Genomic DNA, 228,629 nt, shown 5'->3' with positions numbered 1-228,629 from the left:
CTGCTGCTGGTTAGCGATCTCGGTGTCGATCAACTGATAGAGCATCTCACGTGAGTTCTGCGGCGACACCATCAGATGTTCAAACGTGACCGGGCGGTAAGGGTTCTCAATAAAGTTGAACACGCGGCGCACTTCGTTGGTGATGCGCGCGTCGGCGGTCAGCAGCGAATAGTCGGTATAGATGCGCGCGGTTTTTTCGTTGAAGTTACCGGTGCCGATGTGGGCATAGCGCACCACTTCGTCGCCTTCACGCCGTGAAATCAGAAACAGCTTGGCGTGGATTTTCAGACCCGGCGCAGAGAAGATCACGTGTACGCCCGCTTCGGTCAGGCGCTTGGCCCAGCGGATGTTAGCTTCTTCATCGAAACGCGCCTGCAGCTCAACCACCACCGTCACTTTTTTGCCGTTATAGGCGGCGTGAATCATCGCATCCATGATGCGTGAGTTTTTCGCCACGCGATAAATGTTGATTTTGATCGCCAGCACGCTTGGGTCGAACGATGCCTGGCGCAGCAGCTCCAGCACGTGCTCAAAGGTGTGATAGGGATAGTAAAGCAGCACATCGCGATTGCGGATGGCATCAAAGCCGTTGCGGAAGCCGTCAAAGCCGATATGGCGAATCTGCGGCAGCGGACGATTTTCCAGATTGGCCTTGCCGACGTTCGGGAAGCCGATAAAGTCTTTAAAGTTGTGGTAGCGTCCGCCCGGCACGATGGAGTCGTAAGTGGAAATTGAGAGCTTATGGCGCAGCATTTCCACCATCGCATCCGGCATATCGCGCTGATAGACAAAGCGCACTGGCTCGGCGGTCAGGCGCTGCTTCAGGCTGGAGGACATCAGCTCCAGCAGGCTTGATTCCATTTCAGTGACCAGGTCGTACTCGGCGTCACGTGTCATCTTCATGGAGTAAGCGTTCAGCGCGTCGTAATCAAAGAAGCCTTTGAAAATGTCATCCAGGCAGTAGCGCAGAATGTTATCCAGCAGAATCATCGGTTTGCGGCGGCGCGGCGATTCGGCAGGCAGGTTGATGAAGCGCGGTACTTTGTCAGAAGGAATCTCCAGCAGCGCATAGCGAATCTCTTCGCCGCGGATAATTTCCACCGCCAGATAGGTGTAGTCGTCTTTCAGGAATTCAATCAGATCGGTGTCGTGGTTAATCACGATCGGCGTCACATGCTGACGCAGCTGATGTTTGAAGTAGTAGCGCAGCCACTCCTGCTGGTTCGGCGACAGCTGACGTTCATTAATCAGGAAAATTTGATTACGCGCCATTTCCAGCAGCAGATCGTTGTAGAGGGCGTCAAACTCCTGATCCGATTTCTGTACGCGCAGCTGAATCTTTTTCAGCAGATGGCGTAGCGTGGTCGGCGTGCCTTGCTCTTCACCAATCAGAATGCGCCGCTTCAGATCGGCGAAGCGCACCTTATAAAACTCTTCCAGATTATTGGAGTAGATGCCGAGAAAGCGCATCCGCTCGATCAGCGGATTGCTTTTATCTGCCGCTTCCTGCAGCACGCGTTCATTGAAGGTTAACCAGCTTAGTTCTTTTTCTATATACAGCTTTTCCTGACCCATTCTGACTCCGTGATGCTGTTGCTGGACGGAATGTCCGGCGGAATTAACGAAAAATCGTCGCTCCGCACAGTGTCCGATACCATTATGGCGAGAGTATGGCAGGCTTGTCCAACCTCAACAGTTGTCTTATCAATCAGCTACGGGCAACATAGCAGCTCAATTTCACGCGTAACGCAGACCTGCATGAGCATAAACCGAATTCCTGTCCATTTTAGTGACCGTCATCGACGCGCCATCGACCAGCTTGTGCGGCGCACGGTGACGGCCTGCGGCGTGGGAATTTTACTGCTGATGCTGCTGCTGTTCTTCTGGCTGATTTGGGTGGTACTGCCACTGTTTACTGCGCCGGCGATGCATCCGACGCTCAGCCAGCAGCTGTGGGACACCCAGCCTGCGCTGGCGCTGGGCAGCGACGGCCAGCTGGGCTGGCGTATCAGCCGCCATGAAGCGCGTTTCATTCCGCTTGACGGTCAGCCCGCCAGCGCAGCGCTGGCGCTCAGCAGCCCGCCCGACGCCGCCGTAACCAGCAGTGACAGCCGCAGCGTGCTGCTGAACGTGCAGGGGGCGCTGCTGCTGATGCAGCCGGTGATCCGGCAGCATCAAGGGGAGTGGCGTTTTCCGCTTGGCGATCGTCCGCTGCCGCTGCCGCAGGGCGCGGTCAGCCAGATGGCGCTGAGTGCGCTGAGCGATCATCAGTGGCGCGTTGCCGCACAGACGCCCGCCGGCATCAGCCTGCTGACCTTTGCCGATCGCACCAGCGTGAGTCAGATTCTGCTAAGTGGTCAGCAGGCCGATCATTTGCTGCTGTCGCCGGACGGCACGCTGCTTTACGCCAGCGCCGGACGCCTGCTGCGCGTGTGGCAGATCAGTGACGCGGGCGCACAGCTGCGCGAAACGCAGACGCTGGCGCAGCCCCCGCAGAGTCTGCATCTGCTGGCAGGCGGGCGCACGCTGCTGATACAGGACGCGCGCGGCGTACAGCAGTGGTTTGCCATCACCTCGGCCAATGGCCCGCGCCTGCAGGCAATTCACACCTTTGCCCGGAGCCGTGACGCGCAGGGCGTGGTGCCGGAGGCGCAGCGTCGCGTGTTTGCCACCTTTACCGCGCAGGGCACCCTCAGCCTGTTTGCCAGCAAGCAGGACGGGCCGATTCTGACCCGCCAGCTGGCACCGGGCATCCGCGCACTGGCGTTCACGCCGCGCGGCGACGGTCTGATTGTCGAGCGTGCCGGGCAGTGGCAGCAGTTTGCGCTGGAAAACCCGTGGCCCGATGTCACCTGGCGTAATCTGTGGCAGAAAATCTGGTACGAAAACTATCCGCAGGCGGACTGGGTGTGGCAATCCACCGCGGCGGGTGACAGCTACCAGGCCAAGTTCAGTCTGATACCGATGGTGCTCGGCACGCTGAAAGCGGCGGCGCTGGCGCTGCTGTTTGCCACGCCGCTGGCGCTGGCGGCCGCGATGTATACCGCCTGGTTTATGTCGCCGGGGCTGCGCCGCTGGGTGAAACCCGGCATTGAAATGATGGGCGCGCTGCCCAGCGTGGTCATTGGACTGATTGCCGGCGTCTGGCTGGCGCCGCATATCCGCAGCGCGCTGATCGGCGTGCTGCTGTTGCCGCTGGTGCTGGCGGCCACGCTGCTGCTGTGCGGCGTGCTCAGTCCGCGCCTGCCGGCGCGCTGGCGGCGTCCCGGCTTTGAAGTGCTGCTGCTGCTGCCAGTACTGCTGGTTGTCACGCTGCTGACGCTGTGGCTCTCTACTCAGCTGTGGCCGCACCTGAGCAGTCAGCTGCTGCATTACGAGCAGCGTAACCTGCTGGTGGCGGCGCTGGCGATGGGCTTTGCGCTGGTGCCGCTGATCTTTACCTTATCCGAAGACGCGCTGTTCAGCGTACCGGGCGCGCTGGGCCAGGGATCACTGGCGCTGGGCGCAACGCCGTGGCAGACCCTGACGCGCGTGGTGCTGCCGGGGGCATCTGCCGGGATTTTTGCCGCGCTGATGATCGGCTTTGGCCGTGCGGTGGGAGAGACCATGATTGTGCTGATGGCCACCGGCAATACGCCGGTCAGCGAAGGCGGACTGTTCACCGGACTGCGTGCGCTCTCCGCCAATATCGCCATTGAAATGCCGGAGGCGGCGGCCGGCAGCGCACATTACCGCATTCTGTTTCTCAGCGCCTTGCTGCTGCTGCTGTTCACGCTGGTGATCAATACCGTGGCAGAGCTGATCCGCCAGCGCCTGCGCCAGCGTTACAGTCAGCATGAGGGGCAGGGATGAAAGCGATGCGGCAAAACGATCGCTGGCGCTGGCTGACCGCCGGTGCGGTCGCCGTCTGTCTGCTGGCCTTTACGCTGCTGATTGGCCTGCTGGGCTGGCAGGGCGTACGCGCCTTCTGGCCGCAGCCGGTGGATCTCTATCAGTTTCAGCCGCCGGACGGGCAGCCGGTCAGCGTGCTGGGGGAAACGCTGCAAAAACAGCAGCAGGGCGAACGCTGGCGCTACGTGGTAAAAACCGGCAACCGCGATTTCGCCGCGCCTGATTTCCGCGTGCTGTACAGCCAGGGGGCGGCAACAACCCGGCGTCCGGCGGACGTGCTGGTGCTGCAGCGCCGCAACGGTGGCAACGCCTATGGCTGGCTGGTCGCGCTGCGCGAAGATAACGAAGTGCTGACGGCGCAGGATCGTGACGCGCTGCTGCAGCAGCGACTGAACCAGGTGCATGAACAGCTGCGTCAGGCTAATACCCTGCGCCGTATTGAGATGGCGCGTCTGAATGCGCAGCTGGAGAACCTGCAGCAGCAGGCCGATGAGCAGCGGCGAAACGGCACCTTCAGCCTGCAGGATCAATCCGAGCTGGACGCCAACAGCGCCGCGCTGCATAAACGCTTTGCCGGGCAGGCACAGCGGCTGCAGCGGCTGCAGCAGGAAATCCAGCGCGATACGCTGGTGCTGCGCGATGTGCAGGGCGGCGATCACGTCATTCCGCTGGCAGAGATTGTGGCGGCCTGGTATCCGAATGCGCTGAATCCGCTGCAGAAGGTGCAGCACTTTTTCAGTCAGATCTGGCAGTTTGTCAGCGATTCACCCGCCACCGGCGGCAGCGAGAGCGGGGCGTTTCCGGCCATTTTTGGCACCGTGCTGATGGTACTGCTGATGTCGGTTATCGTGATGCCGCTTGGCGTGGTGGCCGCGGTGTGGCTGCATGAGTATGCCGGTCGCAATGCACTGACCCGGCTGGTGCGAATTGCCGTGGTCAATCTGGCCGGGGTGCCCTCCATTGTGTATGGCGTATTCGGGCTGGGCTTTTTTGTCTGGCTGATTGGCGGCACCCTCGATCAGCTGTTCTTTTCCACCGCGCTGCCCAACCCGACCTTTGGCACACCGGGCCTGCTGTGGGCGGCGCTGACGCTGGCGCTGCTGACGCTGCCGGTGGTGATTGTGGCCACCGAAGAGGGGCTGTCACGCATCCCGGATAACCTGCGCCAGGGCTCGCTGGCGCTGGGGGCAACCCAGGCAGAAACCCTGTGGCGCGTGGTGCTGCCGCTGGCCGTGCCGGCAATGCTCACCGGGCTGATTCTGGCGGTCGCGCGCGCAGCGGGTGAGACCGCGCCGCTAATGCTGGTGGGCGTGGTCAAGATGGTGCCCGAACTGCCGGTGGATGCGGTATTCCCCTATCTGCATCTCGATCGCAAATTTATGCACCTTGGTTTTCAGATCTACGATCTGGCATTCCAGAGTCCGAACATCGACGCCGACCGCCCGCTGGTCTATGCAACGGCACTGCTGCTGGTGGTGATTATTCTATCGCTGAATCTGCTGGCGATGGCGCTGCGCCACCGGCTGCGCGAGCGCTACCGGCTGATGACGCATTAATGAAGGTTTTAACATGACGCCCGATTACGACATCGCGTTAACAGTCCGGCAGCTGTCGCTGTGGTACGGCGAGCGCCAGGCGCTGAATAATATTGATCTGCAGATCCCCAAAAACCGCATCACCGCGCTGATTGGCCCTTCCGGCTGCGGCAAATCCACGCTGCTGCGCTGCTTTAACCGCATGAACGATGTGATTGATCGCTGCCGGATTGAAGGGGAGATCCTGCTCGACCAGCATGCTGTTATGCAGGCGAACCAGGATCTGCCGGCGCTGCGTCGTCGTATCGGCATGGTGTTTCAGCGCCCCAATCCGTTTCCGAAATCGATTTATGAAAACGTGGTTTACGGGCTGCGGCTGCAGGGGGTGCGCGATCGCCGGGTGCTGAATGAAGCCTGTGAGCGCGCGCTGCGGGCGGCGGCGCTGTGGGGCGAAGTGAAGGATCAGCTGGCGCATAACGCCCTGACGCTCTCCAGCGGTCAGCAGCAGCGGCTGGTCATTGCCCGCGCCATCGCCATTGAGCCGGAGGTACTGTTACTGGATGAACCCACCTCGGCGCTGGATCCGATCTCCACGCTGGTAATTGAAGAGCTGATGACCACCCTGAAGCAGCATTTCACCCTGGTGCTGGTGACGCACAATATGCAGCAGGCTGCGCGCGTCTCGGATTACACCGCGTTCATGCATCACGGCCAGCTGGTGGAGTTTGACGAGACCGATCGCATCTTTACCTCGCCGAAGGCGCGCAAAACAGAAGATTACATCACCGGCAGGTTTGGCTGAGGCGGTCAGCAAGCAGAGCAGGGCCGCCGGTGTGGGCGGCCCTGGGAAACAATAATGCCGCTTACGCGTCGTGCGCGTAACCCTGCGGCGGCAACGGCTGCCCATCCAGCCAGGCTTTACCTTCACGCATGGCCAGACGACCGTCAACAAACCAGCCGATCACCAGCGGATAGAGGCGGTGCTCCTGATGCTGCACGCGCGCGGTGACCTCGCCTTCGCTGTCGCCGGCAAAGATCGGCACGCGCGCCTGCAGAATCACCGGCCCGCCGTCCAGCTCGTCCGTGACAAAATGCACTGAGGTGCCGTGTTCCGCATCGCCGTTTTCCAGCGCCTGACGATGGGTATGCAGGCCGGGATATTTCGGCAGCAGCGACGGATGGATATTCAGCAGGCGATCGTGATAGTGCGCCACAAACGCGCTGCTGAGAATACGCATATAGCCAGCCAGCACCACCAGATCTGGCGCGTACGCGTCAATCGCCTGCATCAGCTGGCGATCAAAGGCTTCGCGGTCGGGAAAGTCACTGGCAGCCAGCGCGTGGGCGGGCACATTGGCCTGCTGCGCGCGCGTCAGGCCATAGGCTGTCGCTTTGTTGCTGAATACGGCCGCCACGCAACCGTTGATACGCCCGCTTGCGCAGGCGTCGAGGATGGACTGAAGATTACTGCCGTTGCCGGAGATCAGGACAACCAGCTTTTTCATGGGTTGATAACCACACGCTCTTCGGCATCAGAGGCGTTGATCACGCCAATCTTCCACGCCTGTTCGCCGGCATCGCGCATCAGCTGGATGGCTTTATCGGCTTCTGCCGGGCTCAGCGCAATTACCATGCCCACGCCGCAGTTAAAGGTGCGGTACATTTCATGACGGCTGACGTTACCCGCCTGCTGCAGCCAGCTGAAGACGGCTGGCCACTGCCAGCTTTTCTCATCCAGCACCGCCTGGGTGTTGTCCGGCAGAACGCGCGGAATGTTTTCCCAGAAACCGCCACCGGTGAGGTGAGCAATGGCGTGCACATCCACCTGTTCGATCAGGCTGAGGATGTTTTTAACGTAGATGCGCGTCGGCGCCAGCAGGTGGTCCGCCAGCGGTTTGCCTTCCAGCTGTTTGGTTTGCGGATCGGTCTGGCTGACTTCAAGGATTTTCCGCACCAGCGAGTAGCCGTTGGAGTGCGGGCCGCTTGAACCGAGGGCGATCAGCACATCGCCATCCTGCACTTTGCTGCCGTCAATGATTTCAGATTTCTCAACCACGCCCACACAGAAACCGGCGACGTCGTAATCGTCACCGTGGTACATGCCAGGCATCTCGGCGGTCTCACCGCCCACCAGCGCACAGCCAGACTGCAGGCAGCCTTCAGCGATGCCGGTGATCACGGCAGAAGCGGTGTCTACATCCAGCTTGCCGGTGGCGTAATAATCAAGGAAAAACAGCGGTTCAGCGCCCTGTACCACCAAATCGTTCACGCACATCGCGACCAGATCGATACCAATGCTGTCGTGACGCTTCAGATCCATCGCCAGACGCAGCTTGGTGCCGACGCCATCGGTTCCGGAGACCAGCACAGGCTCGCGATATTTCTGCGGCAGCGCACACAGCGCGCCAAAGCCACCCAGTCCACCCATCACTTCCGGGCGGCGGGTTTTCTTTACTACGCCTTTAATACGGTCAACCAGATCGTTACCAGCATCAATATCAACACCGGCGTCTTTGTAGCTGAGAGAGGTTTTGTCGGTCACTGCGGAATCCCCACGCGATTGCGATTGGTGGCAAAAATTAAGCGCCGCAATTCTACCAGCGCAGGCAAACGTTTGCGAGCACCATCTCATGCTGGCTTTGCACAGCGGTGATTTTTCGCCAATCCTTATCCACAGGCGGTTTTGCGCCCGGCCTTTGACCAAACAGCGGTGGCGCAGCAACGAAAAGGCGGTATAATCCCGCGATTTTTTTTAGCTCAACTCAATTCCGGGAGAATAATCAATGAAGATCGTGGAAGTCAGACACCCGCTCGTCAAACATAAACTGGGCCTGATGCGTGAGCATGATATCAGCACCAAACGCTTCCGCGAGCTGGCTTCGGAAGTCGGCAGCCTGCTGACGTATGAAGCCACGGCCGATCTGGAAACCGAGCGCGTGACCATCGAAGGCTGGAATGGCCCGGTTGACGTTGATCAAATCAAAGGTAAAAAAATCACCGTGGTACCGATTCTGCGTGCCGGCCTGGGCATGATGGAAGGCGTGCTGGAGCACGTACCCAGCGCGCGTATCAGCGTGGTGGGCGTCTACCGTGATGAAGAAACGCTGGAGCCGGTGCCCTATTTCCAGAAGCTGGTTTCCAACATTGAAGAGCGTATGGCACTGGTGGTGGATCCGATGCTGGCGACGGGCGGCTCGATGATAGCCACCATTGATTTGCTGAAAAAAGCCGGCTGCAGCAGCATTAAAGTGCTGGTGCTGGTGGCGGCGCCGGAAGGCATCGCGGCGCTGGAGAAAGCGCACCCGGATGTTGAGCTGTACACCGCCTCTATCGACCAGGGTCTGAACGAAAAGGGATACATCATTCCCGGACTCGGCGACGCGGGCGATAAGATCTTCGGTACCAAGTAATGACCGCGCCGGGCTCTGTGGCTTGTCACTTTGTTCGCGGGCGGTGCCCGAAACCCTTACGTACCGCCGTACGTTCCGGTTTCGCCCTGGCCGTGAGCACACTGCCTGCGCCCGTTACGCCCGGCCTGCCCGTAAAGGCAGCCTCGGCGCTATGTGAAAAATACTGTTTGAACAGCCGGCCAGAGAGTCGGCTTTTTTTTGGCAAAAAACCAACCAATCGTCCCGGGGCATTTGGGTCAGCGCCGCGCTAACCCGAAGCACGAAGGGAAGGGGATAAATGATGACACGAAGAGCCATTGGCGTCGCCGAGCGACCGCCACTCCTGCAAACCATACCACTCAGCCTGCAGCATCTGTTCGCCATGTTTGGCGCTACGGTGCTGGTGCCGATTCTGTTCCATATTAATCCGGCGACCGTGCTGCTGTTCAACGGCGTTGGCACTTTGCTGTATCTGTTCATCTGTAAAGGCAAAATCCCGGCGTACCTCGGATCAAGCTTTGCCTTTATTTCACCGGTGCTGTTGCTGCTGCCGCTGGGATATGAGATGGCGCTGGGCGGCTTTATTCTGTGTGGCGTGCTGTTCTGCATCGTGGCGCTGATTGTGAAAAAGGCGGGCACCGGCTGGCTTGACGTGATGTTCCCGCCAGCGGCGATGGGCGCCATTGTGGCGGTGATCGGACTGGAGCTGGCGGGCGTGGCGGCCAACATGGCTGGCCTGCTGCCGGCGGAAGGCAGTACACCGGACAGCAAAACCATTCTGATTTCGCTGGTGACGCTGGCGGTCACGGTAATGGGTTCTGTGCTGTTTCGCGGTTTTCTCGCCATTATCCCGATTCTGATTGGCGTGCTGGTGGGCTATGCGCTCTCCTCGGCGCTGGGGATAGTGAACTGGCAGCCGGTGGCAGACGCGCCGTGGTTCGCGCTGCCGACGTTCTACACGCCGCGCTTTGAGTGGGCGGCAATGCTGACCATTCTGCCTGCCGCGCTGGTGGTGATTGCCGAACACGTCGGGCACCTGGTGGTCACCGCGAATATCGTGAAGAAAGATCTGATTCGCGATCCCGGCCTGCACCGTTCGATGTTTGCCAATGGCCTCTCGACGATGATCTCCGGTTTCTTTGGCTCCACGCCCAATACCACCTACGGCGAAAATATCGGCGTCATGGCGATCACCCGCGTCTACAGCACCTGGGTGATCGGCGGAGCGGCCATCTTTGCCATTCTGCTCTCCTGCGTGGGCAAACTGGCGGCAGCGATTCAGGCGATCCCGGTACCGGTGATGGGCGGCGTATCGCTGCTGCTGTATGGGGTGATCGGCGCATCCGGTATTCGCGTGCTGATTGAATCCAAAGTTGATTACAACAAAGCGCAGAATCTGATCCTCACCTCGGTGATCCTGATCATCGGCGTCAGCGGCGCGAAAGTGCACATCGGCGCCGCTGAGCTTAAAGGCATGGCGCTGGCGACCATTGTCGGTGTCGCGCTGGCGCTGATTTTCCGCGTGATCAACCTGTTACGTCCGGAAGAGGTGGTGCTGGACGCCGAAGATCGGACGCAGGGTTAACCGCGTGAAGCGGGCAGGGAAGCCCGGTTCATCTCGGCAGAGGATCGTGGTAAACTGCCCCGGTTTTCTGCCCGCTCATCTGCTGAGGTACTTCTGAACACGCCGGCACAGCTTTCACTGCCACTCTATCTACCCGATGATGAAACCTTCGCCAGTTTCTGGCCGGGGGAAAATCCGTCTCTGCTGGCGGCCCTGCAGGGCGCTCTGGCGCAGCAACACGGCAGCTATCTCTATTTCTGGTCGCGTGAGGGCGGCGGGCGCAGCCATCTGCTGCATGCTGCCTGCGCCGAAATGTCGGCGCGCGGTGAGGCTGTCGGCTACGTTCCGCTGGATAAGCGCACGTGGTTTGTGCCGGACGTGCTGGAAGGCATGGAGCATCTGGCGCTGGTCTGCATCGACAATATTGAATGCATTGCCGGTGACGCCGAATGGGAAATGGCGATTTTCGATCTCTACAACCGCATTCTGGAAATCGGCAAAACCCGTTTGCTGATCACCGGCGATCGTCCGCCGCGCCAGCTTAACCTGGGGCTGCCGGATCTGGCTTCGCGCCTTGACTGGGGGCAGATCTATCGCTTACAGCCACTCTCTGATGAGGACAAGCTGCAGGCGATGCAGCTGCGCGCCGGCCTGCGCGGTTTTGAGCTGCCGGAGGATGTCGGGCGCTTTCTGCTGAAACGCCTCGACCGTGAAATGCGTACGCTGTTTGACACGCTGGATCGGCTCGATCGCGCCTCCATCAGCGCGCAGCGCAAACTCACCATTCCCTTTGTAAAAGAGGCGCTGGGCCTTTAAAGGATCGCCAGCACCGCTTCCGGCGGGCGGCCAATGCGCGCGCGCTCACCGCTGACCACGATCGGCCGCTCGATCAACTGCGGATAATCCGCCAGCGCCTGCAGCAGCTGCTCTTCTGTCAGATCGGTGCGGTTCAGCGCCAGCTGCTGATAGGGCTCCTCTTTCTGCCGCATCAGCTCTCGCGCACTCTGCATGCCCAGCAGCTGTAACAGACGCTTCAGCGTCGGCACATCCGGCGGTGTTTCCAGATAGCGTATCACCTCGGGTGTGATCCCCTGCTGCTGTAGCAGCGCCAGCGTTTCGCGGCTCTTGCTGCAGCGTGGATTGTGATAAATGCAGACCATACGCGTTGTCCATTGTGTTTGGTTAGGGGTGAAGGCAGGCCATCAGCCTTTCTGATACTGCTTAAAGCGACGCTGCAGCTCGCGGAACTGGTCGATGCGCGCGTCGTAGCGTGCCTGTTTCAGGCTACCAAGCGGCACCTGGGCGCTGGCGCTGCTGAGTGTGGTAATGGCCTGATCCAGCTGTCCGTTCAGCGCCAGGCTTTCAGCGCGTGCCGAAAGCTCCTCATCGCGCAGCCCCTGCGCCGCAGAAGCCTGCGCCAGCAAATCCCACGCGTTGACATCATCCGGGTGTGCAAAGGTGTAGCGGTTAAGGATCCGGCTGGCGCTGGCTGGCTGTTTCGCCTCGACGTAGGCGTTGGCCAGGTTGAGCTGCAGGACCGGATCGCTGCTGCTGCCTTTCGCCGCGCTGAGTAAAGCAATCGCCTGCTGAGGCTGATTCAGGCCAATATCGATATCGGTCATGATATCAAGAAACCACGGATTCTCTGGCTGCTTTGCCAGCAGTGGCGTGATAATCCGTTTTGCGCTGGCGAAATCTTTGGCCTGCAGAAACTGCACCGCTTTGCCGTACTGCGCCGCCTGCTGTTCGCGCGTGTTGCCTTTGGCATACTCATTCAGCAGGTCATCCGTCAGCTGATTGCGACCGGTGGCGTACATGCCCAGCACGCGCACTTTTGCCATGTAAAAGTCCTGCGACGACTGCACCACCACCGGTCGCATCTGATTGGCGCGGTTGCGCGCGTCGGCCAGACGGCTGTCCGGCAGCGGGTGCGTCAGCAGAATCTCCGGCGGCTTTGAGGAGAAGCGGCTCTGGTCCGCCAGCTTTTGCAGGAAGGCCGGCATCGCCTGCGGATCAAACCCGGCGCGCTGCAGCACCTGAATGCCAATGCGGTCCGCTTCCTGCTCATTCCCCTGAGTAAAGCTGATGATACCCTGCTGCGTGCCGGCCAGCGTGCCGGTCAGCGCCGCCATGCCCGCCTGCGGGCTGGCCAGCGCCAGCAGAATGGAACCCAGCGCGCCCACCCAGGTAAGCGGGGCGCTGCGCTTCTGTTCTTCCATGGCGCGCGCCAGATGGCGCTGCGTCACGTGTGAAATTTCGTGTGCCATCACCGAAGCCAGCTGGCTTTCATTATCGGTATAGCGGAACAGCGAAGCATGCAGCACCACGTTGCCACCAAAAAAGGCAAAGGCGTTGAGTTCGTCATTCTGGATAAGGAAGAAGTGGAACGGCGTACGCACCGAGTTGGCATGCGCAACCAGACGCTGCCCCAGCGCATTAATGTACTGATTCATCAGCGGATCGTTGATGAGCGGCGCGCTGGCGCGCAGCTGGCGCACATAGAAATCACCAATCTGCAGCTCCTGATTAATCGACAGCGTCGAGCCTGCCGTGGTGCCCATATCGGGCAGATTATCGCTCAGATCGGCGTGCGCGCTGAGTGCAGGCGTGAACAGCAGCGCAGGAAGAACGGCCGCCAGCACTGTTTTTTTCAACCGGTTAAACATGCCTTGATCCTGTAAAGGTGACCTGTCGTTGGACAGACAAGCAGTGCAAATGTTCTGCCACGCTGTGGCTTTCGCAGCGCGGCTCTATCTTAACCAGCCGCGGCGCGCATGCAAACCGTTGTTGCCTGCGGCGTGAAAGGGCACTCATTCGATTAATTTGCCGGAAAGGGACAGAAGTTGCCGCAAAAAACTGAACGGCCAAACGCGCAGGGACGCTGCTTTAGCCGGCTCTGAAATTAAAGATTCGTAAAGTTGCTCAAAATAATTGAACCTGGCATGAATTTTTCCAGGTTTACTCTGAAAAAAGGCCACCCGATCCACCTGAAAAGCGGACGTCAGCATAAGCATTCTCAATCGTCAATGACCTGCCGGCGAACGGCATTATAAAAACCGCTGGTCGCTATTTTTGCCGGAAAGAGTGAGCTATCAGGAGACACGCCGGCAATCACAACCTGACCAGCTGATTATCACGCCGTTTATTTCGTGCTTCCTGTGGTTGCCAGCGCCCGTTTTTTTGCGACCAGCGATTAATTCACTGCCTGCCAGCGCTTCATTAAATTTGTTTTTCGATACGCTGGACGCCGCCGCGTTTTTCCAGCGGAAAGGCCTGCGCGCGCGCCAGCCGGCGCGTTTTGCCAGCGCCGGGCTGTGGTATAGATAGTGCACTTTATTCAAACGGACTGTGAATTAACGCGCAGTATTCGCCGGAGAATTGTTATGCGTTCTGTTGTTTCGTACACCCTGATCGCCATCGTGGGTGGGGTGGTGGGTGCCGCCGTCATGAAAAGTGATGATATTTATCAGCGCGTGGTCAGCCATTTTTCATCGGAACCCGCCGACCCGGAAGGGTTCTGGACCACGCCTGCGGTCGAGGGATACGGCAAGATTCATTATGAAGAAAACGTCGCCTTTAAACCGGCTGCGGGATTAAGCAATAAGGTGGTTTTCCAGCTGACCAGGAATGAAGGGGATATTAAGCGCCCGAATCTTGGCCTGGAGCGCGTTGCACGCGTGGTGAATCTGTATATCGCTTCCGGCGTACCGGCTGACCAGCTGCACTTTGTGGTTTCCATGACCGGTGATGCCACGCCCGCCACGCTGGATAATGCCCATTTCAAACAGTTCTATGGGGTGGATAATCCCAACCTGCCGCTGATCGGCGCGCTGAACAAGCTGGGCGTGAAAGTCTCGGTCTGCGATCAGTCGGTGGCGTTCCATCACTATCCCAACGGCTGGATTGATCGGTCCGTTATCCACGCGTTATCCAGCCCGACCACCGTGTCGACGCTGGAAAATCAGGGCTACGCCCTTTTACAGATGTAATCGAGTTTTTGGCTAAGGAGAAGAGAAATGCGTCCAGCATCCTATATCGTTATCGCTGCACTGGCGGGCTTCGTAGGGGGTAACGTGCTGCAGCTGCCGGAACTGGCAGATAAAATCAGCGATAAATTTGCAGAGAAGAAAACCGAACCGGCAGATTTCTGGAGCACCCCGGCAATCGCGGGCTACGGCAAGATCCATTTCGTCAATACGCCGGACTATAACCCGGCGAATACGCCTGGGTTGAGCAATAAGATCGTCTTCCAGATCAACCGTAGCGAAGGCGATATTCATCAGCCTAACCTCGGGCTGGAGCGCGTGGCGCGCGTGACCAACCTTTACTACGCGGCGGGCGTGCCGCTCAATCAGCTTAATTTCGTGGTGTCCATTAACAGTGATGCGGTACCGGCGGCGTTGAACAATGACCAGTTCCGCAAGGCGTACGGCAGCGATAACCCGAATCTGAAGCTGATCGACGAGTTGAAAAAAGCCGGCGTTAAAGTCACCATCTGCGATCAGTCGGTGGCGTTTCACCAGCTGGAGCGTGACTGGATTGACACCCGCGTCACCCACACCATTTCCAGCGGCACCACCGTGGCCTCGCTGCAGAATGAAGGGTACGCCTTCCTGATGCTGTAATTCCGCTGACAGCAGCCTCTGCTGCTGTCACTTCCCCGTCATGTTTTCGCGATGTGGTTGTCACAGTTCGCCGCTAGTTTAAGCGCCAATGAGATCGATCTCACTGGTACTTAACGAGGCGAAAATGTCTGATTTACTGACGGTAGCAAAGCTGGCGGGCGTTTCACGCGCTACCGCCGCCCGGGCTTTCTCCGATCCGCAACTGCTACGTCCGGATACGCTGGAAAAAGTCCTGGCGGCTTCGGCACAGCTCGGCTTTCGCCCTAATCACATTGCCCGTCAGTTACGTACCCAACACTCCACCACGTTTGGTGTGCTGTTGCCTTCGCTGCTCAACCCGGTTTTCTCTCTTCAGCTGCAGGCTATGGAGCGCCGGGCACGCGATGCCGGCTATGGCCTGCTGGTGGCCACCAGCGATTACCAGCCGGAGCGCGAAGCGGCCATCGTTGAGCACATGCTGCGTCAGCGCGTGGCTGGCCTGGTGCTGACCGTGGCGGATGCGGATAACAGCGCAGTGCTGCCGACGCTGGAGGAGGCCGCGCTGCCCTTCGTGCTGGCGCATAATGTGCCGCAGCAGGCATCCTGGCCTGCCGTCTGCGTGGATAACCGTGCGGCGATGCGTGAAGCCACGCAGCAGCTGCTGACATTGGGGCACCGGCAGATCGCGATGGTCGCCGGCCCTATGCTGCAATCCGACCGTGCGCGCCTGCGCTATCAGGGCTACTGCGATGCCCTGCAGCAGGCGGCTACCCCGCCGCTGCCGGTGATTGAAATGGCCAGCCATACGGCGGCGTGTTTTGACCGGCTGGCTCCGCTGCTGCAAGGCGCGACGCCGTTAACCGCGGTGATTTGTACCAATGATTTGCTGGCCATCAGCCTGATGGGCGATGCGGCGCGCGCTGGCGTAGCGGTGCCGCAGCAGCTTTCGATCATGGGATTTGATGGCATTGATATAGGCACCCGGCTGGCGCCCTCGCTGGCCAGCGTGGCACAACCCGCCGGCGAGCTTGGTCATCACGCGATAGAGATGCTGTTACACCCTGTCAGCCGCGGCCTCCGCGTGCTGCCTCATCAGTTGCGGAACGGCGCGAGTATTGCAGCCCCCGCTTTTATTGCCACACCAGGAAACCCTCATGAAACTGCGTAAAAAAATCAAGATCGTTGCCGGTGCGTTCGTGCTGACGGCCGGTTCACTGTGGAGTCTGCTGGCGCAGGCGGCGGATAATACCGCCATCTGCTATAACTGCCCGCCGGAGTGGGCCGACTGGGGCAACCAGCTGAATGCCATTGCCAGAGACACCGGCATCCGCGTGCCGCAGGACAACAAAAACTCCGGCCAGGCGCTGGCGCAGCTGGTGGCGGAACAGGGCAATCCGGTGGCTGACGTGGTGTATTACGGCGTCAGTTTTGGCATTCAGGCGGAACAGGCTGGTGTCGTCACGGGCTACAGGCCAGCAAACTGGGCGCAGATTCCGGCCGCCATGAAAGATCCTGACGGAAAATGGGTGGCGCTGCACTCCGGTACGCTGGGTTTCATGGTGAATGTCGACGCGCTGGGCGGTGTGCCGGTGCCGCAATCGTGGGATGACCTGCTGAAGCCGGAGTACAAAGGGCTGATCGGGTATCTGGATCCGGCCAGCGCTTTTGCAGGCTATGTGGCGGCGGTGGCGGTGAATCAGGCCAAAGGCGGTAATATGCAGGACTTCACGCCCGCACTCAGCTGGTTTAAAAAGCTGCAGGCCAACCAGCCGGTGGTTCCCAAACAAACGGCCTATGCGCGCGTGCTTTCAGGTGAGATCCCGATTCTGCTCGACTATGACTTCAACGCCTACCGTGCCCGATATAAAGATCATGCCAACGTCGCTTTTGTGATCCCGAAAGAGGGAACGGTGACGGTGCCGTATGTGATCAGCCTGGTGAAACACGCGCCGCATGAAGCCAGCGGTAAAAAAGTGATTGACTATGTGCTGTCAGACAAAGGGCAGGCCATCTGGGCGAATGCTTTCCTGCGCCCGGTGCGCACATCGGCGATGTCTGCAGAAGCGAAGCAACATTTTCTGCCGGACAGTGACTATGCGCGGGCGCAGACCGTGGATTATCAGCAGATGGCCGCTGCGCAAAAAGGGTTCTCTGCCCGCTATCTGAGTGAGATGCACTGATGGTCATGACCACCACGCTGGCGGTCGCGCAGCGCCAGGCGCGCCGGCTACCGCAGGGGCGATGGCTGTGGCTCACGCTGCCTGCGCTGCTGTTCTTCTGCGCCTTCTGGCTGCTGCCGTTTGCCCGTCTGCTGCAAATTGGCCTGCAAAACGATCGCAGCACGCAGCACAGCGGTTACTGGACGGTGGTGACACAACCTCACTACCTGCTCAGCCTGCTGAATACCGTGCTGCTCTCGCTGGCTGTGACGCTCTGCACCCTGCTGATCGCGGCGGTGGTAGGCTGTTTTCTCGCCCGGCAGCGCTTTGCCGGGCGCGGCGTTCTGCTGGCGCTGCTGACCTTTCCGCTGGCGTTTCCCGGTGTGGTGGTAGGGTTTCTGGTGGTGATGCTGGCGGGACGGCAGGGGCTGCTGGCACAGTTCAGCCTGAGCGTGTTGCACGAACGCTGGACGCTGGCCTATTCGCTCAGTGGCCTGTTTATTGGCTACCTTTACTTCTCTCTGCCGCGTGCGATTGTCACGCTGGTGGTGGCGAGTGAAAAACTCGACCGTTCGCTGGAAGAGGCGGCGCGCTCGCTGGGGGCCAGCCAGTGGCGCATCACCTGGGATGTGATTGTGCCTGGGCTGCAGCCAGCACTGCTCTCAACCGGTGCGCTCTGTTTTGCCACCAGCATGGGGGCCTTTGGTACTGCCTTTACCCTCGGCACCGACCTGGCGGTGCTGCCGCTGACCATCTACGGCGAATTTACCAACTATGCCAATTTTGCCACGGCGGCGGCGCTCTCCGTGGTGATGGGCGGCGTGGCATGGCTGGCGCTGATGCTGGCTCGCGCTCTGGCATACCGGGAGGCGGCATGAAGCGACGCGGATTGTTCAGCCTGCAGTTACTGGTGACCGCACTGACAGCACTGTTTATGATTGTGCCGGTGGTGATGTCGATGCTGGCCGGTGTCACCCAAAACTATTTTACCGGTGTGCGCAGCGGCCTGACGCTGCAGTGGGTAGCGCAGGTCTGGCAGATGTATGCCGGGACGTTCTGGCTGTCACTGCTGATTGCGCTGTGTTGCCTGCTGGTCACGCTGGTGACCGGCGTTCCCGCCGCCTGGGGCCTGCTGAAAGCGCCCGGACGCTGGGCGGCGCGCATTGAAGAGTGCCTGATGCTGCCGGTCGCGCTGCCGGGGCTGGCGACCGCACTTGGCATCATTCTGCTGTACGGACAGTTTTCCGCTTTGCGTGACAGCTGGCTGTTTATCCTGATTGGCCATGTCCTGTTTACCCTGCCTTTTATGCTGCGGCCGGTGCTGGCGGTGATGCAGGCCGTGGAGATGCCGCGGCTGGAAGAGGCCGCGGCCAGCCTGGGCGCCAGCCCGTGGCAGCGTTTTTTCACTGTGGTGGTGCCCAACTGCCGCAATGGCATTCTGGCCGGGGCCTTTATGGTGGTCACGCTGTCGGTAGGGGAATTCAATATTACCTGGATGCTGCACACGCCGCTGACAAAAACGCTGCCGGTTGGACTGGCGGACAGCTATGCCTCCATGCGTCTTGAAATTGGCTCGGCGTATACCCTGATCTTCATTTTGCTGATTCTGCCGCTGCTGCTGATGCTGAACGCGGTGAATCACTGGCTTAACCGCGCCATGCTGCGCTCAGAAAAGGAGGCAGCATGAACGCTGCAGCCGTTACGGTTTCGCTGCGCGGCTGTGCGCGGCATTTCAGTCAGCAGGTGGCCCTGCATCCGCTCGATTTAACCGTCCATCCCGGCGAAACCCTGGTGCTGCTGGGCCCGTCCGGCTGCGGCAAAACCACCACGCTGCGCATCATCAGCGGACTGGAGCGCTGCGATGCCGGGGGAGAAGTGTGGTTTGACGATCGCAATGTGACCGCGCTGCCGATTGAGAAACGCAACGTGGGGATGGTGTTTCAGAACTATGCGCTGTTTCCGCATCTTACGGTGGCAGACAACGTCGCCTATGGCCTGAAAGTGCAGGGCGTGGCGCGCGCCGAACGTGACGCGCGCGTGAAGGCGATGCTGGAACGGGTGGATCTCAGCGCCCTGGCGCAGCGCAGTATCGCCAGACTGTCCGGTGGCCAGAAGCAGCGCGTGGCGCTGGCGCGCGCGCTGGCCGCACAGCCCAAAGTGCTGCTGTTCGATGAACCCCTGGCCGCGCTGGATGCGCGCCTGCGCGATCGGTTGCGGCTGGAGATTGGCGCACTGCTGAAGACGCTGGCGATTACCGCCGTGTATGTCACGCACGATCAGCAGGAAGCGATGGCGCTGGGCGATCGGATCGCGGTGATGGAACAGGGCCGGCTGGTCCAGCTGGATACACCGCAAAACATCTACCGGCAGCCGGCCTCAAAATTCGTGGCGGATTTTGTTGGCGCGATTAACTGCGTCGCGGTTGATGCCCGGGGCACGCCGCAGCGCTTTTGCCGCCCGGAGGATGTGCTGCTGGCGAGCGAGGGTCACTATCCGCACCCGGGCTTTATTCTGGGCAGCACCTTCCTCGGCGCCACGCAGCGGCTGATGATCGACATCGGTCTCGCCACCCCGATTCAGGTGGACCGCCATGCGCGCGAAACCTGGCATGCCGGGCAACCGGTCAGCTGGGCGCTGGCACAGGATGCCGCGCTCCATTTTTCTGCTTCCTGAGGAGTGCTGTGTGTCTCATACCCTGACGTTGATTGCGCAAATCAGTGATTTACACATCAAGGCCGCTGGTCGTTTATCGTATAAAAAAGTGGATACCCGCGCGGCGCTGCAGCGAGTGATTGAGACGCTGAACCGGCTGGTGCCGCGCCCGCACGCCGTGGTGATCACCGGCGATCTGGTTGATTTCGGTACGGCGGAAGCCTACCAGACGCTGCGCCAGACGCTGCAGGCGCTCCGGTTACCCTGGCTGCTGATGCCCGGCAATCATGATGACCGTCAGCAGTTGCGTGCGGCGTTTCCCGATCACCTTTATCTGCAGGGCGGCGAGACGCTGCACTGGCAACAGCGTGTGAACGATGTGCAGCTGCTGGCGCTGGACTCCAGCGTGCCGCAGCAGCCGTGGGGCTTTGTCGATGAGGATCAGCTGCAGTGGCTGGACCAGCAGCTGCAGCGGGAGCCGCAGTTGCCCACGCTGGTGATGCTGCATCATCCGCCGTTTCTCAGCGGTATCGGGCATATGGATCAGCAGCCGCTGCGCAATCCCGACGCGCTGGCGGCGGTACTGCATCGTCACCCGCAGGTGGAGCGGGTGCTGAGCGGACATCTGCACCGCTCAGTGCAGGCGCGCTTTGCCGGCACGCTGGCCTGCGTGGCGCCAGGGGTCTCGCATCAGGTGGCGTTTGACCTCAGTGAAAACGGTCCGGCCCATTTTGTGCTGGAGCCGCCAGGCTTTCTGCTGCATCGCTGGCATCCGCGTCAGGGCATGACCACGCACCTGTGTGCCATTGGCGAGCATCCCGGGCCCTGGCCATTTTACGATGCCGGCGGGCTGATTGATTAGCGCCAGCGGTAATGCATAAACTTCGCGTGTCTGACAGGATGATTCGTGCTGAATTTGTTTTAGCGGTGTACACTTGTCCGTTCCCTCACCAGGATAAGTCGATCCCATTATAAAAACAGTGTCAGGCACGCAAATGATGAATTTACTCCCCCGGGCGCCAGCGTCATGTTAAGACGCATCCGGCCCAAAACCGACCTGCGGACATTGATTGCGCTGTTAGCAATCACCAGCATTGTCATTACGCTGGCCAATACGCTTTACGCCACCTGGCGCGTGCAGCGTATGGTCCTGATCGAAAGCACGCTTGCCGCCAATCGTGCCTATGCCACCAAACTGGCCTCTACCACCGAAGTCTTCTTTCAGCTGGCCCAGTCGCAGCTGCATTACAGCGCCAATCAGCTGGGCAAAAATTTTGATGATGAGACGCTGGCGCAGCAGGAGGTCAACCGCCTGCGCGAACAGACCAGCAGTTTTAACTCGGTGGCGGTGGTGGATGCCAATGGCATCGTAAAGGCTATCTCGCCGGAATCGCTGATGCTGAAAGGCATGCAGCTCACCAGCCAGGCTTCCCGCGAGGCGCTGGCGTTGCGCCAGCCGCTGGTCAGTAAACCCACGGTTTCAGCCGCCAATAACCTGATCATCTTTGTCTCCTGGCCTGTCTGGAGCAATGAAGGGCGTTATCTCGGCTACGTGGGCGGTACCATCTATTTGAAAAAGAAAAGTATTCTTAACGCGCTGCTGGGCGAACAGTATTACCGTGACGGAACGCACGTGTTTGTGCTCGACCGCAATAACCAGGTGCTGTATCACCAGAACAGCCAGCTGATTGGTAAAAGCGTGCCGGCGATTGTCAGCGACCGCGAGCGCGAGGAAAACATCAACGGTGAAGTGCAGCTGAATGAAGAGGGAACGCAAAAGCTGGCCGGCTATGCCATTGTGCCGACCACCGGCTGGATGGTGGTGGCGCTGAAGCCCACCGACGTCACGCTGGCGCCGCTCTCCGGCCTGCTGCTGAAGGTGCTGAAAAACTCGGTGCCTTTTGCCCTGCTGACGCTGCTGGTGGCGGTGATTCTGGCGCGGCTGATCGCGTTACCGCTTTGGCAGCTGGCGCGCCGGGCCAGCGAGATGGATTCGCAGGCGGTCTCCGGTGAAATCGGCGGCATCCGCGCCTGGTACTTCGAGGCGGCGCAGGTCAAGCGCGCGCTGCTGACCGGCATCGGCGTGGTGCAGGATAAAATTGGCCGGCTGAAATCTGAGGTGCAGAGCGATCCGATGACCGGTCTGCTGAACCGCCGCGGGCTGAGCGCGGTGCTCGACTACTTTGACACCATGCAGCAGCCGTTTACCGTACTGGCGCTGGATATTGACCACTTTAAACAGGTCAATGACAACTTCGGTCATGATGTCGGTGACGAGGTTATCAGGCAGGTGGCGCACACGCTGCGTCTCAGTGCGCGGCAGACCGACGTGGTGTGCCGCAACGGTGGCGAAGAGTTTTTAATGCTGCTGCCCGCCACGCCAACGGAAGAGGCGCGCGTGATTGCTGAGCGGGTGCGCACCAGCATTGCAGAGAGCTGGATCGATCCGGTCGGGCGCATCACGTTATCCGCCGGCATCGCCCACTGGGCACCGGGGCAGGGCGATCAGGATCGCAGCCTGAAGCAGGCCGATGCGGCGCTGTATCAGGCGAAGAACGCCGGGCGTAACTGCGTGATGATTGCCGGTCAGGATGCGCTGGTCAGCAGCATTACGCGCTGAGGTTCACAGGCGGCCCGGCCGGGCCGCCCTGCAGGAAAGACGTGCTGAAAGGATGCAAGCCGGAAAAGCGGCCGATCAGGCCGACTTCAGGTAATCCAGCACAATGTCATGGTGGTTGGCGGTTTTGAAATCGTCGAACACTTTCTCGACTTTGCCGTCGCTGCCAATCAGGAAGCTGATGCGGTGAATGCCATCATAGGTCTTGCCCATGAAGGTTTTCTCGCCCCAGACACCAAACTGTTCGCAAACCTGATGATCCTCATCAGACAGCAGGGTGAAGTTGAGTAACTCTTTTTCGACAAAGCGGGACAGTTTTTCTGGCTTGTCGGTGCTGATGCCCAGCACTTCCACGCCCGCTTTTTTCAACTCGTCCATGTTGTCGCGCAGGCCGCAGGCCTGCGTGGTGCAGCCTGGCGTCATGGCTTTCGGGTAGAAATAGACCAGAACGCGCTGTCCCTGGAAGTCGGCCAAATTTACTTGTTCGCCATCCTGATCGGGCAAGCTAAATTTCGGTGCGGTATCACCGGCTTTCAGTGGATTCATCACAACTCTCCATTTTTTCTTCATGCTGTGGGTAAGACGCCCGGCGCAGCGCCGGAGGTTTACCTCTGGGGTATTTCACTACACGGTATGCCGCAGGGCAGAGTGTGTGGCGAAATAACCCGGAGCCTGATTTACACGGCGCTGTCGGCAGCGTCGGTGACACTATAGAGGTGAATTGAGCCTTGTGCATGCAGTTCTTCACACAGCTGATTGAAGGCCTGCTCAATCGGTGCGCTGGCCCGGCTGGCCGGACTGTGCGCCGTCATCTGAATATAGAGCACCGGTGGCGCATTATCCTGGGCTGGCTGAATGCGCGACACCAGCTCGGCGATATTCATCTGATGTTTGTCGAACAGATCGGTGAAGCGTTCGATGATATGCGGTGAATCCGGCACCTCGACCTGGACACGCACGGTGGCCGGCATCGGCGGGGTGGCGCGCGCGTTGGTCCGCTTCATGACAATCAGCAGTTCCAGCTCGGCGCCTTTCATCGGAAGCGTCGATTCAATCAGGGTGATGGCGTTCCAGCTGCCGGAGAGCAGCATAATAAAGGTGAACTCATCACCGAGCATGGCCAGACGGCTGTCTTCTATATTGCAACCGCAGCTGCTGACGTGGCGGGTAATGGTATTGACGATACCCGGACGATCAACGCCTAACGCGGTGATCACCAGATGGTGCGGCTGTGACTGCGGCAAAATGACTCTTCCTGTACGTTCGCTAATAACCATAAGGTAAACATAAAAAAAACTGCTGACAAGCGCGGTTATGGCGTGGCTCGCTTGCTTTTCTTTCGGGGTAAAACGTAACATGAGGCACTTGTTTGTCGAGGGGATAGCCCATGTTCACCGGAAGTATTGTTGCGCTCATTACGCCTTTGAATGAAAAAGGTGATGTCTGCCGCGCAAGTCTGAAAAAACTGATTGATTATCATGTCGCCAGCGGCACAGCGGCGATTGTTTCTGTTGGCACCACCGGCGAATCCGCGACTCTCAGCCATGAAGAGCATGGTGATGTGGTGATGCAAACCCTCGAGCTGGCCGATGGCCGCATTCCGGTGATTGCCGGAACCGGTGCCAATGCAACCGCCGAAGGTATCTCTCTGACAAAACGCTTCACCGGCACCGGCGTGGTCGGCTGCCTTACCGTTACGCCTTACTATAACCGCCCGACGCAGGAAGGCCTGTACCAGCACTTTAAAGCGATCGCAGAGAGCACTGACCTGCCGCAGATGCTGTACAACGTCCCGTCACGCACCGGCTGCGACATGCTGCCAGAAACCGTTGCCCGCTTGGCTGAAATTAAAAATATTATCGGAATCAAAGAAGCCACCGGGAACTTATCGCGGATTTCACAGATCCAACAGCTGGCTGGTGATGCGTTCATTATTGTCAGCGGCGATGACGCGACCGCACTGGACGCCATGCAGCTGGGCAGCAAAGGCGTCATCTCTGTGACAGCCAACGTGGCAGCACGTGAAATGGCAGAACTTTGTGCGCTGGCTAAAGCGGGCAACTTCGCCGAGGCGCGTCGCCTGAATCAGCGTCTGATGCACCTGCACCAGACGCTTTTCTGTGAACCGAATCCTATCCCGGTGAAATGGGCCGCAAAACAGCTAGGATTAATCGCGGATGACACGCTGCGCTTGCCGATGACGCCGCTGACCGAAGCCGGTCAGGCGAAAACCGCGCAGGCACTGATCAAAGCGGGTCTGCGATAATTTAGGGAGAAGTAATGAGTTATTCAGTAAAGCGCTCGGCGCTGGCCACGGTGGCAGGTCTGTCTGCCCTGATGCTGCTCACCGCCTGTTCCAGCGATCAGCGTTATAAACGTCAGGTCAGCGGAGATGAATCCTACCTGCAGGCACCTGAACTGCACGATTTGAAAGCGCCGGCCGGCGTGGTACTGCCGCTGCAGAATGGCGACTACGATGTGCCGCATAACGTGGCTAAAGGCGCGCTGGGCAAGGCGCTGGATATCCGTCCACCGGCGCAGCCGCTGGCGCTGCTGAACGGCACGCGTGCTCAGTTCACCGGGAACACCGGCGTGCTGGCGATGGAAAGCAACCGCGGCTCAATCTGGTCGCAGGTCGTTAACGTGGTGCAGTCGTACAAGTTCCCGATTGCGCAGCGTAACGACGCGGCGCAGCAGCTGACCACCGACTGGGTGCAGTGGAACCGGGCCGACGAAGATAATCAGTATCGCGGGCGTTATCAGATCAGCGTGCAGAATCAGGGCTATCAGCAGATTCTGACTGTCCGTCTGCTGGAGCTGCAGCAGCAGGGCGAGACCGTGACCTCACCGGCGCAGGTGCAGCGTTACACCGGCCAGATGCTGAACGATATCAGCACCGGTCTGGATAAAATTGACACGGCAAGCCAGGACGCGGCAGCGGGCCGTACTACCGGCCAGATTGATGTGCAGAGTGGCGCGGACGATACCGGCCTGCCATTGCTGATTCTGCGTTCACCGTTCAACGTGACCTGGCAGCGTCTGCCGGCGGCACTGAAGCGTGTGGGCATGGAGATCAACGATGACAACCGCTCGCAGGGCAGCCTGAAAGTGACCTACAAGCAGCCAGGCAGCAGCGCGTTTGACGCCATTGGCGCCAAAGATCCGGAACTGCCAAACGGCGACTACAAACTGCAGGTGGGCGATCTCGACAACCGCAGCAGTTTGCAGTTCATTGACCCGAAAGGCCATGTGCTGACGCAGGCGCAAAACGATGCGCTGGTGGCAGTGATGCAGGGCGCACTGAACAAATAAATGCATAAAGGCCGGAGATTCTCCGGCCTTTTTGTTTTGATTTTGGCATAATAGCGCCCGGCGAGGTAAACGATTGCGTCAGGCAGTCATCGCGCGGTGAAACACCGCTGAACACGGGTTCTTTCATGTTTGGAGTTAACAAGATGCAAAAGCGAGCTGAGTTGTATCGCGGTAAAGCGAAAACCGTATACAGCACCGACAATCCGGATCTGCTGGTACTTGAATTCCGCAACGATACGTCAGCAGGAGACGGTGCACGAATCGAGCAGTTTGATCGCAAAGGTATGGTCAATAACAAATTCAACCATTTCATCATGACCAAACTGCAGGAAGCGGGCATTCCTACGCAGATGGAAGCGCTGCTGTCCGATAACGAAGCGCTGGTGAAAAAGCTGGAGATGGTGCCGGTTGAGTGTGTCATCCGTAACCGCGCGGCAGGCTCGCTGGTAAAACGTCTGGGTGTGGAAGAGGGCATGCTGCTGAATCCACCGCTGTTTGATCTTTTCCTGAAAGATGACGCGAAACATGACCCGATGGTAAACGAGTCCTACTGCGAAACCTTTGGCTGGGTGAGCAAAGCCAATCTGGCGCGCATGCAGGAGCTGACTTTCAAAGCCAACGAGGTGCTGAGCAAGCTGTTCGATGACGCCGGTCTGATCCTGGTGGACTTCAAGCTGGAGTTTGGCCTGTTCAAAGGCGAAGTGACGCTGGGCGATGAGTTCTCACCAGACGGCGCGCGTCTGTGGGACAAAGAGACCATGGACAAAATGGACAAAGACCGTTTCCGTCAGAGCCTTGGCGGCCTGATTGAAGCCTACGAAGAAGTGGCTCACCGCCTGGGCGTTAAGCTCGACTGATGCGCTTCTGCACCGGCGTGCCGCCGGTGCTCCTTTCCCTCCGCGCCCCGGCACACGCTTTTCTGCCTTCCGCTGCCCTGCGCTGCCGCGCATTTTTCCTGCTGCTGCGTTGCTGAAGCACCGCCTGTCCCGCTGCGCCATGCCGCAACGCTGGTGCTTAGCGGTGCCGCCAACTAAAATCATGCCAGACTTTATCGAAAACAGGAGCAGGGCATGCGCTGGCAAGGGCGTCGTGAAAGCGACAATGTGGAAGACCGTCGTGGTGAATCATCCGGATTCGGTTCCGGCGGACGTCAGATTCGTCTGCCGCGCGGCAAAGGCGGCATCATCCTGCTGATTGTGGTCGCGGTAGCAGGGTACTACGGCTATGACCTGACGGCGCTGCTGCAGGGCGGTGCGCCGGTATCGCAACAGCGTCAGGTCAATTCCACCCAGGATAACGAAGCGGCTAAATTCACGTCGGTGATCCTGGCGACCACTGAAGACACGTGGGGCAAGCTGTTCCAGCAGATGGGTAAACAGTACGCGCCGCCGAAACTGGTGATGTATCGCGGCGCCACGCGCACCCACTGCGGTACCGGTCAGTCGGCGATGGGGCCGTTTTACTGTCCGGCAGATCAGACGGTGTACATCGATCTCTCTTTCTACGATGACATGAAAAACAAACTCGGCGCGGGCGGCGATTTCGCGCAGGGCTATGTCATTGCGCATGAAGTCGGGCATCACGTGCAAAAGCTGCTGGGCATTGAGCCGAAAGTGCGCGAAATGCAGCAGGGCGCAACCCAGACCCAGGTAAACCAGCTCTCCGTGAAGATGGAACTGCAGGCCGACTGCTTTGCCGGCGTGTGGGGACACTACATGCAGCAGCAGAACATCCTGGAAACCGGTGATTTACAGGAAGCGCTAAACGCAGCCGAAGCCATCGGCGACGATCGTCTGCAGCAGCAGAGCCAGGGCCGCGTGGTGCCGGACAGCTTTACGCACGGCACGTCGCAGCAGCGCTACACCTGGTTTAAACGCGGGTTTGATAGCGGCAATCCGGGCCAGTGCAACACGTTTGCAGGCAGCTGACGGTGCTGGCCGACCTCACGGCGGCGATGCAGCGCAGCGGCATTCGCCGTCTGTGCGTGATGGCCGGCGATCCAGACTGGACGCTGCAGCAGGCCGCCGGGTGGCAGGCTGCGCTGCCGGGTGACTGGCTGACGCTGAGCGAAAGCGCCAGCTTCCCGCAGCGCGTCGCCCCCGCCGCGCTGCGCACCTTACTCGGGCGGGAATTCCGCCATGCTATTTTTGACGCACATGACGGTTTCCACGCCGAGGCATTTGCCGCGCTGGCCGGCACGCTGCAGGCGGGCAGCTGGCTGCTGCTGCTGACGCCGCCGTGGGCAGCGTGGCCGATGCAGCGCGATCGCGATACGCTACGCTGGGCCGATGTGGCGCAGCCGATTGCTACGCCGCATTTTGTCCGTTATCTGCAGCAGCAAATGACAGAAGACAGCCGCGTCGCCCTGCTGTGTCAGCACCAGCCGCCGCGCATCAGCGCCTGCACGGATTTACCGCCGTGGCAGTGCCGCGCCCCGCAGCAGCAGGCAGCCATCCTGCAGCAGCTGTGCGCGATGACCTCTGGTGTTGCGGTCATCACCGCACCGCGCGGACGGGGGAAATCGGCGCTGGCGGGCATGCTGGCGCGCCACAGCCAGCGGGCACTGGTGACGGCGCCGGCCAAAGTCGCCACCGGCGTGCTGGCCACCTTTGCCGGCGAGCATTTCCACTTTATGGCGCCCGACGCCATTCTCGCTGAGGCGCAAACCCCTGACGCCGACTGGCTGATTGTCGATGAAGCCGCCGCTATCCCTGCACCGCTGCTGCAGCAGCTGGTGCAGCGTTTTCCCCGCGTGCTGCTGACCACCACGGTACAGGGTTATGAAGGCACCGGCCGCGGCTTTATGCTGCGCTTCTGCGCCAGCCTGCCGGCGGTGCGCCACTTCCGGCTTGATGAGCCGCTGCGCTGGGCGGCCGGCGATCCGCTGGAGACGTGGCTGAGCCAGGCGCTGCAGTTTGAGGATGCAGCAGAGCCTGTCAGCACGGCGGCAGTCAGTTTGTTTCCCGCCACGGCTGCGCATCACCGCAGCGCACTGCTGGCAGGCTATCGTCTGCTGGCAAGCGCCCACTATCGTACTTCGCCGCTGGATTTACGCCGGCTGCTGGATGCGCCCGGTATGCGCTGCTGGCTGGCGACGGAAGACGCCGCAGTGACGGGGGCGCTGTGGCTGGTGGAGGAGGGCGGCCTGGACGCAACCTTAGCCCAGGCGGTATGGGCCGGCGTGCGCCGACCGCGCGGCAATCTGGTGGCGCAGTCGCTGGCGGCCCACGCCGGCTTTGCCGAAGCGGCCATGCTGCGTTCGCAGCGTATCAGCCGTATTGCCGTGGCGGCTTCCCGGCGACAGCGCGGCCTCGGCAGTGCGCTGGTGGCCGCAGCGCGTCAGCAGGCAGAAGGTTGTGATTACCTTTCGGTCAGCTTTGGTTATACCGCGCCGCTCTGGCACTTCTGGCGCGCCTGCGGCTTTCATCTGGTGCGCATCGGCACTCAGCGTGAGGCCAGCAGCGGCTGCTACGCGGCAATGGCCATGCTGCCGCTGACGGCGGCGGGTATGCGCCTGCAGCAGTGCGCAACCCGGCGTCTGGCCCAGGACTGGCCCTGGCTGCAGCCGCTAATCGATCTGCCGCTGACGTTCTCCTGTGGCGCACCCGCCGCGCCGGATGCGGACGACTGGGCACTGCTGGCCGGCTTCGCGTGGGCGCAGCGGCCGCTGGAAGCCAGCTATCCGGCGCTGCAGCGGCTGTTGCAGAAGATTAGATTACCGCTGCTTGATGCCCTGCTTGTGCAAAAACAAGCGCTGAGTGAGGTCGCACAGCAGGCCGGGTTGAGCGGTCGCAAAGCGCTGGTGCAGCAGCTGCGGGCGGAGGCGGCTGCCGGGCTGTTACAGCTGGATGCCAGCGCAGCGGCAGCGTGGCAGCAGCGGCTCAGTTCATTGCAATAAATCCATTATCTCGTTCAAATTTTCCCAATATCACTCTCAGTTCAGCGGCGTATAGTGAAGTAAGGAGGAATGTATGGCACTACGTTATGTAATTGTTCAGCAACCCACGCACGCCGCGCAGCTGTTTCTGCTGTATCACGGCGTCAATGATAACCCGGACTCCATGGCGCAGATCGGCAGCTGGTTCGCGCAGGCTTTCCCGGAAGCGCAGGTGGTGTCGGTGGGCGCGCCCTATCCAGGCAGCGCGCCGCAGGGCCGGCAGTGGTTTGCCGCGAGGCCAGCGCATGATCGCTCCGAGCAGCAGAGCGTGGACGCGGTGATGCCGGCGTTTGTGGAGTCGGTGCAGCACTGGCAGCAGCAAACCGGCGTGCGTCCGGAAGCCACGGCGCTGGTAGGATTTTCGCAGGGTGGCCTGATGGTGCTGGAAGGGGTGAAGGCGCAGCCGGAACTGGCTGGCCGCGTGGTGGCCTTCAGCGGCCGCTATGCCACGCTGCCGGAGCGCGCTACCACGCGTAATACCATCCATCTGATTCACGGAGATTATGACGATCAGGTGCCGCTGCAGCATGCGGAACAGGCGCTGCAGCGCTTAACGGCGCTGGGCGGCGATGTCACGCTGGATATTGTTGACGACCTGCCGCACGCGATTGACGATCGCGGTATGCAGCTGGCGCTCAATCATCTGCGCTTTACCGTGCCGCGTCGCTATTTTGATGAGGCGCTGAGCGGTGCCCGTCCGGGTGACGATGATGTGGTAATGATGCTGTGATTGCGCGGCGGCGCGGGCGCGGTACGTGCCCGGCAACCGCAGCGGGCGCCCGTCGGGGCGGCCCGCTCATGAAGCACGGTCAGGCGAAGATTATTTCTTTTTCGGCCAGTTGTCGTCGTCATCCCATTTATCATTGAAATCGCGGTGCGGCGGCAGGTCGGGTTTGTTGTCCATATACTTTTTATGGTCGATGCGCTTCAGATCTTTATAGACGTTCATCAGTACGCCCACCATCAGCAGGATCACAATGACCCACCAGTACTCTTTGACCCATTCCATGTGTTTCTCCTTCAATAGGCGATCAGGCGATCAGCTGTTCCATAATGCGTTGATACATGCGGCTGAGCAGCTGTAAATCCGATGCTTTAACACACTCATTGATTTTATGAATGGTGGCGTTCACCGGACCCAGTTCCACCACCTGCGTGCCCATCCGCGCAATAAAGCGACCGTCTGAGGTACCGCCGGTAGTTAACAGCTGTGGCCTGATCTCATTATAGTGCGCGACGGCGTTCACCACGGCATCCACCAGTTTGCCGCGTGACGTCAGGAACGGCTGCCCGGACACATTCCACTCCAGCGTGTAGCGCAGCTGATGGCGATCAAGCAGCGCGGTAACGCGATCTTTGATCATCTGATCGGTGAGTTCCGTGCTGAAGCGGAAGTTGAACTGCACGAAAAATTCGCCGGGAATGACGTTATTGCTGCCGGTGCCCGCCTGCACGTTTGCTATCTGCATGCTGGTCGGCGGGAAAAAGGCGTTGCCCTGATCCCACTCGGTCGCCACCAGCTCATTCAGCGCCGGCATGGCGCGGTGCACCGGATTATCCGCCAGATGCGGATAGGCGACGTGTCCCTGCACGCCGTGCAGCGTCAGGTTAGCGGTCATGGAGCCGCGACGGCCGTTTTTAACCACATCCCCCACGACTTCTGTACTGGAAGGTTCACCCACCAGGCAGTAATCGACGCGTTCGTTACGCGCCATCAGGCGCTCCACCACTTTGACCGTGCCGTTTACCGCGCTGGCTTCTTCATCCGAGGTAATCAGAAAAGCCAGACGGCCTTTGTGCTGCGGATGCGCGGCAACAAAGCGCTCGGCGGCGACGACCATTGCCGCCAGCGATCCTTTCATATCTGCGGCACCCCGTCCGAACAGCATGCCGTCACGGATCGAGGGCTCAAAAGGCGGGCTGATCCAGCGGCTGGCATCGCCTGGCGGCACCACATCGGTATGCCCGGCAAACGCCAGCGTTTCGCCCTGGCCGCGCGTCGCCCAGAAATTAAGCGTGTCGCCAAAGGGCATGGGTTCAATGTGAAAGCCGATGGCTTCCAGCCGGGCAATTAACATGGCCTGACAACCGGCATCATCCGGGCTGAGAGACGGGCGACGAATAAGCTGCTGAGCCAGCTCAATAACCGGACAGAACATGTTATGACTTCTCCTGAATAAACGCCTGATAAAGGGAATCACTGAAACCAACGCGCAGCTCGCCGTCTGGCGCAGACAGCACCGGGCGTTTGATCATGGCCGGCTGTGCCAGCATCAGCGCGGCGGCGCTGGCGGCATCATTGATCGCGGCGCGTTCCGCCTCCGGCAGCTTACGCCAGGTGGTGCCGCGCGTATTGAGCAGCGCCTCGTAACCCAGCTGATCGATGAACGACTGCAGTAAGGCCGCATCAATGCCGTCCACGCGGTAATCGTGAAAACGATAGTCGATACCGGCAGCGGTCAAAAAGTTGCGGGCTTTTTTAATCGTGTCGCAATTTTTAATCCCATACATCACCCACTGCGCTGTCATCGTTTATTCCCGTCCTGTGTAAAAGAGAGCGCGAGTTTACCATAGCCGCTTCTGTGCGGTGAAAAATGGCGAAAACCGGCTGCGATATTCATGATGAGCGCGTTGAGATAAATCCTGTTAATCAGTACCAGGAAACGCTTTCATTAACGCACGGAATAATCGCATCCGGCATCATCAGTGCACTAAGGATTTTCCTAATACGAAAAATGTGCTAGCAAATTTAAGTTAACGCTTTTTTCAGTCGCATTAACAGGTTGCTGAAATGTGCGTCAGCTTCCACTTCCGGAAGATTCAAGTTTTCGCATGCTTTTGCCGATAGTGATAAGAGGTGGAAACGTATTCACCTGCAGAAAAAAACGGCGTAGAATCACTCCTACAATAAGAGAGGGTATTATGGTCGAACTCGAACTGGGGAACTGGAAAGAATTCATCGAAGCGATGTTACGTAAGTAACCCGTGAAGAGAAAAGCAGGACATTCCCAACTTGCTGTTATTCTTTACCACACACAACAATAAAGCCGCCCTGGTCACCCCGGGCGGCTTTTTCTTGTCCTTAATCCTCTGGCTTGTCACGCAGCGGAAAACGCCGCCGCACCAGCACAAAGAACAGCGGTACAAAGAAGATCGCCAGCACCGTTGCTGACAGCATGCCACCCATCACGCCGGTGCCCACGGCATGCTGGCTGCCGGAACCGGCGCCGCTGCTGATAGCCATCGGCAGAACGCCGAAGATAAACGCCAGCGAGGTCATCAGAATCGGCCGCAGACGCTGGCGGCAGGCCTCCAGCGTTGCCTCCAGCAGTTCCCGGCCTTTGCTGTTAATCTCGTTGGCAAACTCCACGATCAGAATGGCGTTTTTCGCTGAAAGCCCAATGACCGTCAGCAGGCCGACCTGAAAATAGACATCGTTTTCCAGCCCGCGCAGCCAGGTGGCCACCAGCGCGCCGGCTACGCCAGTCGGCACAACCAGCATTACCGAAAACGGAATCGACCAGCTCTCATAGAGGGCCGCAAGGCACAGGAAAACCACCAGCAGCGAGATGGCATACAGCGCCGGCGCCTGTGAACCCGATAGCCGCTCCTGATAGGACGCCCCGGTCCACTGAAAACCCACGCCGAGCGGCAGCTGCCCGACCAGTTTTTCCATCACATCCATCGCCGTGCCGCTGCTGACGCCATTGGCCGCTTCCCCGACGATCTCCAGGGAAGAGTAGCCGTTGTAGCGCTCCAGCCGCGGTGAGCCGGTTTCCCAGTGGCTGGTGGCAAAAGCGGAAAAGGGCACCATGCCGCCGCTGCTGTTGCGCACATACCATTTGTTGATGTCGCCCGGCAGCATGCGAAAGGCCGGCGCAGCCTGCACGTAAACCTTTTTCACGCGACCGCGATCGAGGAAGTCGTTCACATAGGTAGAGCCCCAGGCGGTGGTTAAGGTGTCATTGATGGTATCCAGCGACACGCCCAGCGCCTGTGCTTTACGCTGATCGATATCGATCTGCAGCTGCGGGCTGTCATCCAGGCCGTTGTGACGTACGCGGGACAGCGCCGGATTGCTGTCTGCCAGTTCCAGCAGCTTGTCACGCATGGCCATCAGCTGCGTGTGGCCGATGCCGCCGTGGTCCTGCAGTTCCATATCAAAGCCGGAAGAGCTGCCCAGGCCGGTGATGGCAGGCGGACTGCTGGCAATCACGCGCGCCTCTTTGATATGACTGAAGGCTTTGGTGGCGCGATCGATAATCGCAAACGCGGTACGATCGCTGCCCGGACGGGCCTCCCAGTCTTTAAGCCGCACAAACAGACGCGCCACGTTCTGCCCGTTACCGCCCGGGCCGGCCCCGATGGTAGAGAACACCGACAGCACATTCTCTTTTTCGGCGGTCATATAATAGTCCTCGACCTTTGCAACCACCTTAGAGGTCTGCTGGAGCGTTGCGCCCGGCGGCAGCTGCACCTGAGTCAGAAATACGCCGCGATCCTCCTGCGGCAGAAACGATGTCGGCAGCCGCAGAAACAGAAACGCCATAAGGCCGATAATGGCGAGGTACAGCAGCAGCCAGCGTCCGCCTTTCGCCAGGATACGCGCCACGCCGCGCTCATAGCGTTGTGCGCTGGCGTTAAAGGTGCGGTTAAACCAGCCAAAGAAGCCGCGGCGGCCATGCTGCTCACCCTGCTGCAGCGGTTTAAGCAGGGTCGCGCACAGGGCCGGCGTGAGGATCATTGCCACCAGCACCGACAGCACCATGGCGGAAACAATGGTGATGGAAAACTGACGATAGATCGCGCCCACGGTGCCACCAAAGAACGCCATGGGCACAAACACCGCTGACAGCACCAGCGCAATCCCCACCAGCGCGCCCTGAATTTGCCCCATTGATTTGCGCGTGGCGGCGCGGGGTGAAAGCCCTTCCTCACTCATGATGCGCTCGACGTTCTCCACCACCACAATGGCATCATCCACCAGCAGCCCGATGGCCAGCACCATGGCAAACATTGTCAGCGTATTAATGCTGAATCCGCAGGCATAGAGCACAGTAAAGGTGCCCAGCAGCACCACCGGCACGGCAATGGTCGGGATCAGCGTGGCGCGGAAGTTCTGCATAAACAGATACATCACCAGAAACACCAGCAGAATCGCTTCCAGCAGGGTTTTCACCACGTCTTTTATTGAGGCTTTAACAAAGGGCGTGGTTTCAAACGCCACCTTCGCTTCCAGGCCGTGCGGGAAGTAGCGCGCCAGTTCGGCCACGCGGGCCCGCACCAGCTTATCGGTGTTCATCTCGTTGGCACCGGAAGCCAGCTTGATACCCAGGCCGGAGGCGGGCTGGCCATTGTAGCGGCTGAGGTAGTCATACTTCTCCGCGCCCATCGCCACCTCCGCCACCTCACCAAGCGTCACCACCGAGCCGTCCGTATTGGTTTTCAGCGTGATAGCGCGGAACTGCTCCGGCGTCTGCAGCATCGATTGGGCGTTTACCGTGGCGTTAAGTGCCTGTTTGTCCACCGACGGCAGGCCGCCAACCTGGCCGACCGCCACCTGCATATTCTGTGATTCAATGGCTTTCACCACGTCGTCAGTGGTCAGGGCATAGTTGATCAGTTTGTTAGGGTCCAGCCAGATGCGCATCGCATACTGTGAACCGTAGGCATCCACCTGACCGACGCCATCAATGCGGCTGAGCGGGTCCTGAATATTACTGGCCACGTAATCGGCGATGTCCTGCTTATCCATGCTGCCGTCGGTCGAGACAAAGGCAATCATCAGAATATTGCTGTCACCGGTTTTATTGACGGTCACCCCCTGCGACTGTACCGCGGCCGGCAGTTTGCGCAGCGCACTCTGCAACTGATTCTGCACCTGCTGGCGGGCTTCATCCGGGTTGGTGCCGGCGGTAAAGGTCAGCGTGATCTGCGCCTGGCCGGTGTTGCTGCTGTTGGAGGACATGTACATCAGGTTATCGATACCGGTCATGTTCTGTTCGATAACCTGGGTGACGGTATTTTCCAGCGTCTGTGCCGAGGCGCCAGGGTAGTTAGCCGTGATGCGCACGTTGGGGGGCGCAAGGTCGGGATACTGCTCAACCGGCAGCGAGATAATGGCGAGCGTGCCGCACAGACACAGTAAAATCGCCAGCACCCAGGCAAAAATGGGGCGGTCGATGAAAAAATTCGACATGGAACCGACACTCCTCAGGCTGCATTATTTTTGCTTTTCAGGGGTAAAGCGTGAGGTCCGGGCGGCTTCACGCTGGCGGAGTGCAAGGGGATAGTCCTGAAAACTCCCGCTGTCGCTTACTCTACGCGGCACAAATTAGAGAATCGTGGATAAATTATGGAGAAAGTGTAAATATCGCCGCAGTTTTTTAAGCGTATTTACACGCGGTGCCAGCCACAGAACGGTAGCCGCCCCGCGTGACCGTCCTGCCAGTTTAGGCAGCCGATGGCGGATGTGCACCTTTCCCGTCTTTTCCGGGATCGGCAGCGTGGCGGCAATCGCTTTATTCCTCAGGCCGCGCGCCACTTCCTGCAGCAGCGCAATCCTTGCCTGGGTCAGATCGGCCTGATCGCTGTCCAGCCGTTCGCGCAGCTGCTGGCTGGCTTCAGCCAGCGCGCGATAGTGAGCGGCAATCGCTGAACGCGCCTCCGCCTGCTGCGGATCGATGCAGCGCGGCGGCAGCATAAGCTGAATGCGCCAATCAGATGCGCAGCGAACCGGCGACCTTCAGCGCTTCGGCGTCGCGCAGGCTGTCGGGCAGCGTCAGCACAGCCCGGTGGTCAGCAGAGAAACCAGTATAAGAGCACTTAGCCCGCGTGCGGGTAACGGCACGTTTGACGTGCATGCTCGCCCTGAATGCGCGAAATGCGGCGGCAGGCCGACCTGCGGCGTGCCGGTGATGCTCGTGGTTTACTTTTCCACGCGCGCCTGACACTTCTTTGAATTATTCACGTCACGCTGGCGAAACATTAAACGCTTTTACGCGCAGGCCAGCCCGCTTTGCATTACCTCGCTAATACTCAGAAGCGTTACCGCCATTTATTCGTCAGAAACCAGGAGCAACGCATGAAAACACGTTATGCCTTGATGACAGCTGCCCTGCTTGCTACCGCAAGTTTTACCACTTTCGCGGCCACACCGCTCAGCCAGGCCGAGGCGCAGGCGCGACAAAGCGACGGCACGGTGAGCGTCAGCGGCGTGCGCGGCTCGCTGGATGATGCCACCCGCCATCTGTCGCAAAAAGCGCAGGCGCAGGGGGCCAGCCACTACCGGGTGATCGGCCTGCAAAACCCCGGTGATTCCAGCCTCTGGAGCGGCACCGCAGAGATTTACCGTTAGTCCTGTTATTACCCTCACTGGTCATACCTTCCTGTAGCCACCTTTTACCGGCCATTGCACTGGCCGGTTTTTTTGTGCGTTGCGACGGATTATTACAAATCAATCCGTGCGGCCAGCCAGTATATTTTGCTTCGTTTATGCAGAACGGGTAGGATTCATCGCCGTAATTTCCCGGCTCGCCGTGCGACATCGTTCCGCCGCGCGGGTACCGGTTTAACCCATTCCGCACCGTTGGGCGCAATCGATTGGGTACACGGTGACTGATGGTCAGGACAAACAGGAAAGCTATGAAATCTACTAAAAAAACGCCAGCCGAACAGCGCGCTGCGAGAAGGCGCTGGCTTAACTCCCACGACACCGGTTACCACAAAGCTATGGGTAACCGCCAGGTACAAATGATCGCCATCGGCGGTGCTATTGGTACCGGTCTGTTCTTAGGTGCAGGCGCGCGCCTGCAAATGGCCGGTCCGGCGCTGGCACTGGTATATCTGGTGTGCGGTATCTTCTCTTTCTTTATTCTGCGTGCGCTGGGTGAGCTGGTTTTACACCGTCCCTCCAGCGGCAGCTTTGTTTCTTATGCACGTGAATTCCTTGGGGAAAAAGCGTCATACGTGGCGGGCTGGATGTACTTTGTTAACTGGGCGATGACCGGTATCGTCGATATCACCGCCGTTGCGCTGTATATGCACTACTGGGGCGCGTTTGGCGACGTCCCGCAATGGGTGTTTGCCCTGGGCGCGCTGGCCATTGTCGGCACCATGAACATGATTGGCGTGAAGTGGTTCGCGGAGATGGAGTTCTGGTTTGCGCTGATCAAAGTACTGGCCATCGTAGTGTTCCTGATTGTGGGCGTGGTGTTCCTCGGCAGCGGTAAGCCGCTGGATGGGAATGCGACCGGCTTCCATCTGATTACGGATAACGGCGGCCTGTTCCCGCACGGCCTGCTGCCCGCGCTGGTGCTGGTGCAGGGGGTGGTGTTCGCCTTTGCGTCAATTGAGCTGGTAGGGACCGCAGCCGGGGAGTGTAAAGACCCGAAAACCATGCTGCCAAAAGCCATCAACAGCGTGATCTGGCGTATCGGCCTGTTCTATGTGGGCTCGGTGGTGCTGCTGGTGATGCTGTTGCCGTGGAACGCCTATCAGGCCGGACAGAGCCCGTTTGTTACCTTCTTCACTAAACTGGGCGTGCCTTACGTTGGCAGCATCATGAACATAGTGGTGCTGAGCGCGGCGCTGTCGAGCCTGAACTCCGGTCTCTACTCCACCGGCCGTATTCTGCGCTCCATGTCGATGGGCGGCTCTGCGCCGCAGTTCATGTCGAAGATGAGCAAGCAGCAGGTGCCGTACGCCGGGATTCTGGTCACCATCGCGGTTTACGTGGTGGGCGTGGTGCTGAACTACTATGTGCCGTCGCAGGTGTTTGAGATTGTCCTGAACGTTGCTTCGCTGGGTATCATCTCTTCCTGGGGCTTTATCATTGTGTGTCAGATGCGTCTGCGCAAAGCGATCAAAGAGGGCAAAGCGGAAGAGGTAGGCTTCAGACTGCCGTGGGCACCGGTCACCTCCTGGCTGACGCTGCTGTTCCTGGTCAGCGTGCTGGTGCTGATGGCGTTTGACTATCCGAACGGCACTTACACTATCGCCTCCATTCCGCTGATCGCGGTGCTGCTGGTGCTGGGCTGGTTTGGCGTGCGCAAACGCGTGCACGCAGAAGCGATGAAAGAGCACGAGCTTCATCACGACGATCAGGATGATGCCGCACGCAAGCTGGCAGAAGAGAGCGGGCGTTAATCGCATACCGTTATCTCTGCGGGGGCCAATGGCCCCCGTTTTTTTTCCGCTAAATCGGCCCGGCCTGGCCGCTTTATCACGCGCCTGATCCTGTCCCGCACATCACCCTGGCGGCGCACTGTACCGCGCCTGATGATGCGCGAATACCCGCGGTGCAGCGCCGGGGCATCGATATTCAGATAGTTTTCCTGCCAGCTTACGCCTATTATCTCAGGCTCCCTCAGATACGCAGTGGAGCGGCTATGTCGTTAAAGATCAACATCATCAAAGAGAAGGTGCTGTCGGACAATTACTTTGTTCTGCGCAACTACACCTACGAACTGACCCGCAGCGACGGCGAGGTGGTCCGCCATAAGCGCGAGGTCTATGACCGCGGCAACGGCGCCACCATCCTGCTCTATAACCGTGAAAAAAACAGCGTGGTGCTGATTCGTCAGTTCCGTATCGCCACCTGGGTTAATGGCAATACCAGCGGCGAACTGATTGAAACCTGCGCAGGCCTGCTGGATAACGACACGCCGGAAGACTGCATCCGCAAAGAGGCCATTGAAGAGACCGGCTATGAAGTGGGGCACGTTGAAAAGCTGTTTGAAGCCTATATGTCACCGGGCGGCGTCACCGAGCTGATTCACTTTTTCGCCGCCGAATACAGCGATGCGCAGCGAACCAGCGCCGGCGGCGGCGTAGAGGATGAGGCGATTACCGTGCTGGAGCTGCCGTTCCCGCAGGCGCTGGCAATGGTCAAAGAGGGGCGCATTCGCGATGGCAAGGCGATTATGCTGCTGCAGTATGCGCAAATCGCCGGCCTGTTAACCGCCTGATCGGCACAGATAGCGCCGCCGGACCGGCCTCCACTGCGCTACGCGCACACGGCCAGCGATTCAGCCACGCACTGCGGATGCGCCTGCAGACGCGCCAGCGCTTCCGCATAGGATGGCATGGCGTTGGCAGCGCCGGCGCGTTCCACGCACAGCGAGGCAAAAGCCGCGGCAAACACCGCCGCCTGCGGCAGATCGTCGCCTGAGGCGAGCCGCGCGGCCAGCGCCCCGTTGAACGCATCCCCGGCCCCGGTGGTATCCAGCGGTTGTGCCGGAAACAGCGGAATGCGCCACTGCTGGCCCGCGCGCGAGAGCAGCGCCCCGTTGATGCCCAGGGTGATGATCACCTGACGTGCGCCTTTCCGGTGCAGTCTCTCTGCCGCCTGCTGTGCGCTGGCAAAATCGGTCACGGCTATCCCGCTCAGCTGCGTCGCTTCGGTGCTGTTTGGCGTCAGCAAATCCACCTTCGCCAGCAGCGCATCGCTGATTTTCTGCCACGGCGCCGGATTCAGGATCACGAAGGTGCCACTGGCGCGGGCGTTATCGATCATGCGCTGAATCGCGCTAAGGTTGTTTTCCAGCTGCACCAGCAGAATATCGGCGGCGGCCACTGTGGGCTGGCAGCGTGTCACTTCCGCTGCGGTGACGGTGGTATTTGCGCCAGGGTAAACGGAAATCATGTTTTCGGCGTCGTTTCCGGCGACATAAATCAACGCATTGCCGGTGGGCTTCTCTTTACAGGTAAACAGCGTAATCGCATCGAAGCCGGTTTTTTCCAGATGACGACGGGCAAAGGTGCCGAAATCGTCATGGCCAACTTTGCCGATATAGTGCACCCGCGCACCGGCACGCAGCGCGGCCGTGGCCTGATTGGCCCCTTTGCCGCCGGGCCCCATCATGCTGTGCTGCGCCGTCAGCGACTCGCCGGGCAGGGGAAAACGGTTCATCACTGCCACAATATCCAGATTGAAGGAACCAAACACGCACACTTTGCCTTTCATTATGCACTCCTGAACAGGCGTTCAGCGGCCAGACAGGCACCGCGACAGCCGGTGTGATCGGTGGATTGACTGAACACAATCCGCAGTCCGCTGCGCGTGGCGGGCGGACGTAAATACTGCTGCACCTCCGTGCGCAGCTGCGCCAGCGGAAAATCCGCCATCGCCAGCACGCCACCGCCCAGAATCAGGTACTCCGGGTCCAGGATGTTCATCTCCGTGGCAATCAGCCGCGCCAGCCGTGTGACGAAGGCCTGCAGCGCCGGGTCGTCGCGGTGACAGCTGAACAGGGCGGCCATGGGCGTCTGTGCAGCATGTTCTGCGGCCCAGCGGCTCAGCCAGTGGCCGGAGGTGACGGTTTCCGCACAGCCGTGGTTACCGCACGGGCAGGGCAGGGTGCGACCGCCCGCGGGCACATGACCGAGTTCCCCGGCCGCACCGTGCTGACCGTGATAAAACCCGCCGTTAATCCACAGGCTGTTGCCCATACCGGTGCCCGGATAGAGCCCCACGGCGTGTTGCGGCAGCTGCGGCAGCTGCAGTAAATCCCACAGCAGCAGATGATTCACGTCTTTATCCATCGCCACCGGCACGCCAAGTCGGGCGCTGAGCTGTGCCGCTACCGGCTGCTGATCCAGCGCTTGGATGAAGGGCAGCGAAATCACCTGCTGACGATCGCGGCTGAGGATACCCGGCAGCCCCAGCATCACGCCGCTGACCGGCTGCTGTTCCAGCGTTTCGCCGATCAGCAGCCCGAGGGCCGCCAACGCGTCGGGCTGCTGCGCCCAGCTGCGGGTCGGCACCTTGCGGAAACCGGACCAGACGCGGCCCTCTTCCATGATCTGCAGCCGGGTGCCGGTGCCGCCGATGTCGATACCGAGCCAGCGTTTTTTCATGCGGACACCTGCGTCAGACCCTGCGCCTCATCAATGCTCTCGCGCATCATGTCCCATGCGGTCGCCAGATCGTCATGCAGCGTAAACAGCCCGGAGGTGCCGACGATCAGCACATCGGCGCCGGCGCTGACCAGCGTCTGATAGGTGCGGGTGTTACAGGAGCCGTCAATCTCAATCAGCCATGGATAGCCGTGCTGCTGTTTCAGCGCTTTCAGTGCTTTAATTTTTTCCACCATCTCCGGAATAAAGGGCTGACCGGCATAGCCGGGATCCACTGTCATGACGGTGATTTTATCCAGCAGATGAATGTAGTGGTGGATATAGGAAACCGGTGTGGCCGGATTGAGCACCACGCCCACTTTTTTGCCAAAGCTGCGGATCAGATTAATGACGCGGAACGCATCGCGGTTGATGGTTTCTGCGTGCGGGCAGATGTAATCCGCCCCGGCCCGGGCAATCACCTCGATAAAATCGGTCGGGCGCTCCACCATTAAATGCACATCCAGCGCCACGCGGGTATGCGGGCGGATCTGCTCAATAAAAAAGGGCGACAGCGTAATGTTCTTAACGTAATGACCGTCCATGATATCGATGTGCAGGAAGTCAGCGCGGGAATCCAGCACCGCCAGCTGGTGCTTGATCTCCATCAGATTCATACACATCAATGACGGGGAGACTTGAATACGCATCATACTTCCTTTTTTTCAGTCAGAGGATTAAGCGCCGCCGCCAGCCTGCTGAGCCGGACGGCGCGATGTTCATTAAAACGGCCTTTGAGTTGTTTAAAGGCCAGTACCACAATCAGCACCGCACCCCACATCGCCAGACTGACATGCTGGCTGATGTTCATCAGGTTGAAGCCGGTAGAGAGGATCTGCAGGGCGATGAGCGCCAGCACTACGCCGGTGACGCGGCCAAAGCCGCCGTTGGGATCGGTGCCGCCAAGAATGATGGCCAGCACGGTCAGCAGCAGATACGCATCGCCATAGCCCATGCGGGCAGAGTTGAAGCGCGCCATCATAATCAGACCGGCCAGCACGCACAGCAGGCTGGAGATGACATACACCAGCATCACCATGCGGTGGGTGTTAATGCCGCTGAACCAGGTGGCGTTGATGTTGCTGCCGCCCATGTAAATGCACTTCCCGGCGCGGGTTTTACCAAGGAACAGCGCCAGCAGCGCCGCCGCGCCGAGGAACACCCACAGCGGCAGCGGCATCCCCAGCAGCGTGCTGCTGCCCAGCGCCTGCACCACCGGCGGCATACCGCTTACCGCCGCGCCTTTGGTCAGCCAGATACCGACGCCGTTCAGCGTCATCATGGTGGCCAGCGTCACCAGAATTGGATGCGCGCCAATGCGGGTGACCATCACGCCGGTCACCGCACCAATCAGGGCAGCAATCAGCATCGCGCCGGCAATGGCGATAAACAGCCACAGCAGCTGCAGTCCGGTACCGGCATCGGCGGGCAGGGCGCGCATCAGCGTCCAGGCAATAAACAGCGCGGTCAGGTTGGCGGTGGCAATGATGGCCAGATTGAGGCCGCCGCTGAGAATGGCAATAAACATCGCCAGTGTCAGCAGCCCCAGCTCCGGCAGCTGAAACGCCATGCTCATAAAGGTGGAATCGGTAAGGAAGCGGCCTGGCAGCATCAGACTGAAGATCGCCAGCGCCAGCGCGATTAACAGCATCAGGCCGACATTGGTGCCGTCCGGGCGCAGCGCAGAGAGAGATTTCATCAGAAGGCTCCTTGCGTCAGACGAAACTGACGTCAGTTTCTTTGCGTTTTTTGTAGTGCGTGACGGCGATGGCCACCATGATGGTGCCGCCGACCACGATATTCATGAAGTAGTTCGAGACGCCGATCAGATTGAGGCCATTTTTCAGGATGGCTATCAGGAAGACGCCCATCAGCGTGCCGCTGACCGTGCCTTTGCCGCCCATCAGGCTGGCACCGCCCAGCACCGTGGCGGCCAGCACATCAAGTTCGCCGCCGACCAGCGCATTCGGCACCACTTCGCCCATGCGATAGACCTGCACCAGTCCGCCAATCGCCGCCATGGCCCCCAGCCAGCCATAAGCGAAGACGTGAATCAGCCCCACGCGGATACCGATGCGCCGCGCCGATTCGGCATCGCCGCCAACCGCATACAGCTGACGGCCAAGGTGCGTTTTGTTCAGCAGCAGCGCCGTCAGCGCGGCAATGACCAGCATGGTCACCAGCGGCAGGCCAATCTGGAAGCTGTTGCCCTGCACGGTGAAAGGCAGCACGCTGCGCAGCGTGATCCACCAGTCCGGCAGGGTGTAGAGGCTCCGGCCGCCGGTAAACCACATCAGCAATCCAAACAGCAGCGACTGCATGCTGATGGTGATGATGATGGAAACCACGCGCAGGCTGGTGATCAGCAGGGCATTGATCACGCCGAACAGCGTGCCGCAGAGGATCGCCAGCGCAATGCTCAGCACGGCGTTATCAAACTGGAACTGGACAAACAGCGAGGCGATCAGGTACTGCACCACCGAGGCCACCGCCGCGAAGGAGATATCAATACCGCCGGTCACCAGCACCACAAACAGCCCGAGCGCGAAGATCCCGGTGACTGCATAGCTCTCCGCCAGATCCAGCAGGTTTTGCACCGTCAGAAACTGGTCGCTGGCGCAGGCAAAAAACAGCACAAAAGCCAGTAACACCCAGGCGAGCCAGCCCTGGCTGCTGTGCGGGCGCAAACGGGAAAAATCAGGCATTGATCACCTCCGCCAGCTGCTGCTGCTCAACGGTATCGGGTTGGTATTCGGCATGGATGGTGCCGTCGCGGAAGTGCAGAATGCGGTCGCAGTTGTACCAGACCTCCGGCACCTCATCGGAAATCAGGATGATCGACAGGCCCTCTTTGGCCAGCGCGTGGATCAGCTGATAAATGCTGGCTTTAGCACCGACGTCCACGCCCACGGTCGGCGAGTCAAGAATCAGAATGCGCGGCTGCGTCAGCACCCATTTCGCCAGTACAATCTTTTGCTGATTGCCGCCGGAAAGGGTGGAGATGGCCAGCTGCGGATCGGCTACCCGCACGCCAAACTGCTGAATCCATTGCAGGATCAGCTTGTTCTTGCGGTATTCGTCAATCAGGTGGAAACGGTTTTGCAGTTTATCGAGGATCGGCAGCACCATGTTGTCGGCCACCGACTGCTGCTGCACCAGGCCGAGCGTCAGACGATCTTCTGACACGTAGCCGATGCCGGCTTTAATCGCATCCTCATGGCTGCGGAAGCGTACCGGTTTGCTGTCGAGCCAGATTTTGCCGCTGTCCGGGCGGGTCATGCCAAACAGCGACAGCGCCAGTTCGGTGCGGCCGGAGCCCAGCAGGCCGCACAGGCCGAGGACTTCGCCAGCGCAGAGCCTAAAACTGACGTCATGATACTGGCCGGCGCGCGTCAGCCGTTCCACTTCCAGCATCACGCGGTCCGGATCGCGGGTTGGCGTTTTCAGCTGGTAGTCCAGCTTCAGGCCGGTCATCAGTTCAGTCAGATGGTGCGGCGTCATCTCGCGCGCCGGCCAGCAGCCCATTTTGCGACCGTCGCGAATAACCGTGACGCGGTCAGAAATCTCCAGCACCTCATCCAGACGGTGGCTGACAAACACCACGCAGATGTTTTTGTCTTTCAGATAGCGCACGGTACGCAGCAGCTGATTAACTTCGGTGCGGGTCAGTGAGGCGGTGGGCTCATCCATGATCACCAGGCGCGCATCCGCCACCAGCGCACGGCAGATCGCTACCTGCTGACGCTGCGCAATCGACAGCGCGGCAACCTTCGCATTCAGGTCGAGATCGAATTGCAGTTCATCCACGATGCGGCGGGCGGTGGCGTGCAGCCGGCCTTTATGATGCCAGCCTGCCAGCCCCTTCAGGTTATGCTCAAAGGCGATGTTTTCTGCCACGCTCAGGTTGGGGAACAGTGACAGATCCTGATAAATCACCTGGATGCCAAAGTCGCGCGCCTGGCGGGTGGTCAGGCGCGGCTGCGCCGGGCCGTCACCCAGGGTAATGCGGCTGCCGCTGTCCGGGGCATGCACCCCGGCAATGACTTTGATTAAGGTGCTCTTGCCACAGCCGTTGGTGCCAGCGAGACAATGCACTTCGCCAGCCAGTAAGCTCAGCGAGATATCGCTCAGTGCGCGGTTACCACCGAAGGTTTTCGACAGATTGTCGAGCGCGATCAGCGTCTGTGGAGTGACCTCTTGCATATTACAGCCCCATTTTCACCAGTTTTGGCAGGTTCGCTTTGTCGAGACTTTCGCTGTTGTTCCCGAGGATGGTGTGCGTGGCTTCGTCAACTTTCACTTTGCCCAGCCCTTCAATGGTCATGCCGTCGGTGATCGGCTCTTTTTTCTGCATCATGTCTGCAAGGCGTACAAACACCTCACCGGCGGTTTCCGGGTTCCAGATATAGCCACCTTTGATCGCGCCGCGCTGCACCAGTGAGGCACCCTGGCCGGGGCTAAAGGCACCCACCACGCAGACCTGATCGATCTTGTTACGGTTCATCACTGCGCGGCCGGCGCCAATTGGCCCCTGCGAGCCAAACGCCATGATGCCTTTCAGATCCGGGTATTTGGACATCAGTTCGTTGGTGGTGCGGATGGAGTCATCCAGCGATTCACCCACGCCGAATTTGTCGGTAACCAGCTGCATTTTCGGGTAGTGCTGTTTCTGGTAGTTCAGCGCGGCGTCCGTCCACTCCTGATGCAGCGGCACCGTCAGGCTGCCGACATACATGGCGTATTTGCCCTCTTCATGCATGCATTTCGCCAGCGCTTTCATATGGTTGATGCCGTGTGTGGGCGCATCCACCAGTTCAAAATCCCAGTTGGCGTCTTTCTGGCCCGGCGATTCGTGGGTAATGACCTGAATCCCCGCTGCGCGTGCCCGCTTCAGCACTGGCTCCAGCACCTTCGGGTCATTGGGAACCACGCCGATGATGTCGACTTTCTGCGCAATCAAATCTTCAATGGCGCGAACCTGCAATGCCGGGTCGGCGGCGGTCGGCCCGACCATCCACGCATCAATGCCGCGTTTTGCGGCTTCACTTTTGATCCCGGTTTCCATGGCGTTAAACCACGGGATACCGCCAATTTTGACCACTACGCCCATCCGCAGTTTATCGGCGGCCTGCGCACCGGTGGCAGCAAACAGGGCAAGTAATGAGCAGGCGATAAGATGTTTTTTCATAAAGACTCCGGATTAATTTTTTATTAGTTGCATGGCATTGTTGCGCTGTGAACAGTCAATAATATTGACACCGTTCCACGCCAGTTCCTGTTCCAGCTCTTTGTCAGTTAATTGGTCGGTGATAAGAAAATCCACATCGCGGTAATGACAAATACGCGCGAATGAAGGGCGCAGAAATTTACTGCCATCCATTAACAAATGTTTTCTTTCTGCGGCCAGCAGCATTTGCTGTTTTAAATGGGCGTTGTTTTCGTTGCCTTCCCGTAAATAACCGTCATTACCCAGACTGCTGCAGGAAAAAAAGATCTTATTAATCTGAAATTCCCGCAGCGGTTGTTCAGCCACAATGCCGTGAAACGCTTCATACCGATCCGAATATTCGCCGCCCAGGCAGATGGTGCGGATGCTGCCGCGCGGCGCCAGCGTCTGCACAATGCGCAGCGAATTGGTAAGCACCGTTAATTCAATATCCGGCAGCTGCCGGGCCAGATACCAGCAGGTGGTACTGCTGTCGAGTAATAAACAGTCGCCGGGGCTGATAAAATCCAGCGCACGTTTGGCAATGACCATTTTGGCCTCGACCTGTTCATTCATGCGCTGGCGAAAAGCGAGTTCATACTCATTGACCGCACGGGTATTTCCCGCAGCGGTTGCCGCCTGTTTTCTGGACAGTACCGCGCCGCCGTGGCTGCGCTGTAATAATCCGCGTTTCTCCAGCTGGGTTAAATCCCGGCGGATAGTTTCCTGTGAGACCTGACACAGCGTAACCAGCTCCGCGACAATAACCCGGCCATTAATATTCAGTTCGTCGATAATTCGCTGCTGTCTTTCAATCGGCAACATCGTTTTCCTCCGATGGAAATAAATTACTGGATGCCGGCACGGGAAAATGTGGGCTGCGCACGAGTCCGCAGCGGTGAAATTGCCCGCCGGTGTTAAAGTGATAAAAGTCGATTTTTTTATGTAAATAAGATCTCGCATCAACAAATTAAGGTGATCTTATTCACATAAATACGCGTTATCGTGCTGCAGAAAGAGAGGACGCGCCCAAAACCGGCGCGCAGCGCAATTACCATAGCATGACCGGTTATGCCCGTTTGTGTGGATTTGACCGTTTTGCTGCCGCCGCGCATTTGTCCGACGAATCCGATTGAGCGGAAATCAGGCGAAACGGAAGATGAACTGCCTGCGCCATTCCTTATTCGTCCGCTGCCGGGCGGCGGCTTTTTCAGCAGTTAACCGTGCTTTTCTGGCCGCTTCACAGTTTCGCTCTGATGACAGCGCGTTTATTACGCTATGATTTTCTTTCCGGGAATTTGGGGATCGGTTTTTGAATGTCGTATTGGATGAAGTCGCTGCTTTGCTTACCCTTTCTGCTGATCGCCAGCGTACGGGCCGAACCGCTGCAGAAGTCGTTTTCCGACTGGCAGATCACCTGCAACAACGTGGCGTTCTGTGTCGCACGCAGTTTTCCGGGTGATAACGGCCTGGTGATGACGCTGGCGCGGCATGCCGGGGTTAACGACCGGCCGCTGCTGCGCATTGATTACGGCAGCGCCTACAGCGGTGAACTGCCCGGCGGGCCACTGCGGGATAATTTGCTGCTGGATCAGCGCCGCCTGAATCCGGACCTCAAACACTGGACGGTTGAGCCGCATCATCTTGCCACCAGCAACGCGATTGCCATTGATGAATTCCTGGCCCAGACGCTGGATGCCGGCAGCTTACAGCTTACTTATCAGGCGAAGGCCGTGATCCCGCTGCGTGGCATGAAAGCGGCGCTGCTGCTGATGGATGATGTGCAGGGACGAGTGAACGGTGCCAGCGCCTGGGTAAAGCGTGGCAACCGCGTACAGTGGGACGTCCCGCCGCCGCCACCGTTGCCACAGCTGCCGCCCGCGCCGCCGCCGCCGGCACCGCTGACGCAGGAAGAGACCAGCGGCCTGATCGATTACGGCACCTGGCGGGTAAATATTGATAACTGCTCGCTGGATCCGCTGCGGCGTGAAGTGAGCGTCTCGCCGCTGACAGACAGCAAAGCCCTGCTGCTGATCAGCTGTGAAACCGGGGCGTATAACGTCATTGATTTGGCCTTTGAGGTGACGCGCAGCGCGCCCTATGTGTCGCGCAGCCTGACCCTGACGCTGCCGTTTACGCCGCCGGCGCGCAGTGATAATCAGCTGGAACTGGTGAATGCCGAATTTGATGCCAGTAACGGCCTGCTCTACACCTTCAGTAAAGGACGCGGGCTGGGCGACTGTGGCGTTGCCACGCGCTGGCAGTTTGACGGCAGCGAATTTGTGCTGGCGGAGTATGCGGAAGAGAAAACCTGCGACGCGTGGCACAGCAGTGATGACTGGCCCACGCTGTGGGTCAGCCAGTCCAGCGGCCCGCTGCAGTCACGCTAATCCGGCGCAGGGTGCGCCGGCTCAGAGAGGGCGGCCAGGCGCCGCCCTGCATCAGGCCGGCACTCAGCGGATAGCGGAGACCGACATCGGTGAACCTTTCTGATTGCCCACCAGTTCAGCCAGCATGTTATTCACACCGTCGCTCATCGGCGTAAAGCGCGTCAGCGGTGAGCGCGTCACGACCACGAAAACGCCGACGTTCTGTTGCGGCACCATTGCAATATAGGTAATGAAGCCGCCGCCGCCGCCGGTTTTCTGAATAATCCCCGGCCGGCCCGCTTTCGGGGCCATGTATACCCAGCCCATGCCCAGCGCATCCGCGCGCCCCGGCACGTCCATCCCTTCCACTTTGCTCAGCTGATCGCGACGATAAATCAGCGTCTGCAGCCGATCGATTTGCGGCGTGCGATGATTCACCGCGGAGTTCAGGAACTGTTGCATCCAGCGGCCCATATCATCCGGCGTGGAGTAGACGCCGCCGCTGCCAATGGCGGCCAGCGTGTTATTACACGGACTGGCACCTTTTTCCGCAATCATCAGCCGCTGGCACTGATCCGGCGACGGGGTAAAAGTGGTGTCTTTCATGCCCAGCGGGCGCGTTATCAGCTGCTGGAACAGCGCCGGGTAGGGCATGCCAGCCGCTTTCGCCAGCGCATCGCCCAGCAGATCAAAGCCCAGATTGGAGTAGGCGGCTTGGGTGCCCGGCGTGGCCTTTAGCGTGGCGCTGCGCAGCCACTGCCAGCGGTCCGCTTTGGTTGGCCAGACAAATACCGGCCGCTGCGCCCGGCCGCCCGGCTGTTCGCGCGGCAGGCTGGCGGTATGGGTGGCAAGGTTGATCAGGCGAATGGGCTGACCGTTATACGCCGGCACCCGAACACCCGGCGGCGCATATTTGCTCAGCGGATCGTCCAGACGGATCTGGCCGCGCTCAGCCATTTTCACCATGACTTCGCTGGTCATCAGCTTGCTGAGCGAGGCAATGCGGATCACCGAATCCGGCTGCGGACGCACGTTGTTGCCGGGCCGGGTCTCGCCGAAGCTGGCAAACACGCGCTGGTTGCCATCAATCGCCACCAGCGCCATGCCGGTCGCGCCGCTGCCATAGAAGATATGCTCAGCGTAGCGATCGACAATCTGTGAAGCCAGCAGCGGATCGGGTGATACCTGTGCTCTGCCTGCAAGGGGCAGCACGGAAACCAGTAAGGCCAGTAATAAAGGAGTACGTTTTTTCAACGGGGAAACGTCCGCAATCAGAATCGGAGGAAAGTCTATAGTAATCAGTTTGCGCAAAGCGGGAAGGGGGCGACGCGGGTTTTTTTCTGTATCAGCGCGTGAAAGAAAGCTGGCCCTTTTCCGGCAGCGGAAAAGGGCCAGTGGGTCAGGCTGGCTTGAGTAAGGATTCGGCGTGGCTTACCACATTTTCAATGGTGAAACCAAAGGCCGGGAACAGCTTACCGGCGGGTGCGGATTCGCCGAAGGTGGTCATGCCGACAATTTTGCCGTCAATGCCCACATACTTGTACCAGTAGTCGGCAATGCCGGCTTCCACGGCTACGCGTGCGCGCACGGTAGAAGGCAGTACCGATTCGCGGTAGCTCACATCCTGCTTGTCGAACACGTCGGTGCTTGGCAGCGAGACCACGCGGACTTTATGGCCGTCAGCGCTGAGTTTAGCTTCAGCGCCCAGCGTGATTTCCACTTCGGAACCGGTCGCAATCAGGATGACATCCGGCGTGCCGTCGCAGTCTTTCAGGATATAGCCGCCGCGCGCGATGTTCTCTACCTGTTGTGGCGTACGTTCCGGCTGCAGCAGGTTCTGGCGCGACAGAATCAGAGCGGTCGGGCCGTGATGACGCTCAATAGCGGCTTTCCACGCTACAGCGGTTTCCACCTGATCGCACGGACGCCAGGTACTGAAGTTTGGCGTGACGCGCAGGCTGGCCAGCTGCTCAACCGGCTGGTGCGTCGGGCCATCTTCCCCCAGACCAATCGAGTCATGGGTGTAGACCATGATCTGGCGCGCCTTCATCAGGGCAGCCATACGCGCCGCGTTGCGCGCATACTCCACGAACATCAGGAAGGTCGCGGTGTAGGGCACAAAGCCACCGTGGTGAGCGATGCCGTTAGCAATCGCGGTCATGCCAAATTCACGTACGCCGTAGTGAATGTAATTACCGGCGGGGTCTTCTTTGATGGATTTGGAGCCTGACCAGATAGTGAGGTTACTGGGGGCAAGGTCGGCAGAACCACCGAGGAATTCCGGCAGCATCTTGCCAAAGGCTTCCAGCGTATTCTGTGAGGCTTTGCGGCTGGCGATCTTCTGCGGGTTGGCCTGCAGCTCGCGGATGAAATCGGTGGTGGCCTGTTCCCACTGTGCCGGCATTTCGCCGTTCAGGCGGCGGCTGAATTCTTCCGCCAGCGCCGGGTGAGCCTGCTGGTAAGCGCTGAACTTCTCTTCCCACGATTTTTCCTGCGCGGCACCGGCTTCTTTCGCATCCCATTGCTGGTAAATTTCCTGCGGGATCTCAAACGGGCCATAATTCCAGCCAAGCTGCTTACGCGTCAGCGCCACTTCTTCTTCACCCAGCGCGGCACCGTGTGACTCCTCTTTACCGGCTTTATTCGGTGAGCCGAAGCCAATCACGGTACGGCAGATGATCAGCGACGGTTTGTCGGTGACGCTCTGCGCTTCTTTGATCGCCGCCGCAATCGCTTCAGGATCGTGACCGTCAATGCCCTCTTTGCTGCCGACAACGTGCCAGTTGTAGGCTTCAAAGCGCTGATGGGTGTCGTCGGTAAACCAGCCTTCGGTCTCCCCATCAATAGAGATGCCGTTATGGTCGTAGAAGCCAATCAGCTTGCCGAGGCCCAGCGTGCCGGCCAGCGAGCAGACTTCGTGCGAAATCCCCTCCATCAGACAGCCGTCGCCCATAAAGACATAGGTGAAGTGGTCAACGATGTCGTGGCCCGGCTGGTTAAACTGCGCCGCCAGCGTGCGCTCGGCAATTGCCAGACCTACCGCATTGGCCAGCCCCTGGCCAAGCGGACCGGTGGTGGTTTCCACGCCAGGCGTATAGCCGATCTCCGGGTGACCAGGCGTTTTAGAGTGCAGCTGACGGAAGTTCTTCAGCTCTTCCATCGGCAGGTCATAGCCGGTGAGGTGCAGCAGGCTATACAGCAGCATAGAGCCGTGACCGTTGGAGAGAATGAAGCGGTCACGATCGGCCCAGGCCGGATTGGTCGGGTTGTGCTTCAGGAAGTCGCGCCACAGCACTTCGGCGATGTCGGCCATGCCCATTGGCATGCCTGGGTGTCCGGAATTTGCTTTCTGTACGGCATCCATGCTCAGTGCACGAATCGCGTTAGCCAGCTCTCTGCGTGATGACATAGGGTTCTCCCTTGTGAGTGGGCAACAGCGGACGGGCAAACGCCCGTCCGGCTTAAGCGGGTGACGGGATTACAGGCGCGCGGCCAGCACGTCTTCCAGTTTTTGCTGGTCCACGGCGAACTGACGGATACCGTCCGACAGTTTTTCCACCGCCATTGGATCCTGGTTGTGCTCCCAGCGGAATTCCGCTTCAGAGAGCGGCGAAGGCTGATGGAAACCTTCGGTAGACGGCTCCAGCTTGCGCTCTACCGGCGCATCGCTGTTCGCCAGCTCTTCCAGCAGGTTAGGGGAGATGGTCAGACGGTCGCAGCCTGCCAGCGCGATGATCTGCTCCACTTTACGGAAGCTGGCGCCCATGATGACCGTGTTATAGCGGTGCTTTTTGTAGTAATCGTAGATGCGACGCACGGATTTCACGCCCGGATCTTCATCGACAACATACGGATCAAGCGGCTTGCGTGAGTTGTAATAATCGTAGATACGGCCAACAAATGGCGAAATCAGAAACACACCGGCTTCAGCACAGGCGCGCGCCTGGGCAAAGGAGAACAGCAGCGTCAGGTTGCACTGGATACCGTTTTTCTCCAGCTCTTCTGCGGCTTTGATGCCTTCCCAGGTTGAGGCCAGCTTGATCAGAATACGTGAGCGGTCAATGCCGTTTTCTTCATACAGGCGTACCAGTTTCTCTGCTTTGGTCACGCACATGCCGCGGTCGAAGGACAGGCGGGCATCAACCTCCGTAGAGACGCGACCCGGTACGCTTTTCAGGATTTCCATACCGAGGTTGATCGCCACTTTATCGCTGGCGTTGATGATTTGCGTCTCTTTGCTGCCGCCCTGTTTTTTCGCGTAATCGATGGCGTCGTCAATCAGGTGTTTATAAGCGTCAAGACCGGCGGCTTTCAGGATCAGGGAAGGGTTCGTGGTCGCGTCTTCCGGATTATAATGGCGAATGGATTCGATATCGCCGCTGTCCGCCACCACGGTGGTGAACTGTTTTAATGCATCTAGCTGGTTCATCGCTTAACTCCTTGATTAGCAATAATGTTGGCAAAAGGGAACCGCGGCAGCCATCGCCTTATCTGCGCTTTTGCCGGAGAGGCAGGTCCCACACAGTGCAACAGACGCCGGGGGAAGAAAATGCGTTTTCTCTGATTGTGGCGTCCGGGTGCGTGACGCATCGCCGGGGGGCCTGATCGGTTCAGCTCTGCGTTTTGCCATCCTTAAGCATAGCAGGCTGCGCCAAAGCCGCAGGCGAGGCGGTGGCAATCTGTGCCAGAACGGCTGCCGGTTATTTGAGCGCCTTCACCCTCTTTTACGCCGGGCATTCCTATACTGGGGGCTTTCAGCCGTGCAAAAGGATATCCGATGGACGATCAACTCAGGCAGAGCGCGCTCAATTTTCATCAGTTCCCCACCCCCGGAAAAATACAGGTTTCTCCAACCAAACCGCTGGCGACACAGCGCGACCTGGCGCTGGCTTACTCACCTGGCGTCGCTGCGCCCTGTCTGGAGATTGCCGCCGATCCGCTCGCTGCGCATAAGTACACCGCGCGCGGCAATCTGGTGGCGGTGATCTCCAACGGCACCGCCGTCCTGGGGCTGGGCAACATTGGTGCGCTGGCGGGCAAACCGGTGATGGAGGGCAAAGGCGTTCTGTTTAAAAAATTTGCCGGGATTGATGTGTTTGATCTCGAAATCAACGAACAGGACCCGGATAAACTGATTGAGGTGATCGCCGCGCTGGAACCGACCTTTGGCGGCATCAATCTGGAGGATATCAAAGCGCCGGAGTGTTTCTACATTGAGCAGCAGCTGCGGCAGCGCATGCAGATCCCGGTGTTTCATGACGATCAGCACGGTACGGCAATCATCTGTACCGCCGCCGTGCTGAACGGCCTGCAGATTGTGCAAAAAGCCATTGGCGATGTGCGGCTGGTGGTGTCGGGGGCCGGAGCATCCGCCATTGCCTGCCTGAACCTGCTGGTGGCGCTGGGCCTGCAGCGGCACAATATTGTGGTGTGTGACTCCAAAGGGGTGATTTACCGCGATCGCGAAGCAAACATGACGCCGACCAAGGCGGCCTATGCGGTTGCCGACAGCGGTGCGCGCACGCTGGATGAAGTGATCGCCGGCGCGGATATCTTCCTCGGCTGCTCCGGCCCGAAGGCGCTGACGCCGGAGATGGTGCAGAAGATGGCGAAAAATCCGCTGATCCTCGCGCTGGCCAATCCTGAGCCGGAGATCCTGCCGCCGCTGGCGAAGCAGGTGCGACCGGATGCGATCATCTGCACCGGACGATCGGATTTTCCCAATCAGGTGAACAACGTGCTGTGCTTTCCGTTTATTTTTCGCGGTGCGCTGGATGTCGGAGCCACCGCCATCAATGAGGAGATGAAGCTGGCAGCCGTGCATGCCATCGCCGCGCTGGCGCAGGCGGAGCAGAGTGATGTGGTGGCCTCAGCGTATGACGATCAGGATCTGCGCTTTGGCCCGGAGTACCTGATCCCCAAGCCGTTTGATCCGCGGCTGATTGTGCAGATCGCGCCGGCGGTGGCCAAAGCTGCAATGGATTCCGGCGTCGCCACGCGGCCCATCACCGATTTCGATGCCTATCGCGAGCAGCTCACCGAGTTCGTCTACAAAACCAACCTGTTTATGAAGCCGATCTTCTCGCAGGCGCGTAAAGCACCGAAACGCGTGGTGCTGGCGGAAGGGGAAGAGGTGCGCGTGCTGCACGCCACGCAGGAGCTGGTATCGCTCGGGCTGGCCAGACCGATTCTGATCGGGCGACCGCATGTCATCGCTATGCGTCTGCAGCAGCAGGGGCTGAAAATTGAAGCCGGCCAGGATTTTGAGATCGTGAATAACGAATCCGATCCGCGCTTTAAAGCCTACTGGAACGAGTACTATCAGATGATGAAACGCCGTGGCGTGACGCCGGAAACGGCGCAGCGTGCGGTGATCGGCAACCCGACGCTGATCGGGGCGATCATGGTGCATCGCGGCGAGGCGGATGCCCTGATTTGCGGCACCATCGGCGACTATCGCGAACATTATGAGGTGGTGGAAAAGGTGTTTGGCTTCCGCGATGACGTGAACGTTGCCGGAACCATGAATGCGCTGCTGCTGCCAAACGGCAACACCTTTATCGCCGACACCTATGTGAATGAAGATCCCAGCGCGCAGCAGCTGGCGGATATTACGCTGCTGGCGGCGGAAACGGTACGGCGCTTCGGTATTGAACCGCGCGTCGCGCTGCTGTCGCACTCCAGCTTTGGGACGTCCGCCGCGCCCGGCGCACGCAAGATGCGGGAGGCGCTGGCGCTGATTCAGCAGCGGGCACCGGAACTGGAGATCGATGGGGAGATGCACGGTGACGCCGCGCTGGTGGAGAGCATCCGGCGCGAACTGATGCCGGACAGCCCGCTGAAGGGCTCGGCAAATCTGCTGATTATGCCCAATGTCGAGGCGGCGCGCATCAGCTATAACCTGCTGCGGGTGTCCTGTTCGGAGGGGGTGACCGTCGGACCGGTGCTGATGGGCATGCGCAAGCCGGTACACGTGCTGACACGCATTGCTTCCGTGCGGCGTATTGTCAACATGGTGGCGCTGGCGGTGGTGGAAGCGCAGACGGAGCCGCTTTAGGCAGCGGTTAGCCGTGGGCGCAGCTCACCTGCCGGCGACGCGAGCGCCGCGCCGGCAGAGAGCCCGGTCGCGGCGTGCCGGTCAGGGCGCCAGACCCAGCCAGTCTTTGACCGGCAGGAAGTCACGGTACAGCGCTGCTTCGGGCGAACCGGCTTCTGGCTGGTAATCATATTCCCAGCGCACCAGCGGCGGCATTGACATTAAAATTGACTCGGTGCGACCGCCGGTCTGCAGGCCAAACAGCGTGCCGCGATCCCAGACCAGATTGAACTCCACGTAGCGGCCGCGGCGATACAGCTGGAACTGCCGCTCGCGTTCGCCCCACGGCAGTGCTTTGCGCTTCTCCACAATCGGCAGATACGCTGCGCTGAAGCCGTTACCCACCGCCTGCATAAAGGCAAAGCAGTGGTCAAAATCCGGCGTGTTCAGGTCATCATAAAACAGCCCGCCGATGCCGCGCTGCTCGTTGCGGTGCTTCAGATGAAAGTAATTGTCGCACCAGGTTTTGTAGCGCGGATAGACATCGCTACCAAACGGCTGGCACAGGTCGAAAGCCGTCTGATGCCAGTGCCGCGCGTCCTCTTCAAAGCCGTAATAGGGCGTGAGATCGAAGCCACCGCCGAACCACCATACCGGTTCTGCGCCGGGTTTTTCAGCAATGAAAAAACGCACGTTGGCGTGACTGGTGGGTACGTAGGGGTTTTCCGGATGAACCACCAGCGAGACGCCCATGGCCTCAAAACTGCGGCCGGCCAGCTCCGGACGATGTGCGGTTGCGGAGGCCGGCATCTGGTCGCCGTGCACGTGGGAAAAGTTTACGCCTGCCTGCTCAAATACCGCGCCGTGACGCAGCACGCGGCTGCGTCCGCCGCCGCCGCCGCCGGGGCGCTGCCAGTCATCTTCAGCAAAGGTGGCGCCGCCGTCCGCCGCCGCCAGACGGGCACAGATATCATCCTGCAGCGTGAGCAGAAACGCCTTGACGCGTGAAATGTCGGGATTGCTCATGAGTCACTCGTTCCGGGAAATATGCCGCGATTCTAGCACAGTTGCCGGGCTATGCCTGGCGCCGATCGGCCTCAGCAAAGTAATTCACGATGCCGTCAGCAATGGCGCTGGCGATTTTCTGGCGGAAGGCGCGGGTGCCGAGCAGCTGCTCCTCTCGCGGGTTAGTAATAAAGGAGGTCTCAACCAGCACTGAAGGAATCGACGGGGATTTTAGTACGGCAAACGCGGCCTGCTCGGTATGCTGGCTATGCAGATGGTGCACCGGACGGATTTGATCCAGCACATGCTTGCCCAGCGTCAGGCTGTTGCGGATGGTATCCGTCTGCACCAGGTCAAACAGGATCTGGTTCAGGTAGTTATCCTTCTCCTGCACGTTAACGCCGCCCACCTTATCCGCATCGTTTTCACGCTGCGACATATAGCGCGCCATGGCGCTGCTGGCGCCGCGGTTTGACAGCGCAAACACTGAAGCCCCGTTAGCCTCGGGACTGGTATAGCCGTCGGCGTGAATGGACATAAACAGGCTGGCACCATGCTGATGTGCAATCTCCACGCGCTGGTAGAGTGGAATAAAATGGTCGCTGTCGCGCGTCAGACGCACTTCCACTTTCGGGTGATCCTGCAGCAGCGTACGTACGGTGTGGGCGATCTCCAGCACAATGTGCTTCTCTTCGGCACCTTCCTGACCCACTGCGCCGGAATCAATGCCGCCATGGCCGGGATCGATCATGACGATACGTTTGCCGCTGGCCGACGGGCGGGGCGGTGTCGCGTGCGGGCGCGATGATACCTGCGTCTCCTGCGCCTGCACGGCACGCGGCGAGAGGATGGCCAGTGCCAGCCCGGAAAGAATCAGCTGACGGCGGTTAGTGAGCCGTTTCAGCAGTGAAATCGTGTTCATGTAAGTGTCCCTGACAGCTAAACCTGCCCCGTGTTATAGCCTAACCCTGCACGCCCGGCGACCCTGCAATCATTTCAGGTCTTTACTTTGTATTTCAGCCCGCTAACAGCCATTTCGCCGTTTTTTTCCACCGTTGCACAGCGTGAGGGTTGCGCCTGGCAAAGAATGCGTGATAATCAGCGAATTGTGCTAAACAGCAGGGTAACACCAATGGAAATTCGCTCATTCCGCCAGGAAGATTTTGAAGAAGTGATCACGCTCTGGGAGCGGTGCGATCTGTTACGTCCGTGGAACGATCCGGAACTGGATATTGAACGCAAAATGAACCACGACCCGGAACTGTTCCTGGTGGCGGAAGTGGGCGGCGAAGTGGTGGGCACGCTGATGGGGGGTTACGATGGCCATCGCGGTTCCGTTTACTACCTTGCCGTGCATCCTGATTATCAGGGGCGCGGTTTCGCCAATGCGCTGATGAACCGGCTGGAGAAAAAGCTGATTGCGCGCGGCTGCCCGAAAATCAATCTGATGGTGCGTGAAGAAAACGATCAGGTGGTCGCTTTTTATGAAAAGCTCGATTACGAGCCGGTGGATTCCGTGCTGCTCGGCAAGCGGCTGATCGAAGATCGCGAATACTGAGTTTCCGGTGCACGCGCTGAAATACCCACCGGAAGAATACGATGCGAAAGGGCAGCTGCGGCTGCCGTTTCTTTTCTGGCTGATTCTGCTGCTGCAGGCGCGCACCTGGCTGCTGCTGCTGATGGCCGGGGCGTCACGCCAGCAGGGCAGCGATCTGCTGGCGCTGTTCTATCCCGACAGGCAGAGCTTCTGGCTTGGGCTTGGACTGGGCGTGCCGGCCGCCGCTGGCCTGCTGCTGACCGGCTATCGCCAGCGCTGGCCGCGTCTGTGGCAGGGCTGGCGCTACCTGCTCAGCGCCTCGCTGCTGCTGAGCCTGCTGTGGCAGGGCGCTGCGCTGTGGCAGGGTGAGCAGGCGGATTCGCCGCTGCCCGTGTTGCTGCTGCTGTTTGACCTGCTGGCGCTGACAGGCCTGCAACGCTGGCAGCGGCTGCGCGACTGCTTTCATCCCGCCCGGCAAAACATCTAAACTTTTTGCCGGATTGCGACTCCAACAGGCACGCCAACCGGCACAAAAGATCAAGGAGTAAGCATGAAAGTTGTTCGTCCCGCCCTGCTGGTCAGTGCATTACTGCTGGCGGGCTGCGCCAGTTCAGGTTCTTCTTCTTCTGCCAGTGCGCAGGAGAGTCACTGGTATAACCCACTCAGCTATCACTGGTCTGCCCTTAACCCGTTCAGCTGGTTTGGTGGCACCCTGACCGTGACCGAGCAGGGCGTTGCCGGCCTGAACGGCAGCACGCCGATGTCGGAATCTGCCATCAGCCGTGCGCTGAATAATGACTATCAGCTGCGTCAGGGCATGCGCACGCAGAACGGCCAGGTGGAAGATTTCTGGCAGGCGCTGGATGACGGCAGCGTGAAGCTGGTCATCAGCGGTAAAAGCAGTGTGGAACGTATTGAGGCCAGGGATGCCAGCGCGCAAAGCGCCGATGGCAGCAAAATTGGCGACCGCTTCAGCGACAAATTCAGCAAGGCGTTTGATAACTGCAAAATGGTGGCGGGACTTGATACGCGCGATGTTGAATGCCGTGCGCCCGGCAGCGAGCATATCGCTTACCTTTACCACGGCGAATGGCACGGGCCAGCCGGGCTGATGCCGGCAGACGAAACGCTGAAAAACTGGACAATCAGCGCGATTATCTGGCAGCGCTAAGCCCGCCGGCGCGTCATTTTCCTGCCCCTGAACCCGCACGCTGCATTGCGCGGCGTGCCTCTGCGGCAGCCGGCCCGATCACCGCGCGTGCAGAGGGTGCCGCTGCCTGGCGTGCCCGGTCCTTAGCATCCTTTTCCATTGCCGCCAGCCGCATAACCTTCGCCGCGCGCTTATGCCTTTTTAGACTTTGAAATCCCTAAACGATATATAAAACCGTTACTGTTTTGCCCGGAGTTATCAATAAACTGGCTGCATCTGATGGCACTCGCGTTCCCCCTTTTCAGGATGCAGCATGACACTTCCGGTTTCGAAAACATGGCTTGGCGGTATCGCGCTGTCGCTGGCGTTCGCTACGTCGGCACAGGCAACGGAGCTGCTGAACAGCTCGTATGATGTGTCACGTGAGCTGTTTGTCGCCCTGAACGCACCGTTCGAGCAGCAGTGGGACGCCGCCCATCCGGGCGATAAACTCACCATTAAGCAATCGCATGCCGGTTCATCAAAACAGGCGCTGGCGATCCTGCAGGGATTGCGCGCGGACGTCGTGACGTACAATCAGGTGACCGATGTGCAGGTGCTGCATGATAAAGGCAACCTGATTGCGGCTGACTGGCAAAGCCGCCTGCCCAATAACAGCTCGCCGTTTTACTCCACCATGGCGTTCCTGGTGCGCAAAGGTAATCCAAAGCAGATCCACGACTGGCAGGATCTGGCTCGCGATGGCGTACGGCTGATTTTCCCGAATCCCAAAACCTCCGGCAACGGTCGCTATACCTATCTGGCGGCGTGGGGCGCAGCGGACAAAGCTGACGGCGGCGATAAAGCGAAAACGGAAGCCTGGATGGCGCAGTTCCTGAAAAACGTGGAGGTGTTTGACACCGGCGGCCGCGGCGCCACCACCACCTTCGCCGAGCGCGGGCTGGGCGATGTGCTGATCAGCTTTGAATCCGAAGTGAACACCATCCGTAATCAGTACGGCAAAGAGGACTTCGAGGTGATTGTGCCTGCCACCAATATTCTGGCCGAGTTCCCCGTCGCCTGGGTGGACAGGAATGTCGCGCACAACGGCACCGCTGAGGCAGCCAAAGCCTATCTGAATTACCTCTATACGCCGGAAGCGCAGAAGATCATGACGCAATACTACTATCGCGTGAATAACCCGCAGCTGATGGCCGCACAGCAGGCGCGTTTTCCGCAGACCGCGCTGTTTAACGTCAGCGACACCTTTGGCGGCTGGGATGCGGTCATGAAAACGCATTTTGTCAGCGGCGGTGAGCTGGACAAGCTGCTGGCAGCGGGGCGCAAATGATGCTGGCCTCTGCACAGAAACGCGTGCTGCCCGGCTTTGGAATCAGCCTGGGCACCAGCCTGCTGTTTACCTGCCTGATTTTGCTGCTGCCGATCAGCGCGCTGCTGATGCAGCTGTCGCAGATGACGCTGGCGCAGTACTGGGAAGTCATCACCAACCCGCAGCTGGTCGCCGCCTATAAAGTGACGCTGCTGTCTGCCGGGGTGGCTTCGCTGTTTAATGCGCTGTTCGGCATGCTGATGGCGTGGATCCTTACCCGCTATCGCTTCCCGGGACGCACGCTGCTGGACGGCCTGATGGATCTGCCGTTTGCGCTGCCTACCGCCGTTGCCGGTCTGACGCTGGCCGGGCTGTTTTCCGTGAATGGCTGGTACGGTCAGTGGCTGGCGCACTTTGATATCAAAGTCTCTTATACCTGGCTGGGCATTGCAGTCGCTATGGCTTTTACCAGCATCCCGTTTGTGGTGCGTACCGTACAGCCGGTGCTGGAAGAGCTGGGGCCGGAATATGAAGAAGCCGCTGAGACGCTGGGCGCGACACCGTGGCAGAGTTTCCGCCGCGTAGTGCTGCCTGAAGTGGCGCCGGCGCTGCTGGCCGGTACGGCGCTGTCGTTTACCCGCAGCCTGGGCGAGTTTGGTGCGGTGATCTTTATCGCCGGTAACATTGCCTGGAAAACGGAAGTGACGTCGCTGATGATTTTTGTGCGTCTGCAGGAGTTTGACTATCCGGCCGCCAGCGCCATCGCCTCGGTGATCCTCGCCGCATCGCTGCTGCTGCTGTTTGCCATTAACACCCTGCAAAGCCGCTTTGGCCGTCGTTTAGGAGGCCACTGATGGCCGAGGTTTCACAGATCAACCACGCGGCGCATCAGCCGGCAAGCAAGGCCAAATGGCTGCTGATTGGTATCGGCGCGCTGGTGTCGGTGCTGCTGCTGGTGGTGCCGATGATTTCTATTTTCTGGGAGGCGCTCAGCCAGGGCATCGGCCAGACCTTCAGTAACCTGCAGGATGGCGACATGCTGCACGCTATCTGGATGACGGTGCTGGTCGCGCTGATCACCGTGCCGGTCAACCTGGTGTTTGGCACGCTGCTGGCCTGGCTGGTGACGCGCTTTACCTTCCCCGGTCGCCAGCTGCTGCTGACGCTGTTTGATATTCCGTTTGCGGTCTCGCCGGTGGTGGCAGGGCTGATGTATCTGCTGTTCTGGGGCGTCAATGGTCCGGCCGGTGGCTGGCTGGACGCCCACAGCATCCAGATTATGTTCTCCTGGCCGGGGATCGTGCTGGCGACCATTTTCGTCACCTGTCCGTTTGTGGTGCGTGAGCTGGTGCCGGTGATGCTGAGCCAGGGCAGTAATGAAGATGAAGCCGCCGTTCTGCTGGGCGCGTCCGGCTGGCAGATGTTCCGCCGTGTGACGCTGCCGAACATTCGCTGGGCGCTGCTGTACGGCGTGGTGCTGACCAACGCACGCGCGATTGGCGAATTTGGCGCGGTGTCAGTGGTATCGGGTTCGATTCGCGGTGAGACCTACACCTTACCGCTGCAGGTTGAATTACTGCATCAGGATTACAACACCGTAGGCGCGTTTACCGCTGCCGCGCTGCTGACCCTGATGGCAATTGTGACGCTGTTTCTGAAAAGCGTGGTGCAGTGGCGATTAGAGCATCAGCTGAAGCGCCAACAGGAGGAAAATCATGAGCATTGAGATTAAACACATTAATAAAGCATTCGGCCGGACGCCGGTGCTGAACGATATCTCTCTGGATATTCCTTCCGGCAAGATGGTGGCGCTGCTCGGACCTTCCGGCTCCGGTAAAACCACGCTGCTGCGCATCATCGCCGGACTGGAGCATCAGAACAGCGGGCAGATTTCGTTCCACGGTAAAGATGTCAGCCGCATCCATGCGCGTGACCGTCAGGTTGGCTTTGTGTTCCAGCATTATGCGCTGTTTCGCCACATGACGGTGTTCGACAACATCGCCTTTGGCCTGACGGTGCTGCCGCGCCGCGAGCGTCCGAACAGGGCCGAAATTCAGCGGCGCGTAACGCGTCTGCTGGAGATGGTGCAGCTGGCGCATCTGGCTAACCGCTATCCGGCCCAGCTCTCCGGCGGTCAGAAGCAGCGTGTAGCCCTGGCGCGCGCGCTGGCGGTAGAACCGCAGATTCTGCTGCTGGATGAACCCTTTGGCGCGCTGGATGCGCAGGTACGTAAAGAGCTGCGCCGCTGGCTGCGTCAGCTGCATGAAGAGCTGAAGTTCACCAGTGTCTTTGTCACGCACGACCAGGAAGAAGCGATGGAAGTGGCGGACAGCGTCGTGGTCATGAGCCAGGGGAACATTGAGCAGGTTGGCTCGCCGGACGACGTGTGGCGCGAGCCGGCCACGCGCTTTGTGCTGGAGTTCCTCGGCGAAGTTAACCGTTTCGACGGCGAGGTGCACGGTTCACAATTCCACGTTGCCGCTCACCGCTGGCCGCTGGGCTATACGCCAGCGCATCAGGGCGAGGTTGAGCTGTTCCTGCGTCCGTGGGAAGTGGATGTTTCACGCCAGAGCAGCCTTGAAACCCCGCTGCCGGTTCAGGTGCTGGAGATCAGCCCGCGCGGTCACTTCTGGCAGCTGGTGGTACAGCCGACGGGCTGGCATGGCGAGGCCTTTTCGGTGGTGTACGCCGGCGAACACACCGCCCCGGCGCGCGGCGAACGGCTGTTTGTCGGCCTGCAGCAGGCGCGTCTCTATCACGGCACCACGCCGCTGCGTCCGGTTGCCTTTGCCGAGAGCGCCTGATATTTTTGTCACTCCTTCGGGCGGGATTTTCCCGCCCGATTTATTTGCCTCTCTTTCCCCTGGACTGACACCGTGACCACTCTGGAAAACACCATCGGCAATACGCCGCTGATCAGGTTGCAACGCCTGACGCCTGACAACGGCAGCGAAATCTGGCTTAAGCTGGAGGGCAACAACCCGGCGGGTTCAGTCAAAGACCGCGCGGCCTGGTCAATGATTCATCAGGCGGAATTACGCGGTGACATCCAGCCTGGCGATCGGCTGATTGAAGCCACCAGCGGCAACACCGGTATTGCGCTGGCAATGATTGCAGCGATGAAAGGCTACAGGCTGCGTCTGCTGATGCCGGAAAACATGAGCCAGGAACGCCAGGATGCTATGCGCGCCTACGGCGCAGAACTGGTGCTGGTATCGCGCGAGCAGGGCATGGAGGGCGCGCGCGATCTGGCGCAGGCGATGGCAGAGCGCGGCGAGGGCCGGGTGCTCGATCAGTTTAATAATCCGGATAATCCGCTTGGCCACTATCTGACAACCGGACCGGAAATCTGGCAGCAGAGCCACGGCCGCATGACCCATTTTGTCTCCAGCATGGGTACCACCGGCACCATCAGCGGCGTCGGGCGCTATCTGAAAGAGCATGCGCCACAGGTCCGGGTGATTGGCCTGCAGCCGCAGGAGGGCAGCAGCATCCCGGGCATCCGGCGCTGGCCCGCGGCCTATCTGCCCGGCATTTTCCGGCCTGAACTGGTGGATGAGGTGATGGATATGGCCCAGCAGGAAGCTGAAGAGACCATGCGCGCGCTGGCCCGGCGTGAAGGCATTTTCTGCGGCGTCAGCTCCGGCGGCGCCGTGGCCGGCGCACTGCGCATCGCAGCGGCACAACCCGGCAGCATCGTGGTGGCGATTGTCTGCGATCGCGGCGATCGTTACCTCTCTACCGGCGTGTACCACTGATCTCTCCGCCATAACCGGCGATGGCCTGTGCGTCGTTTCCTGCGGCGTGCGGGCCATTTTTGTCTATAGTCTCCCTGAGCGGCCCCGGCGACACGCACTGTAAGGATCGCGTAAAACCGGCTGCGTTCCGTGTCCACTCAGGCCAGAATAGCGGCAATTTTGTACGAGAGATGACAATGAAAATTCTGCTTGTTGACGATGATGTGGAGCTTGGCACCATGCTGAGCCAGTACCTGATTGCGGAAGGTTTTGAAACGCAACTGGTTTTAACCGGCAGCGCTGGCATTGAGGGCGCGCTCTCCGGCCACTATACCGCGATGATCCTCGACATCATGCTGCCGGATATGAGCGGGATCGACGTGCTGCGTCAGGTACGGCAGAACAGCCGTTTACCGGTGATTATGCTGACCGCCAAAGGCGACAATATCGATCGCGTGATTGGGCTGGAGATGGGCGCAGACGATTATGTGCCGAAGCCGTGCTACCCGCGCGAGCTGGTGGCGCGCCTGCGTGCGGTGCTGCGTCGGTTTGAAGATCAGGCACCGGTGCCGGATAAAAAAGAGACGCTGCGCTGGGGCGATCTGACGCTGAACCCGGCCACGCGCATAACGGAATGGCAGGGTAAAGCGTTCGACCTGACAGCATCCGAATTTAACCTGCTGGACCTGCTGCTGCGCGCGCCGGACCGTGTGGTCTCCAAAGATGAACTCTCCGAGAAAGGGCTGGGCCGCCCGCGGGAAGCCTACGATCGCAGCGTGGATGTGCACATCAGCAACATTCGCCAGAAACTGGCGGCGCTGACCGCCGACAGCATCAACATTGAGACGGTGCGCAGTATCGGTTACCGCATTCGATGAAACACAGCTATCGTGGGCGCATGTTCTGGAAGATTCTGCTGGGCTTCTGGATTGTGTTTCTGATTATCAGCCAGCTGCTGTGGCTGGGGTTTACCCTTTCTGGCAACCGGCATGAGCCGCCGGAGATTGTGGCCATTCGCCGTATTGTGAACCTGCAGATGGCCTCTGCCGTGTCGGTACTGGCGCGCGGCGGGCCGGCCGCGCTGGATGACATGATGGCCGACTGGGAGCCGAACGATCGGCAGTTTTTCTCGGTCATTCAGCATGATAAACCGCTCACCAGCCCGGTCAATGCGCCGCCGGAAACCTTCAGCCAGCCGTTTCACGGGCCTTTTCCGGATGTGATTGTGCGCTGGGTGAAAGGCGCGGACAGCAAAACCTACGAGCTGCGCTACGACGTCAAAGGACTGCGCGAAGACAGTTCCATGGGCGGGGGGCATCAGCGACGTATCCTCAATATTCCGGAACCGATGTTTACCTTTGCCGGCGCGCTGGGGCTGCTGTTCAGCCTGCTGCTGGCGTGGAACCTGACCCGGCCGATGCGCCAGCTGCGTGAAGGGTTTGCCCGCGTCTCCCGCGGCGATCTCTCGGTGCGGCTCTATCCGGTAATGCGTAAACGCCATGATGAACTCTCCAGCGTGGCGCAGGATTTTGATGCCATGGTGGAACGGCTGGACACGCTGGTTAAAGCGCGCGAAGAGCTGCTGCATGATATCTCCCATGAGCTGCGTTCGCCGCTGGCGCGTCTGCAGCTGGCGACCGGTCTGGCGCGCCAGACGCCGGAATCCGTGGCCGCTTCTCTTAATCGCATTGATGAAGAGGCGCGGCGGCTCGATAAGATGATTGGCGAGCTGCTGACGCTTTCCCGCGCTGAGCATGAGAGCATGCCGGGGGAACAATATTTTGATCTGACCGGTCTGCTGCAGGCGGTGGTAACCGATGTGCGCTATGAAGCGCAGATCCCCGGCGTGCATATCGATTTCCAGGTGGATGAGCAGGAAGACTATACCGTGCGTGGCAATGCAGAACTGATTCGGCGCGGGGTGGAGAACGTACTGCGCAACGCGCTGCGTTTTTCGCATCAGGGTCAGCATATCAGCGTGCGCCTGCAGGCAGAAAATCAGTGGCTGGCGATCCGCGTGCGTGACCAGGGGCCAGGCGTGGACGAGGAGAAGCTCTCCAGCATTTTCGATCCCTTTGTGCGCGTGAATTCGCCGCTGATGGGCAAAGGCTACGGGCTGGGATTGTCGATTGTGCGGAAGGTGATTCTGGCGCACCACGGCGAAGTGCAGGCGGTGAACCGGCCGGAAGGCGGTCTGGAACTGACGCTGCGGCTGCCGCGCTGGCAGCAGCGTTAAACATCTCACCCGATCGGACGGCAGGCGAAACAAAAACGGCACCCGCCGGGTGCCGTTTTCTATGCTGCAGATGCTGCTTATTTTCTGATGCGGATAACCGGGGTTTCGCCCACGGTAACCTGACCGGAGAGTTTAGTCAGCTCTTTGATCTCGTCCATGTTCGAGATCACCACCGGAGTCAGTGTCGATTTGGCTTTCTCTTCCAGCAGTGGCAGATCAAATTCAATGACCACGTCGCCTTTTTTCACTTTCTGGCCTTCTTCAGCGATGCGTTTGAAGCCTTCGCCTTTGAGTTCAACCGTATCGATACCGAAGTGAACAAACAGCTCGATACCGTTATCAGACTCGATTGAGAAAGCATGGTTAGTTTCAAAAATCTTGCCGATGGTGCCATCTACCGGGGCAACCATTTTGTTGCCGGACGGTTTGATCGCGATACCATCACCGACGATTTTCTCCGCAAAAACCACATCAGGTACGTCTTCGATATTCACGATTTCGCCTGACAGAGGCGCAACGATATCAATAGTCCCTGACGCGCTCTCTGATTTTTCGCCAAAAAGTTTAGAAAACAAACCCATGATCTTCTCCTAAGCAGTAATTTGGGGCCAGCGTCTCGTGGATCAGCAGAGCGTTTTTTCTTTGATGAACTTGTTGACCAGGTTCATCAAATCTTCCGCTGTGGGTTGAGCCAGAGCCTGCTCTGCCAAAGCCTTCGCATCTTCGAAATTGGTATTACGAATGATTTTCTTGATGCTCGGGATTGAAATGGCACTCATGCTGAATTCGTCCAGCCCCATTCCCAGTAACAGTAGTGTAGCACGTTCATCACCCGCCAGCTCACCACACATGCCGGTCCATTTCCCTTCGGCATGTGATGCGTCGATCACTTGCTTAATGAGGCCCAGTACAGACGGCGTCATTGGGTTATAGAGGTGTGAAATCAAATCATTACCACGATCGACTGCCAGAGTATACTGCGTCAGGTCGTTTGTCCCAATACTAAAGAAGTCGACTTCTTTCGCCAGATGGCGGGCAATCACTGCCGACGCCGGCGTTTCTACCATGATGCCCACTTCAATGGACTCATCGAACGCTTTACCCTCTTCGCGCAGCTGTGCTTTCAGCGTCTCCAGCTCGGCCTTGAGGAAACGCACTTCTTCAACCGAGATGATCATCGGGAACATAATGCGCAGTTTGCCAAACGAAGAGGCACGCAGGATCGCGCGCAGCTGAGCGTGCAGGATCTCTTTACGATCCATCGCGATGCGGATGGCACGCCAGCCGAGGAACGGGTTCTCTTCTTTCGGCAGGTTCATGTACGGCAGATCTTTATCACCGCCGATGTCCATGGTACGGACGATAACGGCCTGGGAGCCCATTGCTTCCGCCACCGCTTTATAAGCCTGGAACTGCTCTTCTTCCGTGGGCAGCGAATCACGATCCATGAACAGGAATTCAGTGCGGTAGAGACCCACGCCTTCTGCGCCGTTGCGCTCGGCACCCGCCACATCACGCACGGTACCGATGTTGGCGCAGACTTCGACCTGATGCCCATCCAGCGTAATCGCCGGCAGATCTTTCAGCTTCGCCAGCTCGTGTTTTTCGGACAGATACTGCGTCTGAATCGCTTTCAGCTCTTCCTGTACGTCGTCCGTCGGGTTGACGTAAATTTTGTTGTTCACGCCATCCAGAATCAGGAAATCACCGTTCTTAACGGTGGCGGTGACGTTACCGGTGCCGACAATCGCAGGCAGCTCCAGGGAACGCGCCATGATCGAGGTGTGTGAAGTGCGGCCACCCAGATCGGTAATGAAGCCCAGCACCTTTTTCAGGTTCAGCTGAGCGGTTTCGGATGGCGTTAAATCTTTGGCCACCAGAATGGATTCGTCGGCAATCGCGCTCAGGTCAACGATATGCAGGCCGAGGATGTTTTGCAGCAGGCGCTTGCCAATGTCACGTACGTCAGCAGCACGCTCCTTCAGATACTCGTCGTCGAGTTCTTCCAGCGCTTTGGCCTGACCGTCAACCACGGAATAGGCAGCGGCGTCAGCGGTTAAGTGATCTTTTTTAATCAGGTCGATGATTTCCTGCTCAAGCTCTTCGTCTTCGAGCAGCATGATGTGGCCTTCAAAGATCGCCGCTTTCTCTTCACCGAAGGTTTCACCGGCTTTGATACGGATCGCTTCAAGCTGTTCAGCGGCTTTGCTGCGGCCTTCAAGGAAGCGCGCCACTTCCTGCTCAACCTGATCGTCAGAAATCTTTTTGCGGTTGATGACGATCTCGTCTTCCTTCAGCAGCAGTGCTTTGCCGAAAGCGATACCCGGTGATGCTAAAATGCCTGAAATCATAACCCTACCTTTTAATCACGATGGCTCATTGACCCAATGCGTTGCCACTGTCGCGGAGTAGTACTCTAAGGAAGCAATAACGCGGACAGGTTGTCCGCGATCAAGATATTTGCACTCAATGGGGCAAAGGAGTCGGTTTACTTGCGTGCCTGAGCGGAATTACTCCAGCTCAGCCATCAGCTTGACCAGGTGCTCAACAGCCTGCTGCTCATCTTCACCTTCAGCAGACAGCGTCACCACTGTGCCCTGGGTCAGACCCAGCGTCTGCAGCTTGAACAGGCTTTTTGCGCTGGCGGATTTGCCATTAGAGGTAACAGTGATTTCTGACTGGAAAGCCTTGGCTTCTTTAACGAACTGAGCGGCAGGGCGGGTATGCAGGCCGTTAGGTGCGGTAATGGTAACTTCTTGCTGGAACATGCTGTTTCCCCAACTTTATCAGGTTTGGTGTTATGGATCTAAAGTCTAGCCTGGAGCCGTCACTTTAGCCTCTGCAGGTGCGCTGGTGTGGCATCACGCTGACCAAAAAATGCGCTTGAATCCGTCAATGTGGGCAGATCAAAAACTGAACTGATGTGCCACGCAGGTAATTATGCCGTGATTCGCCGTTCCACCAAATCAGTAAATCGATTCAGCTTGATCCACTTCAAAGGCGGATTAATTTCAGGCACCGAAATAATTGGGAGCTTAAATACCAGAGCCGTATCACTGAAATCAATCTGCCGGGTGATGAAAGTGAGATCTGCACCACAAAAAAGCACCCGTCCGGGTGCTTTTTTCGGCATTTTCGGACTGTGCCGCCGTTACTGCTGGAGCTCTTTTTCCGTGAACAGATCGGCAAACAGCGCGGTACTGAGGTAACGTTCGCCGGAAGAGGGCAGGATCACAACAATCGTCTTGTTGGCAAAGGCTTCATCTTCCTGCAGCTTCAGTGCAGCTGCGACGGCAGCACCGGAAGAGATACCGGCCAGAATGCCTTCTTCTTCCATCAGCTGGCGTGCGGTATTAATGGCTTCGTCATTGGTGATCGCGACCACGCGATCGACCAGTTGCAGATCAAGGTTACCCGGAATAAAGCCTGCGCCGATGCCCTGAATTTTGTGCGGGCCGGGTTTGATCTCTTCACCCGCCATCGCCTGCGCGATAACCGGGGAGTCGGTGGGTTCTACCGCGACAGTGATCAGCTCTTTCTTGCCTTTGGTATTTTTAATGTAACGGCTCACCCCGGTCAGGGTACCGCCGGTGCCGACACCGGCGATAAACACATCCACTGCGCCATCGGTATCTTCCCAGATCTCCGGACCGGTAGTCTTTTCATGGATTTCCGGATTGGCCGGGTTGCTGAACTGCTGCAGCAGAACGAATTTGTCCGGATTGCTGGCCACGATCTCTTCGGCTTTAGCGATAGCGCCTTTCATGCCTTTTGGCCCTTCGGTCAGCACCAGATTAGCACCCAGCGCCTTCAGCAGCTTGCGACGCTCAATGGACATGGTTTCCGGCATGGTCAGCGTCAGCTTGTAGCCGCGCGCGGCGGCGACATAGGCCAGCGCGATACCGGTGTTGCCGCTGGTGGGCTCAACCAGCTCTACGCCCGGCTTCAGAATTCCGCGTTTTTCTGCATCCCAAATCATATTGGCACCGATGCGGCATTTGACGCTGAAGCTCGGGTTACGCGACTCGACCTTCGCCAGAATGCGTCCATTACCGATGCGGTTCAGTCGAACCAGCGGCGTATGACCGATAGTCAGCGAGTTGTCTTCATAGATCTTACTCATAGCCCGTCCTTAACTGTATGAAATATTGGGAACCCTCAGAGCATACCTGTTCTGACCCGGCGCGGAAGGAAAGAAATCGTATATCTATATAGCCTGCAACCATAAGCCTTGCACAAAAATGCATAAGGCGGCGTGATGCTTTAACGATGGCGGGCGTGCTGGGTGCGATAGCGATCGACCCACATCGCGGTGGCACCGCATACCGCAACCGGCATGATTGCCAGGTTCACTATCGGGATCATGGTGAACAGACTGACCATGGCACCAAATTGCATGTTGGCAGTTTTATGCTGCCGCAGCGCGGTTCGCATCTGCGGGAAGCTCACTTTGTGGTTATCAAACGGATAGTCGCAATACTGCACGGAGAGCATCCAGGCACTGAACAGAAACCACAGCACCGGCGCAACCGTCTGCCCGAACCCGGGAACAAAGTACAGCAGCAGCAACCCCAGCGCGCGCGGTAAATAGTAGCCAAGCTTCTGTAATTCCCGTTTCATGATGCGCGGGATGTCTTTCAGCATGCTGGCCCAGCCGCTGTCGGGCAGCGGTTTGCCGGTAAGGCGCCCCTCTAATTGCTCCGCCAGCAAGCCGCAAAACGGCGCGGCAATCCAGTTGGCAATAGTAGAAAAGAAATAGCTGAACACCAGCACGATGGAGATCACCGACAGCGGCCACAGCAGATAGCTCAGCCACTGCAGCCAGGCGGGGACGTGCGTCATCAGGGCCGGAATCCATTCCCCCAGCCGCTGAAACAGCCAGAGGAAGGCGCCACCCAGCAGCAGCATATTGACCAGCAGCGGGACGATGACGTAGCGGCGAATACCGGGCAGGCGTACCAGCTTCCAGCCTTCGGCAAAGTAGTGAATACCATTGAATGATGAGACTGCATGCTGTGCGGTCATAACGGGCCTTTCTCCTGAATGTAGCGGCGCAAACATCATAACCTGGCTTTTTATCGGTGGCAGGCGCACTTTGCGCGAAAAAACAGCAAAAAAGCGTGGGGCAGCTATCTTATTTGTCAGAAAATACTGCACAGGCTTGCACTTGTGTAGCAGGGCAAATACAGTTAGAGGATAAAGTTTGCCGTGGTGGCAAGGTATTGGAACAACAGAGAATACAATGATGCAGGATTTGCGTCTGATATTAATCGTTGTTGGCGCGATCGCCATAATAGCGCTGCTTCTTCACGGACTGTGGACCAGCCGTAAAGAGCGCTCTTCTGTGTTTCGCGATCGCCCGCACAAACGTCTGAAACAGCGCGAAGAGGCAGAGGATGATCTGCTGAGCGAGGAGGACGACGGCGTCGGTGAGGTGCGGGTCCGCCGTCATCACGATGCCGACGATGCGCCACACTTTGATGCGCCTGTAGCGAAACCGGCCGCTCCGCGTAAGCCGGATGCGCCACGTCAGCCGTTCCCGCGCCAGGAAACGTCCTTTACCGGCGATCCGCTTCTGGATAACGAGCCGCAGCAGCCCGCGCCGCAGCCGAAGCCGCAGCCAATGCCACCTCAGCCGGCACCTGCAGCGCAGCCAGCCCCGCAGCCGCAACCCGTTCCCCAGCCGCAGCCGGTGCAGGCCGATCCGCTACTGGATAACGATCCCCTTTCTGCCATCCAGCCTGCGCCTGAGTTTGCAGCCGCTGAAGAGCCGGATGACCTGCAGCACGCTCCCGCGCCGCGCGCGAGCGAAGCTGCACCGCAGCAGCCCGCTGCACCCGGCAGTAAAAAAGAAGCGGTACTGGTGCTGCATGTGGCTGCCCACGCCGGGGGGGTTCTGAACGGCGAAGCGCTGTTGCAGGGCATTCTGCAGGCAGGATTCCAGTTCGGCGAGATGAACATTTTCCATCGCCATCTCAGCCCTGCCGGCAGCGGCCCGGTGCTGTTCAGCCTGGCGAATATGGTAAAACCAGGTTCGTTCAATCCGGATGAGATGGGGGATTTCACCACCCCGGGCATCTCCATCTTTATGATGGTGCCGTCGTATGGTGACGCGAATCAGAACTTCAAGCTGATGCTGCAGTCGGCGCAGCGCATCGCTGACGATGTCGGCGGCGTGGTACTGGATGATGAACGGCGCATGATGACGCCGCAGAAGCTGGAAACCTACAAAGCGCGTATTCGTGAGGTTATTGGCTAAACGCGGCTGATAGCGAACAACATTAACTAAACCCCCGCTAGTCGGGGGTTTTTTATCGGATGAGACAGTATGAAATCGGTTCAGGAGCACATCACCGCACTGCGTACCTCGTTACGTCACCACGAATATCTTTATCACGTGATGGATGCGCCGGAAATTCCGGACGCCGAATACGACCGGTTGATGGCGCAGCTGCGTGAACTGGAGCAGGCGCATCCGGATTTGATTACGCCGGATTCGCCCACTCAGCGCGTCGGTGCCGCGCCGCTCACCACCTTTGAGCAGGTGCGCCATGAAGTGCCGATGCTCTCTCTCGACAATACCTTTGACGAAGCCGGTTTTCTGGCCTTCAACAAGCGTGTGCAGGATCGCCTGAAAAGCAGTGATGAACTCACCTACTGCTGTGAGCTGAAACTGGATGGCCTTGCCGTCAGCCTGCTGTATGAAAACGGACTGCTGGTGCGTGCCGCCACGCGCGGTGATGGCACTACCGGTGAGAACATCACCGCCAACGTCCGCACCATTTACGCCATTCCGCTGCGGTTGCAGGGCGATAACATTCCGGCGCGCCTCGAAGTACGGGGTGAAGTGTTTATGACGCAAAGCGGCTTTGAAAAGCTCAATGAGGAAGCGCGTCGCACCGGCGGTAAAGTCTTTGCCAACCCGCGCAATGCGGCGGCCGGCTCGCTGCGTCAGCTCGATCCGCGCATTACGGCGAAGCGTCCACTGACCTTTTTCTGCTACGGTTTTGGCCTGCTGGAAGGCGGGGAAATGCCCGGCAGTCACTGGCAGCGTCTGCAGCAGTTCAGGGCGTGGGGGTTGCCGGTAAGCGATCGGATCCGTCTGGTGCATACCGCCGAAGAGGTACTGGCGTTCTACCGCCAGGTTGAGCAGGATCGCCCGTCGCTCGGCTTCGATATTGATGGCGTGGTGATCAAAGTTGACTCTTCAGCGCAGCAGGCGCAGCTGGGCTTTGTCGCCCGCGCGCCGCGCTGGGCCGTGGCATTTAAATTTCCGGCGCAGGAGCAGATGACGGTGGTGCGCGACGTGGAGTTTCAGGTTGGACGCACCGGCGCGATCACGCCGGTAGCCCGACTGGAACCGGTGCAGGTCGCCGGCGTGGTGGTCAGTAACGCGACGCTGCATAACGCCGATGAAGTTGCGCGTCTTGGCCTGCGCATCGGCGATAAAGTGGTGATCCGCCGCGCCGGTGATGTGATCCCGCAGGTGGTTAACGTGGTGGAATCGGAACGCCCGCAGGACACGCGTGAGATTGTTTTCCCCAGCCATTGCCCGGTGTGTGGTTCAGATGTAGAGCGCGTCGAGGGCGAAGCGGTCACGCGCTGCACCGGCGGCCTGATTTGCGGCGCGCAGCGTAAAGAGGCGCTCAAGCATTTTGTTTCCCGCCGCGCGATGGACGTGGATGGCATGGGCGACAAGATTATCGACCAGCTGGTGGAAAAAGAGTATGTCAAAACGCCGGCGGACCTGTTCCGCCTGACCGCCGGGAAGCTGACCGGATTGGATCGCATGGGGCCGAAATCGGCACAGAACATCGTCGATGCGCTGGAAAAAGCGAAGCTGACCACGCTGCCACGTTTCCTTTATGCGCTGGGTATCCGCGAAGTGGGTGAGGCCACAGCGGCTAACCTGGCCAACCATTTTGGCGATCTGCAAAAGGTCATGGACGCCGATCTGGAGGCGCTGATTGCGGTGCAGGATGTGGGTAAAGTGGTGGCCGCCCACGTGCGTAACTTCATGGAAGAAGAGAGCAACCGCGAAGTCATTCGCCAGCTGACGGAGGAGGCAGGCATCCACTGGCCGCAGGTCGTGGCGGTGAAGGCAGAAGAGATCGACAGCCCGTTTGCCGGCAAAACCGTGGTGCTGACCGGTTCGCTGTCACAGATGAACCGCGATGACGCCAAAGCCCGGCTGACAGCGCTGGGAGCAAAAGTCAGCGGCAGCGTCTCAAAGAAAACCGATCTGCTGATCGCCGGGGAAGCCGCCGGCTCCAAGCTGGCTAAAGCGCAGGAGCTGGGCATTGCGGTGATTGACGAAGCCGAGATGATTCGCCTGCTCGGAGCCTGAGATGGATAAGCAGCAGCTGGTTGAGATTGCCAACACGGCAATGCCGTTTGGTAAATACAAAGGACGCATGCTGATTGATCTGCCTGAAGAGTACCTGCTGTGGTTCGCGCGTAAAAACGAATTTCCGGCCGGTAAGCTGGGCGAACTGATGCAGCTGACGCTGGCGATTAAAACAGAAGGGCTGCAGGCGCTGGTGAAGCCGCTCAGGCGTTCGCTATAAAAGCAGGCCCGCGGATGCGGGCCTGATAATTTATGACTTCTGTGCTTCTGCCGGCTGCTTCGCCAGAATCTTTTCATTGCCGGCTTTATAGCGCTGCGCAATGAACGAACAAATCATCAGCTGAACCTGGTGGAAAATCATCAGCGGCAGGACAATGATCCCCACTGCGCTGGCCGGGAACAGAATATTTGCCATCGGCACACCGTTCGCCAGGCTCTTTTTCGAACCGCAGAACAGCACCACAATTTCATCGGCACGGCTGAAACCAAACAGGCGTGAAGCGCTGACGTTAATCAGCAGGGCGATAAACAGGATCAGCACGCTGCCCGCCAGGATCCACAGCAGCGTATCGACGCCGACGCGATGCCAGATGCCATTCACCACTGCTTCACTGAACGCCGAATACACCACCAGCAGAATCGATGTCTGATCGGTTTTACCTATCAGGCTGCGATGCTTTTCCACCCAGCCGCCAATCCAGCGGCGTGACAGGTGCCCAATCACAAAGGGAACCAGCAGCTGCAGCATGATTTTGCCAATCTGCTCCAGACCGTTGCCCGGCGCATTGCTGTGCACGTTCATCACCAGATTAACCAGCAGCGGGGAAACAAACACGCCCAGCAGGCTCGAAGCGGAAGCCGCGCATACTGCTGCCGCCACGTTGCCGCCCGCCATTGAGGTAAAGGCGATAGAGGACTGCACGGTCGCCGGCAGGATGCATAAATAGAGGAAGCCGGTATAAATTTCCGCACTCACGTTTACCGGATGCCACCACACCAGCAGCATTCCCAGCAGCGGGAAAATAACGAACGTGCTGCACATAATCCACAGATGCAGGCGCCAGTGGCTGCTGCCGGCAATAATTTTATCGCGCGATAATTTTGCGCCATGCATGAAGAACAGCAGGGCAATCGCCGCCGTCGTGAGGTATTCGAAAAAGTCGACAAAGCCGCCTTTGGCCGGGAAAAAACTGGCCAGCAGCACGGTGATGATGAGTTTGATCATCATCGGGTCGAGTCGAAAAAAGCCCATTGTTAAAATCCGGTTAAATGAAAAGAAACAGCTGCTGATTGTGCGCCAGCCGGGTTTAGAAATAAAATTGATTTATTGCATTATTCTATGAGCATAATCGATGAATTATACATTGCGCCAGTTACGCACCTTTGTGGCAGTGGCCCGGCATGGCAGCTTCAGTCAGGCCGGACAGGCCATTGGCTTGAGTCAGTCGGCGGTCAGCCACAGCATCAAAGAGCTGGAAGGGGAGATGGGCGTACGTCTGCTGGATCGCACAACGCGTGAGGTGATGCTGACCGAAGCCGGCCAGCAGCTGGCCACGCGGCTGGAGCGCCTGCTGGAGGAGCTGAACACCAGCGTGCAGGATATCCGCAGCTATGGTGAGCAGCGCAGCGGCACGGTGCGCGTGGCCGCCAGTCAGACGCCATCGGCCCATCTGATGCCCCAGTGCCTGGCCAGCAGCCAGCAGCGCTATCCGGAGATTCGCGTAATTCTGCACGATCGCGTTCAGCAGTGGGTGCTGCAGAGCGTGCGTAACGCCGAAGTCGATTTTGGTATTGTCATCGGGCCGCTGCATGACGCGGATTTTGACAGCGAAGAGATTTTACAGGAGCCGTTTTTGCTGCTGTGCCATCAGGATGATGCACTGGCGCAGGTGGCACAGGCGCAGTGGTCGATGCTGGCGGGGCGTCGCCTGGTGTTGCAGGATTACGCTTCAGGCAGCCGGGTGCTGGTGGATGCTGCTCTGCGGCAGCTGGCGCTAGATGTGGAAGTGGTGCAGGAGATTGGGCATCCGGCCACGCTGTACCCGATGGTTGAAGCGGGAATTGGTATCAGCATTTTGCCCGCGCTGGCCTTGCCGCTGCCTTCCGGTCGCCGGCTGACGGTGCGGCGACTCTATCCGGAAATTAATCGCAGCCTGATGTTAATCAAGCGGAAGAACCGTTCGCTGACGCCCGCGGCAGAAGCGATTTGGCAGGAAGTGCGTCAGCAGGCGCTGCTGCTGACGCAGGATCGCTCGCGCAATCCGGCTTTTTAAACGTAAACGTTAATCTGGTTGGTACCCGTCGGACGGTTAACGCCGTCGGCTTTTATCTCAGCAACGTCTTTTTTCTCCTGCTTCTGTTGTGCTTTTTCGCTTTCCTGCTGCTGCAGCTGTTTGATTTGCGCCTGCAGCATCTGGATTTGCGCGTTGATAGACTCCTGTTTTTGCGTGCGCTGTCGCTCGGTCAGGCTTTTATCTTTCGCGATATCTTTCAGTTCATCATTCAGGCTGGCGATTTGCTTGGTCAGGCTGGCAATTTTTGATGCGCTGCTGTCTGCACTGCTGCTGCTGCCCGACGTGCTGCTGCTACTGCTGCTGCCAATCGCGGTACTGGTGGAAATGGTGGTCATCATGATCTCCTTGCAAATGTGCCTTTCTGTTATCGGAAGCACAGCGGCAGGACTTGATGCCACAAAACGTTAAGTTTGTGAAAAGGTTATGGCAGGGTTTGGATAATGGGGCAGGGTGACAGATTCTCCTCCTGCACCAGCGACTGCGGCGCGCAGAAACGAAAAAAGCGCCCTGAGGGCGCTTTTCTCTGAATCTGGTGGGTCGTGCAGGATATGCCGCGGCCCATCCCGGGCCTTGCCCTGCGGGTGATGCTGACGCATCAGCCTGAATCGCTCCCGGCGATTCAGTCGAACCTGCGCAGGTTCTCATCCTGCACCAGCGACTGCGGCGCGCAGAAACGAAAAAAGCGCCCTAAGGGCGCTTTTCTCTGAATTTGGTGGGTCGTGCAGGATTCGAACCTGCGACCAATTGATTAAAAGTCAACTGCTCTACCAACTGAGCTAACGACCCGAAGTGGTGGGTGATGACGGGCTCGAACCGCCGACCCCCTCCTTGTAAGGGAGATGCTCTACCAACTGAGCTAATCACCCACTTCGGTACTGCTTCACAAGAGTGTCATCTGACTAAGATATGGTGGGTGATGACGGGCTCGAACCGCCGACCCCCTCCTTGTAAGGGAGATGCTCTACCAACTGAGCTAATCACCCATATCTTATCTCTTGTTCACTGCGGGCCGCTCTTGCTTAAGAGTGGTGGGTGATGACGGGCTCGAACCGCCGACCCCCTCCTTGTAAGGGAGATGCTCTACCAACTGAGCTAATCACCCCCGCTGTGTGGAGTCGCATTATAGGGATCCTTCGAAGTGAGTCAACGCTTTTTAAAACTTAAATGTGCGTTCGCTTTAAATTTAGGCATCATGCAGCGCTTTTAGCCAATATGCTGGTTTTATTAGCAGAAAAAGGCGTTTCCCGGCGTGGCGTCGCCGCGACAGTGATTGAGGAATCAGCCTCACCTGCTAGAATGTGCGCACTGTTTTTTCGCGTTAACCCGTTTTTTTGTCATCCAGACAACGAAACCTGCGCATTTAAGGCAATGCTGAATGAAAATCAAAACCCGCTTCGCACCCAGCCCGACCGGTTACCTGCACGTCGGCGGTGCGCGTACTGCTCTTTACTCCTGGCTCTATGCGCGTCACAACAAGGGCGAATTCGTCCTGCGTATCGAAGATACCGATCTGGAGCGTTCCACCCCGGAAGCCATTGAAGCCATCATGGATGGCATGAACTGGCTGAGCCTCGACTGGGATGAAGGCCCGTACTACCAGACAAAACGTTTTGATCGCTATAACGCTGTGATCGACGAAATGCTGGAAGCTGGCACCGCATATAAATGCTACTGCTCGAAAGAGCGGCTGGAAGCGCTGCGTGAAGAGCAGATGGCAAAAGGTGAGAAGCCGCGTTATGACGGCCGCTGCCGTGACAGCCACGATCATCATGCCGCCGATGAACCCTGCGTTGTGCGTTTCCGCAACCCGCAGGAAGGCTCGGTCATCTTTGACGATCAGATTCGTGGCCCGATTGAGTTCAGCAACCAGGAGCTGGATGACCTGATTATCCGCCGCACCGACGGTTCACCGACCTATAACTTCTGCGTTGTGGTGGATGACTGGGATATGGGGATCACGCACGTGATTCGCGGTGAAGACCATATCAACAACACGCCGCGTCAGATCAACATCCTGAAAGCGATCGGCGCAGAGGTGCCAACCTACGCGCACGTTTCCATGATCCTCGGTGATGACGGGAAAAAGCTCTCCAAACGTCACGGTGCGGTTGGGGTGATGCAGTACCGTGATGACGGCTACCTGCCGGAAGCGCTGCTCAACTATCTGGTCCGTCTGGGCTGGTCGCATGGCGATCAGGAGATCTTCAGCGTAGCGGAAATGGCCGAGCTGTTTACCCTGGATGCGGTCAGCAAATCTGCCAGCGCCTTCAACACGGAAAAACTGCAGTGGCTGAACCATCATTACATGACGACGCTGCCGCCAGAGTACGTTGCGACTCAGCTGCAGTGGCACATTGAGCAGCAGAAAATTGATACCCGTACCGGTCCGGAACTGGCGAAGCTGGTTACGCTGCTGGCCGACCGCTGTAAAACGCTGGTGGAGATTGCCAGTTCCTGCCGTTACTTCTATGAAGAGTTCGACGCTTTTGATGCGGATGCGGCGAAAAAACACCTGCGTCCGGTTGCGCGTCAGCCGCTGGAAGTGGTGCGCGACAAGCTGGCCGCCATTAGCGACAGCGACTGGAATGCAGAGCACGTCCATCAGGCGATTCAGTCCGCAGCCGATGAGCTGGAGCTGGGCATGGGCAAAGTCGGTATGCCGCTGCGCGTAGCGGTCACCGGGGCAGGGCAGTCGCCGGCGCTGGATGTAACCGTTGAGGCCATCGGCCGCAACCGCAGCGTGGCGCGCATTGAGAAAGCGCTGGCGTTTATTGCAGAGCGCGAAGCGCAGGCCTGATGCCGCCGCTGCCGCCTGTCCGGCGGCAGCCACCGCCTTCAGCAACAAAAAAGCCGGAAGCACACGCTTCCGGCTTTTTTATTCTTCCTGGATTCCCAGTCTTTCCAGTACGCCCCTGATCCCTTCCCGCAACAACAGTGCCGCCAGTTGTTCCTGTTCAAGCGTCGTCATTTGCTGGACAGAATTTATTAATAACGCAGGTAACGTATTTTGCTGAGCACCGTAATTAGCCGCCGGTTCGTTCGCGTGGCGGGTGGACTGAATAAAGCTTTTTACGCGCTCATCAATGTGAATCAACCGCGCCTTACCGCCCTGTACACCGGGCTTGGGCGTGGTTGTCCAGTTTTCACGCTTGATCCATTTATTCACCGTCTGCCGACTGTAGCCCGTTTCCAGCGCGAGCTCTTCGGGGGTTAGCCATTCCTTTTTCACGATGCTGTCCCTGTTAAATACATTAGCTCTACATATTACAACAAAACGTTACGGGGAAAAGTAATCCGGGCAGAAAATGCTATTTACCGCGTCATAAAAGACATCTCTGGACTACTGAGCTTCGCTCACCGCCGGCTGTTCCGGACGAAAAGCGAGGAAATAGGTCAGTCCGACAAAGATCGCGCCGCCGACACCATTGCCTAAAAACACCGCCACCGCGTTAGGGGCAAACTCTGCCCAGCTCATCTGACCGGCAAAAATAGCGGCGGGCACAATAAACATATTGGCAATTACGTGCTGGAATCCAATCGCCACAAACGCCATGACCGGGAACCACATGCCAAAAATTTTACCGACCATATCTTTACTGGCGAAGGCCAGCCACACCGCCAGGCACACCAGCCAGTTACAGCCAATGCCAGAGATAAACGCATGCAGGAAGTCTGCATTCACTTTGGCATGGGCAATGGCCACGGTTTTCTTCAGATAATCGCCTTCCGTCATGCCCAGCAGGTGCCCGAAGAACCATGCTACCGCAACGCTGCCGATAAAATTGGCGACGGTAACCCAAAACCAGTTTCGCAGGACGCTAAAACCGCTGATGCGCCGCGCAAACCAGGCGATAGGTAACGTCATCATATTACCCGTCAGCAGTTCTCCGCCAGCCAGTACCGTCAGGATCAGGCCGACCGGGAACACGGCGGCACCGAGGAAAGCGGAAAACGAGCCCCATTCCGCCGGAAGCTGGTTAATCACGTGCAGATCAAGCAGGAAGCCAGTAGCAATAAAGGCCCCGGCCATAAAGCCAAGAATTAATAAGGTGGATACCGGCAGGCGGCTTTTGGCCACGCCGGACTGAATCGCCAGCTGGGCGATCTCTTTAGGTGTATGCAGCGACATAATTCACTTTTCTTTTATTAAACAAGGGGGAAGTGCTGACCGGTTAACAATGTGTGACCCTGGAGAGGTAACCGGTTAATTAGCGCGCTAAGTTTTACACGCACCTTTAACGAAAACAAGCCTGGCGCTAACATCTTTAACCTGAATTTAACCCGTTTCCGCGCCTGGTTGAGAAGAGGTTGAGTGATACGCAGGTAGCCCACGCCGGAAACGGTGAAAAAAAAGCCATTGCGACACAGGGTTGCCGCCTTTTTCAGCGATCGAACACAGAACAGGAATTTGCCGTTGACACTCAAACAGCGGTCTCATATTATGCCGTCCGTCGGGTTAACCCGGCGGTTTTTTCGGTACGGGGCTATAGCTCAGCTGGGAGAGCGCTTGCATGGCATGCAAGAGGTCAGCGGTTCGATCCCGCTTAGCTCCACCAAACCGCACCCAACGGTTTGAACTGAAAAAACGATTTCCAGACGTGGGGGTATAGCTCAGCTGGGAGAGCGCTTGCATGGCATGCAAGAGGTCAGCGGTTCGATCCCGCTTATCTCCACCAAATCTTTATTCCCTTCTCATTCCGAGAAAGGAAATTTCCGTAAAAAGTCACTTTACTCATTAATTGCCGCAGATTTGTTAGTGGGCGATTTGAGAGTCTGGCATTCCTGTGGTCTGTAGTTAAGTAGCTCGAACAAATAGCGGTTCCCAACGCGAAAGCTAATGACGCACCTCCGTCTCAAAACACTTCTTACAAAACAGTATAATCACACGCATTTAAGCCCGATGTGCGGTCTTACACGGCCCCTAAACAGGTTTATGGTGGTAATGCTCCGGTAGCTACAGATCCGGCTCTGCCAGCGTCTCAGCCACGCTCCCGCAGGGGTACACGGTAATCCTGATAAGGTGTAATCACTCTGACAGATGAGAAAATCGCTACGCTCCGCTTGTTGTCTTACCACCAACGGGGCTTATTGGCATCTATTGTCTTTTGGTAATGAGGCTTTATGATAAATCCATCTTATCTTTAGGCTAGCTAAAGTAGAAGGAGCCAGACGTGGCATTAAAAGGAAAATTTACTGTTAATGATGCAGACTACTCACCACTGCTCATGTATGGAATAGGGACGTTTATGGCGTTCTCTGGCAATGGTGAATACCGTAATCGTGCAGGATGTATAGCAGTTCCCGATAATGGGCCAATACCTGACGGGCTATATCACAACGTTAAACGCCCTACTGGTGGATGGAAAGGTGTTGTCAGAACTGACTTACACGATTTCTACTCATGGCCCACTTCAACGCCCGTTATCAAGTACGAATGGTTTGCACTCTATCGTGACGATGGAAAGATAGACGATCATACCTGGATAGATAACGTAGAAAGGGGTAATTTTCGCCTTCACCCTCGCGGCCCTCTTGGCATTTCTTTAGGTTGCATCACCCTTCAGCACAGAACGGACTTTACAGCTATACGGCAAGCATTGCTCTCTACACCGCAAGTGAAATTACGCAATGGGCTGATGTCGTTTGGAACAATCGAGGTGGTTTTAAATGGAAGCAAAACGTGTCCCAACGGGGTTTAGAATCCTGATCGGTGTGACTATTTTTGTTATTACATTCTTGATAGCCAGGCCCTCAGACCCATCAACGCCAGGACAGCAACAATTCTGGATTGCAGTGGCTAAAATGTTTGGTCAGCGTGACATTGAAGGTTTTGTAGGAATTGGGTTGTTAATGATTTGCACTGTAATAACCATCCTTGGGTATCAAATTATTGTTAGGGTGATTGAGAAGAAGATAAACGCTAAGAAATGAATGCGGACAGCCGAAATATCATATTTAACAAGTTTACAGTGGGGAATAATTATGAGTCTCCGTGTTAAAGAAACTAAAAATGAAGTTCGTTCTTTATATTTAAACTGGCCAGGCAGACGTGAAAATGGCCCTGCCAAAAGCATGTATTTTCAAGCGGATGCCACCGGCTGAATATGAAAAACTATATTATCAACGGCTCAGAAGTGTCTGGATTATCCGTGGCGATTCATATTAAAATTTTAAAGCCGATGTACGTTAACAATTTAGGGCTTTCGTAGGCAGAACTGTCCCTGTTACAGGTTGGGTGCTACTGGCTAATGATTTTTCTCAAATCACATATAAAACCGTAGTGACTTACAATCGTATTGCTCGGGTTGATGACAAGGTATGGTGACAGATAATGAAGTGCTCACTTTTTTTCAGGATGAACTACCTATTTTAGGTTGGCTCCCAACAAAGGATAATGCAGTGGGTTTTGATGATGTTTTGCAAGATTACACTGAGCAAGAGGATTTACTCATATCTATAGAGAAATTCGGGGAAAAGTTTGATATCGATTTATCCAGGATGGATATTGATTGCTATTTCCCGTGGAAAACCCCGTGGTTTTTTAGAAAGTGGTTTACTAATAAACCCATTATCCAGACTAAAAAACCTCTAACAGTAAAATTGTTTGCTGATTCAGCAAAGGCGGGGAAGTGGTTGTACGAGTAAAAAATTGTAATTATTTATCTTAAATATCTCTGTGGAATAAATGAAAAGATTTGCAGTCAAGTTTGAAGATATCACATATGGATTTATTGAGAAGTGACCTGCCCCCAGTATTAGATACAACGCTCAGTTAGTCATGTCGGTTTGTTTACCTTCTAATTTCCATTTCTCCAGCTTGCTGCAAATTCAGCCGGCGTCTGGCATTTCAGTGATGAATGAGGTCTGGACTCGTTATAGTCCTGCCGCCAGTCATTAATGATTTTCCGGGCATGAAGAATATTGCTGAACCCGTGTTCATTCAGGCATTCATCCCGAAAGCGACCGTTGAAACGCTCAACAAATCCGTTCTGCGTTGGCTTACCTGGCTGAATAAGTCGCAACTCCACACCATGCGCAAAGGCCCATTGATCGAGTGCGCGGCAGGTAAACTCCGGGCCCTGATCAGTTCTTTTTGTTGCCGGATAGCCTCGAAAGAGCGCGATGCTGTCCAGAATACGCGTGACCTGAACGCCTGAAATACCGAAAGCAACGGTGATAGTCAGACACGCCTTCGTGAAATCATTCACATAAGTCAGACCTAATATCGCGGTGTGTTAATCACCGGGGAGCAGGTCATCGACGGTGTCGTTGATACGCGTATTCCGCACCTGAGTGCCCAGATGGACTTACGGCTGAAATTGATCGAATGCTTACCGGAAGGAACAGCGGGCAGCAGGGCGGGTTTGCCGTATCAGCAGAATCAGTGCAAAAGCGCGGCGCGACGGAACAGACACCGCGTAGCAGAGAAGGGCAGGCCGCAGCCTGCCCGGCACATCAGAATGCCAGTACCAGACCGGCGATCGCTGCAGACAGCACGCTCACCAGCGTAGAGCCGTACAGCAGCTTCAGACCAAAGCGGGACACCACGTTGCCCTGCTCTTCGTGCAGGCCTTTAATGGCGCCCGCCACAATGCCGATGGAGGAGAAGTTAGCGAATGACACCAGGAACACCGAAAGGATCCCTTCCGCATGCGGCGAGAGCTGACCGGCGATCTTCTGCAAATCCATCATGGCGACAAACTCATTCGACACCAGTTTGGTTGCCATAATACTGCCAACCTGCAGCGCTTCCGCCGAAGGCACGCCCATCACCCAGGCAAACGGATAGAAGACATAGCCCAGCACGCCCTGGAAGCTGATGCCGAAGATGAAATCAAACAGCGCGTTCAGGCCGGAAATCAGGGCGATAAAACCAATCAGCATGGCGGCAACAATGATAGCGACCTTGAAGCCCGCCAGGATGTATTCACCCAGCATCTCAAAGAAGCTCTGTCCTTTATGCAGGTCCTGCAGCTGCAGATCTTCTTCGCTGTCGACGCGGTAGGGGTTAATCAGCGACAGCACGATAAAGGTGCTGAACATGTTAAGCACCAGCGCAGCCACCACATATTTAGGCTGCAGCATGGTCATATAGGCACCAACAATCGACATCGAAACCGTCGACATCGCGGTTGCCGCCATGGTGTACATGCGGCGCTGCGACATTTTGCCGAGAATATCCTTATAGGCGATAAAGTTTTCTGACTGTCCCAGAATCAGAGAGCTGACGGCGTTAAAGGATTCCAGCTTGCCCATGCCATTCACTTTTGACAGCACTGTCCCGATGCCGCGAATCACCCACGGCAGAATGCGGAAATGCTGCAAAATACCGATCAGGGCAGAAATGAAGACGATGGGGCATAAAACATTCAGGAAGAAGAAGGCGAGGCCTTTTTCATTCATGTTACCGAACACAAAGTTCGTGCCTTCCCCGGCATACTTCAGCAGGTGGTCGAACAGGCCGGCAAACCCTTTTACGAAGCCGAGGCCCGCTTCAGAGTTAAGGAAGAACCACGCCAGCAGGACTTCAATGATCAACAGCTGAACGATGTAGCGAACCCGGATGCTTTTACGATCGTGACTGACCAGTAACGCCAGCACGGCTACCACCACCAACGCCAACAGGAAGTGCAAAATATGGGACATATCGGCTCCAAATTTGAGGAGGGTTGTATTTTGCTGCGTATTCTATGTAACGCGTTACGTAAAAACGAGATCAAACCCGCAATATAAGTATTCAGTATCGCCTTTTTTCTCAGAATAGTCTCAGCCCTCACAACCTGTTCACAAATGCTTCACAACAAATATCCATAAAGCGATTGTCTATAATTTGAGCCGGGAGTAGAGTGAGGCGGTTGCACATTTTTTAGCAAGCGCTATATTTACGCTGGTGTATAGCAAAGGCTATACTTTATAGCAGTATCTATTACTGCAATAAACATAACCAGATATCACTTGCCTGGAATGACCGCTAAGCTGCAAAGGTCATACAAGCGTCAGGACAGGACAAACACTATGTCAGAAAGCCGCACCGCAGAGCGCGCTGCTCGCGGAGCCAGAAAGATCAAGCTTGCGCTGCTGGGGCCGGCCTTCATCGCCGCCATCGGCTATATCGATCCCGGTAACTTCGCGACCAATATTCAGGCTGGCGCGGCTTACGGCTATAAGCTGCTGTGGGTCGTGGTGTGGGCAAACGTCATGGCAATGCTGATCCAGCTGATGTCTGCCAAACTGGGCATCGCCACCGGTAAAAACCTGGCGGAACATATTCGCGATCGCTTTCCGCGCCCGGCGGTGTGGTTTTACTGGGTTCAGGCGGAGATTATCGCGATGGCGACCGATCTCGCGGAGTTCATCGGCGCGGCGCTCGGGTTTAAACTGCTGCTGGGGATTTCGCTGCTGCAGGGCGCGGTGCTGACCGGTATTGCCACCTTCCTGATTCTGATGCTGCAGAGTCGCGGACAAAAGCCGCTGGAGCTGGTCATCGGCGGCCTGCTGCTGTTTGTGGCGGCGGCATATATTGTGGAGCTGTTTTTCTCGCAGCCGAAAGTCAGTGAGTTGGTGGTTGGCATGGCGCTGCCTTCGCTGCCCACCTCAGACGCGGTATTCCTGGCGGCAGGCGTGCTGGGTGCCACCATCATGCCGCATGTGATTTACCTGCACTCCGCGCTGACGCAGCACGGTAATCGCGGCAGCAAAGCCGAACGCTATTCATCCACCAAACTGGATGTGGCCATCGCCATGACCATCGCCGGCTTTGTTAACCTGGCGATGATGGCCACTGCCGCAGCGGCGTTTCACTTCAGCGGCCATACCAGTATTGTCGATCTCGATCAGGCGTATCTGACGCTGCAGCCGCTGCTCGGTCAGGCGGCGGCCGTGGTCTTTGGCTTAAGCCTGGTCGCGGCAGGGCTCTCCTCAACCGTGGTGGGCACGCTGGCCGGACAGGTGGTGATGCAGGGCTTTATCCGCTTTCATATTCCACTCTGGCTGCGCCGGGTCATTACCATGCTGCCGTCGTTTATCGTCATTATGGCCGGCTGGGACCCGACGCGCATTCTGGTGATGAGCCAGGTGCTGCTGAGCTTCGGCATCGCGCTGGCGCTGATTCCGCTGCTGTCGTTTACCGGCAACCGCGACATTATGGGCGCAGAACTGGTGAACTCGCGGCTGATGCAAAACGCCGGACGCCTGATTGTGGTGCTGGTGGTGGCGCTGAATCTCTACCTGCTGGTGGGGGAAGCGCTGGGCTGGTAAATCAGGCGGGCAGAAAAAAATCCCGGTGCTGCAGAGGCACCGGGATTTTTTTAATGGTGATGATGGTCGTGATGGTCATGGCCGGGGCCGTGCCGCCAGTGTTCACGGCGTTCGCGTTCATGCCAGCGGCGTTCACGTTCACGCTCGTAAGCGCGGTGGCGCTTCCACTCTTCATGACGCCACCAGCGACGGTCGTTGTACTCATAGCGGTCATGCCACCAGCGCGGTTCACGCCAGCGACCGCCATCCCAGTAGTAACCGCGGCGATCGCGATCGCCGAGATGCAGAGAGATGCCGGGTGCAAGATCGAGGGGGGCGCTGTTGGCCTGAGCTGTGTGTAAAGTTAACGGGGACAAGGTTGCCAGCACTGCGGCAAACAAAATAGCACGTTTCATCAGTTCTCCTTGTGGCAGCATCGAGGCTACCCTGGGCGTCAGTGTGCCACATCGGACCAGCTGTGCCTTGAGACTTTTTCTGAAAAAAACGCGCCCGGCCTGCACGCAGCGTTTTGTGCTGAATTATCTGCCCGGCCGGTGCCGGGCAGGAAAGCGGTTACACCAGAACAGCGTCAATGGCGCTGAGTTCGTTTGTTGTCAGCGCGGGCTGGCTCAGCATGGCCACGGCGTCGTCAATCTGCGCCGTTTTGCTGGCACCAATCAGCACTGACGTGACGCGCGCATCGCGCAGCACCCAGCTGAGCGCCATCTGCGCCAGCTTCTGACCGCGCTGCTGCGCAATTGCCTGTAACTGCTGCACCTTCGCCATTTTCGCCTGCGTCAGCTGGCTCTCATTGAGGAATTTACTGCCGCTGGCTGCGCGTGAATCTTCCGGAATGCCCTGCAGATAGCGGTCTGTTAAGACGCCGCCCGCCAGCGGTGAAAAAGCAATACATCCCACGCCCTGATCGCCCAGTACATCCAGCAGGCCGTGCTCCGGCGTGCGCTCAAACAGCGAATAGCGCGGCTGGTGGATCAGGCACGGCGTGCCGAGATCGCGCAGAATCGCGATTGCCTGCGCCGCCTGGTCTGCCGGATAGTTAGAGATCGCTGCATACAGCGCTTTGCCCTGACGCACCACCTGATCCAGCGCCCGCATTGTCTCTTCCAGCGGCGTTTCCGGGTCCGGTCGGTGATGATAGAAAATGTCCACATACTCCAGCCCCATGCGTTTCAGGCTCTGATCGAGACTGGCAATCAGATATTTGCGTGAGCCCCAGTCACCGTAAGGGCCTTCCCACATGGTGTAGCCCGCTTTGGTGGAAATCAGCAGCTCATCGCGCAGTCCGTGAAAATCCTCGCGCAGGATACGGCCAAAATGGCTCTCCGCGGCACCCGGCGGTGGCCCGTAATTATTGGCCAAATCAAAATGGGTAATGCCGCGATCAAACGCGTGGCGCAACAGCGCCCGGCTGGTATCGACGCGCGTGCTGTCACCAAAGTTGTGCCACAGGCCCAGCGAAACGGCCGGCAGTTTCAGGCCGCTGCGGCCACTGCGACGGTAGTGCATCTGCTGATAACGCTCAGGATGAGGAAAAGAGGTCATGCAACGTTCCTGTTCAGAGAAAGGGAAGGTGTCGGCGCGCAGTGTATACGCTTACACTGCGTTGAAACGCGCCAGCGATCGCATCCTGCAGAATTATCTGTCGTCGTAACGATTGGTTGCCAACAATGACAGTACAATGATGGCGAAATTCTCGCCAGCTCAGCCACTTCGCCAATACTCCTGTTAACCCTTTGCGCAGGAGTGCTTCATGAAAACCCATACCGTTGGCGACTATTTACTGCAGCGTCTGCATCAGGCAGGTATCCGGCATCTGTTTGGCGTACCGGGTGATTACAACCTGCAGTTTCTCGACAGTGTGATTGCCCATCCGGAGATCGCCTGGGTTGGCTGTGCCAATGAGCTTAACGCGGCTTACGCCGCCGATGGCTATGGCCGCTGCCGCGGTGCAGCCGCGCTGCTGACTACTTTCGGCGTCGGTGAGCTTAGCGCCATTAACGGCATCGCTGGCAGCTATGCGGAATACGTGCCGGTGATCCACATTGTGGGCGCGCCCGCCAGCACGGCGCAGCGGCAGGGCGATTGCGTGCACCACTCGCTGGGCGACGGCGATTTTCGTCATTTTCTGCGTATGGCGCAGGAGGTCAGCGCTGCTGCGGCCGTGCTGACCGCAGACAATGCGGTGGCAGAGATTGATCGCGTCATGGATGAAGCGCTGTATCAGCACCGTCCCGGCTATCTGCTGCTGGCCGTGGATGTGGCCGCGGCAGAGATTGCGCTGCCCGTCAGCCTGCCGGCGGCACCGGCACCGGCACCGCAGCACTCTGCGGTGGCCGACGCCTTTGCCGCCGCGGCCGGGCGGTTACTGGCACCGGCTCAGCGCGTCTCGCTGCTGGCGGATTTTCTCGCCGGACGCTGGCAGCTGCAGGCTCAGCTGGCTGAGCTGCGCGAACAGCGCGCCATTCCAGCCGCCACGCTGCTGATGGGCAAAGGGGTACTGAATGAACAGCAGCCGGGATACGTCGGTACTTATGCCGGTGAAGGCAGTACGCCGCAGGTACGCGCGGCGATTGAAGAAACCGAGGTCACGCTGTGCGTCGGGGTGCGTTTTACCGATACCCTGACAGCGGGGTTCACCCAGCAATTACCGGCAGAGCGGCTGATTGACCTGCAGCCGTTTCAGGCCACGGTCGCCGGAGAGACCTTTGCTCCGCTCAGCATGGCGCAGGCGCTGGCTGCGCTGCTGCCGGTTTATCAGCAGCACTGCGCGCATTTTGCGCTGGCGCAGGCCAGTGCGGAGGAAGCTACCGCACCGGCTGCTGCTGCGGTAATCAGTCAGCAGGCATTCTGGCAGGCAATGCAGCGCTTTCTGCAGCCAGGTGATATCATTCTTGCCGATCAGGGAACGGCGGCATTTGGTGCCGCGGCGCTGCGTTTACCGCAGGGTGCAGAGCTGATCGTGCAGCCGCTGTGGGGGTCGATTGGCTATACTCTGCCCGCGACTTTCGGCGTGCAGACCGCCTGCCCTGAACGGCGGGTAATTCTGATTATTGGCGACGGCTCAGCGCAGCTGACGATTCAGGAGCTGGGTTCCATCCAGCGTGACGGCCTGCAGCCGCTCATCTTTTTGCTGAATAATGAAGGCTACACGGTAGAGCGTGCCATCCATGGCGCTGAGCAGCGCTACAATGATATTGCGCAGTGGAACTGGACCGCGCTGCCGCAGGCGATGAGCCTGCACAGCAGGGCACAAAGCTGGCGCATCAGTGAAACGGCGCAGCTGGAGGCGGTGCTGGCGCGGCTCAGCGCGCAGCGCTGTCTGTCGCTGGTAGAGGTAGTGATGGATAAACAGGATCTGCCGCCGCTGCTGCGTAAGGTGACGGCGGCGCTGCATCAGCGCAACAGCCGCGCAGTTTAGGATAGTTGCCTCTATACAGCCGGGCGCACAATCGCCAGGCTGTGCGTCGCACTGAATGAACAACGCTCATCGTGCTGGTGGGCGTTGTTGTTTTATTGGCAGGCTTTTATAGTGTCCTGCAATTGTATATGACCCAAGCGGAGCAGCAGAAGAATGACAAAATACGCCCTGGTCGGCGATGTGGGCGGGACGAACGCTCGCCTCGCTCTGTGTGAGGTGGAAACCGGCACCATCTCCCAGGCCAAAACATTCTCCACATCAGACTACGACAATCTGGAAGCGGTGATTCGTCACTATCTGGACGAACAAAAACAGGATGTTATCCACGGCTGCATCGCCATCGCCTGCCCAATCACCGGCGACTGGGTTGAGATGACAAACCATGACTGGGCGTTCTCCACCCGCCAGATGAAAGCCAGCCTTAATTTTGAGACGCTGGAAATCATCAATGATTTCACCGCCGTTTCGATGGCGATCCCGATGCTGTCGGAAACCGATGTGATTCAGTTCGGCGGCAAAGCGCCGGTGAAAGACAAACCGATTGCCATTTACGGTGCCGGCACCGGACTCGGTGTCAGCCATCTGGTGCATGTGGCGCAGCGCTGGGTCAGCCTGCCGGGTGAGGGCGGTCACGTTGATTTTGCGCCGAACAGCGAAGAGGAAGACGCGATTCTGGAAGTGCTGCGTGCTGAACTCGGTCACGTGTCAGCCGAGCGCGTGCTGTCAGGTTCCGGCCTGGTGAACCTTTACCGGGCGATTGTGAAATCTGACAACCGCGAGCCTGCCAACCTCAAGCCCAAAGATGTCACCGAACGCGCGCTGCAGGACACCTGCATTGACTGCCGCCGGGCGCTGACGCTGTTTTGCGTCATCATGGGCCGCTTTGGCGGCAACCTGGCGCTGAATCTCGGCACCTTTGGCGGCGTGTATATTGCGGGTGGCATTGTGCCGCGTTTCCTGGAGTTCTTTAAAGCCTCCGGCTTCCGCGCCGCTTTTGAAGACAAAGGCCGCTTCCGCGACTATCTGGTGGATATTCCGGTTTACATGATCACCCACGATCAGCCGGGCCTGCTGGGTGCCGGGGCGCATCTGCGTCAGGCGCTGGGCCGCATTCTGTAATGCCTGCAGGCGAGCGGCGTCCGCCGTTCGCCTTATAACCGCATCAGCTGACGAAACGCTTTGACTTTGCTGCGACTCACCGGCACCTGCGCCTCCAGATCGCGCAGCTTCACCAGATAGGTGTTGTTGAACCACGGCTCAATCTCCCGAATCTTACTCAGGTTCACGCAGTATGAGCGGTGACAGCGGAAAAACAGCGCCTCTGGCAGGCGGCTGCAGAACTCCGTGATGGCCATCGACATGACGTAAGCTTCACGGCGCGTGTAGACAAACGTCAGCTTTTCATGCGCTTCCACATAATAGATCTCGCTGATATCGGTGACGATAATACGATCGTCTTTCACCAGATTCACGGTTTGCGGCGCGCTGGCGGCAGGGCTGTGCGGCAGCGCCTGCTGTTGCATGGTGGCTTCCAGTTTGCGCAGCATGGTGACGATGCGCGCTTCGTGATACGGCTTCAGGATGTAATCAAATGCGTCCAGTTCAAACGCCTCCACCGCATGCTCTTTCCAGGCTGTGATAAAAACGATCAGCGGTTTGTGCGTGAACTGGCTGATGTTTTGTGCCAGCAGCATGCCGTCCAGCGACGGAATATTGATATCAAGAAAAATGACATCCACCCGATGCGTTTGCAGGTATTTCAGCACGTCCAGTCCGTCATCGAAGCAGGCTTCAAGGCTGATCTGACTGTGCTGCTGAATCATCCAGCTCAGCTCCTGCTGCGCAAGAAATTCGTCTTCGACAATAATGGCTTTCACGCGGAGGCTTCCGTTGGCGGGTGCAGCGGCACAGGCAGCGGCTGTCCGGTTTTATTAAGGGTAAAGGCAATTTCGGTGCCCGGCTGGTGGCGGATGATGCTCAGGCCCTGACCGGAAAGCAGCTTCACCCGATGATGCACGTTGAGCAGGCCGATTTTATTACCCGGCATGTCGTTACGCGCCACGCGGCTGATCATCTCTTCACTGATGCCGGCGCCGGTATCGCGCACGGCGATGCGCACGCAGTCACCCAGATCCTTCACGCTCAGCGTCACCACCCCTTTGCCGCGACAGGGCTGAATACCGTGCACGATGGCATTCTCCACCAGCGGCTGAATCAGCAGGCTGGGCAGCAGCAGATGCACATCTTCATCGATATCAAAAATCACCGAGAGCTTGTCGCCAAAGCGGGCCTGTTCGATGGCAACATAATCCTTAACCTGCCACAGCTCTTTCTTGATATCGATTGGCTCGTCGTCATTGAGTTCCAGGTTGTAGCGCAAATAGCGCGAGAGATTAATCACCAGCTGACGCGCCGTATCCGGATTGAGACGGATGGACGAGGAGATGGCGTTCAGGGCGTTAAACAGGAAATGCGGATTGATCTTGCTTTGCAGCGCCCGCAGTTCCGCTTTGTTCGCCATTTCACGCAGCTGTTCAGCGCGCGACACTTCCAGCTGAGTAGAGATGATCTGCGACAGCCCAATGGCCATCTCTTTCAGCGAACCGGTGATGCGGTGCGCGCGACGATAGTAGATTTTCAGCGTGCCGGTGACCTCGCCTTTTTCCCACAGCGGAATCACCAGAATAGAGTGAATATCCCGGGTACGGTGCGCTTCATCGTTGTTACGGATAATGATTTTACCGCTGGTGATGGCCTGTCGGGTGGTGGGGCTGATGCCGTCATCGCCGTTGTGGTAATTCTGCTCGCCATAGCCCACATAGGCGAGAATCTGCCGGGTGTTGGTTATCGCCACGGCATCGGCGTGAATATCGCTGCGAATAATGTCACACACCTGCCGCAGCGCGTCGCGGTTGACCTGGCGGAACAGCGGCAGGGTTTTATTGGCAATCTCCAGCGCCAGCTTGGCCTGGCGCGCAGCAATGGCCTCTTTTTCCCCTTCCACGCTCTGCACCAGCAGCACAATCAGACCGATGCTGGACGCGCCCAGAATCATCGGCAGCGCGATATCGGCCACAATGGTCAGCCCCAGCGTCATGGGTTTCGCCCACAGCACAATCAGCAGCATGGTCAGGCTTTCACACAGCATGCCGCCGAGGATACCGGCGCGCCAGCGCTGCTCCCTGCTGACGCGGCGATGAATAATGCCTGCCGCGATACCGGCAATAATACTGGTGATCAGGCAGGGCACCGACGTGACGCCCCCCATATCGGTCAGGAAGCGGTGCAGGCCGGCAATGACCCCGGTAGTGATGCCGACCCACGGCCCGAACAGGATGCCGCCCGCCATCACGGCAATCACGCGGACATTGAGCAGTGAGCCATCCACCGCGATACCGGACCAGGTGCTGAACAGAGCAAACAGGGAAAAAATTGCCGTTACCGCGGCTTTTTCACCGGCGGAGTGCTCATCTTTTTGCAGCAGCTGACGGAAAAGCCGCGTGCGCGTCAGAAAAAACAGGCAGATCAGCATCAGCGCGGCGCGGTCAAAGACCGCCAGCAGCATGTCAAAATGGGCGGGCACGGGGGTTCTCAGGCAAGGCATTCATGCCGCTATGATAAAAAATGTGATCGCGATCCGCCAGCACCCCGGTAATCTGCCCGCGCTTCTCCTGGCCTGGATCAATCTTTACCGGCGTAAAAGGGCGGTATGACGCCGGGCAGACGCAGCACGCAGGAAAACCGATGGTGGAATCCGTGCGCCCGCCTCTGGCTGTCAATGAGGCGGTTTGCTATGGTGCCACAGACCCTGTAGCGGAGCGCAGCAATGCAATTACATACCTCGCGTTTGATCCTGAGTCGTCTGCAACCGGAAGACTGGCAAATCTTCAGAGCGGTACACGAAGACGCCGCCACCATGCGCTGGGTCAGCGAAATCCCGGACGAAGCCGATATCCGCCAGCGCTTCACGGAGCGTCTGGCCCCGTGGCAGCCAGCCAGTTTCCACATGCTGTGTCTGGTGGCCCGCCTGCGTGACAGCGGCGAAGCCATTGGCCTGTTTGGCTGCAGCGCGGAATGGCACCCTTATCGCCAGGCGGAGGTCGGTTACATGCTGCGTCATGCGTATACCGGTCAGGGCTACGGCAGCTAAGCGCTGGCCGCGCTCAGCACCTTCCTGCTGGAGGCAGAGTTTCACAAACTCAAGGCGCTGGTGATTGAAGGGAACTGGCCGTCGCGGCGCATTCTGGAGAAGAATGGCTATCAGCTGGAGGGCACGCTGCGCGACAACTATCAGCTTAACGGTGAGTGGGTGAATGACTGGGTATTTGGCCGCCTGACGCCCTATCGCTGATTCCCCGGCAGCCCGTTGCAGAAAAAAGCGGCGCTGCCTCTCGACAATCCTGTTAACGGCGCGTTATGTTCTTGTTTCGGTCACGGCAAGTGACCCACGTCGCTCGGACGGTCCGGGCGCTCACGTAATCCAGAGGACATCATGGCTGATAACAGCACACCCCGTCGTTTCTCACGTATTGAACGCCTTCCGCCCTATGTATTTAACATCACCGCTGAACTGAAGATGGCTGCGCGCCGGCGCGGCGAAGACATCATTGACTTTTCGATGGGGAATCCGGACGGTGCCACGCCACCGCATATTGTCGAGAAGCTTTGTCAGGTGGCGCAGCGTGAAGATACGCACGGCTACTCCACGTCAAAAGGCATTCCGCGTCTGCGCCGCGCCATTTCGCGCTGGTACGCCGATCGCTATCAGGTGGATATCGATCCGGAATCCGAAGCCATTGTCACCATTGGTTCGAAAGAGGGGCTGGCGCATCTGATGCTGGCAACGCTCGACCACGGCGATACCGTGCTGGTGCCCAATCCCAGCTATCCGATTCATATCTACGGCGCGGTGATTGCCGGCGCGCAGGTGCGCTCGGTGCCGCTGGTGGCCGGCGTGGATTTCTTCAACGAGCTGGAGCGGGCAATACGCGAAAGCTATCCAAAACCGAAAATGATGATCCTCGGTTTCCCCTCTAACCCGACTTCACAGTGCGTTGAGCTGGATTTCTTTGAGCGGGTCATCGCGCTGGCAAAACAGTACAACGTACTGGTGATTCACGATCTGGCTTACGCCGATATCACCTACGACGGCTGGAAAGCGCCATCGATTATGCAGGTGCCTGGCGCGCGCGACGTGGCGGTGGAGTTCTTTACGCTGTCAAAAAGCTACAACATGGCGGGCTGGCGCATCGGGTTTATGGTTGGCAACAAAGAACTGGTCGCGGCGCTGGCGCGCATTAAAAGCTATCACGATTACGGCACCTTCACGCCGCTGCAGGTGGCGGCAATTGCCGCGCTGGAGGGCGATCAGCAGTGCGTGCGTGACATCGCTGAGCAGTATAAGCGCCGGCGTGATGTGCTGGTGAAAGGATTACATGAAGCCGGCTGGATGGTCGACCTGCCGAAAGCCTCGATGTACGTCTGGGCAAAAATCCCGGATCGCTATGCGCATCTTGGCTCGCTGGAATTTGCCAAACTGCTGATGCAGGAGGCCAAAGTCTGCGTTTCGCCCGGTATCGGCTTTGGTGACTACGGCGATACACACGTCCGTTTCGCGCTGATTGAAAACACCGATCGCATTCGTCAGGCGGTGCGGGGCATTAAAGCGATGTTTCGTGCGGACGGCATTTTACCGGGAACGGTAAAAGTGCTGGAGGAAGAGTAAGCGTAAATCGGGGCGACTGAGAGGTCGCCCCGCCTGGCGGCTCTAGAGCATCAGCACAAAGGTGCCGACCCAGAGTAAGACGAAGAAAGAGATTCCCATCAAAGCGTATTTCACAAAGCAACTCCTCTGACCGGTTACAATGATGGCGATCCCAAACCAGCGTAACCCGAACAGAATAAGAGAAAGGTGGAGTTCATTATCGCTACACGCTTTCTACTCAGGTCGCTCCGGGCTGCCCCGGAACAGGATCGAGCGCTAATTTACGCGTAATCGATCCGAAAATAAATAGGTCACTTCTGAGAACCAGCTCACATTTTCATCGGGTTTCAATCTGCGGAATCGCCGACATGCCGACACGTAATTGCGCCAGATCGGGTTGGTCTGCATCAAGCACAATTTTCACCGGCAAACGCTGAACAACCTTAGTGTAGTTGCCTGTGGCGTTATCGGGAGAAAGGGCAGAGAAGGTCGTACCGGTGGCGGGCGCAATGCTGTCTATATGGCCGGTAAACGTCCTGCCCGGCAGAGCATCCACCGTCACCGTAACGCGCTGTCCCTGATGCACGTCGGCCAGCTGGGTTTCCAGATAGTTGGCCGTGATGTAGGTTTGCTGCAGCGGAACCACGGCCAGCAGGCGCGTACCGGCACTGACATACGCGCCAGTGCGCACTGAACGCTGGCCTACCATACCGTCAACCGGCGCCACAATGCGGGTATAAGAGAGGTTGAGCTGCGCCTGATCAACGCTGGCCTGTGCGGCGGCAACGTCCGCTTCCGCCTGACGCAGCGCCGCCTGCAATACGCCGACCTGTTTGACTGCCGCCGCCAGCGCGGCCTCGCTCTGGCGCACCGCCGCGGCGGCAGAGCGCTGCGTCGCGTTGGCTTTTTGCTGATCGTCAGCGGCAATGGTGCCGCTTTTGTACAGCTGGTTATAACGCGCCGCACTCTGACCGGCATACTGCGCCGAGGCCTGACTGGCCGCCAGCGTAGCCCTGGCCTGTTCGATGGTTGACTGCTGCTGTTCCAGCTGCGCCTGCGCGCTGAGGCGCTTCGCTTCACTGACCTGCAGGCTGGCCTGCGCGGTTTCCAGCGCCACGCGATAATCGCGATCGTCCAGCGTGGCGAGCAGATCGCCCGCCTTCACGCGCTGGTTATCCTGCACGTTAACGCGGGCGATATAACCTGACACTTTCGGTGCCACCAGCGTGTAATCGGCGTTGACATAGGCATCGTCTGTGCGATGGTCGTGACGGGTCATGGCGGACCAGACAACAAAAGCCATCGCCAGCAACAGCAGCAGCAGGGCGCTTAACAGCAGCGTTCTTTTCGTAGCAAAAGCATGCATAACAATTATTCCGACGTGGTCTTAACAGGATGAATCAGGGTTTGCGGTGGCCAGACGCGTTTTGCCAGACATAACGTCAGCAGTAACAGCAGCGCGGCAAACGCGGTAAGCATCAGCCAGGCGTCGCTCAGGCTCAGCACCATCGCCTGATGGCGCACCAGGGTAGCGAAACCACTGAGGTTCTCTGCGCTGCTGACGCTGCCGTCCGGCAACAGAGGCAAGCGGCTGCTGGCCCCGGCGCTGTCCGCTGCACGCATCAGCCAGCTGCGGCTGGCCGCCTGGTCTACCAGCACGCTGGAGTGAAATTTCTCACGGTGGCTGATAAACCACTCCACCAGCGTGCCGGCGGCAATGCTGGAAAAACCGCGTACGGTATTGAACATCGCCGAGGCAAAAGGCCCTTCCGGCGGGGCCACCACGCTGGTGGCGCTCATCAGCACCGGCAGAATCACCATCGGCTGACCAAACGCCTGCAGGATCTGAATCAGCCAGAAATTCTGGCGTGCCCAGTCTGTCGTAATGCGCATCCCCAGCAGGCAGGCGATCACCAGCAGCGTCACGCCAGCCGCCAGCACCCAGCGGCAATCCACCCGGCGAAGGTTCAGCAGTGCGGCAATCAGCGGCGCGATCAGTAACTGCGGCAGGCCGATGGTCAGCGCCAGTGGCGCAAATTGCACGGTACGAAAGCCTTCAACCTGGCTGAAATAGGCCGAGGGCAGAGCCGAACCGGAAAGCGAGAGAATCAACACCCCTGCCAGCACCAGCAACCCGTGCGCCAGATTGTGACGGCGCAGCATCTGCAGTTTGAACAGCGGCAGCGGATGGAACCACTCGTTAATAAAAAACACCGTCAGCAGCGCCAGCGCACTGAATAACAGCGCACTGAACAGCGGCGAAGCCAGCCAGTCGAGCCGTTCGCCCTGGGTCAGCGCCAGAATCAGCAGCGCGATACCGCTACAGCCGGTCAACATGCCAAACAGGTCGATCTGCTTAAAGCGCTCCGGACGCAGCGGGTCCTGCGGCAGGCCCAGGCCGATCAGCAGCATCGCCACCAGCATCGCAGGCACCACCTGCCAGAACACAAACATCCAGCTGACTTCATCGGTCCAGAACGCGGCCAGCGAAGCGGCCATGTTGGGACCAAAGGTGGCGGTCAGCGCATAGGCGCCAAGCCCGTAAAGCTTGATCGGCGGCGGCAGAAAACGCAGCGCCACCGTCATCAGCAGCGGCGGCAGCGCCCCCCCGAACAGCCCCTGCACCACGCGCAGCGCGATAAACAGCGGTGCACTGGTGACCAGCGGCAGCAGCAGCCCGCACAGCATAAAACCCGCAGAGACGGCGAGCGCAAAGCGGCGCAGTGAAAACGTGACGGCAAACCAGGGCGCGATCATCATGGCCGCCACCTCGGCTGCCTGATAGGCAGACACAATCCAGCTGCCCTGGTCGTAACTGATGCCAATAGCCGCCCGGATATCAGCCAGCGCGATATCCGTTACGCGATCGTTCAGTCCGGAGGTCAGTGCGGCGATCAGCACGCCCACCAGCCCGAGCGCCAGGCGCAGGGTAAACGGATGAGGCACTGGAGCCGCAGCAGGCTGGGCGTTCATAACGGGATTCTCGTGATTATTGATGCAGTGTATTGCAATGTGATACAGAGGTGAATCTTACATTCCGGTATGATGTATTGCAATGCGATACAGGGTATAAAAGTGCGGTCAATCGCGCTAAAGTAGGGCAGGCCAAAAAGGAACGCATCATGTCAGAACATCCCTCCAGCCGTGAGGATGAAAAAGCGGGTGGCATTCAGGTCATCGCGCGCGCGGCAAAAATTCTGAATGCGCTGGGCGATCATCCCGGCGGCATGAGCCTGGGTGAGATTGCGCAGGTGGTCGACCTGCCGCGTTCGACCGTACAGCGTATCGTGGCGGCACTGGACAGTGCCCAGCTGGTGCGCAGCAGCGGCGCGGGCGGTCTGCGCCTCGGGCCGGCGCTGCTGAAGCTGATCTCCAGCGTGCACAGCGACGTCGTCGAGATTGTCCGCCCCTTTCTGGAACACCTTTCAGCAGAGATCAACGAAACGGTTTCCCTGTCGCGCGCCAGCGGGACACAGCTGGCGATTGTGCATTATGTCGTGGCGACGCGAGAGCTGCGGGTGGTGCCGCGTATCGGGCTGAATCTGCCGCTTTACAGCACCTCCGGTGGCCGTGCGCTGCTGGCGATGGAGAGTGATGAAGATGTGCGGCTGCTGGTGGGCGAAGCCTATAAAGAGCTGACGGAAAAAACGGTCAGAACGCTGCCGCAGCTACTGGCGCTGATTGCTGACGTGCGCGCCAGTGGACTGGCTATCGATCGCGGTGAAACGCTGGAAGGCATCTCTACCATGGCGGTGGCGATCGACACGCTGCTGGGGCGCTTTTCCATTTCGCTGCTGGTGCCGACAGCGCGCTTTCATAAGCATGAAACGCACTATCGTGATGCGCTGATACAGTGTAAAGAGGCGCTGATTCGCGAAATCGGCAAAATGACGGCTGTGGAGGGATAACACACTGATGAAAACCTTACTGATGGCGATTGATAACTCACCGGTGGCAGACAAAGTCATCGCGCTGACGATTGAGCAGGCGCTGGCGCAGCAGGCGCAGGTGCGGGTGCTGTGCTGTATCGATCCGGCCTATTCATCCTGCAGTCAGCCGATGGAGATTGACGCAGGCGAAGATCCGGACGATTTTGTTGCAGCCAAAGATGAGCAGAACACCGCAGAAATGGTAGTGCGCCGGGCGCTGGCACCGCTGCTGCGCGCCGGTATTCCGGCAAAAGGCATGATTGTGGCGGGCGAAGCGGCAGAGACTATCGTGGCGCAATCCGCTGCGCTGCACGCCAGTATGATCATTATGGGGCGCCGCCCTCTGTCTCCGTTCAACCGCCTGCTCAAAGGCTCCGTCAGCGCGGCGGTGATTGAACGGGCGCACTGCCCGGTTTTGATTGACGTTCGTAAGGATTAACGCCGTACCATGCTGTCGCTTTTCTCACTCATGCTGGCCGCTTTTGCGCTGCTGGCAGTGGTTATTATTATTCTGATACGTACAACTGCGCTGCGCGTCTGGCAGGGGCTGGTGCTGTTTTTGCTGCCGTTACTGCTGGCGAATCTGTTGTGGTTCAGCTGGTTGCATCCGCGTCAGCAGCGGGAAGCGCTGGCGGCTGAGGTAGCCGCACGGTTGAGCGAGGCGCCGGGCTATCGCGTGCTGAAACAGCAGGAACCGGCGCTGTGGCAGTTGCTGAATCGCGAACTGATGCACAAGCTGGCAGAAGGGGTGCCCGCCGATCAGGCGCTGGGCGATATGCGCGGCTGGCTGATGGATTTGGTGAATCAGCGCATGACGCGCGCCAGCGATGAAGCGATCATTCACTATATCCGGATTTCCGTGCAGGAGATGCAGGCGCTGCAGCAGCAGGATACGCAACGCTGTTTCCGTTTTCTTTATCCGCAGGTCAGCGGAGGCGTTAATCTGCAGCAGGTTTTGCCGCCAGCGCTTAATCAGCAGGACGGTGAAGCGCTGGAGCAGCTTCTGCAGCATAGCACCGGTGAGGAACTGCCGGTCGATCAGGCCATGGCGCAGCGCGATTTGCAAAGCGTGGTGCAGACACTTTATGGCAAGTGGGGTGACAAACTGCAGCAGCTAAACATGCCGGCTGATACAGCGGTGGATCGCAGCGCAATGTGCGCAATGTCGGTGGATTTGTATAACGGCATTCTGGCATTGCCTGACAAACACGCCGCCAATCTTTTACGTAAGATGGTCAGCCTTACCGGTTAGCGGGCAAAAAAAAGCCCGCTCAGCACGGGCATAAAGGTCACTTTCAATATGTCTTTTTAGCTATGTCACCTGGTGTGGTGCAGACATCGTGTTGTCTGAAAGCATCATCACACGCGCCGGATGATATAGAAAACCGTTTGGTTTTATCAATTTGATTGGCAAAAGCTTTGGCTTTACAGGACATTTCGCGCTTTTTCTGATAGAAGCGCACGGCGCAGGCTTTTACACTGCTTCGCCTGAAGAGGATATCTGAATGAAAAAAATGCTGATAAGCGCTGCGGCGCTTTTAATGCTGGCCGGTTGCAGTGTCAGCAAACCAGGGGGATTTGAGCGCGTGGATGAAGACAGCAGCTCAAATACCGTGCAGTACCGCTACGATCCGCAAACATTAAATAAAGATGCACTGGAACTCGATCTGGCCAGTTATTGCAGCCAGCGGGGATTTGATAAAGTGGAATCGTTGCCTGCCGAAGACAGTCATCTGCCGGGATTAAAGAAAGCCTGGTATCAATGTAATTACGCGGTAAAAAGCTAAAAAAACAGGGCGGGATAAATTCCCGCCCTTTTTATTTTCTTATTATGTGCTGTGTGTGCTTTGCCCGATTAGCGGCGATGCCATCCGCCATGCCCGTGATGCCAGCCGCCTCCGCGACCGTGTCCCCAGCCGCGGTCATGATCATGCTCAATAATACAGCCACTGAGCATCGACATAATGGCCACGACCGATGCGACCTTTATCACTTTCTTCATGGAGAGTCCTCCTCTTTTCCAATGACGCCAGAATAGCGGGGAAAAGTGGAGTGAAGATGCAGCGAATGTAGAGTTATTTCTGCAAGTATTTCCGGATATGTCAATTAAATGCTAAAAATGAAACGGCAAATAATAAACCAATCGGAATAGGCCGAATGCGTAATGATAATAACGCGAATATTCCGAAATGCAAGGCGCGGTAAGCGTTATATTCAGCGGCGGTAACAAATAAAAAACGCCGCGCGTTAGCGCGGCGGTCGGAAAGATCAGTGATGCAGCAGCGGCCCGGCCAGCGCCTGACGCTGGGGCAAACGGATGCTCAGCGACAGGATAAACGACAGCACCAGCAGCGTCATGATCAGGCTGAAGGTGACAGTGAAGCCGCCCGACAGCGAGGCAACCAGCGAGCCCAGTACGCTGCCGATACCAAAACCCAGGTAGATCAGCCCGTAGTTTTTCGTGAGATTATTCAGCCCGAAGAAATCGCTGACCAGCGAAGGGAACACGGTGATCGTGCCGCCGAAGCTAAATGCCACGCAGGCGAGCGAGAGAAAGAAGGTGGTTTCCGTCATGCGGGTAAACAGCAGAATGCTCATGCCGAGCAGGGAGATCATCTGCGCCAGCGAAATAACGCGGATGCGCGCCATTTTGTCTGACAGTACGCCGAGGATCAGCCGGCCACTGAGGTTGGCCACCGCAATCACGGTCACGGCGCTGGCGGCGGTTTGCGCGCTGAGGTGCACCAGCACCTCACCAATATCTTTAGCCACGCCAATCACGTACAGGCCGCTCATACACGCAGTAAGAAACATCAGTGCCAGCATCCAGTATTGCGGTAAGCGTACCGACTGCGCCAGCGTATAGTCGCGCGCCGCCCGCTGCGTGTTGTCTGCCGCCTGGCGAACCGGTGCATCATGCATCAGCAGCGCACCGGCAATAATCATGCTCATCGCCAGCCCGCCCCAAATCAGAAAGGTGTTTTCCAGCCCCTGAGTGCTCAGCAGGGCACCGCAGATAAACTTAAAACCCAGGCTGCCCAGCCCGTAAGCGCCGATTGAGCAGGCGGAAATTAACCCTTTGCGCTCGGGAAACCATTTTACGCAGTTAGAGAGCGTCAGCAGATAACCGGCCCCGTCGGCCAGCCCAATCAGAATACCGGCGCTGAGGTACAGCATCATCAGGTTATCGGCATGGGCGGTCAGCCAGAAACCTGTTGCCATCAGCACACCGGCACCGATGGTGACGTTGCGCACGCCAAAGCGCTCCTGCAGCTTACCGGCCAGCGAAGAGGCGATCGCCAGCCCGAGGCTGAGCAGGCCAAAGGAGAACGCCACCTGGCTAACCGGCGCGTCCAGCTTTTGCGCCAGCTGCCCGTTGAACAGGCTCCAGGTATAGACCGAACCCAGCGCAAACTGGGTAATGACGGTACCGATAAGCGTCAGCAGGCGCATACGCGCAGGGGACAGGGCAGTCGCTTTCATTTTCTCTCTCCCAGGGGGAATGCGGAATCTGTTGCCATCTTAAGCGCCTGACGCGCGTGCGGGGGCATTGCGCCGCAGAAGGCCACCCTGCGGGAACGAAATGCCACAAATCGGGCATGAATGGCATTGCGCGCGGTAAAAGCGCAGCGCGGATGTCAGCGGATTACCAGCGGTGTGAATGTGTAACAGCAGGTGTTCAGCGCAGCTTTTGCCCGGCAGGATTCGGCATCTTTGCCAGGCTTATAGTTCACACAACAGGAGGAAATATGAAAGACCGAGCATATGAATCCGCGTCCAGCGAGGCTGAAGTTTGCTGCATTATCGGTCAGGCGGTGGTCGAGTTAAGCGATGAGCATCAGCCTGTCAATAAGTCCACGCTGTCGCTGAAACTACTGGCGATGGCCGATCGCGACAGAGACGATGACCGCGTGCTGCTTTACTGGATTGCCAGAAAAGCCATCAATCAGCCTCATCAGCTCAATAATGGCGTCAGCGGCTGGCGCTAGAGGAGCGACAGAGCGGGCGCAACGCCCGTTCTTGTTCAGGCGGTGCGCAGCTTCCGGCTTGCCGGCCAGCAGGCAAACATCACCAGATTACCAGCCAGAATCATCAGCAACCCCACGATCGCATTACTGTGCCACTGATAGCCTTCGTACAGCGTAGAAAGCGTCAGCGCCACCAGCGGAAACAGCAGCGTGCAATAGGCAGCCTGACTGGTGCCGATACGTCCTGCCAGCGTGAAGTAAGCCCCGAAGCCCACTACCGAACCGAAAATCGCCAGATAACTCATCGCACCCAGCCACTGCAGGTTGTGGGCAGGTGCAAGCCCTTCACCGTTCATCAGCGCCATCAGGGCCATCAGCACCGCACCGTACAGCATGGCGTAACTGTTGGTGGTCAGCACATCCCGCTGCTGACGCTGGTGGCGCATGGAAATCATATTGCCAAAAGAGAATCCCAGCGTTCCCAGTGCGCTCAGCCCGACGCCCCAGAGAAGTTGCGGTGCCGACTGCGCGGCCTGAATATCCTGCCAGAACAGCGCCACCATGCCGCCAAGCCCGAGCAGCGCCGCAGGCACCAGCCGGACAGAAGGGCGCTGACGGAAAAACACCCAGCTATTGATTGCGTTATACAGAACCGCCATCGAAAAGATCACCGATTCCAGTCCGGTACTGATCAGCGCGGCAGCATGATAAAAGCAGACAAAATTGAATCCAAAGACGCAGCCACCCTGCGCCAGGCAAAACAGATGATCGCGGCCGGAGAGCGACCTCAGGCGGTTCAGCAGTTTCAGTATGACCAGCATCACCCCAGAGGCCAGCAAAAAGCGCCAGAAAATAGCGACAAAAACCGGCGTATCAGCCGCCTGCTGCTGCAGGAAAATGGCAATCCAGGTGGTGCCCCATATCAGGACGACGGCAAGGTATAACATCAGGTTCATGCTGTGCACTCCGGCAAAAATCAGGCGGGCAGTGTGGCAGAACCGGCAGATTCCGCGCTTGCAGGGCTTTGCGCGCAACTTGCAAAATCTTGCGCATTTTTGTGTGCTGGCCGGCACTGGCCTGTTTTCTGTCTGACGGGATGGGTAAACTGGGCATTCATTCACACGGGCAGTGATGCGACATGCAGAATTATCAGACCTTTACCATGCTTCAGCGCCACAAAGCGCAGCTGCGCGATAGCGTATCGCTTTCCAGCGGAATGCAGCTGGCTTCCTGGTTTAACAGCGGCGATCGCGTCACTAACCTTAGCGATCATCACACGCTCAGCTTGTATACCGCCGATGGATACGATACCTGGCATAAAACGCCGCACGGCTGGCGCAACGGCGGCGCGCCGGATCGCTTCTGCCTGATGCCTGCGGGTACGGAATCGACCTGGGATCTGCGTGCCGATTTGTCTTTTGTGCATCTTTACTGCACGGAGGCGCATCTGCGCCAGCTTGGCGAGCAGATATGGGATCGCAGCCCGGCGCAGCTTACCCTGCATGAAAAAGTGTTTGCCGATGACGATCGCATTAAGCAGCTCTATCGCCATTTCCTGCTGAGCACAGAGTGGCAGCAACCGGCAAATCAACTGATGCTCAGCACTGCCTCAACGCTGCTGCTGACGCACCTGCTGCAGCACTACAGTGACGTACAGTGGCGGGCACCTCAGGTGCGTGGCGGGCTGGCTCCGGCGGTGCTGCGCCGCGTACTGGCTTACATTGATGCGCAGCTCGATCAGCCGTTAACGCTGGCGCAGCTGGCAGCGGAAGCGGCACTGAGCGAGTATCACTTTGCGCGTATGTTCCGCCACAGCACGGGATCGGCGCCACATCAGTATGTCATGCGCCGCCGTATGGACACCGCACAGCAGCTGCTGAAAACCAGCACCTTATCCCTGACCGATATCGCGCTGCGCTGCGGGTTCCACTCATCCAGCCATTTCAGTCACCGCTTCCGTCAGCTGCACGGCGTCGCCCCCTCTGTGTGGCGACAGCGCTGAGCGGCAGGCACAGCCTGGCTGTCAGTCGCTGAAGCCGTGCATACAAGGCTGTGTAACCCTATCCCTGCACTGAAGTAGATCCTGAGCCAGCCTAAAACATTTCGGACTGATAAAAGAGAGTGGCTTTATGCAGAATACGCAGGACAATTAACGCCTTTTCATTATCAGCCTGACTTTTGTAGGGGAAAGAAGAAACCGCTGGCCCACGTCTGACAGTACCGCTTTTATTTGGATTCAACTGAATCAATCTACATTTCCGTCAGCATATGGGCATAATGCCAGGGGTGATTTGCAATGTGCCCGCAAAAAGTTGGCGCAGTCAATTCGACCCGGTTTGCATCGGTTCGTATCGGGAGATCGTGAAGGCTGATTCTGTAAGGGATTTGTTCGTGTCGGTGAAGGCAAGTTCAGATCAGAATGGTGTCCCCTGCAGGAATCGAACCTGCAACTAGCCCTTAGGAGGGGCTCGTTATATCCATTTAACTAAGGAGACATCCGGCGCGCAGTATAGCGCACCGCATGCAGAATTTTAACTGTACGCCGGCTGTTTGCTCATTCTGTCAGCAATAGCCACCCATCATGCCTGTTCTGTCAGCAACAGCCGCCGCCATCATGCCTGCTTCTCTTTCTCCTGCTGCTCTTTGCGCTGCTTTTCGGCACGCGCTTTGGCTTTGGCTTCTTCGCTCATGTCATTACGGATTTGAGCATGACTGATCAACGCAAATATCAGCGTACCGCCCGTGATATTGCCCAGCAGGGTAGGCAGCGCAAACGGCCAGAAAAAGTCCTGCCACGGCAGCGTGCCGGAAAACACCAGATACAGCACTTCTACCGAACCCACCACAATATGCGCCAGGTCGCCCAGCGCGACCAGCCAGGTCATCATCACGATAACCACGATTTTTGCGCCGCCCGCATAGGGGAACATCCACACCATGGTGGCGATGATCCAGCCGGAAATCACCGCATTGGCGAACATCTCTCCCGGCGTATTTTCCATCACCTTTTCGCTGATGGCGGTAAAGGCCTGGCGCGTCGCATCGTCAAAAATCGGCATATGGGTAAATGCCAGCGCGCCGATCGCTGTGCCGATCAGGTTGCCCGCCAGCACCACACTCCACAGCCGCAGCAGCAACATAAAGTTACTGCCGGTGGGTTTGTGCATCACCGGCAATACGGCGGTCACGGTGTTTTCAGTGAACAGCTGCTGGCGCGCCATAATGACAATCACAAAGCCAAAGGTGTAGCCGAGGTTTTCAAACAGGAATGCCCCCGGCACGCCTTCCAGATGCACCTGAAAGATGCCTTTTGCCATCAGGGAGGCACTCATGGAAAGGCCCGCTGCAATCGCTGACCACAGCAGCGCCATGCCGTCACGCTCCAGTTCTTTTTCGCCGTCCTGACGAATCTCTTCGTGAATGGCCGCCGCGCGCGAAGGCAGAGCGTCCTCATCCACTTCAATTTCCTTGCCTTGCTCCTTCTCTTCACTGTCGACGTCGTTATTGTTTTCTGTCTCTGTTGGCGTTTGCTTCATGTTTTCTCCCGGTGATAATGCCAGCGCGTAATAAGCGTAGACGCTTTTAGCAAGGGCGAAATGTTACGAAGATTCTCTCTAAGCGTAACAAAGTTTTAACCGGGGTGTTTTTTTCTGCAATTTGCCGCTTCCGGGCGCACGAATGCGCCATTCAAAGGCCGCGCGCCCGCTGCCACAGACTTCGGCCCCTGGCAGCATTGTGATATTATCCCCACCTCATTCATTGCTGTGATTCTCCCTTCTATGCTCGAAGTCATTAATCTCTCGTGTGTTCGTGATGAGCGCTTCCTGTTTCGTGGGCTGAGCTTCCGGGTAGCGCCCGGTGACATCGTGCAGATTGAAGGGCCCAACGGCGCCGGCAAGACATCGCTGCTGCGTCTGCTGGCCGGTCTGAGCCGGCCCGAAGAGGGCGACGTGCTGTGGCAGGCACAGCCAATTCGCCAGCAGCGCGAAACATGGCAGCAAAACCTGCTCTATCTCGGCCATCAGCCCGGCGTGAAATCCGTACTCTCTCCCTGCGAAAACCTGCGCTTCTGGCACGGCAGCAGTGATGACGGCATCCTCTATGCAGCGCTGGAACAGGTGGATCTGCCAGGGTATGAAGAGGTGCCGGTCGCCCAGCTCTCTGCCGGACAACAGCGGCGCGTGGCGCTGGCCCGGCTGTGGCTGAGCCGTGCCGCCGTGTGGATTCTGGACGAGCCGCTGACCGCGATTGATAAAGACGGCGTGGAAAAATTAATGGCGCGGTTCGTGGCACATGCCGATAACGGTGGCGCGGTGATCCTGACGACACATCAGGATCTGCCCGGCGACAGTGCCCGGGTGCGCAAAATCCGGTTGACGGCGGAGTGGATGTAATGCCGGGACGCATCATTCAGCGTGAGTTAAAAATCGCGTTCCGCAGCGGGGCGGAGGTGATTAATCCGCTGTGGTTTTTCTTAATCGTCATTACGCTGTTTCCGCTGGGTATCGGGCCGGAACCGCAGCAGCTGGCGCGCATCGCGCCCGGTGTGGTGTGGGTCGCGGCGCTGCTGGCCTCGCTGCTGGCGCTGGAGCGTCTGTTCCGCGATGATTTTCTGGACGGCTCGCTGGAGCAGCTACTGCTGCTGCCGACGCCGCTGCCGCTGACCGTATTAGGCAAAGTGGTGGCGCACTGGCTGCTCACCGGCCTGCCGCTGATTCTGCTGTCGCCGCTGGCGGCGCTGCTGCTGTCGCTGGATTTTGCCGGCTGGCGGGCGATGGCACTGACGCTGCTGCTTGGCACCCCAACGCTAAGCTTCCTCGGCGCAATCGGCACCGGACTGACCGTCGGTCTGCGGCGCGGCGGCGTCCTGCTGAGTTTACTGGTATTACCGCTGTCGATACCGGTTCTGATATTTGCCACCGCGGCCATTGAAGCGGCGGGGCAGGGGCTGCCGGTGAGCGGCTATCTGGCAATTCTCGGCGCCATGCTGGCCGTGAGCGCGACTCTGTCGCCGTTCGCCACCGCAGCGGCGTTGCGTATCAGCCTGCAATAACCTGCGCCGCCTGCCGGTGGCGGTTGAACTCTTTTTTAGTGCGAGCAATAGACATGTGGAAATGGTTACATCAGTGGGCGCGGCCTGAACGGCTGTATCTGTTATGCGGGCGGCTGATTCCGTGGTGCGCCGTGGCGGGAACCAGCACGCTGCTGCTCGGCTGGATCTGGGGCTTCGGCTTTGCGCCCGCCGACTATCAGCAGGGTGACAGTTTTCGCATCATGTATCTCCATGTGCCGGCGGCGATGTGGTCGATGGGCATTTACGCGTCGATGGCAATAGCGGCGTTTACCGGCCTCGTCTGGCAGATGAAAATGGCCGATCTGGTCGCGGCGGCGATGGCGCCGATTGGTGCCGTCTTTACCTTTATTGCGCTGGTGACCGGCTCTGCCTGGGGCAAGCCGATGTGGGGTACCTGGTGGATCTGGGATGCGCGGCTGACATCCGAGCTGGTGCTGCTGTTTCTGTATATGGGGGCGATTGCGCTCTATCACGCCTTTGACGATCGCCGCACGGCGGGCCGCGCTGCCGGCATTCTGATCCTGGTCGGCGTGGTGAATCTGCCGGTGATTCACTTTTCCGTGCAGTGGTGGAACACGCTGCATCAGGGCTCATCCGGCCTGCTGCAACAGGCCATCGATCCCAGCATGCGTACGCCGCTGCGCTGGTCGATCCTCGGCTATCTGCTCACCTTTGTGTCGCTGACGCTGATGCGCCTGCGCAACCTGATTCTGTTCACCGAGCGTCACCGCCCGTGGGCAATTGACGTGGCACAGGGAGGACGCAAACTGTGACGCCAGCCTTCACCTCCTGGAGCGATTTTTTCGCTATGGGCGGCTACGCCTTTTATGTCTGGCTGGCGGTGCTCTGCACGCTGGTCCCGTTAACCGGGCTGGTGGTGCAGACGCTGCTGTATCGCCGCCGTCTGCTGGCAGAGATACGCCAGCGTCAGTCCAGGGAGCGCCGCATCCGGGCGGCAAAAACAAAAAAAGCTGCGGCTAAAGCAGGAGAGTCTGTGTGAATATCCGTCGTCGTAATCGCCTGTATGTGGTGATAGCGGTACTGGCAGGGCTGGGGCTTGCCACTGCGCTGGTGATGTACGCGCTGCGTTCCAATATCGATCTGTTTTATACCCCAGGTGAAATCCTGTATGGCAAAGGGGAAGCACGTGAAAAACCGTCGCCGGGCCAGCGCCTGCGCGTCGGCGGGATGGTGATGCCCGGCAGCGTGCAGCGCGATCCGAAAACGCTCGCGGTCACGTTCCGGCTGTATGACGCCAGGGGCGTGGTGAGTGTCAGCTATGAAGGCATTCTGCCGGACCTGTTCCGTGAAGGGCAGGGCGTGGTGGCACAGGGGGTTCTGGAGGCGGGAAATCGCATCCAGGCCCGTGAAGTGCTGGCAAAACATGATGAAAAATATACGCCGCCGGAAATTCAGGACGCGATGAAAAACAATCACACAGGACCTGCAGCGGCATATCAGCAGGCGGGTACGCAGTCATGATGCCGGAAATTGGCAGCTTTCTGCTGTGTCTGGCGCTGGGGCTGGCGCTGCTGTTAAGTATTTATCCGCTGTGGGGCGCAGCGCGTCAGGATGCGCGCCTGATGGCGCTGGCGCGGCCGCTGACCTGGGGCATGTTTATCTGTATCGCCGGTGCCTTTCTGCTGCTGGTGCATGCGTTTGTGGTGAATGATTTCACTGTGACGTACGTCGCCACCAACTCCAATACGCTATTGCCGGTCTATTATCGCATTGCCGCCACCTGGGGCGCGCACGAAGGGTCACTGTTACTGTGGGTGCTGCTGCTCAGCACCTGGACGCTGGCGGTGGCGATTTTCAGCCGCGGCATGCCGCAGGATGCGCTGGCGCGCGTGCTGGCAGTCATGGGGATGATCACCTTTGGTTTCCTGCTGTTTATTATCCTGACGTCCAACCCGTTTACCCGCACGCTGCCGGCGTTCCCAATCGACGGGCGCGATCTCAATCCGATGCTGCAGGATATCGGCCTGATTTTCCATCCGCCGCTGCTGTATATGGGCTATGTGGGCTTTTCGGTGGCGTTTGCCTTTGCCATTGCGTCTCTGATGGCTGGCCGCCTTGATACCGCATGGGCACGCTGGTCCCGTCCGTGGACCACCGCAGCCTGGGTCTTTCTTACTATCGGTATCGTGCTGGGATCGGCATGGGCCTACTACGAGCTGGGCTGGGGCGGCTGGTGGTTCTGGGATCCGGTGGAGAATGCTTCCTTTATGCCGTGGCTGGCCGGCACGGCGCTGATGCACTCGCTGGCGGTCACGGAAAAGCGCGGCAGCTTCAAAGCCTGGACGGTGCTGCTGGCGATCACGGCGTTTTCACTCAGCCTGCTGGGAACCTTTCTTGTGCGCTCCGGCGTGCTGGTCTCGGTGCACGCGTTTGCGTCTGATCCGGCGCGCGGCATGTTCATTCTGGCTTTCCTCATCATCGTGATTGGCAGCTCACTGCTGCTGTACGCGCTGCGAGGAGGACAGGTGCGCAGCCGGGTGCAGAACGACGTCTGGTCACGCGAATCCTTCCTGCTGGGCAATAACGTCCTGCTGATTGCGGCAATGCTGGTGGTGCTGCTGGGGACGCTGCTGCCGCTGGTGCACAAACAGCTCGGCCTGGGCACGATTTCAGTCGGCGAACCCTTCTTTAATACGCTGTTTACCTGGCTGATGGCACCGTTCGCGCTGTTGCTCGGTATCGGTCCGCTGGTGCGCTGGCGTCGTGACGAACCGCAAAAACTGTGGAAGCGGCTGGGCGCCGGGCTGCTGGTCACGCTGATCCTGTCGATTGCGCTGCCGTGGCTGCTGCAGGATCGCATTGAAGCGATGACGGTGATTGGTCTGCTGATGGCGATTTGGGTGATCCTGCTGACGCTGATGGAGCTGCACGAGCGGGCCACGCATCGCCATCGCTTCCTGCCCGGGTTGCGGCATCTGTCGCGCAGCCACTGGGGCATGGTGCTGGGCCATCTCGGCGTGGCGGTCACGGTGGTCGGCATTGCGTTCACCACGCAGTACAGCGTGGAGCGCGACGTGCGCATGAAAGCCGGCGACAGCGTGGATATCCACCACTATCACTTTGTTTTCCGCGACGTACGTTCGCTGCAGGGGCCTAACTACAGCGGTGGCATGGCCATTATTGATGTCAGCCGCAACGGCCAGCCGGAAGCGGTGCTGCAGGCGGAAAAACGCTTCTATACTGCCGCCCGTACCATGATGACGGAAGCCGCCATCAGCGGCGGCTTCACCCGGGATCTCTATGCTGCGCTGGGCGAGGAGCTGGACGACGGTTCCTGGGCAGTACGCATTTATTACAAACCCTTTGTGCGCTGGATCTGGTTCGGTGGCCTGTTTATGGCGTTCGGCGGCCTGCTGTGTCTGCTCGATCCACGCTACCGTTCGCGCCGCAAAGCGCCGCGCGAGGAGCTGGTATGAATAAAAAAATTCTGTTTATCCCGTTAGTCCTGTTTCTGCTGCTGGCGGCCGCGCTGCTGTGGCAGCTGGCGCGCAATGCGGACGGTGACGATCCTTCCCGGCTGGAGTCAGCGCTGATCGGCAAGCCGGTGCCGCTGTTCAGGCTGGAAGCACTCGACCAGCCGGGAAAAATGTACAATCAGCAGGTGCTGACGGACGGTAAACCGCTGCTGCTGAATGTCTGGGCCACCTGGTGCCCGACCTGCCGCGCGGAGCATCAATACCTGAACACGCTGGCTGAGCAGGGCATTCGCGTGGTGGGCCTGAACTACAAGGATGATCGGACCAAAGCGGTGACCTGGCTCAACACGCTGGGCAATCCTTACGCACTCAGCCTGTACGACGGCGACGGCATGCTCGGGCTGGATCTTGGTGTGTACGGGGCACCGGAAACCTTCCTGATCGACGGCCACGGCATTATCCGCTATCGCCATGCCGGCGATATGACGGAGCGGGTGTGGCAGCAGGAAGTGAAACCGCTGTGGGAAAAATACCGTCGCGAGGCGGACGCATCATGAAACGAATCGGACTGTTTCTTGCCGGCCTGCTGCTGAGCACCAGCCTGTGGGCGGCCATTGATACCTGGCAGTTTGATTCCGCGCAGCAGGAGGCGCAATACCGCGAGCTGACCGCTGCGCTGCGCTGTCCGAAGTGCCAGAACAACAGCATTGCCGATTCCAGCGCGATGATTGCCGCCGATATGCGGCGTAAAGTGTATGAGCTGCTGAAGCAGGGGCAGAGCCGCCAGCAGATTATTGATTACATGGTGGCGCGCTATGGCAATTTTGTGACCTATGAACCGCCGGTCACGCCCTCTACGCTGATTTTATGGGTCGGCCCGGCGCTGTTTGTCGTGCTGGGCGGCCTGATGATTATTCTGCGAGCCCGCCGCGGGCAGACGCACAGCGATCTTGATGACCACGAGCAACAGCGCCTGGCGGCGATTCTGAAGCGTGACGGGAAGCCGTAATGACTGAATTCTGGATTACCCTGTTTATTCTGCTGGCGGCCGCGGTGGCGCTGTTTGTCAGCGCGGGCTGGCGCCAGCGTGAGGTCAGCCGCGGAGCGCGCGATCGCCTCAACACCGATTTTTATCGTCAGCGCCTGCGCGAGCTGGCACGTGACGAAGCGGAAGGCGTGGTGGCGGAGCGTCCTGCTATGGAGCGCGAGCTGCAGCAGACGCTGCTGGACGATGTGCCGGATGCCGGCGCGGAACAGGTTCACCACAGCCGTCGCCGCGTGCTGATTCCGGGTGTTATCCTGCTGCTGGTGGTGCCACTGGGGATGTATCTGCAGACCGGTGGCCTGGCGCAATATTCCGGCTGGCTGAGCGTGCAGCAGGCCTATCCGGCGCTGCGCGCGCGCCTGATGGATCCCCAGGCGCAGCCCCTGTCGATGGAAGCGCTTTCGCGGCTGCAGCTCGGGCTGCGCACCGCGCTGCAACACGACCCGCAAAATCTTAACGACTGGGCGATGCTGGGCCGGCTGGGCATGGTGCTGAATAATGCCACCGATGCCAGCCAGGCATTTGAACACGCGCTGCAGCTGGCACCGGATAATCTTGCCCTGCAGCAGGATTACGCCGAAGTGCTGACCCGTTCCGGCGATCCCCAGGATAACCGCCAGGCGGGCCTGCTGCTGGACGCGCTGCGCCAGCGTGACCCGGCGAATTTGCGGACGCTTAGCCTGCTGGCGTTCAACGCCTTCCAGCAACAGCACTATGCCAAAGCCATCGACGCGTGGCAGACAATGCGACAGCAGTTGCCGGCAGGTGATCAGCGTATCGCCATGATTGAACGTAGCATTGAACAGGCCAAAACCGATGCCGGCCAGCAAACCACCCAGCTGGCGTTAACGGTGCGTTTAACCTCGCAGGCAGAAAAAATGTTACCGCAGGGCGGAGTGATGTATATTTCGGTAACTGACGGTGTTTCACCGGTGCCCGTGGCTGTGAAGCGGTTGCCGCTCAGCCACTTCCCGTTATCGCTTACGCTGGATGACAGTAATGCCATGATGCCGGATCGCCTGCTTTCGGCGCAGCATCAGGTTCAGGTCAGGGTGCGCATCGCGCGCGATGGCAGCGCTAATCCGCAGTCTGGCGACTGGTTTGGTTTAAGCGCAGTCACCCCCTGGGATGGTCATCAGCAGCTGGCTGTCGAGATTAATCAGCAGCAGCCCTGAAGCGTTACACCTTTTATCCGCACAGGGAGATAAGAATGAATAACCGCCTGACCGGCCTGGCGCTGGCCAGTTTACTTCTGGTGGGATGTGCCAGCTCCAGACCGGCCGACAATACCGAACCCGCACAGCGCAGCGATCCGCTCGAAGGGTTCAACCGCACCATGTTTAACTTCAACTACAACGTGCTGGATCCGTATGTGCTCCGCCCGGTGGCCGTGGCGTGGCGCGACTACGTACCGGTGCCGGCGCGCAGCGGCCTGAGCAACTTTCTGGGCAACCTTGATGAGCCGGCGAGCATGGTCAACTCGATCCTGGTCGGCGAGCCGCGTCAGGCTGGGGTGCATTTCACCCGCTTCTTCCTGAATACCGTGCTCGGTCTGGGTGGCTTTATTGATGTTGCCGGCAAAGCCAACCCGGCGCTGGCGCGTGAAGTGCCGCACCATTTCGGTAGCACGCTGGGCCGTTACGGCGTCGGCTATGGTCCTTACGTGGAACTGCCGGGCTATGGCAGCTTCACCGTGCGTCAGGATGGCGGTGATTTTGTCGATACGCTCTACCCGGTGCTGAGCTGGCTGACCTGGCCCATGTCGGTGGGTAAATGGACGCTTGAAGGCGTGGAAACGCGCGCGCAGCTGCTGGATTCCGATGGTATTTTGCGTCAGCAGCAGGATCCGTATGCCTTTGTGCGCAACGCCTACTTCCAGCGCAACGATTTCCTCGCCAGCGGCGGCAAGCTGAAGCCGGAAGAGAACCTGAACGCCAGCGCGATTCAGGACGATCTCAAGGATATCGATTCGCAGTAACCGATTTACAACCAGTAAAAAGGGCGGCCCGCGGGTCGCCCTTTTTGGTTCTGCTGTGACACGCGACGGTCAGCGCCGCATCAGAATTTATAGTTAAAGTTTGCGCCGTACAGCCAGGCTTTGCCTTCAGAGTTGAAGGTATACGGGCCTTCTTTGATGGTGACTTTCTGCCCGTGCATATAGGAAACGCCCAGATCCACCGAGGCATCCTGGTTAAAGGCGTAAGAGGCACCGGCGCTCAGCCACAGACGATCCTGGTCCGGAATGGAGATAGAACGTTTATCTGCCGGAACCGGGCTGTCATCAAACGCAATACCGGTGCGGAACGTCCAGTTATCGTCGTAGTTGTAGGTGGTTCCCAGCGCCAGACGGTAGGCGTCGTGATAGCTCTCATCTTTAAAGAACAGCGTCTGACCGCTGCTGCCGGTGGCTTTCAGCTCCTGGAACTGGCTCCAGCTGGTGTACGCCAGGCTATAGTGCACGGCCCACTGCGGTGCCACTTTGTGCCAGCCGGACACTTCCCACATTTCCGGCAGATTCAGCGTCAGCGAACCCGGAATTGTCACGCCGCTGGTGCCGAATGGCAGACCCAGCGCGAGCGCCTGTGGCGACCCGTTGAAGGCGCGCGGAATATTACTCTTGTAGTCGCCGTCGAAATCGATCTTCACTTCCGAACGGTAGGTAAAGCCGAAGCGGTTATTTTTATCCACCTCATACAGGATGCCGGCATTCCAGCCGTAGCCCCATTTATCGCCTTTCAGGCGTGCCACCTGCGTATCGGCCGGCAGCCCGGCGCGCGCGCCGGCTTCACCGGCATAGCGCTCAATTTTTGCTTTGGCATAGACCGCGTCAAAGCCGACGCCGAAGCTCAGATTATCATTCAGGCGATAAGCCGTGCTCAGATTCAGGTTGCCGGTTAACAGATCGGTTTTTCCGCCCAGACCGCCCGCGGTATAGCCGTTGTTAAATTCCGTCGCCAGACCGTAGTTAGAGGTAGCAGAAGCGCCAACCCACCACTGGTCATTGAGCGGCTGTACGTAATGAATATTGGGGATCCACTGGTTTGGCGCAATATTACTGGCGTTCAGGCTGTTGCCGGTTGGGCTGCGGCCGCTGATATCGACATTCGGGTCAATATACACAGCGCCGATAGAAAATGACGGGCGATCCATCAGCGCCATGGTCGCAGGGTTACGGCTGGCTGAGGCAGCGGTATCACCCATTGCCCCTTCACCCGAATAAGCGCGACCTAATCCAATTGCTGAGAATTCATTAAGCTGAAAGCCGGCGGCGTAAACGTGTGAAGAAACGAGCGCGACTGCAGCTGCCACGGCTGACTTTGCAAACAGGTTCTTATGGTTCATGACCACAACCTCATCTGAATTTATTATTAAACGTAGTTACGTCGCGTAACAAAGGACGGCGGATTGTAGGGACTGACGGCAATCACACATATCAGACCAGTGCGACGAGTATAGGTCCGACCTGTGTATTTGTTGCAATAATGTTTTTTAAATATTTCCGGTTTGATCGATAAAATCAGATCTGCTTAACAAAATCTTTGCGTTCCGCGAACAGCATACCGGGTCAGATTTGTTTTGGATCAAATTTTATTGTGATATTCGTCACTTAGCCGGCGTATCGTAGCCGCCAGGCCGCAACCGGCGTACACTTTGCTGCAGAAACTGATGTGTCTGATCGGAAAAAGCGTCCGGAGAAAATCATGACTGATGCCATTAATAAATGCAGTGCAAATGAAACCGCGGCCTGCTGCTGTGTGGATGTCGGAACCATTATGGATAACAGCGACTGCTCGGCCAGCTGGTCGGCTCACTTTGCCGATCGCGCCGCCGCCGCCGCGATGCTGGAACAGCTCACGGCGCGTGCGCGCAGTGTGGAATCAGAGCCCTGTGTTATTGATGCCGCTATTAAGCCGGACGCGGCGGGCGTGCGTCTGCAGGCAGAATTCAGGTTTTCCTGCCAGGCGGAAGCGCTGATTTTTCAGCTCGGCCTGCGTTAATCCCGCGGCTGCCGGCAGCGTTGCGGCAGCCTCATCACCATTTTCGTGTTTCTCCTCGCACTTTTTTTCTTCTGTTATTGGCGACTTAGCCTCACCTGGTTAACACTGTGGATCAGGTCAGACCTGTTGGGCAATGATGCTCAGGTCGTCAATTACAGGTGAATGCAATGAGCAAAGCGCAGCCGCTGCTGACGCGTCAGGGCGAGCGTATCGCCATCACTCACGGACTCCGTACGCCGTTTGCCCGTCAGGCCAGCGATTTTCACGGCATACCAGCACTGGAGCTGGGCCGCATGCTGATCAGCGAACTGATGGCGCGCAGTGAACTGCCGGTCACGGTGATCGACCAGCTGGTGTTCGGTCAGGTGGTGCAGATGCCGGAGGCACCCAATATCGCGCGTGAAATTGTGCTGAGCAGCGGGCTGAGCGTACATACCGATGCCTACAGCGTCAGCCGCGCCTGCGCCACCAGTTTTCAGGCCGTCGCCAACGTGGCGGAGAGCCTGATGGCGGGCACCATTGACGCCGGTATTGCCGGTGGTGCGGACTCCTCCTCTGTGTTACCCATCGGCGTGAGCAAAACGCTGGCGCGCGCGCTGGTCGATCTCAATAAAGCCCGTACCCTGAGTAAAAAAGTGCAGATTCTGCGTCGCCTGCGTCCGCGTGACCTGCTGCCCGTGCCGCCCGCAGTGGCCGAGTACTCCACCGGCTTACGCATGGGCGATACCGCAGAACAGATGGCGAAGACCTACGGCATTACGCGCGAGCAGCAGGATGCGCTGGCGCTGCGATCCCATCAGCGCGCCGCCCAGGCCTGGCAATCCGGCGTGCTGGCGCAGGAGGTGATGCCTGCCTTCGTGCCGCCGTGGAAAGCACCGGTTGAGCAGGATAATAACGTGCGCTTTAACGCCAGCACGGCGGATTACGCCCGCCTGCGTCCGGCGTTTGATCGCCGCCACGGTACGGTGACCGCCGCCAACAGTACGCCGCTCACCGATGGCGCGGCAGCGGTGATCCTGATGCGCGAAGGGCGGGCGCGGGAACTGGGCCTGACGCCGCTTGGCTATCTGCGCAGCTACGCGTTCAGCGCCATTGATGTCCGGCAGGATATGCTGCTGGGCCCGGCGTATGCCTCGCCGCTGGCGCTGGAGCGCGCCGGCATCACGCTAAATGAATTAACCCTGATTGATATGCATGAAGCCTTTGCTGCGCAAACGCTGGCGAATCTGCAGATGTTTCGTGACGAACGCTTCGCGCGTGAGGTGCTCAACCGCGCGCATGCGCTGGGGGAAGTCGACGAGGCGCGCTTTAACGTGCTGGGCGGCTCTATCGCTTACGGTCACCCGTTTGCGGCCACCGGCGCGCGTATGATCACGCAAACCCTGCACGAACTGCGGCGGCGCGGCGGCGGACTGGGGCTGGTCACAGCCTGCGCCGCCGGAGGATTGGGGACGGCAATGGTTCTGGAGGCCGAATAATGAGTGAATCCGCATTCCATCTACAGATGCGCCCGGATCACGTTGGCATCATCACTATTGATGTACCAGGCGAAAAAATGAATACGCTCAGGGCAGAATTTGTGCCGCAGATTAACGCGGTGCTGGCCGAAGCGCGCAGCAATCCGCAGCTGGCCGGCCTGGTGCTGATTTCCGGTAAGCCGGACAATTTTGTCGCCGGGGCCGATATCAGCATGATCGCTCGCTGCCAGACGGCCGCTGAGGCCGAAGCGCTGGCGAAGCAGGGTCAGGAAGTGATGGCCAGCCTTGCCGCACTGCCGTTCCCGGTGGTAGCCGCCATTCACGGGGCCTGTCTTGGCGGCGGGCTGGAGCTGGCGCTGGCCTGCGATGCGCGTATCTGCACGCCGGACGATAAAACCCGGCTGGGGCTGCCGGAAGTGCAGCTGGGACTGCTGCCGGGTTCCGGCGGCACGCAGCGTTTGCCGCGCGTTGCGGGCGTGCAGCAGGCGCTGTCGCTGATACTGAGCGGTAAGCAGCTGCGCGCCAGGCAGGCGCTGAAGCTGGGCATTGTGGATGAAGTGGTGCCGCATTCTATTCTGCTCGCGACCGCTATTGCGCAGGTGCATAAAGGAAAGCCAGGGCTACGGCCGCTCGCACGCCGCGATCGTCTGCTGCAATCTCCGCTGCTGCGGCCGCTGCTGTTTATGCTGGCAAAACGGCAGACCGCACGTAAAACGCAGGGCAACTATCCGGCCACCGATCGGATTATTGACGTTGTCCGCACCGGGCTGGAGCAGGGCAGTCGCGCCGGGCATGAAGCCGAAGCGCGCGCCTTCGGTGAGCTGGCCATGACGCCGGAATCTGCTGCGCTGCGCAGCCTGTTTTTTGCCGCCACGGCGTTAAAAAACGAGCCGGTGACAGAGGCGGAACCGCGCGCGCTGCGGCAGATTGGCGTACTGGGTGGCGGACTGATGGGCGGCGGCATCGCCAGCGTGACGGCGACCAAAGCCGGTTTGCCGGTGCGTATCAAAGATATTCATCTCAGCGGCATCAATCACGCTTTGCAGTACAGCTGGGATCTGCTGAGTAAAAAGGTAAAACGGCGACAGCTAAAAGCGGCAGAGCGGCAGCAGCAGATGGCCCGCATCAGCGGCGGCACGGATTATCAGGGATTCAGCCAGCGCGATCTGGTGATTGAAGCCGTCTTTGAAGATCTGGCGCTGAAACAGCAGATGGTGGCCGAGGTTGAAAGCCACTGTCAGCCGCACACCATTTTTGCTTCCAATACTTCCTCACTGCCGATCAGCGCCATCGCGGAAAAAGCGCAGCGACCGGAGAATGTTATCGGCCTGCACTACTTCAGCCCGGTGGACAAAATGCCGCTGGTTGAGGTCATACCGCACGCGGGCACGTCGGCGCAAACGCTGGCGACCACGGTGCAGCTGGCGCGTCAGCAGGGTAAAACCGCGGTGGTGGTGGCAGATCGTCCCGGTTTTTACGTTAACCGCATCCTTGCGCCTTATATAAATGAAGCTATTCGCTGCCTGCTGGAAGGGGAGCCGGTAGAACATATCGATCGTGCGCTGGTGAAATTCGGCTTTCCGGTGGGGCCGCTGCAGCTGCTGGATGAAGTGGGCATTGATGTTGGCAGCAAGATCAGCCCGATTCTTGAGCAGGCGTACGGTTCGCGCTTCAGCGCACCGGAGGCGGTCAGCGCCATCCTGGCCGATGGGCGCAAAGGCCGTAAAAACCGTCGGGGCTTCTACCAGTATCAGCGTTCACGCTGGCCGGCGACGCGCCAGGCGGACAAGACGATTTACACCCTGCTGCAGATACAGCCTCAGGCGAAGCAGCGCGAAGCGCAGATTGCTGAACGCTGTGTGATGATGCTGCTGAACGAAGCGGCGCGCTGCCTGGATGAGGGGGTAATTCGCAGCGCCCGCGATGGCGACATTGCCGCGGTCTTTGGCATCGGCTTTCCGCCGTTCCTCGGCGGGCCGTTCCGCTATATGGATCAGCGCGGGGCGGCGGCGATGGTCGCCACGTTGCAGGCGCTTGCGCAGCAATATGGCGATCGTTTCACGCCCTGTGAGGCATTACTGACGCGTGCGTCCGCCCAAACGAATTTTTACACTTCTGCACATTCGTGAATAGACGCAGCGATTCAGCGGGTTAGAAAGGCAGCTGTGCAGCGTGCTGCGCAGCACCATTCTGAGAAGTGCCTATTTAATAAACAACCGGTTGACTATACTGAAGCCATTGCGGTAAAACACAGCGTTCATTCGCAGAATGAAGCGTCTGGTACTGTGTGACCCGACGATATCGACTAACAACAGCGGTGCTTTATGCAAGTTTTTATCATGCGTCATGGCGACGCAGCGCTGGAAGCAGCGAGCGATGCGGTTCGTCCTCTCACGCTTTGCGGCTGTGACGAATCACGCCAGATGGCGAGCTGGCTGAACAGCAAGATGCCAGAGATTGATAAGGTGCTGGTCAGCCCTTATCTGCGCGCCGGGCAAACCCTTGCCACAGTCCGCGAAGCACTGAAACTGCCGGAAGGGCAGGAAGTGCTGCCGGAGCTGACGCCAGGCGGCGATCCGGGCATGGTGGCCTGTCATTTACAGGCGCTGGCTATTCAGGGCGTCCACGCCGTGCTGGTGATTTCACATCTGCCGCTGGTGGGGTATCTGGTTTCAGAGCTCTGCCCGCATGAAGCGCCCCCGATGTTCGCGACCTCCGCCATCGCCTGCGTGGATTTTGACGCTGAGGCCTGTGAAGGCAAACTGGCGTGGCAGGTAAGTCCGTCAAAGCTGGCAAAAGCCATTTAACGCGCTGTTCTCTCTGTCCCGCCGACCGGCGGACCGTGCCGTTCCTCTCCCCGGTCAGGCGTCAGCCGTTGCCGGGGACATCTCCTCTTCTTTTCCGCTCAATCTCAACGCCTTCCCATCACTCAGGGCAATTCAGGCGGCTGCCACTCTTCAATCTCAATCAGCACCAGCAACGCCGCATCCCCGCCAAAGAGTTTTGGCGCCTGATGAAACGCCATCACGTGCGGATGCTGCGCCAGCCACAGTGGCGTTTGCTGCTTAAGAATGTGTTTGCCGTGGCCGGTCATTACGCTGGCACAGAAGATATGCTCGCGGCGGCAGGCGGCAATCAGCGCACCCAGCTCCTGCTTGGCCTGCATCTGGGTCAGCCCGTGCAGGTCGAGAAAAATCTCCGGCGTATAATCGCCGCGCCGCAGCTTTTTCAGTTCGTAATGGCTGACATCCGCACGCACGTAGCGCGTTGGCCCGTCGCTGGAGAGCAGCGGCTGGAACTCATCAGAAAAATAATGGCTGTTATCGGCCTGCTCAGAGAGCAGCCGTTTCAGTGGCACTTCGCGGGTTTTCACCGTCGGTTTATGCACGATGGTGTCCTGTTTCAGCTTACGCGTGCCTGTCATTAACTGACGGAACAGCGCCTGATCGTCCTGGCTTAGCGGCGTCTTTTTACTCATGTCCTGGCGAATTGTCGGAAATGGCTGGAGTGAATGGCCTCTACCTTAACGCTAAGCGTCAACAAATGTCAGCTTTTTCACCTCGCTGCGCTGAATTCTGCCCGGCTTCATGGCACACTATCGGCCGATTGATTTTATGGCCTGCGGAGGGCTACGTGGACAAGATTTTCGTCGATGAGGCAGTGAACGAGCTGCACACCATTCAGGACATGCTGCGCTGGGCAGTAAGCCGTTTTTCCGCGGCAGGCATCTGGTACGGCCACGGCACGGACAACCCCTGGGACGAAGCGGTTCAACTGGTTCTGCCGACGTTATGGCTGCCGCTGGATATTCCGGAAGATATGCGCCACGCGCGCCTGACCGCCAGCGAACGTCACCGTATCGTGGAGCGCGTGATTCGTCGCGTGAATGAGCGCATTCCGGTGGCCTATCTCACCAACAAAGCCTGGTTCTGCGGCCATGAGTTCTACGTCGACGAGCGCGTGCTGGTGCCACGCTCGCCGATTGGCGAGCTGATAGAAAATCGCTTTTCCGGCCTGCTCAGCCAGCAGCCACACCATATCCTTGATATGTGCACCGGCAGCGGCTGTATTGCCATCGCCTGCGCCTATGCCTTCCCGGAAGCGGAAGTGGACGCCGTGGATATCTCTGCCGATGCGCTGGCAGTGGCTGAGCAAAACATTGAAGAGCACGGCCTGCTGCATCACGTCACGCCAATCCGCGCGGATCTGTTCCGTAACCTGCCGCAGGTGAAGTATGACCTGATTGTCACCAATCCGCCGTACGTGGATGCGGAAGATATGGATGACCTGCCGAACGAGTATCGCCACGAGCCGGAACTGGGCCTGGCGGCGGGCAGCGATGGCCTGAAGCTGGTGCGTCGCATCCTCGCCTGCGCGCCGGATTACCTCAGCGAGCAGGGCGTACTGATTTGCGAAGTCGGCAACAGTATGGTGCACATGATGGAACAGTATCCGGATGTCCCCTTTACCTGGCTGGAGTTCGATAACGGCGGCGATGGCGTCTTCATGCTGACGCGCGATCAGATCGTCGCAGCACAGCATCACTTCTCCTTTTATAAAGACTAAAAAACAGCGGGCGAGCGCTTGCCCGCAACATCGCAACAAGGAATTACCATGGCCGGAAACAGCATTGGACAACTTTTTCGCGTAACCACCTTTGGCGAGTCGCACGGTATTGCGCTCGGCTGTATTGTTGACGGGGTGCCGCCCGGCATTCCGCTGACCGAAGCCGACATTCAGCACGATCTCGATCGCCGCCGCCCCGGCACCTCGCGCTATACCACCCAGCGCCGCGAGCCGGATCAGGTGAAAATTTTGTCCGGCGTGTTTGACGGCGTGACCACCGGCACCTCCATCGGCCTGCTGATTGAAAATACCGATCAGCGTTCGCAGGATTACAGCGCGATCAAGGATCTGTTTCGTCCCGGCCATGCTGATTACACCTACGAGCAGAAGTACGGCATGCGTGACTATCGCGGCGGCGGGCGCTCGTCGGCGCGTGAAACCGCCATGCGGGTGGCTGCCGGTGCGATTGCGAAAAAGTATCTGCAGATGCAACACGGCATCGTGGTGCGCGGCTATCTGGCGCAAATCGGCGACGTGGCCTGCGAGCTGAAAGACTGGAGCATCGTTGAAGACAACCCGTTCTTCTGCCCGGATGCGTCAAAGCTGGAGGCGCTGGACGAACTGATGCGCGCGCTGAAAAAAGAGGGCGACTCCATCGGCGCGAAGGTCACGGTTGTGGCGGAAAACGTGCCGCCGGGCCTGGGTGAACCGGTGTTTGACCGCCTGGATGCCGATCTGGCACACGCGCTGATGAGCATTAACGCCGTGAAAGGCGTGGAGATTGGCGATGGTTTTGCGGTGATCAACCAGCGCGGCAGTGAACACCGCGATGAGATCCGGGCGGACGGCTTCCAGAGCAACCACGCGGGCGGCATTCTCGGTGGCATCAGCAGCGGACAGACCATCAGCGCCAATCTGGCGATGAAACCCACCTCCAGCATCACCGTGCCGGGGAAAACCATTACCCGGGCGGGCGAAGAGGTTGAGATGATCACCAAAGGCCGCCACGATCCCTGCGTCGGAATCCGCGCAGTGCCCATTGCCGAAGCGATGATGGCCATTGTGCTGATGGATCACCTGCTGCGTCAGCGCGGACAAAACGCGGACGTGCACAGCAACGTACCGCGCTGGTAAGCCGCATGATGCGCCGTCTGTCTCTCCTTTTTGCCGCGCTGATCTGCAGCGCGGCCGCCGTCGCGGCAACACCGTGGCAGCAGATTCAGCAGCCCATTGCCGGCAGTCCGCAGTCCATCGGCGGTTTCGCCAATGGCTGTATTGTGGGTGCCCGCCAGCTGCCGCTCAATTCTCCCCATTACCAGGTTATGCGTCAGGATCAGCGCCGCTATTACGGTCATCCCGATCTGATCGCCTTTATCCAGCGACTGAGCACCCAGGTGCACCAGCTGCAGCTGGGGCAGGTGCTGATTGGTGATATGGGGATGGCAGCCGGCGGACGCTTCAGCAGCGGACACGCCAGCCATCAGACGGGTCTGGATGTGGATATCTGGCTGCAGCTGCCGCAAACCCGCTGGACCGCGCAGCAGCTGCTGAAGCCGCAGCCGCTGGATCTGGTGGCGCCGGACGATCGGCAGGTGATTGCGCGTCACTGGCAGCCGCAGATTGACAGCCTGATCAAACTGGCGGCGAAAGACAGTGATGTCACCCGCATCTTCGTGAATCCTGCGATTAAAAAGCAGCTGTGCGCGGATGCCGGCAGCGATCGCGCCTGGCTGAATAAAGTGCGCCCGTGGTTTGCACACCGCGCCCACATGCATGTGCGGCTGCGCTGCCCGCCGGACAGCCTGGAGTGTGAAGATCAGGCACCGCCACCGCCGGGCGACGGCTGCGGCGCTGAGCTGGAAAGCTGGTTCCTGCCGAAAAAACCAGGCAGCACGCCGCTGGTGAAGAAAACGCCACCGCCGTTGCCGCCTTCCTGCCAGGCCTTACTGGACAAGCATCTTTTGTAGGAAGCTGAATGGACCTTTTTGTGGTCAGCCCGCTGGTGATCGGCGTGCTGTTTGTGGTGGCAGTGCTGGCGGCGTTTATTGACTCCATTGCCGGCGGTGGCGGTCTGCTCACGGTGCCTTCGCTGCTGGCGGCCGGCCTCTCGCCGGCGCAGGCGCTGGCGACCAATAAACTGCAGTCGGTGGGCGGCTCCTTCTCGGCCAGCCTCTATTTTGTGCGCCGCGGCGCAGTGAAGCTGCGTGAACAGCGACTGAATATCGCCATGACCTTTATTGGCGCGATGGGAGGCACGCTGCTGATCCAGCACATTCAGGCTGACGTGCTGCGACAGATCCTGCCGCTGCTGCTGATCAGCATCGGGCTGTGGTTCCTGCTGATGCCGCGTCTGGGCGAAGCCGATCGCGAACAGCGTCTGCATGCGACGGGTTTTGCGCTTATTGGCGGGGGCTGCGTGGGCTTCTATGACGGCTTCTTTGGCCCGGGAGCCGGCTCGTTCTATGCGCTGGCGTTTGTTACCCTGTGCGGCTTCAATCTGGCAAAGGCCACGGCCCATGCCAAAATTCTGAATTTCACCTCCAATTTCGCCAGTCTGCTGTTCTTTATGTTTGGCGGCAAAGTCGTGTGGGGCACCGGCGTCATCATGCTGTGCGGGGCCTTCATCGGCGCGCGTCTCGGCGCACGGCTGGTGCTGAGCCGCGGTCAGAAGCTGATTCGCCCGATGGTGGTGACCGTCTCGGCAGTGATGAGCGCGAAGCTGCTGTGGGACAGTCACGGCAGCGTCATCCTGGCGTGGTTTGCCGCCCTGTAATCCGGCGCTCGTCAAAACCGGTCGCCAGTGCGACAATGACGCTGATTTTTTAACGATAGAATGAACATGCGTACAGAACACCACTATCAGCAGCTGATTGAGATTTTTGATGGCTGCTTTGCTGAGGAATTTCAGACCCGCCTGATTAAAGGCGAGGATGAACCGATTTATCTTCCGGCAGATGCGTCATCGCCGTGGAACCGCGTGGTGTTTGCCCACGGTTTCTACGCCAGCGCGCTGCATGAAATTTCGCACTGGTGTATCGCCGGCGAAGCGCGGCGCAAGCTGGTGGATTTTGGTTACTGGTACTGCCCGGACGGACGCGATGCGCAAACGCAAAGCCAGTTTGAATCGGTGGAGATCAAGCCACAGGCGCTGGAGTGGCTGTTCTGCATGGCGGCAGGCTTCCCCTTCAACGTGAGTTGTGACAATCTCGACGGAGAGTGTGAGCCGGATCGCATTGCGTTTCAGCGTAAGGTCCATGCTCAGGTCATGAGCTATCTGGAGCAGGGCATTCCCGCACGTCCGGCGCGCTTTATTGCGGCGTTAACGGACTATTACGGTACGCTACCTCTGACAACGGCACAGTTTCCGTGGCCGGAAGAACACGGATTCGCCGGCGCATAATGAAAGGATAAAGAGAGATGATCGTAGAATTCGAGTCCCGCATTCTGGCCCTGATTGACGATATGGTCGAACACGCCAGCGACGACGAACTGTTTGCCAGCGGTTATCTGCGCGGGCACCTGACGCTGGCGGTGGCGGAAATCGAGCAGCGCGGCGAGCACACGCCGGAAGCGCTGCAGATTCACGTGTCAAACAGCCTGCAAAACGCCATTGCCGCCGGCGAGCTGTCGCCACGCGACCAGGCGCTGGTGGTTGGCATGTGGGACAACCTGTTCCAGCAGGCCCGTCAGCCAGCCTGACTGAACGGGGCGCAAGGGTGCCCCGTTGGCTTTTGCTTAGTCTCCCGCCTTTTTTCCCTTCAGCAGTTTACGCACCCAGTAGCGGTTAGGATTCAGCGCCGCCAGGGTAGTGGCATCCAGCGGCTGCGGTTCGCCGCTCAGCTGGGCGGCCAGCACCTCTGCCGTCAGCGGCGCGCTGCACAGACCGCGCGATCCCAGCGCACCCAGCACAAACAGCCCCGGAAATACCGGCGCAGCGGCAATTTCTGCGCCCGCCGCGCGCTGTTGCGGCAGATCGGCGTATTGCGCCAGCGTCGCGGCATAGTCCGGCACGCTGCCGCTCATCGGCAGGTGATCGCGCGAGGCGCAACGCACCCCGGTGCGCGCCTCACCGTCGCTGACATCCACCTGCTGCGGCCAGTCTGCGTCGGGCAGACAATCGATCAGCCGCTGACGGTTTTGCTGCTGATCGTCGCTGCGCCAGGTGGTATCGGTCTCGCCACGATGGTAGCTGGCGCCGATGCAGTGCGTGCCAAAATCCTCGCTGACCGGCGTCAGGTAACCGTCGTAGCAGAGCACGGTTTTCAGCTGGCTGAGCGTCGCACGCGAGGGGACATGGCTGACCTGTCCCGCCACGGCATATGCTGGCAGCGTCTGCGTCTGCGCCAGATCCAGCAGTGCATGGCCGTTAGCCAGCACCACCTGCGCATGCTGCACTGCAGGCTGGGCGGCAAACTGCAGCTGCCAGCCCTGTGGCTGCGGCGTCAGTTGCGTAACGCGATGCAGCCAGTGCACGCGCAGGCCCTGTGACTGCGCATGCTCCAGCAGGTTGCTGGTGAGCTGAGACGGCGAGAGCCAGCCACCCTGCGGATAGAAAATCCCGCCCGCCCCCAGCGGCACGCCAGCCAGCTGTTCTGCCTGCTGCGGCGTAACGCCATACGCAATCGCCTCCGGCAACCCCATCTCCAGCATGCGGGCAATTTTTGCGGCGCTTTTATCATCCCAGCCCAGCTGCAGCACGCCGCTCCAGCGATGCTCAAACGGCACCGGCAGCTGATCATAGAGGCGGCGCGCAAAGCTGAATGCGGCCGGGAAGAAGGTCGCCAGCGCCGGATCGTGCTGATTGAGCAGGGGATAGAGCGCGCCCTGACGGTTACCGGAAGCGCCGAGTGCCGGTGCGTCATCGGCGCAGTAGAGTGTCACCCGCCAGCCGCGGCGCAGCAGCGCCAGCGCCAGCATCGCGCTGGCAATACCGCCACCCACCAGCGCCACCTCCTGGCTGTCGGCTGGCGGACGCGCATACCAGGGGTGACGAGGCGGTGTCACCAGCGTCTGTGCCATTACGCCAGTGAGCATGTCGCGCTTGTGGCCAAAGCCTTTGGTTTTCATCATGCTGAAACCGGCTTCCTGCAGGCCACGGCGCACAAAGCCGGCAGAGGTAAAGGTCGCCAGCGTGCCGCCCGGCCGCGTCATCCGGGCCATCGCCGCGAACAGCGCCGGCGTCCACATTTCCGGGTTTTTTGCCGGGGCGAAGCCGTCAAGGAACCAGGCATCAGCCTGCGCGTGCAGACTGTCATCAAAGGTATCAATTAGCGCGTTAATATCACCCAGCCACAGGTCCAGCGTAACTTTACCCTGGTTAAACAGCAGGCGCTGACAGCCAGGCAGCGCGGCGGGCCACTGCTGCTGCAGCTGCTCAGCCCACGGGGCCAGCTCCGGCCAGCGCGCGTGTGCGGCCACCAGGTCAGCCTGCGTCAGCGGGTATTTTTCGCAGCTGATAAAGTGCAGGCGCTGCAGCGTGGCGGTGGGGTGGGCGGCACAGAAGCGGTCAAAAGCCTGCCACAGCGTCAGAAAGTTCAGGCCGGTGCCGAATCCGCTTTCGGCGACGATAAACAGATCGCGCGGGTGCGTGTCAAAACGCGCCGGCAGCTGGTTACCGTTGAGGAACACATAACGCGTCTCCTCCAGCCCGTTATCGTTGGAGAAATAGACATCATCGAATGCTCGGGAAACAGGTGTACCCTGATCATTCCAGGTTAATTGCGCGTGTTCGACCGGGGTTAACTTCACGGGAAAGGCTCATTTTTCAGGCAGTGGCGCGATTTTAGCGAGTGGCGTCACATGACGCAAATTTACAAAGGGAAATGGCTGATCGGACTTGTTCGGCTTACAACTGTACGCTAGAGTGCACGTCAATCCAAAAGAAGTGGAATGAGGACTATTGAATGAAACGTGCAGTGATTACTGGCCTGGGTATCGTTTCCAGCATTGGTAATAACCAGCAGGAAGTGCTGGCTTCTCTGCGTGAAGGCCGTTCCGGTATCACTTTCTCTGAAGAGATGAAAGAAGCCGGCATGCGCAGCCATGTATGGGGTAATGTCAAACTGGATACCAACGGGCTCATCGATCGCAAAATTGTGCGTTTCATGAGTGATGCCTCCATTTATGCTTACCTGTCGATGGCTGAAGCCATCAAAGATGCCGGCCTGAGCGACGAGCAGTATCAGAACAACCCGCGTGTGGGGCTGATTGCCGGTTCCGGCGGCGGCTCGCCGCGTTACCAGGTGTTCGGTGCGGATGCGATGCGAGGCCCGCGTGGTCTGAAAGGCGTGGGCCCGTACGTGGTCACCAAAGCGATGGCGTCCGGTGTGTCTGCCTGTCTGGCCACGCCGTTCAAAATTCACGGTGTGAACTACTCGATCAGCTCAGCCTGCGCCACCTCAGCACACTGCATCGGCAACGCCGTTGAGCAGATTCAGCTGGGCAAACAGGACGTGGTATTCGCCGGCGGCGGTGAAGAGCTGAGCTGGGAAATGGCCTGCGAATTCGACGCCATGGGCGCGCTCTCTACCAAATACAACGAGACGCCGGAAAAAGCCTCACGCACCTACGATGCGAACCGCGATGGCTTCGTGATCGCCGGCGGCGGCGGCATGGTAGTGGTGGAAGAGCTGGAGCATGCGCTGGCACGCGGTGCGCACATCTATGCTGAAATCGTCGGCTACGGTGCAACATCTGACGGTGCAGACATGGTGGCTCCGTCAGGCGAAGGCGCGGTGCGCTGCATGAAGATGGCGATGCAGGGTCTTGATACGCCAATCGATTACCTGAATACGCACGGCACCTCAACGCCGGTGGGTGACGTTAAAGAGCTGGGTGCGATCCGTGAAGTGTTTGGCGACAACACACCTTATCTCTCTGCCACCAAAGCCATGACCGGCCACTCGCTGGGTGCGGCAGGCGTACAGGAAGCGATTTACACGCTTCTGATGCTGGAGCACGGTTTTATCGCCCCTAGCATTAACGTGGAAGAGCTGGACGAAGCCGGTAAAGGCATGAACATCGTGACGCAGCCAACTGAAAAAGCGCTGACGACCGTGATGTCAAACAGCTTTGGTTTCGGCGGCACCAACGCCACCCTGACCATGCGTAAATATCAGGCGTAATTTACGGCTGCCATCGTACAGCATGGCAGCCGCAGCCAGCTGACAGCAGGCTGACAGGCTCAGGAGGCCGGTTAAACCGGCCTCTGTTATTTTGCCGCGGTACACCGCACTATCCTCCCGTTCTCTCCCGCCTGCTGCCATCAAAAAAACCGTTATTCTTCCTGGCTCTCCATCAGCGAGACTGTTTTGCACCGTGCATCATCTGCTCAACGGCAGAGTAACTGCCATGAAAAGCCTGCTCTGCCGATCGTGGCCAGCGTTCGGCCTGTTTGGCAACGGCATGCGGTGCGCCTCGTGATTACCGGCGTGTTTGTACGCTGCGCGCCAGCAGCGTCTCCAGCCGCTCGCAGGCCGTGACGATCTCGCCGGGCGTCAGCGCGGCGAAGCCCAGCATCCAGCCTGACTGACGCGCCGGCGTGGCATACAGCGGCGACAGCCGGGGCAGCAACAGGCCGATATCACTGGCCTGCTGCGTCAGCTGCGCTTCGTCTCCCGCCAGCAGTTCCACCGTCAGCTGCAGGCCGCCGGCGGCATGCAGTGGCCGAATCCACGGCTGCAGACGGGTGTGGATCTGCGCCAGCAGACAATCGCGACGGCTATGGTAAAGCTGACGCATCAGCCGCAGGTGGCTGGCAAAATGCCCCTGCTGTAAAAACGCGGCGGCGGTTGCCTGGGGCAGTAGCGCGCTGTGCCCGTCCAGAACACTGCGCGCCCGGCCAAGCGCCTCCACCAGCGAAGGCGGCACCACCATCCACGCCAGCCGCAGCGAGGGAAACAGCGTCTTGGAAAACGTGCCGAGCGCAATGACCCGGCTGTCTGCTTCCATACCCTGCAGCGCCGGGGCAGGGCGCTCGTCATAGTGAAACTCGCTGTCGTAATCGTCCTCAATCAGCCAGCTACTGTTTTGCCGCGCCCAGGCCAGCCACTGCAGCCGGCGTTCCGGGCTCATCGGCAGGCCGCTGGGATAGTGATGGCCTGGCGTCAGATAGACCAGCCGGGCATGACCCTGTAGTGGCACCGCCCCCTGTTGATCCAGCCGCATGGCACGACAGTGCGCGCCCGCCGCGAGAAAAGCGTTGCGGGCACCGGGATAACCCGGCTCCTCCAGCCAGACTTCATCACCGGGATCGAGTAGCAGCAGCGCCAGCAGCTGCAGCGCCTGCTGGGAGCTGGTCAGCACCACCACCTGCTGTGCCGTGCAGCGCATACCGCGCGACAGCGCCAGATAATCCGCCACCGCACTGCGCAGCGGCGCATAACCCAGCGGATCGCCGTAGCCCATAACGCGACTGCCGAGCGAACGCTGCAGTTGATGGCTCAGCCGTTGCCACTGGCGATGGGGAAATGCACGCAAATCCGGCGAGCCCGCCGCAAAGGCGTGCGGAAACGGCGGGTCCTGACAGCCGCCGGTGGCCAGCACCTGCAGGCCGCGCTGTGAGAAACGCGGGCCGGGGCGGGAAGAGGGTGGACGGGCTGTGGGCGGCAGCGCAATCGCTACAAAGGTGCCGCGCCCGGCGTGACGCCGCAGATAGCCTTCACTCTCCAGCTGGGCATAAGCGGCTTCCACCGTCACCCGTGAAAGCGACAGATCGCGCGCCAGTTGCCGGCTGGAGGGCAGTTTTTCAGCGTAGCGCAGATGGCCGCTGACAATCGCCTGACGCAGCGTGCTGCACAGCCGTTCGCGCAGGCCGCCCTGCGTCTGGCGGCTGAACAGCGTGAAAAGGGCGTGGCTCATAGTGGTCTTATCATCCTGCGCAAAGTGGTCTCAGACACCAGACCACTTTGCCGTACACTCAGGGCAAACCACAACAGGAGAATGCGATGTCATCGGTCTTACACTTTCCCCCGGCCAGCCCGCAGCAGAGCGTGGCCTACCTGCAACACAAACTCAGCTTCTATGCGGACGCGTGGGATCTGGCGGAAGATTTAGCGCAGGGTATAACGCAGATTATGGTGATAGACGCCCGCAGCCGCGAAGCGTATGAAGCCGGGCATATCTGCGGCGCGCTGTCGTTTCCGCACCGCACCATGACGGCAGAAAGCACCGCCGCGCTCGATCGTCGCACTGTCTATATCACTTACTGCGACGGCATTGGCTGTAATGGCTCGACCAAAGCGGCACTCAGGCTGGCCGCGCTGGGATTTCAGGTAAAAGAGCTGATTGGCGGGCTGGATTTCTGGAAGCGCGACGGCCATCCGCTGACCACCGGTCCGCAGCCCGGCGCGTGGCCGCAGGCAGCGACTGCAGCCGGTTGCGGCTGCTGAGTTACAGCAGCAGCCAGAACAGGAAGAAGAACAGTGCCAGCCCAAGCACCAGCGTCAGTGCCGGCCGCTGCGCCAGCGGACGCGGCAGGATCTCAACAAACGGCGCCCAGATGGGCTGCGGGCGCAGCGCGCTGTCCGCCAGCGGCGCATCCTGGCTGCGTTCAACGCGGCGGCTGAACAGCAGATTCAGCAGATCCTGGCTCTGCGCCGGGGTCAGAATGGTGTGTGGCAAGGCCTGAAAACGCTGCTGGCTGTAATCTTCCAGCAGGCGCTGCTCATCGTGGCTGAGCGGCTGCTTCAGGGAGCTTTCCAGCAGCTGCAGCGTCGGCGAGGTGTGCTGGCTCAGGGTCTGCCGCACCTGCAGATACTGCGTCAGCAGCGGGAAGTGGCGCGAAGGCACCGGATCGCCACTTTTCAGGTTGACCAGTTTCAGCGTGTCGGCCAGCACTTTGACCGGCGATTCACCGGTCGCGGCTGCCAGGCGCGTGACCTGCTGGTTCAGCGTCTGCTGCTCTGCCGGCAGCAGGGTGCGATCGGTAATGCGCGTTTGCTGCGGTTGCGGAATCGCCATCTGGCCATTCTGCAGCATGGTCAGCACCTGGCGCAGCTGATCCTGCGACAGCGCACTCAGCACCGTCTGATTAAACTGCTGACGGATGAAATCACTCACCGCCTGACGGTTATTGCCCTGCGGCAGCTTTTCCTGCAGCTGTTGCAGCAGCTGGCGTGTGGCGTGGCTGTTCTGTACCTGTGCCAGACGAGTATTGAGATGCTGTTCCGCAGCCGGGAAATGGCGCGACAGCAGCTCCGCGTCATTTTTGACGCCCACTTCATGCCGCACGCCTGCCCATAACTCGGGCGCTTTCAGCGTGCTGAGTGACATGATGCGCACAATCAGGCGCTCCAGCGTGGTGCGCTGCGCCGGGGAGAGCGGCTGTTCGCCAGCCGGGCCGCCGGCACGTGACGGGCCGGAAGCGTGAGAAAGAGGTGAACGATCGCCCGCAGGCACACCGGGACCGCTAAGAGGTTGCATGGCGGAATCCTTTAAAACGAGTCAGATCCGGGTGCGCCGGAAAAACGATGGCATATGATAGCAAAAGCCCCCGGGAAATCCACGGGGGCTTAGCAGAGAAAAGCAATAAGACAAGGATTTATTCTGCTGCGGCCAGCTTCAGGCGCTTGCGGCGCCACCACTTCCACAGTGGCGGCACGACCAGCACCGCCACCGCCAGCACCAGCAGCACTTTACTGATGGAACTTTCCCACAGAATCGGCAGGTTACCGTTACTGATAGAGAGCGCACGTCGCAGGTTCTGCTCCAGCATTTCCCCCAGCACAAAGCCCAGAATCAGCGGTGACATCGGGAAATCCATCTTGCGCAGGATATAACCGAACACGCCCAGCCCGACCATCAGCAGCAGGTCAAAGGTGGTGCTGTGCACGGCGTAAACGCCGACGGCAGAGATCGCCGCAATGGCCGGCACCAGAAACCACAGCGGAATGGTCAGCATGCGCGCAAAGATGTTGATCATGGGAATGTTCATGATCAGCAGCATGACGTTACCAATCAGCAGCGCGGCAATCAGCCCCCAGACGATGTCCGGCTGTTCAGTAAACATCGCCGGACCCGGCGTGATGTTGTAGAGCGTGAGTGCACCCACCATCACCGCCGTAGTGCCGGAACCGGGAATCCCCAGCGTCAGCATCGGAATAAAAGAGCCGCACGCCGAGGCGTTGTTCGCCGCCTCCGGTGCCGCGACGCCACGGATATCGCCTTTGCCGAACTGATCGCTGCCGCTGATCTTCTTCTCGCTCATATAGGCAATCGCGCTGGCGATTGTCGCGCCGGCGCCCGGCAGAATGCCGACAAAAAAGCCAATAAAGGAGGAGCGCAACGTGGCGCCGGTTGCCTGGGCCGCCTCTTTCATATTGAACAGCATCCGGCCGCTGGCGCGCACCATCTTCTGGCCGCTGCTGGTGGACTCCAGCATCAGCAGAATCTCGCTGACCGAGAACAGGCCAATCACCACCACCACAAACTGAATGCCGTCGGAGAGGTGTACGCTGTCAAAGGTAAAGCGGTAGACGCCGGTGTTAGCGTCGACACCCACCGTCGCCATGCCAAGCCCGATCAGTGCAGCGAGGAATGATTTCAGCGGATTGTGGCTCATCATGCTGCCAAGGCAGGCAATGGCGAACACCATCAGGGCGAAATACTCTGCCGGGCCAAACGCCAGCGACCAGTTCGCCAGCAGCGGCGCGAACAGGATGATGCCGAGAATGGCGATGGTCGAACCGATAAAGGAGCTGACGGCTGAAATCGAAAGCGCCACGCCCGCTTTACCCTGCTGCGCCATCGGATAGCCATCCAGCGCGGTCATGATGGCCCCGGCGTCGCCCGGCACGTTAAGCAGGATCGACGAGATGCGGCCGCCATACTCACAGCCAATATAGACCGTTGCCAGCAGGATCAGCGCTGATTCCGCCGGCAGGTGCAGGGCAAATGCCAGCGGCATCAGAATGGCCACGCCGTTGATAGGGCCGAGGCCCGGCAGCAGGCCAACAATGGTGCCGATAAAGCAGCCAATCAGGGCAATCATCAGGTTTTCCGGCGTCATAGCGACGCTGAAACCCTGCATCAGAAAAGACCAGGTATCCATAACATGCTCCCGTTAACTGAACCAGCTGCCGACGGGCAGCGTCACATCCAGCAGACGATCAAAGGCATAAAATAACGCCACGCCCATTATTACGCCGGAGAGCGCGGCGGCCCACCAGCGCGCGCCAAACAGCAGACCAATGCCGAAGGTCAGCAGCGTGGTGCACAGCGTGAAACCCAGGCGCTCAAACAGCCAGCCGTAGAGAAACAGCATCACGCACAGCAGCAGCAGTCGTTTCAGCGTTGCCGCGACCGGCCACTGCACCGTATCCGGCTTGCGCAGCAGCATCATCACCGCACAGATCGCCATCAGGCTCAGCAGCAGCATCGGGAAGGGGCGCGGCCCTACCGGTTCGTAGCTGTAATCGCTCTGGATTTGCCAGGCGATGAACAGCCCGGCAATGCACAGCACCAGCCAGACGCCGGCAAAAATACGATCGCTCATCGCCGCCTCCGCTATTTGGCCAGGCCGAAGGATTTCGCCTGTTCACGATACTGCGCCACCTGTTTTTTCACGTAGGCGTCCAGTTCACTGCCGAACAGGTTGAATTCAAACAGGCCGCGCAGGTCGCGCTGCTGCTGAAACTCTTTGGTAGTCACCAGCTTCTTAAACGCGTCTTCCCACCACTGGTAATCAGCCTCGCTGACTTTGGGACCGAGGTAGTAACCGCGGATCACCGGCCACTCAACGTTAAAACCCTGCTCTTTTGCCGTTGGGATTTCCGCCAGCGCGCCCGGCAGGCGCTTATCGCTCATGACCGCCAGCACGCGCATTTTGCCGCTCTGCAGATGGGGCACCATTTCACTCATGTCGCCTGAGACCACCTGGATATGATTGCCCAGCAGGGCCGTCACCGGTTCGCCGCCGCCTTCAAACGCCACGTAGCGCATTTTGCGGGGATCGATACCGGCTTCACGCGCCAGCAGGGCGGTTTTCATCCAGTCCTGACTGCCAATCGACGCGCCAGCGCCCACCACCACTTTGGTGGGATCGTTTTTCATCGCTGCCATCAGCTCACCCAGGGTTTTCCACGGCGCGTCTGCCCGCACCGCTACCATGCCGTAATCGGTGCCGACTGCAGCCAGCCACTTCACGTCATCAACGGAGTAGCGGCCAAATTTGCCCTGAGAAAGGTTGAGTAGCGACCCGCCGGAGAAGGCCACCAGCGTGCCTGCTTCGGCCGGACGCTGCGCAATGATGGCGTTATACGCCACGGCGCCCACGCCGCCCGGCATATAGGTGACGCGCATCGGTGAACTGATCTGGCCGGTCTCCTGCATGGAAACCTGGATTAGCTTGCAGGTGAGATCGAAACCGCCACCCGGTTTTGCCGGGGCGATGCATTCGGTACGTTGCGGGGCAGCCGCGCTGGCGGCGGACACCGATAAAGCCAGCAGGGTCGTGGCGAGGGCGGTGCGCATTGTTTTTTTCATCTGTCGCTCCATGGATTCTTCCAGAGTGTGATTGCTACCGAATATTCGGCGTTGCTGAATTGTTAAGGGTGCAACCTTTCATTTACCTTTCAGCCATCAGCAAAAGTAACAGGATGTGATATGCGTCTCTTACTGGTAGAAGATACGGTGGAACTGGCGAACTGGCTGCAGAAAGCCCTGACGCAGAAAGGCTTCGCCGTGGACTGGGTGGCAGACGGCGTGGCGGCGGACCATGTGCTGCAGAGTGAGAATTACGCGCTGGTGGTACTGGATGTCTCCCTGCCGCGGCTGGATGGTCTGGCGGTGCTGGCGCGGCTGCGCAAGCGCGGGCAGCGCGTGCCGGTGCTGCTGCTGACCGCACACAGCGCGCTGGAACAGCGCGTGCAGGGGCTGAATGCCGGTGCCGATGATTACCTGACCAAACCGTTTGAACTGGATGAGCTGGAAGCACGCCTGCGCGCGCTGCTGCGCCGCAGCCAGGGGCAGGCCGCGCAGACACAGATGATTGGTCAGCTGGAGCGCGACAGCGAAGGCTATTTTCTGCTTAACCATAAGCCGCTGCTGCTGACGCCGCGCGAAGCCAGCGTGCTTTCCACCCTGATGCAGCGACCCGGCCGCCCGGTATCGCGTCAGCATCTTTATGAACAGACGTTCACACTGGCCGACGAAGCCAGCCCGGAAAGTATCGAACTCTACGTACACCGGGTGCGGAAAAAACTGGCGGGCAGCGATGTGGCGATCGTCACGCTGCGCGGGCTGGGTTACAGCCTGGAATGCCAGCCGTGCGCCTGATCCATTCACTGCGCGGCGAGTTGTTGCTCTGGCTCGGCGCGCCGCTGCTGCTGCTGTGGGGCCTGTCGGTGTATACCCACTATCAAAGCGCACTGCAGGCGGCCAATCAGGCCTACGATCGCTCGCTGCTGGCTTCAGCGCGCACCGTTGCGGAACGTCTGGTGGTGCGCCAGCGGCATCTTGAGGTCGATGTGCCCTGGGTGGTGCTCGACAGCTTCGAACGCAACATGAACGATCAGCTGTTTTATCAGGTGATTTCACCGGAAGGCAAAACCCTCTCCGGCTATCCCGATCTTCCCCTGCTGCCGCGCAACGCACCGCTGTCAGAGGTTTATCCGGCGCTGGTACACTTTTATGATGCCCGTTATCGCAGGCAGCCGATTCGCATCGCGGCGCTGTGGCAGCCGGTGAGTGAGGAGGGCGTGGAGGGCATGGCGCTGGTGCTGGTGGCGGAAACGCTGAATTCGCGGCACGCCTTTGCCGAAAGCCTGCTGCGCACGGCGCTGGTCAGCCAGAGTTTTCTGGTGCTGATGACGCTGCTGCTGGCGAGCCTGCTGCTGCGGAAAGTGCTGCGGCCGCTGCGCCGGCTGTCGCGCATCATGCTGCGCCGGGCACCGGGCGAGCTGACACCGCTGCCGTCGCTGCTGCCGTGGTCAGAGCTGCAGCCGCTGATTGTGGCGTTTAACCGGCACCTGGAGCGCCTGCGCGGCCTGCTGGCGCGTCAGGAGCGGTTCAGCGCCGACGTAGCGCACCAGCTGCGCACGCCGCTGACCATCCTGAAAACCCAGGTGGCGGTGGCACTCAGCAGTGACGATCCCCGCCAGTGGCGCGAAAGCCTGCAGGGAATGCGCCATACGCTGGACGACACCGTACAGCTGACGGACCGCCTGCTGCAGCTGGCGCAGATCAAAGCGCGTCACGGCGAAGATAAACCTTTCAGCCGCGTCAATCTGAGCGCAATAGTGCAGCAGGCCTGCTTCAGCGGCTATCCGGCGGCGCGCCATAAACAGATTGATCTCGGGTTTGAGGGCGACGAGGCGGCCAGCGTGGAGGGCGATGCGCTGTTGCTGGCCGAGCTGTGCGCCAATCTACTGGATAACGCCATCAAATATACGCCCGATGGCGGAACGGTGACCGCGCGACTGCACGGCCGGCTGCTGGAAATTGAGGACAGCGGACCGGGTATCGCCGAGGATCAGCAGCAGCAGGCGCTGCAGCCGTTTGGCCGGCTCGATCACGCCAGCCAGCCCGGCGTGGGTATCGGGCTGGCGCTGGTGAAGGATATCTGCGCCTGGCACGGTGCCCGGCTGCGGCTGGATCGCAGCCCGCAGCTCGGCGGCCTGCGGGTACGCGTCAGCTTTCCCTGACCGGAGGCTGCACCGTACGCGGCTTACGCAGCGGCGTTTTCAGGCGCTGGGCCAGCATGACGCCCGTCAGCGTAATTCCGCCGCCTGTCCAGTGATACAGCTGCAGCTGCTCATGTAAAAACAGGACGGCAATCAGCGCGGTAAATACCGGGATCAGGTTCATAAAGATGCTGGTGGTGCTGGCACCCAGACGCTGTACGCCGAGGATCCACAGAAACGGCGCGATAATAGACGCAAACAGGCCGGCGAACAGCACCAGCGGCACATTGGCCGCGTTCAGCGACACGTCCGGCGCGTGCAGAAAGCCCGGCAATAGCAGCAGCACGCCAAAGAAAATCTGCACATACAAACTCTGCCAGGTGGGCAGCGGAATGGCCCAGCGTTTGGTCAGCACACCATACAGCGCGTACGAGGTAGAGGCGGCCAGCATCATCAGTTCCCCATTGCCCGGGCGCTGATGCAGCAGCTGTGCCGGATTGCCCGCGCTGACCAGCCATACCAGTCCGGCAAACGACAGCAGGCCGCCGAGCAGAATGCCGCGCGTTGGCGCCAGACGCAGCAGCAGCAGGCTGAGCAGAATGGTCAGCAGCGGTATGGTCGCCCCCAGAATGCCCATCATCACCGCCGATACCGTATGCGCCGCGTAATAGGCCAGGCTCTGGTAAAGCACCATGCCCAGCAGGCCAAGCAGCAGCAGCTGCCCGAGGTGTGCTTTCAGGGTATGGCGGTGGCGCCATACGCCGGGCAGGCAGAATGGCGTCAGGACCAGCAGGGCCAGCAGCCAGCGATAAAAGGAGATGGCGGCGGGATCGATGCTGTCAGCGGACAGTTTGCTGACGATGGTGTTGACTGACCAGATCAGCACGGCAATCAGCGGGAAAAAAACATTCATGATGCGGCTCCGTAAAAGTATCGCGGCTAGCTTACGTTTGACCGGTTTAAAACAGATAATTAAAATCGGACAAAATTCATTACTGACCGGACAGAATGACCCAGCAGATTGAATATCAGCCACCGGCCGATGCGCCGCAGCTGCGCTACTTCATGCGTTATGAACAGACCAACGCCAGAACGGAATATCTGCCGCATCGCCACGCGTGGGGGCAGGTGATTTTTGTCACCGGCCACGTGCTGGAGATGGATGTTGAGGGTGAGCGGCTGCTGACCCCGGCTGATATGCCTATCTGGATCCCGCCCGGGCAGCGGCACAGCAGCTACAACCACGCACTGGCGCAGTTCCGCACCTTTAACCTCGCCGCTGATTTATGCACCGGAATGCCGGAGAAAGCCTGCCTGCTGAGGGCAGATGCCATTGCACACGCCATCATGAATGAGTTTGCCCGGCGCGGCCTGACGCAGCCGCAGAGCGATGCCGACTGGCGGCTCTGTGAGGTGCTGACCGATCGGCTGCGGCTGGCCCCGGCGCACACCAGCTATTTGCCGGTGTCGGATGACAAATTTCTGGCGCCCATTCTGCGTGCGCTGGAGGCCAACCCCGGCGACAGCACCACGCTGGCACAATGGGCAAAGCGCGTATACACCACTGAGCGTACGCTGGCGCGGCGCTGTCAGCAGCAGCTGAAGATGTCGTTCAGCGAGTGGCGGCAGCGTCTGCGTTTTTTGCGCGCCATTGCCCTGCTGGAGCAGGGCTGGAGCGTGCAGCGCATCGCGCACGATCTTGGCTACAGTTCGGCCTCGGCGCTGATTGTCATGTTTCAGCAGCAGGCCGGCACCACGCCGGAACGCTATCGCAGCCGGTTAGGCTAATCCCCGGCTTTATGCCATGATAGGCCCCGATTATTTCAAGCAGACAGGACCGCCGCAGTGAAAATTCTCGTCGATGAAAACATGCCGTACGCCCGTGAACTGTTCAGCCGCACCGGAGAGGTGATGGCCGTACCGGGCCGTCCGTTGCCGGAAGCAGAGCTGAAAGATGCCAGCGCCCTGATGGTGCGTTCGGTAACTCGGGTCAACGCCGCGCTGCTGGCGGGCACGTCCGTGAAATTTGTCGGTACCGCCACCGCCGGCACCGATCATGTGGATGACACCTCACTGGCGGCGGCCGGTATCGGTTTTTCCGCCGCGCCGGGCTGTAATGCGATTGCGGTGGTGGAGTACGTCTTCTCCGCGCTGCTGATGCTGGCGGAGCGCGATGGATTTGCCCTGCGCGACCGCACCGTGGGGATAGTGGGCGTCGGCAATGTGGGCGGCCGGCTGCAAAAACGGTTAGAAGCCTGGGGCGTGAAAACCCTGTTGTGCGATCCGCCGCGCGCCGATCGCGGTGACGCCGGTGAGTTTCATTCTCTGGAAACGCTGGTGGAGCAGGCGGACATCCTGACGTTCCACACGCCGCTGTTTAAAGAGGGCCAGTATAAAAGCTGGCATCTGGCCGATACCGCGCTGCTGCTGGCGCTGAAACCGCACGCCATTCTGATCAACGCCTGTCGCGGGCCGGTGGTGGATAACGCTGCACTGCTGGAAGTGCTGAAGGTGCGTCGCGATCTCAGCGTGGTGCTGGACGTGTGGGAGCCGGAGCCGGATCTCAATCTGGCGCTGCTGGAGCAGGTGGATATCGCCACGCCGCATATCGCCGGTTATACGCTGGAAGGAAAAGCGCGCGGCACGACGCAGGTGTTTGAAGCCTGGTGCGATTTCCTCGGACAGCCGCAGCAGGTGGCGCTTGAGACCCTGCTGCCGGCACCGGAATTTGCGACGGTTACGCTGCGCGGGACGCTGGATCAGGCGACGCTGAAACGTCTGGTGCATCTGGTGTATGATGTGCGCCGCGATGATGCCCCCCTGCGCAAAGTGGCCAGTCAGCCGGGCGAATTCGACCGCCTGCGTAAACAGTATCAGGAGCGCCGCGAGTGGTCGTCGCTGCAGGTAAACTGTGACGATGCCGGGACGGCGTTAATGCTGGAAAAACTGGGCTTTCGCAGCACACTGCTGCGCTAACCGCACCCGGCACGGTGTGCCAGCCCGGGCCGCTGCCGTGCGCAGCGAGCCGGGGGATTTATCTTAATTATCAGGCGGTCTCATCACCGCCTTCTGTTTTTATGTCATTGTCTGGAGTAAACCAACATGTCTGACGGCTGGAATATTGCGCTACTGGGCGCGACAGGCGCAGTAGGGAACGCTGTACTGGAACTGCTGGCGGAACGCCAGTTCCCGGTTGGTGAATTGTATCTGCTGGCGAGCGAAAACAGCGCCGGCGAAAGCGTACGTTTTGACGGCCGCTCGCTGCGCGTGGAAGATGCGGCCGGCTTTGACTGGTCACAGGCGCAGCTGGCGTTTTTCACCGCCGGTCGCGAAGCCTCCGCGCGCTATGCAGATGAAGCGGCCAGCCAGGGCTGCCTGGTGATCGACAGCAGCGATCTGTTTGCGCTGGAGCCGGATGTGCCGCTGGTGGTGCCCGAGGTCAATCCGCAGGTGATGGCGGATTACCGCAACCGCAACATTATCAGCGTCGCCGATGCGCTGGTCAGCCAGCTGCTTAGCGCCATCAAACCGCTGGTGGATACCGCCGGTCTGAGCCGTCTGCAGGTCACTAACCTGATTTCGGCCTCCAGCCACGGCAAAGCCGCGGTAGATGGCCTGGCCGGTGAGAGCGCGCGTCTGCTGAACGGCGTGCCGGCAGACGAGCACTATTTTGGCCGCCAGCTGGCGTTTAACCTGCTGCCGCAGCAGACCGATCAGCACGGCAGCGTGGCCAGTGAACGCCGTCTGGTAGAGCAGGTGCGTAAAGTGCTGCAGGACGAAGGGCTGCCGATTGCGGTCAGCAGCGTGCAGGCGCCGGTGTTCTACGGCAACGCACAGATTGTCTATATCGAGAACCTGCGTCCGCTCTCAGCGGAAGAAGCGCGTGACGAGCTGGCGCGCGCCGACGATATCAGCCTGAGCGAAGAGGGTGACTACCCGACGCCGGTCAGCGACGCCTCCGGTAATGCCGCACTGAGTATCGGCAGCGTGCGAAACGATTACGGTATCCCGGAACTGCTGCAGTTCTGGTCGGTGGCCGACAATATCCGCTTCGGCGGCGCGCTGATGGCTGTGAAAACCGCCGAGAAGCTGGTGCAGGAGTACCTGTATTAATGCTGGCAGACGCAACCCCCCTCAGACTGGCATTAGGGGTCGAGTATGATGGCAGCCGTTATTACGGCTGGCAGCGCCAGAATGAAGTGCGCAGCGTGCAGGAAAAGCTGGAAAAAGCGCTGAGCAAAGTGGCAAACCATGAGGTCAGCGTGTTTTGTGCCGGTCGTACCGATGCCGGCGTGCACGGCACCGGGCAGGTGGTGCATTTTGATACCACGTCCCGCCGAGCCGACAGCGCCTGGACGCTCGGCGTCAACGCCAACCTGCCGGACGATATTGCCGTGCGCTGGGTAGAGAGCGTGCCGGAGACGTTTCACGCCCGCTTCAGCGCCACCGCGCGCCGCTATCGCTACGTTATCTATAATCAGCGCCTGCGGCCGGCCATTCTTGGTAAAGGCATCACCCATTTTTATCACCCGCTCGATGCCGAAAAAATGCACCGCGCCGGGCAGAGCCTGTTAGGAGAGAACGACTTCACCTCGTTCCGTGCGGTGCAGTGCCAGTCGCGCACGCCGTGGCGTAACCTGATGCATCTGCACGTCACGCGTCAGGGGCCGTACGTGATTGTGGATATTAAGGCGAATGCTTTTGTGCATCACATGGTGCGCAATATTGTCGGCAGCCTGATGGAAATTGGCTGCGGCAATCAGCCCGAAAGCTGGATGGCTGAACTGCTGGCGGCGAAAGATCGCACGCTGGCGGCGGCAACGGCGAAAGCCGAAGGGTTATATCTGGTGGCGGTGGATTATCCCGACCACTTTGCGTTACCGCAGCCTGCGCTGGGACCGTTGTTCCTCGCGGATTCTTTTTAACCGGAAAGTGTCAGGGAGTTTGCTGTTATGGAGTTTATCCACTTTATCGTCGATTTCATTTTGCACATTGATGTGCATCTGGCCGAGCTGGTGGCGCAGTACGGCGTCTGGATTTACGCCATTCTGTTCCTGATTCTGTTCTGTGAAACCGGTCTGGTGGTTACGCCGTTCCTGCCGGGGGATTCACTGCTGTTTGTGGCAGGTGCGCTGGCGGCTCTGCCGGGTAACGATCTCAACGTGCACCTGATGGTGACGCTGCTGGTGATTGCCGCCGTGCTGGGCGATGCGGTGAACTACACCATTGGCCGGCTGTTTGGCGAAAAACTGTTCAGCAACCCCAATTCGAAAATTTTCCGTCGCAGTTATCTCGATAAAACCCACGCCTTCTACGATCGCCACGGCGGCAAGACCATTATACTTGCGCGCTTTGTCCCAATCGTGCGAACCTTTGCCCCCTTCGTGGCCGGCATGGGACACATGTCGTATCGCCACTTCGCGCTCTTTAACGTAACGGGTGCGCTACTGTGGGTACTGCTGTTCTCCTATGCAGGGTATCTGTTTGGCGATCTGCCGGTGGTGCAGGAGAACCTGAAACTGCTGATTGTTGGCATTATCGTGGTGTCGGTACTGCCAGGCGTGATTGAAGTGTGGCGTCACCGCCGCCAGGCGCGTCAGCAGAAGCCGCAGTAACCCGTTACCAGATTTTTATCCACAGTGTGAACGGGTTGTGGTTTAATGAGCGACATTTACGGCCTGCTGAAGGTGATTTCAGCAGTAACGAGAAGACTGGACCAGGTCAGCATTAAACAGAAAGGTCATCAATGAGCTGGATTGAACGCATACTGAATAAAAGCACTACCACGCCTTCGCGCAAAGCCAGCATCCCGGAAGGGGTGTGGACAAAATGCGATAGCTGTGGCCAGGTGCTGTACCGCGCCGAGCTGGAGCGCAACCTTGAAGTCTGCCCTAAGTGCGACCACCACATGCGTATGCACGCGCGCGAGCGTCTGCATAGCCTGATGGATGAAGGTTCGATGGTAGAGCTGGGAAGCGAGCTGGAACCGAAAGATCTGCTCAAATTCCGCGACTCGAAAAAGTATAAAGATCGTCTGGTGGCTGCGCAGAAAGACACCGGCGAGAAAGATGCGCTGATCGTCATGAAAGGCCAGCTGCACGGTATGCCGGTTGTGGCTGCCGCCTTTGAGTTCTCCTTTATGGGCGGCTCGATGGGTTCGGTCGTGGGTGCGCGCTTTGTTCGTGCCGTCGAGCAGGCACTGGAAGATAACTGCCCGCTGATCTGCTTCTCCGCCAGTGGCGGTGCACGTATGCAGGAAGCCCTGCAGTCGCTGATGCAGATGGCAAAAACCAGCGCTGCGCTGGCGAAAATGCAGGAGCGCGGTCTGCCGTACATCTCCGTCCTGACCGATCCCACCATGGGCGGCGTTTCTGCCAGCTTCGCGATGCTGGGCGATCTTAACGTGGCGGAACCGAAGGCGCTGATCGGCTTTGCCGGCCCGCGCGTTATCGAACAAACCGTACGTGAAAAACTGCCGCCGGGCTTCCAGCGCAGTGAGTTCCTGATTGAAAAAGGCGCGATCGACATGATTATCCGCCGTCCGGAAATGCGCTTTAAGCTGGCCAGCCTGCTGGCAAAAATGATGAACCTGCCAGCGCCGCTGCAGGATGGTGATCAGCCTGCGGCTGAGCCGGAGAGCAACGAAGCCTGACAGGCAACGGAAAGGCGCATCGTGATGCGCCTTTTTATTCATGCACTTCACCGTAAAGAGCTAACGGGCAAATGGACACTCTTCACCTTCCTCAAGCCACGTCGCCTTTGGCCACGTGGCTTCATTATCTTGAACATCTGCACTCGCAGGCCATCGAACTGGGCCTGGACCGCATTCAACGCGTTGCCGCACGTCTTGACCTGCTTAAACCCGCTCCGTTTGTCTTCACCGTCGCCGGCACCAACGGCAAAGGCACCACCTGCCGCACGCTGGAAACGCTGCTGATGGCGGCGGGCTACCGCGTGGGCGTTTACAGCTCACCGCATCTGGTGCGTTACACCGAGCGCGTGCGCGTGCAGGGCGAAGAGCTGGATGAGGCGCTGCACAGCGCCAGCTTTGCCGCCATTGAAGCCGGACGGGGCGACATTTCCCTGACCTATTTTGAGTTTGGCACCCTGTCGGCGCTGAATCTGTTCCGCGACGCGCAGCTTGATGTGGTGATTCTGGAGGTCGGGCTGGGCGGGCGGCTGGACGCCACCAATATCGTCGATGCTGACGTGGCGGTCATTACCAGCATTGCACTCGATCATACCGACTGGCTGGGCCCGGATCGCGAAAGCATTGGCCGGGAAAAAGCCGGCGTGTTCCGCCGCGGCAAACCGGCGGTGGTCGGCGAGCCCGCGATGCCGCACACCATTGCTGAGGTGGCGGCGGAGAAAGGGGCGCAGCTGCTGCAGATCAATCGCGACTGGCAGTGGCAGCAGCAGGGTGACCGCTGGACGCTGCAGGATGCGCACGGCACGCTGCGTGACCTGCCGCTGCCGCAGGTGCCGCTGCCGAATGCGGCCACCGCGCTGGCGGCGCTGCGCGCTTCCGGACTGGCGGTCAGCGAGGCGGTGATCCGCACCGCGCTGCCGCAGGCGCTGCTGCCGGGGCGTTTCCAGACGGTGAGCGAAGCCCCGCGGGTGATCCTGGATGTGGCGCACAATCCGCACGCCGCCCACTATCTGGCTTCGCGTCTGGCAGAGCTGCCTGCGCACGGCACGGTGCATGCGGTGGTGGGTATGCTGCATGACAAAGATATCGCCGGTACGCTGGCGGCGCTGGCACCGCAGGTGGATCGCTGGTACTGCGCGCCGCTGGACGGCCCGCGCGGCGCGTCGGCGCAGGCGCTGATGGCGCACCTTGATGCTGCCAGCGCGTATGCGAGTGTGGACGCGGCCTGGCAGGCTGCTCGTCAGCAGGCACAGGCGCAGGATGTGATTCTGGTGTGTGGCTCGTTCCACACCGTGGCACAGGTTATGGAATCGATGGCAGCGGAGAACGGCAGTGGCAAGTAAGTTTCAGAACCGCCTGGTCGGTACCGTGATTCTGGTGGCGATTGGCGTCATCGTGTTGCCGGGACTGCTGGACGGCAAGAAGAAGCACTATAAAGAAGAGTTCGCGGCGATCCCGCTGGTGCCCAAACCGGACGATCAGCAGGACAGTGAAATGGTGCCGCCGGTCACGCAGCCGCTGCCGTCGCAGCCGCCGGAAGGCGCGGGCAGTGCGCAGCAGTCGTCGGCCACGACCCCGGCGCAAAGCAGCGCTGCCAGCGGCAATGCCCAGCCGGTACAAAACAGCGCGCCGAGCGTGGTCACGCCACCGCCGGTGCATCAGCCGCTTCAGCCGAAAGCGCAGCCAAAAGCGGCAGAGCAGACGAAGCCGAAAGCGACAGAAGCGACGAAGCCGAAAACGCCAGAGCAGACCAGACCGAAGCAGACTGAGCCGCCGAAGGCGAAGCCGGCTGAACAGCCAAAAGTGGCTGAACAGAGCAAGCCGGTTGAGCAGAGCAAACCGGCTGAAACGGCCAAACCGGCCGAGACAGCGAAACAGAGCGAACCGGCCGGACAGGCCTTTGTGGTGCAGCTGGGCGCGCTGAAAAACGCGGCGAAAGTGAGTGAGATCGTCGCGAAGCTGCGGCTCTCTGGCTATCGCGCCTATACCGTACCCGCCACGCCGGTGCAGGGGCAGATTACCCGCATCTACGTAGGGCCGGATGCGTCGAAAGCCAAACTGCAGGGTTCACTGAGTGAGCTGCAGAGCCTCTCCGGGCTGGGCGGCGTGATTAAGCCGTACAGCACGCGCTGAGGTGCTGATAAGCCGCGCCGATGGCAGTAACAGGCGCGGCTTAGCCTCAGGTTTTTAGCGAAGCGTAAAGTTTAAATCACTTAAAATCAGTTAGTTATATAACGAGTTACGCACCGGGCGAGGAAAATTTTTTTCATCGCCCTTTTTATGGATGCAGAACGGGAAAACCCTACGCAAACGTTTTCTTTTTCTGTTAGAATGCGCCCCGAACTGGATGCAGGGGTGCAAATGCACTGTACTGGAAGCGTTCATGATCTGGATTGATTACGTCATTATTGCGGTAGTTGGTTTTTCGGCTCTGGTCAGCCTGATTCGCGGGTTTGTCCGGGAAGCCTTATCTCTTGTTACCTGGGGATGCGCGTTTTTTGTCGCCAGTCATTATTACGCCTACCTTGCAGTCTGGTTTACAGGTTTTGACGACGAACTGGTTCGCAACGGCATCGCGATTGCGGTGTTATTCATTGCCACCCTGATAGTGGGGGCCATCGTGAACTATGTGATCGGCTCGCTGGTTGAAAAAACCGGCTTGTCGGGAACCGACAGGGTGTTGGGGGTCTGTTTCGGGGCGTTGCGTGGCGTGCTGATTGTATCCGCCATTCTTTTCTTCCTTGATACATTCACCGGCTTTTCCAAAAGCCCGGACTGGCAACAGTCTCAACTCATTCCCCAGTTCAGTTACATCATCAGGTGGTTTTTCGATTACCTGAAAAGCACGTCGAGTTTTTTACCCCGGTGACACCATCGGGAGTGCGGCTAATGAGGAAATGACAACATGTGCGGTATTGTTGGTATCACCGGTTTTATGCCAGTAAACCAGTCGATCTATGACGCGTTAACGGTGCTGCAGCACCGCGGGCAGGATGCCGCCGGCATTTGTACCATCGATGCGCTGAACTGCTTCCGTCTGCGCAAGGCCAATGGCCTGGTCAGCGACGTGTTTGAAGCGCGCCACATGCAGCGTTTGCAGGGGAATATTGGCATTGGTCACGTGCGCTATCCGACAGCAGGCAGCTCCAGCGCCTCTGAAGCGCAGCCTTTCTATGTGAACTCGCCTTACGGCATCACGCTGGCGCATAACGGCAACCTGACCAACGCGCATGAACTGCGCAAGCAGCTGTTCGAAGTGGGCCGCCGTCATGTTAACACCACCTCAGATTCGGAAATTCTGCTCAATATCTTTGCGCAGGAGCTGGATCGTTTTCAGCACTATCCGCTGGAAGCCGACAACATTTTTGCCGCCGTGGCGGCGGTGCATCAGCAGGTACGCGGCGCTTACGCCGTTGTGGCGATGATCATCGGTCACGGTATGGTGGCGTTCCGCGATCCCAACGGTATCCGTCCGCTGGTGCTGGGCAAACGTGAAATTCCCGATGGCCGCGTCGAGTATATGGTGGCTTCTGAAAGCGTGGCGCTGGATACGCTGGGCTTTGAATTTATCCGGGATGTCGCGCCAGGTGAAGCGGTCTACATCACCGAGCAGGGCCAGCTTTTCACCCGGCAGTGCGCGGAGAACCCGAAAAGCAATCCGTGCCTGTTCGAGTATGTCTATTTTGCCCGTCCGGACTCGTTCCTCGATAAAATCTCCGTCTATAGCGCGCGCGTGCGCATGGGCACCAAGCTGGGTGAGAAAATCGCCCGCGAATGGGAAGATCTGGATATCGACGTGGTGATCCCGATTCCGGAAACCTCCACCGATACCGCTCTGGAAATTGCGCGCATTCTCAATAAGCCTTACCGTCAGGGCTTTGTGAAAAACCGCTACGTGGGCCGTACCTTTATCATGCCGGGCCAGCATCTGCGCCGCAGTGCCGTTCGCCGCAAGCTGAATGCGAACCGAGCTGAGTTCCGCGATAAAAACGTCCTGCTGGTTGATGACTCCATCGTGCGCGGCACCACATCCGAGCAGATCATCGAAATGGCGCGTGAAGCGGGTGCAAAGCGCGTGTACCTGGCGTCTGCTGCGCCGGAAATTCGTTTCCCGAACGTGTACGGCATTGATATGCCGAGCGCGACAGAACTGATTGCGCACGGCCGGGAAGTGGAAGAGATTCGCCAGCTGATCAAAGCGGATGCGCTGATTTTCCAGGATCTGAATGACCTGATTGAAGCCGTGCGTGAAGAGAACCCGGATATCGCCCAGTTTGAGTGCTCGGTGTTCAACGGCGTTTACGTCACCAAAGATGTCGACCAGCAGTACCTGGAGTATCTGCAGTCGCTGCGCAACGACGATGCCAAAGCGATCCAGCGTCAGACTGAAGTGGAAGGGCTGGAGCTGCACAACGAAGGCTAAGCCGACATACCTGGCAGCACAGAGCAGGGCGGGCGCAATCCCGCCCTGTTTGTTTTTGTATTTCTGCGCTGCTAACGGCTATCATTGCCGCACTCTGAATGGCAGGACTGAATTATGAAACGACTCATCATTGGTATTTCCGGCGCCAGCGGCGCAATTTACGGGGTACGCATGCTGCAGGTGCTGCAACCGCTGGCGGAGGTAGAAACCCATCTGGTGATGAGTCCCGCGGCGCGGCAGACGCTGGCGCTGGAAACCGACTACAGCGTGCGTGATGTGCAGGCGCTGGCAGATGTGGTGCATGACGTGCGCGATATCGGGGCCAGTATCTCTTCCGGCTCGTTTAAAACGCTGGGCATGGTAATTCTGCCCTGTTCGATGAAAACCCTGTCCGGCATTGTCCACAGCTACAGTGACAGTCTGCTGACGCGCGCCGCTGACGTGGTGCTGAAAGAGCAGCGCCGGCTGGTGCTGTGCGTGCGTGAAACGCCGCTGCACGTCGGCCATCTGCGGATGATGACCACCGCAGCGGAATTGGGCGCGATGATCATGCCGCCGGTGCCGGCGTTCTACCATCGTCCACAGCGCATCGAGGATCTGGTTGATCAGACGGTCAATCGCGTGATCGATCAGTTTGACCTTACGCTGCCGCAGGATCTGTTTACCCGCTGGCATGGCGCATAACGGTGCAGTCGCGCCGCCAGGCTGGCGGCGGCGGGTAAGCGGTCAGGGTGCGGTGCTTGTCGCTGGCCGCTGCGCAGCAGCATGTTATCCGCTGCGGGCCACGCGCTACTCCATAATGCGCCGCTGTGCACTGTTTGCGTGCAAAAGCGCGGGGCCGATCACTGTTCGTGCATCTTGTGCACCAAAAGTTAACAAACTCACTTTTTCTTCGCTGCGCCGCTGTTATATTTCCCTCACAAACTAAGTGCTTGCGCCCGCAACCGGCGCGGTAATTAGTGCGCCTGCACACAGTTTCGCCGATTCTCACAACTGGCATGAAACCTGCACAGCATTCAGCGCAAATACACATCACGCACCACATAACAATAAGCACTTCACTTGAGGGTTACCTATGAAAAAGCGAGTTCTGGCTCTTTCTCTGATGCTGGCGATGTCCAGTGCTGCGAGCGTGTTCGCAGCGGTACCGCAGACGCTGCGCATCGGGACCGATCCAACCTACCCGCCGTTTGAGTCCAAGAACGCTCAGGGCCAGTTAGTCGGTTTTGATATCGATCTGGCGAATGAGATCTGTAAGCGTATTCAGACCAAATGTACTTATGTGGAAAGTGATTTCGATGCGCTGATCCCGTCGCTGAAGGCGAAAAAGATCGATGCCATCATCTCCTCACTGTCAATTACCGAGAAGCGTCAGGAAGAGATCGCGTTCTCTGACAAACTCTATGCGGCCAATGCCCGCTTAGTGGCACCTAAAGGCTCGAAGCTGCAACCGACCATTGAGTCGCTGAAAGGCAAAAACATCGGTCTGCTGCAGGGCACCACCCAGGAAACCTATGCCAATCAGTACTGGCGGCCAAAAGGCGTTAACGTCACGCCTTATGCCAACCAGGATCTGGTTTACCAGGATCTGAACGCGGGCCGCATTGACGCCGCTTTCCAGGATGAGGTGCAGGCGAGTGAAGGCTTCCTGAAACAGCCGGTGGGCAAGAACTACGCTTTTGCCGGCCCGGCAGTAAAAGATGACAAAATCTTTGGTGTCGGCACCGGGATGGGGCTGCGTAAAGACGACGCCGATCTGAAAGCCGCCATCGACAAAGCCTTTGAGGCGATGCGCAAAGACGGCACCTACGACAAGATTGCGAAGAAGTACTTTGATTTCAACGTGTACGGCGATTAAGTGTCCTGTTGCCTGAGCGGGACTGCTGAGTAACAGGATTCAGGGCCATAACGATTCACTCCGGGTGCTTACTCAGGTAAACCCCGGAGTTCATACGCTTGCCGCCATTCTTCCGTGCTTCACATCCCCGTTCAGGACTGTCCGCTTGCTGCCGGGCAGCGTTTGTTATTGTTTCCCTCACGACAGGATTGACTCCATGCTGTATGGCTATTCTGAAGTAATTCTCAAGGGCACGCTGGTGACCCTTGAGCTGGCGCTCAGCTCGGTGTTACTGGCGGTGATACTCGGCCTGATTGGGGCCGGCGCCAAACTCTCCCGCCATCGCCTGCTGGCGATGATTTTTGAAGGCTATACCACGCTGATTCGTGGCGTGCCGGACCTGGTCCTGATGCTGCTGATCTTCTACGGCCTGCAGATCGCCCTTAATGCCGTCACCGACGCGCTGGGAATGGCCCAGTTTGATATTGACCCGATGGTGGCCGGTATCATCACCCTCGGTTTTATCTACGGTGCCTATTTCACCGAAACCTTCCGCGGCGCGTTTCTCGCGGTGCCGAAAGGGCAGATCGAAGCGGCGACGGCGTTTGGCTTCACCGGCGCGCAAACCTTCCGCCGCATTCTGTTTCCCGCCATGATGCGCTTCGCGCTGCCGGGGATCGGGAATAACTGGCAGGTGATCCTGAAGGCCACGGCACTGGTTTCGCTGCTGGGTCTGGAAGATGTGGTTAAAGCCACCCAGCTGGCGGGGAAAAGCACCTGGCAGCCGTTCTATTTCGCCATTGTCGCCGGAGTGATTTATCTGGTGTTTACCACGCTGTCAAACGGCGTGCTGTGGTGGCTTGAACGCCGCTACACGGTTGGGGTGAAAAGGGCAGAACTATGATCGAAATTATTCACGAATACTGGCAGCAGCTGCTCTGGACCGACGGTTACCGTTTTACCGGCGTGGCGATTACGCTCTGGCTGCTGATTCTGTCGGTGGTGATCGGCGGCTGCCTGGCGGTGGTGCTGGCCATTGCGCGCGTCTCGCCCAATCGTTTTATCTCCACCCCGGTGTGGCTGTTTACCTATGTGTTTCGCGGCACGCCGCTCTATGTGCAGCTGCTGGTGTTCTACTCCGGCATGTATACGCTGGAAGTGGTGAAGGGATCGGAACTACTGAACGCCTTTTTCCGCAGCGGCCTGAACTGTACGCTGCTGGCGTTTACGCTTAACACCTGCGCTTACACCACGGAAATTTTTGCCGGGGCGATTCGTGCCGTGCCGCATGGCGAAATCGAAGCGGCGCGCGCCTATGGTTTCTCGCCGTTTAAACTCTACCGCTGCATCATTTTGCCCTCGGCACTGCGCACTGCCTTGCCTGCTTACAGCAATGAAGTGATCCTGATGCTGCACTCTACCGCGCTGGCGTTTACCGCCACCGTGCCGGATCTGCTGAAGGTGGCGCGCGATATCAACTCGGCGACCTACCAGCCGTTTACCGCGTTTGGCATCGCAGCGGTGCTTTACCTGATTATCTCTTACGTGCTGATCAGCCTGTTCCGCCTGGCAGAACGCCGCTTCCTGGCGCACGTGAAATCCTCTTCGTCACACTGAGTATGACTATGGCTGAAAATAAATTAAGCGTGACCGAACTGCACAAGCGTTACGGTGAACATGAAGTGTTAAAAGGCGTCTCCCTGCAGGCCAATGCCGGTGATGTGATCAGCATTATCGGTTCGTCAGGGTCGGGCAAAAGCACCTTCCTGCGCTGCATTAACTTCCTCGAAAAACCGAGCGAAGGCACCATCGCGGTAAACAACGAGCAGATCACCCTGGTGCGCGACACCGACGGCCAGCTGAAAGTGGCGAATAAGGAGCAGCTGCGCTCGCTGCGCACCCGCCTGACCATGGTGTTCCAGCACTTTAACCTGTGGTCGCACATGACCGTGCTGGATAACGTCACCGAAGCGCCAGTTCAGGTGCTGGGGCTGAGCAAAGCCGAAGCGCGCGAGCGGGCCATCAAATATCTGGACAAAGTGGGGATTGACGCCCGTGCGCGCGCCAAATATCCGGTGCACCTTTCAGGCGGCCAGCAGCAGCGTGTCTCCATTGCCCGTGCGCTGGCGATGGAGCCGGAGGTGCTGCTGTTTGATGAACCGACCTCCGCGCTCGATCCCGAACTGGTGGGCGAAGTGCTGCGCATCATGCAGAAACTGGCGGAAGAGGGCAAAACCATGGTGGTGGTTACCCATGAAATGGAATTTGCCCGTCACGTTTCAAACCATATGATTTTCCTGCATCAGGGCAAGATTGAAGAGCAGGGCACACCGGATGCGCTATTCGGCAACCCGCAAAGTCCGCGCCTGCAGCAGTTCCTGAAAGGATCGCTGAAATAGGTCTCTGAACCCTGGCGGCGCGCCGGATGGCACCGCCAGCCGTCTCACAGGCGCGATGACTCCCGCAGCAGCTTCAGCGCTGTCTCCTCATCCGTGACCAGGCCGGAAATCCAGCCGCCGAGCAGCGCTGCGCGGATTGCCGCATATTTGCGTGCGCTGCCGGCAAAAGCAACGATGCGGCGCTGTGTCTGGCTTTCCAGCAGTACGCTGGTCAGCAGCGCATCGGTTTCCCCCCAGACCCGCTCACCCTGCTGGTTAAAGAAGTGCCCGAGCATCTCGCCCACCACGCCACGGGCGTTCAGCGCCTCCACCTGCGCATCGGTGATGAAGCCCTCTGCATTCAGCGGACAACCTGGTTGCACTTCGCCAATGCCAACAAATGCGACGTCCGCCTGCAGCGCGCGCTGTGTGACGCGCTGGTATACCTGATGTTGCACCCACATCGCCTTATCTTCCGGCGTATCGGCGTAGAGCGGCGCAGGAATGAAGAAATATTTTCCCTGCATTTTTTCCGCCATTTTCAGCGGCACATCGTAGCGGGTGCCGGAATCGTCGCGTGCAATCGCGCCGATCATGGATACGCACTGATGCTGTGGACGCTCAATCCACGGCAGCGAATCAATAATGGCACGCAGCGTTTTTCCGGAACCGATGCCGAACACCTGCGGTTGCTCTTCGCTGATGAACTGCGTCATCACGGCCGCGCCTTCCACCGCCAGCATCTGCTGAATCGCGTCGTCATCCAGCTGTGCAGAGGGCACCACGCGGCATAATTCCAGTCCAAAGCGGTGCTGGATGTCATGCGCCAGTTGCAGGCAGTGCGTTACCGGATGGTCGATTTTGACGCTGACCATGCCCATTTCCCGCGCGCTGGATACCAGCCGCTGAGCCACCTGACGCGATAATCCCAGCGCGCGCGCAATCTCCTGCTGCGTGACGCCGGCCACGTAATACATCCATGCCGCCCGCGCCGCCAGCTCCTGTTTTTTCTCTTCTCTGCTCATCCCGCGCTTCCGTTAACCACTGTGACAGCAGTTTATCGCGGATTCACGCCGGAGCGGTAATTGGGCAAAAGCCCTTAAAAAGAGCAAATGTATTAATTGTGATGCGGTTCGCAGAAGTCCGCAGCTGACGCCGACTATGCTAGGCCTCACCGGGCAAAAGCCCTTTAAATTGGCAAATGTTTAATTTGAGGTGACCATGACAACCCAATCGGTGTGGATGCATATCGGCGCAGGCTCTTTCCACCGTGCCCATCAGGCATGGTATCTGCACAAACTGCGTCAGCAGGGCGACGACAGCTGGCATATCGCGCTGGGCAATATCCGCCAGGATGCGGCCACGCTGCTCAGCCAGCTGGAGGCACAGCAGGGTGAATACGTGCTGGAGACCGTCACGCCGGCAGGTGAGCGCCACTACGAGGCCATTACTTCGCTGCGCCACATTCTGCCGTGGGACAGTGAACTCAGCGCGCTGGTTGCGCAGGGCGCGCAGGCGCATACCCGCGTCATCAGCTTTACCGTGACCGAAGCCGGATATTACCTGACGCCGGAATATGAACTGGATTGCACGCAGGCAGATATCCAGGCCGATCTGCACGGTGACACCCGCACGATCTACGGCGCGCTGGCGCGCATTCTGCAGCAGCGGATGACCAGCGGTGGTGCGCCGGTAACGCTGCTGAATTGCGATAATCTGCGACACAACGGTGAACGTTTCCGCCGCGGCTTTCTGACGTTCCTGGCGGCAAAAGGCGACAGTGCGCTGGCGGCCTGGGTAACCGCAAACACGACCGCGCCAGACACCATGGTCGACCGCATTACTCCGCGACCGACGCCGGAGGTGGCGCAGCGCGTCAAAGCCGCCACCGGCAGGGATGACAGGGTGCCGGTGATGGCAGAATCCTTTATTCAGTGGGTTGTTGAGGACAATTTCATCGCCGGGCGGCCAGCGCTGGAAAACGTCGGCGTGCAGCTGGTGGATTCGGTGCTGCCGTGGGAAGAGGCAAAAATCCGCATTCTCAACGCCACGCACGCCGCCATAGCCTGGGCCGGCACGCTGACAGGGCATCAGTATATCGACGACAGTCTGCGGCAGCCCGCCATCCGCCAGCTGGCAGAGGAGTACATCACGCAGGATGTCATACCATCACTGTCGCCGAGCCCGCTCGATCTGGCTGACTATCGCGACGTCGTTCTGGCGCGTTTCAGTAATCCTTATATCAAAGACACTAACCAGCGCGTGGCGGCTGACGGCCTGTCAAAAATTCCCGCCATGGTGACGCCTACGCTGCGTGCAGGCTATCAGCGCGGCGTGGAACCGGTGGCGACGGCCAGACTGCCGGCGCTGTTTTTCCTCTTTCTGCAGCGCTGGGCCAGCGGGAGCCTGCCGTACAGCTATCAGGATGGCATGTTGCAGGCCGCGGCGCTGCGTCAGCAGTTTGCCCGCCCCGATGCCCTCAGCGCCTTTCTGCGCGACCGGGCGCTGTTCGCGGAGCTGGCTGATGATCCGGCGTTCCATGCTCTGATGACACGCACCGTCAACGCCCTGCAGCGCGAACTGGCGCAGGTGGCACAGACGCCGGCAACGGCTTAGGGGGCGCGCGATGTATCTCGGAATAGATCTCGGCACCTCTGAACTGAAAGCGCTGATCCTTGATGCGCAGGGCGAAATTGTCGCCACGCAGCACGCTGCGCTCAGCGTACAGCGCCCGCATCCGCACTGGGCCGAACAGGATCCGGAAAGCTGGTGGCAGGCGTGTAATCAGGTGGTCACGCGCTTACGGCAGCAGGCGCCGGCGGCATGGGCGGCGATCCGCGCTGTGGGTCTCTCCGGTCAGATGCACGGCGCGGTGCTGCTGGATGCGCAAGGCGCTGTGCTGCGCCCGTGCATTCTGTGGAATGACACGCGCAGCGCCAGCCAGTGCACTGCGCTGCAGACGCAGCATCCGGAGATGATGCAGATCAGCGGCAACAGGATCATGCCGGGCTTTACCGCTCCCAAACTGCGTTGGGTAGCAGAGCACGAGCCGGCGCTGTTTCGCCGCATCGCCAGGGTACTGCTGCCCAAAGATTACCTGCGCTGGCGTCTTACCGGCCGTTTTGTCAGCGATCCCTCGGACGCCGCCGGGACGCTGTGGCTGGATGTCGCACAGCGTGACTGGTCTGATGCGCTGCTGGCTATCTCCGGCCTGACGCGGGCGCAGATGCCCGCCCTGGTTGAAGGCAGTGCGGTCAGCGGCACGCTGAGTGAAGCGGTGGCCCGCGCCTGGGGCTTAGCCAGCACGGTACAGGTGGCGGGTGGCGGCGGCGACAATGCCGCCTCGGCTGTGGGGACCGGCGCGGTCAATCCCGGTGATGCATTGATCTCCCTGGGCACCTCCGGCGTGATCTTCGTGGTCAATGACCGGCTGCAGGCCGACCCGCAGGCCGGCGTTCACGCTTTCTGTCACGCACTGCCCGGACGCTGGCATCAGATGAGCGTCATGCTCAGCGCCGCCAGCTGCCTGCGCTGGCTGTGTCAGCTGCTGTCGGTGAGTGAAAACCAGCTGATGGCAGAGATGGCACAACTCAGTGAAGAACAGTGTCGCCATGCGCCACTGTTTCTGCCGTATCTCTCCGGCGAGCGCACGCCGCATAACGATCCCTGTGCCGCCGGCGCGTTTTTCCATTTGCGTCATGAAACGTCACGGGCGCTGCTCGGCTATGCGGTGATTGAGGGCGTCACCTTTGGGCTGGCGGACGGGCTGGCGGTGCTGGGAGAGGCGCGGCAGCACATCACCGGCTTCAGCCTGACCGGCGGCGGTGCGCGCAGCACGCTATGGGCGCAGCTGATTGCCGACGTGCTGCAACGGCCGGTGGTGACGCATCCTGCCACGGCTGCCGGTGCGCTGGGCGCGGCCCGCCTTGCCTGGCTTTGCGACGGCGGAACCGAAGATGCGGTATGTCGGAAACCGCCGGTTCAGGCGCGTTATCAGCCGGATGCGTCGCGAAATGCGGTACTGCAGCAGCGGCTGCGGACGTTTCGTGAACTGTATGTACAACAGCAGCAGGCGCGCCGCTTACTGCCTGCCTGACCGATCAGCGAACGGAAGGAAGAGTGTGATGCAATCAAACGAATACTGGTTTGGCTTACCAAAAAAGCTGCTCGCCGGCTTTATCGCCATTGCCCTTTTCATGGCGGGCGACGGCTTTGAAATGGCCTTTCTGTCACGGCACATTACCGATATGGGCTTTACGCCGGGGCAATCGGCGCTGGTGTTTACCTTTTATGGCCTGGCCGCCGCGCTGGCTGCCTGGGCCTCAGGCGTGGTAGCAGAGCTGATCACCCCGCAGCGCGCAATGCTGATTGGCTTTGTGCTGTGGATTATCATGCATGCGTTGTTCATGTCGCTGGGTCTGGGGCTGCGCAACTATCCGCTGATGCTGCTGTTTTACGGCATCCGCGGCCTGGCGTATCCGCTGTTTATCTACTCTTTTATGATGATGCTGGTGCAGGTGCTGCCGCGCGACAAACTGGCTGCGGCCACGGGCTGGTTCTGGGCGATGTATTCCGTCGGTATTGGCGTGGTGGGCAGCTATCTGCCCAGCCTGACCATTCCGCTGCTGGGCGAGACCGGTACTTTATGGCTGGCAATTGGCTGGGTCGCCGCCGGCGGCGTGCTGGCCTGTTTCAGCCTGCACAAAGTTCCGGTGGACCGTTCCCGTGTTCATCTGCCGCTGCGTGACAAACTGACGGAAATGTCGCGTGCGGTCACTATCCTGTTTACCAATCAGCATGTCTTTTATGCGTGTCTGATCCGTATTATCAATACGCTGTCGCTGTTTGGCTTCGCCATCATTATGCCGCTGCTGTTTGTGGATCGCCTCGGCTTTACTATTTCAGAATGGCTGCAAATCTGGGCGGTGTTCTTTTTTGTCACCATCTTTACCAACATCTTCTGGGGACTGACCGGGGAGAGAATTGGCTGGATACGTCAGGTGCGCTGGTTTGGCTGTCTCGGTATGGCGATCGCCAGTCTGGCGTTCTATTACCTGCCGCTGTATGCCGGGCATAACTTCTGGGTGGCGCTGATTCCGGCAGTGATGCTGGGGATCTTTGTCGCCGCCTTTGTGCCGATGACGGCGGTATTTCCCACGCTGGAGCCACATCACAAAGGCGCTGCTGTCTCGGTTTATAATCTGTCGGCCGGGCTCAGTAACTTTGTTGCGCCGGCGATTGCCTCTATTCTGCTGCCGTTTTTCGATATCGTCGGCGTGGTCTGGGCCTATACCGGGCTGTATGTGGTGGCCGGCGTGCTGACCTTTATTATCCGCGTGCCGCAGCCGGGCCATACGCAGGCGGGCGCAACGCTGAAATCACGCGTGGCAGCGCAGCGCAGCTGAGGACGATAAGAGATAATCCGGCAGCTCTGCTGCCGGGAACGGAGCGCGGCTTCCCTGCCGCGCAGCGGGTTACTCCAGTTTCGCTTTCACCTGCTTCACCTCATCGGCGCTGACCGGCGCGGCGGCATTGCCCCAGCTGTTGCGGATAAAGGTCACCACGGCGGCAATCTCTGCGTTATCCAGCGTGCCGGCAAAGGCTGGCATCGCGGGCGCGGTAGGGTGCGCATCGGTATCCACCCCGCGGCTGCCGGCCGCCACGACGCGAATCAGCGAAATAGCATCTGACTGATTCAGCAGCGGGTTATCTGCCAGCTGCGGGAAGATGTTCTTCTCGCCGCCACCATCCGGACGGTGGCAGGCAGAACATTTCGCGCCATAAATCTGCGCACCCAGCTTCATACGCGCGTCGGTGGCCGCCAGCGGCTGTGGCACCTTGTCAACCTGCGCCGGGCCGCTGCTTTTCAGGTAAACCGCCACCGCCTGCAGATCGTCATCGTGCCAGTGCCGGGTAGAGTGGCGCACCGCGTCGGCCATCGGTCCGGAGGCGATATCGTAGCGGTTCACCCCGGTACGCAGATAGCTGACAATGTCCTGCTGGCTCCACTTACCCAGTCCGCGGTGCGGGTCACTGGTGAGATCCGGTGCATACCAGCCCTCAACCACTTCACCCTGCAGCGCCTTGCCGCCTTTGTCACCGCCCAGCAGATTCTTCGGCGTGTGGCAGGTGCCACAGTGACCTGGTCCGGCAACCAGATACGCGCCCCGGTTCCACTGCGCTGACCGCTTCGCATCAGGCTGATATTCACCGCGGGTAAAGTTGATCCAGTTCCACACCATCAGGCTGGTGCGGATATTGAAAGGAAACGGCAGCTGGTTGGTCTCAACCGGCTGATAGAGCGGCTGCAGTGTCTGCATCCACGCCCAGAGATCCTGCAGATCTTTTTCCGGCATTTTGGTGTAGGCGGTAAACGGCATGGCACCGTAAAGCCGTTTGCCGTCATGGCCGATGCCTTCGGTCATGGCGCGACGGAAATCGTCATAGCTCCAGGTGCCGATACCGGTTTCCCGGTCCGGCGTGATGTTGGCACCCACCAGCGTGCCAAACGGGGTCTGCAGTCTGACACCGCCAGCAAACGGCTGCTGCGGGTCACGCGTGTGGCAGGCGCTGCAATCAGCCAGCGTGGCGATATAACGGCCGCGGGTATACTGGTCGTAGTCCGGCTGTGCCTGACTGGCGAAGCTGCTCAGCAGCAGCGCGACGGCGCTTACGGCGAGAGATATTTTCATGCGCTGATCATCTCCCCGGGACGCTTCAGATAGAAATGACGAATGGCATGCGCGGCTTTAAAGGCCAGCGCCCCCACGGTGCCGGTCGGGTTGTAGCCCGGATTCTGCGGAAACGCCGACGCCCCCACCACAAACAGGTTCGGCACATCCCACACCTGCAGATGCTTGTTCACTGAACTGGTTGACGGATCGCTGCCCATGATAAATCCACCCACCACGTGTGAAGACTGGTACGGCACGCTGCTCCAGTGCCCGGTCATCGGTTTGACAATCATCTCGCGCGGGTTCATGGATTTGGCGATATCCGCCACTTTTCCCGTGCAGTACTGCGCCATCTTCAGATCGTTAGCGGCAAAATCAAAGGTGATGCGCAGCAGCGGCCGGCCATGCGGATCTTTGTAATTCGGATCGAGCGAAAGGTAGTTGGTGCGCGTGGTATAGCTGCTGGCCTCACAGCCAATCGACATGGTGCTGAGGTAGTTATCTTTCAGCGCGCGCTTCCACTTTGCCCCCCATTTTGGCGTGTTGGGCGGAAGCGGACGATAGCCAATGGGCGCAGAGCCGATGGGCGTGACGCGGATGCTGCCGCCGCCAAAAAAGCCCAGCCCGCTGTGGTCAAAGTTATCGTTATTAAACTCATCAATGCCCATCCCCACCGCGCCTGCGCCGATGAACGGGTTAAAGTTCTTGTTATCAAAGAACAGGGTCACGTTGTTAGCCGTCTGGTAGGCATAGTTGCGACCGGTGGTGCCCTGGTTCGTGACCGGATCGTAGGCTTTGCCGATGCCGGAAAGCAGCATCAGCCGAACGTTTTCAAAGGTAAAGGCGGCCACGATGACCAGATCGGCGGGCTGCTCCCACTTATCGCCGGAGGAGTCAATGTAGGTGACGCCGGTGGCCTGCCGGCCGGTACTGTCTGTCAGCACTTCCAGCACTTCGCTGTTGGTATACGCCGTGAAGTTCTCTTTGCGCATCAGCGCCGGGAGAATGGTAGTGATGGCGCTGGCTTTTGAGTAGTTGGCGCAGCCGTAGTTGGTGCAGAAACCGCAGAAGGTGCACGGCCCCATGGTGACGCCATACGGATTGGTATACGCCTCTGACACCAGCGAGGAGGGAACCGGAAACGGCTGGTAGCCCATATTTCTGGCGGCTTCAGCAAACAGCGTCGGGCCATAGGGCTGACGCAGCGGCGGCGTCGGATAGTCACCCGACCGCGCGCCTTCAAACGGGTTACCGCCCGGGCGTTTTTCGCCCTGAATATTGCCGGCGTAGCCGGACGTACCGGCCACCCGCTCAAACTGCATGTAGTGCGGCTCCATCTCTTCCCAGCTGGTTCCCCAGTCCTGCAGCACCAGCTCATCCGGTATCGCGCTGGCGCCGTAGCGCTCTGTCAGATGACTCTTCAGGCGGAACTCTTCCGGCTGAAAGCGGAATGTAATGCCTGCCCAGTGGTTGCCGGCGCCGCCGGTGCCGTTGCCCGGGTGGAAGGAGCCCCAGGTACGCATTGGCAGCGCTGTTTGCGACGGATTGTTGCGCATGGTGCAGGTGTTCTGCCGGGTGCGCAGCATTAACTCTTCGCGCATGACATAGCGCAGTTCATCGGTTACGGTGCCAATATTGAAATCACGTGCGGTGTCGCGCCACGGGCCGCGCTCAATGCCCACCACCTCCAGTCCTTCGTCCGCCAGCTCATTGGCGATGATGGCGCCCGCCCAGCCCAGGCCGATGACGACCACATCCGTTTTCGGTAATTTTTTCATGAGTGATCTCCGCCTTTCCATTGCAGGATACTGATGGGCTCCAGCCCCAGATCCTCGTTATGCCGCTCGATGTAATCGCGGTAGTCATAACGCGCACCCGGGAATCCCAGCATTTTCCACGACACCATCTCTTTGTTACCGCCGTAGATCGGATCGGCAAAAAAGCCCTCCATGGTGTTGTTCAGCACCTCAAGAAACAGCGATTGCGCGTCAAAATCCGTGAAGTGCACTTTGCCGGCTTCCATCGCCTCCAGCAGTGCATCCTGTTGGGCCGGGGTTAAATCCGCAAAATCCTTCTGCGAGGTTTGCTGAACATAGCGGTTCAGCGCCGCCAGCCCGGTGCGGTAGCGCTGCTGCGGCACCAGCGGAGACTGATCGCCCTGTTCGGTCGTGCCCTCCTGAAAGGGACCCTGCATATACAGCCGCTCAAAGGTGCCGTAAAAGCCGTGCAGCTGGCGATCGATGAATACCGCGCAGCCGGCTTCTTTTCCGCCGGGACTGAGATCGTCCGCCGGGATCAGCCGGTCAACGATGGCTTCTACCGTGCGCGCTTCTTCAGCGGTAAAAAACAGCCAGCCCGATGGTGTGAACTGCTCGGGTGGATTAGCGGAGAAGGGCGTCCAGCCAGGGGCGCCCTTCAGGGAAACGGCGTTCGCCACCTGCGTAACGCCAGCGGCAACGCCCAGCGTTGACCAGGTCAGTACCTGCCGCCGGGTCACGCCGGGCAGGGTTTTTGCTCTCTTTTTCATCATTGCATCCTGACAGAATAGAAAAATGCGGGTGAAGCGACCGCGGTGCGATGTAAAGCAAAAAGCGCAGATATTAAGTTTTTGTAAATTTTGCGCGCGAAAATTAACTGTAGCCGCGCCGGGAAGTGACAACAAATTAACCCTGGTAAAAAGTGCACGAATTGATCATCAGCGCACAGAAGACCTGCTAGCAGGCCATGTTTCTCCCGCTTCGCTTGAAACAGTGGCAGAGGCTGCCAGGCTTGATCCTCGTCACTTTCACTTATTCAGGAGGAAATATGTCGCGTTTTTCACAGAAAGTTGTCGTGATCACGGGAGCAGGTTCCGGCATTGGCGCCGCGGCAGCGCAGCGCTTTGCCAGCGAGGGCGCCTCCGTGGTTCTGGTGGGCAGAACGCAGGAAAAACTGGATAAAGTGCTGAGTACGCTGGCTGAGGGTCAGCATCTTGTGGTGTCCTGCGATGTCGGCGAAGCGGAGCAGGTCAGGCAGCTGGCCGATCAGGTGCAGCGCACTTACGGCCGCGTGGATGTGCTGGTGAATAATGCCGGCAGCATCGTGCAGGGCAAAATTCATGAAGTGGCGATAGAAGACTGGAAAAAGCTGATGAGCACCGATCTCGACGGCGTTTATCACTGTACCCACTTCTTCATGCCGGCGCTGCTGAATAGCAAGGGCAACGTGGTCAACATCTCCTCTGTCTCCGGACTGGGCGGTGACTGGGGCATGAGCGTGTATAACGCCGCCAAAGGGGCTGTTACCAACTTTACCCGCGCGCTGGCCATGGATTACGGCAGCGACGGCGTCCGCGTGAACGCCATTTGCCCCGGCTTCACCCGCACCGATCTGACCGAAGATGCGCAGGAGGATCAGGGATTACTGGAGCAGTTTTACGATCGTATCCCGCTGCGTCGTGCCGGTGAGCCGGAAGACATCGCCAGCGCCATCGCCTTTATTGCCAGCGACGATGCCCGCTACATCACCGGCGTGAATCTGCCGGTAGATGGTGGACTGACCGCGTCAAACGGACAGCCAAAGCAGGCGTAAGCCGCGCCGGCCCTGGCCGGTGTCTAGTGCGGGGACGCTGTCCCCGCCACATCCTGCAGCGCTTCCTGCAAATCATACCAGCGGAAACCAAAGCCAGAGGCCTCCAGCCGTTTAGGCAACACATGCTGCCCGCCCAGCACCAGCACGGCGGATTCCCCCATCATCAGTTTGATGGCGCTGGCAGGCGTGCGCATAAACGCCGGACGGTGCATCACATGACCGAGCGTGGCGGCAAACTGTTCATTGCGCACGGCGTACGGTGACACCATATTAAACGGGCCGCTGAGCTGCGCGTTATCCATCAGCCACAGAATGGCGTTGACCATGTCATCAATGTGAATCCACGGCAGATACTGCTTGCCGCTGCCGATCGGCCCGCCGACACCCAGTTTGAACGGCAGCTTCATCTTTGCCAGCGCACCGCCTTCTTTGGCCAGTACCACGCCGGTGCGCAGCAGGCAAACGCGGGTGCGATCGCTCTGCGCTTTCAGGGCCAGCTGCTCCCAGCGGTCGCACAGCGTATGGGTGAACTCCTGCTGACCGCCGTCCTCTTCAGTCACCACCACATCGCCGGTGTCGCCATAGAAGCCGGTTGCCGAGCCGGAAATCAGAAAGCGCGGTGGCTGACTGCTGGCGTGAATCAGTGAGACAATTTGTTCTGTGATCTGCCAGCGGCTTTCGCACAGGCGCTGCTTCTGCTGTTCTGTCCAGCGCTTATCGGCAATCGGCTCGCCGGCCAGATTGATCACGCCATCAATACCATTCAAATCCGCTTGCTGATTAATGCCGGACCACAGCATTACGCGCGCGTCGAGTTTTTCCCGCGCAGCTGCCACATCGCGCGTGACCACGCTGACCTGGTGACCGAGCTGCAGCAGGCGCGGGATCAGATGGCGGCCAATCAGGCCGGTGCCACCGGTAATAAGCAGGTGCATGTCTGAGCCTCCCTGGAATAATTGATTTGCTCAGAATTGAGCATAGAAGAGAAGCGCGTCCGTGGCGTGACCAGGGTTACGCTTATGATGAAAAAGGGAAAGTTTTCCCCGGCCCGGCGGCGAAGATCCGACCAGCGAACCCATTGCCTTAGCGTCTAAAAATCGGTAAATAGAATGCACACCTGACGCTTACCTGAGGCAGCCGATGACTTATCCCACCATTACGTTATGGTCCGATTCATGCTTTTTCAGTCCGTATGCGATGTCGGTTTACGTCGCGCTCACCGAAAAGGGCATTCCTTTTACGCTGAAGCGTGTCGATCTCTCGCGCAATGCGCAGCATGAGGAAGCGTATCGCGCGCTTTCGCTGACCTGCCGCGTGCCAGCGCTGCAAATTGACGATCTGGTGCTCAGCGAATCTTCAGCCATTGCGGAATATCTGGAAGAGCGCTTTCCGGCGCCAGAGTTCGAGCGCCTCTACCCGCGCGACCGGGAAAAGCGCGCCCGCGCGCGTGAACTTCAGGCGTGGCTGCGCAGTGACCTCGCGGCGCTGCGCAGTGAGCGTCCGACGGAGGTGCTGTTTGCCGGCGAGCGGTTTGCGGCACTGACGCCAGCGGCGGAACAGGCGGTGGCAAAGCTGGTTGTGGCCGCGCAGCGCCTGCTGCCGGACGGCCAGCAAAACCTGTTTGGCGAGTGGTCAATTGCGGATACCGATCTGGCGATCATGCTTAACCGCCTTGCGCTGCATGGCGATCCGCTACCGGTGAAGCTGCAGCATTACGCCGAATTTCAGTGGCAGCGCGCCTCGGTACAGCTGTGGCTGGCGGAGTCGGTGAAAGCACGCTAAAACCTTGCGGCGGCGAAAAGAACGCTTTACCTTAGCGCACATTCTAATAAAGCATCGCAAACAGGCGCGTGCCAGGCACGCCGAAAACAGAGAAAGGGTTACGGATGGTGGATCAAACGGCAGGTGACGGCATTGAGTGGGTCGATATCGTCAGCGAAGACAACGAAGTGATTGCGCAGGCCAGCCGGGCGCAGATGCGGGCGCAGTGTCTGCGTCATCGCGCAACCTATATCGTGGTGCACGATGGCATGGGCAAAATCCTGGTGCAGCGTCGTACCGAAACCAAAGATTTCATGCCTGGTATGCTGGATGCGACCGCCGGTGGTGTGGTGCAGAGCGGCGAAGATCTGCTTGAATCTGCGCGCCGCGAAGCGGAAGAGGAGCTGGGAATTGCGGATGTGCCCTTCGCCGAGCACGGTAAGTTCTACTTCGAAGATGCGCACTGCCGCGTCTGGGGCGGGCTGTTCAGCTGTGTGTCCCACGGCCCGTTCGCGATGCAGGAAGAAGAGGTGGATGAAGTGTTCTGGATGACGCCGGAAGAGATCACCGCCCGCTGCGATGAGTTTACCGATGACTCGCTGAAAGCCCTGTCGCTGTGGCTGAGCCGCAACAGCGATGCCACCCGCAGTCAACAGAGCAGTGACGCCTGACAGACGTCGCGCTTCCGCAGCCCCGATGGGCTGGCTAAGGCACCGCAAGGTGCCTTTTTTAATGCTGACGCAAAATTCCGCTGAGAATATCCAGCGCCTGGCTGAACTGCGCATCCGGAATGGTCAGCGGATAGAGAAAGCGGATGACATTGCTGTGCACGCCGCAGGTTAGCAGCAGCAGGCCCTGCGCCAGCGCCTGCTGCTGAATGGCGCTGGCGATCCCGGCGTCAGGCTGGCCGTGGCTGTCGGTAAACTCAGCGGCCAGCATTGAGCCATACCCGCGCACCTCTGCCAGCGCGCGGCAGCCTGTGCCGTTCAGCGTCTCCCGCAGCCGGTTTCCCAGCGTCAGCGCGCGGGCACACAGATTCTCCTGTGTGATCACGTCCAGTACAGCATGCGCGGCGGCAATCGCCGGCGGGCTGCCGGCGTAGGTACCCCCTAAGCCGCCGGGTTCCGGTGCATCCATCACCGCGGCGCGTCCGGTCACCGCTGACAGCGGAAATCCACCGGCCAGACTTTTTGCCAGCGTTATCATATCCGGCTGCTCAGCGTAGTATTCGCTGGCAAACAGCCGGCCGGTACGGGCAAACCCGCTCTGAATCTCATCCGCAATCAGCAGGATGCCATGCCGATCGCAAAGTGCGCGTAGCGCCGTCACAAACGCCGGCGGGGCGACATAGAAACCGCCTTCGCCCTGCACCGGTTCATAGATAATCGCCGCCACCTGCTGCGGGCTGATATCACTGCGGAAAAGCGCGTCAAGACTCGCCAGCGCATCGGCTACGCTGACGTGATGCAGCGCGCAGGGATAGCGGGCGTGAAACACCGGGCTGGCAAAGGGGCCAAAGCCGGTCTTATAGGGGGCGACTTTGCCGGTCAGCGACAGCGTCATATGGGTGCGGCCATGAAACGCACCGGTGAAAGCGATCACGCCGGGCCGTCCGGTGGCGGCGCGGGCGATTTTCACCGCGTTTTCGACCGCTTCCGCACCGGTAGAAAAGAAGGTGGTTTTGGCGGGTCCGGCAACCGGTACCCGTGCGTTAAGCCGCTCGGCCAGATGAATGTAATTTTCGTACGGCACCACCTGAAAGGCCGTATGGGTAAAACAGTCCAGCTGCTGCCTGACGGCCGCCATCACCGTCGGGTGACGGTGTCCGGTATTCAGCACCGCAATACCGGCGGCAAAGTCGATATAGACCCGGCCATGCTGATCCCACAACGTGGCATTCTCTGCTTTAACCGCATAGAAATCGCACAGCACCCCCACGCCTCGCGGCGTAGCCTGTAACCGGCGGCGGTGTACATCACTGTTCATCATGCACCTCGTCAGACGCGAAGGAACGTATAAACAGTGTGAGCGGGCGGGCGCGTTTTTGCCAGGAGGCTGCAGCAGTAGGGCACAGGCAAAAAAAGCACGCCGCTAAGGGCGTGCCTGGCTGCGCAACGAAAAGGTTAGCCTTCCGCCTGCTGCGACTGAATCGCCGTCAGGGCGATGGTATAGACGATGTCATCCACCAGCGCACCGCGCGACAGGTCATTAACCGGTTTACGCATCCCCTGCAGCATCGGCCCGATGGAGATCAGATCGGCTGAGCGCTGTACCGCTTTGTAGGTGGTATTGCCGGTGTTGAGATCCGGGAAGATAAACACGGTGGCACGACCCGCGACCGCAGAGTCCGGTGCTTTGGACTTCGCCACGTCTTCCATAATGGCGGCGTCGTACTGCAGCGGGCCATCAATCACCAGATCCGGGCGTTTCTGCTGGGCGATGCGGGTGGCTTCGCGCACTTTTTCTACGTCGCTACCGGCACCGGAGTTACCGGTGGAGTAGGAGATCATCGCCACGCGCGGATCGATACCAAAGGCTTTGGCTGAATCAGCAGACTGAATGGCAATCTCTGCCAGCTGCTCCGGATTCGGGTCCGGGTTAATGGCGCAGTCGCCATACACCAGCACCTGCTCAGGCAGCAGCATAAAGAACACGGACGACACCAGCGAGCTGTTTGGCGCGGTTTTGATCAGCTGCAGCGGCGGACGAATGGTATTGGCCGTGGTGTGGACCGCACCGGAAACCAGACCGTCCACTTCGCCGCTCTCCAGCATCATGGTGCCGAGCACCACGTTGTCTTCCAGCTGCTCCTGCGCCACCACTTCGGTCATGCCCTTGCTTTTACGCAGTTCTACCAGACGCGGGACGTAGTTATCGCGGACGGCAACCGGATCGACGATTTCAATGCCTTTGCCCAGCTCCACACCCTGCGCAGCGGCCACGCGCTGAATCTCTTCCGGATTCCCTAACAGCACGCAGGTGGCAATGCCGCGCTCGGCGCAGATGGCTGCCGCTTTGACGGTGCGCGGTTCGTCGCCTTCCGGCAGAACAATGCGTTTGCCGGCTTTGCGCGCCAGTTCGGTCAGCTGATAACGGAAAGCGGGCGGCGAGAGACGGCGGCTGCGTTCGGAGGTGGCGGTCAGCGACTCTACCCAGTCGGCGTTGATGTAGTTAGCAACATACTCCTGCACTTTTTCAATGCGCTGGGTATCATCGGCCGGCACTTCGAGGTTGAAGCTCTGCAGGCTCAGCGAGGTTTGCCAGGTGTTGGTTTTCACCATAAACACCGGCAGGCCGGTCTGGAAGGCGCGCTCGCACAGACGGGCGATAGGCTCCTCAATCTGATAACCGCCGGTCAGCAGAACAGCACCGATCTCAATACCGTTCATCGCGGCAAGGCAGGCAGCAACCAGCACATCCGGACGATCGGCCGAGGTCACCAGCAGCGAGCCGGGACGGAAGTGTTCCAGCATGTGCGGAATGCTGCGTGCACAGAAGGTCACCGACTTGACGCGGCGCGTCTGGATTTCGCCTTCATTAACAATTTCAGCGTTCAGATGGCGGCACATATCAATGGCGCGCGTGGCAATTAGATCAAAGCTCCACGGCACGCAGCCCAGCACCGGCAGCGGACTGTTGGCAAACAGCTGCTTAGGATCGATATTCGCGATGCTGGCTTCAGAAGAGGCGTCAAAAATCTCAGAGAGATCCGGACGGGTACGGCCCTGTTCATCCACCGGTGCGTTCAGTTTGTTGATGATCACGCCGGTGATGTTTTTGTTTTTGCTGCCGCCAAAACTGCTTTGCGTCAGCTCGATCCGCTCTTTCAGCTGCGCCGGCGAATCGTTACCCAGCGCCATCACAAAGACAATCTCGGCGTTAAGGGTTTTGGCAATTTCGTAGTTCAGCGCGGTAGCGAACTGATGTTTGCGCGTCGGCACCAGACCTTCTACCAGTACCACTTCCGCGTCTTTCGCATTGGCGTGATAGCTGGCAATGATCTCTTCCATCAGCACATCCTGCTGGTTAGATCCCAGCAGCGACTCAACGCGGGACATCTGCAGCGGCACCGCTGCCGGAATAGCGGAGTTTTTACGGATGATGGTGGTGGTCTGGTCTGGCGCATCGCCGCCGGCGCGGGGCTGGGCGATGGGCTTGAAAACGCTGAGGCGCACGCCTTTGCGCTCCATGGCACGGATTACGCCGAGGCTGACGCTGGTCAGGCCGACGCTGGTGCCGGTAGGAATGAGCATAATTGTACGTGACACGGTAATTCCTCTCGGTATGGCAGAGTGTCAGAAACAACGCCGTCAGCCGAAGCTGACGGAGAAGTGTATCAGGCGGTCAGACGCGCGGCGTCCTGCGCAATCACCCACTCTTCATTGGTAGGGATCACCACCGCCGGGCGGGTGCCTTCTTTATTAATGAAACCGGACTGGCCGAAACGCGCCGCCAGGTTGCGCGCGTGATCGACGTCAAAGCCCAGCAGGCCCAGTTTACCCAGTGTCAGCTCACGCACCAGGGCCGCGTTTTCACCGATACCGCCGGTAAAGATGACGGCATCCAGACGGCCTTCCATCAGCGCGCTGTAGCTGCCGATGTATTTTGCCAGACGGTGGCAGAACACATCCATGGCGCGTCGGGCGTCTTCTTTGGTGTTGTAGTTGTCTTCCACGTAGCGGCAGTCGCTGGTGACTTCGGTCAGGCCCAGCAGGCCGGACTCTTTGGTCAGCAGGCGGTTGATGGCATCAACGCTCATGCCCAGGGCGTCATGCAGGAAGAACACGATAGCCGGGTCGATATCGCCACTGCGCGTGCCCATCACCAGACCTTCCAGCGGCGTCAGGCCCATGGAGGTGTCAACGCACTCGCCGTTGCGGATAGCCGATACGGAACCGCCGTTGCCGAGGTGGCAGGTGATGATATTCAGTTCGCTCACCGGCTTGTTCAGCATTTTGGCGGCTTCCTGGGTCACATAGTAGTGGCTGGTGCCGTGCGCACCGTAGCGGCGCACGCCGTGTTCTTTATACAGGGCGTAGGGCAGGGCATAGAGATAGGACTCTTCCGGCATGGTCTGATGGAACGCGGTATCAAACACGGCCACATTTTTATCTGACAGATGCGGGAAGTTTTTCATCGCTTCATCAATGCCGATCAGGTGCGCCGGGTTGTGCAGCGGGGCGAAGGAAGAGGCGTCTTTAATGCCCTGAATCACTGCCTCATCAATGACCACCGATTGCGTCAGTTTTTCACCGCCGTGCACGATACGATGACCGATTGCAGCGATTTGTGCAGAAAGCTCGGGTTTTTGTGCCAGAATAGTTTTAACGATGAAGTTCAACGCTTCGCTATGGGCTGCGCCTGCGCCAAGTGGCGCTTCCTGTTTGCTGCCTTCCAGTTTCCATTTAATGCGGGCTTCCGGTAAGTGGAAACACTCCGCCAGGCCTGACAAATATTCGTCGCCGGTGGCGGGATTAAGGATGGCAAACTTAAGGGAAGAGCTGCCGCAGTTCAGAACCAGTACTAACTTCGTCGACATGGAAGTACCTATTTGTTAAATAATGGCGAAAAATAACGCAATCAGACTAACAGCGTAGCCCATGAAAGCTGGTAGATTAATGATTAACATCATGCGGTAGTCAAAAAGAAAACGACACGCAAAAAAATTTTGGTAATTTTACGCAGATTTTTGAAATCCACTCAGCACAACAGGCCGCCAGACCACGCTTTAATTGAGCACCGGCTTCCGGTAATGTTGCTAAAACGGCGTCAGAATACCCACTGTCACCTGCAAAGACAAAATCTTTTGAAGGATGTCACGTAAAGTTGTGTAGTTATAAATTTATTTTAAATGTTGTAGAAATAGTTGAGGTATTCCATGGCGAATGACGCAGGCAATCCAGGCTGGTTCGGCTTATTTCAGCGCGGTCAGCACTATATGAAAACCTGGCCGGCTGACAAACGACTGGCGCCGGTGTTTCCCGAAAACCGCGTCGTGACGGCTACCCGTTTCGCCATTCGTTTTATGCCGCCGCTGGCGATTTTTACCCTGACCTGGCAAATTGCGCTGGGCGGACAGCTGGGCCCGGCAATCGCCACTGCGCTGTTTGCCTGCAGCCTGCCGATGCAGGGTCTGTGGTGGCTGGGTAAACGTTCAGTTACCCCGTTGCCGCCCGGGCTGCTGAGCTGGTTTCATGAAGTGCGCGCGAAGCTGGAAGAGGCCGGGCAGGCAATCGCACCGGTTGACGGTAAACCCACCTATCAGGCGCTGGCCGATGTCCTGAAACGCGCCTTTAAGCAACTCGACCGCACCTTCCTCGACGATCTCTGAGGATCGTGCACATCATGGCCCGCCCGGTCACGCGCCGGGCGCGGTAACAGCCGCTGGCTACCCGCACAAAGCTTAAGGCGCGCGCAGCGCCTTCAGCCGTGGAAAAATTCCCGTATCAGCGCCGGGTATGGCACACTTGTCCGCATCACTCTTTCCGCCGCGCGGAGGCTATTGCGTCGGTTTTTCTGTCTGAGTAAGGAGCAACGTGTGACATACAGAGGGTTTCTGTTTGATTTAGACGGTACGCTGGTGGATTCGCTGCCGGCCGTGGTGCGCGCCTGGTCACAATGGGGAGAACGCCACGATCTGCGCGCTGAAACGGTGCTGGATTACATTCACGGCAAACCGGCCATTAACTCGCTGCGCCATTTTATGGCAGGCCAGAGCGAAGAGGCGATTCAGGCTGAATTTCGCTGGCTGGAACAGCGGGAAGCTGAAGATACCGAAGGCGTGCAGGCGATCGCCGGCGCGCACGCGCTGCTCACCACCCTGAACACTCTGCAGATACCGTGGGCGATTGTTACGTCCGGATCCGTGCCGGTTGCGCACGCGCGCCATCGCGCCGCCGGACTGCCGATGCCGGAAGTATTCATTACCGCAGAGAACATCACGCGCGGTAAGCCCGATCCGGAACCCTATCTGCTGGGCGCGCAGCGCCTTGGTCTGCAGCCATCCGCCTGCGTGGTGGTGGAAGATGCGCCCGCCGGCATTGTGGCCGGGCTGGAAGCCGGTTGCGCCGTGGTCGCGGTGAATCCGCACGGCGACATAGCGCGTCTCAATGAAGTGATGCTGCAGGTGCACGATTTGACGCCGCTGCAGATTGAAAAACAGGACAACGGCGAGTTTACGCTGTTGAGCCGCGCCTGAGGGGCGGCACGCGGCTTACAGCGGCGTATCCTGAGAGATTTCATCCAGCGACAGGTTAAAGCTGGGAACGAAAACCTCGATAAAGTAGTCCATCTCCGGCGAACGGCGCGCCGCCAGCGTTTTCTCCAGCCGCGCCTTCGCCAGGACAAATTCATGATTTCCGGCGGACAGCTCCTCAAGACATTTCAGGTAGGCGCACAGCGCATCTGCCTGCTTCACCAGCGCCTGCTCACTTTCACTGTGTAAATGCTCATCCAGCAGCGGGCGGTAGGCGTCCTGCAACTCCGGGGGCAGCATTTCGATCAGCTTCTGCTGGGCAATTTTCTCTATCTTTTTGTATTCGTGGGCGATCTGTGCGTTGTAATACTTAACCGGCGTCGGTAAATCCCCGGTCAGCACCTCACTGGCATCGTGATACAGCGCCAGCATGGCAATACGATCGGCGTTGAGATTACCGTTAAATTTCTTGTTTTTGATGATCGCCAGCGCGTGCGCCACCATCGCCACCTGCAGGCTGTGCTCGGAGACATTTTCCGTGCGCACGTTGCGCATCAGGGGCCAGCGGTTAATCAGCTTAAGACGGGAGAGATGAGCAAAAAAGTGGCTGCGGGTCATGAACGATTCCTGTTAGCACGGCGGGGAAGGCGAACCTTTCCCCGAAATGCACACAGTATATACCCTTCACCCGTCGGGTGGCAGCGCGGGCCACCCGAGGTGCCAGTGCCCGGCACGGGCACCAGGCGGAGTAAGCTTACTGACGATACCCCAGCAGGAAGCGGCCAAATTTGTGGATGGCCATTTCCAGATCGTCAACGCGTGGTAGCGTCACGATGCGCACATGATCCGGCCACGGCCAGTTGAACGCGGTGCCCTGCACCAGCAGTACTTTTTCCTGCAGCAGGAAATCCAGTACCATTTTCTGATCGTCGAAGATATTGAATTTCTTCGCATCAATGCGCGGGAACATATAAAGCGCGCCCTGAGGTTTCACGCAGCTGACGCCAGGGATGTCATTTATCAGCTCCCAGGCGCGCTGGCGCTGCTCATACAGCCGGCCGCCTGGCACGATAAATTCGCTGATGCTCTGGTAGCCGCCCAGCGCAGTCTGGATTGCATGCTGCGCCGGTACGTTGGCACACAGACGCATTGAGGCCAGCATTTCCAGCCCCTCAATGTAACCTTTGGCGTGCTGCTTTGGCCCGTTCAGGACCATCCAGCCCTGACGGAACCCCGCCACGCGGTAGGTTTTCGACAGGCCGTTGAAGGTCACGGTCAGCAGATCCGGCGCCAGCGCGGCGATGGAATGATGCTGAGCCTCATCGTAGAGAATTTTGTCGTAAATCTCGTCAGCAAAGATAATCAGGTTATGCTGACGGGCAATCTCCACGATCTCCAGCAGCAACTCTTTGCTGTAAACCGCGCCGGTAGGGTTATTCGGGTTAATGATCACGATGCCGCGCGTGCGGGGCGTGATTTTGCTGCGGATATCGTTGAGGTCAGGGAACCAGCCGGCTGACTCATCACACAAATAGTGCACCGCTTTGCCACCGGAAAGCGAAACGGCGGCGGTCCACAGTGGATAATCCGGTGCCGGCACCAGCATTTCATCGCCGCTGTTCAGCAGCGCCTGCATTGCCTGGACGATCAGCTCCGAGACACCATTACCGATATAAATATCTTCAACGGTGACATCGCGCATATCGCGCGCCTGGTAGTGCTGCATAATCGCTTTACGGGCGGAATACAGCCCTTTTGAGTCGCAGTACCCTTGCGCACCTGGCAGGTTGCGGATGACATCAACCAGAATCTCATCCGGTGCTTCAAACCCAAACGGCGCGGGGTTGCCGATATTGAGTTTGAGGACTTTGTTGCCTTCTTCTTCGAGACGTTTTGCTTCTTTCAGTACCGGACCGCGGATGTCATAACAGACATTTTCCAGCTTGCCGGATTTATCAATTTGAAAATTCATCGTTGCCGCCTTAACGGGCAGAGTCCTTTAACCTGCCACCAAAATCAAACCTGCTCAATTTACTCCTCTCACTGTAACAAAAGAAGGGCAGGGCCAGGTTTTGGCGCGATAGGCAGGCTTTCGGCAGCGTACTGGCGCAAAACGCATTTTTAAGTGTTAAAACTGGTTTAATAATCTATTAAAATAGCCGGTGGCGACATTTAATATTTCTGCAGTGTGGTACGTCTGTAAAGCCTGATATCCATCCTTTCGCTACGGGATTAAGAAGATTTCGACGCTTAAGGCGGAAAAATATTAATTAGCCACATGAGGAAATAGTTAAAGGTTTTTTGTAAGATGCCGAAGAATTGTGCAGGAGAGTTAAAGCACGCACTGGCGCCAGAAAAACTGACGCAATTCAGGCCCCCTTTATGGGGTAAAATTAGTTCCTGAACCAGCAGGAAAAAACAGGTATCGCGCGCTATAAATGGCATTTGTACAGTCACTTTAACGCTTATCAATCTGTTCAGAATTGCGAAAGGTTAAAAAATGACCCGTGCGGTGGCAGGATGTGCCAGAAATGTCTTTTGGTCAAAAATTACGATGTTTTGAACAAAAACATTTCCATTTCTGGCGTAAAAATGATTAAGTATAATTTATTATTTGATGCAGTTTACCGCTTCGCATCAGCATAACACAGTGTTATCACTTTTGACCCGCCGGACCATTTGCGGGGAACCAGGCAACTACACAGCTTCCAGCAACTGTACGACTGACGTCTTTGAGCACAGAAGTTGTTCTCTCTGAAGGACGCCACTGCTCAGCGCTGAGCAACCTGTTCGTCCATTTCCGCCTGACACGATTTTTTTCATGACGGTCTTATCACAGGGCGGTCATTAAGCACCATTACCTCTTATCACTTTGATAAGTAAGGTAATACACCAGGGTAGTAGTTTTAAAAAATCTTATAAGTGAAGAAAAAACATGACTAATGCAAATCGTCCGATACTGAATCTCGACCTCGATCTGCTGCGTACATTTGTTGCGGTTGCCGATCTGAATACCTTTGCCGCCGCAGCGGCGGCTGTATGCAGAACGCAATCCGCGGTCAGTCAGCAGATGCAACGTCTGGAGCAATTGGTAGGTAAAGAGCTGTTTGCCAGACATGGACGTAACAAATTACTGACGGAGCATGGTATTCAGCTGCTGGGCTACGCCCGGAAAATACTGCGCTTTAACGATGAAGCCTGCACATCGCTGATGTACAGCAACATTCAGGGCGTGCTGACCATTGGCGCATCTGATGACACTTCTGACACCATTCTGCCGTTTCTGCTTAACCGCGTGACGTCGGTCTATCCGAAGCTGGCCATCGATGTCCGCGTGAAGCGTAACCCGTTCATGATGGAAATGCTGAACCAGGGCGAAGTCGATCTGGTGGTGACCACCTCCAGTCCCGGCAATTTCACCCATCAGGTGCTGCGCACGTCTCCTACCTTGTGGTATTGCGCGGCGGATTACATCTTCCAGCGCGGCGAAGCGATTCCTCTGGTACTGCTGGATGAACCGAGCCCGTACCGCGACATGGCGATCGATCACCTGAACGAAGCCGGCATTCCGTGGCGCATCTCTTACGTCGCCTCTACGCTGGCTGCGGTGCGTGCTGCAGTTAAAGCCGGTCTTGGCGTGACGGCGCGTCCGGTTGAAATGATGAGCCCGGAACTGCGCGTGATGGGTGCAGCAGAAGGCCTGCCGGTACTGCCGGATACGCAGTATCTGCTGTGCCGCAACCCGGATAGTGAGAATGAACTGGCTCTGGCAATCTTTAACGCCATGCAGTCCACCAATGATCCTTACAACCTGAGCGCGAATCCAGACGGCACCCTGCTGCTGGACGACGAAGAGTAAGTCGCCTGAACAGCGTTATTCTTCATATCCTGAATAGCGGTGAATTGTTAAAACAGCGAAAAATGAGCCTTAGCCGGAAAATAGCCGGGTAGGGCTTTTTTTATGCCACTTAACTTGCCTTTATTTATCATTTTTCCCGCCAATAATTTCCCCGCTGTGCAAATAAGTCGCATATGTTTCATTTTTGCCCAATGCAAAATTTTTTTATCATTTCGTGCCGGTTTTAGCGGCGCGCTTCAGGCACGGCGTTGTGCTTTTTTACAGCAAAAAGCGCAGTTATGTGCTCTGGATCAAAAAAATACCCCTGTGAAGGGGGGGGAAATCCCGCTGAGACCTGTCAAAATATGTTTGTTAAATGCACGATCCATGCATATGAATACCCGCTACACTGAAATTAACCGCACAAACTGAAGCGATTTAGCTGGCGATCGGGGGTTCGTATGTTAATAATATGCTGCGGGTGTAAATTAATGTTTGGATACTTTTGTCAAAGTTGACAAAAGGTTATAGAAAGGAGTAAAAAACCCCATAAAATTGCTGCTTAATCGCTAATGACAGCAAGATTTATAAGGTTTTTTCTCCTTCCCTTGAATCGATGTGGTGCGTTTGCTGCGACAGAGCAGGATGCCATCGCCACTTTTGATGAGTAAGCAAAGAGTATGTCAACAACCACAGAAGTCATCGCTCATCACTGGGCGTTTATTGTTTTCATTGTTATCGCGTTTGGCCTGTGTGCCTTTATGTTAACCGGTGGCTGGTTGTTAGGGGGTCGCGCGCGCGCGCGTCACAAGGACACCCCTTTTGAATCCGGTATTGAATCCGTCGGTGACACCCATATCCGCCTCTCGGCGAAATTTTATCTGGTTGCGATGTTCTTCGTGATCTTCGACGTCGAAGCCCTCTATTTATACGCATGGTCCACCTCCATCCGCGAAAGCGGCTGGGTGGGCTTTGCGGAAGCCGCTATTTTCATTTTGGTGCTCCTGGCAGGCCTGGTTTATCTGGTACGTATCGGTGCGCTGGACTGGGCGCCTGCGCGTCGTCGCGTAGTCGTTAAGTCAAGCCCGGTCAGCCACAGTCACACCAACCCTCATAAGCAGTAAAAGCGAGGCAATAACATGGACTACACGCTGACACGCGTAGACCCGAACGGGGGCGATAACGATCGTTATCCTCTGCAGAAACAGGAGATTGTTACCGATCCTCTGGAGCAACACGTTCACCGCAGCGTCTACATGGGCAAGCTTGAGCATGCCCTGCACGACATGGTGAACTGGGGTCGTAAAAACTCTCTCTGGCCGTATAACTTTGGCCTTTCCTGCTGCTATGTGGAAATGACCACGTCGTTCACCGCGGTGCACGACGTCGCGCGTTTTGGTGCGGAAGTTATGCGCGCCTCGCCACGTCAGGCTGACTTTATGGTGATTGCCGGTACGCCGTTTACCAAAATGGCGCCGGTCATTCAGCGTTTATACGATCAGATGCTGGAACCGAAGTGGGTCATCTCCATGGGTGCCTGCGCGAATTCCGGCGGCATGTATGACATCTACTCGGTGGTGCAGGGCGTTGATAAGTTCCTGCCGGTAGACGTGTATATCCCCGGCTGCCCGCCGCGTCCGGAAGCCTATATGCAGGCGCTGCTGCTGCTGCGTGAATCCATCGGCAAAGAGCGTCGTCCGCTCTCGTGGGTGGTGGGTGACCAGGGTGTATACCGTGCCAATATGCAGTCCGAGCGTGAAAGAAAGCGTGGCGAGCGTATCGCTGTCACTAACCTGAGAACGCCTGACGAAGTTTAAGACCCCCCGTACATGGATGGCGTAACGGCCGCAGCAGAAAATGACAATTTATTGCGTGCCGCCATCCTGACGCCTTCTTTTGAGTGCCTGATCACAGGACGGAATGGTGAGTAACGTATGACTGATTTAACCACGCAAGATCTCGCTCAGCCTGCATGGCAAACCCGGGATCACCTGGATGACCCGGTGATTGGCGAGCTGCGTAACCGTTTTGGGCCGGATGCCTTTACCGTTCAGGCTACCCGCACCGGAATTCCGGTGGTCTGGGTGAAGCGTGAACAGATTCTGGAAATAGTGGAATTCCTGCGTAAGCTGCCAAAGCCGTATGTCATGTTGTATGACCTGCACGGCGTTGACGAGCGTTTACGTACTCACCGCGCCGGTCTGCCCGCTGCGGATTTTTCCGTTTTCTACCATCTGCTGTCCATTGAACGCAACCGCGACATCATGCTCAAGGTAGCGCTGTCAGAAAACGATCTGAATCTGCCCACCATCACCAGACTCTTCGCCAATGCTAACTGGTATGAGCGCGAAACCTGGGAGATGTTTGGCATCACCTTCAATGGTCACCCGCATCTGACGCGTATCATGATGCCGCAGACCTGGGAAGGCCACCCGCTGCGTAAAGATTATCCGGCGCGCGCCACGGAGTTCGATCCGTTCACGCTGACGAAGCAGAAAGAAGACCTTGAAATGGAGTCGCTGACCTTCAAGCCGGAAGACTGGGGCATGAAGCGCAGCACCGCCAACGAGGACTTTATGTTCCTCAACCTGGGTCCAAACCACCCCTCGGCGCACGGTGCGTTTCGCATCATTCTGCAGCTGGACGGGGAAGAGATTGTCGACTGCGTACCGGACATCGGCTACCACCATCGCGGTGCGGAGAAGATGGGTGAGCGCCAGTCGTGGCACAGCTACATTCCGTATACCGATCGTGTCGAGTACCTCGGCGGCTGCGTGAATGAAATGCCGTATGTGCTGGCGGTGGAAAAGCTGGCCGGGATCACCGTGCCGGATCGCGTCAATGTTATTCGCGTAATGCTGTCTGAACTGTTCCGTATCAACAGCCACCTGCTCTATATCTCGACCTTTATTCAGGACGTGGGCGCGATGACCCCGGTGTTCTTTGCCTTTACCGATCGTCAGAAAATTTATGACGTGGTGGAAGCGATCACCGGTTTCCGTATGCACCCGGCGTGGTTCCGCATTGGTGGCGTGGCGCACGACCTGCCGAAAGGCTGGGAGCGCCTGCTGCGCGAATTCCTCGACTGGATGCCGAAGCGCCTGAAAGAGTATGACAAAGCTGCGCTGCGCAACACCGTGCTGATGGGCCGTTCACAGGGCGTAGCGGCGTATAACATGGACGAAGCGCTGGCATGGGGCACCACCGGTGCCGGCCTGCGTGCCACCGGTCTGGACTTTGACGTGCGCAAATGGCGTCCGTATTCCGGCTACGAAAACTTCGACTTTGAGGTGCCGGTTGGCGCAGGTATCAGCGACGCTTACACCCGCGTGCAGCTAAAAATGGAAGAGATGTGGCAGTCGCTGCGCATTCTGGAACAGTGCCTGAAAAACATGCCGGAAGGGCCATTTAAAGCTGACCATCCGCTGACCACGCCGCCGCCGAAAGAGCGTACGCTGCAGCATATTGAAACCCTGATCACACACTTCCTGCAGGTTTCATGGGGCCCGGTGATGCCGGCGAATGAATCCTTCCAGATGATTGAAGCGACCAAGGGGATCAACAGCTATTACCTGACCAGCGATGGCAGCACCATGAGCTACCGCACCCGCGTGCGTACGCCAAGCTTCCCGCACCTGCAGCAGATCCCTTCCGTGATCCGTGGCAGCCTGGTATCCGACCTGATCGTGTACCTCGGCAGTATCGATTTTGTTATGTCAGACGTGGACCGCTAATTATGCACGATCAAAAAATTGCCATTCAAACCATCGACCCGAATGAGGTCTTTGTGCTGAGCGAGGCCGAGCACCACGCTATTGAGCATGAAAAACACCATTATGAAGATGCGCGCGCGGCTTCCATTGAAGCGCTGAAGATCGTGCAGAAACAGCGCGGCTGGGTGCCGGATGGCGCGATTCACGCCATTGCCGAGGTGCTGGGCATTCCGGCCAGTGACGTAGAAGGCGTGGCGACCTTTTACAGCCAGATTTACCGTACGCCGGTTGGACGTCACGTGATTCGCTACTGCGATAGCGTGGTATGCCACATCACGGGTTATCAGGGTATTCAGGCTGCGCTGGAGCAGAACCTGAACATCAAACCGGGTCAGACTACGCCGGACGGTCGTTTTACGCTGCTGCCAACCTGCTGCCTCGGCAACTGCGATAAAGGCCCGACCATGATGGTGGATGAAGATACCCACGTGCACCTGACGCCGGAAGGCATCGCTAACCTGCTGGAGCAGTATCAATGACCATTAAACAGATCATTCGTACTGCGGAAACCCATCCGCTCACCTGGCGTCTGCGTGACGACAAGCAGCCGGTGTGGATCGATGAATATCGCAGTAAAAACGGCTACGTTGGCGCAGAAAAAGCGCTGAAAGGCATGAGCCAGGATGAAATCGTCGCCACCGTGAAAGATTCAGGGCTGAAAGGCCGCGGCGGCGCGGGCTTCAGCACCGGCCTGAAGTGGAGCCTGATGCCAAAAGACGAATCCATGAACATCCGTTACCTGCTGTGTAACGCTGATGAGATGGAGCCGGGCACCTATAAAGACCGGCTGCTGATGGAGCAGCTGCCGCACCAGCTGGTGGAAGGCATGCTGATCAGCGCGTTTGCGCTGAAAGCCTACCGCGGTTACATCTTCCTGCGCGGTGAGTACATTGAAGCCGCTGAGAACCTGCGTCGCGCCATTGCGGAAGCGACCGCAGCAGGCTATCTCGGTAAAAACATTCTCGGCACCGGTTTTGACTTCGAGCTGTTTGTGCACACCGGTGCCGGGCGCTATATCTGCGGCGAAGAGACGGCGCTGATTAACTCGCTGGAAGGCCGTCGCGCTAACCCGCGTTCCAAGCCACCGTTCCCGGCCAGCGCTGGCGTATGGGGCAAGCCGACCTGCGTTAATAACGTTGAGACGCTGTCGAACGTACCGGCCATCTTCCTGAATGGCGTGGAGTGGTACAAAAACATTTCGAAGAGTGATGACACCGGCACCAAGATGATGGGCTTCTCCGGCCGCGTGAAGAACCCGGGCGTCTGGGAACTGCCGTTTGGCGTTACCGCGCGCGAAATCCTTGAGGATTATGCCGGCGGCATGCGCGATGGTCTGAAATTCAAAGCCTGGCAGCCAGGCGGAGCCGGGACCGACTTCCTTACCGAACAGCACCTCGATCTGCCGATGGAGTTTGCCAGCATTGGTAAAGCCGGCAGCCGTCTGGGTACGGCGCTGGCGATGGCCGTCGACCATGAAATCAATATGGTCTCGCTGGTGCGTAACCTGGAAGAGTTCTTTGCGCGTGAGTCCTGCGGCTGGTGTACCCCGTGCCGCGACGGCCTGCCGTGGAGCGTGAAGATCCTGCGTGCGCTGGAGCAGAAAAAAGGCCAGCCCGGCGATATCGAGACGCTGGAGCAGCTTTGCCGCCAGCTCGGCCCGGGTAAAACCTTCTGCGCCCACGCACCGGGTGCGGTCGAGCCGCTGCAAAGCGCGATCAAATATTTCCGTGAAGAGTTCGAAGCGGGCATTGCGCCGCAGGTGTTTGGCAATACCCGCGCTATCGGCGGGATTCAGCCTAACCTGCTGAAAGCGCGCTGGTAAACCGCCGTTCTTTACGGAATCGCCCGGGCCAATCTGGCGCAGGCGACAGAATCAGATGTTTAACGCTCGTCCCCGGACGAGCCTTACGGAAGCATGTTCACTATGGCTACAATCCATGTAGACGGTAAAGAATATGATGTGAACGGAGCGGACAACCTGCTGCAGGCGTGTCTTTCTCTGGGCCTTGATATTCCTTATTTTTGCTGGCATCCGGCGCTGGGAAGCGTCGGGGCCTGCCGCCAGTGCGCGGTAAAGCAATTCCAGAATGCCGAAGATACCCGCGGTCGCCTTGTCATGTCGTGCATGACACCCGCGTCGGACGGAACCTTTATTTCCATTGACGATGGCGAAGCCAAAGAGTTTCGTGAAAGCGTGGTGGAATGGCTGATGACCAACCACCCGCACGACTGTCCGGTGTGCGAAGAGGGCGGTAACTGCCATCTGCAGGATATGACGGTAATGACGGGGCACAGTTTCCGTCGCTATCGCTTTACCAAGCGTACTCACCAGAATCAGGATCTCGGTCCGTTTATCTCTCACGAGATGAACCGCTGTATCGCCTGCTATCGCTGCGTGCGTTACTACAAAGATTACGCAGACGGTAAAGATCTCGGTGTCTACGGCGCGCACGATAACGTCTACTTCGGACGTCCGGAAGATGGCACGCTGGAAAGCGAATTCTCCGGTAACCTGGTGGAAATCTGCCCGACCGGCGTCTTCACCGATAAAACCCACTCAGAACGCTATAACCGTAAATGGGATATGCAGTTCGCGCCCAGCATCTGCCAGCAGTGCAGCGTGGGTTGTAACACCAGCCCTGGCGAGCGCTATGGCGAGCTGCGCCGTATCGAAAACCGCTATAACGGCACGGTAAACCACTATTTCCTGTGCGATCGCGGTCGTTTCGGCTACGGCTATGTCAACCGCAAAGATCGTCCACGCCATCCGGAGCAGCTGCGCGGGAACGATCGCATTATGCTGAACGCGGAACAGGCGGTAAATGCGGCGGCGGATATTCTGCGTCAGGCGAAAAAAGTGATTGGCATTGGCTCGCCTCGCGCCAGTATTGAAAGTAACTTTGCGCTGCGTGAACTGGTCGGCGCGGAGAACTTCTCTACCGGCATGCCGGCCGGTGAGCAGGCGCGCGTGGAGCTGATGCTCAAAGTGCTGCAGGAAGGCGGCATCTACACGCCATCGCTGCGTGAAATCGAAAGTTATGATGCGGTGCTGGTGCTGGGTGAAGATCTGACTCAGGTCGGCGCACGCGTGGCGCTCTCCGTGCGTCAGGCTGTGAAAGGCAAGGCGCGTGAAATGGCCGCAGCGCAAAAAGTGGCCGACTGGCAGATCGCCGCCATTCTCAACATCGGTCAGCACGCGAAGCATCCGCTGTTCGTCACCAACGTTGATGAAACGCGTCTGGATGATATCGCTGCCTGGAGCTATCGCGCACCGGTTGAAGATCAGGCTCGCCTTGGTTTTGCCATTGCCAGCGCGCTGGATGAAAGCGCCCCGGCGGTGACAGGATTTGACAGCAGCCTGAACAGCAAACTTGATGTAGTGGTGCAGGCGCTGGCAGGGGCGAAAAAGCCGCTGATCATCTCGGGTTCACACGCCGGCAGCACCGCCATGATTGAGGCGGCAGCCAACGTGGCCAAAGCGCTGAAAGCGCGCGGTGCCGATGTGGGCATTACGCTGCTGGCCGATGCGGCTAACAGCATGGGCCTTGGCCTGATGGGCGGTCAGTCGCTGGACAGCGCCCTGCAGCAGCTGCGCAACGGTGAAGCTGATGCGCTGGTGGTGCTGGAGAACGATCTCTATCGTCATGCGCCAAAGGCTACCGTGGATGCGGCGCTGAACAACACCGCCAGCGTGATTGTGGTGGACCATCAGCGTACCGCCACGCTGGAAAAAGCCGGTCTGGTGTTATCGACCGCCAGCTTTGCCGAAAGCGATGGCACCTCCATTAACCATGAAGGCCGCGCTCAGCGCTTCTTCCAGGTTTACGATCCGGCTTACTACGACAACAGCATTGTGATGCTGGAGAGCTGGCGCTGGCTGCATTCGCTGCACAGCACCGTGCAGAGCCGTCAGATTGACTGGACCCAGCTGGATCACGTCATTGACGCCGTGGTGGTGGCACTGCCGCAGCTGAAAGGCATTAAAGACGCGGCACCGGATGCCAGCTTCCGCATTCGCGGTCAGAAACTGGCGCGTTCCCCGCATCGCGCCAGTGGCCGTACCGCTGCCCGGGCCAACATTAGCGTGCACGAGCCGCGTCAGCCGCAGGATAAAGACACCATGTTCGCCTTCTCCATGGAAGGGAACAATCAGCCAGGCGCGCCGCGTTCGCAGATCCCCTTCGCCTGGGCTCCGGGCTGGAACTCACCGCAGGCATGGAACAAGTTCCAGGCCGAAGTGGGCGGGAAGCTGCGTTTCGGCGATCCGGGCGTGCGCCTGTTTGAGGCCGGCAGCGGTTCGCTGCCGTGGTTTACCGCTATTCCGGAGCGCTTCACCGCCGGCAGCCAGTGGCGCGTTGCACCTTACTACCAGCTGTTTGGTAGCGAGGAGATGACGCAGCGCTCGGCCACCTTCCAGAAACGTATGGCACCCGCCACGCTGGTGATTAACCCGGCGGACGCGGAGAAGCTGGGCGTCAATGCCGGCGCATCGGTCGAGCTGGTCTGTGCCGGTGAAACCCTGCGTCTGCCGGTGCGTTTCTCTGCTGCGCTGCAGGCAGGGCAGGTGGGGCTGCCGCTGGGCATGCCAGGCGTGCCGCCGTTCCTGGCGGGTGCGCAAATTGACAAACTGCAGGAGGCCGCGCAATGAGCTGGCTGACACCGGACGTTATTGACATCATCCTTCAGGTGGTAAAAGCCATTGTCATCCTGCTGGTTGTGGTGGCCTGTGGCGCCTTCATGAGTTTCGCCGAGCGCCGTCTGCTTGGCCTGTGGCAGAACCGTTATGGTCCAAACCGTGTTGGCTGGGGCGGCTCGCTCCAGCTGGCAGCGGACATGATCAAAATGTTCTTTAAAGAGGACTGGGTTCCGCCGTTTACCGATCGCTTCATCTTTACCCTGGCACCGGTTATCGCCTTCGTTTCGCTGCTGCTGGCGTTTGCGATTGTGCCGGTATCCCCTAGCTGGATGGTGACCGATCTCAACATCGGTTTGCTGTTCTTCCTGATGATGGCCGGTCTGGCGGTGTATGCGGTGCTGTTTGCGGGCTGGTCGAGTAACAACAAATACTCGCTGCTGGGGGCGATGCGTGCTTCGGCACAGACGCTGAGCTACGAAGTGTTCCTGGGTCTGTCGCTGATGGGTGTCGTGGCGCAGGCCGGTTCCTTCAACCTCAACGCCATTGTCGAGAGCCAGACGCATCTGTGGAACATCATTCCGCAGTTCTTTGGCTTTATCACCTTCTGCATCGCCGGTGTTGCGGTGTGTCACCGTCACCCGTTTGACCAGCCGGAAGCCGAGCAGGAACTGGCGGACGGTTATCACATCGAATATGCCGGGATGAAGTTCGGTCTGTTCTTTGTGGGCGAATACGTGGCGATCACCACCGTATCTGCGCTGATTGTCACGCTGTTCTTTGGTGGCTGGCACGGTCCGTTCCTGCCACCTTTCATCTGGTTCGCCCTGAAAACGGCGTTCTTCATGGTGATGTTTATCCTGATTCGTGCTGCGCTGCCGCGTCCACGCTATGACCAGGTGCTGTCGTTCGGCTGGAAAGTATGTCTGCCGTTGACGTTACTGAACCTGCTGGCTACCGCCGCAGTGATTCTGTACAACGCGCAGTAAGGGGTTTTTGAGATGACTTTAAAAGATATTGTCGTTGGCTTCGGCACGACAGTGCGCAGTATCTGGATGATTGGCATGCACGCCTTTGCCAAACGCGAAACCCAGATGTATCCGGAAGAGCCGGTCTACCTGCCACCGCGCTACCGCGGCCGTATTGTGCTGACGCGCGATCCGGACGGCGAAGAGCGTTGCGTCGCCTGTAACCTGTGCGCCGTGGCCTGCCCGGTGGGCTGTATCTCGCTGCAGAAAGCAGAGATGCAGGATGGCCGCTGGTACCCGGAGTTTTTCCGCATCAACTTCTCACGCTGCATTTTCTGCGGCCTGTGCGAAGAAGCCTGTCCGACTACGGCTATCCAGCTGACCCCGGACTTTGAGCTGGGTGAGTTCAAGCGTCAGGATCTGGTGTACGAAAAAGAGGACCTGCTGATTTCTGGTCCGGGTAAATACCCGGAATACAACTTCTACCGCATGGCGGGGATGGCGATCGACGGTAAAGAGAAGGGCGACGCGGAAAACGAAGCCAAACCGATCGACGTCAAAGGCTTGTTACCTTAAGGAGTCAGGTATGGAATTTGCGTTTTATCTTTGCGGACTGGTGGCGGTGCTGACGACATTGCGCGTCATCACCCACACCAATCCGGTACACGCGCTGCTGTACCTGATTGTTTCGCTGCTGTCGATTGCCGGCGTGTTCTTTTCCATGGGTGCCTATTTTGCCGGTGCGCTGGAAATTATCGTCTACGCCGGTGCCATCATGGTGCTGTTCGTGTTCGTGGTGATGATGCTGAACCTGGGCAAAACCCAGCAGCAACAGGAGCGCGAATGGCTGAAGCCGTCTCTGTGGATCGGGCCGGGCATCGTTTCGCTGCTGCTGCTGGTGGTGATGATTTATGCCATCTCCACGGCAACCGATCAGGGCATTGACGGCACGGTTATTGACGCGAAAGCCGTCGGTATCAGCCTGTTTGGCCCGTACGTTCTGGCCGTTGAGCTGGCATCCATGCTGCTGCTCGCCGGTCTGGTTGTGGCCTTCCACATCGGGCGTGAAGATCGTCACGGCGAAGTGCTGAGCAACCGCGTCAGCGATGCTGCAGCGAATAAGGAGGAGCACGCATGATCCCGTTACAACACGGTCTGATTCTGGCCGCTGTACTGTTTGTCCTTGGCCTGACCTCGCTGGTGCTGCGCCGTAACCTGCTGTTTATGCTGATTGGTCTGGAGATCATGATCAATGCCGCGGCGCTGGCGCTGGTGGTGGCAGGCAGCTACTGGGGACAAGCCGACGGTCAGGTCATGTATATTCTGGCCATCAGCCTTGCCGCGGCGGAAGCCAGTATCGGTCTGGCGCTGCTGCTCCAGCTCTATCGTCGTCGTCAGACGCTGAACATTGACACAGTGAGCGAGATGCGCGGATGAATCTTCTCTATTTAACTGTACTTTTTCCGCTGATCGGCTTTTTGCTGTTAGCGTTTTCTCGTGGTCGCTGGTCGGAGAACCTGTCAGCCGCGGTGGGAATGGGCTCAGTCGGCCTTGCCGCACTGACAACCATTTTTGTCGGGATGGATTTCTTCAGCCAGGGACAGCAGCCTTTCACCCAGGCGCTCTGGACCTGGATGCACGTCGGCAACTTTGACATCAAAGTTAACCTGGTGCTGGACGGTCTGTCGCTGACCATGCTCTCTGTGGTGACCGGCGTCGGCTTCTTCATTCACATGTTTGCCTCCTGGTACATGCGCGGTGAAGAGGGCTATTCACGCTTCTTTGCTTACACCAACCTGTTCATCGCCAGCATGGTGGTGCTGGTACTGGCCGATAACCTGATGCTGATGTATCTGGGCTGGGAAGGCGTGGGGCTGTGCTCGTATCTGCTGATTGGCTTCTATTACAGCAATCCGGAAAACGGCAAAGCGGCCATGAAGGCGTTTATCATTACCCGCGTCGGGGATGTGTTCCTCGCCTTTGCGCTGTTCATCCTTTATAACGAGCTGGGCACGCTGAACTTCCGCGAGCTGATGGCGCTGGCACCGGCGCACTTTGCCGCTGACAACCACATGCTGCAATGGGCTACCCTGATGCTGCTGGGTGGTGCGGTGGGTAAATCGGCTCAGCTGCCGCTGCAGACCTGGCTGGCCGATGCGATGGCAGGCCCGACGCCGGTCTCCGCACTGATTCACGCCGCTACCATGGTAACCGCCGGTGTTTATCTGATTGCCCGTACCCACGGCCTGTTCCTGCTGACGCCAGATGTGCTGCATCTGGTGGGCATTGTTGGGGCAATTACGCTGGTACTGGCAGGGTTCGCCGCGCTGGTTCAGACCGACATCAAACGCGTGCTGGCCTATTCGACCATGAGTCAGATTGGCTACATGTTCCTTGCGCTGGGTGTCCAGGCATGGGATGCGGCCATTTTCCACCTGATGACGCATGCGTTCTTTAAAGCGCTGCTGTTCCTCTCGTCGGGTTCCGTGATCCTGGCCTGCCACCACGAGCAGAACATCTTTAAAATGGGCGGCCTGCGTAAAAGCATTCCGCTGGTCTATGTCTGCTTCCTCGTGGGGGGCGCCGCGCTGGCGGCCCTGCCGCTGATTACCGCGGGCTTCTACAGTAAAGATGAGATCCTGTTTGGCGCGCTGGCCAATGGTCACATCAACCTGATGATTGCCGGTCTGGTGGGCGCCTTCCTGACCTCCATTTATACCTTCCGCATGATCTTCATCGTGTTCCACGGCGAAGAGAAAATTCATGCTCATGCCGGAAAAGGCATTACCCATCATCTGCCACTGATTGTGCTGCTGGTGCTCTCTACCTTCGTTGGCGCGCTGATTACGCCACCGCTGGCGGGCGTACTGCCGGAAAATCGCTTCGGCGAAGCGGGCAAAGTGGCGCTGGAAATCACCTCCGGTGCAGTGGCCATTATCGGTATTCTGATCGCTGCGGCGCTGTGGCTGGGCAAACGCCAGCTGGTGACCCGCGTGGCCAACAGCGCGCCAGGCCGTTTCTTTGGCACCTGGTGGTTCGCCGCCTGGGGCTTCGACTGGCTGTACGATAAGGTGTTTGTTAAACCTTACCTCGGCATTGCCTGGCTGCTGCAGCGCGATCCGCTGAACTCGCTGATGAACATTCCTGCGCTGCTGTCGCGCGTCGGAAACAAAGGTCTGGTAGTGAGTGAAAACGGTTATTTGCGCTGGTATGTGGCTTCCATGAGCGTGGGTGCCGTCGTGGTGCTGGCGCTGATGCTGGTGATTTAAGATTGATGAGCGGGGCGCGCCGTGACCGGGTGCCCCACCTGAGCATGTTCAAAATTGTCGGACGTCCGGGCAGGTCAGCTGCCCGAACCAGGACAAAGATTAGGGAATGTACGCCGTGTTATTACCTTGGCTAATAATTATACCCTTTGTCGGTGGCCTGCTGTGCTGGCTGGCTGAGCGCCTTGGCGCGAAGGTGCCGCGCTGGATCGCGCTGATTACGATGGGGCTGACGCTGGCTCTGGGTCTGCAGCTGTGGCTGCAGGGAGGCTATTCGCTGACGCAGGCGTCCGGTCTGCCGCAGTGGCAGTCCACTTTCCTGGTGTCGTGGATCCCGCGCTTTGGCATTAACTTCCATCTGGCGCTGGATGGCCTGTCGCTGCTGATGGTGGTGCTGACCGGCCTGCTGGGTCTGATGGCGGTACTCTGTTCATGGAACGAAATCGAAAAATATCAGGGTTTCTTCCACCTTAACCTGATGTGGATCCTCGGTGGCGTCATCGGCGTGTTCCTGGCCATCGATATGTTCCTGTTCTTCTTCTTCTGGGAGATGATGCTGGTGCCGATGTATTTCCTCATCGCACTCTGGGGACATAAAGCGTCTGACGGCAAAACCCGTATCACCGCGGCCACCAAATTCTTTATCTATACGCAGGCCTCGGGCCTGGTCATGCTGATTGCCATTCTGGCGCTGGTGTTTGTGCACTACAACGCCACCGGCGTCTGGACCTTCAGCTATGAAACGCTGCTGAAAACGCCAATGTCGCGTCATGTAGAATTCCTGCTGATGCTGGGCTTCTTCATCGCTTTCGCGGTGAAAATGCCGGTGGTTCCGCTACACGGCTGGCTGCCGGATGCTCACAGTCAGGCACCGACCGCCGGTTCTGTGGATCTGGCCGGTATTCTGCTGAAAACCGCTGCTTACGGCCTGCTGCGCTTCAGCCTGCCGCTGTTTCCGAACGCCTCGGCAGAGTTTGCGCCTGTTGCCATGTGGCTGGGTATCATCGGTATCTTCTACGGTGCCTGGATGGCATTTTCGCAAACCGATATCAAACGTCTTATCGCGTATACCTCCATTTCGCACATGGGCTTCGTGCTGATTGCCATCTACACCGGCAGCCAGCTGGCGTTCCAGGGCGCGGTGGTACAGATGATCGCCCACGGCCTGTCAGCCGCTGCGCTGTTCATCCTGTGTGGCCAGCTGTATGAGCGCCTTCACACCCGTGACATGCGTCAGATGGGGGGGCTGTGGTCGCGCATCAAGTGGATTCCGGGTCTGTCGCTGTTCTTTGCCGTGGCGAACCTGGGGATGCCAGGCACCGGTAACTTCGTGGGTGAGTTTATGATCCTCACCGGCAGCTTCCAGGTGGTTCCGGTGATCATCGTGATTGCCACCTTTGGTCTGGTGTTTGCCTCGGTTTACTCGCTGGTCATGATGCAGCGCGCTTACTATGGCGAAGCAAAATCTAAAGAGCCGCTGGCGGGCATGTCGTCACGTGAATTCCTGACCATTGGTGTTCTGGTCGTGCTGCTGGTGCTGCTGGGGATTTATCCGCAGCCAATCCTCGACACGTCCCACGCTGCGATGAGCAATATTCAGCAGTGGTTTACCGCTTCAATTTCAACTACAAGGCCGTAATTCGCCATGACAATAACTCCTCAACAATTGATCGCGTTGCTGCCGCTGTTAATCGTCGGATTGACGGTGGTGGTTGTGATGCTGTCCATTGCGTGGCGACGCAACCACTTTGTCAATGCGACGCTGACCGTTATCGGACTTAACCTTGCGCTGGTGTCTCTGTGGTTTACCGGCCAGGCAGGGGCGATGGATGTTACGCCGCTGCTGCGCGCAGACGGCTACTCCATGTTCTATACCGCGCTGGTGCTGCTGGCGAGCCTGGCGACCTGTACATTTGCCTATCCGTGGCTGGCCGGTTTCCCGGACAATAAAGATGAGTTCTACCTGCTGGTGCTGATCGCGGCGCTTGGCGGCATCGTGCTGGCCAGCGCGAACCATCTGGCGGCGCTGTTCATCGGTATTGAACTGCTCTCTCTTCCGCTGTTTGGTTTGATCGGCTATGCCTTCCGTCAGAAACGGTCGCTGGAAGCGGCGCTGAAGTACATGATTCTGTCTGCAGCGGCTTCCTCGTTCCTGATCTTCGGTATCGCGCTGATTTATGCTGATTCCGGCAGCCTGAGCTTCGTGCAGCTGGGCAAAAGTCTGAACGACACCATGATTCAGCAGCCGCTGCTGCTGGTGGGTCTGGGCATGATGATTATCGGCCTCGGCTTTAAGCTGTCGCTGGTGCCTTTCCACCTGTGGACGCCAGACGTGTATCAGGGTGCGCCGGCACCGGTCTCGACCTTCCTGGCCACCGCCAGCAAGATTGCGATCTTTGGTGTGATCATGCGTCTGTTCATGTACGCACCGGTGACGGACAGCGAAGCCGTGCGCACCGTGCTGGGTGTGATCGCCTTCGTGTCGATCCTGTTCGGTAACCTGATGGCGATTTCGCAGAGCAACATCAAGCGTCTGCTCGGCTACTCCTCTATTGCGCACCTTGGCTACCTGCTGGTGGCGCTGATTGCGGTGAAAACTCATCAGCTGTCGCTGGAAACCGCGGGCGTTTATCTGGCCGGTTACCTGTTCAGCAGCCTCGGCGCGTTTGGTGTTGTGAGCCTGATGTCCAGCCCGTATCGCGGCCCGGACGCTGATTCGCTCTACTCCTATCGCGGTCTGTTCTGGCACCGTCCGATCCTGTCCGCCGTCATGACGGTGATGATGCTGTCACTGGCCGGTATCCCGATGACGCTGGGCTTTATCGGCAAGTTCTATGTAATTGCTTCGGGCGTGAACGCACACCTGTGGTGGCTGACGGCGGCCGTGGTGGTGGGCAGTGCTATCGGTCTCTACTATTACCTGCGCGTGACGGTGAGCCTCTACCTGAGCCCGCCGGAGCTGCATACCCGCGATACGCCAGCCAACTGGGCGTTTACCGCCGGCGGCGTCGTGGTGCTGATCTCCGCGATTCTGGTGCTGCTGCTGGGTGTCTATCCGCAGCCGCTGATTCAGCTGGTGCAGATGGCACAGCCGCTGATGTAAGCGCAACGATGCATAACAATCAGGCCTGCGGGCCTGATTTTTTTTGCCGGTAATCTGAGAAGACGATCACACTACGCGGCGCTGCCGGCCCGCACGTTGCGCCGTTCGCTGCACCGATCTGCCGCGCTGTGATACCCTCATCCGTTCGCTTTTTTCGCTCAGATAAGGAAGCAACATGGATATGCAATGGCATGATTGCCACCACAGCGCGCTGACTGCACAGCAGTTGTATACCCTTCTCGCGCTGCGCAATCAGGTGTTTATCGTGGAGCAGAACTGCCCCTATCAGGATATCGACGGTCAGGATCTCACGGCGGAAAATCGCCATATCCTGGGCTATCTGGACGGCAAATTACTGGCCTATGCCCGCTTGCTGACCCCAACGCTGGAGGCTTCGCCGGTGAGCATCGGACGGGTGATCGTGTCAGAAGAAGCACGCGGTCTGAAGCTGGGCTATCGGCTGATGGAACAGGCGCTTAACAGCTGTGAGCGGCACTGGCCGCAGCGCGCGGTGTACCTGTCAGCCCAGGCGCATCTGGAGGGCTTTTACGCCCGGCTGGGTTTCAGGGCGGTGACAGAAGTCTATCTGGAGGACAACATCCCGCATCTGGGGATGCAGAAAGCATAACGGCGGAGATTGCTCCCCGCCGTTATTCTCAGCCCGGCGTCATCTGCCGGTCATCGGTGTATTTGCGCTGGTCCGGCGGCGGCGGGAAGTACTGATACAGCCAGGTTTCACTCAGCGTTTCCTCTTTGGTGCGCAGGAACAGACGCATCTCAACCGGTTTGGTCGCATCGCTGTCAGGATACCAGTCAAACAGAATGCGGTAGCCATTGATGGGTTCCACATACAGAATCTCTACCTGCCGGACGCTGCCTGCCGAGACGGTGATCACCGGTTCGATCCCTTTCGGTGCGGCGGCTTTCAGATCGCCGTCGATAAAGTCGATGGCGAAACGGCGGCACCATTTTTCCGGGAAGTGCTCGCCCGGCGCCCAGCCTTCCGGGAAACCGCCAATGCCGGTGCGGGTCGCATCCACGCGCGCCAGGTTGCTGCGTACGGGCGGCAGCTGGCTCCAGTAGAGCTTGTACTGGAAAGAGAATTCGCTGCCGGCTTTAACCGGTTCTGCCGGCTGCCAGAAGCAGACGACGTTATCCAGCGTTTCCCCGGTGGTCGGGATCTCCATCAGATTGATCGCCCCTTTACCCCACTTGCCAACCGGTTCAACCCACAGGCTCGGACGTTTGTCATACCAGCCAATCACGTCCTGATAATCGCGGAAGTCATGATTCAGCTGCAGCAGGCCAAAACCGCGCGGGTTCTCATCCTGATAGGCATTGAACTGCAGGCGCTGAGGATTGTTCAGCGGACGGGCAATCCACTCGCCGCTGCCGCTCCACATGGCCAGCCGATCGGAATCGTGAATCTGCGGATGATAGGTGTTGCACATGCGGCGTTCGTTGGTGCCGCAGCTGAACATGCTGGTCATTGGCGCGATGCCAAGCTGGCGGATCTCGTTACGCGCAAACAGGTGGTTTTCCACCTCCATCACCACGCGCTTCTCTTCACAATGGATGGTGAACTTATAGGCGCCGGTGAGGCTGGCACCATCCAGCAGGGCGTAGACCACAAAGGTGGTGTCTTCGGCTTTTGGCGTTTCAAACCAGAAGGCGGTGAAGTCGGGAAACTCTTCTTTGCCATTGCTGAAGGTGTTAACGGCAACGCCGCGTGCCGAAAGGCCATACTGATAGGTTTCGTCTACCGCGCGGAAGTAGCTCGCCCCAAGGAAGGAGACGATATCGCGGCGCGCCAGCTCCGGTTTTTTAAAAGCGCGGAAGCCGGCGAAACCGAGGTCGGTTTTGCCCACCAGCTGCTGCGTATCAACGTTGGCGTTGTGGTAATTAAACAGCTCCGGGCGGAAGTGAATTTCCCGCGCTTCGCGGCTGGCGGCATCCACGGAGAACATGCGGATACGGCGTTTGAAGCCCATGCCAACATGGAAAAACTGCACGTCCAGCTGACGGTCAGGCAGGGTATTCCACAGCGAGTGGCTGGCGTCGTACTGGATTTCGTTGTAGGCCTGCGGCGTCAGGTTCGCCAGCGTATCGGGCAGGGGGCCGGGTGCGCCGCCCCACGGCTGTTTTGCCAGCGCGGCGGCTTTCTTTTTCAATACCTCGAAATCAAAGCGCACAGCGGTTCCGTCGGCGATACCGTCATCGGCCCAGGCGGATTGCGCAAACAGCGAGGAGAGCCCGGTCATACCGCTGACGGCAGAGAGGGCCATGGACGCTTTCATAAATTTTCTACGATTCATGCCGGAAATCTTTTCCTTAGCTGCTCGGGTGTATTGAGTCTGTCGCCAGACGTTTAGCGTCAGGTTACAGGGGGTTACGACAGTGACGAGCCTGAAAAATTCAGTCTGCCGAAAATTTATCAGATTAATCGAATAAACGAAGCATAATTCCGCGCGCCGCGGCGGGAATGCTAACATTTCGCCGGCGAACCGCACGCGGCCACGCCGGGTCAGGCGCAGCGCGTCAGCAAAAACCTGATTAATGACTATAGTTAATCGACACCGCGTTTAAACATGGAGGCTTTTCTTATGTCATCTTCAGATCAATTTGATAATCGTTTTGAAACCCGTCTTGATGACGACCTGGCGCTGCTGACCGAGACGCTGGAAGAAGTTCTGCGCTCATCCGGCGATCCGGCCGATCAAAAATATATCGAACTGAAAGAGAAGGCTGAGCGTGCGTTGGAAGACGTGAAAAACCGCGTCAGCAATGCGTCCGATAGCTACTACTACCGTGCGAAACAGGCGGCTTATCGTGCCGATGATTACGTGCATGAAAAACCGTGGCAGGGGATCGGCATCGGTGCCGCCGCTGGCCTGTTTGTCGGTCTGCTGCTGGCACGCCGCTAACGGTATCGCGGGCGCGATGCCAGTCGCGCCCGGTTCTGCTGTTTCCCCGCTTTACTGCTTTTTACCGCGCGCCGTCGGTGTTTAATCCCCTCTGAATCATTGTGTTTCACCTGTGGGCTTTCTACAGTAAAGCGACAGGGATAAGGAGAACGCAACGTGATACGTGTCGAAATGCTCGCGACGGGCGATGAAGTGTTACATGGGCAGATTGTGGATACCAATGCCGCCTGGCTGGCGGATGTGCTGTTCCGGCACGGATTACCGATGACCAGCCGCACCACGGTGGGCGACGCGATGTCCTCTCTGGTTGAGGCGCTGCAAAGCCGCAGTCAGGTGGCTGATGTGCTGATTGTAAATGGCGGGCTGGGCCCGACCAGCGACGATCTCAGCGCGCAGGCGGCTGCGGTGGCAAGCGGCACCGAACTGGTGCTGCAGCAGGAATGGCTGGAGAAAATGGAAGCGTGGTTTGCCAGCCGCGGACGCGTTATGGCTCCGGCCAACCGCAAACAGGCAGAGATCCCTGCCGGCGCAGAACTGATCGACAATCCGGTGGGCACCGCCTGCGGTTTTGCCATGCAGCTTAATCGCTGCTGGATCTTCTTCACGCCTGGCGTGCCGTCAGAGTTTAAAGTCATGATTGAGCAGCAGATTATTCCGCGTCTGCAGGCGCGTTTTACGCTGCCGGAACCGCCGCTATGCCTGCGCCTGACCACTTTCGGCCGCGGCGAGAGCGATATTGCCGCCGAACTGGAGCCGCTGCCGCTGCCTGATGGCGTGGTAATGGGGTATCGCTCTTCGATGCCGGTGATTGAAATCAAACTTACCGGCCCGGCCAGCCAGCGGGTGGCGATGGAGCAGGTGTGGCAGCAGGTGAAGCTGCTGCTGGCGGAGTGCACCATTTTTGAAGGCACAGAAGGCCTGCCGGCGGTGCTGGCGCGCGAACTGGACCAGCGCGGCTTCCGCCTTGCACTTAGCGAACAATACACTGCCGGGTTGCTGCACTGGCAGCTGGCCGCCGCCCAGGTGCCGCTCAGCGCCGCCGAGCTGCTGCCGGCACGTGAGGAGTCGCTGGAGGCGCAGGTGACGCGCACGCGTCAGTTAGCCGCGCAGCAGGGCACGGTACTGGCCTTATCGGTGGGTGACCTGCAGGAAGGGGAAGTCTCGATTGCACTGCACACGCCGGAAGCCAGCTGGGGCCAGCGGGTGAAATTTACCCACGGGCGGCACAATGTGGAAACCCGTCAGAAAGTCGTGGCGATGATGGCGATGAATATGCTGCGCCGCTGGCTGCACGGCAGTGAAGTCAGTACCGGTCACGGCTGGATTGATGTGCTGGAGACGGTGAAGCGCTAACGCCATGGTGCTGGCGCTAATCTTCAGACAGGTCAGAGAGGAGGTTGAGCTCGCCCGAAACGGCAAAACCCTGCTCCCTGCCGGCCCCGACATGCGGCATCGCTGGCGCGTGTCGTTTGGTTTCGCTCAACATCCCGCTTCCCGTTAGCATCGGTGTTGCTGCGGGTTAGCGTTGTTGTGCCGCCATGACGAAGCCAGGGGCGCGTGGGGAGGCTGCCGCTTGCAGCCGCCTCTGCGCCAGGCGCCAGGGATGGATTTACGCCGGTACAGCAAGCGGCTACCTCTCTGACGACCTGCCGGGTTGTTGCAGCATGCAAGGGCTTTTGGATTTAGTGTAGCGGCAGGTTACAGCTCGATCTCAATCTCCCCTTTGGCTTTACAGCAGCAGGGCAGAATCTCGCCCTGCTGAATAAAGGCCAGTGGGGTCTCCGCATAATCCACTTCGCCTTTTAGCAGACGCATGCGGCACGAGCCGCAGTAGCCTTCACGGCACTGGAACTCTACGCACAGGTTGTGCGCTTCCAGCGTCGTCAGCAGATTAGGGTGATCGTCTGCGCACTCCAGCCGGTCGCCGGAGCTGCGCAGAATAACAACAGAACGGCTCATGCTTACAGCTGGAAATCGTTGAAATCGTCTTCGCCCACTTCCGAGTCAATCTGACCGACCAGATAGGAGCTCACTTCCACTTCCTGCGGCGCAACCTGTACGTTGTCCGAAACCAGCCAGGAGTTGATCCACGGAATCGGGTTAGAGCGCGTCTGGAACGGCAGATCCAGACCCACCGCCTGCATACGGATATTGGTGATGTACTCAATGTACTGGCACAGAATGTCTTTGTTCAGGCCAATCATCGAACCACCGCTAAACAGATATTCTGCCCACTCTTTCTCCTGCTCGGCAGCCTTGCGGAACAGATCGAAGCACTCATCGCGGCACTCGGCGGCAATCTCTTTCATTTCCGGATCGTCTTCACCGCTGCGCATCAGGTTCAGCATATGCTGGGTACCGGTCAGGTGCAGCGCTTCATCGCGGGCGATCAGACGGATAATCTTGGCGTTGCCTTCCATCAGTTCACGCTCTGCGAAGGCAAACGAGCAGGCAAAGCTGACGTAAAAGCGGATCGCTTCCAGCGCGTTCACGCTCATCAGGCAGATATACAGCTGCTTTTTCAGCGCGCGCAGATTCACGTTGATGGTCTTACCGGCCACCTGGTGCGTCCCTTCGCCCAGCAGATGCCAGTAGTTGGTCATTTCGATCAGATCGTCGTAGTACTTCGAAATGTCCTGCGCACGCGCGAGAATCTGTTCGTTGGTCACGATGTCATCGAACACCAGCGCCGGATCGTTCACGATGTTGCGGATGATGTGCGTATAGGAACGCGAGTGGATGGTCTCAGAGAACGCCCAGGTCTCAATCCACGTCTCCAGCTCCGGAATCGAAATCAGCGGCAGCAGGGCAACGTTCGGGCTGCGGCCCTGAATGGAATCCAGCAGCGTCTGATACTTCAGGTTGCTGATGAAAATATGCTTCTCATGCTCCGGCAGCGCCTGATAGTCGATCCGGTCACGTGACACATCGACCTCTTCCGGACGCCAGAAGAAGGAGAGCTGCTTCTCAATCAGCTTTTCAAAAATATCGTATTTCTGCTGGTCAAAGCGCGCGACGTTAACTGACTGGCCGAAGAACATCGGCTCTTTCAGCTGGTCATTTTTGTTCTGTGAAAAAGTAGTGTAAGCCATGACTTAGTCCAAAAGTAAAGGACCCGACAGCCGCGGCGGCCGGGCCTGACAGGATAAGGCACCGGACGGTGCCTTCTGATCAAATCTTACAAGCGCCGCTCTCGCAGCCGTCATCCTGGATAGAAGGTGCCAGGTCATCCTGCGCATCTTCCGCACCGTCACGGGTGTTCTGGTAGTACAAGGTCTTCACGCCAAACTTATAGGCGGTCAGCAGATCTTTCAGCAGCTGTTTCATCGGCACTTTGCCATTGGCGAAACGGCCCGGATCGTAGTTGGTGTTCGACGAAATCGCCTGATCGATAAACTTCTGCATCAGGCCAACCAGCTGCAGATACCCATCGTTGGATGGCATTTCCCACAGCAGCTCATACTGATCTTTCAGACGCTCATACTCCGGCACCACCTGACGCAGAATGCCGTCTTTCGACGCTTTAATGCTGATGTGGCCGCGCGGCGGCTCAATGCCGTTGGTGGCGTTGGAGATCTGCGAAGAGGTCTCTGACGGCATCAGGGCAGAGAGCGTAGAGTTACGCAGGCCGTGCGTTTTGATTGACTCACGCAGCGCTTCCCAGTCGAGGTGCAGCGGCTCATTGCAGACACTGTCGAGATCCTTTTTATAGGTATCAATCGGCAGAATCCCCTGCGCATAGGTGGTTTCGTTGAACCACGGGCAGGCGCCTTGCTCTTTCGCCAGTGCGTTAGACGCTTTCAGCAGATAGTACTGAATAGCTTCAAAGGTCTTGTGCGTCAGGTTATTAGCGCTGCCGTCAGAGTAGCGCACGCCGTGCTTCGCCAGATAATAGGCAAAGTTGATCACGCCAATACCCAGCGTACGGCGGCCCATGGCACCCCGTTTAGCGGCCGGAATCGGGTAATCCTGATAATCCAGCAGCGCATCCAGCGCGCGCACGGCCAGCGTGGCCAGTTCTTCCAGATCGTCCAGGCTGTCAATCGCGCCGAGGTTAAAGGCGGACAGCGTACACAGCGCGATTTCGCCGTTTTCATCGTTGACATCGTCCAGCGGTTTGGTCGGCAGGGCGATCTCCAGGCACAGGTTAGACTGGCGCACTGGCGCAATAGCCGGGTCAAACGGGCTGTGGGTGTTGCAGTGGTCAACGTTCTGGATGTAGATGCGGCCGGTAGAGGCGCGTTCCTGCATCATCAGCGAGAACAGATCCACCGCTTTCACGCGCTGCTTACGGATGCTGTCGTCTTTCTCATATTTGGTGTACAGCCGCTCGAACTCATCCTGATCGGCAAAGAACGCATCGTACAGGCCGGGCACGTCAGACGGGCTGAACAGGGTGATATCTTCACCTTTCAGCAGACGGGTATACATCAGCTTGTTGATCTGTACACCGTAATCCATATGACGCACGCGGTTGCCTTCCACGCCGCGGTTGTTCTTCAGCACCAGCAGACTTTCCACTTCCAGATGCCACATCGGATAGAACAGGGTGGCCGCACCGCCGCGCACGCCGCCCTGCGAGCAGGATTTCACCGCCGTCTGGAAATGCTTATAGAACGGGATGCACCCGGTGTGGAACGCTTCGCCGCCGCGAATCGGGCTGCCCAGCGCGCGGATGCGGCCGGCGTTGATGCCGATACCGGCACGCTGCGACACATATTTCACAATAGCGCTGGAGGTGGCGTTGATGGAATCCAGGCTGTCGCCACACTCAATCAGCACGCAAGAGCTGAACTGACGGGTTGGGGTACGCACGCCTGACATGATGGGCGTTGGCAGCGAAATCTTGAAGGTGGAAATCGCATCGTAGAAACGACGGATGTAATCCATACGCGTATCGCGCGGATAGCCGGAGAACAGGCAGGCCGCCACCAGAATGTACAGGAACTGGGCGCTCTCATAGATCTCACCGCTGACGCGGTTCTGCACCAGATATTTGCCTTCCAGCTGCTTTACCGCCGCATAGGAGAAGTTCATGTCGCGCCAGTGGTCGATAAAGCCGTCCATCTGTGCGAACTCTTCCACGCTGTAATCTTCCAGCAGGTGGCGGTCGTATTTGCCCATTTCGACCATTTTTACCACCTGGTCATAGAGCTTCGGCGGCTCAAACTGGCCGTAGGCTTTTTTGCGCAGGTGGAAAATGGCCAGGCGCGCAGCCAGGTACTGGTAGTCCGGTGCATCACGGGAGATCAGGTCTGCCGCCGCTTTGATGATGGTCTCATGGATGTCTGAGGTCCTGATACCATCGTAGAACTGGATGTGTGAACGCAGCTCAACCTGCGATACCGAGACATTGTTCAGCCCTTCAGCTGCCCAGTCCAGCACCCGGTGAATCTTATCGAGATCAATGCGCTCCTGGCGGCCATCACGTTTTGTAACGAGCAGACTTTGGTTCATGTCGCGTGTTTACCTGTCCATGAAATACAAAATTATCCCCCGACTATTCACAAGGCCTATGCACAAGCCGCTCTTGTGAGTAAGCCTGTGGATAAACACTATATATAGGGGGTGTGGGATGTTTGAACAACAATATGGTGAGTATTCTAGTCAGCAATCCGTTCTTAACAAGAGTTGATTTTCTGGAAAAATTACGCCCTGGCCGGGACGAAAAATCCTGGATCCGCATGCCGCAAGGCCTGCATCAGCTGTCAACGGATAACAGCTTTTTTTTCGATTTATGATCGAGCGCGTATTTATTGTTCAACCACTGCGGTTCAGGATTTTTCTTAGGCCAAAAAAGCCCCGACAGGGCCGCCAGCAGCGAACTTATCTGTGATTGCTTATGAATTATTTATGACCTTTCCAGCTTACAAAACCCGCGCAGCCGGGTCTAAAAGGAAATTGATCTGGATAGCTCCTGCGGCCGCTACAGCCGCAGTGCTTTCCGCTGCGGGAGATGAGTCCGCTGTTCAGCAGCCCAGGCTGATCGACATACACCTGCTGGCAGCGCACTTTCTGCGGCTTAAAAAAGGATTCTTCCGGCGGGGAAATAGCGGTGCAGACAGGCAGACGTGGAGAGGTTAGCCCGCCCGCACGGCGCGGACGGACGAGGCAGAGCGCAACCCGCCGGCGCGTTATGCCTGACGGTGCGTATGAATCATGTAGTTCACATCCACGCCAGGCCCGAGGCGGAATGTATTGGTCAGCGGATTGTAATGCAGGCCGATCATATTGCGCTCGCGCAGCGGAGTTTCATCCACCCAGTTCATCAGCTCTGACGGACGGATAAACTTTTTCACGTCGTGCGTGCCGCGTGGCAGCATACGCAGCACGTACTCTGCGCCAAAAATCGCCAGCAGCCAGGCTTTTGGATTACGGTTGATGGTGGAGAAAAACACTTCGCCGCCGGGTTTGACCAGCTGCGCGCAGGCCAGCACGACCGAGCGCGGATCGGGCACGTGCTCCAGCATCTCCATGCAGGTCACCACGTCATACTGACCAGCATGGCGGGCGGCGTGCTCTTCCACCGTCTGCTGCACGTAGTCCACTTCCACACCGCTCTCCTGCGCATGCAGACGCGCTACCGCCAGCGGTTCGGCCCCCATATCCAGGCCGGTGACCTGTGCGCCTTCACGCGCCATGCTTTCTGCCAGAATGCCGCCGCCGCAGCCGACATCCAGCACTTTTTTGCCGAACAGGCCATGGCTGTGCTGCGCAATCCAGCCAAGACGCAGGGGATTGATGCGGTGCAACGGCTTAAATTCACCTTCTAAATCCCACCAGCGTGACGCCACGGCTTCAAACTTGGCGATTTCAGCGTGGTCAACGTTCTGGCGGCTTTCCTGCGGTTGTTCATTCATTGAATCAAGACTCCTGACAAAATATCTTTTCAGTATAAACGTATAAACCCTGCGAGGCATCTCTCAGCCGCAAGGAAAAGCGGGATTAAACCCCGCTTTACGTTCACCGGCAGGAAGCGATGTGATATACTTTCGCACCTTTAAAATCCGGGATTAAGTAGAGGGATAGCGGCTCCATGAGCGACCTTGCGAGAGAAATTACACCGGTCAATATCGAAGAAGAGTTAAAGAACTCTTACCTCGATTACGCCATGTCGGTCATTGTTGGCCGAGCTTTACCCGATGTGCGTGATGGCCTGAAGCCGGTGCACCGCCGTGTGCTCTATGCCATGAGCGAACTGGGTAACGACTGGAACAAACCCTATAAAAAATCTGCCCGTGTGGTCGGTGACGTCATCGGTAAATATCACCCGCACGGCGACTCCGCTGTTTACGAAAGTATCGTGCGTATGGCCCAGCCGTTCTCCCTGCGCTATATGCTGGTCGACGGTCAGGGTAACTTTGGTTCGGTCGACGGCGACTCCGCTGCTGCAATGCGTTATACCGAAGTGCGCATGGCAAAAATCTCGTCCGAACTGCTGGCGGACCTGGAAAAAGAAACCGTTGATTTTGTGCCGAACTATGACGGCACCGAGCAGATCCCTGAAGTTCTGCCCACCAAAATTCCTAATCTGCTGATCAACGGCTCCTCCGGTATCGCCGTCGGGATGGCCACCAACATTCCGCCACATAACCTGACGGAAGTGATCAACGGCTGCCTGGCCTTTATTGACGATGAAAACATCAGCGTGGAAGGGCTGATGGAACACATCACCGGTCCCGATTTCCCGACCGCGGCCTTCATCAATGGCCGTCGCGGTATTGAAGAGGCCTACCGCACCGGGCGCGGCAAAATTTACATCCGCGCGCGCGGTGAAATTGAAACCGATGCCAAAACCGGCCGTGAAACCATTGTGGTTAACGAGATCCCTTACCAGGTCAACAAAGCGCGTCTGATTGAAAAGATTGCTGAGCTGGTGAAAGAGAAGCGCGTGGAAGGCATCAGCGGCCTGCGCGACGAGTCTGATAAAGACGGCATGCGCATCGTCATTGAAGTGAAGCGTGATGCGGTTGGCGAAGTGGTGCTGAATAACCTCTACTCGCTGACGCAGCTGCAGGTTTCGTTCGGCATCAACATGGTGGCACTGCATCAGGGCCAGCCGAAGATCATGACGCTGAAGGAGATCATCGAAGCCTTCGTGCGTCACCGTCGCGAAGTGGTGACGCGTCGTACGATCTTTGAACTGCGTAAAGCGCGCGATCGCGCGCATATCCTTGAAGGTCTGGCGATTGCGCTGGCCAACATCGATCCGATCATTGAGCTGATCCGCCGCGCACCGACGCCAGCAGAAGCGAAAGCGGGCCTGATTGCCCAGTCGTGGGAGCTGGGCAACGTGGCCGCCATGCTGGAGCGCGCCGGCGACGACGCCGCGCGTCCGGAGTGGCTGGAAGCCGAGTTCGGCATTCGCGATGGCCGCTACTACCTGACCGAACAGCAGGCGCAGGCGATCCTCGATCTGCGTCTGCAGAAGCTGACCGGTCTGGAGCACGAAAAGCTGCTGGATGAGTACAAAGAGCTGCTGGATCAGATTGCAGAGCTGATTCACATTCTGCAGAGCGCCGAGCGCCTGATGGAAGTGATCCGTGAAGAGCTGGTGGCAATGCGTGAGCAGTTTGGCGATGCACGCCGTACGGAGATCACTGCCAACAGCGCGGACATCAACATCGAAGACCTGATCAACCAGGAAGATGTTGTCGTGACGCTGTCGCATCAGGGCTACGTGAAGTACCAGCCGCTGTCAGACTATGAAGCGCAGCGTCGCGGCGGTAAAGGCAAATCGGCAGCGCGTATCAAAGAAGAGGATTTCATTGATCGTCTGCTGGTGGCCAATACCCACGACACTATCCTGTGCTTCTCCAGCCGTGGCCGTCTCTACTGGATGAAGGTCTATCAGCTGCCGGAAGCGAGCCGTGGTGCGCGTGGTCGTCCCATCGTCAACCTGCTGCCGCTGGAAGCCAACGAGCGTATCACCGCCATTCTGCCGGTGCGTGAATACACCGAAGGCTTCAACATCTTCATGGCGACCGCTGACGGCACCGTGAAGAAAACGGCCCTGCAGGAGTTCAGCCGTCCGCGCAGCGCCGGCATCATTGCCATTAACCTGCGTGAAGACGATGAGCTGATCGGCGTGGCGCTGACCAACGGCAGCGACGAAGCGATGCTGTTCTCTGCCGCCGGTAAAGTGGTGCGCTTCGCTGAGACGGCGGTACGTGCCATGGGCCGCTCGGCCTCCGGCGTACGCGGTATCCGACTGGCGGAAGGCGATAAAGTGGTATCACTGATTGTGCCGCGTGAAGAGGGCGCCATCCTCACCGTGACGCAGAATGGCTACGGTAAACGCACCGCCAACAGTGAATACCCCACCAAGTCGCGTGCCACCCAGGGCGTTATCTCGATCAAAGTCACCGAACGTAACGGCCCGGTGGTCGGCGCGGTCCAGGTGGTCGACAGCGATCAGATCATGATGATCACCGATGCCGGTACGCTGGTGCGTACCCGCGTATCGGAAGTCAGCGTGGTCGGCCGTAACACGCAGGGCGTCATTCTGATTCGTACCGCGGAAGATGAAAACGTGGTCGGTCTGCAGCGCGTTGCGGAGCCGGTGGAAGAGGAAGAACTCGACGCCATCGACGGCAGCGTAGCGGAAGGCGAGGAGGATATCGCGCCGGAAGTGGACAACGACGACGATGCGCCGGAAGCGGATGACGAAGAGTAACGGCGAATCGCCTCACGCCTGAACGTGAGGTGAGACGATCAGCGGCAGGTCAGGGTAACCGACCTGCCGTTTTTTTATCTGAGTTTTCGCGCCAGACCGGCGTGCTGTCTGGCTTTTTCGCAGCGATAAAGCTAGTGTATGAGAGCTTTTTGACAACCCGATAACCTTGCCGCCTGTGAGCCCGCTTTGAAATATCTCGTCTCGTTTCGCACCACGCTTCGCATCTCGCGCTACCTGTTTCGTGCGCTGGCACTGCTGCTCTGGTCACTGGGTGCGTTACTGACTACGTTTTACATCATCAACGTGCTGCATGAGAAAGAAAACGCGGTGCGTCAGGAGTTCGCCACAAACTACGGCCAGGCAGAGTGGTATGTCCGCCATTCTGCGGATGTCATGCGCGAGCTCAAATACATCACAGAGAACCGCCTCAGTAGCAGCGCCAGCGGTCTGGATATGCTGAATGGCCTGGCGGCCAGTAAAAGCACGCTGCCGCAGTTCACGCCACTGTTTTCCGACGGTGACTGCACCTCAATGAGCAATACCTGGCGCAATTCGCTGGATTCGCTCAGCTATTTCATCAATTACTGGAAAAGTAATTTTGCCTCCGCCTATGAGCTGAACCGGGTGTTCTTCATTGGCGGTGAAAATCAATGCCTGGCCGATTTCACCATTGGCAACAATAACTCTGTCGACCGTGAGCGCAGCCTGAAGGCGCTGCGCGAACATGTGCTGCACTATCGCAGCGCGAATGAAGAAGAGCGGCGCAATCCGATGTACTGGATCACCACCAGTGCCCAGCCGGGCGTCGGCAATTTCTATATGGTGGTGCCGGTGTATGTCGCGAATAAGCTGCAGGCGCTGCTGGGGATAGAACAGAATATCCGGCTGGAAGAGTTCATTCAGCCAGGCGGGCTGCCGCTGGTGGCCACCATCACAGACGACAACTACCGACCGCTGATCAGTTCGCGGCGCGGCGGGCCCGGCTATTCGCTGGACGATTTGCCGGATGACAGCACCTGGTTTGGTTACCTGGATGGTTACCGCCAGCTGGTGCTGAAAAAGCCGCTGCCGCCCTCCAGCCTCAGCGTGGTGTGGTCACTATCCACCGACGTGTTGGTGGATCAGCTCAGGCTGATGCTGATTAACGCGCTACTGCTGAACATCTTAAGCGCGCTGGTGCTGTTTACGCTGGCGTGGGTATTTGAGCGCCGCATGTTCCTGCCGGCGGAGGAGAACGCGCACCGGCTGGAGGAGCATGAGCAGTTCAACCGGAAGATTGTGGCCTCGGCGCCGGTGGGCATCTGTATTCTGCGTACCAGCGACGGCACTAATATCCTCAGTAATGAGCTGGCGCATAACTACCTGACGCTGCTGACGCAGGAGGACCGCCAGCGCCTCAATGAAATTATCGGCGGTCAGCAGGTGAACTTCGTTGATATGCTGACCGGCAGCAACACCAACCTGCAGATTAGCTTTGTCCACTCGCGCTACCGCAACGAAAACGTGGCGATTTGCGTGCTGGTTGACGTTTCAGCGCGCGTGCGCATGGAGCAGTCGCTGCAGGAGATGGCACACGCGGCAGAGCAGGCAAGTCAGTCCAAATCGATGTTCCTTGCCACCGTCAGCCACGAACTGCGTACGCCGCTGTACGGCATTATCGGCAACCTGGATCTGCTGCAAACCAAAGCGCTGCCCAAAGGGGTTGATTCGCTGGTTACGGCGATGAATAACTCCTCCAGCCTGCTGCTGAAGATCATCAGCGATATTCTCGATTTCTCGAAAATCGAATCTGAACAGCTGAAGATTGAACCGCGTCCGTTCTCGCCGCGTGAAGTGATTAACCACATCACCAGCAACTACCTGTCACTGGTAGTGCGCAAGCGGCTGACGCTTTACGTGTTTATTGAAAACGACGTACCGCTGGCGCTGGATGGCGATCCGCTGCGGCTGCAGCAGGTGATCTCTAACCTGCTGAACAACGCCATCAAGTTCACCCATACCGGTTGCATCATTCTGCACGCCTACGTCAAAGAGGGGTATCTGGCGTTTCGCGTGCGCGATACCGGCGTGGGCATTCCGGCGCGGGAAGTGACCCGCCTGTTTGATCCGTTCTTCCAGGTGGGCTCCGGCGTACAGCGCAACTTCCAGGGCACCGGACTGGGGCTGGCAATTTGCGAAAAGCTGATCAACATGATGGACGGCGATATTGAGGTCGATTCTGAACCGGGCATGGGCAGTCAGTTTGTGGTGCGTATCCCGATCTATGCCGGTCAGCAGCCCGCGCCGCCGCTGCTGGATGGCTTAAAAGAGAAAGCCATCTGGCTTGATCTGCGTAACGATTACCTGGCGACTTTCCTGCTGCGTCTGCTGCTGCAGCAGGGCATTCAGGCCGCGCGCTATCAGGGCCACGCCGGCAGCGATGACGTCATCATCGCCGATCACGATGAGCTGCCCGCGCAGGCGGTGCGCGCGCGCATTTGCATCAGCGGCGAACATCTGGATATGCCACAGGAAACCGCCACCGGACAGTGGATTCAGAGCAGCGCAACGCTGCACGATCTGCCGCTGCTGCTGGGGCGTATCTACCGTATCGCCATTGACAGCGACACCGTGACGCCGCTGCCGCTGCCTGCCTCGCAGGAGGATGCTAGCTACGAAGATATCATGGTGCTGATTGTCGATGACCATCCGATCAACCGCATGCTGCTCTCGGAACAGCTGGGCACGCTGGGGTACCAGACCAAAACCGCGCAGGATGGCGTGGATGCGCTGAACGTACTGAGCCGCAACCATATCGATATTGTGCTGAGTGATGTGAATATGCCGAACATGGATGGTTACCGCCTGACGCAGCGCCTGCGTCAGCTGGGACACGCGTTCCCGGTGATTGGCGTTACGGCAAATGCGCTGGCGGAAGAGAAGCAACGCTGTATGGATGCGGGCATGGACGACTGTCTGTCGAAGCCGGTGACGCTGGATGTGCTGAAAACCACGCTGGCACGCTATGCCGGGCGGGTGCGTAAAAGCCGGAAGGGGTAGGGCAGAAAGCAAACAGGCGCACCGGAGTGCGCCTGTTGCGGGATTACTCTTTGTCGACCTGAGACGCGCTGACGGAAGAGAGGTAGTTCAGTAGCGCGATATCATTATCCACGCCCAGCTTCATCATGGCTGATTTCTTCTGGCTACTGATGGTTTTGATACTGCGGTTTAGTTTCTTGGCAATTTCCGTCACCAGGAAGCCTTCAGCGAACAGACGCAGCACTTCGCTCTCTTTCGGCGACAGACGTTTGTCACCGTAACCACCGGCGCTGATTTTCTCCAGCAGTTTTGCCACGCTTTCCGGCGTGTACTTTTTGCCTTTCTGCAGCGCGGCCAGCGCTTTAGGCAGGTCGGTTGGTGCACCCTGCTTCAGCACAATGCCTTCAATGTCCAGATCCAGTACAGCACTCAGGATCGCCGGGTTATTGTTCATGGTCAGAACGATAATCGAGAGATCCGGATAGTGACGTTTGATGTACTTGATCAGGGTGATGCCATCACCGTACTTCTCACCCGGCATGGAGAGGTCAGTGATCAGGACGTTGGCGTCCAGTTTAGACAAGCTGTTAATCAGTGCTGTTGAGTCTTCAAACTCACCTACAACGTTGACCCATTCGATCTGTTCCAGTGACTTACGGATACCGAACAGAACAATTGGATGGTCATCGGCAATAATTACATTCAGGTTATTCATCTTATTGGTTACCTTGCTGCAGCAGTTGGTTGACGTAAGCGTCAATTTCACTGGTGGTATTTTTAATGGTTAAATCGTCACACACTTTAATGTGTTGTTCTAACTCTTCACAAAGCTGTTTACCCGGCAGTAAATTGAGCATGGCAAACACGCCTTTCAGGCGATGCGCTGTCTGAGCAAGCGAGGCATAGTCCTTCTCCGCCGACTCAGTATACAGTCTCTTCACATCAGGCGGTACTGTCTCGGTAAACAGCTGGAAATAGCCGCCGCTCAGCAATGGCGTGGCGGCGGCTTCCTCACCGGCACTGTCGTCCAGTTCATCAGAGGATAATTGCTTCTCGATCAGGGCCAGCAGGGCATCCAGCAGCGCATTGCTGAGATTGTAGTTTACCCGGAACTGCTGGTCGTTGAGCGCATGGTGACCCATCTCGTCACCGGCCAGTAACAGCGCCCAGCCGCTGAGGCGCGACGGATCGTCGGTGATCAGCACATCATGTTCCTGACCGGAAAGGCGCTCGTCGGAAGTGAGGCACTTGGCGCCCCAGTTTTCCAGATGACGGCAGACAATCTTGTAAACGTCCTCAACCGCAATATCCACCAGCGCGGTGACGCCCTCCAGCAGCTTCTCTTCCTGCTCATCCTGCTGTTCCAGCGCCAGCGCCAGCGGCAGCTGAATATTGTAGCGTGTACCAATATCGGGTTTGGCAACGATCTCCAGCTGGCCGCCCATATGTTTGCACAGCTGTTTACAGAGGAAAAAGGCCATGCCGGAAGCCTGACCGTAGCGATCCTGGGTGGTTTCACCCAGATACGGGAAATCAACGTTTGCCAGCTCATCTATCGTCAGCCCTGAACCGGTATCCACCAGCTGCAGCAGCACGGTGTTCGGTTTGCTGTCACTGGCGTTGACCTCAAGGGAGATCTTGCCCCACTGCGTGGTGGTGAGCGCGTAGTGCATCAGCGTGGTCAGCACCTTGCGCAGTGCGCGGCGGTCGCCAAAGCGCATCTCGTCGCTGGCCAGATGGTTATTCACCACCAGCGCCAGCCCTTTGCGGCGCAGCAGCGGCAGGCTTTCGATAGCGATCTCATCCAGCAGCTCCTGCAGGCTGAATACGCTGGCGTCTGGTGACCAGTCATGCGCTTCCAGCCGGTTCAGCAGTACAATATCATCCACCAGTCGCGCCAGTCCCTGACTCTCGTCAAGCAGATCCAGTACGCTTTCGTCATCGTCGCGCTGGCTCAGCTGCACCAGCTGCGTCACCATGCTTTGCAGCGGGCGATTCAGCGCATGCCCCAGGTTTTGCATCAGCTGCTGACGCATCTGGTGATTGCGATCCAGTACCTGCTGCGCTTTCTGCAGCTTTTTGTTCACCAGCAGTTCACGATCCTGATCGCGCATCATAAACAGCTGCGTGTGCGGCGAGAGCACGCTGCGTGCGTGCCGAATCTCATACACTTCGTTATTGATGGTCGCCTGTAATACGCCCTGATGCTGATCGGACATATTGATAATCTTTTGCAGATTCAGGTGCGGCAGCAGGTGCTCGGCAATCTTATTGCTGAGCAGCGTGCGGTTGGTGGCAAAATCATACACCAGCAGGCCGACCGGCAGGCTGGCCACAATCTCTTCATTCAGCATGCGCAGCGAATCCAGTTCCGCGCTCTGGTTTTCATTCGGGCGCAGCGACTGCTGACGCAGCAGGGTAATACCGGCTATCGACAGCAAAAACAGCAGCAGGTTAATCAGCAGCGGCCACATCAGATTATGCAGCGTATCCAGCGCCAGGCTGGTCAGCGGCACGCGGTACACCAGCTGCAGCGACGTGCTGGGCAGCGAAGCGGTAATTTCCAGATTCGGGTTTACCAGCGTGACGGCGGTGCTTTCACTGGTGGCATCTTCGCTGCTGGCGGTGGTCGTGGAGGTCAGCGCAGCATCCTGACGCAGCTGGAAGTTTTCCAGCGGCATGCTGCGCGGAATCAGATCGTTCACCGGCAGATCAAAGGCCACGACGGTGGCAAGGTGGCCGGGCTGATTAAAGGTGGTACGCAGCGTAAAGTAGTGATCGTTCTGCCAGGCAAAATGACGCAGCGGAGAGAAGCTTTCGCGCTCGTCCAGCGCGTTGGCCTGCTGCAGCATCTCTGCCCGGCGGCCATCCACCAGCGTGTTAATGGCGCTCTCTTTATAGCGCGTTGCCATATCCTTCAGCGGCAGGGTGGAGATCATGATCAGGCTGTTGTCCTGACCATTGAGGAAGTACATCGACCACGCCGGATTTTCTGCGCCCCACAGCGTATCGAGATAGTTCGACATGCGCATGGTCATATCCAGCGTGCTGCCATCGTGCGAACTGAAGATCAGCGCTTCGGTTTTGCGGCGGGTTTTTTCCAGATAATAAACATCCGGGCGCAGGCGCGTCTCCTGCAGGCTGCTGTTAGGCGTGGTGCCGGCCGCGCTGGTGGCGAGATTTTCGTAAATCTGCCAGGTGGCAAAGCGGTAAGCATCAATGCGTTTTTGCATGGCCCGTGCCAGATCGGTCATGGCGTAGCGCTTCTCCATCAGCCAGGCGTTGACGCTGTTATGCACCATGGCCCCCAGCGCCAGAAACAGCACCAGATTAAACACCACAAAGAAACGCGTTACGTTGCCGGATGTCAGCGGAAATTTATAAGGCAGCATAAAAAATCTCAGGAACCTGCAGTTAGCGCGCAACCCGCCGGGCGCTGGCGGCCACGGCCAGCAGCAGCACGGCAATCATTAAAAACGCGCCGCTCAGGCTGAGCCATTGGGAAATCAATCCGATTAAAGCCGGACCTGAAAGGATACCCGCATAGCCCAGGGTTGTCATGGCAGAAATCGCCAGGTTCGCCGGCATATCCTGCTGATTCCCTGCCGCATTGAATAACATCGGCACCGTATTCGCCAGGCCGAAGCCCACCAGCAGGAACGCCAGCAGGGCAATCTGCGGCCACGGCACCAGCACGGCCAGCGTCATGCCAGCGGCGGCGGCCAGCGCGCCGGTCAGCATCACCGGATAGCGGCCAAAGCGCTGAATGATTTTGTCGCCGGTGAGGCGGCCGAGCGTCATGGCAACGGAGAAGATGGCGTAACCCAGACCGGCATGCGCCACGCTGATTTCCGGGCTTTGCAACAGCAGCAGGGCGCTCCAGTCCAGCACCGCGCCTTCAGCGAGGAACAGAATAAAGCACAGCAGGCCAAGGAAGGCGACCCAGCCGCGCGGGATCACCAGCCAGGGCTGATCGGGCTGATGCAGGCGCTCGGTCATCAGCGTCGGCAGACTGATCGCCAGCAGCAAGACTATCAGCAGCAAAATAGCGCTGACGGCCTGCAGCGGGCTCAGGCCGGTGCCCAGCAGCAGGCTCACCGCGCCGGCCCCGACAATGCCGCCGAGGCTAAAGAAGCCGTGGAAGCCGGACATCATCGGTTTACCCGCGGCTTTTTCCACCTCAACCGCCTGCACATTCATTGCCACATCCAGCATACCCAGCCCGGCACCGAACACCATCAGCGTGGCGGCCATCAGCCATAACACCTCCAGCGTTGCCAGCAGCGGCAGCATGGCGAGGATAACCAGCGTAGAGCCGAGAATCACGCGGCGGCAGCCGAAGCGCGCAACCAGCGCACCGGTCACCGGCATGGCAGCCAGTGAACCGATGCCGAGGCACAGCAGCAGGCCGCCCAGCGACGCACCGCTCAGATGCAGGCGCTCACTGGCAAACGGCACCAGCGGAGCCCAGGCTGACATGCCAAGCCCGGCGATAAGAAAAACGAGGCGTGTTCCCGGATTGACACGCTGATGAAGGCGATGTGGCTGTTCGGCGTCCAGTGCTGTCATAAAGGTGCTTTTGTCATGAGTCATTCAAGCGACGAAGTTTAGCATCAAAGCGGGTATCACACCGCGAAATGAGGGGGCCGGTAAACCAGAAGCGTGACCCGGGAGCAGCATATTACCGATCTTTTACCCGACCGGAATTTTTTCCAGAACTTTCCTGGCAAAGTGCAGCCGGCCCTGTACGTCAGCCGCAGCATAATCGTGGGGTAATTTGCGTTAATACTGGCGCGAATAGCGGCTGGGCAGGAGGGTTAACTGGCTGAATCAACGGCAGTAAAAGAGAATACATCGCCGCGTAACCACGCCGGATATTTAAGCGGTAAACTTTGTTGCGCACGGGAAATAACTTGTGCCGGTTTAGCGATGGGCCGGTCATAATCTCCGTATAAAGCCGCGGAACCAGGCGGTTTTATCATCAGTTATTTTAAGGCAGGTAAAAAAGTTTACTTACTTTGACAAAGAAGAGGGAAATCGCAGGCAAAAAAATGCCGGACAATCATGTCCGGCGGGAATTAGGGTAAATATCTCATTCGGGGTGAATGAAGGTAATAATGAAATAAATGATGATAGCGGGGGTAATTGTATGCGCTGAAAGGCATCGGGTTTTGTCATTCAGTGCGGCAGGTTTTGATAATTCAGGTGATTGATATTAAAGGTTATAAATTCGGTTTATCAATTAGTGCGGTATTTTTTGAGAATTAGTGCTGATTATTAGTTCCGCGGAATTTACATCCAGAAATAACTATTAAATAAAATGAAACACTTTTGGAAATTTAGTATCATTTTCGTGATAGATTATTGCCCTCTATAAAATAACAATGGCTTGCCGGCTGAATTTTTAAGCATTCAGTTCGCAGTGGCATAAATAAAGGCACATTACCGAGGGTAATAAAATGAAACGTCGCGTTCTCTCCCTGATGATCCCTGCACTGCTGGTAGCAGGCTCAGCAAGCGCAGCAGAAATCTATAATAAAGATGGCAACAAATTAGACCTTTACGGCAAAGTTGACGGCTTACACTATTTCTCCGACAACGATGACCAGGACGGTGACCAGTCTTACCTGCGCTTTGGTTTTAAAGGTGAAACTCAGGTGACCGATCAGCTCACCGGTTACGGTCAGTGGGAATACCAGGCTGCCCTGAACACCGCTGAATCTCAGGGTACGGCTGACAGCTACACCCGCGTGGGCTTTGCCGGTCTGAAATTTGGTAACGCAGGCTCATTCGATTACGGCCGCAACTACGGCGTGCTGTATGACATCGGTGCCTGGACTGACGTTCTGCCGGAGTTCGGCGGTGACACCTACGGCGCAGATAACTTCATGTTCCAGCGCGGTAACGGTATGGCGACCTACCGTAACAACAACTTCTTTGGTCTGGTTGATGGCTGGAACTTTGCCGTGCAGTATCAGGGCAAAAACGACAATCCAACGGAATCCTCTTCCGGCCGCGATGTGCTGGGTGAGAACGGCGACGGCTGGGGTCTGAGCACCACTTACGATCTCGGTTCTGGCTTTGGTCTGGGTGCTGCGATGTTCCAGTCCGATCGTACCAACAACCAGAACGGTGGCGACGCCCGCATTCTGGGCCGTGGCGACAAAGCGGAAGCGTATACCGGCGGTCTGAAATATGACGCGAACAACGTTTACCTGGCAGCCATGTACACCCGCTCTTACAACGCGACCCGTTTTGGTTCCGTCGACTCGGCTACCTACGGTTACGCCAACAAAGCGGATAACTGGGAGCTGGTGGCACAGTATCAGTTCGACTTCGGTCTGCGTCCGTCTCTGGCCTTTGTTTCTTCACGCGGCAGCGATATCGAAGGTTACGGCAACCAGAACCTGAAAAAATACATTGATGTGGGCGCCACCTACTACTTTAATAAAAATATGTCGACCTACGTTGATTACCAGATCAACCTGCTGGACGACAACAACTTCACCGATGCGACCGGTATCAACACCGACGACATCGTGGCACTGGGCCTGGTTTACCAGTTCTGATGCCTGGAGCGTGGCCTGCGGGTCACGCTCTGCGTTGCAGCAGCCGCATCAGCGCAGCACGCAGCGCCTGCGTCACGGCCTCTGCCGCCTCACCGATCTGCACCTGCACTATCGCCCCTTCCACCAGTAGCACGCATGGCATCAGCAACGCCTGTTCACCGGCCGGCAGTTTTTCTGCGATAGCCGCCGCCATGGCCTGTTTATGCTGACGAATCAGCGCGCTGGCTTCTGCCAGACTCTCTCCCGGCTCGGCGGCCGTATTAATAAAAGCACAGCCGCGAAAATCCTCCTCGCGAAACCAGCTCAGCAGCGTTGCCGGCAGCGCATCAATAAGGCTGTCGTGCTGCGCCAGCGCGGCGCGAAAGGCGGCTATCCAGCGGTCGTGACGCTGCTGCAAAAACGCCACGACCAGGGCGTTCTTCGCCGGGAAATGGCGGTAAAAGGTCACTTTGGTGACGCCCGCTTCGGCAATTACTTTGTCCACGCCGGTGGCGCGGATGCCCTGACGATAAAACAGCTGCTGCGCCGTCAGCAGTATACGATCGCGTGCCGGGGCGCTGGCATCAGGCGTTAACGGATTCAGCATAAAAATTTCCTCTCCAGGCTGTAGACAACGCTGTCTGCCTGCAACATGTAGACAGAGTTGTCTACCTGCTAAGGAGATGAATGATGCTGATCCCCCCGTTTGATCACCAGAGTGCACAACAGAAAACCCGTCAGGCTGAGGATGCATGGAACAGTTGCGACCCGCACCGCGTGTCGCAGGCGTACAGCGAAGACACGCGCTGGCGGAATCGCAGCGAATTTATTCAGGGTCGGGAAGCGGTGGTGGCATTTTTACAGCGCAAGTGGGCCAGGGAGCACGAATACCGGTTAAGCAGGGAGTGATGGGCCTGGCACCACGACAAGCTGGCGGTACGTTTCGCCTGTGAGTGGCATGATGACAGCGGCAACGGGTTCCGCAGTGATGGCAACGAAAACTGGCAGTCTGGCGCTGATGGCCTGATGGTGCAGCGCTTCGCCTGTATTAACGATCTGCCGATTGCGGCGGCGGACCGGCTGTTTCACTGGCCGGCGGGGCGTCGCCCGGACGATCATCCGGGCCTCAGTGCATCAGGGCTTTAGTTTATTGTACCGTGCGCCAGCGTCTGGCTTTCGGTGCAGGCGGCTGCGCAGCCACGGCAGGCGGCGCACTGCCTTCCAGCGCCACGCCTGCCAGGGTGAAAGCGGAAAAACTCAGCCAGCGCTGCCACCTGTCACTTTGTGTTTTTACTTTACTCATCATCTGCACCTCATTGATGTTCAACCTGACATCAACGATGCAGAATTCATGCCACTCACCGCTCTCAGCGTCACGCCATCCGGTGACGGTTTGTTACACTGCGCCAGTGCGAAAGCGGTGCAGGCTGCCTGCTAATGGTGCAGGCGCTTAACGCCGGCGCGAAGGGTAGTGCTGAATCAGGCGATGGCGATGGTTGTGCCAGCTGCGATAGCTGCCATAAACAAACAGTCCGGCGGTTACCGCAATAATCAGATAAATCATCCGTCGCTCCTCCTGGGAATCGGGTGCAGGGACGACCATGCTGCGTCAGCCAAAAATGAACTTCAAGCTGCTTTAGGCAAATTTACAGGCTGTTTATGCTTTGTAATCAGCTGTAGTGATGCGTAACAAACGAGGATAAGATGTTTTTTAAGAATATTCTGCTGACAGGTGTGCTGGCGCTGATGCTTAGCGGGTGCGAACCCAACGATGCGCCACCGCCGCTGGTGCTGGAAGGCAAAACCATGGGCACCGTCTGGCGCGTGAGTCTGGCCGGCGTCGATCCGCAACGTAAGGCCGATCTGCAGCAGAAAATACAGCAGCAGCTGGATCGCGATGACCAGACGCTGTCTACCTGGAAAGCCGATTCTGTGCTGTCCCGCTTTAATCAGTATCAGGGCAGCGCCCCGCAGCCGGTCAGCGCGGATATGGCAGATATCGTCACGATGGCGCTGCGCATCGGCCAGAAAACCGGCGGAGCCATGGACATTACCGTCGGGCCGCTGGTGAATTTGTGGGGCTTTGGCCCGACGAAGCAGCCGGCGCATACGCCTTCTGACGCAGAGATCGCGGCGGCCAGGGCGCTGACCGGGCTGCAGCACCTGCGCGTTATTCAGGGCGCAGAAGGGCAGTGGCTGCAAAAGGACCTGCCCGGCCTGTATGTTGATCTCTCGACAATGGGCGAAGGCTACGCCACCGATCACCTGGCGCGCCTGATGGAACAGCAGGGCATCACGCAGTATCTGGTCTCAGTGGGCGGCGCGGTACTGAGCCGCGGCGAAAATGGTCAGCAGCCGTGGCGCGTAGCGATTCAGAAACCGACCGATCGTGAAAACGTGGCGGAAGCGCGTGTGAATCTGCAGGGACACGGCATCAGTACCTCCGGCAGTTATCGCAACTATTATGAACTGGATGGCAAGCGGATTTCCCATGTGATCGATCCCGCCACCGGCCGGCCGATTACCCATAACCTGGTCTCAGCGACGGTGATTGCCACCACGGCGCTGGAGGCGGATGGCTGGGATACCGGTCTGATGGTGCTGGGGCCGGAACGGGCCAAAGCGCTGGCGCTGAAAGCGCATCTGGCGGTCTATCTGATCACCCGGGAGGGCAACGGATTCAGCCACTGGATGTCACCGCAGTTCAAAACGTTTTTAATCGATCAGCACTAGTCTGAGGAGGCGTGCATGCTGGATTTATTTGGAGAAGAGGCGCCGTGGCAGGAGCCGCTGGCGGAAGGGGCGGTGATCCTGCGCCGCCGCGCCCGCGATGATGCCGAAGCGCTGCTGGCCGAAATCGGCGCGATTGCCGCGCAAAATCCGTTTGGACATCGCATCACGCCGGGCGGCCATCGCATGTCGGTCGCCATGACCAACTGCGGCAATCTCGGCTGGTCTGCGGATTCGCGCGGCTACCAGTATACGGAACAGGATGAGAGCATGGGTACGAAATGGCCGCCGATGCCGTCGCTGTTTCGTACGCTGGCACAGCAGACTGCCCGTGAGGCGGGCTTCAGCGATTTCGATCCCGATGCCTGCCTGATTAACCGCTACGAGCCGGGGGCTAAGCTGACGCTGCATCAGGATAAAGATGAGAAGGATCTGCGCCAGCCGATTGTGTCAGTCTCGCTGGGTTTACCGGCGGTGTTTCAGTTTGGCGGGTTTGAACGCGGCGATGCGACACAGCGCGTACTACTGGAGCACGGCGATATCGTGGTCTGGGGCGGCCCGTCGCGCCTGCGCTATCATGGCATTTTACCGCTGCGTCCGGGGATGCATCCGCAGACGGGCGCCTTTCGCTTCAACCTGACCTTCCGCCGCGCCCGGTAAGCAAAAACAAATGAGAATTATTCTTGCCTTCATCAGTTGCGCCATTAAACTGCAGGCTGCTGATTGATACGGGATAAGTTTAATGACATTGCTGCAGGTGGTTTTCCGCCAGTATCGCTGGCCGTTTACTGGCGTCATGCTGCTGACACTGCTCAGCGCGGCGCTCGGCATCGGCCTGATTGCCTATATCAATACCACGCTGATTGAGGCTGTCAGCACTTCGGCGGCCATCCTGCCGATGTTTCTCGGACAGTTGCTGCTGCTGATGGCGGTAACGCTGGGATCGCAGCTGGCGCTCACGCAGCTGGGCCATCATTTTGTCTGGCGACTGCGCGGAGAGTTTATCCGCCGCCTGCTGGATACGCGCGTGGAACGCATTGAGCAAATCGGCAGCGCGCAGCTGCTGGCGGCGCTGACCAGCGACGTGCGTGCCATCACCATTGCCTTTGTGCGCCTGCCGGAACTGATTCAGGGCATCATTATTACGCTGGGCGCCGCGCTTTACCTCGCGTGGCTTTCGCCGCAGATGCTGGCGGTGACGACGCTGTGGCTGGCGGTCACGCTGACCGGCGGCTGGCTGCTGGTATCGCGCGTGTATCGCCACCTGGCCACGCTGCGTGACATTGAAGATGAGCTGCACCGGGATTTCCAGACGGTGATTGAAGGGCGCAAAGAGCTGCAGCTCAATCGCGAACGCGCACAGCTTATCTATGACAGCGTTTACCAGCAGCATGCCACCGACTACCGCCGCCACATTGTACGCGCCGATACCTTCCATCTCAGCGCGGTTAACTGGTCAAACATTATGATGCTGGGTGCCATCGGCATGGTGTTTTATATGGCCAACGGGCTCGGCTGGGCCAATACGGCCGTAGCGGCCACCTATTCGCTGACGCTGCTGTTTCTGCGTGCGCCGCTGCTGGCGGCCGTCGGCGCGTTGCCCACGCTGCTGAGTGCGCAGGTGGCCTTTCGTAAAATCCACGCGTTTGACCTTGCCCCCTATCAGCCCGCATTTCCGGCGCAGACGCCGGAGCGCAACTGGCAAACGCTGGAGCTGCGCGAGGTCTGTTTCCATTATGGTGATAACGGCTTTGCCGTCGGGCCGATTAACCTGACGCTGCGCCGCGGCGAGCTGGTGTTTTTGATTGGCGGTAACGGCAGCGGTAAATCCACACTTGCCATGCTGCTGACCGGGCTGTATCAGCCACACGCGGGCAGCCTGCTGGTGGATGGTGAAGTGATTGAATGGCACGATGTGGATCGCTGGCGTAAACATTTCTCGGCGGTATTCACTGACGTACATCTGTTTGACCGCCTGATTCGGCAGGGCGGTGAACCGGCCAATCCGGCGCTGGTGCAGCAGTGGCTGGCGCAGCTGAAGATGCAGGATAAGCTGAAGCTGGAGGGGAACCGGGTGCTGAATCTGCAGCTGTCAAAAGGGCAGAGCAAGCGTCTGGCGCTGCTGCTGGCCGCCGCTGAAGAGCGCGACATCCTGCTGCTGGATGAGTGGGCCGCCGATCAGGACCCGCACTTCCGCCGCATCTTCTATCGGGAGCTGCTGCCGTGGTTACAGGCCTCCGGCAAAACTATTGTCGCCATCAGCCATGACGATCACTACTTTGCTCATGCAGACCGCCTGCTGGAGATGCGCGACGGGCGCTTAGCTGAACTGACCGGCCGCGAGCGCGAGCTGGCGACGCTGGATGCGGTGCAGCGCACCGACACCGGCCATTAACGCCGCGCGGCAAAGCTTAGCAGGATCCCTTATTGGGCAGACTGCGGGCGCAGCGATAAGCTGTCAGTCCGCAGAGAGCCGTCGCTCTGCACTGGCGGAACATTTCTGTCGTCTGTGTTGTCACCGGCCCGGGCCTTTTCCGCGCCGGTTTTTTATGGCTGCGGTAAAGGGTGCGTCAGCAGGGTGATCACCCGCTGCGGTGACAGCCAGAAGCGCGCCTGCAGCGGCGTGTGTGGGGTAAAGTCGGGGCTGAAACGCTGCGTCAGGCGCAGGCTGGCACACTGACGTCCTGGATCCACCGCCGTCAGCGTCGCCTGATGAAAATCCATCGGCTGGTGCAGCTGCGGCCACAGCGCTTTGTACAGGCTCTCCTTCAGTGAAAACAGCAGCGTAGCGGCCTGCGCGAAAGGCAGCGGCAGCGCCGCCAGCAGCGCACGTTCTGCCGGCTGCATCAGCAGCTCTGCGGTTTCCTGTACGGTGGCGTCGCACATGATGTGTTCCACATCGATCCCCACACACAGCGGTGCAGAGGTGGCCGCCATTACGGCGCAGCCGTGGCTGTGCGACAGCGACGCCTGCAGCCCGGCGGGCCAGCACGGCGAACGATCCGGCGCATTACCCAGCACAAACCCGGCGTGTCCCAGCGTTGCCAGCTGCTGCTGCACCAGCCAGCGGCTGGCCAGGTATTCCGCTTTACGGCGCACCGCCGCGTGCTGTAAGCCGGCGGGCAGCGGCAGTTGCCAGCGCTGATGCAGCTCAGCCTGCCAGGCCGCCGCATCAAAGGCGCACCAGGCCAGGGCGGGCAGCGAGGCCGTACTCATGGCCGCGGCAGTAATCAAGCCGCCCTCAGGGACGGGCAGGGCAGTTTCGTGGGTAAACATAGATGAACACGGCTGACAGAAAAGGGTGTTTTACCAGTCAGCCGTGGGCAGAGCAAGCCAGAGCGGCTTAGCCGCGATCAGTGATTAGGCGGGATGGCGAAGCTTTTCATCTGGACAACAAAATGCCGGTGGCCTTTGGTGATACGCGCACCGCGATCGCACCAGTGGGTGGCCAGGCGAAAGAAGTCGTCGCTGCCGATGTCATAGGCCAGTTCCACTTTACTGATACCCGAGTGCAGAAGCTCTTCGGCATCCTGCAGATTTTTAGCTTTGATGACCATTGTGGTTTCCCATCGCATGAAAAAGGGAGCTTCAGGGTAGGGGAACTCTGTGACAGTTTTGTTTCAGTCAGATGAATTGCTGTCATAAAACAGTAAAAATGTGATCGCGCTCCGCTTTGGTTGCGTCCGGTAAGTGACTGAACCGGTAAGGGATTACTGGAGAAGGTGCCACACTTTTGCCAGTCCGCCCGGGCCAAAGCGCAGCGTGGCGGGGCGAGGCTGCGTCGCCGTGACGCTGACATCTGCGTTTCATCTGGATCTGTTTATACTGTTGATTGTTTCGCATCTTCACTATTTTTTATGCGGATAATCAATGGAGAATCGCACAATGCAAAAGATGAGTGGCGTGGTATTACTGGCCTGTATCGGGCTGGGAGGTGCCCAGGCGGCCGATCTCAGTTTTCTCAATGCGCAGGGCAACGTTGAGGCCGTGCCGGGCGAACTGGTGTTCGTGCATAAACTGCACTATCGCAAACTCTATGAAGAGAAGCCGTTTCCGGATGCGGTGATCTACTACTACCGTAACGGCGTGTATAAAATCCTGTCGCAGGGCGAAAACCATTATGGGCTCTATGTGATGCAGGGCCACACGCAGGATCAAACCTATACCATTCGCTACATTTCCAGCCCTTCGCATGACTGGGGTGACAAAACCGCTTTTCATCAGCTCACCTTCGTTAATGGCGCGCAGTCAAACCTGTTTATTCAGAATGCGATTACGGAGAGAGGTGAACAGATTGCGCAGCAGAACGGTGAATTTATTACGCAGGAAAAAAATCTTGATCGTGTCGCCACAGAGTGGCACGACGGGCTGAAGATGGCACCGTGAGGCCAATAAAAAAGCAGCCGTAACAGGCTGCTTTTTCGGGATAATTTGGTCGGCACGAGAGGATTTGAACCTCCGACCCCTGACACCCCATGACCTGTAAAGGCATGGAATAGTTAGCTTACTCAATAAGATAGGTCATGATGCACACAGGAAATATTGCACATGGCTACAGTAAGACAGCTCCCTTCTGGTAAGTGGAACGCTCAAGTGAGAGTGAAGGGACACCCAACTAAGACGGCTACACGTTCTACCAGAGAAGAGGTAGAACAATGGGCTTCACAGCTTGAGCGTGAACTAAAGAAGGAAACGCCTTCTCTTTCTCATTTCACCACAGCCTATCTGGAAGAGGTGATGATGAAGGATGGCAAACGCAGAGGGGGCTACGAAGCCACCAGCTACAGGCTGAATACGCTTGTTCGTATGCTTGATGGCAAGCCCTTAGAGAGCCTGACAAGCGAGGATGTAGCAGCGTATAAGCTTAAGCGTAGCAAGCAAGTAGCAGGCTCTACAGTGAGGCTAGAGCTACAGCTATTGTCTCGTGTTCTTAGGTGGGCTAACAGTGAGAAAGGCGTAGCCTGTAGTGATGTGGTGAAGCCTGTGAAGCTCCCCAATGCTGGCAAGCCTAGAAGCAAGATAGTAGAAGAACATGAATACAAGATGATATTGGAACGCGTAAGCGAGAAGGCTAAAGCTATCATCATGCTTGCATGGGAGACAGCTATGCGTAGAAATGAGCTGTTAGCAATCACTCCCTCAATGGTGGATTTCAAGAAGCGTGTTATCCATCTGTCTGACGAACAGACAAAGAACGGGGAAGGGCGTGATGTTCCTCTTTCTTCTAATGCGTTAACGCTGTTACGTGAATTATGTGAAGGAAGGCAGGCTAATAGCAGGCTGTTTATTCTCACTCCCTACGCTGTTACACAGGCATTTAGAAGGGCAGCGAGAGAAAGCCATGTGTATGGGGTGTGCTTCCATTCACTGAGGCATACAGCTATCACCAGATACGCTGAGAAAGGGCTTAACACCATACAGCTGCAATGCATCTCAGGTCATAAGAGCATCAGCATGTTAGCCAGATACAGCCACATTAAGGCAAGCAGTGTGGCGGATTTAATGGGGTGAATTTGATGTATTTTTGTAGTTAGATTAATATGGTGCGTTATCAAAACAAAGAGAACGCGCCATGTTAACTCCTATTCAAGAATCAGTTTTTGTGTTGTCAGCTTTAAAGAATACTTTTGAACCTGCTCTTAAAACCTTTAAGAGATATATCAATGATGATGACGTGAAGTTTTTACTCCAAAGTAAGATGCTTATTGATTTATATTCCTTTCAGGAGGAGTGGGCAAGGCTAAGTGCTTTATGTGCCACTAATCCAGAAGTAGTGTTAACTCGTAAAATCTGTGAGCCAGCTCTGACAAGGCTGCATAAGTGGGGTGGGATAAGAGATTTTCGTAATAAGATTTTGGCTCACGGTTTTAGAGAAGAATTAAAGATTAATGGTGGCGGTAAAATTAACGCTCCTGCTGATTTAAAAAAGTGGTATTTTGATGCGGATGTGCCAAATTCATATGCGGAAGTTCTCTTGCTGGCAGAGATGGCTTATTTCTGCATGGCTATATTTATTACAAGGCATGGGGATAGCGCTAAAAATATAGATTTTAATCACAAGGAAGAAATAACACTTAAAGGAATTCAAACTGCTGAAGAGTTTGATGCGGAAATGGCAGAGTTTATGCGGCATATATCTACCATGGATAATTCAATTGCTAGTTCATGGCAGGGATATAGAACACTTAGCGAAATTGTGAGCAAGAAATGAGGGGGGAGAATGCTCCCCGTGTGGTTTACGAGACAAACCTGAAATACGTGAAGGTGGAGCAAGATTCCTAGCGTCTCCCTCTCATATCGTAACGTATTTTAAATTCCTTAACAGGGGTCATTCTCCGCGCTTCTATTATCTCCCAATACATTCCCCTCTCTTTTGCATCATCTCTTCTCCTGGTGTGTTCTAGGGGCATTTAAATGGCATGTATAGCTGTTGTTTGATATCAGCCTAACCAGTAACAGTAAAATGCTATCATCAATGCTGTTCCTCCTCCCTTTACCTGCTGGCTTTTCCTCACTTCGTGCGTGCTCATTTCTCAAGTTACTCAGAAAGGCTGAAAAATTTAATTCCTTTTCAATCAATGATTTGTTAAATGAGGTGATTTATTTTTGTCACAAAAAGCCGGTTATGGTACTGATATATTAATATAGGGGCATTATTTTTATAAGGCCTTTATGAAGATAATTTGTCACAAACAGTCCAAAAAAGGACTCTTTTATAGGTATAGAGGAATGATTTGTTGTTCTGTTATCAGAAGCAAACAAACAGAACGCACTAGCCGTGCAGGCTTAACAGCACGCAGGAAGCTAGCTCAGCCGGAAGCGGCTTCACTTAGCTCCTACAGAGAGCCTTTGATGTTTGAACGAATATGAGGCTAGCTATCTAGCCGAATAGAGTTCTCTGCGTAACGCCGTAGGCATTCTTTTGACTTTCCCCACATGGGCAGGCTCCGCAGGAAATGCCCATGACAGTTATCTATGCCTGATTACATAGCGCTTAATGACTACTTCGCTATTAGCCTTTAATACCTACCTCGCTATTAAACTCTCTATCAAGGATAAAAATTATAATGAAAATTGAATGGATTGAAATTGACGGCATGATGGTTGCTATTGATAAGTCAACAGGGGAGATTCTGAATGATTCACTGGATACCCTTCCTGCTGATTATGACATTAGCGAGAAAGTAATAGATACCTTAGAGGATATGTTTGGGAGATCTTTAAATACTACCTCGCTATTAGGCAAGCCCAAGACTGGGCCTAAGCCTAAGCAGGTATCTAACCCTTATGCCTCTTTCTTCTCTAATGTGCATTACAGTGAGGATACAGGAGCCAGCAACATGGTAGATGCACTGGATGATTTAGTTTATTCAGCAAGTACAGCTAGTACGGGTAACACCCGCATCCCTGTTAAACAGCTAGCGTTAGTGATGAGAAGCGAGCAACTATCTACTAAAGGAATTCAAGGGGCGCTTAGTAAGCGTCGACTCATTAAAGGGGAAAAGGCTCCCGGCAAACGCTATTGCCAGCATGACCTGCCCCCAGGATTAGATACAACCTTCAGTTAGTAATGTCGGTTGGTTTTTCTTCATATTTCCCGTCTCGCCAGCCTGCTGCAAATTCAGCTGGCGTCTGGTAATCCAGAGATGAATGTGGTCGACACTCGTTATAATCCTGCCGCCAGTCATTAATGATTTCCCGGGCATGAAGAATATCGCTGAACCAGTGTTCATTCAGACATTCATCCCGGAAGCGGCCATTGAAGCTCTCAATAAATCCGTTCTGCGTTGGCTTGCCTGGCTGGATTAAGCGCAACTCAACACCATGTTCAAAGGCCCATTGATCCAGCGCACGGCAGGTAAACTCCGGACCCTGATCAGTTCTTATCGTTGCAGGATAGCCACGAAACAGCGCAATGCTGTCCAGAATGCGTGTCACCTGAACGCCTGTAATCCCGAATGCCGTGGTGATCGTCAGACACTCCTTCGTGAAATCATCCACGCAGGTCAGACACTTAACCCGGCGGCCGCTGGCAAGAGCATCCATGACAAAATCCATTGACCATGTCAGGTTCGGCGCATCCGGACGAAGAAGCGGAAGCCGCTCAGTCGCCAGCCCCTTGCGGCGTCGCCTGCGCTTTACACCCAGGCCGTTGAGATGATAGATGCGGTATACCCGCTTGTGGTTGACGTGAAGGCCTTCCCGGCGCAGTAACTGCCAGATGCGCCGGTAGCCAAAGCGGCGGCGTTCAAGTGCCAGCTCTGTAATGCGTAGGGACAGCAACGCGTCAGCAGCCGGACGCTGAGCCGAATAACGGCAGGTCGACAGGGGCAAGCCTGCCAGCCTGCAGGCACGACGTTGCGACAGACCTGCGGCCTCACACATGACTTCCACGGCTTCCCGCTTCTGGTCTGTCGTCAGAACTTTCGGCCCAGAGCCACCTGAAGCGCCTCCTTATCCAGCATGGCTTCAGCGAGCAGCTTCTTGAGGCGGGCATTCTCCTCTTCAAGCGACTTGAGCCGCTTCACTTCGGGGACTTCCATGCCGCCAAACTTCTTGCGCCAGGTGTAGAAGGTGGCGTCTGAAATAGCATGCTTGCGGCAGAGTTCCCGGGCCGAAACCCCGGCTTCTGCCTCGCGGAGAATACTGATGATCTGTTCGTCGGAAAATCGCTTCTTCATGGGGACGTCCTCATGTGACTTATGAAGACATTACTAACATCACGGTGTATTAATCAACGGGGAGCAGGTCAAGCAAATTCTTGAGTCTGCTGAATCTCTGATTAAACGCATTGAGATGCATCAAGAGCGAGGAACTATTAACCTGAATGATTCTTCTGCCTTTCAGTTTGAACAAGACAGCATGGGTTATGAGCGCTCTGTTTGCTTGTCTAAAGCCATTCTATGCCCGGTTGAATTCACGGAGGGGGATAGGAGAGTTATATGCGCTCTGGCTAAAGCGGGAGAGTTAGGAGCAATCAACGATTATCTCCAGCGTATCACAGAGCATTCAGGGCGAATGCTGGAGCGTATTAAAGCGGGCATCCCTTCAATTGATTCAAAGGCTGCTTATTCTGCACTGGATGCTGAGTTTCCTTATGAGCCTTATGAATTAATTGATGAATATTTAACACTTAAGCAGGAGTTACCGGGAAGCGTGTTTATTATACCTGAGAAGGTTACTTCTCAAGAATGGATGTATCAAATAGAGAAGTATGTGGAATAGGAAGATCCCGCTATGGATGGCATTACTGCTAGTGTCGTTCTCAATTAAATTAATCATCCTCATTGGCCATCTAATGATGCATGGCCATCTATAACAATTATAAAAAGGTGTTCAATGAATAAAAGCTATCATCCAGAGAGTCAGAAGTTTTTTAATTCAAAG

At 58.2% G+C, this 228,629-nt stretch carries 213 protein-coding genes, 7 tRNA genes, 1 other RNA gene and 4 pseudogenes (2 of these 225 cut by a window edge); 137 read left to right on the top strand and 88 right to left on the bottom strand.

Annotation, left to right across the window (positions count from 1 at the left end; all coding sequences use genetic code 11):
- A protein-coding gene (gene ppk1 / locus D8B20_RS12595) for a polyphosphate kinase 1 (RefSeq protein ID WP_145889193.1) crosses the window boundary here: on the bottom strand, nt 1-1,575 show its 5' portion. Its footprint begins 486 nt before the window's first position; only the first 1,575 of its 2,061 coding nucleotides appear in the window; its start codon is at nt 1,573-1,575; the stop codon falls past the left edge of the window.
- Between the two features lie 183 nt (nt 1,576-1,758).
- Between ppk1 and D8B20_RS12590 the strand changes: the two genes are divergently transcribed.
- The 3 genes from D8B20_RS12590 to pstB are packed head-to-tail and all read left to right on the top strand — an operon-like array spanning nt 1,759 to nt 6,228.
- Nucleotides 1,759-3,852 (top strand): ABC transporter permease subunit, encoded by a 2,094-nt coding sequence (locus tag D8B20_RS12590; RefSeq protein ID WP_145889192.1) that lies wholly within the window; start codon nt 1,759-1,761, stop codon nt 3,850-3,852.
- Nucleotides 3,849-5,447, top strand: coding sequence for a phosphate ABC transporter permease PstA (gene pstA, locus D8B20_RS12585; RefSeq protein WP_145889191.1), 1,599 nt, complete (start codon nt 3,849-3,851; stop codon nt 5,445-5,447). Before D8B20_RS12590 ends, pstA begins: the two co-directional genes overlap by 4 nt.
- Nucleotides 5,448-5,460: 13 nt before the next feature.
- Entirely contained in the window at nt 5,461-6,228 is a 768-nt protein-coding gene (gene pstB / locus D8B20_RS12580; protein WP_145889190.1) for a phosphate ABC transporter ATP-binding protein PstB, read from the top strand.
- Nucleotides 6,229-6,289: 61 nt separating this feature from the next.
- On the opposite strand, the gene purN is transcribed toward pstB, so the two are convergent.
- Both purN and purM read right to left on the bottom strand, forming a co-directional pair.
- A complete protein-coding gene (gene purN / locus D8B20_RS12575; RefSeq protein ID WP_145889189.1) occupies nt 6,290-6,931 on the bottom strand; it encodes a phosphoribosylglycinamide formyltransferase in 642 nt (213 codons plus the stop codon).
- Complete coding sequence (gene purM / locus D8B20_RS12570) at nt 6,928-7,968, bottom strand: phosphoribosylformylglycinamidine cyclo-ligase (protein ID WP_145889188.1); 1,041 nt, start codon at nt 7,966-7,968, stop codon at nt 6,928-6,930. The genes purN and purM overlap by 4 nt, the downstream gene beginning before the upstream one ends.
- A 241-nt stretch (nt 7,969-8,209) precedes the next feature.
- Between purM and upp the strand changes: the two genes are divergently transcribed.
- From upp to hda, 3 genes are all read left to right on the top strand, one after another.
- Nucleotides 8,210-8,836 (top strand): uracil phosphoribosyltransferase, encoded by a 627-nt coding sequence (upp, locus tag D8B20_RS12565; RefSeq protein WP_145889187.1) that lies wholly within the window; start codon nt 8,210-8,212, stop codon nt 8,834-8,836.
- A gap of 280 nt (nt 8,837-9,116) precedes the next feature.
- Complete coding sequence (gene uraA, locus D8B20_RS12560) at nt 9,117-10,400, top strand: uracil permease (protein WP_145890565.1); 1,284 nt, start codon at nt 9,117-9,119, stop codon at nt 10,398-10,400.
- A gap of 93 nt (nt 10,401-10,493) precedes the next feature.
- A complete protein-coding gene (hda, locus tag D8B20_RS12555; RefSeq protein ID WP_222433873.1) occupies nt 10,494-11,195 on the top strand; it encodes a DnaA inactivator Hda in 702 nt (233 codons plus the stop codon).
- Here the strand turns inward: hda and arsC are convergent.
- The 3 genes from arsC to D8B20_RS12540 form a co-directional block, all read right to left on the bottom strand.
- Nucleotides 11,192-11,539: an arsenate reductase (glutaredoxin) gene (gene arsC / locus D8B20_RS12550; protein WP_145889185.1), complete on the bottom strand. Its 348-nt coding sequence runs from the start codon at nt 11,537-11,539 to the stop codon at nt 11,192-11,194. The genes hda and arsC overlap by 4 nt on opposite strands.
- 42 nt (nt 11,540-11,581) lie before the next feature.
- Nucleotides 11,582-13,045: a beta-barrel assembly-enhancing protease gene (gene bepA, locus D8B20_RS12545; RefSeq protein WP_145889184.1), complete on the bottom strand. Its 1,464-nt coding sequence runs from the start codon at nt 13,043-13,045 to the stop codon at nt 11,582-11,584.
- A gap of 144 nt (nt 13,046-13,189) precedes the next feature.
- Complete coding sequence (locus tag D8B20_RS12540; RefSeq protein WP_145889183.1) at nt 13,190-13,387, bottom strand: hypothetical protein; 198 nt, start codon at nt 13,385-13,387, stop codon at nt 13,190-13,192.
- Between the two features lie 375 nt (nt 13,388-13,762).
- On the opposite strand from D8B20_RS12540, the gene D8B20_RS12535 reads away from it, so the two are divergent.
- The 9 genes from D8B20_RS12535 (at nt 13,763) to D8B20_RS12495 (ending at nt 22,414) form a co-directional block, all read left to right on the top strand.
- Entirely contained in the window at nt 13,763-14,368 is a 606-nt protein-coding gene (locus tag D8B20_RS12535; RefSeq protein ID WP_145889182.1) for a DsrE family protein, read from the top strand.
- Between the two features lie 27 nt (nt 14,369-14,395).
- Nucleotides 14,396-15,004, top strand: coding sequence for a DsrE family protein (locus tag D8B20_RS12530; RefSeq protein WP_145889181.1), 609 nt, complete (start codon nt 14,396-14,398; stop codon nt 15,002-15,004).
- A gap of 124 nt (nt 15,005-15,128) precedes the next feature.
- Nucleotides 15,129-16,151, top strand: coding sequence for a substrate-binding domain-containing protein (locus tag D8B20_RS12525; RefSeq protein ID WP_145889180.1), 1,023 nt, complete (start codon nt 15,129-15,131; stop codon nt 16,149-16,151).
- On the top strand, nt 16,138-17,163 hold the full coding sequence (locus D8B20_RS12520) for an ABC transporter substrate-binding protein (protein ID WP_145889179.1): 1,026 nt from the start codon (nt 16,138-16,140) through the stop codon (nt 17,161-17,163). The genes D8B20_RS12525 and D8B20_RS12520 overlap by 14 nt, the downstream gene beginning before the upstream one ends.
- A 5-nt stretch (nt 17,164-17,168) precedes the next feature.
- The gene (locus D8B20_RS12515; RefSeq protein ID WP_261388095.1) at nt 17,169-18,020 is read left to right on the top strand and encodes an ABC transporter permease; all 852 of its coding nucleotides are present in this window, start codon (nt 17,169-17,171) and stop codon (nt 18,018-18,020) included.
- Nucleotides 18,017-18,829, top strand: a complete 813-nt coding sequence (locus tag D8B20_RS12510) for an ABC transporter permease (protein WP_145889177.1) — start codon at nt 18,017-18,019, stop codon at nt 18,827-18,829. Before D8B20_RS12515 ends, D8B20_RS12510 begins: the two co-directional genes overlap by 4 nt.
- The gene (locus D8B20_RS12505; protein ID WP_145889176.1) at nt 18,826-19,815 is read left to right on the top strand and encodes an ABC transporter ATP-binding protein; all 990 of its coding nucleotides are present in this window, start codon (nt 18,826-18,828) and stop codon (nt 19,813-19,815) included. The genes D8B20_RS12510 and D8B20_RS12505 overlap by 4 nt, the downstream gene beginning before the upstream one ends.
- Nucleotides 19,816-19,825: 10 nt before the next feature.
- Nucleotides 19,826-20,656: a phosphodiesterase gene (locus D8B20_RS12500; RefSeq protein WP_145889175.1), complete on the top strand. Its 831-nt coding sequence runs from the start codon at nt 19,826-19,828 to the stop codon at nt 20,654-20,656.
- 165 nt (nt 20,657-20,821) lie between these two features.
- Nucleotides 20,822-22,414, top strand: a complete 1,593-nt coding sequence (locus D8B20_RS12495; protein WP_145889174.1) for a sensor domain-containing diguanylate cyclase — start codon at nt 20,822-20,824, stop codon at nt 22,412-22,414.
- 75 nt (nt 22,415-22,489) lie between these two features.
- Here the strand turns inward: D8B20_RS12495 and bcp are convergent, their stop codons facing one another.
- A complete protein-coding gene (gene bcp / locus D8B20_RS12490; protein WP_145889173.1) occupies nt 22,490-22,957 on the bottom strand; it encodes a thioredoxin-dependent thiol peroxidase in 468 nt (155 codons plus the stop codon).
- Nucleotides 22,958-23,088: 131 nt separating this feature from the next.
- The gene (locus D8B20_RS12485) at nt 23,089-23,688 is read right to left on the bottom strand and encodes a glycine cleavage system transcriptional repressor (protein ID WP_370664111.1); all 600 of its coding nucleotides are present in this window, start codon (nt 23,686-23,688) and stop codon (nt 23,089-23,091) included.
- Nucleotides 23,689-23,798: 110 nt separating this feature from the next.
- On the opposite strand from D8B20_RS12485, the gene dapA reads away from it, so the two are divergent.
- The 6 genes from dapA to ypfH all read left to right on the top strand — a co-directional run bounded on the left by dapA (nt 23,799) and on the right by ypfH (nt 30,390).
- The gene (gene dapA / locus D8B20_RS12480) at nt 23,799-24,677 is read left to right on the top strand and encodes a 4-hydroxy-tetrahydrodipicolinate synthase (protein WP_145889171.1); all 879 of its coding nucleotides are present in this window, start codon (nt 23,799-23,801) and stop codon (nt 24,675-24,677) included.
- A 14-nt stretch (nt 24,678-24,691) separates the two neighbouring features.
- On the top strand, nt 24,692-25,723 hold the full coding sequence (gene bamC / locus D8B20_RS12475) for an outer membrane protein assembly factor BamC (RefSeq protein WP_145889170.1): 1,032 nt from the start codon (nt 24,692-24,694) through the stop codon (nt 25,721-25,723).
- 143 nt (nt 25,724-25,866) lie between these two features.
- Nucleotides 25,867-26,580: a phosphoribosylaminoimidazolesuccinocarboxamide synthase gene (purC, locus tag D8B20_RS12470; protein WP_145889169.1), complete on the top strand. Its 714-nt coding sequence runs from the start codon at nt 25,867-25,869 to the stop codon at nt 26,578-26,580.
- Nucleotides 26,581-26,793: 213 nt separating this feature from the next.
- The gene (ypfJ, locus tag D8B20_RS12465; protein WP_145889168.1) at nt 26,794-27,651 is read left to right on the top strand and encodes a KPN_02809 family neutral zinc metallopeptidase; all 858 of its coding nucleotides are present in this window, start codon (nt 26,794-26,796) and stop codon (nt 27,649-27,651) included.
- Between the two features lie 26 nt (nt 27,652-27,677).
- Nucleotides 27,678-29,621 carry a tRNA(Met) cytidine acetyltransferase TmcA gene (locus tag D8B20_RS12460; protein ID WP_145890564.1) on the top strand — a complete coding sequence of 648 codons (1,944 nt, stop codon included), beginning with the start codon at nt 27,678-27,680 and terminating at the stop codon, nt 29,619-29,621.
- A 73-nt stretch (nt 29,622-29,694) separates the two neighbouring features.
- Nucleotides 29,695-30,390, top strand: coding sequence for an esterase (gene ypfH / locus D8B20_RS12455; RefSeq protein WP_145889167.1), 696 nt, complete (start codon nt 29,695-29,697; stop codon nt 30,388-30,390).
- 90 nt (nt 30,391-30,480) lie between these two features.
- On the opposite strand, the gene D8B20_RS12450 is transcribed toward ypfH, so the two are convergent.
- From D8B20_RS12450 to D8B20_RS12440, 3 genes are read right to left on the bottom strand one after another with little or no spacing between them, the layout of a single operon-like run.
- Nucleotides 30,481-30,669 carry a YpfN family protein gene (locus D8B20_RS12450; RefSeq protein ID WP_145889166.1) on the bottom strand — a complete coding sequence of 63 codons (189 nt, stop codon included), beginning with the start codon at nt 30,667-30,669 and terminating at the stop codon, nt 30,481-30,483.
- A gap of 22 nt (nt 30,670-30,691) precedes the next feature.
- A complete protein-coding gene (gene dapE, locus D8B20_RS12445; RefSeq protein ID WP_145889165.1) occupies nt 30,692-31,819 on the bottom strand; it encodes a succinyl-diaminopimelate desuccinylase in 1,128 nt (375 codons plus the stop codon).
- Nucleotide 31,820: 1 nt separating this feature from the next.
- Nucleotides 31,821-32,189, bottom strand: a complete 369-nt coding sequence (locus tag D8B20_RS12440) for an ArsC family reductase (protein ID WP_145889164.1) — start codon at nt 32,187-32,189, stop codon at nt 31,821-31,823.
- Nucleotides 32,190-32,492: 303 nt separating this feature from the next.
- On the opposite strand from D8B20_RS12440, the gene ypfM reads away from it, so the two are divergent.
- On the top strand, nt 32,493-32,642 hold the full coding sequence (ypfM, locus tag D8B20_RS22080) for a protein YpfM (RefSeq protein WP_370664132.1): 150 nt from the start codon (nt 32,493-32,495) through the stop codon (nt 32,640-32,642).
- Between the two features lie 100 nt (nt 32,643-32,742).
- On the opposite strand, the gene acrD is transcribed toward ypfM, so the two are convergent.
- From acrD to D8B20_RS21645, 3 genes are all read right to left on the bottom strand, one after another.
- Nucleotides 32,743-35,859 carry a multidrug efflux RND transporter permease AcrD gene (gene acrD / locus D8B20_RS12430; RefSeq protein ID WP_145889163.1) on the bottom strand — a complete coding sequence of 1,039 codons (3,117 nt, stop codon included), beginning with the start codon at nt 35,857-35,859 and terminating at the stop codon, nt 32,743-32,745.
- Nucleotides 35,860-35,994: 135 nt separating this feature from the next.
- Nucleotides 35,995-36,363, bottom strand: coding sequence for a LuxR C-terminal-related transcriptional regulator (locus tag D8B20_RS22075; RefSeq protein WP_145889162.1), 369 nt, complete (start codon nt 36,361-36,363; stop codon nt 35,995-35,997).
- Between the two features lie 16 nt (nt 36,364-36,379).
- On the bottom strand, nt 36,380-36,523 hold the full coding sequence (locus D8B20_RS21645) for a hypothetical protein (protein ID WP_186454371.1): 144 nt from the start codon (nt 36,521-36,523) through the stop codon (nt 36,380-36,382).
- Nucleotides 36,524-36,744: 221 nt separating this feature from the next.
- Between D8B20_RS21645 and D8B20_RS12420 the strand changes: the two genes are divergently transcribed.
- The 3 genes from D8B20_RS12420 (at nt 36,745) to nudK (ending at nt 39,628) form a co-directional block, all read left to right on the top strand.
- A complete protein-coding gene (locus tag D8B20_RS12420) occupies nt 36,745-37,017 on the top strand; it encodes a YdgH/BhsA/McbA family protein (RefSeq protein ID WP_145889161.1) in 273 nt (90 codons plus the stop codon).
- Between the two features lie 287 nt (nt 37,018-37,304).
- Nucleotides 37,305-38,807, top strand: coding sequence for an L-asparagine permease (gene ansP / locus D8B20_RS12415; RefSeq protein ID WP_145889160.1), 1,503 nt, complete (start codon nt 37,305-37,307; stop codon nt 38,805-38,807).
- 242 nt (nt 38,808-39,049) lie between these two features.
- A complete protein-coding gene (nudK, locus tag D8B20_RS12410) occupies nt 39,050-39,628 on the top strand; it encodes a GDP-mannose pyrophosphatase NudK (RefSeq protein ID WP_145889159.1) in 579 nt (192 codons plus the stop codon).
- A gap of 38 nt (nt 39,629-39,666) precedes the next feature.
- On the opposite strand, the gene D8B20_RS12405 is transcribed toward nudK, so the two are convergent.
- The 8 genes from D8B20_RS12405 to D8B20_RS12370 are packed head-to-tail and all read right to left on the bottom strand — an operon-like array spanning nt 39,667 to nt 47,589.
- A complete protein-coding gene (locus tag D8B20_RS12405; protein ID WP_145889158.1) occupies nt 39,667-40,626 on the bottom strand; it encodes a ribokinase in 960 nt (319 codons plus the stop codon).
- On the bottom strand, nt 40,626-41,519 hold the full coding sequence (alsK, locus tag D8B20_RS12400; protein ID WP_145889157.1) for an allose kinase: 894 nt from the start codon (nt 41,517-41,519) through the stop codon (nt 40,626-40,628). The genes D8B20_RS12405 and alsK overlap by 1 nt, the downstream gene beginning before the upstream one ends.
- Nucleotides 41,516-42,208, bottom strand: coding sequence for a D-allulose 6-phosphate 3-epimerase (gene alsE / locus D8B20_RS12395; protein ID WP_145890562.1), 693 nt, complete (start codon nt 42,206-42,208; stop codon nt 41,516-41,518). Before alsE ends, alsK begins: the two co-directional genes overlap by 4 nt.
- The gene (locus D8B20_RS12390) at nt 42,208-43,257 is read right to left on the bottom strand and encodes an ABC transporter permease (protein WP_145889156.1); all 1,050 of its coding nucleotides are present in this window, start codon (nt 43,255-43,257) and stop codon (nt 42,208-42,210) included. Before D8B20_RS12390 ends, alsE begins: the two co-directional genes overlap by 1 nt.
- 16 nt (nt 43,258-43,273) lie before the next feature.
- Nucleotides 43,274-44,263 carry an ABC transporter permease gene (locus D8B20_RS12385; RefSeq protein WP_145889155.1) on the bottom strand — a complete coding sequence of 330 codons (990 nt, stop codon included), beginning with the start codon at nt 44,261-44,263 and terminating at the stop codon, nt 43,274-43,276.
- Nucleotides 44,256-45,761: a sugar ABC transporter ATP-binding protein gene (locus tag D8B20_RS12380; RefSeq protein WP_145889154.1), complete on the bottom strand. Its 1,506-nt coding sequence runs from the start codon at nt 45,759-45,761 to the stop codon at nt 44,256-44,258. The genes D8B20_RS12385 and D8B20_RS12380 overlap by 8 nt, the downstream gene beginning before the upstream one ends.
- 1 nt (nt 45,762) lies before the next feature.
- Nucleotides 45,763-46,746: a substrate-binding domain-containing protein gene (locus D8B20_RS12375; protein WP_145889153.1), complete on the bottom strand. Its 984-nt coding sequence runs from the start codon at nt 46,744-46,746 to the stop codon at nt 45,763-45,765.
- A gap of 12 nt (nt 46,747-46,758) precedes the next feature.
- Complete coding sequence (locus D8B20_RS12370) at nt 46,759-47,589, bottom strand: DeoR/GlpR family DNA-binding transcription regulator (protein WP_145889152.1); 831 nt, start codon at nt 47,587-47,589, stop codon at nt 46,759-46,761.
- 487 nt (nt 47,590-48,076) lie between these two features.
- On the opposite strand from D8B20_RS12370, the gene D8B20_RS22070 reads away from it, so the two are divergent.
- Together D8B20_RS22070 and D8B20_RS12365 are read left to right on the top strand one after the other, a co-directional pair.
- Entirely contained in the window at nt 48,077-48,226 is a 150-nt protein-coding gene (locus D8B20_RS22070) for a TraY domain-containing protein (protein WP_370664110.1), read from the top strand.
- Nucleotides 48,192-49,154: a DUF1176 domain-containing protein gene (locus tag D8B20_RS12365; protein WP_370664109.1), complete on the top strand. Its 963-nt coding sequence runs from the start codon at nt 48,192-48,194 to the stop codon at nt 49,152-49,154. The genes D8B20_RS22070 and D8B20_RS12365 overlap by 35 nt, the downstream gene beginning before the upstream one ends.
- Nucleotides 49,155-49,217: 63 nt before the next feature.
- On the opposite strand, the gene ampH is transcribed toward D8B20_RS12365, so the two are convergent.
- From ampH to tal, 3 genes are all read right to left on the bottom strand, one after another.
- Nucleotides 49,218-50,387: a D-alanyl-D-alanine-carboxypeptidase/endopeptidase AmpH gene (gene ampH, locus D8B20_RS12360; protein WP_145889150.1), complete on the bottom strand. Its 1,170-nt coding sequence runs from the start codon at nt 50,385-50,387 to the stop codon at nt 49,218-49,220.
- Between the two features lie 145 nt (nt 50,388-50,532).
- Nucleotides 50,533-52,542, bottom strand: coding sequence for a transketolase (tkt, locus tag D8B20_RS12355; protein ID WP_145889149.1), 2,010 nt, complete (start codon nt 52,540-52,542; stop codon nt 50,533-50,535).
- Nucleotides 52,543-52,611: 69 nt separating this feature from the next.
- The gene (gene tal / locus D8B20_RS12350) at nt 52,612-53,562 is read right to left on the bottom strand and encodes a transaldolase (protein WP_145889148.1); all 951 of its coding nucleotides are present in this window, start codon (nt 53,560-53,562) and stop codon (nt 52,612-52,614) included.
- A 348-nt stretch (nt 53,563-53,910) separates the two neighbouring features.
- On the opposite strand from tal, the gene maeB reads away from it, so the two are divergent.
- Entirely contained in the window at nt 53,911-56,190 is a 2,280-nt protein-coding gene (gene maeB, locus D8B20_RS12345; RefSeq protein WP_145889147.1) for an NADP-dependent oxaloacetate-decarboxylating malate dehydrogenase, read from the top strand.
- 81 nt (nt 56,191-56,271) lie between these two features.
- Here the strand turns inward: maeB and hemF are convergent, their stop codons facing one another.
- Nucleotides 56,272-57,195, bottom strand: coding sequence for an oxygen-dependent coproporphyrinogen oxidase (gene hemF / locus D8B20_RS12340; RefSeq protein ID WP_145889146.1), 924 nt, complete (start codon nt 57,193-57,195; stop codon nt 56,272-56,274).
- Between the two features lie 49 nt (nt 57,196-57,244).
- The gene (gene amiA, locus D8B20_RS12335) at nt 57,245-58,096 is read right to left on the bottom strand and encodes an N-acetylmuramoyl-L-alanine amidase AmiA (RefSeq protein ID WP_145889145.1); all 852 of its coding nucleotides are present in this window, start codon (nt 58,094-58,096) and stop codon (nt 57,245-57,247) included.
- Between the two features lie 210 nt (nt 58,097-58,306).
- On the opposite strand from amiA, the gene D8B20_RS12330 reads away from it, so the two are divergent.
- The 10 genes from D8B20_RS12330 to D8B20_RS12285 all read left to right on the top strand — a co-directional run bounded on the left by D8B20_RS12330 (nt 58,307) and on the right by D8B20_RS12285 (nt 67,143).
- Nucleotides 58,307-58,732 carry a GNAT family acetyltransferase gene (locus D8B20_RS12330; RefSeq protein ID WP_145889144.1) on the top strand — a complete coding sequence of 142 codons (426 nt, stop codon included), beginning with the start codon at nt 58,307-58,309 and terminating at the stop codon, nt 58,730-58,732.
- Nucleotides 58,733-58,739: 7 nt separating this feature from the next.
- On the top strand, nt 58,740-59,198 hold the full coding sequence (locus D8B20_RS12325; protein WP_145889143.1) for a DUF2919 domain-containing protein: 459 nt from the start codon (nt 58,740-58,742) through the stop codon (nt 59,196-59,198).
- A gap of 63 nt (nt 59,199-59,261) precedes the next feature.
- Nucleotides 59,262-59,882: an RpoE-regulated lipoprotein gene (locus D8B20_RS12320; RefSeq protein WP_145889142.1), complete on the top strand. Its 621-nt coding sequence runs from the start codon at nt 59,262-59,264 to the stop codon at nt 59,880-59,882.
- 292 nt (nt 59,883-60,174) lie between these two features.
- Nucleotides 60,175-61,191 (top strand): sulfate ABC transporter substrate-binding protein, encoded by a 1,017-nt coding sequence (locus tag D8B20_RS12315; protein WP_145889141.1) that lies wholly within the window; start codon nt 60,175-60,177, stop codon nt 61,189-61,191.
- The gene (gene cysT, locus D8B20_RS12310) at nt 61,191-62,024 is read left to right on the top strand and encodes a sulfate/thiosulfate ABC transporter permease CysT (protein WP_145890560.1); all 834 of its coding nucleotides are present in this window, start codon (nt 61,191-61,193) and stop codon (nt 62,022-62,024) included. Before D8B20_RS12315 ends, cysT begins: the two co-directional genes overlap by 1 nt.
- Complete coding sequence (cysW, locus tag D8B20_RS12305) at nt 62,024-62,896, top strand: sulfate/thiosulfate ABC transporter permease CysW (RefSeq protein ID WP_145889140.1); 873 nt, start codon at nt 62,024-62,026, stop codon at nt 62,894-62,896. The genes cysT and cysW overlap by 1 nt, the downstream gene beginning before the upstream one ends.
- A complete protein-coding gene (gene cysA / locus D8B20_RS12300; RefSeq protein ID WP_145889139.1) occupies nt 62,886-63,974 on the top strand; it encodes a sulfate/thiosulfate ABC transporter ATP-binding protein CysA in 1,089 nt (362 codons plus the stop codon). Before cysW ends, cysA begins: the two co-directional genes overlap by 11 nt.
- 72 nt (nt 63,975-64,046) lie before the next feature.
- The gene (gene cysM, locus D8B20_RS12295) at nt 64,047-64,928 is read left to right on the top strand and encodes a cysteine synthase CysM (protein WP_145889138.1); all 882 of its coding nucleotides are present in this window, start codon (nt 64,047-64,049) and stop codon (nt 64,926-64,928) included.
- A gap of 176 nt (nt 64,929-65,104) precedes the next feature.
- Nucleotides 65,105-65,785, top strand: coding sequence for a response regulator transcription factor (locus D8B20_RS12290; protein ID WP_145889137.1), 681 nt, complete (start codon nt 65,105-65,107; stop codon nt 65,783-65,785).
- Nucleotides 65,782-67,143, top strand: coding sequence for an ATP-binding protein (locus D8B20_RS12285; protein ID WP_145889136.1), 1,362 nt, complete (start codon nt 65,782-65,784; stop codon nt 67,141-67,143). The genes D8B20_RS12290 and D8B20_RS12285 overlap by 4 nt, the downstream gene beginning before the upstream one ends.
- Before the next feature lie 77 nt (nt 67,144-67,220).
- Here D8B20_RS12285 and crr read toward each other — a convergent pair whose 3' ends face one another.
- The 6 genes from crr to cysZ form a co-directional block, all read right to left on the bottom strand.
- Nucleotides 67,221-67,724, bottom strand: a complete 504-nt coding sequence (gene crr, locus D8B20_RS12280) for a PTS glucose transporter subunit IIA (RefSeq protein ID WP_145889135.1) — start codon at nt 67,722-67,724, stop codon at nt 67,221-67,223.
- Nucleotides 67,725-67,766: 42 nt separating this feature from the next.
- On the bottom strand, nt 67,767-69,494 hold the full coding sequence (ptsI, locus tag D8B20_RS12275) for a phosphoenolpyruvate-protein phosphotransferase PtsI (RefSeq protein ID WP_145889134.1): 1,728 nt from the start codon (nt 69,492-69,494) through the stop codon (nt 67,767-67,769).
- A gap of 159 nt (nt 69,495-69,653) precedes the next feature.
- The gene (gene ptsH, locus D8B20_RS12270; protein WP_007889063.1) at nt 69,654-69,911 is read right to left on the bottom strand and encodes a phosphocarrier protein Hpr; all 258 of its coding nucleotides are present in this window, start codon (nt 69,909-69,911) and stop codon (nt 69,654-69,656) included.
- A gap of 170 nt (nt 69,912-70,081) precedes the next feature.
- Nucleotides 70,082-70,276, bottom strand: coding sequence for a hypothetical protein (locus D8B20_RS12265; RefSeq protein ID WP_145889133.1), 195 nt, complete (start codon nt 70,274-70,276; stop codon nt 70,082-70,084).
- 18 nt (nt 70,277-70,294) lie between these two features.
- The gene (gene cysK / locus D8B20_RS12260; protein ID WP_145889132.1) at nt 70,295-71,266 is read right to left on the bottom strand and encodes a cysteine synthase A; all 972 of its coding nucleotides are present in this window, start codon (nt 71,264-71,266) and stop codon (nt 70,295-70,297) included.
- Nucleotides 71,267-71,406: 140 nt separating this feature from the next.
- Complete coding sequence (cysZ, locus tag D8B20_RS12255) at nt 71,407-72,168, bottom strand: sulfate transporter CysZ (protein WP_145889131.1); 762 nt, start codon at nt 72,166-72,168, stop codon at nt 71,407-71,409.
- Between the two features lie 217 nt (nt 72,169-72,385).
- Here cysZ and zipA point away from each other — a divergent pair, with 217 nt between their 5' ends.
- From zipA to D8B20_RS12240, 3 genes are all read left to right on the top strand, one after another.
- Nucleotides 72,386-73,402 carry a cell division protein ZipA gene (gene zipA, locus D8B20_RS12250; RefSeq protein WP_145889130.1) on the top strand — a complete coding sequence of 339 codons (1,017 nt, stop codon included), beginning with the start codon at nt 72,386-72,388 and terminating at the stop codon, nt 73,400-73,402.
- Nucleotides 73,403-73,471: 69 nt separating this feature from the next.
- Nucleotides 73,472-75,490 carry an NAD-dependent DNA ligase LigA gene (gene ligA / locus D8B20_RS12245; protein WP_145889129.1) on the top strand — a complete coding sequence of 673 codons (2,019 nt, stop codon included), beginning with the start codon at nt 73,472-73,474 and terminating at the stop codon, nt 75,488-75,490.
- A gap of 1 nt (nt 75,491) precedes the next feature.
- Nucleotides 75,492-75,710 (top strand): DUF3820 family protein, encoded by a 219-nt coding sequence (locus tag D8B20_RS12240; protein WP_145889128.1) that lies wholly within the window; start codon nt 75,492-75,494, stop codon nt 75,708-75,710.
- A 30-nt stretch (nt 75,711-75,740) separates the two neighbouring features.
- Here D8B20_RS12240 and D8B20_RS12235 read toward each other — a convergent pair whose 3' ends face one another.
- Nucleotides 75,741-76,742 carry a bile acid:sodium symporter family protein gene (locus D8B20_RS12235; protein ID WP_145889127.1) on the bottom strand — a complete coding sequence of 334 codons (1,002 nt, stop codon included), beginning with the start codon at nt 76,740-76,742 and terminating at the stop codon, nt 75,741-75,743.
- Between the two features lie 100 nt (nt 76,743-76,842).
- On the opposite strand from D8B20_RS12235, the gene D8B20_RS12230 reads away from it, so the two are divergent.
- A complete protein-coding gene (locus D8B20_RS12230) occupies nt 76,843-77,763 on the top strand; it encodes a LysR family transcriptional regulator (protein ID WP_145889126.1) in 921 nt (306 codons plus the stop codon).
- Here the strand turns inward: D8B20_RS12230 and D8B20_RS12225 are convergent.
- The 6 genes from D8B20_RS12225 to D8B20_RS12200 form a co-directional block, all read right to left on the bottom strand.
- Nucleotides 77,760-78,122 (bottom strand): FlxA-like family protein, encoded by a 363-nt coding sequence (locus D8B20_RS12225; RefSeq protein WP_315901031.1) that lies wholly within the window; start codon nt 78,120-78,122, stop codon nt 77,760-77,762. The two genes, D8B20_RS12230 and D8B20_RS12225, sit on opposite strands and share 4 nt — an antisense overlap.
- Nucleotides 78,123-78,314: 192 nt before the next feature.
- Nucleotides 78,315-78,450, bottom strand: a non-coding RNA gene (locus tag D8B20_RS12220) — RtT sRNA.
- A 44-nt stretch (nt 78,451-78,494) separates the two neighbouring features.
- Nucleotides 78,495-78,570 (bottom strand) — tRNA-Lys (locus D8B20_RS12215).
- Nucleotides 78,571-78,574: 4 nt separating this feature from the next.
- A tRNA-Val gene (locus D8B20_RS12210) sits at nt 78,575-78,650 on the bottom strand.
- A gap of 41 nt (nt 78,651-78,691) precedes the next feature.
- A tRNA-Val gene (locus D8B20_RS12205) sits at nt 78,692-78,767 on the bottom strand.
- A 43-nt stretch (nt 78,768-78,810) separates the two neighbouring features.
- Nucleotides 78,811-78,886, bottom strand: a tRNA-Val gene (locus D8B20_RS12200).
- Nucleotides 78,887-79,159: 273 nt separating this feature from the next.
- Here D8B20_RS12200 and gltX point away from each other — a divergent pair.
- Entirely contained in the window at nt 79,160-80,581 is a 1,422-nt protein-coding gene (gene gltX, locus D8B20_RS12195) for a glutamate--tRNA ligase (protein ID WP_145889125.1), read from the top strand.
- A gap of 78 nt (nt 80,582-80,659) precedes the next feature.
- Here the strand turns inward: gltX and D8B20_RS12190 are convergent, their stop codons facing one another.
- Nucleotides 80,660-81,013, bottom strand: a complete 354-nt coding sequence (locus D8B20_RS12190; RefSeq protein ID WP_145889124.1) for a YfeC-like transcriptional regulator — start codon at nt 81,011-81,013, stop codon at nt 80,660-80,662.
- A 111-nt stretch (nt 81,014-81,124) separates the two neighbouring features.
- Nucleotides 81,125-81,913: a formate/nitrite transporter family protein gene (locus D8B20_RS12185; protein WP_145889123.1), complete on the bottom strand. Its 789-nt coding sequence runs from the start codon at nt 81,911-81,913 to the stop codon at nt 81,125-81,127.
- Between the two features lie 351 nt (nt 81,914-82,264).
- On the opposite strand from D8B20_RS12185, the gene D8B20_RS12180 reads away from it, so the two are divergent.
- From D8B20_RS12180 to D8B20_RS12160, 6 genes and pseudogenes are all read left to right on the top strand, one after another.
- Nucleotides 82,265-82,340: transfer RNA gene (locus D8B20_RS12180), tRNA-Ala, on the top strand.
- A gap of 44 nt (nt 82,341-82,384) precedes the next feature.
- A tRNA-Ala gene (locus D8B20_RS12175) sits at nt 82,385-82,460 on the top strand.
- A 495-nt stretch (nt 82,461-82,955) separates the two neighbouring features.
- The gene (locus tag D8B20_RS12170) at nt 82,956-83,483 is read left to right on the top strand and encodes a DUF2778 domain-containing protein (RefSeq protein ID WP_145889122.1); all 528 of its coding nucleotides are present in this window, start codon (nt 82,956-82,958) and stop codon (nt 83,481-83,483) included.
- The gene (locus D8B20_RS12165) at nt 83,452-83,715 is read left to right on the top strand and encodes a hypothetical protein (protein ID WP_145889121.1); all 264 of its coding nucleotides are present in this window, start codon (nt 83,452-83,454) and stop codon (nt 83,713-83,715) included. Before D8B20_RS12170 ends, D8B20_RS12165 begins: the two co-directional genes overlap by 32 nt.
- Nucleotides 83,716-83,986: 271 nt before the next feature.
- Nucleotides 83,987-84,109: pseudogene (locus tag D8B20_RS22065) on the top strand (STM2901 family protein); the annotation flags it as partial.
- Nucleotides 84,103-84,429 (top strand): DUF1493 family protein, encoded by a 327-nt coding sequence (locus D8B20_RS12160; RefSeq protein WP_145889120.1) that lies wholly within the window; start codon nt 84,103-84,105, stop codon nt 84,427-84,429. The pseudogene D8B20_RS22065 and the gene D8B20_RS12160, both read left to right, overlap by 7 nt.
- 123 nt (nt 84,430-84,552) lie before the next feature.
- Here the strand turns inward: D8B20_RS12160 and D8B20_RS12155 are convergent.
- Nucleotides 84,553-85,001, bottom strand: a pseudogene (locus tag D8B20_RS12155) (integrase core domain-containing protein); the annotation flags it as partial.
- 238 nt (nt 85,002-85,239) lie between these two features.
- The gene (locus D8B20_RS12150) at nt 85,240-86,430 is read right to left on the bottom strand and encodes a NupC/NupG family nucleoside CNT transporter (protein ID WP_145889119.1); all 1,191 of its coding nucleotides are present in this window, start codon (nt 86,428-86,430) and stop codon (nt 85,240-85,242) included.
- A gap of 369 nt (nt 86,431-86,799) precedes the next feature.
- On the opposite strand from D8B20_RS12150, the gene D8B20_RS12145 reads away from it, so the two are divergent.
- Nucleotides 86,800-88,041, top strand: coding sequence for an Nramp family divalent metal transporter (locus D8B20_RS12145; protein WP_261388025.1), 1,242 nt, complete (start codon nt 86,800-86,802; stop codon nt 88,039-88,041).
- 50 nt (nt 88,042-88,091) lie between these two features.
- On the opposite strand, the gene D8B20_RS12140 is transcribed toward D8B20_RS12145, so the two are convergent.
- A complete protein-coding gene (locus D8B20_RS12140; protein WP_145889118.1) occupies nt 88,092-88,436 on the bottom strand; it encodes a DUF2502 domain-containing protein in 345 nt (114 codons plus the stop codon).
- Nucleotides 88,437-88,593: 157 nt separating this feature from the next.
- Complete coding sequence (gene mgrA / locus D8B20_RS12135; RefSeq protein WP_145889117.1) at nt 88,594-89,583, bottom strand: L-glyceraldehyde 3-phosphate reductase; 990 nt, start codon at nt 89,581-89,583, stop codon at nt 88,594-88,596.
- A gap of 208 nt (nt 89,584-89,791) precedes the next feature.
- On the opposite strand from mgrA, the gene D8B20_RS12130 reads away from it, so the two are divergent.
- Both D8B20_RS12130 and glk read left to right on the top strand, forming a co-directional pair.
- The gene (locus D8B20_RS12130) at nt 89,792-91,459 is read left to right on the top strand and encodes an alpha-keto acid decarboxylase family protein (protein WP_145889116.1); all 1,668 of its coding nucleotides are present in this window, start codon (nt 89,792-89,794) and stop codon (nt 91,457-91,459) included.
- 153 nt (nt 91,460-91,612) lie between these two features.
- Nucleotides 91,613-92,578, top strand: a complete 966-nt coding sequence (gene glk, locus D8B20_RS12125) for a glucokinase (RefSeq protein ID WP_145889115.1) — start codon at nt 91,613-91,615, stop codon at nt 92,576-92,578.
- A gap of 32 nt (nt 92,579-92,610) precedes the next feature.
- On the opposite strand, the gene D8B20_RS12120 is transcribed toward glk, so the two are convergent.
- The gene (locus tag D8B20_RS12120; protein WP_145889114.1) at nt 92,611-93,336 is read right to left on the bottom strand and encodes a LytR/AlgR family response regulator transcription factor; all 726 of its coding nucleotides are present in this window, start codon (nt 93,334-93,336) and stop codon (nt 92,611-92,613) included.
- Nucleotides 93,333-95,024, bottom strand: a complete 1,692-nt coding sequence (locus D8B20_RS12115) for a sensor histidine kinase (RefSeq protein WP_145890553.1) — start codon at nt 95,022-95,024, stop codon at nt 93,333-93,335. Before D8B20_RS12115 ends, D8B20_RS12120 begins: the two co-directional genes overlap by 4 nt.
- A gap of 261 nt (nt 95,025-95,285) precedes the next feature.
- On the opposite strand from D8B20_RS12115, the pseudogene D8B20_RS12110 reads away from it, so the two are divergent.
- Together D8B20_RS12110 and alaC are read left to right on the top strand one after the other, a co-directional pair.
- Nucleotides 95,286-95,810: pseudogene (locus D8B20_RS12110) on the top strand (GNAT family N-acetyltransferase).
- Between the two features lie 141 nt (nt 95,811-95,951).
- Nucleotides 95,952-97,184 carry an alanine transaminase gene (gene alaC, locus D8B20_RS12105; protein WP_145889113.1) on the top strand — a complete coding sequence of 411 codons (1,233 nt, stop codon included), beginning with the start codon at nt 95,952-95,954 and terminating at the stop codon, nt 97,182-97,184.
- Nucleotides 97,185-97,226: 42 nt separating this feature from the next.
- Here alaC and ypdK read toward each other — a convergent pair whose 3' ends face one another.
- The 3 genes from ypdK to D8B20_RS12090 all read right to left on the bottom strand — a co-directional run bounded on the left by ypdK (nt 97,227) and on the right by D8B20_RS12090 (nt 100,136).
- Nucleotides 97,227-97,298 (bottom strand): membrane protein YpdK, encoded by a 72-nt coding sequence (ypdK, locus tag D8B20_RS12100; protein WP_006120362.1) that lies wholly within the window; start codon nt 97,296-97,298, stop codon nt 97,227-97,229.
- Nucleotides 97,299-97,500: 202 nt separating this feature from the next.
- Nucleotides 97,501-98,529: an HlyD family secretion protein gene (locus D8B20_RS12095; RefSeq protein ID WP_145889112.1), complete on the bottom strand. Its 1,029-nt coding sequence runs from the start codon at nt 98,527-98,529 to the stop codon at nt 97,501-97,503.
- Nucleotides 98,530-98,534: 5 nt separating this feature from the next.
- Entirely contained in the window at nt 98,535-100,136 is a 1,602-nt protein-coding gene (locus D8B20_RS12090; protein WP_145889111.1) for an MFS transporter, read from the bottom strand.
- A 149-nt stretch (nt 100,137-100,285) separates the two neighbouring features.
- Here D8B20_RS12090 and D8B20_RS12085 point away from each other — a divergent pair, with 149 nt between their 5' ends.
- The 4 genes from D8B20_RS12085 to D8B20_RS12070 all read left to right on the top strand — a co-directional run bounded on the left by D8B20_RS12085 (nt 100,286) and on the right by D8B20_RS12070 (nt 102,879).
- On the top strand, nt 100,286-101,071 hold the full coding sequence (locus tag D8B20_RS12085; RefSeq protein WP_145889110.1) for an IclR family transcriptional regulator: 786 nt from the start codon (nt 100,286-100,288) through the stop codon (nt 101,069-101,071).
- A gap of 7 nt (nt 101,072-101,078) precedes the next feature.
- The gene (locus D8B20_RS12080) at nt 101,079-101,531 is read left to right on the top strand and encodes a universal stress protein (protein ID WP_145889109.1); all 453 of its coding nucleotides are present in this window, start codon (nt 101,079-101,081) and stop codon (nt 101,529-101,531) included.
- Nucleotides 101,532-101,540: 9 nt separating this feature from the next.
- A complete protein-coding gene (locus tag D8B20_RS12075; protein WP_145889108.1) occupies nt 101,541-102,344 on the top strand; it encodes a hypothetical protein in 804 nt (267 codons plus the stop codon).
- A 253-nt stretch (nt 102,345-102,597) separates the two neighbouring features.
- On the top strand, nt 102,598-102,879 hold the full coding sequence (locus tag D8B20_RS12070; RefSeq protein ID WP_145889107.1) for a putative periplasmic lipoprotein: 282 nt from the start codon (nt 102,598-102,600) through the stop codon (nt 102,877-102,879).
- Between the two features lie 68 nt (nt 102,880-102,947).
- On the opposite strand, the gene D8B20_RS21640 is transcribed toward D8B20_RS12070, so the two are convergent.
- Both D8B20_RS21640 and D8B20_RS12065 read right to left on the bottom strand, forming a co-directional pair.
- Nucleotides 102,948-103,094: a hypothetical protein gene (locus D8B20_RS21640; RefSeq protein ID WP_186454369.1), complete on the bottom strand. Its 147-nt coding sequence runs from the start codon at nt 103,092-103,094 to the stop codon at nt 102,948-102,950.
- 266 nt (nt 103,095-103,360) lie between these two features.
- A complete protein-coding gene (locus D8B20_RS12065) occupies nt 103,361-104,575 on the bottom strand; it encodes an MFS transporter (protein ID WP_145889106.1) in 1,215 nt (404 codons plus the stop codon).
- Nucleotides 104,576-104,841: 266 nt separating this feature from the next.
- On the opposite strand from D8B20_RS12065, the gene D8B20_RS12060 reads away from it, so the two are divergent.
- Nucleotides 104,842-105,081 (top strand): hypothetical protein, encoded by a 240-nt coding sequence (locus tag D8B20_RS12060; RefSeq protein ID WP_145889105.1) that lies wholly within the window; start codon nt 104,842-104,844, stop codon nt 105,079-105,081.
- Between the two features lie 35 nt (nt 105,082-105,116).
- Here D8B20_RS12060 and D8B20_RS12055 read toward each other — a convergent pair whose 3' ends face one another.
- The gene (locus D8B20_RS12055; RefSeq protein ID WP_145889104.1) at nt 105,117-106,016 is read right to left on the bottom strand and encodes a DMT family transporter; all 900 of its coding nucleotides are present in this window, start codon (nt 106,014-106,016) and stop codon (nt 105,117-105,119) included.
- A 182-nt stretch (nt 106,017-106,198) separates the two neighbouring features.
- Here D8B20_RS12055 and D8B20_RS12050 point away from each other — a divergent pair, with 182 nt between their 5' ends.
- Nucleotides 106,199-107,062: a helix-turn-helix domain-containing protein gene (locus D8B20_RS12050; protein WP_145889103.1), complete on the top strand. Its 864-nt coding sequence runs from the start codon at nt 106,199-106,201 to the stop codon at nt 107,060-107,062.
- Between the two features lie 418 nt (nt 107,063-107,480).
- On the opposite strand, the gene D8B20_RS12045 is transcribed toward D8B20_RS12050, so the two are convergent.
- Nucleotides 107,481-107,555 (bottom strand) — tRNA-Arg (locus D8B20_RS12045).
- 117 nt (nt 107,556-107,672) lie between these two features.
- Nucleotides 107,673-108,596, bottom strand: coding sequence for a formate/nitrite transporter family protein (locus D8B20_RS12040; RefSeq protein WP_145889102.1), 924 nt, complete (start codon nt 108,594-108,596; stop codon nt 107,673-107,675).
- 243 nt (nt 108,597-108,839) lie between these two features.
- On the opposite strand from D8B20_RS12040, the gene ccmA reads away from it, so the two are divergent.
- The 10 genes from ccmA to mlaA are packed head-to-tail and all read left to right on the top strand — an operon-like array spanning nt 108,840 to nt 116,594.
- Nucleotides 108,840-109,454 (top strand): cytochrome c biogenesis heme-transporting ATPase CcmA, encoded by a 615-nt coding sequence (gene ccmA, locus D8B20_RS12035; RefSeq protein WP_145889101.1) that lies wholly within the window; start codon nt 108,840-108,842, stop codon nt 109,452-109,454.
- The gene (gene ccmB, locus D8B20_RS12030) at nt 109,454-110,113 is read left to right on the top strand and encodes a heme exporter protein CcmB (RefSeq protein ID WP_145889100.1); all 660 of its coding nucleotides are present in this window, start codon (nt 109,454-109,456) and stop codon (nt 110,111-110,113) included. The genes ccmA and ccmB overlap by 1 nt, the downstream gene beginning before the upstream one ends.
- 53 nt (nt 110,114-110,166) lie before the next feature.
- Entirely contained in the window at nt 110,167-110,907 is a 741-nt protein-coding gene (locus D8B20_RS12025) for a heme ABC transporter permease (protein WP_145889099.1), read from the top strand.
- Nucleotides 110,904-111,134 carry a heme exporter protein CcmD gene (gene ccmD / locus D8B20_RS12020; RefSeq protein ID WP_145889098.1) on the top strand — a complete coding sequence of 77 codons (231 nt, stop codon included), beginning with the start codon at nt 110,904-110,906 and terminating at the stop codon, nt 111,132-111,134. The genes D8B20_RS12025 and ccmD overlap by 4 nt, the downstream gene beginning before the upstream one ends.
- Nucleotides 111,131-111,616 (top strand): cytochrome c maturation protein CcmE, encoded by a 486-nt coding sequence (gene ccmE / locus D8B20_RS12015; RefSeq protein ID WP_145889097.1) that lies wholly within the window; start codon nt 111,131-111,133, stop codon nt 111,614-111,616. The genes ccmD and ccmE overlap by 4 nt, the downstream gene beginning before the upstream one ends.
- Complete coding sequence (locus tag D8B20_RS12010; protein ID WP_145889096.1) at nt 111,613-113,571, top strand: heme lyase CcmF/NrfE family subunit; 1,959 nt, start codon at nt 111,613-111,615, stop codon at nt 113,569-113,571. The genes ccmE and D8B20_RS12010 overlap by 4 nt, the downstream gene beginning before the upstream one ends.
- Entirely contained in the window at nt 113,568-114,128 is a 561-nt protein-coding gene (locus D8B20_RS12005; RefSeq protein ID WP_145889095.1) for a DsbE family thiol:disulfide interchange protein, read from the top strand. The genes D8B20_RS12010 and D8B20_RS12005 overlap by 4 nt, the downstream gene beginning before the upstream one ends.
- Nucleotides 114,125-114,580 carry a cytochrome c-type biogenesis protein gene (locus D8B20_RS12000; RefSeq protein WP_145889094.1) on the top strand — a complete coding sequence of 152 codons (456 nt, stop codon included), beginning with the start codon at nt 114,125-114,127 and terminating at the stop codon, nt 114,578-114,580. Before D8B20_RS12005 ends, D8B20_RS12000 begins: the two co-directional genes overlap by 4 nt.
- The gene (gene ccmI / locus D8B20_RS11995; RefSeq protein WP_145889093.1) at nt 114,580-115,791 is read left to right on the top strand and encodes a c-type cytochrome biogenesis protein CcmI; all 1,212 of its coding nucleotides are present in this window, start codon (nt 114,580-114,582) and stop codon (nt 115,789-115,791) included. The genes D8B20_RS12000 and ccmI overlap by 1 nt, the downstream gene beginning before the upstream one ends.
- Nucleotides 115,792-115,826: 35 nt before the next feature.
- A complete protein-coding gene (gene mlaA, locus D8B20_RS11990; protein WP_145889092.1) occupies nt 115,827-116,594 on the top strand; it encodes a phospholipid-binding lipoprotein MlaA in 768 nt (255 codons plus the stop codon).
- 80 nt (nt 116,595-116,674) lie between these two features.
- Here the strand turns inward: mlaA and fadL are convergent, their stop codons facing one another.
- The gene (gene fadL / locus D8B20_RS11985) at nt 116,675-117,958 is read right to left on the bottom strand and encodes a long-chain fatty acid transporter FadL (RefSeq protein ID WP_145889091.1); all 1,284 of its coding nucleotides are present in this window, start codon (nt 117,956-117,958) and stop codon (nt 116,675-116,677) included.
- Between the two features lie 359 nt (nt 117,959-118,317).
- On the opposite strand from fadL, the gene D8B20_RS11980 reads away from it, so the two are divergent.
- From D8B20_RS11980 to sixA, 4 genes are all read left to right on the top strand, one after another.
- A complete protein-coding gene (locus D8B20_RS11980) occupies nt 118,318-118,614 on the top strand; it encodes a YfcZ/YiiS family protein (RefSeq protein WP_145889090.1) in 297 nt (98 codons plus the stop codon).
- 167 nt (nt 118,615-118,781) lie between these two features.
- Nucleotides 118,782-120,092: an acetyl-CoA C-acyltransferase FadI gene (gene fadI / locus D8B20_RS11975; protein ID WP_145889089.1), complete on the top strand. Its 1,311-nt coding sequence runs from the start codon at nt 118,782-118,784 to the stop codon at nt 120,090-120,092.
- Nucleotides 120,092-122,221: a fatty acid oxidation complex subunit alpha FadJ gene (fadJ, locus tag D8B20_RS11970; protein WP_145889088.1), complete on the top strand. Its 2,130-nt coding sequence runs from the start codon at nt 120,092-120,094 to the stop codon at nt 122,219-122,221. The genes fadI and fadJ overlap by 1 nt, the downstream gene beginning before the upstream one ends.
- 195 nt (nt 122,222-122,416) lie before the next feature.
- A complete protein-coding gene (gene sixA, locus D8B20_RS11965; protein WP_145889087.1) occupies nt 122,417-122,899 on the top strand; it encodes a phosphohistidine phosphatase SixA in 483 nt (160 codons plus the stop codon).
- 122 nt (nt 122,900-123,021) lie between these two features.
- On the opposite strand, the gene smrB is transcribed toward sixA, so the two are convergent.
- A complete protein-coding gene (gene smrB, locus D8B20_RS11960) occupies nt 123,022-123,570 on the bottom strand; it encodes an endonuclease SmrB (protein ID WP_145889086.1) in 549 nt (182 codons plus the stop codon).
- Between the two features lie 155 nt (nt 123,571-123,725).
- On the opposite strand from smrB, the gene prmB reads away from it, so the two are divergent.
- From prmB to D8B20_RS11930, 6 genes are all read left to right on the top strand, one after another.
- Nucleotides 123,726-124,658 (top strand): 50S ribosomal protein L3 N(5)-glutamine methyltransferase, encoded by a 933-nt coding sequence (gene prmB, locus D8B20_RS11955; protein WP_145889085.1) that lies wholly within the window; start codon nt 123,726-123,728, stop codon nt 124,656-124,658.
- A 48-nt stretch (nt 124,659-124,706) separates the two neighbouring features.
- Complete coding sequence (gene aroC, locus D8B20_RS11950; protein WP_145889084.1) at nt 124,707-125,792, top strand: chorismate synthase; 1,086 nt, start codon at nt 124,707-124,709, stop codon at nt 125,790-125,792.
- 8 nt (nt 125,793-125,800) lie between these two features.
- On the top strand, nt 125,801-126,625 hold the full coding sequence (gene mepA / locus D8B20_RS11945) for a penicillin-insensitive murein endopeptidase (RefSeq protein ID WP_145890551.1): 825 nt from the start codon (nt 125,801-125,803) through the stop codon (nt 126,623-126,625).
- 8 nt (nt 126,626-126,633) lie between these two features.
- Nucleotides 126,634-127,431: a sulfite exporter TauE/SafE family protein gene (locus D8B20_RS11940; protein WP_145889083.1), complete on the top strand. Its 798-nt coding sequence runs from the start codon at nt 126,634-126,636 to the stop codon at nt 127,429-127,431.
- A gap of 66 nt (nt 127,432-127,497) precedes the next feature.
- Complete coding sequence (locus D8B20_RS11935) at nt 127,498-128,058, top strand: elongation factor P hydroxylase (protein WP_145889082.1); 561 nt, start codon at nt 127,498-127,500, stop codon at nt 128,056-128,058.
- A gap of 17 nt (nt 128,059-128,075) precedes the next feature.
- Entirely contained in the window at nt 128,076-128,357 is a 282-nt protein-coding gene (locus tag D8B20_RS11930; protein WP_145889081.1) for a YfcL family protein, read from the top strand.
- A gap of 36 nt (nt 128,358-128,393) precedes the next feature.
- Here the strand turns inward: D8B20_RS11930 and mnmC are convergent, their stop codons facing one another.
- A complete protein-coding gene (gene mnmC, locus D8B20_RS11925) occupies nt 128,394-130,406 on the bottom strand; it encodes a bifunctional tRNA (5-methylaminomethyl-2-thiouridine)(34)-methyltransferase MnmC2/FAD-dependent 5-carboxymethylaminomethyl-2-thiouridine(34) oxidoreductase MnmC1 (protein WP_145889080.1) in 2,013 nt (670 codons plus the stop codon).
- Between the two features lie 155 nt (nt 130,407-130,561).
- Here mnmC and fabB point away from each other — a divergent pair, with 155 nt between their 5' ends.
- Entirely contained in the window at nt 130,562-131,782 is a 1,221-nt protein-coding gene (gene fabB, locus D8B20_RS11920; protein ID WP_145889079.1) for a beta-ketoacyl-ACP synthase I, read from the top strand.
- Between the two features lie 298 nt (nt 131,783-132,080).
- On the opposite strand, the gene pdxR is transcribed toward fabB, so the two are convergent.
- Nucleotides 132,081-133,517 carry a MocR-like pyridoxine biosynthesis transcription factor PdxR gene (gene pdxR, locus D8B20_RS11915; RefSeq protein ID WP_145889078.1) on the bottom strand — a complete coding sequence of 479 codons (1,437 nt, stop codon included), beginning with the start codon at nt 133,515-133,517 and terminating at the stop codon, nt 132,081-132,083.
- Nucleotides 133,518-133,603: 86 nt separating this feature from the next.
- On the opposite strand from pdxR, the gene D8B20_RS11910 reads away from it, so the two are divergent.
- A complete protein-coding gene (locus D8B20_RS11910; protein ID WP_145889077.1) occupies nt 133,604-134,047 on the top strand; it encodes a rhodanese-like domain-containing protein in 444 nt (147 codons plus the stop codon).
- 1 nt (nt 134,048) lies between these two features.
- Here the strand turns inward: D8B20_RS11910 and flk are convergent, their stop codons facing one another.
- From flk to D8B20_RS11890, 4 genes are all read right to left on the bottom strand, one after another.
- Nucleotides 134,049-135,080 carry a flagella biosynthesis regulator Flk gene (gene flk / locus D8B20_RS11905; RefSeq protein ID WP_145889076.1) on the bottom strand — a complete coding sequence of 344 codons (1,032 nt, stop codon included), beginning with the start codon at nt 135,078-135,080 and terminating at the stop codon, nt 134,049-134,051.
- 118 nt (nt 135,081-135,198) lie between these two features.
- Nucleotides 135,199-136,707 carry a tripartite tricarboxylate transporter permease gene (locus tag D8B20_RS11900; protein WP_145889075.1) on the bottom strand — a complete coding sequence of 503 codons (1,509 nt, stop codon included), beginning with the start codon at nt 136,705-136,707 and terminating at the stop codon, nt 135,199-135,201.
- 12 nt (nt 136,708-136,719) lie between these two features.
- Nucleotides 136,720-137,151 (bottom strand): tripartite tricarboxylate transporter TctB family protein, encoded by a 432-nt coding sequence (locus D8B20_RS11895; protein ID WP_145889074.1) that lies wholly within the window; start codon nt 137,149-137,151, stop codon nt 136,720-136,722.
- 11 nt (nt 137,152-137,162) lie between these two features.
- Complete coding sequence (locus D8B20_RS11890; protein ID WP_370664131.1) at nt 137,163-138,128, bottom strand: tripartite tricarboxylate transporter substrate binding protein; 966 nt, start codon at nt 138,126-138,128, stop codon at nt 137,163-137,165.
- Between the two features lie 132 nt (nt 138,129-138,260).
- Here D8B20_RS11890 and tctD point away from each other — a divergent pair, with 132 nt between their 5' ends.
- Entirely contained in the window at nt 138,261-138,932 is a 672-nt protein-coding gene (gene tctD / locus D8B20_RS11885; protein ID WP_145889072.1) for a transcriptional regulator TctD, read from the top strand.
- Nucleotides 138,923-140,299 carry a sensor histidine kinase gene (locus D8B20_RS11880; RefSeq protein WP_145889071.1) on the top strand — a complete coding sequence of 459 codons (1,377 nt, stop codon included), beginning with the start codon at nt 138,923-138,925 and terminating at the stop codon, nt 140,297-140,299. The genes tctD and D8B20_RS11880 overlap by 10 nt, the downstream gene beginning before the upstream one ends.
- Here D8B20_RS11880 and D8B20_RS11875 read toward each other — a convergent pair.
- Nucleotides 140,286-141,191, bottom strand: coding sequence for a DMT family transporter (locus D8B20_RS11875; RefSeq protein WP_145889070.1), 906 nt, complete (start codon nt 141,189-141,191; stop codon nt 140,286-140,288). The two genes, D8B20_RS11880 and D8B20_RS11875, sit on opposite strands and share 14 nt — an antisense overlap.
- Nucleotides 141,192-141,286: 95 nt before the next feature.
- On the opposite strand from D8B20_RS11875, the gene D8B20_RS11870 reads away from it, so the two are divergent.
- The 15 genes from D8B20_RS11870 (at nt 141,287) to hisP (ending at nt 155,586) form a co-directional block, all read left to right on the top strand.
- A complete protein-coding gene (locus D8B20_RS11870; RefSeq protein ID WP_145889069.1) occupies nt 141,287-142,066 on the top strand; it encodes an AraC family transcriptional regulator in 780 nt (259 codons plus the stop codon).
- Nucleotides 142,067-142,123: 57 nt separating this feature from the next.
- Nucleotides 142,124-143,254 (top strand): 4-phosphoerythronate dehydrogenase PdxB, encoded by a 1,131-nt coding sequence (gene pdxB, locus D8B20_RS11865; protein WP_145889068.1) that lies wholly within the window; start codon nt 142,124-142,126, stop codon nt 143,252-143,254.
- Nucleotides 143,255-143,380: 126 nt separating this feature from the next.
- Nucleotides 143,381-144,391 carry an aspartate-semialdehyde dehydrogenase gene (locus D8B20_RS11860; protein ID WP_145889067.1) on the top strand — a complete coding sequence of 337 codons (1,011 nt, stop codon included), beginning with the start codon at nt 143,381-143,383 and terminating at the stop codon, nt 144,389-144,391.
- Complete coding sequence (gene truA, locus D8B20_RS11855; protein WP_145889066.1) at nt 144,391-145,203, top strand: tRNA pseudouridine(38-40) synthase TruA; 813 nt, start codon at nt 144,391-144,393, stop codon at nt 145,201-145,203. The genes D8B20_RS11860 and truA overlap by 1 nt, the downstream gene beginning before the upstream one ends.
- Nucleotides 145,204-145,230: 27 nt before the next feature.
- Nucleotides 145,231-145,893, top strand: a complete 663-nt coding sequence (locus D8B20_RS11850) for a DedA family protein (RefSeq protein ID WP_145889065.1) — start codon at nt 145,231-145,233, stop codon at nt 145,891-145,893.
- Nucleotides 145,894-146,024: 131 nt separating this feature from the next.
- Nucleotides 146,025-146,930, top strand: coding sequence for an acetyl-CoA carboxylase, carboxyltransferase subunit beta (gene accD / locus D8B20_RS11845; protein WP_145889064.1), 906 nt, complete (start codon nt 146,025-146,027; stop codon nt 146,928-146,930).
- Nucleotides 146,931-147,001: 71 nt separating this feature from the next.
- The gene (folC, locus tag D8B20_RS11840) at nt 147,002-148,270 is read left to right on the top strand and encodes a bifunctional tetrahydrofolate synthase/dihydrofolate synthase (protein WP_145889063.1); all 1,269 of its coding nucleotides are present in this window, start codon (nt 147,002-147,004) and stop codon (nt 148,268-148,270) included.
- Entirely contained in the window at nt 148,260-149,060 is an 801-nt protein-coding gene (dedD, locus tag D8B20_RS11835; protein ID WP_145889062.1) for a cell division protein DedD, read from the top strand. Before folC ends, dedD begins: the two co-directional genes overlap by 11 nt.
- Nucleotides 149,061-149,310: 250 nt before the next feature.
- A complete protein-coding gene (gene cvpA / locus D8B20_RS11830) occupies nt 149,311-149,796 on the top strand; it encodes a colicin V production protein (RefSeq protein WP_010617496.1) in 486 nt (161 codons plus the stop codon).
- A 36-nt stretch (nt 149,797-149,832) separates the two neighbouring features.
- Nucleotides 149,833-151,350, top strand: coding sequence for an amidophosphoribosyltransferase (gene purF, locus D8B20_RS11825; RefSeq protein WP_145889061.1), 1,518 nt, complete (start codon nt 149,833-149,835; stop codon nt 151,348-151,350).
- 114 nt (nt 151,351-151,464) lie between these two features.
- A complete protein-coding gene (locus D8B20_RS11820) occupies nt 151,465-152,034 on the top strand; it encodes a UbiX family flavin prenyltransferase (protein ID WP_145889060.1) in 570 nt (189 codons plus the stop codon).
- Nucleotides 152,035-152,425: 391 nt separating this feature from the next.
- Nucleotides 152,426-153,208, top strand: a complete 783-nt coding sequence (gene argT, locus D8B20_RS11815) for a lysine/arginine/ornithine ABC transporter substrate-binding protein ArgT (protein WP_145889059.1) — start codon at nt 152,426-152,428, stop codon at nt 153,206-153,208.
- 196 nt (nt 153,209-153,404) lie between these two features.
- On the top strand, nt 153,405-154,091 hold the full coding sequence (locus D8B20_RS11810; RefSeq protein ID WP_145889058.1) for a histidine ABC transporter permease HisQ: 687 nt from the start codon (nt 153,405-153,407) through the stop codon (nt 154,089-154,091).
- Entirely contained in the window at nt 154,088-154,804 is a 717-nt protein-coding gene (locus D8B20_RS11805) for an ABC transporter permease (protein ID WP_145889057.1), read from the top strand. Before D8B20_RS11810 ends, D8B20_RS11805 begins: the two co-directional genes overlap by 4 nt.
- A gap of 8 nt (nt 154,805-154,812) precedes the next feature.
- The gene (hisP, locus tag D8B20_RS11800; protein WP_145889056.1) at nt 154,813-155,586 is read left to right on the top strand and encodes a histidine ABC transporter ATP-binding protein HisP; all 774 of its coding nucleotides are present in this window, start codon (nt 154,813-154,815) and stop codon (nt 155,584-155,586) included.
- A 44-nt stretch (nt 155,587-155,630) separates the two neighbouring features.
- Here the strand turns inward: hisP and D8B20_RS11795 are convergent, their stop codons facing one another.
- Nucleotides 155,631-156,590 carry a sugar-binding transcriptional regulator gene (locus tag D8B20_RS11795; RefSeq protein ID WP_145889055.1) on the bottom strand — a complete coding sequence of 320 codons (960 nt, stop codon included), beginning with the start codon at nt 156,588-156,590 and terminating at the stop codon, nt 155,631-155,633.
- A 196-nt stretch (nt 156,591-156,786) separates the two neighbouring features.
- Here D8B20_RS11795 and dalD point away from each other — a divergent pair, with 196 nt between their 5' ends.
- Genes dalD through D8B20_RS11780 form a run of 3 tightly spaced genes read left to right on the top strand, consistent with a single transcriptional unit; the run spans nt 156,787 to nt 160,970 of the window.
- A complete protein-coding gene (gene dalD / locus D8B20_RS11790; protein WP_145889054.1) occupies nt 156,787-158,181 on the top strand; it encodes a D-arabinitol 4-dehydrogenase in 1,395 nt (464 codons plus the stop codon).
- Nucleotides 158,182-158,191: 10 nt separating this feature from the next.
- Entirely contained in the window at nt 158,192-159,661 is a 1,470-nt protein-coding gene (gene xylB, locus D8B20_RS11785; protein ID WP_145889053.1) for a xylulokinase, read from the top strand.
- Between the two features lie 28 nt (nt 159,662-159,689).
- Nucleotides 159,690-160,970, top strand: a complete 1,281-nt coding sequence (locus D8B20_RS11780; protein ID WP_145889052.1) for an MFS transporter — start codon at nt 159,690-159,692, stop codon at nt 160,968-160,970.
- A gap of 69 nt (nt 160,971-161,039) precedes the next feature.
- On the opposite strand, the gene D8B20_RS11775 is transcribed toward D8B20_RS11780, so the two are convergent.
- The 3 genes from D8B20_RS11775 to D8B20_RS11765 are packed head-to-tail and all read right to left on the bottom strand — an operon-like array spanning nt 161,040 to nt 164,766.
- Nucleotides 161,040-162,257 (bottom strand): c-type cytochrome, encoded by a 1,218-nt coding sequence (locus D8B20_RS11775; RefSeq protein WP_145889051.1) that lies wholly within the window; start codon nt 162,255-162,257, stop codon nt 161,040-161,042.
- Nucleotides 162,254-164,017, bottom strand: coding sequence for a GMC family oxidoreductase (locus D8B20_RS11770; protein ID WP_186454368.1), 1,764 nt, complete (start codon nt 164,015-164,017; stop codon nt 162,254-162,256). Before D8B20_RS11770 ends, D8B20_RS11775 begins: the two co-directional genes overlap by 4 nt.
- Nucleotides 164,014-164,766, bottom strand: a complete 753-nt coding sequence (locus D8B20_RS11765) for a gluconate 2-dehydrogenase subunit 3 family protein (RefSeq protein ID WP_145890549.1) — start codon at nt 164,764-164,766, stop codon at nt 164,014-164,016. Before D8B20_RS11765 ends, D8B20_RS11770 begins: the two co-directional genes overlap by 4 nt.
- A gap of 278 nt (nt 164,767-165,044) precedes the next feature.
- Between D8B20_RS11765 and budC the strand changes: the two genes are divergently transcribed.
- Entirely contained in the window at nt 165,045-165,809 is a 765-nt protein-coding gene (gene budC, locus D8B20_RS11760; RefSeq protein WP_145889049.1) for a meso-2,3-butanediol dehydrogenase, read from the top strand.
- Between the two features lie 23 nt (nt 165,810-165,832).
- On the opposite strand, the gene D8B20_RS11755 is transcribed toward budC, so the two are convergent.
- On the bottom strand, nt 165,833-166,744 hold the full coding sequence (locus D8B20_RS11755; RefSeq protein WP_145889048.1) for a TIGR01777 family oxidoreductase: 912 nt from the start codon (nt 166,742-166,744) through the stop codon (nt 165,833-165,835).
- Between the two features lie 205 nt (nt 166,745-166,949).
- Between D8B20_RS11755 and yfcF the strand changes: the two genes are divergently transcribed.
- Complete coding sequence (gene yfcF / locus D8B20_RS11750) at nt 166,950-167,591, top strand: glutathione transferase (RefSeq protein WP_145889047.1); 642 nt, start codon at nt 166,950-166,952, stop codon at nt 167,589-167,591.
- A 104-nt stretch (nt 167,592-167,695) separates the two neighbouring features.
- A complete protein-coding gene (gene yfcD, locus D8B20_RS11745) occupies nt 167,696-168,241 on the top strand; it encodes an NUDIX hydrolase YfcD (protein WP_145889046.1) in 546 nt (181 codons plus the stop codon).
- A gap of 58 nt (nt 168,242-168,299) precedes the next feature.
- Here the strand turns inward: yfcD and gabT are convergent, their stop codons facing one another.
- The 3 genes from gabT to ackA all read right to left on the bottom strand — a co-directional run bounded on the left by gabT (nt 168,300) and on the right by ackA (nt 173,109).
- On the bottom strand, nt 168,300-169,559 hold the full coding sequence (gene gabT, locus D8B20_RS11740) for a 4-aminobutyrate--2-oxoglutarate transaminase (RefSeq protein WP_145889045.1): 1,260 nt from the start codon (nt 169,557-169,559) through the stop codon (nt 168,300-168,302).
- 134 nt (nt 169,560-169,693) lie between these two features.
- Entirely contained in the window at nt 169,694-171,838 is a 2,145-nt protein-coding gene (pta, locus tag D8B20_RS11735) for a phosphate acetyltransferase (protein WP_145889044.1), read from the bottom strand.
- Nucleotides 171,839-171,906: 68 nt separating this feature from the next.
- Nucleotides 171,907-173,109 (bottom strand): acetate kinase, encoded by a 1,203-nt coding sequence (ackA, locus tag D8B20_RS11730; RefSeq protein ID WP_145889043.1) that lies wholly within the window; start codon nt 173,107-173,109, stop codon nt 171,907-171,909.
- 339 nt (nt 173,110-173,448) lie between these two features.
- Between ackA and yfbV the strand changes: the two genes are divergently transcribed.
- Both yfbV and D8B20_RS11720 read left to right on the top strand, forming a co-directional pair.
- The gene (gene yfbV / locus D8B20_RS11725) at nt 173,449-173,901 is read left to right on the top strand and encodes a terminus macrodomain insulation protein YfbV (RefSeq protein ID WP_145889042.1); all 453 of its coding nucleotides are present in this window, start codon (nt 173,449-173,451) and stop codon (nt 173,899-173,901) included.
- A gap of 207 nt (nt 173,902-174,108) precedes the next feature.
- Complete coding sequence (locus D8B20_RS11720; protein ID WP_145889041.1) at nt 174,109-174,768, top strand: sugar phosphatase; 660 nt, start codon at nt 174,109-174,111, stop codon at nt 174,766-174,768.
- A 15-nt stretch (nt 174,769-174,783) separates the two neighbouring features.
- Here the strand turns inward: D8B20_RS11720 and yfbR are convergent, their stop codons facing one another.
- The gene (gene yfbR, locus D8B20_RS11715; protein WP_145889040.1) at nt 174,784-175,383 is read right to left on the bottom strand and encodes a 5'-deoxynucleotidase; all 600 of its coding nucleotides are present in this window, start codon (nt 175,381-175,383) and stop codon (nt 174,784-174,786) included.
- A 136-nt stretch (nt 175,384-175,519) separates the two neighbouring features.
- Nucleotides 175,520-176,737, bottom strand: coding sequence for a pyridoxal phosphate-dependent aminotransferase (locus D8B20_RS11710; RefSeq protein WP_145889039.1), 1,218 nt, complete (start codon nt 176,735-176,737; stop codon nt 175,520-175,522).
- A 963-nt stretch (nt 176,738-177,700) separates the two neighbouring features.
- Here D8B20_RS11710 and lrhA point away from each other — a divergent pair.
- From lrhA to D8B20_RS11635, 15 genes are all read left to right on the top strand, one after another.
- Nucleotides 177,701-178,624 (top strand): transcriptional regulator LrhA, encoded by a 924-nt coding sequence (gene lrhA, locus D8B20_RS11705; protein WP_145889038.1) that lies wholly within the window; start codon nt 177,701-177,703, stop codon nt 178,622-178,624.
- Nucleotides 178,625-179,283: 659 nt separating this feature from the next.
- On the top strand, nt 179,284-179,727 hold the full coding sequence (locus D8B20_RS11700) for an NADH-quinone oxidoreductase subunit A (RefSeq protein WP_145889037.1): 444 nt from the start codon (nt 179,284-179,286) through the stop codon (nt 179,725-179,727).
- A gap of 15 nt (nt 179,728-179,742) precedes the next feature.
- On the top strand, nt 179,743-180,420 hold the full coding sequence (locus D8B20_RS11695; protein WP_021509214.1) for a NuoB/complex I 20 kDa subunit family protein: 678 nt from the start codon (nt 179,743-179,745) through the stop codon (nt 180,418-180,420).
- Between the two features lie 117 nt (nt 180,421-180,537).
- Nucleotides 180,538-182,337, top strand: a complete 1,800-nt coding sequence (gene nuoC, locus D8B20_RS11690) for an NADH-quinone oxidoreductase subunit C/D (protein WP_145889036.1) — start codon at nt 180,538-180,540, stop codon at nt 182,335-182,337.
- A 2-nt stretch (nt 182,338-182,339) separates the two neighbouring features.
- Complete coding sequence (gene nuoE, locus D8B20_RS11685) at nt 182,340-182,855, top strand: NADH-quinone oxidoreductase subunit NuoE (protein WP_145889035.1); 516 nt, start codon at nt 182,340-182,342, stop codon at nt 182,853-182,855.
- 2 nt (nt 182,856-182,857) lie between these two features.
- Nucleotides 182,858-184,198, top strand: coding sequence for an NADH-quinone oxidoreductase subunit NuoF (nuoF, locus tag D8B20_RS11680; RefSeq protein WP_145890547.1), 1,341 nt, complete (start codon nt 182,858-182,860; stop codon nt 184,196-184,198).
- Between the two features lie 102 nt (nt 184,199-184,300).
- The gene (gene nuoG / locus D8B20_RS11675) at nt 184,301-187,024 is read left to right on the top strand and encodes an NADH-quinone oxidoreductase subunit NuoG (protein WP_145889034.1); all 2,724 of its coding nucleotides are present in this window, start codon (nt 184,301-184,303) and stop codon (nt 187,022-187,024) included.
- Entirely contained in the window at nt 187,021-187,998 is a 978-nt protein-coding gene (gene nuoH, locus D8B20_RS11670) for an NADH-quinone oxidoreductase subunit NuoH (RefSeq protein WP_145889033.1), read from the top strand. Before nuoG ends, nuoH begins: the two co-directional genes overlap by 4 nt.
- A 12-nt stretch (nt 187,999-188,010) precedes the next feature.
- Nucleotides 188,011-188,553 (top strand): NADH-quinone oxidoreductase subunit NuoI, encoded by a 543-nt coding sequence (gene nuoI, locus D8B20_RS11665; RefSeq protein WP_128601518.1) that lies wholly within the window; start codon nt 188,011-188,013, stop codon nt 188,551-188,553.
- A 10-nt stretch (nt 188,554-188,563) separates the two neighbouring features.
- A complete protein-coding gene (nuoJ, locus tag D8B20_RS11660) occupies nt 188,564-189,115 on the top strand; it encodes an NADH-quinone oxidoreductase subunit J (protein ID WP_145889032.1) in 552 nt (183 codons plus the stop codon).
- Complete coding sequence (nuoK, locus tag D8B20_RS11655) at nt 189,112-189,414, top strand: NADH-quinone oxidoreductase subunit NuoK (protein WP_013509877.1); 303 nt, start codon at nt 189,112-189,114, stop codon at nt 189,412-189,414. Before nuoJ ends, nuoK begins: the two co-directional genes overlap by 4 nt.
- Nucleotides 189,411-191,246, top strand: coding sequence for an NADH-quinone oxidoreductase subunit L (gene nuoL, locus D8B20_RS11650; protein WP_145889031.1), 1,836 nt, complete (start codon nt 189,411-189,413; stop codon nt 191,244-191,246). The genes nuoK and nuoL overlap by 4 nt, the downstream gene beginning before the upstream one ends.
- 115 nt (nt 191,247-191,361) lie before the next feature.
- Complete coding sequence (nuoM, locus tag D8B20_RS11645; protein ID WP_145889030.1) at nt 191,362-192,882, top strand: NADH-quinone oxidoreductase subunit M; 1,521 nt, start codon at nt 191,362-191,364, stop codon at nt 192,880-192,882.
- 6 nt (nt 192,883-192,888) lie between these two features.
- On the top strand, nt 192,889-194,346 hold the full coding sequence (gene nuoN / locus D8B20_RS11640; protein ID WP_145889029.1) for an NADH-quinone oxidoreductase subunit NuoN: 1,458 nt from the start codon (nt 192,889-192,891) through the stop codon (nt 194,344-194,346).
- Between the two features lie 175 nt (nt 194,347-194,521).
- Entirely contained in the window at nt 194,522-194,974 is a 453-nt protein-coding gene (locus D8B20_RS11635) for a GNAT family N-acetyltransferase (RefSeq protein ID WP_145889028.1), read from the top strand.
- A 28-nt stretch (nt 194,975-195,002) separates the two neighbouring features.
- On the opposite strand, the gene D8B20_RS11630 is transcribed toward D8B20_RS11635, so the two are convergent.
- Nucleotides 195,003-196,661, bottom strand: coding sequence for a glucan biosynthesis protein D (locus D8B20_RS11630; protein ID WP_145889027.1), 1,659 nt, complete (start codon nt 196,659-196,661; stop codon nt 195,003-195,005).
- Nucleotides 196,662-196,949: 288 nt separating this feature from the next.
- Between D8B20_RS11630 and elaB the strand changes: the two genes are divergently transcribed.
- Both elaB and D8B20_RS11620 read left to right on the top strand, forming a co-directional pair.
- A complete protein-coding gene (gene elaB, locus D8B20_RS11625; protein WP_145889026.1) occupies nt 196,950-197,270 on the top strand; it encodes a stress response protein ElaB in 321 nt (106 codons plus the stop codon).
- A gap of 156 nt (nt 197,271-197,426) precedes the next feature.
- Nucleotides 197,427-198,623, top strand: coding sequence for a nicotinamide mononucleotide deamidase-related protein YfaY (locus D8B20_RS11620; protein WP_145889025.1), 1,197 nt, complete (start codon nt 197,427-197,429; stop codon nt 198,621-198,623).
- Nucleotides 198,624-198,968: 345 nt separating this feature from the next.
- On the opposite strand, the gene yfaE is transcribed toward D8B20_RS11620, so the two are convergent.
- The 4 genes from yfaE to ubiG all read right to left on the bottom strand — a co-directional run bounded on the left by yfaE (nt 198,969) and on the right by ubiG (nt 204,130).
- Complete coding sequence (gene yfaE / locus D8B20_RS11615; RefSeq protein ID WP_145889024.1) at nt 198,969-199,229, bottom strand: class I ribonucleotide reductase maintenance protein YfaE; 261 nt, start codon at nt 199,227-199,229, stop codon at nt 198,969-198,971.
- Nucleotides 199,230-199,231: 2 nt separating this feature from the next.
- Nucleotides 199,232-200,362 (bottom strand): class Ia ribonucleoside-diphosphate reductase subunit beta, encoded by a 1,131-nt coding sequence (gene nrdB / locus D8B20_RS11610; protein WP_145889023.1) that lies wholly within the window; start codon nt 200,360-200,362, stop codon nt 199,232-199,234.
- A gap of 79 nt (nt 200,363-200,441) precedes the next feature.
- Nucleotides 200,442-202,727, bottom strand: a complete 2,286-nt coding sequence (gene nrdA / locus D8B20_RS11605) for a class 1a ribonucleoside-diphosphate reductase subunit alpha (RefSeq protein WP_145889022.1) — start codon at nt 202,725-202,727, stop codon at nt 200,442-200,444.
- A gap of 677 nt (nt 202,728-203,404) precedes the next feature.
- The gene (gene ubiG, locus D8B20_RS11600; RefSeq protein WP_145889021.1) at nt 203,405-204,130 is read right to left on the bottom strand and encodes a bifunctional 2-polyprenyl-6-hydroxyphenol methylase/3-demethylubiquinol 3-O-methyltransferase UbiG; all 726 of its coding nucleotides are present in this window, start codon (nt 204,128-204,130) and stop codon (nt 203,405-203,407) included.
- 176 nt (nt 204,131-204,306) lie between these two features.
- Here ubiG and gyrA point away from each other — a divergent pair, with 176 nt between their 5' ends.
- Both gyrA and rcsC read left to right on the top strand, forming a co-directional pair.
- A complete protein-coding gene (gyrA, locus tag D8B20_RS11595) occupies nt 204,307-206,946 on the top strand; it encodes a DNA topoisomerase (ATP-hydrolyzing) subunit A (RefSeq protein ID WP_145889020.1) in 2,640 nt (879 codons plus the stop codon).
- A gap of 186 nt (nt 206,947-207,132) precedes the next feature.
- Entirely contained in the window at nt 207,133-209,985 is a 2,853-nt protein-coding gene (gene rcsC, locus D8B20_RS11590) for a two-component system sensor histidine kinase RcsC (protein WP_145889019.1), read from the top strand.
- Nucleotides 209,986-210,028: 43 nt separating this feature from the next.
- Here rcsC and rcsB read toward each other — a convergent pair whose 3' ends face one another.
- The 3 genes from rcsB to D8B20_RS11575 are packed head-to-tail and all read right to left on the bottom strand — an operon-like array spanning nt 210,029 to nt 214,533.
- Entirely contained in the window at nt 210,029-210,679 is a 651-nt protein-coding gene (gene rcsB, locus D8B20_RS11585; RefSeq protein ID WP_145889018.1) for a response regulator transcription factor RcsB, read from the bottom strand.
- 1 nt (nt 210,680) lies between these two features.
- Nucleotides 210,681-213,353, bottom strand: a complete 2,673-nt coding sequence (rcsD, locus tag D8B20_RS11580; RefSeq protein WP_145890545.1) for a phosphotransferase RcsD — start codon at nt 213,351-213,353, stop codon at nt 210,681-210,683.
- 25 nt (nt 213,354-213,378) lie between these two features.
- Nucleotides 213,379-214,533, bottom strand: a complete 1,155-nt coding sequence (locus D8B20_RS11575; RefSeq protein WP_145889017.1) for an MFS transporter — start codon at nt 214,531-214,533, stop codon at nt 213,379-213,381.
- 890 nt (nt 214,534-215,423) lie between these two features.
- Here D8B20_RS11575 and ompC point away from each other — a divergent pair.
- A complete protein-coding gene (gene ompC, locus D8B20_RS11570) occupies nt 215,424-216,533 on the top strand; it encodes a porin OmpC (protein WP_145889016.1) in 1,110 nt (369 codons plus the stop codon).
- A gap of 22 nt (nt 216,534-216,555) precedes the next feature.
- Here the strand turns inward: ompC and D8B20_RS11565 are convergent, their stop codons facing one another.
- Entirely contained in the window at nt 216,556-217,119 is a 564-nt protein-coding gene (locus D8B20_RS11565; protein WP_145889015.1) for a TetR/AcrR family transcriptional regulator, read from the bottom strand.
- A gap of 83 nt (nt 217,120-217,202) precedes the next feature.
- Between D8B20_RS11565 and D8B20_RS11560 the strand changes: the two are divergent.
- Nucleotides 217,203-217,658: pseudogene (locus D8B20_RS11560) on the top strand (nuclear transport factor 2 family protein).
- Between the two features lies 1 nt (nt 217,659).
- On the opposite strand, the gene D8B20_RS21635 reads toward D8B20_RS11560, so the two are convergent.
- Nucleotides 217,660-217,818 (bottom strand): hypothetical protein, encoded by a 159-nt coding sequence (locus D8B20_RS21635; RefSeq protein WP_186454442.1) that lies wholly within the window; start codon nt 217,816-217,818, stop codon nt 217,660-217,662.
- Between the two features lie 398 nt (nt 217,819-218,216).
- Here D8B20_RS21635 and apbE point away from each other — a divergent pair, with 398 nt between their 5' ends.
- The 3 genes from apbE (at nt 218,217) to D8B20_RS11545 (ending at nt 221,637) form a co-directional block, all read left to right on the top strand.
- Nucleotides 218,217-219,245, top strand: coding sequence for an FAD:protein FMN transferase ApbE (apbE, locus tag D8B20_RS11555; protein WP_145889014.1), 1,029 nt, complete (start codon nt 218,217-218,219; stop codon nt 219,243-219,245).
- Between the two features lie 15 nt (nt 219,246-219,260).
- On the top strand, nt 219,261-219,902 hold the full coding sequence (alkB, locus tag D8B20_RS11550) for a DNA oxidative demethylase AlkB (RefSeq protein ID WP_145889013.1): 642 nt from the start codon (nt 219,261-219,263) through the stop codon (nt 219,900-219,902).
- A gap of 82 nt (nt 219,903-219,984) precedes the next feature.
- The gene (locus D8B20_RS11545; protein ID WP_145889012.1) at nt 219,985-221,637 is read left to right on the top strand and encodes a multidrug ABC transporter permease/ATP-binding protein; all 1,653 of its coding nucleotides are present in this window, start codon (nt 219,985-219,987) and stop codon (nt 221,635-221,637) included.
- A 152-nt stretch (nt 221,638-221,789) separates the two neighbouring features.
- Here the strand turns inward: D8B20_RS11545 and D8B20_RS11540 are convergent, their stop codons facing one another.
- Nucleotides 221,790-222,476 (bottom strand): 4'-phosphopantetheinyl transferase family protein, encoded by a 687-nt coding sequence (locus D8B20_RS11540; RefSeq protein WP_315901024.1) that lies wholly within the window; start codon nt 222,474-222,476, stop codon nt 221,790-221,792.
- A 119-nt stretch (nt 222,477-222,595) separates the two neighbouring features.
- On the bottom strand, nt 222,596-222,799 hold the full coding sequence (locus D8B20_RS11535) for a hypothetical protein (RefSeq protein WP_145889010.1): 204 nt from the start codon (nt 222,797-222,799) through the stop codon (nt 222,596-222,598).
- Nucleotides 222,800-223,127: 328 nt separating this feature from the next.
- Between D8B20_RS11535 and D8B20_RS11530 the strand changes: the two genes are divergently transcribed.
- The 4 genes from D8B20_RS11530 to D8B20_RS11515 all read left to right on the top strand — a co-directional run bounded on the left by D8B20_RS11530 (nt 223,128) and on the right by D8B20_RS11515 (nt 226,810).
- Entirely contained in the window at nt 223,128-223,628 is a 501-nt protein-coding gene (locus D8B20_RS11530) for a hypothetical protein (RefSeq protein WP_222433863.1), read from the top strand.
- Nucleotides 223,629-223,790: 162 nt separating this feature from the next.
- Complete coding sequence (locus D8B20_RS11525) at nt 223,791-224,753, top strand: tyrosine-type recombinase/integrase (RefSeq protein WP_145889009.1); 963 nt, start codon at nt 223,791-223,793, stop codon at nt 224,751-224,753.
- Nucleotides 224,754-224,814: 61 nt separating this feature from the next.
- Nucleotides 224,815-225,453, top strand: coding sequence for a hypothetical protein (locus tag D8B20_RS11520; RefSeq protein WP_145889008.1), 639 nt, complete (start codon nt 224,815-224,817; stop codon nt 225,451-225,453).
- An 856-nt stretch (nt 225,454-226,309) separates the two neighbouring features.
- Entirely contained in the window at nt 226,310-226,810 is a 501-nt protein-coding gene (locus D8B20_RS11515; protein ID WP_145889007.1) for a hypothetical protein, read from the top strand.
- Here D8B20_RS11515 and D8B20_RS11510 read toward each other — a convergent pair.
- A protein-coding gene (locus D8B20_RS11510) for an IS3 family transposase (RefSeq protein WP_145886803.1) occupies nt 226,803-227,923 on the bottom strand; the annotation gives its coding sequence in 2 pieces (ribosomal slippage) (nt 226,803-227,665 and nt 227,665-227,923; 1,122 coding nt in all). The genes D8B20_RS11515 and D8B20_RS11510 overlap by 8 nt on opposite strands.
- A 115-nt stretch (nt 227,924-228,038) precedes the next feature.
- On the opposite strand from D8B20_RS11510, the gene D8B20_RS11505 reads away from it, so the two are divergent.
- Entirely contained in the window at nt 228,039-228,467 is a 429-nt protein-coding gene (locus D8B20_RS11505; RefSeq protein WP_145889006.1) for a hypothetical protein, read from the top strand.
- Between the two features lie 114 nt (nt 228,468-228,581).
- Nucleotides 228,582-228,629 carry the beginning of a hypothetical protein gene (locus D8B20_RS11500; protein WP_145889005.1) on the top strand. It continues 411 nt past the right edge of the window, so the window shows 48 of its 459 coding nt (coding positions 1-48); its start codon is at nt 228,582-228,584; the stop codon falls past the right edge of the window.

Source organism: Candidatus Pantoea soli, from assembly GCF_007833795.1.
Classification (GTDB): Bacteria; Pseudomonadota; Gammaproteobacteria; order Enterobacterales; family Enterobacteriaceae; genus Pantoea; species Pantoea soli.
Note: the sequence above shows the minus strand (reverse complement) of the source record. Positions and strands in the feature narration are given on the sequence as shown.

Excerpts from the sequence above, each read along its gene's own strand:
- D8B20_RS12590 (WP_145889192.1), top strand. The coding sequence starts at position 1,759 with ATGAGCATAAACCGAATTCCTGTCCATTTTAGTGACCGTCATCGACGC.
- pstA (WP_145889191.1), top strand. The coding sequence starts at position 3,849 with ATGAAAGCGATGCGGCAAAACGATCGCTGGCGCTGGCTGACCGCCGGT.
- pstB (WP_145889190.1), top strand. The coding sequence starts at position 5,461 with ATGACGCCCGATTACGACATCGCGTTAACAGTCCGGCAGCTGTCGCTG.
- purN (WP_145889189.1), bottom strand. The coding sequence starts at position 6,931 with ATGAAAAAGCTGGTTGTCCTGATCTCCGGCAACGGCAGTAATCTTCAG.
- upp (WP_145889187.1), top strand. The coding sequence starts at position 8,210 with ATGAAGATCGTGGAAGTCAGACACCCGCTCGTCAAACATAAACTGGGC.
- uraA (WP_145890565.1), top strand. The coding sequence starts at position 9,117 with ATGACACGAAGAGCCATTGGCGTCGCCGAGCGACCGCCACTCCTGCAA.
- arsC (WP_145889185.1), bottom strand. The coding sequence starts at position 11,539 with ATGGTCTGCATTTATCACAATCCACGCTGCAGCAAGAGCCGCGAAACG.
- bepA (WP_145889184.1), bottom strand. The coding sequence starts at position 13,045 with ATGTTTAACCGGTTGAAAAAAACAGTGCTGGCGGCCGTTCTTCCTGCG.
- D8B20_RS12540 (WP_145889183.1), bottom strand. The coding sequence starts at position 13,387 with ATGCTGACGTCCGCTTTTCAGGTGGATCGGGTGGCCTTTTTTCAGAGT.
- D8B20_RS12535 (WP_145889182.1), top strand. The coding sequence starts at position 13,763 with ATGCGTTCTGTTGTTTCGTACACCCTGATCGCCATCGTGGGTGGGGTG.
- D8B20_RS12530 (WP_145889181.1), top strand. The coding sequence starts at position 14,396 with ATGCGTCCAGCATCCTATATCGTTATCGCTGCACTGGCGGGCTTCGTA.
- D8B20_RS12525 (WP_145889180.1), top strand. The coding sequence starts at position 15,129 with ATGTCTGATTTACTGACGGTAGCAAAGCTGGCGGGCGTTTCACGCGCT.
- D8B20_RS12520 (WP_145889179.1), top strand. The coding sequence starts at position 16,138 with ATGAAACTGCGTAAAAAAATCAAGATCGTTGCCGGTGCGTTCGTGCTG.
- D8B20_RS12515 (WP_261388095.1), top strand. The coding sequence starts at position 17,169 with ATGACCACCACGCTGGCGGTCGCGCAGCGCCAGGCGCGCCGGCTACCG.
- D8B20_RS12510 (WP_145889177.1), top strand. The coding sequence starts at position 18,017 with ATGAAGCGACGCGGATTGTTCAGCCTGCAGTTACTGGTGACCGCACTG.
- D8B20_RS12505 (WP_145889176.1), top strand. The coding sequence starts at position 18,826 with ATGAACGCTGCAGCCGTTACGGTTTCGCTGCGCGGCTGTGCGCGGCAT.
- D8B20_RS12495 (WP_145889174.1), top strand. The coding sequence starts at position 20,822 with ATGTTAAGACGCATCCGGCCCAAAACCGACCTGCGGACATTGATTGCG.
- bcp (WP_145889173.1), bottom strand. The coding sequence starts at position 22,957 with ATGAATCCACTGAAAGCCGGTGATACCGCACCGAAATTTAGCTTGCCC.
- D8B20_RS12485 (WP_370664111.1), bottom strand. The coding sequence starts at position 23,688 with ATGGTTATTAGCGAACGTACAGGAAGAGTCATTTTGCCGCAGTCACAG.
- dapA (WP_145889171.1), top strand. The coding sequence starts at position 23,799 with ATGTTCACCGGAAGTATTGTTGCGCTCATTACGCCTTTGAATGAAAAA.
- bamC (WP_145889170.1), top strand. The coding sequence starts at position 24,692 with ATGAGTTATTCAGTAAAGCGCTCGGCGCTGGCCACGGTGGCAGGTCTG.
- purC (WP_145889169.1), top strand. The coding sequence starts at position 25,867 with ATGCAAAAGCGAGCTGAGTTGTATCGCGGTAAAGCGAAAACCGTATAC.
- ypfJ (WP_145889168.1), top strand. The coding sequence starts at position 26,794 with ATGCGCTGGCAAGGGCGTCGTGAAAGCGACAATGTGGAAGACCGTCGT.
- D8B20_RS12460 (WP_145890564.1), top strand. The coding sequence starts at position 27,678 with ATGCAGCGCAGCGGCATTCGCCGTCTGTGCGTGATGGCCGGCGATCCA.
- ypfH (WP_145889167.1), top strand. The coding sequence starts at position 29,695 with ATGGCACTACGTTATGTAATTGTTCAGCAACCCACGCACGCCGCGCAG.
- D8B20_RS12450 (WP_145889166.1), bottom strand. The coding sequence starts at position 30,669 with ATGGAATGGGTCAAAGAGTACTGGTGGGTCATTGTGATCCTGCTGATG.
- dapE (WP_145889165.1), bottom strand. The coding sequence starts at position 31,819 with ATGTTCTGTCCGGTTATTGAGCTGGCTCAGCAGCTTATTCGTCGCCCG.
- D8B20_RS12440 (WP_145889164.1), bottom strand. The coding sequence starts at position 32,189 with ATGACAGCGCAGTGGGTGATGTATGGGATTAAAAATTGCGACACGATT.
- ypfM (WP_370664132.1), top strand. The coding sequence starts at position 32,493 with ATGCTTTTGCCGATAGTGATAAGAGGTGGAAACGTATTCACCTGCAGA.
- acrD (WP_145889163.1), bottom strand. The coding sequence starts at position 35,859 with ATGTCGAATTTTTTCATCGACCGCCCCATTTTTGCCTGGGTGCTGGCG.
- D8B20_RS22075 (WP_145889162.1), bottom strand. The coding sequence starts at position 36,363 with ATGCTGCCGCCGCGCTGCATCGATCCGCAGCAGGCGGAGGCGCGTTCA.
- D8B20_RS21645 (WP_186454371.1), bottom strand. The coding sequence starts at position 36,523 with ATGCACGTCAAACGTGCCGTTACCCGCACGCGGGCTAAGTGCTCTTAT.
- D8B20_RS12420 (WP_145889161.1), top strand. The coding sequence starts at position 36,745 with ATGAAAACACGTTATGCCTTGATGACAGCTGCCCTGCTTGCTACCGCA.
- ansP (WP_145889160.1), top strand. The coding sequence starts at position 37,305 with ATGAAATCTACTAAAAAAACGCCAGCCGAACAGCGCGCTGCGAGAAGG.
- nudK (WP_145889159.1), top strand. The coding sequence starts at position 39,050 with ATGTCGTTAAAGATCAACATCATCAAAGAGAAGGTGCTGTCGGACAAT.
- D8B20_RS12405 (WP_145889158.1), bottom strand. The coding sequence starts at position 40,626 with ATGAAAGGCAAAGTGTGCGTGTTTGGTTCCTTCAATCTGGATATTGTG.
- alsK (WP_145889157.1), bottom strand. The coding sequence starts at position 41,519 with ATGAAAAAACGCTGGCTCGGTATCGACATCGGCGGCACCGGCACCCGG.
- alsE (WP_145890562.1), bottom strand. The coding sequence starts at position 42,208 with ATGCGTATTCAAGTCTCCCCGTCATTGATGTGTATGAATCTGATGGAG.
- D8B20_RS12390 (WP_145889156.1), bottom strand. The coding sequence starts at position 43,257 with ATGAAATCTCTCTCTGCGCTGCGCCCGGACGGCACCAATGTCGGCCTG.
- D8B20_RS12385 (WP_145889155.1), bottom strand. The coding sequence starts at position 44,263 with ATGCCTGATTTTTCCCGTTTGCGCCCGCACAGCAGCCAGGGCTGGCTC.
- D8B20_RS12380 (WP_145889154.1), bottom strand. The coding sequence starts at position 45,761 with ATGCAAGAGGTCACTCCACAGACGCTGATCGCGCTCGACAATCTGTCG.
- D8B20_RS12375 (WP_145889153.1), bottom strand. The coding sequence starts at position 46,746 with ATGAAAAAACATCTTATCGCCTGCTCATTACTTGCCCTGTTTGCTGCC.
- D8B20_RS12370 (WP_145889152.1), bottom strand. The coding sequence starts at position 47,589 with ATGTTGCCGATTGAAAGACAGCAGCGAATTATCGACGAACTGAATATT.
- tkt (WP_145889149.1), bottom strand. The coding sequence starts at position 52,542 with ATGTCATCACGCAGAGAGCTGGCTAACGCGATTCGTGCACTGAGCATG.
- tal (WP_145889148.1), bottom strand. The coding sequence starts at position 53,562 with ATGAACCAGCTAGATGCATTAAAACAGTTCACCACCGTGGTGGCGGAC.
- maeB (WP_145889147.1), top strand. The coding sequence starts at position 53,911 with ATGGACGATCAACTCAGGCAGAGCGCGCTCAATTTTCATCAGTTCCCC.
- hemF (WP_145889146.1), bottom strand. The coding sequence starts at position 57,195 with ATGAGCAATCCCGACATTTCACGCGTCAAGGCGTTTCTGCTCACGCTG.
- amiA (WP_145889145.1), bottom strand. The coding sequence starts at position 58,096 with ATGAACACGATTTCACTGCTGAAACGGCTCACTAACCGCCGTCAGCTG.
- D8B20_RS12330 (WP_145889144.1), top strand. The coding sequence starts at position 58,307 with ATGGAAATTCGCTCATTCCGCCAGGAAGATTTTGAAGAAGTGATCACG.
- D8B20_RS12320 (WP_145889142.1), top strand. The coding sequence starts at position 59,262 with ATGAAAGTTGTTCGTCCCGCCCTGCTGGTCAGTGCATTACTGCTGGCG.
- D8B20_RS12315 (WP_145889141.1), top strand. The coding sequence starts at position 60,175 with ATGACACTTCCGGTTTCGAAAACATGGCTTGGCGGTATCGCGCTGTCG.
- cysT (WP_145890560.1), top strand. The coding sequence starts at position 61,191 with ATGCTGGCCTCTGCACAGAAACGCGTGCTGCCCGGCTTTGGAATCAGC.
- cysW (WP_145889140.1), top strand. The coding sequence starts at position 62,024 with ATGGCCGAGGTTTCACAGATCAACCACGCGGCGCATCAGCCGGCAAGC.
- cysA (WP_145889139.1), top strand. The coding sequence starts at position 62,886 with ATGAGCATTGAGATTAAACACATTAATAAAGCATTCGGCCGGACGCCG.
- D8B20_RS12290 (WP_145889137.1), top strand. The coding sequence starts at position 65,105 with ATGAAAATTCTGCTTGTTGACGATGATGTGGAGCTTGGCACCATGCTG.
- D8B20_RS12285 (WP_145889136.1), top strand. The coding sequence starts at position 65,782 with ATGAAACACAGCTATCGTGGGCGCATGTTCTGGAAGATTCTGCTGGGC.
- crr (WP_145889135.1), bottom strand. The coding sequence starts at position 67,724 with ATGGGTTTGTTTTCTAAACTTTTTGGCGAAAAATCAGAGAGCGCGTCA.
- ptsI (WP_145889134.1), bottom strand. The coding sequence starts at position 69,494 with ATGATTTCAGGCATTTTAGCATCACCGGGTATCGCTTTCGGCAAAGCA.
- ptsH (WP_007889063.1), bottom strand. The coding sequence starts at position 69,911 with ATGTTCCAGCAAGAAGTTACCATTACCGCACCTAACGGCCTGCATACC.
- D8B20_RS12265 (WP_145889133.1), bottom strand. The coding sequence starts at position 70,276 with ATGCCGAAAAAAGCACCCGGACGGGTGCTTTTTTGTGGTGCAGATCTC.
- cysK (WP_145889132.1), bottom strand. The coding sequence starts at position 71,266 with ATGAGTAAGATCTATGAAGACAACTCGCTGACTATCGGTCATACGCCG.
- cysZ (WP_145889131.1), bottom strand. The coding sequence starts at position 72,168 with ATGACCGCACAGCATGCAGTCTCATCATTCAATGGTATTCACTACTTT.
- zipA (WP_145889130.1), top strand. The coding sequence starts at position 72,386 with ATGATGCAGGATTTGCGTCTGATATTAATCGTTGTTGGCGCGATCGCC.
- ligA (WP_145889129.1), top strand. The coding sequence starts at position 73,472 with ATGAAATCGGTTCAGGAGCACATCACCGCACTGCGTACCTCGTTACGT.
- D8B20_RS12240 (WP_145889128.1), top strand. The coding sequence starts at position 75,492 with ATGGATAAGCAGCAGCTGGTTGAGATTGCCAACACGGCAATGCCGTTT.
- D8B20_RS12235 (WP_145889127.1), bottom strand. The coding sequence starts at position 76,742 with ATGGGCTTTTTTCGACTCGACCCGATGATGATCAAACTCATCATCACC.
- D8B20_RS12230 (WP_145889126.1), top strand. The coding sequence starts at position 76,843 with ATGAATTATACATTGCGCCAGTTACGCACCTTTGTGGCAGTGGCCCGG.
- D8B20_RS12225 (WP_315901031.1), bottom strand. The coding sequence starts at position 78,122 with ATGATGACCACCATTTCCACCAGTACCGCGATTGGCAGCAGCAGTAGC.
- gltX (WP_145889125.1), top strand. The coding sequence starts at position 79,160 with ATGAAAATCAAAACCCGCTTCGCACCCAGCCCGACCGGTTACCTGCAC.
- D8B20_RS12185 (WP_145889123.1), bottom strand. The coding sequence starts at position 81,913 with ATGTCGCTGCATACACCTAAAGAGATCGCCCAGCTGGCGATTCAGTCC.
- D8B20_RS12165 (WP_145889121.1), top strand. The coding sequence starts at position 83,452 with ATGGAAGCAAAACGTGTCCCAACGGGGTTTAGAATCCTGATCGGTGTG.
- D8B20_RS12160 (WP_145889120.1), top strand. The coding sequence starts at position 84,103 with ATGGTGACAGATAATGAAGTGCTCACTTTTTTTCAGGATGAACTACCT.
- D8B20_RS12150 (WP_145889119.1), bottom strand. The coding sequence starts at position 86,430 with ATGTCCCATATTTTGCACTTCCTGTTGGCGTTGGTGGTGGTAGCCGTG.
- D8B20_RS12145 (WP_261388025.1), top strand. The coding sequence starts at position 86,800 with ATGTCAGAAAGCCGCACCGCAGAGCGCGCTGCTCGCGGAGCCAGAAAG.
- D8B20_RS12140 (WP_145889118.1), bottom strand. The coding sequence starts at position 88,436 with ATGAAACGTGCTATTTTGTTTGCCGCAGTGCTGGCAACCTTGTCCCCG.
- mgrA (WP_145889117.1), bottom strand. The coding sequence starts at position 89,583 with ATGACCTCTTTTCCTCATCCTGAGCGTTATCAGCAGATGCACTACCGT.
- D8B20_RS12130 (WP_145889116.1), top strand. The coding sequence starts at position 89,792 with ATGAAAACCCATACCGTTGGCGACTATTTACTGCAGCGTCTGCATCAG.
- glk (WP_145889115.1), top strand. The coding sequence starts at position 91,613 with ATGACAAAATACGCCCTGGTCGGCGATGTGGGCGGGACGAACGCTCGC.
- D8B20_RS12115 (WP_145890553.1), bottom strand. The coding sequence starts at position 95,024 with ATGCTGCTGGCGGTCTTTGACCGCGCCGCGCTGATGCTGATCTGCCTG.
- alaC (WP_145889113.1), top strand. The coding sequence starts at position 95,952 with ATGGCTGATAACAGCACACCCCGTCGTTTCTCACGTATTGAACGCCTT.
- D8B20_RS12095 (WP_145889112.1), bottom strand. The coding sequence starts at position 98,529 with ATGCATGCTTTTGCTACGAAAAGAACGCTGCTGTTAAGCGCCCTGCTG.
- D8B20_RS12090 (WP_145889111.1), bottom strand. The coding sequence starts at position 100,136 with ATGAACGCCCAGCCTGCTGCGGCTCCAGTGCCTCATCCGTTTACCCTG.
- D8B20_RS12085 (WP_145889110.1), top strand. The coding sequence starts at position 100,286 with ATGTCAGAACATCCCTCCAGCCGTGAGGATGAAAAAGCGGGTGGCATT.
- D8B20_RS12080 (WP_145889109.1), top strand. The coding sequence starts at position 101,079 with ATGAAAACCTTACTGATGGCGATTGATAACTCACCGGTGGCAGACAAA.
- D8B20_RS12075 (WP_145889108.1), top strand. The coding sequence starts at position 101,541 with ATGCTGTCGCTTTTCTCACTCATGCTGGCCGCTTTTGCGCTGCTGGCA.
- D8B20_RS12070 (WP_145889107.1), top strand. The coding sequence starts at position 102,598 with ATGAAAAAAATGCTGATAAGCGCTGCGGCGCTTTTAATGCTGGCCGGT.
- D8B20_RS21640 (WP_186454369.1), bottom strand. The coding sequence starts at position 103,094 with ATGAAGAAAGTGATAAAGGTCGCATCGGTCGTGGCCATTATGTCGATG.
- D8B20_RS12065 (WP_145889106.1), bottom strand. The coding sequence starts at position 104,575 with ATGAAAGCGACTGCCCTGTCCCCTGCGCGTATGCGCCTGCTGACGCTT.
- D8B20_RS12060 (WP_145889105.1), top strand. The coding sequence starts at position 104,842 with ATGAAAGACCGAGCATATGAATCCGCGTCCAGCGAGGCTGAAGTTTGC.
- D8B20_RS12055 (WP_145889104.1), bottom strand. The coding sequence starts at position 106,016 with ATGAACCTGATGTTATACCTTGCCGTCGTCCTGATATGGGGCACCACC.
- D8B20_RS12050 (WP_145889103.1), top strand. The coding sequence starts at position 106,199 with ATGCAGAATTATCAGACCTTTACCATGCTTCAGCGCCACAAAGCGCAG.
- D8B20_RS12040 (WP_145889102.1), bottom strand. The coding sequence starts at position 108,596 with ATGAAGCAAACGCCAACAGAGACAGAAAACAATAACGACGTCGACAGT.
- ccmA (WP_145889101.1), top strand. The coding sequence starts at position 108,840 with ATGCTCGAAGTCATTAATCTCTCGTGTGTTCGTGATGAGCGCTTCCTG.
- ccmB (WP_145889100.1), top strand. The coding sequence starts at position 109,454 with ATGCCGGGACGCATCATTCAGCGTGAGTTAAAAATCGCGTTCCGCAGC.
- D8B20_RS12025 (WP_145889099.1), top strand. The coding sequence starts at position 110,167 with ATGTGGAAATGGTTACATCAGTGGGCGCGGCCTGAACGGCTGTATCTG.
- D8B20_RS12010 (WP_145889096.1), top strand. The coding sequence starts at position 111,613 with ATGATGCCGGAAATTGGCAGCTTTCTGCTGTGTCTGGCGCTGGGGCTG.
- D8B20_RS12005 (WP_145889095.1), top strand. The coding sequence starts at position 113,568 with ATGAATAAAAAAATTCTGTTTATCCCGTTAGTCCTGTTTCTGCTGCTG.
- D8B20_RS12000 (WP_145889094.1), top strand. The coding sequence starts at position 114,125 with ATGAAACGAATCGGACTGTTTCTTGCCGGCCTGCTGCTGAGCACCAGC.
- ccmI (WP_145889093.1), top strand. The coding sequence starts at position 114,580 with ATGACTGAATTCTGGATTACCCTGTTTATTCTGCTGGCGGCCGCGGTG.
- mlaA (WP_145889092.1), top strand. The coding sequence starts at position 115,827 with ATGAATAACCGCCTGACCGGCCTGGCGCTGGCCAGTTTACTTCTGGTG.
- fadL (WP_145889091.1), bottom strand. The coding sequence starts at position 117,958 with ATGAACCATAAGAACCTGTTTGCAAAGTCAGCCGTGGCAGCTGCAGTC.
- D8B20_RS11980 (WP_145889090.1), top strand. The coding sequence starts at position 118,318 with ATGACTGATGCCATTAATAAATGCAGTGCAAATGAAACCGCGGCCTGC.
- fadI (WP_145889089.1), top strand. The coding sequence starts at position 118,782 with ATGAGCAAAGCGCAGCCGCTGCTGACGCGTCAGGGCGAGCGTATCGCC.
- fadJ (WP_145889088.1), top strand. The coding sequence starts at position 120,092 with ATGAGTGAATCCGCATTCCATCTACAGATGCGCCCGGATCACGTTGGC.
- sixA (WP_145889087.1), top strand. The coding sequence starts at position 122,417 with ATGCAAGTTTTTATCATGCGTCATGGCGACGCAGCGCTGGAAGCAGCG.
- smrB (WP_145889086.1), bottom strand. The coding sequence starts at position 123,570 with ATGAGTAAAAAGACGCCGCTAAGCCAGGACGATCAGGCGCTGTTCCGT.
- aroC (WP_145889084.1), top strand. The coding sequence starts at position 124,707 with ATGGCCGGAAACAGCATTGGACAACTTTTTCGCGTAACCACCTTTGGC.
- mepA (WP_145890551.1), top strand. The coding sequence starts at position 125,801 with ATGCGCCGTCTGTCTCTCCTTTTTGCCGCGCTGATCTGCAGCGCGGCC.
- D8B20_RS11940 (WP_145889083.1), top strand. The coding sequence starts at position 126,634 with ATGGACCTTTTTGTGGTCAGCCCGCTGGTGATCGGCGTGCTGTTTGTG.
- D8B20_RS11935 (WP_145889082.1), top strand. The coding sequence starts at position 127,498 with ATGCGTACAGAACACCACTATCAGCAGCTGATTGAGATTTTTGATGGC.
- D8B20_RS11930 (WP_145889081.1), top strand. The coding sequence starts at position 128,076 with ATGATCGTAGAATTCGAGTCCCGCATTCTGGCCCTGATTGACGATATG.
- fabB (WP_145889079.1), top strand. The coding sequence starts at position 130,562 with ATGAAACGTGCAGTGATTACTGGCCTGGGTATCGTTTCCAGCATTGGT.
- pdxR (WP_145889078.1), bottom strand. The coding sequence starts at position 133,517 with ATGAGCCACGCCCTTTTCACGCTGTTCAGCCGCCAGACGCAGGGCGGC.
- D8B20_RS11910 (WP_145889077.1), top strand. The coding sequence starts at position 133,604 with ATGTCATCGGTCTTACACTTTCCCCCGGCCAGCCCGCAGCAGAGCGTG.
- flk (WP_145889076.1), bottom strand. The coding sequence starts at position 135,080 with ATGCAACCTCTTAGCGGTCCCGGTGTGCCTGCGGGCGATCGTTCACCT.
- D8B20_RS11900 (WP_145889075.1), bottom strand. The coding sequence starts at position 136,707 with ATGGATACCTGGTCTTTTCTGATGCAGGGTTTCAGCGTCGCTATGACG.
- D8B20_RS11895 (WP_145889074.1), bottom strand. The coding sequence starts at position 137,151 with ATGAGCGATCGTATTTTTGCCGGCGTCTGGCTGGTGCTGTGCATTGCC.
- D8B20_RS11890 (WP_370664131.1), bottom strand. The coding sequence starts at position 138,128 with ATGCGCACCGCCCTCGCCACGACCCTGCTGGCTTTATCGGTGTCCGCC.
- tctD (WP_145889072.1), top strand. The coding sequence starts at position 138,261 with ATGCGTCTCTTACTGGTAGAAGATACGGTGGAACTGGCGAACTGGCTG.
- D8B20_RS11875 (WP_145889070.1), bottom strand. The coding sequence starts at position 141,191 with ATGAATGTTTTTTTCCCGCTGATTGCCGTGCTGATCTGGTCAGTCAAC.
- D8B20_RS11870 (WP_145889069.1), top strand. The coding sequence starts at position 141,287 with ATGACCCAGCAGATTGAATATCAGCCACCGGCCGATGCGCCGCAGCTG.
- D8B20_RS11860 (WP_145889067.1), top strand. The coding sequence starts at position 143,381 with ATGTCTGACGGCTGGAATATTGCGCTACTGGGCGCGACAGGCGCAGTA.
- truA (WP_145889066.1), top strand. The coding sequence starts at position 144,391 with ATGCTGGCAGACGCAACCCCCCTCAGACTGGCATTAGGGGTCGAGTAT.
- D8B20_RS11850 (WP_145889065.1), top strand. The coding sequence starts at position 145,231 with ATGGAGTTTATCCACTTTATCGTCGATTTCATTTTGCACATTGATGTG.
- accD (WP_145889064.1), top strand. The coding sequence starts at position 146,025 with ATGAGCTGGATTGAACGCATACTGAATAAAAGCACTACCACGCCTTCG.
- folC (WP_145889063.1), top strand. The coding sequence starts at position 147,002 with ATGGACACTCTTCACCTTCCTCAAGCCACGTCGCCTTTGGCCACGTGG.
- cvpA (WP_010617496.1), top strand. The coding sequence starts at position 149,311 with ATGATCTGGATTGATTACGTCATTATTGCGGTAGTTGGTTTTTCGGCT.
- purF (WP_145889061.1), top strand. The coding sequence starts at position 149,833 with ATGTGCGGTATTGTTGGTATCACCGGTTTTATGCCAGTAAACCAGTCG.
- D8B20_RS11820 (WP_145889060.1), top strand. The coding sequence starts at position 151,465 with ATGAAACGACTCATCATTGGTATTTCCGGCGCCAGCGGCGCAATTTAC.
- argT (WP_145889059.1), top strand. The coding sequence starts at position 152,426 with ATGAAAAAGCGAGTTCTGGCTCTTTCTCTGATGCTGGCGATGTCCAGT.
- D8B20_RS11810 (WP_145889058.1), top strand. The coding sequence starts at position 153,405 with ATGCTGTATGGCTATTCTGAAGTAATTCTCAAGGGCACGCTGGTGACC.
- D8B20_RS11805 (WP_145889057.1), top strand. The coding sequence starts at position 154,088 with ATGATCGAAATTATTCACGAATACTGGCAGCAGCTGCTCTGGACCGAC.
- hisP (WP_145889056.1), top strand. The coding sequence starts at position 154,813 with ATGGCTGAAAATAAATTAAGCGTGACCGAACTGCACAAGCGTTACGGT.
- D8B20_RS11795 (WP_145889055.1), bottom strand. The coding sequence starts at position 156,590 with ATGAGCAGAGAAGAGAAAAAACAGGAGCTGGCGGCGCGGGCGGCATGG.
- dalD (WP_145889054.1), top strand. The coding sequence starts at position 156,787 with ATGACAACCCAATCGGTGTGGATGCATATCGGCGCAGGCTCTTTCCAC.
- xylB (WP_145889053.1), top strand. The coding sequence starts at position 158,192 with ATGTATCTCGGAATAGATCTCGGCACCTCTGAACTGAAAGCGCTGATC.
- D8B20_RS11780 (WP_145889052.1), top strand. The coding sequence starts at position 159,690 with ATGCAATCAAACGAATACTGGTTTGGCTTACCAAAAAAGCTGCTCGCC.
- D8B20_RS11775 (WP_145889051.1), bottom strand. The coding sequence starts at position 162,257 with ATGAAAATATCTCTCGCCGTAAGCGCCGTCGCGCTGCTGCTGAGCAGC.
- D8B20_RS11770 (WP_186454368.1), bottom strand. The coding sequence starts at position 164,017 with ATGAAAAAATTACCGAAAACGGATGTGGTCGTCATCGGCCTGGGCTGG.
- D8B20_RS11765 (WP_145890549.1), bottom strand. The coding sequence starts at position 164,766 with ATGAAAAAGAGAGCAAAAACCCTGCCCGGCGTGACCCGGCGGCAGGTA.
- budC (WP_145889049.1), top strand. The coding sequence starts at position 165,045 with ATGTCGCGTTTTTCACAGAAAGTTGTCGTGATCACGGGAGCAGGTTCC.
- D8B20_RS11755 (WP_145889048.1), bottom strand. The coding sequence starts at position 166,744 with ATGCACCTGCTTATTACCGGTGGCACCGGCCTGATTGGCCGCCATCTG.
- yfcF (WP_145889047.1), top strand. The coding sequence starts at position 166,950 with ATGACTTATCCCACCATTACGTTATGGTCCGATTCATGCTTTTTCAGT.
- yfcD (WP_145889046.1), top strand. The coding sequence starts at position 167,696 with ATGGTGGATCAAACGGCAGGTGACGGCATTGAGTGGGTCGATATCGTC.
- gabT (WP_145889045.1), bottom strand. The coding sequence starts at position 169,559 with ATGATGAACAGTGATGTACACCGCCGCCGGTTACAGGCTACGCCGCGA.
- ackA (WP_145889043.1), bottom strand. The coding sequence starts at position 173,109 with ATGTCGACGAAGTTAGTACTGGTTCTGAACTGCGGCAGCTCTTCCCTT.
- yfbV (WP_145889042.1), top strand. The coding sequence starts at position 173,449 with ATGGCGAATGACGCAGGCAATCCAGGCTGGTTCGGCTTATTTCAGCGC.
- yfbR (WP_145889040.1), bottom strand. The coding sequence starts at position 175,383 with ATGACCCGCAGCCACTTTTTTGCTCATCTCTCCCGTCTTAAGCTGATT.
- D8B20_RS11710 (WP_145889039.1), bottom strand. The coding sequence starts at position 176,737 with ATGAATTTTCAAATTGATAAATCCGGCAAGCTGGAAAATGTCTGTTAT.
- lrhA (WP_145889038.1), top strand. The coding sequence starts at position 177,701 with ATGACTAATGCAAATCGTCCGATACTGAATCTCGACCTCGATCTGCTG.
- D8B20_RS11700 (WP_145889037.1), top strand. The coding sequence starts at position 179,284 with ATGTCAACAACCACAGAAGTCATCGCTCATCACTGGGCGTTTATTGTT.
- D8B20_RS11695 (WP_021509214.1), top strand. The coding sequence starts at position 179,743 with ATGGACTACACGCTGACACGCGTAGACCCGAACGGGGGCGATAACGAT.
- nuoC (WP_145889036.1), top strand. The coding sequence starts at position 180,538 with ATGACTGATTTAACCACGCAAGATCTCGCTCAGCCTGCATGGCAAACC.
- nuoE (WP_145889035.1), top strand. The coding sequence starts at position 182,340 with ATGCACGATCAAAAAATTGCCATTCAAACCATCGACCCGAATGAGGTC.
- nuoG (WP_145889034.1), top strand. The coding sequence starts at position 184,301 with ATGGCTACAATCCATGTAGACGGTAAAGAATATGATGTGAACGGAGCG.
- nuoH (WP_145889033.1), top strand. The coding sequence starts at position 187,021 with ATGAGCTGGCTGACACCGGACGTTATTGACATCATCCTTCAGGTGGTA.
- nuoI (WP_128601518.1), top strand. The coding sequence starts at position 188,011 with ATGACTTTAAAAGATATTGTCGTTGGCTTCGGCACGACAGTGCGCAGT.
- nuoJ (WP_145889032.1), top strand. The coding sequence starts at position 188,564 with ATGGAATTTGCGTTTTATCTTTGCGGACTGGTGGCGGTGCTGACGACA.
- nuoK (WP_013509877.1), top strand. The coding sequence starts at position 189,112 with ATGATCCCGTTACAACACGGTCTGATTCTGGCCGCTGTACTGTTTGTC.
- nuoL (WP_145889031.1), top strand. The coding sequence starts at position 189,411 with ATGAATCTTCTCTATTTAACTGTACTTTTTCCGCTGATCGGCTTTTTG.
- nuoN (WP_145889029.1), top strand. The coding sequence starts at position 192,889 with ATGACAATAACTCCTCAACAATTGATCGCGTTGCTGCCGCTGTTAATC.
- D8B20_RS11635 (WP_145889028.1), top strand. The coding sequence starts at position 194,522 with ATGGATATGCAATGGCATGATTGCCACCACAGCGCGCTGACTGCACAG.
- D8B20_RS11630 (WP_145889027.1), bottom strand. The coding sequence starts at position 196,661 with ATGAATCGTAGAAAATTTATGAAAGCGTCCATGGCCCTCTCTGCCGTC.
- elaB (WP_145889026.1), top strand. The coding sequence starts at position 196,950 with ATGTCATCTTCAGATCAATTTGATAATCGTTTTGAAACCCGTCTTGAT.
- yfaE (WP_145889024.1), bottom strand. The coding sequence starts at position 199,229 with ATGAGCCGTTCTGTTGTTATTCTGCGCAGCTCCGGCGACCGGCTGGAG.
- nrdB (WP_145889023.1), bottom strand. The coding sequence starts at position 200,362 with ATGGCTTACACTACTTTTTCACAGAACAAAAATGACCAGCTGAAAGAG.
- nrdA (WP_145889022.1), bottom strand. The coding sequence starts at position 202,727 with ATGAACCAAAGTCTGCTCGTTACAAAACGTGATGGCCGCCAGGAGCGC.
- ubiG (WP_145889021.1), bottom strand. The coding sequence starts at position 204,130 with ATGAATGAACAACCGCAGGAAAGCCGCCAGAACGTTGACCACGCTGAA.
- gyrA (WP_145889020.1), top strand. The coding sequence starts at position 204,307 with ATGAGCGACCTTGCGAGAGAAATTACACCGGTCAATATCGAAGAAGAG.
- rcsB (WP_145889018.1), bottom strand. The coding sequence starts at position 210,679 with ATGAATAACCTGAATGTAATTATTGCCGATGACCATCCAATTGTTCTG.
- D8B20_RS11575 (WP_145889017.1), bottom strand. The coding sequence starts at position 214,533 with ATGACAGCACTGGACGCCGAACAGCCACATCGCCTTCATCAGCGTGTC.
- ompC (WP_145889016.1), top strand. The coding sequence starts at position 215,424 with ATGAAACGTCGCGTTCTCTCCCTGATGATCCCTGCACTGCTGGTAGCA.
- D8B20_RS11565 (WP_145889015.1), bottom strand. The coding sequence starts at position 217,119 with ATGCTGAATCCGTTAACGCCTGATGCCAGCGCCCCGGCACGCGATCGT.
- D8B20_RS21635 (WP_186454442.1), bottom strand. The coding sequence starts at position 217,818 with ATGATGAGTAAAGTAAAAACACAAAGTGACAGGTGGCAGCGCTGGCTG.
- apbE (WP_145889014.1), top strand. The coding sequence starts at position 218,217 with ATGTTTTTTAAGAATATTCTGCTGACAGGTGTGCTGGCGCTGATGCTT.
- alkB (WP_145889013.1), top strand. The coding sequence starts at position 219,261 with ATGCTGGATTTATTTGGAGAAGAGGCGCCGTGGCAGGAGCCGCTGGCG.
- D8B20_RS11545 (WP_145889012.1), top strand. The coding sequence starts at position 219,985 with ATGACATTGCTGCAGGTGGTTTTCCGCCAGTATCGCTGGCCGTTTACT.
- D8B20_RS11535 (WP_145889010.1), bottom strand. The coding sequence starts at position 222,799 with ATGGTCATCAAAGCTAAAAATCTGCAGGATGCCGAAGAGCTTCTGCAC.
- D8B20_RS11530 (WP_222433863.1), top strand. The coding sequence starts at position 223,128 with ATGCAAAAGATGAGTGGCGTGGTATTACTGGCCTGTATCGGGCTGGGA.
- D8B20_RS11525 (WP_145889009.1), top strand. The coding sequence starts at position 223,791 with ATGGCTACAGTAAGACAGCTCCCTTCTGGTAAGTGGAACGCTCAAGTG.
- D8B20_RS11520 (WP_145889008.1), top strand. The coding sequence starts at position 224,815 with ATGTTAACTCCTATTCAAGAATCAGTTTTTGTGTTGTCAGCTTTAAAG.
- D8B20_RS11515 (WP_145889007.1), top strand. The coding sequence starts at position 226,310 with ATGAAAATTGAATGGATTGAAATTGACGGCATGATGGTTGCTATTGAT.
- D8B20_RS11505 (WP_145889006.1), top strand. The coding sequence starts at position 228,039 with ATGCATCAAGAGCGAGGAACTATTAACCTGAATGATTCTTCTGCCTTT.